This is a genomic window from Streptomyces sp. RFCAC02, from assembly GCF_004193175.1.
In the GTDB taxonomy this organism is placed as follows: domain Bacteria; phylum Actinomycetota; class Actinomycetes; order Streptomycetales; family Streptomycetaceae; genus Streptomyces.
The window spans coordinates 3716265-3941460 of sequence record NZ_SAUH01000001.1 but is presented as its reverse complement, the minus strand read 5'-3'; the positions used below and the strand labels follow the sequence as shown (position 1 = coordinate 3941460).

At 73.4% G+C, this 225196-nt stretch carries 217 protein-coding genes, 2 tRNA genes and 11 pseudogenes (2 of these 230 only partly in view); 108 read left to right on the top strand and 122 right to left on the bottom strand.

Annotated elements, in window-relative coordinates; genetic code table 11:
- Positions 1 to 525: the 5' portion of a MarR family winged helix-turn-helix transcriptional regulator gene (locus EMA09_RS18330; RefSeq protein ID WP_129842094.1), read on the bottom strand. It extends 6 nt beyond the left edge of the window; the window shows 525 of its 531 coding nt (coding positions 1-525); the start codon lies at positions 523 to 525; its stop codon lies off the left edge, out of view.
- Positions 526 to 720: 195 nt separating this feature from the next.
- Between EMA09_RS18330 and galT the strand changes: the two genes are divergently transcribed.
- The 4 genes from galT to EMA09_RS18310 all read left to right on the top strand — a co-directional run bounded on the left by galT (position 721) and on the right by EMA09_RS18310 (position 4807).
- A complete protein-coding gene (gene galT / locus EMA09_RS18325; RefSeq protein ID WP_129842093.1) occupies positions 721 to 1767 on the top strand; it encodes a galactose-1-phosphate uridylyltransferase in 1047 nt (348 codons plus the stop codon).
- The gene (gene galE, locus EMA09_RS18320; RefSeq protein WP_129842092.1) at positions 1764 to 2750 is read left to right on the top strand and encodes a UDP-glucose 4-epimerase GalE; all 987 of its coding nucleotides are present in this window, start codon (positions 1764 to 1766) and stop codon (positions 2748 to 2750) included. Before galT ends, galE begins: the two co-directional genes overlap by 4 nt.
- Positions 2747 to 3898, top strand: coding sequence for a galactokinase (galK, locus tag EMA09_RS18315; RefSeq protein ID WP_129842091.1), 1152 nt, complete (start codon positions 2747 to 2749; stop codon positions 3896 to 3898). Before galE ends, galK begins: the two co-directional genes overlap by 4 nt.
- Before the next feature lie 258 nt (positions 3899 to 4156).
- A complete protein-coding gene (locus EMA09_RS18310; protein ID WP_240796461.1) occupies positions 4157 to 4807 on the top strand; it encodes a response regulator transcription factor in 651 nt (216 codons plus the stop codon).
- Positions 4808 to 4931: 124 nt separating this feature from the next.
- Here the strand turns inward: EMA09_RS18310 and EMA09_RS18305 are convergent, their stop codons facing one another.
- Positions 4932 to 6119: a serine hydrolase domain-containing protein gene (locus EMA09_RS18305; protein ID WP_206305965.1), complete on the bottom strand. Its 1188-nt coding sequence runs from the start codon at positions 6117 to 6119 to the stop codon at positions 4932 to 4934.
- Positions 6120 to 6271: 152 nt separating this feature from the next.
- Between EMA09_RS18305 and EMA09_RS18300 the strand changes: the two genes are divergently transcribed.
- Genes EMA09_RS18300 through EMA09_RS18290 form a run of 4 tightly spaced genes read left to right on the top strand, consistent with a single transcriptional unit; the run spans position 6272 to position 8555 of the window.
- The gene (locus tag EMA09_RS18300; protein ID WP_129842090.1) at positions 6272 to 6928 is read left to right on the top strand and encodes a response regulator transcription factor; all 657 of its coding nucleotides are present in this window, start codon (positions 6272 to 6274) and stop codon (positions 6926 to 6928) included.
- A gap of 6 nt (positions 6929 to 6934) precedes the next feature.
- Positions 6935 to 7156 carry a hypothetical protein gene (locus EMA09_RS28665; protein WP_206305964.1) on the top strand — a complete coding sequence of 74 codons (222 nt, stop codon included), beginning with the start codon at positions 6935 to 6937 and terminating at the stop codon, positions 7154 to 7156.
- Positions 7144 to 8091: a HAMP domain-containing sensor histidine kinase gene (locus tag EMA09_RS18295; RefSeq protein ID WP_206305963.1), complete on the top strand. Its 948-nt coding sequence runs from the start codon at positions 7144 to 7146 to the stop codon at positions 8089 to 8091. Before EMA09_RS28665 ends, EMA09_RS18295 begins: the two co-directional genes overlap by 13 nt.
- 59 nt (positions 8092 to 8150) lie before the next feature.
- A complete protein-coding gene (locus EMA09_RS18290; RefSeq protein WP_129842089.1) occupies positions 8151 to 8555 on the top strand; it encodes a GNAT family N-acetyltransferase in 405 nt (134 codons plus the stop codon).
- 7 nt (positions 8556 to 8562) lie between these two features.
- On the opposite strand, the gene EMA09_RS18285 is transcribed toward EMA09_RS18290, so the two are convergent.
- Positions 8563 to 9204 (bottom strand): hypothetical protein, encoded by a 642-nt coding sequence (locus EMA09_RS18285; RefSeq protein WP_129842088.1) that lies wholly within the window; start codon positions 9202 to 9204, stop codon positions 8563 to 8565.
- A gap of 209 nt (positions 9205 to 9413) precedes the next feature.
- On the opposite strand from EMA09_RS18285, the gene EMA09_RS18280 reads away from it, so the two are divergent.
- The gene (locus EMA09_RS18280; protein ID WP_129842087.1) at positions 9414 to 9926 is read left to right on the top strand and encodes a PH domain-containing protein; all 513 of its coding nucleotides are present in this window, start codon (positions 9414 to 9416) and stop codon (positions 9924 to 9926) included.
- A gap of 3 nt (positions 9927 to 9929) precedes the next feature.
- Here the strand turns inward: EMA09_RS18280 and EMA09_RS18275 are convergent, their stop codons facing one another.
- A complete protein-coding gene (locus tag EMA09_RS18275) occupies positions 9930 to 11027 on the bottom strand; it encodes an LLM class flavin-dependent oxidoreductase (protein ID WP_129842086.1) in 1098 nt (365 codons plus the stop codon).
- Positions 11028 to 11127: 100 nt separating this feature from the next.
- On the bottom strand, positions 11128 to 11331 hold the full coding sequence (locus EMA09_RS18270; protein WP_129842085.1) for a hypothetical protein: 204 nt from the start codon (positions 11329 to 11331) through the stop codon (positions 11128 to 11130).
- A gap of 144 nt (positions 11332 to 11475) precedes the next feature.
- Between EMA09_RS18270 and EMA09_RS18265 the strand changes: the two genes are divergently transcribed.
- Positions 11476 to 12222 carry a Mut7-C RNAse domain-containing protein gene (locus EMA09_RS18265; RefSeq protein WP_129842084.1) on the top strand — a complete coding sequence of 249 codons (747 nt, stop codon included), beginning with the start codon at positions 11476 to 11478 and terminating at the stop codon, positions 12220 to 12222.
- Positions 12223 to 12341: 119 nt separating this feature from the next.
- On the opposite strand, the gene EMA09_RS18260 is transcribed toward EMA09_RS18265, so the two are convergent.
- Positions 12342 to 13022, bottom strand: a complete 681-nt coding sequence (locus EMA09_RS18260; protein WP_129842083.1) for a class I SAM-dependent methyltransferase — start codon at positions 13020 to 13022, stop codon at positions 12342 to 12344.
- 65 nt (positions 13023 to 13087) lie between these two features.
- On the bottom strand, positions 13088 to 13642 hold the full coding sequence (locus EMA09_RS18255; RefSeq protein WP_129842082.1) for an XRE family transcriptional regulator: 555 nt from the start codon (positions 13640 to 13642) through the stop codon (positions 13088 to 13090).
- A gap of 119 nt (positions 13643 to 13761) precedes the next feature.
- Here EMA09_RS18255 and EMA09_RS18250 point away from each other — a divergent pair, with 119 nt between their 5' ends.
- Positions 13762 to 14493 (top strand): amino acid racemase, encoded by a 732-nt coding sequence (locus EMA09_RS18250; protein ID WP_129842081.1) that lies wholly within the window; start codon positions 13762 to 13764, stop codon positions 14491 to 14493.
- Between the two features lie 237 nt (positions 14494 to 14730).
- On the opposite strand, the gene EMA09_RS18245 is transcribed toward EMA09_RS18250, so the two are convergent.
- The 3 genes from EMA09_RS18245 to EMA09_RS18235 all read right to left on the bottom strand — a co-directional run bounded on the left by EMA09_RS18245 (position 14731) and on the right by EMA09_RS18235 (position 17050).
- The gene (locus tag EMA09_RS18245) at positions 14731 to 14946 is read right to left on the bottom strand and encodes a DUF397 domain-containing protein (RefSeq protein ID WP_129842080.1); all 216 of its coding nucleotides are present in this window, start codon (positions 14944 to 14946) and stop codon (positions 14731 to 14733) included.
- A 165-nt stretch (positions 14947 to 15111) separates the two neighbouring features.
- On the bottom strand, positions 15112 to 15975 hold the full coding sequence (locus tag EMA09_RS18240; protein ID WP_129844116.1) for a helix-turn-helix transcriptional regulator: 864 nt from the start codon (positions 15973 to 15975) through the stop codon (positions 15112 to 15114).
- A gap of 277 nt (positions 15976 to 16252) precedes the next feature.
- A complete protein-coding gene (locus tag EMA09_RS18235) occupies positions 16253 to 17050 on the bottom strand; it encodes a GPP34 family phosphoprotein (protein ID WP_240796460.1) in 798 nt (265 codons plus the stop codon).
- A 456-nt stretch (positions 17051 to 17506) separates the two neighbouring features.
- Here EMA09_RS18235 and EMA09_RS29035 point away from each other — a divergent pair, with 456 nt between their 5' ends.
- The 3 genes from EMA09_RS29035 (at position 17507) to EMA09_RS18225 (ending at position 20044) form a co-directional block, all read left to right on the top strand.
- Positions 17507 to 18553: a hypothetical protein gene (locus EMA09_RS29035; RefSeq protein WP_240796459.1), complete on the top strand. Its 1047-nt coding sequence runs from the start codon at positions 17507 to 17509 to the stop codon at positions 18551 to 18553.
- Between the two features lie 134 nt (positions 18554 to 18687).
- Positions 18688 to 19713, top strand: a complete 1026-nt coding sequence (locus EMA09_RS29030; RefSeq protein WP_240796458.1) for a D-alanyl-D-alanine carboxypeptidase — start codon at positions 18688 to 18690, stop codon at positions 19711 to 19713.
- A gap of 151 nt (positions 19714 to 19864) precedes the next feature.
- Positions 19865 to 20044 (top strand): hypothetical protein, encoded by a 180-nt coding sequence (locus tag EMA09_RS18225; RefSeq protein ID WP_129842079.1) that lies wholly within the window; start codon positions 19865 to 19867, stop codon positions 20042 to 20044.
- 7 nt (positions 20045 to 20051) lie between these two features.
- On the opposite strand, the gene EMA09_RS18220 is transcribed toward EMA09_RS18225, so the two are convergent.
- Positions 20052 to 20786, bottom strand: a complete 735-nt coding sequence (locus EMA09_RS18220) for an HNH endonuclease family protein (protein ID WP_240796457.1) — start codon at positions 20784 to 20786, stop codon at positions 20052 to 20054.
- An 84-nt stretch (positions 20787 to 20870) separates the two neighbouring features.
- On the opposite strand from EMA09_RS18220, the gene EMA09_RS18215 reads away from it, so the two are divergent.
- The gene (locus tag EMA09_RS18215; protein ID WP_129842077.1) at positions 20871 to 21179 is read left to right on the top strand and encodes a hypothetical protein; all 309 of its coding nucleotides are present in this window, start codon (positions 20871 to 20873) and stop codon (positions 21177 to 21179) included.
- 15 nt (positions 21180 to 21194) lie between these two features.
- On the opposite strand, the gene EMA09_RS18210 is transcribed toward EMA09_RS18215, so the two are convergent.
- Positions 21195 to 22001 (bottom strand): alpha/beta hydrolase, encoded by an 807-nt coding sequence (locus EMA09_RS18210; RefSeq protein ID WP_129842076.1) that lies wholly within the window; start codon positions 21999 to 22001, stop codon positions 21195 to 21197.
- Positions 22002 to 22071: 70 nt separating this feature from the next.
- A complete protein-coding gene (locus EMA09_RS18205; protein ID WP_168220758.1) occupies positions 22072 to 22719 on the bottom strand; it encodes a TetR/AcrR family transcriptional regulator in 648 nt (215 codons plus the stop codon).
- A gap of 239 nt (positions 22720 to 22958) precedes the next feature.
- Here EMA09_RS18205 and EMA09_RS18200 point away from each other — a divergent pair, with 239 nt between their 5' ends.
- Both EMA09_RS18200 and EMA09_RS18195 read left to right on the top strand, forming a co-directional pair.
- On the top strand, positions 22959 to 24323 hold the full coding sequence (locus EMA09_RS18200; protein ID WP_129842074.1) for a hypothetical protein: 1365 nt from the start codon (positions 22959 to 22961) through the stop codon (positions 24321 to 24323).
- Positions 24324 to 24367: 44 nt separating this feature from the next.
- Positions 24368 to 24961: a DNA polymerase ligase N-terminal domain-containing protein gene (locus EMA09_RS18195; protein ID WP_129842073.1), complete on the top strand. Its 594-nt coding sequence runs from the start codon at positions 24368 to 24370 to the stop codon at positions 24959 to 24961.
- 22 nt (positions 24962 to 24983) lie between these two features.
- Here EMA09_RS18195 and EMA09_RS18190 read toward each other — a convergent pair whose 3' ends face one another.
- The 4 genes from EMA09_RS18190 to EMA09_RS18175 form a co-directional block, all read right to left on the bottom strand.
- Complete coding sequence (locus tag EMA09_RS18190; protein ID WP_129842072.1) at positions 24984 to 26324, bottom strand: hypothetical protein; 1341 nt, start codon at positions 26322 to 26324, stop codon at positions 24984 to 24986.
- A gap of 42 nt (positions 26325 to 26366) precedes the next feature.
- Positions 26367 to 26636 (bottom strand): hypothetical protein, encoded by a 270-nt coding sequence (locus EMA09_RS18185; protein ID WP_129842071.1) that lies wholly within the window; start codon positions 26634 to 26636, stop codon positions 26367 to 26369.
- Between the two features lie 2 nt (positions 26637 to 26638).
- Complete coding sequence (locus EMA09_RS18180; RefSeq protein ID WP_129842070.1) at positions 26639 to 27073, bottom strand: hypothetical protein; 435 nt, start codon at positions 27071 to 27073, stop codon at positions 26639 to 26641.
- Positions 27074 to 27205: 132 nt separating this feature from the next.
- Complete coding sequence (locus EMA09_RS18175) at positions 27206 to 27766, bottom strand: nitroreductase family protein (protein ID WP_129842069.1); 561 nt, start codon at positions 27764 to 27766, stop codon at positions 27206 to 27208.
- A 233-nt stretch (positions 27767 to 27999) separates the two neighbouring features.
- Here EMA09_RS18175 and EMA09_RS18170 point away from each other — a divergent pair, with 233 nt between their 5' ends.
- Both EMA09_RS18170 and EMA09_RS18165 read left to right on the top strand, forming a co-directional pair.
- The gene (locus EMA09_RS18170) at positions 28000 to 28851 is read left to right on the top strand and encodes a methyltransferase domain-containing protein (protein ID WP_206305962.1); all 852 of its coding nucleotides are present in this window, start codon (positions 28000 to 28002) and stop codon (positions 28849 to 28851) included.
- 247 nt (positions 28852 to 29098) lie between these two features.
- Positions 29099 to 29245 (top strand): annotated as a pseudogene (locus tag EMA09_RS18165) (SDR family oxidoreductase); the annotation flags it as partial.
- A gap of 49 nt (positions 29246 to 29294) precedes the next feature.
- Here the strand turns inward: EMA09_RS18165 and EMA09_RS18160 are convergent.
- The gene (locus EMA09_RS18160) at positions 29295 to 29492 is read right to left on the bottom strand and encodes a hypothetical protein (RefSeq protein WP_129842067.1); all 198 of its coding nucleotides are present in this window, start codon (positions 29490 to 29492) and stop codon (positions 29295 to 29297) included.
- A 12-nt stretch (positions 29493 to 29504) separates the two neighbouring features.
- Positions 29505 to 30356 (bottom strand): helix-turn-helix transcriptional regulator, encoded by an 852-nt coding sequence (locus tag EMA09_RS18155; RefSeq protein WP_129842066.1) that lies wholly within the window; start codon positions 30354 to 30356, stop codon positions 29505 to 29507.
- A 248-nt stretch (positions 30357 to 30604) separates the two neighbouring features.
- Here EMA09_RS18155 and EMA09_RS18150 point away from each other — a divergent pair, with 248 nt between their 5' ends.
- Positions 30605 to 31033: an ATP-binding protein gene (locus tag EMA09_RS18150; protein WP_129842065.1), complete on the top strand. Its 429-nt coding sequence runs from the start codon at positions 30605 to 30607 to the stop codon at positions 31031 to 31033.
- 47 nt (positions 31034 to 31080) lie between these two features.
- Here the strand turns inward: EMA09_RS18150 and EMA09_RS29300 are convergent, their stop codons facing one another.
- The 4 genes from EMA09_RS29300 to EMA09_RS18135 all read right to left on the bottom strand — a co-directional run bounded on the left by EMA09_RS29300 (position 31081) and on the right by EMA09_RS18135 (position 34467).
- On the bottom strand, positions 31081 to 31209 hold the full coding sequence (locus EMA09_RS29300) for an LPFR motif small protein (RefSeq protein WP_276324189.1): 129 nt from the start codon (positions 31207 to 31209) through the stop codon (positions 31081 to 31083).
- Positions 31210 to 31425: 216 nt separating this feature from the next.
- Positions 31426 to 32730 (bottom strand): bifunctional class I SAM-dependent methyltransferase/N-acetyltransferase, encoded by a 1305-nt coding sequence (locus EMA09_RS18145; protein ID WP_240796456.1) that lies wholly within the window; start codon positions 32728 to 32730, stop codon positions 31426 to 31428.
- On the bottom strand, positions 32727 to 33824 hold the full coding sequence (rsgA, locus tag EMA09_RS18140) for a ribosome small subunit-dependent GTPase A (RefSeq protein ID WP_129842064.1): 1098 nt from the start codon (positions 33822 to 33824) through the stop codon (positions 32727 to 32729). The genes EMA09_RS18145 and rsgA overlap by 4 nt, the downstream gene beginning before the upstream one ends.
- A 295-nt stretch (positions 33825 to 34119) precedes the next feature.
- The gene (locus tag EMA09_RS18135) at positions 34120 to 34467 is read right to left on the bottom strand and encodes an STAS domain-containing protein (protein WP_168220757.1); all 348 of its coding nucleotides are present in this window, start codon (positions 34465 to 34467) and stop codon (positions 34120 to 34122) included.
- Between the two features lie 174 nt (positions 34468 to 34641).
- Here EMA09_RS18135 and EMA09_RS18130 point away from each other — a divergent pair, with 174 nt between their 5' ends.
- Together EMA09_RS18130 and EMA09_RS18125 are read left to right on the top strand one after the other, a co-directional pair.
- On the top strand, positions 34642 to 34971 hold the full coding sequence (locus EMA09_RS18130; RefSeq protein ID WP_129842062.1) for a helix-turn-helix domain-containing protein: 330 nt from the start codon (positions 34642 to 34644) through the stop codon (positions 34969 to 34971).
- A 43-nt stretch (positions 34972 to 35014) separates the two neighbouring features.
- Positions 35015 to 36280 carry a hypothetical protein gene (locus EMA09_RS18125; protein ID WP_129842061.1) on the top strand — a complete coding sequence of 422 codons (1266 nt, stop codon included), beginning with the start codon at positions 35015 to 35017 and terminating at the stop codon, positions 36278 to 36280.
- Between the two features lie 88 nt (positions 36281 to 36368).
- On the opposite strand, the gene EMA09_RS18120 is transcribed toward EMA09_RS18125, so the two are convergent.
- From EMA09_RS18120 to EMA09_RS18110, 3 genes and pseudogenes are all read right to left on the bottom strand, one after another.
- Positions 36369 to 36791 carry an RDD family protein gene (locus tag EMA09_RS18120; RefSeq protein ID WP_129842060.1) on the bottom strand — a complete coding sequence of 141 codons (423 nt, stop codon included), beginning with the start codon at positions 36789 to 36791 and terminating at the stop codon, positions 36369 to 36371.
- Between the two features lie 108 nt (positions 36792 to 36899).
- On the bottom strand, positions 36900 to 38402 hold the full coding sequence (locus tag EMA09_RS18115; RefSeq protein ID WP_129842059.1) for an immunity 49 family protein: 1503 nt from the start codon (positions 38400 to 38402) through the stop codon (positions 36900 to 36902).
- A 71-nt stretch (positions 38403 to 38473) separates the two neighbouring features.
- Positions 38474 to 38641, bottom strand: a pseudogene (locus EMA09_RS18110) (restriction endonuclease); the annotation flags it as partial.
- Between the two features lie 59 nt (positions 38642 to 38700).
- On the opposite strand from EMA09_RS18110, the pseudogene EMA09_RS18105 reads away from it, so the two are divergent.
- A pseudogene (locus EMA09_RS18105) lies at positions 38701 to 39057 on the top strand (type II toxin-antitoxin system VapC family toxin); the annotation flags it as partial.
- 205 nt (positions 39058 to 39262) lie between these two features.
- On the opposite strand, the gene EMA09_RS18100 reads toward EMA09_RS18105, so the two are convergent.
- From EMA09_RS18100 to EMA09_RS18065, 8 genes are all read right to left on the bottom strand, one after another.
- Positions 39263 to 39335, bottom strand: a tRNA-Arg gene (locus EMA09_RS18100).
- A 37-nt stretch (positions 39336 to 39372) separates the two neighbouring features.
- Positions 39373 to 40065, bottom strand: a complete 693-nt coding sequence (locus EMA09_RS18095; protein WP_129842058.1) for a dienelactone hydrolase family protein — start codon at positions 40063 to 40065, stop codon at positions 39373 to 39375.
- A 64-nt stretch (positions 40066 to 40129) separates the two neighbouring features.
- Positions 40130 to 41113 carry an L-histidine N(alpha)-methyltransferase gene (egtD, locus tag EMA09_RS18090; protein ID WP_129844112.1) on the bottom strand — a complete coding sequence of 328 codons (984 nt, stop codon included), beginning with the start codon at positions 41111 to 41113 and terminating at the stop codon, positions 40130 to 40132.
- Between the two features lie 46 nt (positions 41114 to 41159).
- Complete coding sequence (gene egtC, locus EMA09_RS18085) at positions 41160 to 41945, bottom strand: ergothioneine biosynthesis protein EgtC (RefSeq protein WP_129842057.1); 786 nt, start codon at positions 41943 to 41945, stop codon at positions 41160 to 41162.
- Positions 41945 to 43297: an ergothioneine biosynthesis protein EgtB gene (egtB, locus tag EMA09_RS18080; RefSeq protein WP_129842056.1), complete on the bottom strand. Its 1353-nt coding sequence runs from the start codon at positions 43295 to 43297 to the stop codon at positions 41945 to 41947. Before egtB ends, egtC begins: the two co-directional genes overlap by 1 nt.
- A 52-nt stretch (positions 43298 to 43349) precedes the next feature.
- Positions 43350 to 44687: an ergothioneine biosynthesis glutamate--cysteine ligase EgtA gene (gene egtA, locus EMA09_RS18075; protein ID WP_168220756.1), complete on the bottom strand. Its 1338-nt coding sequence runs from the start codon at positions 44685 to 44687 to the stop codon at positions 43350 to 43352.
- Positions 44688 to 45110: 423 nt separating this feature from the next.
- Complete coding sequence (locus tag EMA09_RS18070; protein ID WP_129842054.1) at positions 45111 to 46298, bottom strand: M20 family metallopeptidase; 1188 nt, start codon at positions 46296 to 46298, stop codon at positions 45111 to 45113.
- A 75-nt stretch (positions 46299 to 46373) separates the two neighbouring features.
- On the bottom strand, positions 46374 to 47807 hold the full coding sequence (locus tag EMA09_RS18065) for an FtsW/RodA/SpoVE family cell cycle protein (protein WP_129842053.1): 1434 nt from the start codon (positions 47805 to 47807) through the stop codon (positions 46374 to 46376).
- 399 nt (positions 47808 to 48206) lie between these two features.
- Here EMA09_RS18065 and EMA09_RS18060 point away from each other — a divergent pair, with 399 nt between their 5' ends.
- The 5 genes and pseudogenes from EMA09_RS18060 to EMA09_RS28660 all read left to right on the top strand — a co-directional run bounded on the left by EMA09_RS18060 (position 48207) and on the right by EMA09_RS28660 (position 52613).
- Positions 48207 to 49217 carry a sigma-70 family RNA polymerase sigma factor gene (locus tag EMA09_RS18060; protein WP_129842052.1) on the top strand — a complete coding sequence of 337 codons (1011 nt, stop codon included), beginning with the start codon at positions 48207 to 48209 and terminating at the stop codon, positions 49215 to 49217.
- 197 nt (positions 49218 to 49414) lie between these two features.
- Positions 49415 to 50086 carry a TetR/AcrR family transcriptional regulator gene (locus tag EMA09_RS18055; protein ID WP_129842051.1) on the top strand — a complete coding sequence of 224 codons (672 nt, stop codon included), beginning with the start codon at positions 49415 to 49417 and terminating at the stop codon, positions 50084 to 50086.
- A gap of 195 nt (positions 50087 to 50281) precedes the next feature.
- Positions 50282 to 51793: an MFS transporter gene (locus EMA09_RS18050; RefSeq protein ID WP_240796455.1), complete on the top strand. Its 1512-nt coding sequence runs from the start codon at positions 50282 to 50284 to the stop codon at positions 51791 to 51793.
- A 145-nt stretch (positions 51794 to 51938) separates the two neighbouring features.
- Positions 51939 to 52361 (top strand): annotated as a pseudogene (locus tag EMA09_RS29025) (AMP-binding protein); the annotation flags it as partial.
- 66 nt (positions 52362 to 52427) lie between these two features.
- Positions 52428 to 52613 (top strand): hypothetical protein, encoded by a 186-nt coding sequence (locus EMA09_RS28660; protein WP_240796687.1) that lies wholly within the window; start codon positions 52428 to 52430, stop codon positions 52611 to 52613.
- A gap of 43 nt (positions 52614 to 52656) precedes the next feature.
- Here the strand turns inward: EMA09_RS28660 and mscL are convergent, their stop codons facing one another.
- The 5 genes from mscL to EMA09_RS18020 form a co-directional block, all read right to left on the bottom strand.
- Positions 52657 to 53178 carry a large conductance mechanosensitive channel protein MscL gene (gene mscL, locus EMA09_RS18040; protein ID WP_129844111.1) on the bottom strand — a complete coding sequence of 174 codons (522 nt, stop codon included), beginning with the start codon at positions 53176 to 53178 and terminating at the stop codon, positions 52657 to 52659.
- A 114-nt stretch (positions 53179 to 53292) separates the two neighbouring features.
- Positions 53293 to 53913 (bottom strand): hypothetical protein, encoded by a 621-nt coding sequence (locus tag EMA09_RS18035; RefSeq protein WP_240796454.1) that lies wholly within the window; start codon positions 53911 to 53913, stop codon positions 53293 to 53295.
- Positions 53914 to 54024: 111 nt separating this feature from the next.
- Entirely contained in the window at positions 54025 to 54864 is an 840-nt protein-coding gene (locus tag EMA09_RS18030) for an S-methyl-5'-thioadenosine phosphorylase (RefSeq protein ID WP_129842049.1), read from the bottom strand.
- Positions 54861 to 55199 (bottom strand): FmdB family zinc ribbon protein, encoded by a 339-nt coding sequence (locus tag EMA09_RS18025; protein ID WP_129842048.1) that lies wholly within the window; start codon positions 55197 to 55199, stop codon positions 54861 to 54863. Before EMA09_RS18025 ends, EMA09_RS18030 begins: the two co-directional genes overlap by 4 nt.
- 90 nt (positions 55200 to 55289) lie before the next feature.
- Positions 55290 to 56876: a potassium/proton antiporter gene (locus EMA09_RS18020; protein ID WP_206305961.1), complete on the bottom strand. Its 1587-nt coding sequence runs from the start codon at positions 56874 to 56876 to the stop codon at positions 55290 to 55292.
- A 133-nt stretch (positions 56877 to 57009) separates the two neighbouring features.
- On the opposite strand from EMA09_RS18020, the gene EMA09_RS18015 reads away from it, so the two are divergent.
- Entirely contained in the window at positions 57010 to 59781 is a 2772-nt protein-coding gene (locus EMA09_RS18015) for a penicillin acylase family protein (protein ID WP_129842046.1), read from the top strand.
- 30 nt (positions 59782 to 59811) lie between these two features.
- On the opposite strand, the gene EMA09_RS18010 is transcribed toward EMA09_RS18015, so the two are convergent.
- Complete coding sequence (locus EMA09_RS18010; protein ID WP_240796686.1) at positions 59812 to 60363, bottom strand: 5-formyltetrahydrofolate cyclo-ligase; 552 nt, start codon at positions 60361 to 60363, stop codon at positions 59812 to 59814.
- Positions 60364 to 60595: 232 nt separating this feature from the next.
- Between EMA09_RS18010 and galU the strand changes: the two genes are divergently transcribed.
- The 7 genes and pseudogenes from galU to EMA09_RS17975 all read left to right on the top strand — a co-directional run bounded on the left by galU (position 60596) and on the right by EMA09_RS17975 (position 65546).
- Positions 60596 to 61507, top strand: coding sequence for a UTP--glucose-1-phosphate uridylyltransferase GalU (gene galU / locus EMA09_RS18005; RefSeq protein WP_129842045.1), 912 nt, complete (start codon positions 60596 to 60598; stop codon positions 61505 to 61507).
- A pseudogene (gene glp / locus EMA09_RS18000) lies at positions 61500 to 62773 on the top strand (gephyrin-like molybdotransferase Glp). The gene galU and the pseudogene glp overlap by 8 nt, the downstream one beginning before the upstream one ends.
- 22 nt (positions 62774 to 62795) lie before the next feature.
- Positions 62796 to 63275: a cyclic pyranopterin monophosphate synthase MoaC gene (gene moaC, locus EMA09_RS17995; RefSeq protein ID WP_129842044.1), complete on the top strand. Its 480-nt coding sequence runs from the start codon at positions 62796 to 62798 to the stop codon at positions 63273 to 63275.
- Positions 63272 to 63763, top strand: a complete 492-nt coding sequence (locus tag EMA09_RS17990) for a MogA/MoaB family molybdenum cofactor biosynthesis protein (RefSeq protein WP_129842043.1) — start codon at positions 63272 to 63274, stop codon at positions 63761 to 63763. The genes moaC and EMA09_RS17990 overlap by 4 nt, the downstream gene beginning before the upstream one ends.
- Complete coding sequence (locus EMA09_RS17985; protein WP_129842042.1) at positions 63760 to 64383, top strand: GNAT family protein; 624 nt, start codon at positions 63760 to 63762, stop codon at positions 64381 to 64383. Before EMA09_RS17990 ends, EMA09_RS17985 begins: the two co-directional genes overlap by 4 nt.
- Positions 64384 to 64524: 141 nt before the next feature.
- A complete protein-coding gene (locus EMA09_RS17980) occupies positions 64525 to 65424 on the top strand; it encodes a hypothetical protein (RefSeq protein ID WP_168220755.1) in 900 nt (299 codons plus the stop codon).
- 48 nt (positions 65425 to 65472) lie between these two features.
- Positions 65473 to 65546: transfer RNA gene (locus EMA09_RS17975), tRNA-Ala, on the top strand.
- Between the two features lie 94 nt (positions 65547 to 65640).
- Here EMA09_RS17975 and EMA09_RS17970 read toward each other — a convergent pair.
- A complete protein-coding gene (locus EMA09_RS17970) occupies positions 65641 to 66393 on the bottom strand; it encodes a GntR family transcriptional regulator (RefSeq protein ID WP_129842040.1) in 753 nt (250 codons plus the stop codon).
- A gap of 99 nt (positions 66394 to 66492) precedes the next feature.
- Between EMA09_RS17970 and EMA09_RS17965 the strand changes: the two genes are divergently transcribed.
- Positions 66493 to 66900, top strand: coding sequence for an NUDIX hydrolase (locus EMA09_RS17965; RefSeq protein ID WP_129844108.1), 408 nt, complete (start codon positions 66493 to 66495; stop codon positions 66898 to 66900).
- Positions 66901 to 67946: 1046 nt separating this feature from the next.
- Here EMA09_RS17965 and EMA09_RS17955 read toward each other — a convergent pair.
- Complete coding sequence (locus tag EMA09_RS17955; protein ID WP_129842038.1) at positions 67947 to 68762, bottom strand: IclR family transcriptional regulator; 816 nt, start codon at positions 68760 to 68762, stop codon at positions 67947 to 67949.
- 134 nt (positions 68763 to 68896) lie between these two features.
- On the opposite strand from EMA09_RS17955, the gene EMA09_RS17950 reads away from it, so the two are divergent.
- From EMA09_RS17950 to EMA09_RS17935, 4 genes are all read left to right on the top strand, one after another.
- Positions 68897 to 70459, top strand: coding sequence for a DASS family sodium-coupled anion symporter (locus tag EMA09_RS17950; RefSeq protein WP_129842037.1), 1563 nt, complete (start codon positions 68897 to 68899; stop codon positions 70457 to 70459).
- A 70-nt stretch (positions 70460 to 70529) separates the two neighbouring features.
- Positions 70530 to 72614, top strand: coding sequence for an MmgE/PrpD family protein (locus EMA09_RS17945; protein ID WP_129842036.1), 2085 nt, complete (start codon positions 70530 to 70532; stop codon positions 72612 to 72614).
- 56 nt (positions 72615 to 72670) lie between these two features.
- A complete protein-coding gene (locus EMA09_RS17940; RefSeq protein ID WP_129844107.1) occupies positions 72671 to 73579 on the top strand; it encodes a D-2-hydroxyacid dehydrogenase family protein in 909 nt (302 codons plus the stop codon).
- A gap of 149 nt (positions 73580 to 73728) precedes the next feature.
- Positions 73729 to 74544, top strand: coding sequence for a hypothetical protein (locus tag EMA09_RS17935; protein ID WP_129842035.1), 816 nt, complete (start codon positions 73729 to 73731; stop codon positions 74542 to 74544).
- On the opposite strand, the gene EMA09_RS17930 is transcribed toward EMA09_RS17935, so the two are convergent.
- Positions 74541 to 75731 carry a HAMP domain-containing sensor histidine kinase gene (locus EMA09_RS17930; RefSeq protein ID WP_168220595.1) on the bottom strand — a complete coding sequence of 397 codons (1191 nt, stop codon included), beginning with the start codon at positions 75729 to 75731 and terminating at the stop codon, positions 74541 to 74543. The two genes, EMA09_RS17935 and EMA09_RS17930, sit on opposite strands and share 4 nt — an antisense overlap.
- A 14-nt stretch (positions 75732 to 75745) precedes the next feature.
- Positions 75746 to 76402 carry a response regulator transcription factor gene (locus tag EMA09_RS17925; protein ID WP_129842033.1) on the bottom strand — a complete coding sequence of 219 codons (657 nt, stop codon included), beginning with the start codon at positions 76400 to 76402 and terminating at the stop codon, positions 75746 to 75748.
- Between the two features lie 162 nt (positions 76403 to 76564).
- Here EMA09_RS17925 and EMA09_RS17920 point away from each other — a divergent pair, with 162 nt between their 5' ends.
- Genes EMA09_RS17920 through EMA09_RS17905 form a run of 4 tightly spaced genes read left to right on the top strand, consistent with a single transcriptional unit; the run spans position 76565 to position 80092 of the window.
- Entirely contained in the window at positions 76565 to 77125 is a 561-nt protein-coding gene (locus tag EMA09_RS17920) for a hypothetical protein (protein ID WP_129842032.1), read from the top strand.
- The gene (locus tag EMA09_RS17915) at positions 77122 to 78192 is read left to right on the top strand and encodes a peptidoglycan-binding protein (protein ID WP_129842031.1); all 1071 of its coding nucleotides are present in this window, start codon (positions 77122 to 77124) and stop codon (positions 78190 to 78192) included. Before EMA09_RS17920 ends, EMA09_RS17915 begins: the two co-directional genes overlap by 4 nt.
- On the top strand, positions 78189 to 78866 hold the full coding sequence (locus EMA09_RS17910; protein WP_129842030.1) for an ABC transporter ATP-binding protein: 678 nt from the start codon (positions 78189 to 78191) through the stop codon (positions 78864 to 78866). The genes EMA09_RS17915 and EMA09_RS17910 overlap by 4 nt, the downstream gene beginning before the upstream one ends.
- A 50-nt stretch (positions 78867 to 78916) precedes the next feature.
- Complete coding sequence (locus EMA09_RS17905; RefSeq protein ID WP_129844106.1) at positions 78917 to 80092, top strand: ABC transporter permease; 1176 nt, start codon at positions 78917 to 78919, stop codon at positions 80090 to 80092.
- A 34-nt stretch (positions 80093 to 80126) separates the two neighbouring features.
- Here the strand turns inward: EMA09_RS17905 and EMA09_RS17900 are convergent, their stop codons facing one another.
- On the bottom strand, positions 80127 to 80561 hold the full coding sequence (locus EMA09_RS17900; RefSeq protein ID WP_129842029.1) for a MarR family transcriptional regulator: 435 nt from the start codon (positions 80559 to 80561) through the stop codon (positions 80127 to 80129).
- Positions 80562 to 80776: 215 nt separating this feature from the next.
- On the opposite strand from EMA09_RS17900, the gene EMA09_RS17895 reads away from it, so the two are divergent.
- The 8 genes from EMA09_RS17895 (at position 80777) to EMA09_RS17860 (ending at position 88156) form a co-directional block, all read left to right on the top strand.
- On the top strand, positions 80777 to 80965 hold the full coding sequence (locus EMA09_RS17895; RefSeq protein ID WP_129842028.1) for a hypothetical protein: 189 nt from the start codon (positions 80777 to 80779) through the stop codon (positions 80963 to 80965).
- Positions 80966 to 80983: 18 nt separating this feature from the next.
- Positions 80984 to 81178: a hypothetical protein gene (locus EMA09_RS17890; protein WP_129842027.1), complete on the top strand. Its 195-nt coding sequence runs from the start codon at positions 80984 to 80986 to the stop codon at positions 81176 to 81178.
- A gap of 38 nt (positions 81179 to 81216) precedes the next feature.
- Complete coding sequence (locus tag EMA09_RS17885) at positions 81217 to 81417, top strand: hypothetical protein (protein WP_129842026.1); 201 nt, start codon at positions 81217 to 81219, stop codon at positions 81415 to 81417.
- Positions 81418 to 81503: 86 nt separating this feature from the next.
- Positions 81504 to 83387: an alpha/beta fold hydrolase gene (locus EMA09_RS17880; RefSeq protein ID WP_240796453.1), complete on the top strand. Its 1884-nt coding sequence runs from the start codon at positions 81504 to 81506 to the stop codon at positions 83385 to 83387.
- Positions 83388 to 83392: 5 nt separating this feature from the next.
- A complete protein-coding gene (locus EMA09_RS17875) occupies positions 83393 to 83977 on the top strand; it encodes a hypothetical protein (RefSeq protein WP_129842025.1) in 585 nt (194 codons plus the stop codon).
- Positions 83978 to 83991: 14 nt separating this feature from the next.
- Positions 83992 to 84810, top strand: coding sequence for a class I SAM-dependent methyltransferase (locus EMA09_RS17870; protein ID WP_129842024.1), 819 nt, complete (start codon positions 83992 to 83994; stop codon positions 84808 to 84810).
- A gap of 82 nt (positions 84811 to 84892) precedes the next feature.
- A complete protein-coding gene (locus EMA09_RS17865; protein WP_240796685.1) occupies positions 84893 to 86563 on the top strand; it encodes an ABC transporter ATP-binding protein in 1671 nt (556 codons plus the stop codon).
- A 141-nt stretch (positions 86564 to 86704) separates the two neighbouring features.
- Positions 86705 to 88156 carry an NAD(P)/FAD-dependent oxidoreductase gene (locus EMA09_RS17860; RefSeq protein WP_240796452.1) on the top strand — a complete coding sequence of 484 codons (1452 nt, stop codon included), beginning with the start codon at positions 86705 to 86707 and terminating at the stop codon, positions 88154 to 88156.
- Between the two features lie 5 nt (positions 88157 to 88161).
- Here EMA09_RS17860 and EMA09_RS17855 read toward each other — a convergent pair whose 3' ends face one another.
- The gene (locus EMA09_RS17855) at positions 88162 to 89163 is read right to left on the bottom strand and encodes a helix-turn-helix transcriptional regulator (protein WP_129842022.1); all 1002 of its coding nucleotides are present in this window, start codon (positions 89161 to 89163) and stop codon (positions 88162 to 88164) included.
- Between the two features lie 172 nt (positions 89164 to 89335).
- On the opposite strand from EMA09_RS17855, the gene EMA09_RS17850 reads away from it, so the two are divergent.
- Positions 89336 to 91231, top strand: a complete 1896-nt coding sequence (locus EMA09_RS17850; protein ID WP_240796451.1) for a hypothetical protein — start codon at positions 89336 to 89338, stop codon at positions 91229 to 91231.
- 16 nt (positions 91232 to 91247) lie between these two features.
- On the opposite strand, the gene EMA09_RS17845 is transcribed toward EMA09_RS17850, so the two are convergent.
- Entirely contained in the window at positions 91248 to 92192 is a 945-nt protein-coding gene (locus tag EMA09_RS17845; RefSeq protein WP_129842021.1) for a glycosyl hydrolase, read from the bottom strand.
- 117 nt (positions 92193 to 92309) lie between these two features.
- Here EMA09_RS17845 and EMA09_RS17840 point away from each other — a divergent pair, with 117 nt between their 5' ends.
- A complete protein-coding gene (locus EMA09_RS17840; RefSeq protein WP_129842020.1) occupies positions 92310 to 92861 on the top strand; it encodes a hypothetical protein in 552 nt (183 codons plus the stop codon).
- A gap of 150 nt (positions 92862 to 93011) precedes the next feature.
- Complete coding sequence (locus EMA09_RS17835) at positions 93012 to 93992, top strand: endonuclease/exonuclease/phosphatase family protein (RefSeq protein WP_129842019.1); 981 nt, start codon at positions 93012 to 93014, stop codon at positions 93990 to 93992.
- Between the two features lie 42 nt (positions 93993 to 94034).
- On the opposite strand, the gene EMA09_RS17830 is transcribed toward EMA09_RS17835, so the two are convergent.
- Positions 94035 to 94688, bottom strand: coding sequence for a class II aldolase/adducin family protein (locus EMA09_RS17830; protein ID WP_129842018.1), 654 nt, complete (start codon positions 94686 to 94688; stop codon positions 94035 to 94037).
- Positions 94685 to 95974: a 3-oxo-tetronate kinase gene (otnK, locus tag EMA09_RS17825; RefSeq protein ID WP_276324188.1), complete on the bottom strand. Its 1290-nt coding sequence runs from the start codon at positions 95972 to 95974 to the stop codon at positions 94685 to 94687. Before otnK ends, EMA09_RS17830 begins: the two co-directional genes overlap by 4 nt.
- A gap of 165 nt (positions 95975 to 96139) precedes the next feature.
- On the opposite strand from otnK, the gene EMA09_RS17820 reads away from it, so the two are divergent.
- From EMA09_RS17820 to EMA09_RS17805, 4 genes are all read left to right on the top strand, one after another.
- Positions 96140 to 97552, top strand: a complete 1413-nt coding sequence (locus tag EMA09_RS17820) for a homoserine dehydrogenase (RefSeq protein WP_129842017.1) — start codon at positions 96140 to 96142, stop codon at positions 97550 to 97552.
- On the top strand, positions 97549 to 98907 hold the full coding sequence (locus EMA09_RS17815) for a gluconate:H+ symporter (RefSeq protein ID WP_129842016.1): 1359 nt from the start codon (positions 97549 to 97551) through the stop codon (positions 98905 to 98907). Before EMA09_RS17820 ends, EMA09_RS17815 begins: the two co-directional genes overlap by 4 nt.
- A gap of 75 nt (positions 98908 to 98982) precedes the next feature.
- Positions 98983 to 99798, top strand: coding sequence for a DeoR/GlpR family DNA-binding transcription regulator (locus EMA09_RS17810; RefSeq protein WP_129844101.1), 816 nt, complete (start codon positions 98983 to 98985; stop codon positions 99796 to 99798).
- Between the two features lie 292 nt (positions 99799 to 100090).
- Positions 100091 to 100741 carry a VanZ family protein gene (locus EMA09_RS17805; protein ID WP_129842015.1) on the top strand — a complete coding sequence of 217 codons (651 nt, stop codon included), beginning with the start codon at positions 100091 to 100093 and terminating at the stop codon, positions 100739 to 100741.
- Between the two features lie 18 nt (positions 100742 to 100759).
- On the opposite strand, the gene EMA09_RS17800 is transcribed toward EMA09_RS17805, so the two are convergent.
- Positions 100760 to 101341 carry a helix-turn-helix domain-containing protein gene (locus tag EMA09_RS17800; RefSeq protein WP_129842014.1) on the bottom strand — a complete coding sequence of 194 codons (582 nt, stop codon included), beginning with the start codon at positions 101339 to 101341 and terminating at the stop codon, positions 100760 to 100762.
- Between the two features lie 169 nt (positions 101342 to 101510).
- A complete protein-coding gene (locus EMA09_RS29020) occupies positions 101511 to 101834 on the bottom strand; it encodes a hypothetical protein (RefSeq protein WP_240796450.1) in 324 nt (107 codons plus the stop codon).
- Between the two features lie 65 nt (positions 101835 to 101899).
- Here EMA09_RS29020 and EMA09_RS29015 point away from each other — a divergent pair, with 65 nt between their 5' ends.
- Positions 101900 to 102247: a hypothetical protein gene (locus tag EMA09_RS29015; protein ID WP_240796449.1), complete on the top strand. Its 348-nt coding sequence runs from the start codon at positions 101900 to 101902 to the stop codon at positions 102245 to 102247.
- A gap of 109 nt (positions 102248 to 102356) precedes the next feature.
- Here the strand turns inward: EMA09_RS29015 and EMA09_RS17790 are convergent, their stop codons facing one another.
- From EMA09_RS17790 to EMA09_RS17775, 4 genes are all read right to left on the bottom strand, one after another.
- The gene (locus EMA09_RS17790; RefSeq protein ID WP_129842013.1) at positions 102357 to 102641 is read right to left on the bottom strand and encodes a SelT/SelW/SelH family protein; all 285 of its coding nucleotides are present in this window, start codon (positions 102639 to 102641) and stop codon (positions 102357 to 102359) included.
- A gap of 108 nt (positions 102642 to 102749) precedes the next feature.
- On the bottom strand, positions 102750 to 103568 hold the full coding sequence (locus tag EMA09_RS17785; RefSeq protein ID WP_240796448.1) for an aminoglycoside phosphotransferase family protein: 819 nt from the start codon (positions 103566 to 103568) through the stop codon (positions 102750 to 102752).
- A gap of 78 nt (positions 103569 to 103646) precedes the next feature.
- Complete coding sequence (locus tag EMA09_RS17780) at positions 103647 to 104750, bottom strand: alpha/beta hydrolase (protein WP_129842012.1); 1104 nt, start codon at positions 104748 to 104750, stop codon at positions 103647 to 103649.
- Between the two features lie 152 nt (positions 104751 to 104902).
- A complete protein-coding gene (locus EMA09_RS17775) occupies positions 104903 to 105922 on the bottom strand; it encodes an AfsA-related hotdog domain-containing protein (protein ID WP_168220754.1) in 1020 nt (339 codons plus the stop codon).
- A 289-nt stretch (positions 105923 to 106211) separates the two neighbouring features.
- Here EMA09_RS17775 and EMA09_RS17770 point away from each other — a divergent pair, with 289 nt between their 5' ends.
- From EMA09_RS17770 to EMA09_RS17750, 5 genes and pseudogenes are all read left to right on the top strand, one after another.
- On the top strand, positions 106212 to 109259 hold the full coding sequence (locus EMA09_RS17770) for a BTAD domain-containing putative transcriptional regulator (RefSeq protein ID WP_129842010.1): 3048 nt from the start codon (positions 106212 to 106214) through the stop codon (positions 109257 to 109259).
- A gap of 169 nt (positions 109260 to 109428) precedes the next feature.
- Positions 109429 to 109824: pseudogene (locus tag EMA09_RS17765) on the top strand (hypothetical protein); the annotation flags it as partial.
- Entirely contained in the window at positions 109793 to 110062 is a 270-nt protein-coding gene (locus tag EMA09_RS17760) for a hypothetical protein (RefSeq protein ID WP_129842008.1), read from the top strand. The pseudogene EMA09_RS17765 and the gene EMA09_RS17760, both read left to right, overlap by 32 nt.
- A 5-nt stretch (positions 110063 to 110067) precedes the next feature.
- On the top strand, positions 110068 to 110697 hold the full coding sequence (locus EMA09_RS17755) for a hypothetical protein (protein WP_129842007.1): 630 nt from the start codon (positions 110068 to 110070) through the stop codon (positions 110695 to 110697).
- 119 nt (positions 110698 to 110816) lie between these two features.
- On the top strand, positions 110817 to 111233 hold the full coding sequence (locus EMA09_RS17750; RefSeq protein ID WP_129842006.1) for a Rid family hydrolase: 417 nt from the start codon (positions 110817 to 110819) through the stop codon (positions 111231 to 111233).
- Between the two features lie 21 nt (positions 111234 to 111254).
- On the opposite strand, the gene EMA09_RS17745 is transcribed toward EMA09_RS17750, so the two are convergent.
- Positions 111255 to 112163, bottom strand: coding sequence for a LysR substrate-binding domain-containing protein (locus tag EMA09_RS17745; RefSeq protein WP_206305960.1), 909 nt, complete (start codon positions 112161 to 112163; stop codon positions 111255 to 111257).
- A gap of 196 nt (positions 112164 to 112359) precedes the next feature.
- On the opposite strand from EMA09_RS17745, the gene EMA09_RS17740 reads away from it, so the two are divergent.
- On the top strand, positions 112360 to 113154 hold the full coding sequence (locus EMA09_RS17740) for an ABC transporter ATP-binding protein (RefSeq protein ID WP_129842004.1): 795 nt from the start codon (positions 112360 to 112362) through the stop codon (positions 113152 to 113154).
- Between the two features lie 3 nt (positions 113155 to 113157).
- A complete protein-coding gene (locus EMA09_RS17735; protein WP_129842003.1) occupies positions 113158 to 114495 on the top strand; it encodes an FtsX-like permease family protein in 1338 nt (445 codons plus the stop codon).
- A gap of 73 nt (positions 114496 to 114568) precedes the next feature.
- Here the strand turns inward: EMA09_RS17735 and EMA09_RS17730 are convergent, their stop codons facing one another.
- Positions 114569 to 115141 (bottom strand): methyltransferase, encoded by a 573-nt coding sequence (locus tag EMA09_RS17730; protein ID WP_129842002.1) that lies wholly within the window; start codon positions 115139 to 115141, stop codon positions 114569 to 114571.
- Between the two features lie 433 nt (positions 115142 to 115574).
- Positions 115575 to 117176: an MFS transporter gene (locus EMA09_RS17720; RefSeq protein WP_129842001.1), complete on the bottom strand. Its 1602-nt coding sequence runs from the start codon at positions 117174 to 117176 to the stop codon at positions 115575 to 115577.
- Positions 117177 to 117338: 162 nt separating this feature from the next.
- Here EMA09_RS17720 and EMA09_RS17715 point away from each other — a divergent pair, with 162 nt between their 5' ends.
- Complete coding sequence (locus tag EMA09_RS17715) at positions 117339 to 118274, top strand: helix-turn-helix transcriptional regulator (protein WP_129842000.1); 936 nt, start codon at positions 117339 to 117341, stop codon at positions 118272 to 118274.
- An 83-nt stretch (positions 118275 to 118357) separates the two neighbouring features.
- Here the strand turns inward: EMA09_RS17715 and EMA09_RS17710 are convergent, their stop codons facing one another.
- The gene (locus EMA09_RS17710; protein WP_129841999.1) at positions 118358 to 119020 is read right to left on the bottom strand and encodes a PH domain-containing protein; all 663 of its coding nucleotides are present in this window, start codon (positions 119018 to 119020) and stop codon (positions 118358 to 118360) included.
- Between the two features lie 97 nt (positions 119021 to 119117).
- A complete protein-coding gene (locus EMA09_RS17705; protein ID WP_129841998.1) occupies positions 119118 to 119360 on the bottom strand; it encodes a DUF2945 domain-containing protein in 243 nt (80 codons plus the stop codon).
- Positions 119361 to 119503: 143 nt separating this feature from the next.
- Here EMA09_RS17705 and deoC point away from each other — a divergent pair, with 143 nt between their 5' ends.
- Genes deoC through EMA09_RS17685 form a run of 4 tightly spaced genes read left to right on the top strand, consistent with a single transcriptional unit; the run spans position 119504 to position 123282 of the window.
- Positions 119504 to 120448 (top strand): deoxyribose-phosphate aldolase, encoded by a 945-nt coding sequence (gene deoC, locus EMA09_RS17700; RefSeq protein ID WP_129844099.1) that lies wholly within the window; start codon positions 119504 to 119506, stop codon positions 120446 to 120448.
- A gap of 7 nt (positions 120449 to 120455) precedes the next feature.
- Positions 120456 to 121916 carry an aldehyde dehydrogenase family protein gene (locus tag EMA09_RS17695; RefSeq protein ID WP_129841997.1) on the top strand — a complete coding sequence of 487 codons (1461 nt, stop codon included), beginning with the start codon at positions 120456 to 120458 and terminating at the stop codon, positions 121914 to 121916.
- On the top strand, positions 121909 to 122796 hold the full coding sequence (locus EMA09_RS17690; RefSeq protein WP_129841996.1) for an aldehyde dehydrogenase family protein: 888 nt from the start codon (positions 121909 to 121911) through the stop codon (positions 122794 to 122796). Before EMA09_RS17695 ends, EMA09_RS17690 begins: the two co-directional genes overlap by 8 nt.
- Before the next feature lie 6 nt (positions 122797 to 122802).
- On the top strand, positions 122803 to 123282 hold the full coding sequence (locus EMA09_RS17685) for a nucleoside deaminase (RefSeq protein ID WP_129841995.1): 480 nt from the start codon (positions 122803 to 122805) through the stop codon (positions 123280 to 123282).
- Between the two features lie 303 nt (positions 123283 to 123585).
- On the opposite strand, the gene EMA09_RS17680 is transcribed toward EMA09_RS17685, so the two are convergent.
- Positions 123586 to 124320 carry a SigE family RNA polymerase sigma factor gene (locus tag EMA09_RS17680; protein WP_129841994.1) on the bottom strand — a complete coding sequence of 245 codons (735 nt, stop codon included), beginning with the start codon at positions 124318 to 124320 and terminating at the stop codon, positions 123586 to 123588.
- Positions 124321 to 124515: 195 nt separating this feature from the next.
- Here EMA09_RS17680 and EMA09_RS17675 point away from each other — a divergent pair, with 195 nt between their 5' ends.
- The 4 genes from EMA09_RS17675 to EMA09_RS17660 all read left to right on the top strand — a co-directional run bounded on the left by EMA09_RS17675 (position 124516) and on the right by EMA09_RS17660 (position 128163).
- Positions 124516 to 125193 (top strand): response regulator transcription factor, encoded by a 678-nt coding sequence (locus EMA09_RS17675; RefSeq protein ID WP_206305959.1) that lies wholly within the window; start codon positions 124516 to 124518, stop codon positions 125191 to 125193.
- On the top strand, positions 125190 to 126839 hold the full coding sequence (locus EMA09_RS17670) for a HAMP domain-containing sensor histidine kinase (RefSeq protein ID WP_240796447.1): 1650 nt from the start codon (positions 125190 to 125192) through the stop codon (positions 126837 to 126839). The genes EMA09_RS17675 and EMA09_RS17670 overlap by 4 nt, the downstream gene beginning before the upstream one ends.
- Positions 126836 to 127432: a hypothetical protein gene (locus EMA09_RS17665; RefSeq protein WP_129841991.1), complete on the top strand. Its 597-nt coding sequence runs from the start codon at positions 126836 to 126838 to the stop codon at positions 127430 to 127432. Before EMA09_RS17670 ends, EMA09_RS17665 begins: the two co-directional genes overlap by 4 nt.
- An 86-nt stretch (positions 127433 to 127518) precedes the next feature.
- Entirely contained in the window at positions 127519 to 128163 is a 645-nt protein-coding gene (locus EMA09_RS17660; protein ID WP_168220752.1) for a VanZ family protein, read from the top strand.
- Between the two features lie 8 nt (positions 128164 to 128171).
- On the opposite strand, the gene EMA09_RS28430 is transcribed toward EMA09_RS17660, so the two are convergent.
- The 5 genes from EMA09_RS28430 to EMA09_RS17635 form a co-directional block, all read right to left on the bottom strand.
- Positions 128172 to 128327 carry a hypothetical protein gene (locus EMA09_RS28430; protein ID WP_168220751.1) on the bottom strand — a complete coding sequence of 52 codons (156 nt, stop codon included), beginning with the start codon at positions 128325 to 128327 and terminating at the stop codon, positions 128172 to 128174.
- A gap of 157 nt (positions 128328 to 128484) precedes the next feature.
- Positions 128485 to 128850 (bottom strand): hypothetical protein, encoded by a 366-nt coding sequence (locus tag EMA09_RS17655; RefSeq protein WP_129841989.1) that lies wholly within the window; start codon positions 128848 to 128850, stop codon positions 128485 to 128487.
- 125 nt (positions 128851 to 128975) lie between these two features.
- The gene (locus EMA09_RS17650) at positions 128976 to 129311 is read right to left on the bottom strand and encodes an ATP-binding protein (RefSeq protein ID WP_129841988.1); all 336 of its coding nucleotides are present in this window, start codon (positions 129309 to 129311) and stop codon (positions 128976 to 128978) included.
- A 161-nt stretch (positions 129312 to 129472) separates the two neighbouring features.
- Positions 129473 to 130609 (bottom strand): adenosine deaminase, encoded by a 1137-nt coding sequence (locus EMA09_RS17645; RefSeq protein ID WP_129841987.1) that lies wholly within the window; start codon positions 130607 to 130609, stop codon positions 129473 to 129475.
- Positions 130610 to 131072: 463 nt separating this feature from the next.
- Positions 131073 to 131978 carry a LysR family transcriptional regulator gene (locus EMA09_RS17635; RefSeq protein ID WP_240796682.1) on the bottom strand — a complete coding sequence of 302 codons (906 nt, stop codon included), beginning with the start codon at positions 131976 to 131978 and terminating at the stop codon, positions 131073 to 131075.
- 197 nt (positions 131979 to 132175) lie between these two features.
- Between EMA09_RS17635 and EMA09_RS17630 the strand changes: the two genes are divergently transcribed.
- The gene (locus EMA09_RS17630) at positions 132176 to 133477 is read left to right on the top strand and encodes an MFS transporter (protein ID WP_129841985.1); all 1302 of its coding nucleotides are present in this window, start codon (positions 132176 to 132178) and stop codon (positions 133475 to 133477) included.
- Between the two features lie 106 nt (positions 133478 to 133583).
- On the top strand, positions 133584 to 134075 hold the full coding sequence (locus EMA09_RS17625; protein ID WP_129841984.1) for a hypothetical protein: 492 nt from the start codon (positions 133584 to 133586) through the stop codon (positions 134073 to 134075).
- A gap of 6 nt (positions 134076 to 134081) precedes the next feature.
- Here EMA09_RS17625 and EMA09_RS17620 read toward each other — a convergent pair whose 3' ends face one another.
- From EMA09_RS17620 to EMA09_RS17580, 9 genes are all read right to left on the bottom strand, one after another.
- Positions 134082 to 134777 (bottom strand): hypothetical protein, encoded by a 696-nt coding sequence (locus EMA09_RS17620; protein WP_129841983.1) that lies wholly within the window; start codon positions 134775 to 134777, stop codon positions 134082 to 134084.
- Positions 134778 to 134793: 16 nt separating this feature from the next.
- Complete coding sequence (locus EMA09_RS17615; protein ID WP_129841982.1) at positions 134794 to 136002, bottom strand: amidohydrolase family protein; 1209 nt, start codon at positions 136000 to 136002, stop codon at positions 134794 to 134796.
- Positions 136003 to 136149: 147 nt separating this feature from the next.
- The gene (locus EMA09_RS17610) at positions 136150 to 137190 is read right to left on the bottom strand and encodes a hypothetical protein (protein WP_206305958.1); all 1041 of its coding nucleotides are present in this window, start codon (positions 137188 to 137190) and stop codon (positions 136150 to 136152) included.
- Positions 137191 to 137285: 95 nt separating this feature from the next.
- Positions 137286 to 138122, bottom strand: a complete 837-nt coding sequence (locus EMA09_RS17605) for a thiopeptide-type bacteriocin biosynthesis protein (RefSeq protein WP_129841980.1) — start codon at positions 138120 to 138122, stop codon at positions 137286 to 137288.
- A 21-nt stretch (positions 138123 to 138143) separates the two neighbouring features.
- Complete coding sequence (locus EMA09_RS17600; protein WP_129841979.1) at positions 138144 to 139385, bottom strand: lanthionine synthetase C family protein; 1242 nt, start codon at positions 139383 to 139385, stop codon at positions 138144 to 138146.
- Entirely contained in the window at positions 139382 to 142462 is a 3081-nt protein-coding gene (locus EMA09_RS17595) for a lantibiotic dehydratase (RefSeq protein WP_129841978.1), read from the bottom strand. Before EMA09_RS17595 ends, EMA09_RS17600 begins: the two co-directional genes overlap by 4 nt.
- 74 nt (positions 142463 to 142536) lie before the next feature.
- Positions 142537 to 142722 (bottom strand): FxLD family lanthipeptide, encoded by a 186-nt coding sequence (locus tag EMA09_RS17590; RefSeq protein WP_240796446.1) that lies wholly within the window; start codon positions 142720 to 142722, stop codon positions 142537 to 142539.
- 76 nt (positions 142723 to 142798) lie between these two features.
- Entirely contained in the window at positions 142799 to 144004 is a 1206-nt protein-coding gene (gene fxlM, locus EMA09_RS17585) for a methyltransferase, FxLD system (RefSeq protein WP_129841976.1), read from the bottom strand.
- A 403-nt stretch (positions 144005 to 144407) separates the two neighbouring features.
- On the bottom strand, positions 144408 to 144806 hold the full coding sequence (locus EMA09_RS17580; RefSeq protein ID WP_129841975.1) for a hypothetical protein: 399 nt from the start codon (positions 144804 to 144806) through the stop codon (positions 144408 to 144410).
- A 1146-nt stretch (positions 144807 to 145952) separates the two neighbouring features.
- Between EMA09_RS17580 and EMA09_RS17575 the strand changes: the two genes are divergently transcribed.
- Both EMA09_RS17575 and EMA09_RS17570 read left to right on the top strand, forming a co-directional pair.
- Complete coding sequence (locus tag EMA09_RS17575) at positions 145953 to 146816, top strand: helix-turn-helix transcriptional regulator (RefSeq protein WP_129841974.1); 864 nt, start codon at positions 145953 to 145955, stop codon at positions 146814 to 146816.
- A complete protein-coding gene (locus EMA09_RS17570) occupies positions 146813 to 147034 on the top strand; it encodes a DUF397 domain-containing protein (RefSeq protein WP_346655838.1) in 222 nt (73 codons plus the stop codon). The genes EMA09_RS17575 and EMA09_RS17570 overlap by 4 nt, the downstream gene beginning before the upstream one ends.
- A 165-nt stretch (positions 147035 to 147199) precedes the next feature.
- Here EMA09_RS17570 and EMA09_RS17565 read toward each other — a convergent pair whose 3' ends face one another.
- Positions 147200 to 147430, bottom strand: a complete 231-nt coding sequence (locus EMA09_RS17565; protein WP_129841973.1) for a ribbon-helix-helix protein, CopG family — start codon at positions 147428 to 147430, stop codon at positions 147200 to 147202.
- Positions 147431 to 147636: 206 nt separating this feature from the next.
- On the opposite strand from EMA09_RS17565, the gene EMA09_RS17560 reads away from it, so the two are divergent.
- Complete coding sequence (locus EMA09_RS17560) at positions 147637 to 149406, top strand: hypothetical protein (RefSeq protein ID WP_129841972.1); 1770 nt, start codon at positions 147637 to 147639, stop codon at positions 149404 to 149406.
- A gap of 16 nt (positions 149407 to 149422) precedes the next feature.
- On the opposite strand, the gene EMA09_RS17555 is transcribed toward EMA09_RS17560, so the two are convergent.
- The 17 genes and pseudogenes from EMA09_RS17555 to EMA09_RS17475 all read right to left on the bottom strand — a co-directional run.
- A complete protein-coding gene (locus EMA09_RS17555) occupies positions 149423 to 150124 on the bottom strand; it encodes a lytic polysaccharide monooxygenase (protein WP_129841971.1) in 702 nt (233 codons plus the stop codon).
- 111 nt (positions 150125 to 150235) lie between these two features.
- A complete protein-coding gene (mgtE, locus tag EMA09_RS17550; RefSeq protein ID WP_129841970.1) occupies positions 150236 to 151561 on the bottom strand; it encodes a magnesium transporter in 1326 nt (441 codons plus the stop codon).
- A 306-nt stretch (positions 151562 to 151867) separates the two neighbouring features.
- A complete protein-coding gene (locus EMA09_RS17545) occupies positions 151868 to 153160 on the bottom strand; it encodes a thymidine phosphorylase (RefSeq protein ID WP_129841969.1) in 1293 nt (430 codons plus the stop codon).
- 33 nt (positions 153161 to 153193) lie between these two features.
- The gene (locus tag EMA09_RS17540) at positions 153194 to 153577 is read right to left on the bottom strand and encodes a cytidine deaminase (RefSeq protein WP_129841968.1); all 384 of its coding nucleotides are present in this window, start codon (positions 153575 to 153577) and stop codon (positions 153194 to 153196) included.
- A 14-nt stretch (positions 153578 to 153591) separates the two neighbouring features.
- The gene (locus tag EMA09_RS17535; protein WP_240796681.1) at positions 153592 to 154830 is read right to left on the bottom strand and encodes an ABC transporter permease; all 1239 of its coding nucleotides are present in this window, start codon (positions 154828 to 154830) and stop codon (positions 153592 to 153594) included.
- A 56-nt stretch (positions 154831 to 154886) separates the two neighbouring features.
- Positions 154887 to 156029, bottom strand: coding sequence for an ABC transporter permease (locus tag EMA09_RS17530; RefSeq protein WP_129841967.1), 1143 nt, complete (start codon positions 156027 to 156029; stop codon positions 154887 to 154889).
- A complete protein-coding gene (locus EMA09_RS17525; protein ID WP_129841966.1) occupies positions 156026 to 157603 on the bottom strand; it encodes an ABC transporter ATP-binding protein in 1578 nt (525 codons plus the stop codon). The genes EMA09_RS17530 and EMA09_RS17525 overlap by 4 nt, the downstream gene beginning before the upstream one ends.
- A gap of 171 nt (positions 157604 to 157774) precedes the next feature.
- Positions 157775 to 158826 (bottom strand): annotated as a pseudogene (locus tag EMA09_RS17520) (BMP family ABC transporter substrate-binding protein).
- A 228-nt stretch (positions 158827 to 159054) separates the two neighbouring features.
- Positions 159055 to 159561, bottom strand: coding sequence for a hypothetical protein (locus tag EMA09_RS17515; protein ID WP_129841965.1), 507 nt, complete (start codon positions 159559 to 159561; stop codon positions 159055 to 159057).
- A gap of 4 nt (positions 159562 to 159565) precedes the next feature.
- Positions 159566 to 160903, bottom strand: coding sequence for an ATP-binding protein (locus EMA09_RS17510; RefSeq protein ID WP_168220750.1), 1338 nt, complete (start codon positions 160901 to 160903; stop codon positions 159566 to 159568).
- A gap of 90 nt (positions 160904 to 160993) precedes the next feature.
- The gene (locus EMA09_RS17505; protein WP_129841963.1) at positions 160994 to 162220 is read right to left on the bottom strand and encodes an amidohydrolase; all 1227 of its coding nucleotides are present in this window, start codon (positions 162218 to 162220) and stop codon (positions 160994 to 160996) included.
- A gap of 159 nt (positions 162221 to 162379) precedes the next feature.
- Complete coding sequence (locus tag EMA09_RS17500) at positions 162380 to 163441, bottom strand: hypothetical protein (protein ID WP_129841962.1); 1062 nt, start codon at positions 163439 to 163441, stop codon at positions 162380 to 162382.
- 26 nt (positions 163442 to 163467) lie between these two features.
- On the bottom strand, positions 163468 to 164397 hold the full coding sequence (locus EMA09_RS17495) for an N-acetylneuraminate synthase family protein (RefSeq protein ID WP_129841961.1): 930 nt from the start codon (positions 164395 to 164397) through the stop codon (positions 163468 to 163470).
- Positions 164394 to 165610: pseudogene (locus tag EMA09_RS17490) on the bottom strand (acylneuraminate cytidylyltransferase). Before EMA09_RS17490 ends, EMA09_RS17495 begins: the two are co-directional and overlap by 4 nt.
- Positions 165611 to 165681: 71 nt before the next feature.
- On the bottom strand, positions 165682 to 167034 hold the full coding sequence (locus EMA09_RS17485; RefSeq protein ID WP_129841959.1) for a DUF6716 putative glycosyltransferase: 1353 nt from the start codon (positions 167032 to 167034) through the stop codon (positions 165682 to 165684).
- A gap of 475 nt (positions 167035 to 167509) precedes the next feature.
- Positions 167510 to 168097 (bottom strand): RNA polymerase sigma factor, encoded by a 588-nt coding sequence (locus EMA09_RS17480; RefSeq protein ID WP_129841958.1) that lies wholly within the window; start codon positions 168095 to 168097, stop codon positions 167510 to 167512.
- Between the two features lie 267 nt (positions 168098 to 168364).
- Positions 168365 to 169171, bottom strand: a pseudogene (locus tag EMA09_RS17475) (ATP-binding protein); the annotation flags it as partial.
- 488 nt (positions 169172 to 169659) lie between these two features.
- Between EMA09_RS17475 and EMA09_RS17470 the strand changes: the two are divergent.
- The 6 genes from EMA09_RS17470 (at position 169660) to tgmC (ending at position 173796) form a co-directional block, all read left to right on the top strand.
- On the top strand, positions 169660 to 169923 hold the full coding sequence (locus EMA09_RS17470) for a hypothetical protein (protein WP_129841957.1): 264 nt from the start codon (positions 169660 to 169662) through the stop codon (positions 169921 to 169923).
- Positions 169892 to 170419 carry a DUF6879 family protein gene (locus EMA09_RS17465; protein WP_129841956.1) on the top strand — a complete coding sequence of 176 codons (528 nt, stop codon included), beginning with the start codon at positions 169892 to 169894 and terminating at the stop codon, positions 170417 to 170419. Before EMA09_RS17470 ends, EMA09_RS17465 begins: the two co-directional genes overlap by 32 nt.
- An 18-nt stretch (positions 170420 to 170437) precedes the next feature.
- Positions 170438 to 171289 (top strand): helix-turn-helix transcriptional regulator, encoded by an 852-nt coding sequence (locus EMA09_RS17460; RefSeq protein WP_129841955.1) that lies wholly within the window; start codon positions 170438 to 170440, stop codon positions 171287 to 171289.
- A gap of 124 nt (positions 171290 to 171413) precedes the next feature.
- Positions 171414 to 171674, top strand: a complete 261-nt coding sequence (tgmA, locus tag EMA09_RS17455; protein WP_129841954.1) for a putative ATP-grasp-modified RiPP — start codon at positions 171414 to 171416, stop codon at positions 171672 to 171674.
- A 2-nt stretch (positions 171675 to 171676) separates the two neighbouring features.
- Positions 171677 to 172636 carry an ATP-grasp ribosomal peptide maturase gene (gene tgmB, locus EMA09_RS17450; RefSeq protein ID WP_129841953.1) on the top strand — a complete coding sequence of 320 codons (960 nt, stop codon included), beginning with the start codon at positions 171677 to 171679 and terminating at the stop codon, positions 172634 to 172636.
- Positions 172633 to 173796, top strand: a complete 1164-nt coding sequence (tgmC, locus tag EMA09_RS17445; protein WP_129841952.1) for an ATP-grasp peptide maturase system methyltransferase — start codon at positions 172633 to 172635, stop codon at positions 173794 to 173796. The genes tgmB and tgmC overlap by 4 nt, the downstream gene beginning before the upstream one ends.
- 177 nt (positions 173797 to 173973) lie before the next feature.
- Here tgmC and EMA09_RS17440 read toward each other — a convergent pair whose 3' ends face one another.
- Positions 173974 to 175593 carry a glycoside hydrolase family 20 protein gene (locus tag EMA09_RS17440; RefSeq protein ID WP_129841951.1) on the bottom strand — a complete coding sequence of 540 codons (1620 nt, stop codon included), beginning with the start codon at positions 175591 to 175593 and terminating at the stop codon, positions 173974 to 173976.
- 235 nt (positions 175594 to 175828) lie between these two features.
- On the opposite strand from EMA09_RS17440, the gene sdhC reads away from it, so the two are divergent.
- Genes sdhC through EMA09_RS17420 form a run of 4 tightly spaced genes read left to right on the top strand, consistent with a single transcriptional unit; the run spans position 175829 to position 179254 of the window.
- Positions 175829 to 176209, top strand: coding sequence for a succinate dehydrogenase, cytochrome b556 subunit (sdhC, locus tag EMA09_RS17435; RefSeq protein WP_129841950.1), 381 nt, complete (start codon positions 175829 to 175831; stop codon positions 176207 to 176209).
- The gene (locus EMA09_RS17430; RefSeq protein ID WP_129841949.1) at positions 176209 to 176676 is read left to right on the top strand and encodes a succinate dehydrogenase hydrophobic membrane anchor subunit; all 468 of its coding nucleotides are present in this window, start codon (positions 176209 to 176211) and stop codon (positions 176674 to 176676) included. Before sdhC ends, EMA09_RS17430 begins: the two co-directional genes overlap by 1 nt.
- Positions 176677 to 176717: 41 nt before the next feature.
- Entirely contained in the window at positions 176718 to 178472 is a 1755-nt protein-coding gene (sdhA, locus tag EMA09_RS17425) for a succinate dehydrogenase flavoprotein subunit (protein WP_129841948.1), read from the top strand.
- Complete coding sequence (locus EMA09_RS17420; RefSeq protein ID WP_129841947.1) at positions 178472 to 179254, top strand: succinate dehydrogenase iron-sulfur subunit; 783 nt, start codon at positions 178472 to 178474, stop codon at positions 179252 to 179254. Before sdhA ends, EMA09_RS17420 begins: the two co-directional genes overlap by 1 nt.
- A gap of 73 nt (positions 179255 to 179327) precedes the next feature.
- On the opposite strand, the gene EMA09_RS17415 is transcribed toward EMA09_RS17420, so the two are convergent.
- From EMA09_RS17415 to EMA09_RS17395, 5 genes are all read right to left on the bottom strand, one after another.
- On the bottom strand, positions 179328 to 180806 hold the full coding sequence (locus EMA09_RS17415) for a DEAD/DEAH box helicase (RefSeq protein WP_129841946.1): 1479 nt from the start codon (positions 180804 to 180806) through the stop codon (positions 179328 to 179330).
- A 302-nt stretch (positions 180807 to 181108) separates the two neighbouring features.
- Positions 181109 to 181312 (bottom strand): cold-shock protein, encoded by a 204-nt coding sequence (locus tag EMA09_RS17410; protein WP_129841945.1) that lies wholly within the window; start codon positions 181310 to 181312, stop codon positions 181109 to 181111.
- 296 nt (positions 181313 to 181608) lie between these two features.
- Complete coding sequence (locus EMA09_RS17405) at positions 181609 to 181884, bottom strand: MerR family transcriptional regulator (protein WP_129844096.1); 276 nt, start codon at positions 181882 to 181884, stop codon at positions 181609 to 181611.
- A gap of 239 nt (positions 181885 to 182123) precedes the next feature.
- Positions 182124 to 182675 carry a GNAT family N-acetyltransferase gene (locus EMA09_RS17400; RefSeq protein WP_129841944.1) on the bottom strand — a complete coding sequence of 184 codons (552 nt, stop codon included), beginning with the start codon at positions 182673 to 182675 and terminating at the stop codon, positions 182124 to 182126.
- On the bottom strand, positions 182672 to 183190 hold the full coding sequence (locus tag EMA09_RS17395; protein WP_240796443.1) for a MarR family transcriptional regulator: 519 nt from the start codon (positions 183188 to 183190) through the stop codon (positions 182672 to 182674). The genes EMA09_RS17400 and EMA09_RS17395 overlap by 4 nt, the downstream gene beginning before the upstream one ends.
- A 123-nt stretch (positions 183191 to 183313) precedes the next feature.
- Between EMA09_RS17395 and EMA09_RS17390 the strand changes: the two genes are divergently transcribed.
- Together EMA09_RS17390 and EMA09_RS17385 are read left to right on the top strand one after the other, a co-directional pair.
- The gene (locus EMA09_RS17390) at positions 183314 to 184198 is read left to right on the top strand and encodes an EamA family transporter (protein ID WP_240796679.1); all 885 of its coding nucleotides are present in this window, start codon (positions 183314 to 183316) and stop codon (positions 184196 to 184198) included.
- 2 nt (positions 184199 to 184200) lie between these two features.
- Positions 184201 to 184812, top strand: coding sequence for an NAD(P)H-binding protein (locus EMA09_RS17385; RefSeq protein WP_129841942.1), 612 nt, complete (start codon positions 184201 to 184203; stop codon positions 184810 to 184812).
- 61 nt (positions 184813 to 184873) lie between these two features.
- Here EMA09_RS17385 and EMA09_RS17380 read toward each other — a convergent pair whose 3' ends face one another.
- The gene (locus EMA09_RS17380) at positions 184874 to 185284 is read right to left on the bottom strand and encodes a hypothetical protein (RefSeq protein ID WP_129841941.1); all 411 of its coding nucleotides are present in this window, start codon (positions 185282 to 185284) and stop codon (positions 184874 to 184876) included.
- A 208-nt stretch (positions 185285 to 185492) separates the two neighbouring features.
- Here EMA09_RS17380 and ctaD point away from each other — a divergent pair, with 208 nt between their 5' ends.
- The gene (ctaD, locus tag EMA09_RS17375) at positions 185493 to 187229 is read left to right on the top strand and encodes a cytochrome c oxidase subunit I (RefSeq protein ID WP_129841940.1); all 1737 of its coding nucleotides are present in this window, start codon (positions 185493 to 185495) and stop codon (positions 187227 to 187229) included.
- A gap of 27 nt (positions 187230 to 187256) precedes the next feature.
- Here ctaD and EMA09_RS17370 read toward each other — a convergent pair whose 3' ends face one another.
- Positions 187257 to 188843, bottom strand: coding sequence for a choice-of-anchor I family protein (locus EMA09_RS17370; protein ID WP_129841939.1), 1587 nt, complete (start codon positions 188841 to 188843; stop codon positions 187257 to 187259).
- A 129-nt stretch (positions 188844 to 188972) separates the two neighbouring features.
- On the opposite strand from EMA09_RS17370, the gene EMA09_RS17365 reads away from it, so the two are divergent.
- The 3 genes from EMA09_RS17365 (at position 188973) to EMA09_RS17355 (ending at position 191858) form a co-directional block, all read left to right on the top strand.
- On the top strand, positions 188973 to 190340 hold the full coding sequence (locus EMA09_RS17365) for an FAD-linked oxidase C-terminal domain-containing protein (RefSeq protein WP_129841938.1): 1368 nt from the start codon (positions 188973 to 188975) through the stop codon (positions 190338 to 190340).
- 113 nt (positions 190341 to 190453) lie between these two features.
- On the top strand, positions 190454 to 191302 hold the full coding sequence (locus EMA09_RS17360; RefSeq protein WP_129841937.1) for an alpha/beta hydrolase: 849 nt from the start codon (positions 190454 to 190456) through the stop codon (positions 191300 to 191302).
- Positions 191303 to 191378: 76 nt separating this feature from the next.
- Positions 191379 to 191858 (top strand): TetR-like C-terminal domain-containing protein, encoded by a 480-nt coding sequence (locus tag EMA09_RS17355; protein WP_240796678.1) that lies wholly within the window; start codon positions 191379 to 191381, stop codon positions 191856 to 191858.
- A 42-nt stretch (positions 191859 to 191900) separates the two neighbouring features.
- Here the strand turns inward: EMA09_RS17355 and EMA09_RS17350 are convergent, their stop codons facing one another.
- The 4 genes from EMA09_RS17350 to EMA09_RS17335 all read right to left on the bottom strand — a co-directional run bounded on the left by EMA09_RS17350 (position 191901) and on the right by EMA09_RS17335 (position 196259).
- Positions 191901 to 192743, bottom strand: coding sequence for a hypothetical protein (locus EMA09_RS17350; RefSeq protein WP_129841935.1), 843 nt, complete (start codon positions 192741 to 192743; stop codon positions 191901 to 191903).
- Positions 192744 to 192764: 21 nt separating this feature from the next.
- The gene (locus EMA09_RS17345) at positions 192765 to 194393 is read right to left on the bottom strand and encodes an ABC transporter substrate-binding protein (protein ID WP_129841934.1); all 1629 of its coding nucleotides are present in this window, start codon (positions 194391 to 194393) and stop codon (positions 192765 to 192767) included.
- A 126-nt stretch (positions 194394 to 194519) separates the two neighbouring features.
- Positions 194520 to 194819: a carboxypeptidase-like regulatory domain-containing protein gene (locus EMA09_RS17340; RefSeq protein WP_129841933.1), complete on the bottom strand. Its 300-nt coding sequence runs from the start codon at positions 194817 to 194819 to the stop codon at positions 194520 to 194522.
- Between the two features lie 198 nt (positions 194820 to 195017).
- Complete coding sequence (locus tag EMA09_RS17335) at positions 195018 to 196259, bottom strand: metallophosphoesterase (RefSeq protein ID WP_129841932.1); 1242 nt, start codon at positions 196257 to 196259, stop codon at positions 195018 to 195020.
- 215 nt (positions 196260 to 196474) lie between these two features.
- On the opposite strand from EMA09_RS17335, the gene EMA09_RS17330 reads away from it, so the two are divergent.
- Positions 196475 to 197695, top strand: coding sequence for a serine hydrolase (locus EMA09_RS17330; protein WP_129841931.1), 1221 nt, complete (start codon positions 196475 to 196477; stop codon positions 197693 to 197695).
- A 16-nt stretch (positions 197696 to 197711) separates the two neighbouring features.
- On the opposite strand, the pseudogene EMA09_RS29010 reads toward EMA09_RS17330, so the two are convergent.
- The 3 genes and pseudogenes from EMA09_RS29010 to trpS form a co-directional block, all read right to left on the bottom strand.
- Positions 197712 to 198518 (bottom strand): annotated as a pseudogene (locus EMA09_RS29010) (YihY/virulence factor BrkB family protein); the annotation flags it as partial.
- Positions 198519 to 198591: 73 nt separating this feature from the next.
- Positions 198592 to 199161, bottom strand: coding sequence for a 2'-5' RNA ligase family protein (locus EMA09_RS17320; protein ID WP_129841929.1), 570 nt, complete (start codon positions 199159 to 199161; stop codon positions 198592 to 198594).
- Between the two features lie 75 nt (positions 199162 to 199236).
- Positions 199237 to 200262 (bottom strand): tryptophan--tRNA ligase, encoded by a 1026-nt coding sequence (gene trpS, locus EMA09_RS17315; protein WP_129841928.1) that lies wholly within the window; start codon positions 200260 to 200262, stop codon positions 199237 to 199239.
- Positions 200263 to 200424: 162 nt separating this feature from the next.
- Here trpS and EMA09_RS17310 point away from each other — a divergent pair, with 162 nt between their 5' ends.
- The gene (locus EMA09_RS17310; protein WP_129841927.1) at positions 200425 to 201411 is read left to right on the top strand and encodes a malate dehydrogenase; all 987 of its coding nucleotides are present in this window, start codon (positions 200425 to 200427) and stop codon (positions 201409 to 201411) included.
- Between the two features lie 136 nt (positions 201412 to 201547).
- Positions 201548 to 202459 (top strand): glycine betaine ABC transporter substrate-binding protein, encoded by a 912-nt coding sequence (locus EMA09_RS17305; protein ID WP_129841926.1) that lies wholly within the window; start codon positions 201548 to 201550, stop codon positions 202457 to 202459.
- A 7-nt stretch (positions 202460 to 202466) separates the two neighbouring features.
- On the opposite strand, the pseudogene EMA09_RS17300 reads toward EMA09_RS17305, so the two are convergent.
- Both EMA09_RS17300 and EMA09_RS17295 read right to left on the bottom strand, forming a co-directional pair.
- Positions 202467 to 202829: pseudogene (locus tag EMA09_RS17300) on the bottom strand (DUF3017 domain-containing protein); the annotation flags it as partial.
- Between the two features lie 38 nt (positions 202830 to 202867).
- Positions 202868 to 203743, bottom strand: coding sequence for a bifunctional methylenetetrahydrofolate dehydrogenase/methenyltetrahydrofolate cyclohydrolase (locus EMA09_RS17295; RefSeq protein ID WP_129841924.1), 876 nt, complete (start codon positions 203741 to 203743; stop codon positions 202868 to 202870).
- Positions 203744 to 204030: 287 nt separating this feature from the next.
- Between EMA09_RS17295 and EMA09_RS17290 the strand changes: the two genes are divergently transcribed.
- From EMA09_RS17290 to EMA09_RS17280, 3 genes are all read left to right on the top strand, one after another.
- Positions 204031 to 204576: a DUF4234 domain-containing protein gene (locus tag EMA09_RS17290; protein ID WP_129841923.1), complete on the top strand. Its 546-nt coding sequence runs from the start codon at positions 204031 to 204033 to the stop codon at positions 204574 to 204576.
- A 145-nt stretch (positions 204577 to 204721) separates the two neighbouring features.
- The gene (locus tag EMA09_RS17285) at positions 204722 to 205357 is read left to right on the top strand and encodes an HNH endonuclease family protein (protein WP_129841922.1); all 636 of its coding nucleotides are present in this window, start codon (positions 204722 to 204724) and stop codon (positions 205355 to 205357) included.
- A gap of 21 nt (positions 205358 to 205378) precedes the next feature.
- Positions 205379 to 205630 carry a hypothetical protein gene (locus EMA09_RS17280; RefSeq protein WP_129841921.1) on the top strand — a complete coding sequence of 84 codons (252 nt, stop codon included), beginning with the start codon at positions 205379 to 205381 and terminating at the stop codon, positions 205628 to 205630.
- A gap of 65 nt (positions 205631 to 205695) precedes the next feature.
- Here EMA09_RS17280 and purH read toward each other — a convergent pair whose 3' ends face one another.
- The gene (gene purH / locus EMA09_RS17275) at positions 205696 to 207264 is read right to left on the bottom strand and encodes a bifunctional phosphoribosylaminoimidazolecarboxamide formyltransferase/IMP cyclohydrolase (protein ID WP_129841920.1); all 1569 of its coding nucleotides are present in this window, start codon (positions 207262 to 207264) and stop codon (positions 205696 to 205698) included.
- Positions 207261 to 207869: a phosphoribosylglycinamide formyltransferase gene (gene purN, locus EMA09_RS17270; RefSeq protein ID WP_240796442.1), complete on the bottom strand. Its 609-nt coding sequence runs from the start codon at positions 207867 to 207869 to the stop codon at positions 207261 to 207263. The genes purH and purN overlap by 4 nt, the downstream gene beginning before the upstream one ends.
- Positions 207870 to 208000: 131 nt before the next feature.
- On the opposite strand from purN, the gene EMA09_RS17265 reads away from it, so the two are divergent.
- Complete coding sequence (locus EMA09_RS17265) at positions 208001 to 208738, top strand: hypothetical protein (RefSeq protein WP_129841918.1); 738 nt, start codon at positions 208001 to 208003, stop codon at positions 208736 to 208738.
- A 544-nt stretch (positions 208739 to 209282) separates the two neighbouring features.
- Here EMA09_RS17265 and EMA09_RS17260 read toward each other — a convergent pair.
- A complete protein-coding gene (locus tag EMA09_RS17260; protein WP_129841917.1) occupies positions 209283 to 210725 on the bottom strand; it encodes a DUF6350 family protein in 1443 nt (480 codons plus the stop codon).
- Positions 210726 to 210799: 74 nt separating this feature from the next.
- Here EMA09_RS17260 and EMA09_RS17255 point away from each other — a divergent pair, with 74 nt between their 5' ends.
- A complete protein-coding gene (locus tag EMA09_RS17255; protein WP_129841916.1) occupies positions 210800 to 211471 on the top strand; it encodes a sigma factor-like helix-turn-helix DNA-binding protein in 672 nt (223 codons plus the stop codon).
- Between the two features lie 66 nt (positions 211472 to 211537).
- On the opposite strand, the gene sucD is transcribed toward EMA09_RS17255, so the two are convergent.
- From sucD to EMA09_RS17240, 3 genes are all read right to left on the bottom strand, one after another.
- Positions 211538 to 212425, bottom strand: coding sequence for a succinate--CoA ligase subunit alpha (sucD, locus tag EMA09_RS17250; protein WP_129841915.1), 888 nt, complete (start codon positions 212423 to 212425; stop codon positions 211538 to 211540).
- 17 nt (positions 212426 to 212442) lie between these two features.
- Positions 212443 to 213621, bottom strand: a complete 1179-nt coding sequence (gene sucC / locus EMA09_RS17245; protein WP_129841914.1) for an ADP-forming succinate--CoA ligase subunit beta — start codon at positions 213619 to 213621, stop codon at positions 212443 to 212445.
- A 176-nt stretch (positions 213622 to 213797) separates the two neighbouring features.
- Positions 213798 to 214241, bottom strand: a complete 444-nt coding sequence (locus tag EMA09_RS17240; RefSeq protein WP_129841913.1) for a cobalamin B12-binding domain-containing protein — start codon at positions 214239 to 214241, stop codon at positions 213798 to 213800.
- Positions 214242 to 214565: 324 nt separating this feature from the next.
- Here EMA09_RS17240 and EMA09_RS17235 point away from each other — a divergent pair, with 324 nt between their 5' ends.
- On the top strand, positions 214566 to 216002 hold the full coding sequence (locus tag EMA09_RS17235; protein WP_240796441.1) for a peptidoglycan DD-metalloendopeptidase family protein: 1437 nt from the start codon (positions 214566 to 214568) through the stop codon (positions 216000 to 216002).
- A gap of 91 nt (positions 216003 to 216093) precedes the next feature.
- On the opposite strand, the gene EMA09_RS17230 is transcribed toward EMA09_RS17235, so the two are convergent.
- Both EMA09_RS17230 and pcrA read right to left on the bottom strand, forming a co-directional pair.
- The gene (locus EMA09_RS17230) at positions 216094 to 216792 is read right to left on the bottom strand and encodes a hypothetical protein (RefSeq protein ID WP_129841911.1); all 699 of its coding nucleotides are present in this window, start codon (positions 216790 to 216792) and stop codon (positions 216094 to 216096) included.
- A 156-nt stretch (positions 216793 to 216948) separates the two neighbouring features.
- Entirely contained in the window at positions 216949 to 219489 is a 2541-nt protein-coding gene (gene pcrA, locus EMA09_RS17225; protein WP_129841910.1) for a DNA helicase PcrA, read from the bottom strand.
- Between the two features lie 223 nt (positions 219490 to 219712).
- On the opposite strand from pcrA, the gene EMA09_RS17220 reads away from it, so the two are divergent.
- Entirely contained in the window at positions 219713 to 220915 is a 1203-nt protein-coding gene (locus EMA09_RS17220; protein WP_129841909.1) for a C40 family peptidase, read from the top strand.
- Here the strand turns inward: EMA09_RS17220 and EMA09_RS17215 are convergent.
- The 4 genes from EMA09_RS17215 to EMA09_RS17200 all read right to left on the bottom strand — a co-directional run.
- A complete protein-coding gene (locus EMA09_RS17215; RefSeq protein WP_129841908.1) occupies positions 220891 to 221481 on the bottom strand; it encodes a GyrI-like domain-containing protein in 591 nt (196 codons plus the stop codon). The two genes, EMA09_RS17220 and EMA09_RS17215, sit on opposite strands and share 25 nt — an antisense overlap.
- Entirely contained in the window at positions 221478 to 222269 is a 792-nt protein-coding gene (locus EMA09_RS17210; protein ID WP_129841907.1) for a MerR family transcriptional regulator, read from the bottom strand. The genes EMA09_RS17215 and EMA09_RS17210 overlap by 4 nt, the downstream gene beginning before the upstream one ends.
- Positions 222270 to 222371: 102 nt before the next feature.
- Complete coding sequence (locus tag EMA09_RS17205) at positions 222372 to 224411, bottom strand: CocE/NonD family hydrolase (protein WP_129841906.1); 2040 nt, start codon at positions 224409 to 224411, stop codon at positions 222372 to 222374.
- Positions 224411 to 225196, bottom strand: the 3' portion of a protein-coding gene (locus EMA09_RS17200) for an ATP-grasp domain-containing protein (RefSeq protein ID WP_129844094.1). 477 nt of this gene lie beyond the right edge of the window; 786 of the gene's 1263 nt are visible here — the last part of the coding sequence; its start codon lies off the right edge, out of view; its stop codon occupies positions 224411 to 224413. Before EMA09_RS17200 ends, EMA09_RS17205 begins: the two co-directional genes overlap by 1 nt.

Below are 225196 nucleotides of genomic sequence, written 5' to 3'. Positions count from 1 at the left end.
GCGCCGTCCCCCGCCGCGCCGGTCGGTGTGGACGTCGGAGGCGATCAGGCGTTCCAGCAGGTCGACGGCCGCGTCCAGGGTGGCGCGCTCGCCCGGTTCGGTCAGGGTCTCGATGGCCTGGACGAGCCACGCGGTGCGCGAGGCGCGGATCGACCGCAGCAGGGCGTCGCCGGCGTCGGCCGCGGTGATGAGGGTGCGGCGGCCGTCGTCCGGGTCGCGGCGGGTGTGGACGAGTCCGGCGGCCTTGAGGACGGTGAGGTTCTGTGCGACGGACTGCGGGCTGACGTGTTCGGCGGCGGCGAGGCCGGCGGCCGTGACGGGACCCTCGTCGGTGATCCGGCGCAGGAGGGAGAACTGGGAGATGGACAGGCCCGCCTCGTGGGTGCCGGACTCCTCGCGCAGCCGGGAGCGGAGCCGGGTGATGGCGACGCTGAGGCGGTGCGCGGTGGTGACGGTGTCCGGGACGTCGCCGGTTCCCGTTCCGTCCGGTGCGCCCGTGCCGTCCGTTCCGTCCGTGTCGTTCACATCGGCGAACCCTAACACTTGGACAAGCTGCTTGCGCAATTCGCTTGTCCACTCCCACCCGGGGCACCCTCGAACCCCCGTCGGACCCCTCCCCCGGGACGCCCCGCCGGGGTATGCTGCCTAATGTTTGATTCTGTTGAACTGCGCTCATTCTCGACGCATATCCCGCCACATCCGACCTCGGGGACCTGAGTGATGAAGAGGACCGCGACCCGGCTGGCCGACGGCCGCGAGCTGATCTACTACGACGCGCACGACGACGCGGTCCGCGACGCCTTCGACCGCCGCCCGCTCCCGCCCGCCACGTCCGTCTCGGAGGTCCGCCACAACCCCCTCCTCGACGAGCACGTCGGCTACGCCGCCCACCGCCAGGCCCGCACCTACCACCCCCCGGCCGACCAGTGCCCCCTGTGCCCGAGCCGCGAGGGCCGGCCCAGCGAGATCCCCGCCCCCTCCTACGAGGTCGCCGTCTTCGAGAACCGCTTCCCCTCCTTCGGCGGCGGCACCGGGCGCTGCGAGGTCGTCTGCTTCACCTCCGACCACGACGCGTCGTTCGCCGACCTCACCGAGGAGCGGGCCGCCCTCGTCCTGCACGCCTGGACCGACCGCACCGCCGACCTCGCCGACCACCCGGGCGTCCGCCAGGTCTACTGCTTCGAGAACCGCGGCGCGGAGATCGGCGTCACCCTCGGCCACCCGCACGGCCAGATCTACGGCTACCCGTACATCACCCCGTTCACCGAACGCGCCCTGCGCGCCGTCGCCGCCCACAAGGCGCGCACCGGCGCCAACCTCTACGACGAACTCCTCGCCGCCGAGCGCGCCGACGGCCGCCGCGTCGTCCTCGCGACCGACCACTGGACCGCGTTCGTCCCCCACGCCGCCCGCTGGCCGTACGAGGTGCACCTGTACCCCAACCGCCGCGTCCCGGACCTCCGCGCGCTCGACGACGCCGAACGCGCCGGCTTCCCCGCCGTCTACCTGGAGCTGCTGCGCCGCTTCGACCGGATCTTCGGCGAGGACGCCCCGCCCACGCCGTATATTTCCGGCTGGCATCAGGCGCCGTTCGGCATCGATGACCGCGCGGACTTCGCCCTGCACCTGGAGCTGTTCACGATCCGCCGCAGCCCCGGCAAACTGAAGTTCCTCGCCGGCTCGGAGTCGGGCATGGGCGCCTTCGTGAGCGACGTACTGCCGGAGGCGGCTGCCGACCGGCTGCGAGAGGTGGCGACGGACAAGTGAGCGGCAAGTACCTGGTGACGGGCGGCGCCGGCTATGTGGGCGGCGTCGTCGCCGCCCACCTGCTGGACGCCGGGCACCGCGTGACCGTCCTGGACGACCTGTCCACCGGCTTCAAGGAGGGCGTGCCGCCGGGCGCCGAGTTCGTCGAGGGCCGGGTGCAGGACGGCGCCGCACGCGTCCTGGACGACTCCTACGACGGCGTCCTGCACTTCGCCGCCTCGTCGCAGGTCGGCGAGTCCGTGACCGACCCCGAGAAGTACTGGCGCAACAACGTCGCCGGCACCCTGGAACTCCTGCGCGCCATGCGCGACGCGGGCGTGCGCCGCCTCGTCTTCTCCTCCACCGCCGCCGTCTACGGCGAGCCGGACGTCACCCCCATCCGGGAGGACGCCCCGACCGCGCCGACCAACCCGTACGGCGCGAGCAAGCTGGCCGTCGACCACATGATCACGGGCGAGGCGCACGCGCACGGCCTGGCCGCCGTCTCCCTGCGCTACTTCAACGTCGCCGGCGCCCACACCACCGCCGCCGGCACGCCGCTGGGCGAGCGCCACGATCCCGAGAGCCACCTCATCCCCATCGTCCTGCAGGTCGCCCAGGGCCGCCGGGACGCCATCTCCGTCTACGGCACCGACTACCCGACGCCCGACGGCACCTGCGTCCGCGACTACATCCACGTCGCCGACCTGGCCGAGGCCCACCTCCTCGCCCTCACCGCCGCCACCCCCGGCGAGCACCTGATCTGCAACCTCGGCAACGGCAACGGCTTCTCCGTCCGCGAGGTCGTCGAGACCGCGCGCCGCGTCACCGGCCACCCGATCCCCGAGGCCGAGGCGCCCCGCCGCGCCGGCGACCCGGCCGTCCTCGTCGCCTCCGCCGAGCGCGCCCGCGACCGCCTCGGCTGGCGCCCGAGCCGCACCGACCTGGCCGGCATCATCGCGGACGCGTGGGCGTTCGCCCAGCGAGAGGAGAACGGCCGATGACCGCCGGGCGCACACCCACGCACCAGGACGTGTACGGGGTGGCCGCCGACGGCCGCTTCGCCGCCCCGGGCCGGGTCAACCTGATCGGGGAGCACACGGACTACAACGAGGGCTTCGTCATGCCGTTCGCCCTCCCCCACACGACGGTCGCCACCGTCTCGCGCCGCGCCGACCGCCGGCTGCGGCTGCACTCGGGCGACATGACGGGCGGCGTCGTCGAGACCGACCTCGGCACCCTCGCCCCCGGCTCCGTCACCGGCTGGGCCGCCTACCCGGCCGCCGTCGCCTGGGCGCTCCAGTCCGAGGGCCACGAACTGGGCGGCGCCGACATCCACTTCACCTCGGACGTCCCGGTGGGCGCCGGACTGTCGTCGTCGGCGGCCCTCGAAGTCGTCACCGCCCTGGCCTTCAGCGACCTGAACGGCCTCGGTCTCGACGCGGACGCCCTGGCCCGCCTGTCGCAGCGCGCCGAGAACGACTTCGTCGGCATGCCGTGCGGCATCCTCGACCAGATGGCGTCGGCGGCCTGCGCGTCGGGCCACGTCCTCTTCCTCGACACCCGCGACCTGTCGCGCCGCCAGGTGCCGTTCGACATGGCCGCCGCCGGGCTGCGGCTGCTCGTCGTGGACACGCGCGTGAAGCACGCGCACGCCGACGGGGCGTACGCCAGGCGGCGCGCGGAGTGCGAGGCCGGCGCGGCGGCGCTCGGGGTGCCGTTCCTGCGGGACGTGCCGTTCGACGGCCTCGACGCGGCCCTCGCGCGGATCACCGACGACGCGGTACGGCGGCGCGTCCGCCACATCGTGACCGAGGACCGCCGCGTCGAGCGCGTCATCGAGCACCTCGACGCCGGCCGGCACCGCGCCATCGGCCCCCTCCTCACCGAGGGGCACGCCTCGCTGCGCGACGACTTCGAGGTGTCCTGCCCCGAACTCGACCTCGTCGTCGCCGCGGCGAACGCCGCCGGCGCCCTCGGCGCCCGCATGACCGGCGGCGGCTTCGGCGGCTCGGCGATCGTGCTGGTCGAGGCGGACGCGGCACAGGCCGTCGAGACCGCCGTGCGCGAGGCGTTCGCGGCCGCCGGGCACACCGCGCCGCGCGTGTTCGGGGCGATACCGTCGGCCGGGGCGCGCCGCCTGCCGCTGTGACGGGACGGGTTCCGTGGATCTTCCGCGAAACCCCTCCCCGGGCGGGCCGCCGCACGTAGGCTGAGGAGCAGCACCGGTGGGGGCCGGTGCCGATCAGGGGGCGAGAGCGGCGGGTGCGGCACCCGCGACCCGGCAGCGTGCGGTACGGCGGCGGCCGTACCTCCGCGACAGCGCCGGACCGCGTCGTGCCGCGCCCGCCGAGCCGCCACCACCGGCCGGTACCCGCCGTCCGGGGGCCTTCGCGAAGGGCAGCGCGCTGTGGACCGTATGCGGGTGCTCGTGGTGGACGGGCACCGGATCTTCGCCGAGTCGCTGGCCACCGCGCTCACCGCCGAGGCGGACGTCGAGGCGGCCGCCGTCGGCACCGCGCCGGCGGCCCTCCAGGCGCTGGAGCGCTCGGCGTTCGACGTCCTGCTCCTCGACACCGGGCTCGACTCCGACGGCACCCTGCTCGTGTCCGTGCGGGAGCGCTTCCCCGACCTGCGCGCCGTGATGCTGGCCTCGGCGGACGACGCGGTGCTCGCCGCGCAGTGCCTCGCGGCGGGGGCGCGGGGCTGGGTCGCGAAGGACAGTTCCCTGGCCCGCCTGCTGCTCGTCGTCCGGGGCGCGCTCCGCGACGAGACGCACGTCCCGCCCGCGCTGCTGACCGGCGTCCTCCGCGAACTCGACCAGGCCCGCCGCCACCGCTCGGAGCACCAGCGGCTCGTGGAAACCCTCACGCCCCGCGAACTGGAGGTGCTGCGCTGCATGCTGGCGGGCCTCGGCCGCAAGGCGGTCGCCGAGCGCCTCTACCTCTCCCCGCACACGGTGCGCACCCACATGCAGAACGTCCTCAGCAAGCTCGGCGTCCACTCGACCCTGGCCGCCGTGGCCCTGGCCCGCCGCGCGGGCATCCCCCCGGCCGACTGAACGGCGGGACGGCCGACGGGTCAGCGGCACATGGACCTCGCGCGCACGCCAGCGGTTCGACGGCGCGATCCGGCCCGACACGCGCCGTCGGGCGACGAGGTGCGGGCCGCCCGGACGTCCCGCGCTATCCGGTGATCATGTCCCGTGCCCGGACGGCGATCGACTGGACGGAGGGCGCGTCCCCGTAGTTGCTGAGGACGGACACGGTCCAGTCGGCGTCCGGGTAGAGCTGGACCATGGTCGACATGCCGAGGGTGTTGCCGCCGCCGTGCTCGAACTTCCACCGGCCGCCGATGAGCATTCCCACCGGGCCGTAGCACTGGAAGCTTTCCTGCGGCGCGCTGCCGTCGCCGTTGCCCGCCCCGGCACCGAGCGGGGCCTTGCCGCTCAGCAGCAGAGCCGTCGTGCCCGCGTCGAGGAGCCGTCCCTCCCACAGCGCACGCGCGAAGCGGGCCATGTCGGCGCAGGTGGAGAACGCGTCACCGGCCGGCGTGCCGACGGCGTTCGCGAAGAGTTCCAGGCTGTCGGCCCATTCCCCCTGCTCGTCCCGGTGGTAGGGGTGCGCGAAGGCGCGGCTGGCCCGCCATTCCGGTTTGGTGAGGAACCGCGACGAGGTCATCCCCGCCGCGCCGAACACCTTCTCCTGCACGTAGTCGTAGTAGGAGACGCCCGACACCTTCTCCACGATCGCGCCCAGCAGGTGGTAGCCGGCGTTGCTGTACAGCCCGCCCGCGCCCGGCGCGAAGGCCGGCTCGGACCGCCGGATGAACTCCGTGATGCCCTCCATGGTCTCTTCCCGGGTGGTCCAGCTCTTCTCCGCCTCCGGGAACCCCGGCTCGGCGCGGTAGTCGCCGTACCCGGACGTGTGCGTCAGCAGGTGGTGCACCGACACCTTGTCGGCGACCGCGGAGGGAAAGCCGTCCAGGAAGGTCCCGAGCCGCGCGCTGTAGGTCAGCAGCCCCTGCTGCGCGAGCTGGGCGACGGCGACGGCGGTGAACAGCTTCGTCACCGAGGCGAGCGGGAACGCCGTGCCCGGCCCATTGGGGACGCCGCGCTGCCGGTCGGCCATACCGTGCGAGCGCTCAAGCACGGTCCGGGAACGGTGGGTCACCAGCAGCGAACCGGCGAACTCCTCCCGTTCCGCCATGCCCGCGACGAGCTGGTCGAGCTCGCCGCCCGGCCGGAGCCCCGCGGGCACCGTGCCGGCGCTCTCCTGGGCGACGGCCGGTGCGAACGCGCCCGCCACGAACGCGGCGGCGGGGGCGGCACCGAGCGCGCCGAGCACCGAACGCCGGGAGGTCCGAGTCCTCATGGGAAGTCCTCTCTCACTGCCGTGAAGTGATCAGCGGCAGGTCTACCTGACCCCGGATATCGGCGGCGGTCCGCGCGGCCATAGGTGATCCATAGGTCCGGGGCGCCCGGTCCTTACAGCGTCCATAGGGCCGAGGCAGCACACTGCCGGTCATGCGAGTTCTGCTGGCGGAGGACGAGGTTCCCCTGGCCAAGTACGTGGCTGCCGGGCTGCGCAGGCACGGTTTCGCCGTCGACCTGGCCGGTGACGGCGCGTCGGCGCTGGAGAAGTGCTCCCACACGCCGTACGACGTGGTGGTGCTGGACCGGGACCTGCCGGTGGTGCACGGCGACACGGTGTGCCGGCGCCTCGCCGGGGACGGCGCGCACCGGGTGCTCATGCTCACGGCGGCCGACTCGGTGGAGGACCGCGTCGCCGGCCTGTCCCTGGGCGCCGACGACTACCTGGGCAAACCGTTCGCTTTCTCCGAACTCGTGGCGCGCGTCTGGGCGTTGTCGCGCCGCAGCACGCCGGCCCGGCCACCGGTGCTGCGTGCCGGGGACGTGGTGCTCGACCCGGCCCGGCGGCTGGCCGAACGCGCGGGCCGCGAACTGCTGCTCACACCGAAGGAGTTCGGCGTGCTCCACGAGCTGCTGGCCGCGCGGGGCGACGTGGTCCGCGCCGGGACGCTGCTGGAGAAGGTGTGGGACGAGCACGCCGACCCGTTCACCAACGCCGTGCGCATCACGGTCGGGACGCTGCGCCGCAAGCTCGGCGACCCGCCCGTGGTCGAGACGGTCACCGGCGCCGGCTACCGCGTCCGGCCGTGAAGCCGCGTGCCCCGCCACCTGACGGCCCGCGGCCGTCTCTCGCTCCTGCTCACCGGCCTGGTCCTGGTCGCCGGGCTGGTCATCACCGCTCTCACCTATCTGCTGACGCGGCACCACCTCGGGCGCCGGGCGACCTATACGCGGTTCACCGCGGGGACGGCGACCTGCCCTCCGTTCCCCCTCTCCCCGAGCAGGCCCTCGCGGCCGGTGACCGCATGGTGGAGCTGACGCTGTCCACGCTCCTCACCCAGGCGGCCATCGCACTCGCCGTGGTCACGCTGGTGGCCGCCGTCCTCGGCCGGTGGCTGGCCGGGCGCATCCTGCGGCCGGTCCGCACGATCGCGGCGACCGCGCAGCGCCTGTCGGCCGACAACCTGTCCGAACGCGTCGAGGTCACCGCGCCCGTGGACGAGCTGGCGGCCCTGGCCACGACCGTGAACGGGATGCTGGACCGCATCCAGCAGGGCGTGCACGCCCAGCGCCTGTTCACCGCCAATGCGGCCCACGAGCTGCGCACCCCGCTCGCCACGATCCGCACCGCCGTCGACGTCACACTCGACGGCCGCCCCGGCCGGGACGACCTGATCACCATGGCCCACGACGTGCGGGACGCCGCGGCGCGCTGCCGGCTCACCCTGGACGGCCTCCTCCTGCTGGCCCGCGTGCAGTCCGGAACGGAGTGCCCCGACCGCCCGGCGGACCTGGCCGCCCTCGCCGCCGAGGCCCTGGACGGCGCACGCCCCGGCATCGCGGAACTCGCCCTGACGGTGGACACCGACCTGCGCCCGGCCCCGGTCACCGGGCAGCCCGTCCTGCTGGAGCGGATGGTGGGCAACGTCATCGGCAACGCGGCACGCCACAACCACTCCGGCGGCCGGGTCACGGTCGCCACCGGCACGACCGGCGACGGCCACTGCCGCCTGCGCGTCGTCAACACCGGCCCCGTCATCGCCCCGGCCGCGGCCGATCAGCTCCTCGAGCCCTTCGTCCGCGGTGACGGCGCGCGTCTGCACGACGGAACGGGCTCCGGCCTCGGACTGTCCATCGTCCGTGCCGTCGTCACCGCGCACCGCGGGACGCTGCGCCTGACGCCGCTGCCCGGCGGCGGCCTGGACGTCATCGTCCTCCTGCCGGCGGCCGCCGCACCCGCCCCGCGGCGCTGAGGCACGCTCCTCGCGCACGGCGGGGGTCAACTCGCCGCCCCGGCGCATACGGTGTCGGCATGACGGTGCTGTACGAGTGGCGTGGCGCGTTCGCGAACGACGAGGTGGAGGACCTGCACGCCGAGGGTTTCGGCCATCCTCCGGCGCCGGACTACGACTGGCGCGGGCAGGTGGAACGCTTCAGCCTCGGGTGGGTGTGCGCCCGGCGCGTGGCGGACGGCGCGCTCGTCGGCTTCGTCAACGTCGCCTGGGACGGGTGCACGCACGCGTTCGTCCTCGACACCGTCGTGGAGAAGACGCTGCGCCGCGGGGGCGTGGGGCGCGAACTGGTGGCGGTCGCGGTGGAACGCGCGCGGGAGGCCGGCTGCAGCTGGCTGCACGTCGACTTCGAGGACGACCTGTGCCCGTTCTACCTGGACTCCTGCGGCTTCCGCCCGACACCCGCGGGGCTGATCCGGCTCTGAGGCCGCGTCAGCCGGCGAGCCCCGCGCGCCGCGCGAAGGCGAGGGCGGCGTCGAGGGACGGCGGCTCCTTCGGGGTGAACGCGGCCAGCAGCGTCCGTATCGCCTCGTGGTCCACCGCGCCGGTCGCCGCGCGGTCCAGGAACGCCAGGACGGTTGCCGACGCGTCGTCACCGCCGCCCGCCACGTCCCACAGCTCCTCGGCGACCTCGGCGTCGTCGCCGACCCAGCCGGCGGACAGTTCGAGGCCGTCGTCCGGCAGGTCGTCGGGGTAGGGGGCACGCGACCAGGTGTCGTCGTCGCACCAGTAGACGTAGCCGAGTTCGCCCGCGGCCTGGCGCGGCCGGAGGTCGCCGAGCGGCAGCCAGGCGGGGGCGCCGGCGAGGAAGTCCACCGGCTCGGCGCGCCGGTGGCCGTGGCTGCCGTCGGCGTCCTGCCCGCGGAAGACGGCGCGGCCGGGACCGTGCAGGGTGAGCGTCCACCAGTAACTGCCGCCGGGGTGGGTGCAGTCGAGACGGTCCTCGGAGACCTCGTACGTGTCGGCGCCGATGCCCGCGCCCGCGAGGAGGCCCAGGGTGGCGGCGCGCGCCCACAGGCGGCGCGGCCGGCTGAGATCGCCGGGCTGGCCCGGCCGGTGCACCCTCGGTGCCATTGGTGCTTCCCCGTTCGGTAGCGCGTAGAACAACGGCCGCACCCTAGTACGTCGTTCCCGGCACACCAACACTGGCCGGTACTCGTCCCCCTGTTCCGCCCTCGATGGGCGGAACTTGGGGCGAAACCGTGCGGGAACGTTGCCGGGGACCGCCCCGGCGCCGGACACTTGCGCCAGGTGCCGAACGGGGACAAGGGGTGCGCTTCCGCATGACGGCTGACACGGCGGGGACTCTGGGTGAGGCCCTCGACACCTTTCCGACCGACCAGCGGCGGTGCGCCCGCACGGCCGCGGTGCTGCTGGCACTCGGCGCGGCGGGGGTGGCGGCCGGGCTGCCGCTGCTCCTGTGGTGGTTCGCCGACGACAGGACCGGCTCGAACGTGGCCGCCGGCGCGCCGCTCGGGCTCGGCGCCCTGTGTCTCGCCTGCGGGGTCTCGCGGGCCGTGTGGGCGTGGCGGATGCGCGGCGAGGTGTTCGTCGTGCACCGGGGCGGCCTCGCGCGGCGGGCGGCCCGCGGCGGGCGGGCCGTGCCGTGGACGGACGTCCTGGCCGTGGAGGACGCCGGCTCGCCGGTGCCGGGGCTGCGGTTCCTCGGCACCGACGTGCTGTGCCGCGTCCGGCTGCGGGACGGCGGCACCCTCCTCGTCACCGGTTTCACGCGGGACGCGGAGCGCCTGTCGCGCGCCCTGCGGGACGCGGTGGGCGGGCGCCGGATCCCGTAGGCGTCAGATCCCGTAGGCGTCGGCGATCAGGTCGTAGCTGCGGAGGCGCGCGGCGGCGCTGTGGGCGTTCGTCGTGATCATCAGCTCGTCCGCGCCGGTGCGCCGCACGAGCGCGTCGAGCCCGGCCCGCACCGCGTCGGGGGTGCCGTGGACGACGTTCGACAGCCAGCCGTCGGCGACCTCCTCCTCCATCGGCGTCCAGGGGTACGCCTCGGCCTCCTCCGGCGTGGGCACGAGGCCCGCGCGGCCGGTGCGCAGCCGCACCATGGACAGCGCGCCCGTCCTGACCTGGCGGTATGCCTCGCGCTCGTCGTCGGCGGCCAGCGCCGAGACACCGATCAGGGCGTACGGGGCGTCCAGCACGGCGGACGGGCGGAACGCGCTCCGGTACAGCTCGAGGGCGGGGATGGTGTTGGCGGCCGAGAAGTGGTTGGCGAAGGCGAACGGCAGGCCCAGGCGCGCAGCCAGCTCGGCGCTGAAACCGGACGAGCCGAGCAGCCACACCGGCGGGCGGTGCGGGGACTGCACGCCGCCCTCGGCGCTGCCCTGCACGGGGCCGGGCACTGCGTGGATCCGCGCGTACGGGTGCGCGTCCGGGTAGTCGTCGTCCAGGAACCGCACCAGTTCGGCCACCTGGCTCGGGAACTCGTCGGGACCGTCCGTACGGCCGCGGCGCAGGGCCGCCGCCGTACCGCCGTCCGTGCCGGGGGCGCGGCCGAGGCCCAGGTCGATCCGGCCGGGCGCCAGCGCCTCCAGCGTGCCGAACTGCTCCGCCACGACGAGCGGCGCGTGGTTCGGCAGCATGACGCCGCCGGAGCCGAGGCGTATGCGTTCGGTCCGCGCGGTGAGGTGGCCGAGGATCACGGCCGGTGAGGAGCTGGCGACACCGGGCATCGAGTGGTGCTCCGCCACCCAGAACCGGTGGTAGCCCCGGCGCTCGGCGAGCCGCGCCAGCTCGGTCGTGGTGCTCAGGGCCGCCGACGCGGTCGTGCCGCTGCCCACGGTGGCCAGGTCGAGCACGGACAGGGGGACGGGGGCGCTGCCCCGGGCCGTACCCCTGATTCCGTCCGGTCCGCCGGCTGTGTCGGTGCCATCGGCCATGCTCGTGCGCCCTCCTGATCGGTCCGCTGCTGGTGGTCCACGGGATGCGTGTCCCTCCAGGGGCCAACCAGGAGCGGCGGACGAACATTCCGCCGGGCCGCTACGGAAGGTAGCGCTCGACGGCCTTGGGGCCTTCCCGTTCCAGGGTGCGCCGGGCCTCCTCGATCAGTTCGGGCGTGGGTTCCCGCCCGCTGAGCCGCACCAGGTCCTCGGGATCGACGGGCCTGTCGGCGCCGCTGTGCAGCAGCCGGTCCGGCGTGGGCGGCTCCTGGGGCCGCTTGGAGTTGTCGGGCATGTCGGACATGACGTCACCTCCCTGTCTGCCAGCGTATGCCCTGCCCGGCGGCCCCGCACACGGCCGGGATCCCCGCCCGGGCGCGACCCGCGGACCGGGTGCCGGGCGGGGATCCCGTACCGCCCGGCGGCGCGCGGGTGGCATCCTGGCGGCGTGGCTGATCAGGGGATCACGGTGGTGCTCGCGCCCCGGCTGCGGCATTTCCTGCCGGCCGGCCGGCGCGTGGAGCGGCTGCCCGTCACGACGGACGGCACCTCGTCCCTCGGGCACGTCGTGGAGTCGCTCGGGGTGCCGCTGACCGAGGTGGGCCGGCTGCTGGCGGACGGCCGCGAGGTGCCGGCCGCGCACGTGCCCGCGGCGGGCGAGACGGTCGAGGTACGGCCGGTGGACCGCCCGCAGCGGGTGCCGGGGGCTCCGCTGCGCTTCCTGCTGGACGTGCACCTCGGGACCCTGGCACGCCGCCTGCGCCTGCTGGGCGTGGACGCCGCCTACACGACCCCCGACCCCGGGGACGCCGCGCTGGCCGCCCGGTCGGCCGCGGAGCGGCGCGTACTGCTGTCGCGCGACCGGGGGCTGCTGCGCCGCCGCGAGCTGTGGGCCGGCGCGCACGTGGACCACACCCGGCCCGACGACCAGTTGCGGGAGGTCCTGGAGCGCTTCCGCCCGCGCCTCGCGCCGTGGACACGCTGCACGGCCTGCAACGGACCGCTGCGCCCCGCCGACAAGGAGTCGGTCGGCGCCCGCCTGGAGCAGGGCACGCGCAGCACGTACGACGTGTTCGCCGAGTGCCCGGCGTGCGGCCGGATCTACTGGCGCGGCGCCCACCACACCCGCCTGGCGGCCATCGTCGACGAGGCACTCCACGACTTCGGCGACACCGCACCGGACACGCCCGCCTGACGCGCTCCCCGCGCCGCCAGCGGAAGCCGCCCGACCGCGCGCGGCCACGACGCGGACGAGCCGGCACGGAACTCCCGCCGAGCGCCGGCACACCACCGGTCCCGCCCGTGCCGTCCGACTCAGAGGCTCCCCCCGTCCTCCGGCAGCGTGGCGACGAGCGCGTACCGCTCGTCGTCGACCGGGCCGCCCCACAGGTCGGGGTCGTCGGCCAGCGGCTCCACGCATATCGTCTCCGCCCACGGACGCAGCACGTCGGTCAGCGTCTCGGCGCCGACGCCGTCCCCCCACGGCAGCCCGGCCGCCTCCGGGACGTAGGGGCGCGCGCCGGCCGGCTGCCGCCAGCGGCCCTCGACCAGCACCAGACGGCCGCCCGGCCGCGTCAGCGCGCACCAGGCGCGCAGGGCCGCGTGCGGATCGGGCAGCGTCCACAGCAGGTGCCGCGCCAGGACCGCGCCGAACCGCCGCCCGCCCACCGGCGGCCCGGCCGCGTCCCCCGTGAGGAACTCCGTCCGCTCCGCGAGACCGGCCCTCCCGGCCTTCTCCCGCGCCGCCGCCACCATCGCCGGCGCCAGGTCGACGCCCGTCACCCGGTGCCCGGCGCCGGCCAGCAGGACGGACAACGACCCCGTGCCGCAGCCTGCGTCCAGCACGTCACCGGCGGACGCGGGCACCCACCGCGCGAGCCGCGCGGCCCACGCCCGCCGGACCCGGTCGTCCCGCAGGCCGTGGTCCGGCTCCTCGTCGAACCGCGCCGCCGCGCGGCCCCAGTACGCGGCGATCGCCGCCCCTCGCTCGTCCATGACCACATGCTCGCACCCGCCACTGACAGTGACGACCGGACGCCCGGCGGGGCCGCCGGCACAGGTCAGGAGTGGTCCATCGCGATCACGCCCGTCGTGCCGGGCAGGAGGGCGCGGAAGACGTGCGGGGCGTCCCCGGGGTAGGCGAGGTAGTCGCCGGGGCCGAGTTCAACGGGCTCGTCGGCCGGGCCTGCCTCGGCGCGGCCCGAACCGATGACGAGGTGCTCGACCGTCCCCGGCTGGTGCGGTTCCGAGTGGTGGGTGTCGCCGGGCTCGGCCGCGATCCGGTAGATGTCGCGGCGCACGTGGGGCGGAGCCGCTGCCAGCAGGGTGGCGCTGTAGTCGGCGTCGTCCGCGTGGTGGGGTGTGCCCTCGTCGGCGCGGACGAGACGCACGGCGGCGCCCGGCGGGTCGACGAGGCGGCTGAACGGGACGCCGAGCGCGCCCGCCAGTGCCCACAGCGTCTCGACGCTCGGGTTGCCGCCGCCCGACTCGAGCTGGGACAGCGTGGACTTCGCGAGCCCGGCACGCCGTGCCAGTTCGGTGAGGGTGATGCCGGCCCGCGTCCGTTCGCGGCGGAGCGCGGCCGCGATCGTCTCGTTCAGGTGGACGGATTCCATGGCCGTGGCCGCCTCCGCTCGTTCGCTGTGGACGCCCGGACGTTCGCCTTGACGAACGCGAGGGCGATGATGTTCACTGTAACGGACAGACGTTCACCACACCGAACGGGGTGGTCGTGATGAAGCACGCCGGAATCCTGGGTCACAGCGCAGAGGGCGCGGTCCTGTGCCTGCGGGCCTTCTGCGCCGACGGGATCGCCGCCCTGGGGGCGAACGAGCACCCCCGCGTCAGTCTGGACATGATCCCGCTCGCCCGGTCGATGCCGGCCTGGGAGGCGGGCGACCACGCTGCGGTCAGAGCGGTCCTCGCGGAGAGCGCCGAGGCCCTGGCGCGGGCGGGAGCGGATTTCTTCCTCTGCCCCGACAACACGGCGCACCTCGCGCTCGATCTGCCGGGGCTGCCCGGACTCCCGCTGCCGGGTCTGCATCTGCCCCGCCTGGTCGCCGAGCGTGCCGCGCGGGACGGGCACCGGCGGATCGGCGTCCTCGGCACCCGCTGGACGATGGAGGGGCCGCTCTACCGTGACGCGTTCGGAGCGCTGGGGATGACGGCGGAGATACCGGTCGCGGAGGACAGGAAGCTGATCGACGGCGTCATCTGGGAGGAGCTGCTGCACGGCAGATTCACGGACAGCGCCCGCGCGCGGTACCTCGGCGTCATCGAACGCCTGGCCGCCCGGGGCTGCGACGCGGTGGCTCTCGTCTGCACCGAGATACCGCTGCTCATCACGCCGGCCGACTCCCCCCTGCCCGTCCTGGACTCGACCCGGCTCGGCGCCGAGGCGGCATTCGAGGTGGCGGCGGGGCGGCGTCCGCTGCCGGACTGGCGGGGCGGCCCGCACCAGCGGTGAGACGGGGCGGCGAGCGCGGGAAGGAGACGCCGGGCGGGAGGACTGCACATCGAGCACGGGGACACGGCCCGCACGAGCAGAAGGGAGGAGCGAGGAGGGAGAGGAGACGGAGAGCGCGGGAGGCGCGGAAGGAAGAAGGAAGGGGGTGCCTCCGGCAGGCGGGAAGGCGCGGCCCGGCGGGGTGATCGGCGTGCCGCCCAGGACGGTACGGGCGCCCCGGACGGCACCGGCCGCGTGTCAGGCGCCGCAGCCGCCGGTCGCGGCGCGGTCCACCACACCGAGGAAAGCCGACCACGAACCGACGGCGAACCCCAGCCGCGGACCGGCAGGCACCTTGGAGTCCCGCACGGCCAGGAGATCCCGGCCCGGGGACATCACCTCCACGCAGGCGCCATTGCCCGCGGAATACGAGGACTTCGTCCACGTGCGCGTGGCCGCTCGCTGGATTGCCATGGTCTGCTCCCGGAGTACACGTCGGTAGTAACGCGGGAGACCGTACTCGTCACCCTCGGCACACCCCGGATGCCTTCACCCGACCGGATGGAGCGTTTCCGGTTTCCGGGCCGACCGTCCCCAGGGCATGTATGCTCCGCCCCGACTCCCCTTCCCCCTGCCCGGCTAACCCCCGTATTCCTCGGCCACCTTGATGATGAAGGCGCGGCTCTGCTCCGGGCTCAGCGCCTGCGCCCGGAGGTGCTCGTACATGACGCTGTAGTACTGCACGTCATGCGGCTTCTCCAGGTAGAGGTCACTCGTGCCGCCCTCCAGATAGATGGCCGTCGAATCCGTCGCCTCAGGGAACTCCAGCACCGCGTACTGCCCGTTCACGCCCGGGTGTGCGCCGGCGCTGAACGGGAGGATCTGCAGCGTCACGTTCGGGAGGCGGGAGCACTCCACGAGCCGGTTCATCTGCTCGGCCATGACCGAGGTGCCGCCGACCAGACGGCGCAGCACCGCCTCGTCCACGACCGCCCACAGGCGCAGCGGGTTCTTGTCGTCCCACACACGCTGCTGACGCCGCAGCCGCACCTGCACCCGGCTGTCGATCTCCTCGTCGGTCACCTCGGGGAGCGCGCCGGCGATCAGCGCCTCGGCGTAGGCGGGTGTCTGGAAGAGCCCCGGGATGACCTGCGGTTCGTAGACGCGCAGGGAGGAGGCGTCCGTCTCCAGACCGATGTAGACGCTGTAGGAGGTGGAGAGTTCGGCGAAGGCGTGCCACCACCCCTGCTGGCGGGACTCCCTGGCCATCTGCATCAGGGAGTCGATCAGCCGCTTGTCCTCCACGCCGTAGACGCCGCACAGGTCCCGGACGTCCCGCGGGCTGATGCTGCGCCGGCCGTTCTCCAGCCGGCTGATCTTGGACTGGGAGACGAGGAGGCGGTCCGCGACTTCCTCCGCCGTCATGTTCCGGTCCTCCCGGAGACGCCGTAATTCCTGGCCGAGCCGGCGTCGCCGGACAGTGGGATTGACATTGCCCGCCACGGACTTGCACCTCCGTCGGTCAGCGATCATGAACTGTCGCTCCCCAGCAGACTGCCATCTCCGACGGCACCACCGCAGGGTCTTGGCGACAGACTGACGACCGAGGGTACTCATGCGCAAGCGCGGGGTGGGGCGGTGGTCCGCATGGACGGTCCTCCGCTCCACCCCGCGCTCGCCCGCGGCTCCCGGGTGGTCCGTGCGCCGGCGGTCGTCCGGCGGCTGCCGCTGGTGGCGCGGAGCACGCCGGCACCTACCGATCGCGCGTGTGTGCGTCGGGCTAATGCGACAACGAGGGGCGTACCGGGACCCGCGCCACCGCCCTGCGCATGGCCTGGTCCGGCCCTGCCGACGGCCCGACCACCGCCATGGCGCCGGCGGCGGGTTTCCGCCCCGTCTTGCGCGGCGCCGCGCCGGCCGGCTGGACGCCCCGCTGCCGTGCGGCCGCCTGGCCGGCGACACCGTTCTGCACGTCCATGACGGCGTGGGCGACGAGCCCGCCCATCGGGTCGTGCCGGATGAGGTCACGCAGCCTGGACCGGGACGACCGTCCCTCGTTGCCCGGATAGAGGTGCTTGCCGAGGCCCACGGCGTGTGCGAGGGCCGCGAGCGCCGCGGTCCGCGGGTCCGGTGGTGTCCCGGTGCGGATCGCCGTGTCGAGACGCGCCCTGATCTGCCGGCTGACCGCGGTGTCCGTCGCCTGGTACCGGGTCGTCGGAAGGACGCCGCACATCTGGTTCTCCACCGCGTGCACCATGCCGCAGCGCTCCAGATGCGTGAGGTAGGTTTGGCGAAGTCCCAATCTGGGTCCGCCGATCCAGTGGACGGCCCGCACCGGGCTGCCGCGCCTGCGCAGCAGTTCCAGAGCGGAGTCCAGGGTGGGATCTCCGGTCGGCCGTGCCAGTATCACGGCTATTCGGTCCCCATCTGGGGCTATTCGTCCCGCCAGGGCCAGCTCGACGAGCTGCGCCCCGGCAAGGCCGAGGTCGAGCGACTGGGGCTGCGCTGTGGTGCCCGTGGCCGGGTCCAGAGCCAGCAGCAGCAGCTCCTCCGGAATGGTTCTACGACTCCTGCCCATCCATGCCTCCCCGCGTGGATGAAAGACAGGGTGACGCCTCTCACATTGTTCTGTCGAGAGGACGTGGTCGCTATGGGTGGGAACCCGTAGATATGTCGTAGTCGTCCTTGAGGGTGGACGGCCGGATTCGGCCGCCCCGGACGCGTCGTACCGCGGTGAGCGGGACCCGGCAGACTGGTAAGGGCCGCAGGGCAGTGGGAACGACGCGGCGCGAACGACTTGTGGGAGGCATGGGTGTCGGGCAGGTCCCCGGACATTTCGGAGCGGGAGCGGGACGAGGAGTCATCGGAGGAGACGCCGCGGGGTGGGGGAAAAGTTCCCCAGGACGGCGGAGTTCCCGGGGGCGAGGACGGCGCTGGCGGCGGCGGTGCGGAGGAGAACGCCGCGGCGGGCGACGGGAAGAGCGGCACGTCACCGGTCCGTGACCCTCGGCTGCCGGCCGACCCGCCGGCCGCCGTGCCCGCCGGGCAGGACGCGGACGGCGGGGATGACGGCGCTGACGGCGCTGACGGCGCTGACGGCGACGGGGAAGCCGCCGCCGGCGCCGGCGATTCCCCCGACGGCGCGGCGGACGTCGCCGGAGCCGACGGCGACAGCGCCGAGGACGGTTCCGGCGGGGTCGGGGCCGCGACCGCCGGCGCGGACAAGGACAGCACTTCGGACAACGCCGCCGGCACCGGCACGGCGGAGGCGGACCCGGCCACCGCGGCCGACGGGAACGACACCCCGGAGCGCGCGGCCGAGGACGACGCGGACGAGGACGAGGCGGACCGGGAGGGGACCGACCGGGCCGAGGACGGGGCGGACGAGGACGGGGCGGACGAGGACGGGGCGGACGAGGACGCCGCGGCCTCCCGCACCCCGGACAGCCCGGAAGACACCGACACCCCGGAGGACACGGACAAGGCGGACCGGGCCGCCGAGGACGGCGTGGACGAGGGCGACAGCGCCGCGAACTCCGCCGGCCCCGACAGCCCGGTCGACGCGGACGGTCCGGACGACGCGGAACCGGCGGCGGGGAAGCGGACCGACCAGGCCACGGCCATGCTCCGCCTGCCCCCCGAGGCCGCCGACGCGCAGCCCGCGGACGCGCCGGAGACCGGCGACGCCCCGCGGCCGGACGGCGCCGCGTCCGCCGCGAAACCGGCCGGCAAGCCGGTGGACCAGGCGACGACCGCCCTGCGCCTGCCCTCCGACACGCCGGGCGACCCGGCACCCGCCGCACCCCCGGCCGGGAAGGAGGGCGACCGGACGACCACGCACCTGCGGCTCCCCCCGACCGCTCCTCCCACGGCGCCGCCCGCATCGCCCGGGGCCAAGCCGTCCAGCACCTACGTGCCGCTGAAGTCCCCGGCCGAGACCCCGGCCCCGGCGAGCGACGCCCCCCGGGACCCGCTGGAACTCCTGGCCTCCCTCACCAACCGTCCCGCGCCACCGCCCACCCCCTGCGGACGACCCTGCGGCGCGTCAAGATATGGACGCCGGTCGTCGTCTTCCTCCTGATCGTCTTCGCGGTCGCGCAGACCCTGCGCCCGCTGCCTGAGCCGTCGCTGCACCTGACGGCCGAGGAGACGTTCACGTTCGAGGGCGACAGCCCGTCGGCGCCGTGGCCCGCGAGCGGTCAGGCGCAGCTCGAAGTGCCGGGCGTCGGCTCGTTCGGCTCCTCGGGCGAGCAGGAGCCCGTCCCCATAGCCTCGGTCGCGAAGGTGATGACGGCCTACATCCTCCTGCGCGACCACCCGATCACGGACGACGAGGGCCGCGGCGAGACGATCCCCGTGGACCAGCAGGCCGAGGACGACAGCGCCCTCAGCGCGCAGAACGAGTCGACCGTCGAAGTGTCGGCGGGTGACGAGATCTCCGAGTACGAGGCCGTGCAGGCCCTGCTCATCGCGTCCGCGAACAACGTCGCCCGCCTCGTGGCCCGCTGGGACGCCGGCTCCGAGGAGGCGTTCGTCGACAAGATGAACGAGACGGCCCGTGAGCTCGGCATGGACAACACGACCTACACGGACCCGAGCGGCCTTGAGGAGAGCACCGTCAGCACGGCCGCCGACCAGGTCGTCCTGGGACAGGCCGCCATGGAGAACGACGTCTTCCGCGAGGTCGCCCGCCAGCCGTCCTACGTCGACCAGTACGGCGACGAGCACGGCAACTGGAACTACCTCGTCCCCATGAACAACGTCGTCGGCATCAAGACCGGCACGACCACCGCGGCCGGCGGCAACCTGCTGTTCGCCGTGCAGCAGCCGGTCGGTGACGAGGTGCGGCTCATCGTCGGCGCGGTGCTCGCCCAGCCGCCGGACCCGTCCGACAACTCGATCCTCACCGGCGCGCTCAACGCCAGTGACACCCTGATCCGCTGGGCGCAGGAGCAGTTGCGGGCCGAGACGGTGCTGGCCGAGGGGGATGTCGTCGGGTACGTGGACGACGGTTTCGGCAGCCGGACGCCGGTCGCCGTGGCCGAGGACGTCACGGCGGTCGGCTGGGACGGCGTGAGCGTCGACATCACCCTGGAGGAGGGCGACGGCGGGGTCCCGAACAGCGCCGCCGCCGGCACGGAGGTCGGCACGCTGACCGTCGCGGGCACCGAGGTGCCGCTCGTGCTCACCGAGGACCTGGCGGAGCCCGGGTTCACCGAGAAGCTGACGCGCGTGGCCTGATCCCCGCGCACCGCCCCCGGTGTTCCGGACACGGCGCGTCCGAACGGGACGCCGGGGGCTGCCGAGGTCCGCGCGGCGCGCTACAGTCGTCCTCCCCGTGGCAGGTCAGGCCGCGGATTCGAGAACAACGGCGCTTGGGTGTGCGACAACTGTGGCTCGGTCACCGCAGGACGAAGCGGCGTGGCGGGATCTGGATCCCGCCACGCGCGAACGGCTGGACTTCCTCGACCCGGAGGACTTCACCGTGGGTCCGACCCCGGAGGGCGCGGCGCAGTGGGCGCGTTTCACCGCCACTCTCGACAAGGCGGAGCAGTACCGGACCCCGATGTGAGCGCCGTTCACGGGCAGGTGTCGAGCAGGTGCGTGAGGCTGTCGTGTTCGGCCGCCGTGACGGTCAGGCCGTACGTGTCCTTCACGGCGGTCCAGGCGCGCGCGTAGTCGCAGTGGAACGTCTCCCCGGGCGGCAGCCAGTCCTCGGGTCCCTGGTCGCCCTTGGAGCGGTTGCTCGCGGCGCTGACGGCGAGCAGTTGCGGATGGTCCAGGTCGTTGGCGAACGTCTCGCGTTCCTCGTCGGTCCACTCGTCCGCGCCGGAGCGCCAGGCGTTCGCGAGGGGGACGATGTGGTCGATGTCGAGGTCACCCGGGTCGGTGAACGTCTCCCCGTCGTAGGCGCTGGTCCATGTGCCCGACTGCGGCTGGCATTCGTCGTCCGCCGTCACGTCCGCGCCGTCGCGCGCGAGGACGAGCTGCCGCACGGTGCAGCCGTCGCGCGTCGCCCAGTGGGGGAAGCGGTCGCGGGAGTAGCCGCTCATGGAGCCCGCGTCGGCGACGGTGAGTCCGGCGAGCAGGTCGCGGGCCTCGTCGGAGCTGGGCAGGCCGGGGAGCGCGGTCGCTCGCTCCCCCCCGTCGCCGTCCGGTGCCGGCGCGGTGGTCGCCCGGTCGGACGGGACGGGATCGGTCGTCGTCGGGACCTGGTCGCAGGCGGCGAGCGGCAGCAGGACGGCGGCCACGGCGAGCGCCGCCGACCGTCCCCGCCGCGCGGTCGCGCGGGGCTGGGTGTGGGAGTCGATCACCCCACGCACGGTATTACGAGCTGCTGAAACCGTAACCGTCTGGGCGCTCTTGCTGATGAACAGTCCGACGAAAGGTGACACAGCATGAGCATCACACGGCATGCCCGCCGTTCGAGGGGCGCCGCCCGGTGGTCCGTTCTGGCGCTCGCGGTCGGTACCGCGGCGCTGGGCGGGGCCGACACGGCGTCGGCGGACGAGCACTACAGCGGGCAGACGACGATCGGTCCGCGGTTCGCCCTGATCGGCACCGGCCAGATCGACGACCCGCTGGAGGACGTGCTGGAGCACGCGACGGTGCTCGGCAGCACGACGATGACGGAGTCGGAGGCGGCGGAGCCCGTGGAGCCGGCCGAGGCGGCGGATCCGGCGGACACGTCCGAACCCGCCGCCTGATCCGGCGCCGCGCCGTCAGGCGCCGGGCAGGAAGTCGCGCACCAGCTTGGCGAACTCCCCCGGCTGCTCGAAGAACGGCCCGTGCCCGGTGTCGAGTTCCGCGTACTGCGCGCCGCGGATCGCCGCGTGGAGGGCGCGGCTGTGCTCCACCGGCACGGTCGCGTCCTGCGTGCAGCCGATGACGAGCGTGCGCGCCCGGACGCGCCGCAGGAGGTGCCGGACGTCCATGCGTTCGTCGAGATCGACGTGGCGCATGGCGCCGGGGGTGGGCGGCATGGCGGCGACGAGGCAGTCGATCTCCGCCGGCCGCAGGGTGTTGAGGAAGGTCCGGCTGAAGCCGGTCATCATGACGCAGCGGCCGAACGCCTCGGGGTCCGTCTTCCCGAGGAGCCGCCACAGGGCGAACTCGTTGGCGAGGTAGGCGTCGTCGGCCGTGCAGGCCCAGCCGGCGACGGTGACGAGGGTGTCCACCAGGTCGGGGCGGAGCGCGGCGAGGGCGATGGCGGCGGGGGCGCCGAGCGAGAAGCCGAGGACGGTGACGGGGCCGCCGGCCGTCCCGTGCCGGCCCGCCGCGTCCTCGATGACGGCGGCGAGGTGCCCGGCGAGCCGTTCGACGGTGAGGGGTTCCCCGTCGTCGGTGGTGCGTCCGGCGCCCGGCAGGTCGGGCGCGATGACGGTTCTGCGGTCGGTGAACGCCGGGGTGAGGGCTCCCCAGGTGCCCTCGGCGCCGAGCGGCCCGGTGCCGTGCACGAGGACCAGGGCGGGGCCGGTGCCGGCGACGGTGTAGTGGACCCGGGCATTCCCCGCGGTGACGAACGGCATAGGTCTCTCCCTTCCCCGCAAGCGATGATGGCCGCTGCGGGGGTGGGACCGCACGCGGGGCGGCGGCCGGTCAGTCCGGGAGCGGCCCGAGGAGGGCGTCGATGAGGGCGGTACGGGCGTCCTCGGCCCCGCCGCCGTCCGCCGGCGGGGGGAGCACGGGACGGAGGCCGATCTGCCCGTGGAGGCCGGTCCACAGCAGGTGGGCGAGTGTGTCGGGGTCCTGGGGACGGTCCAGGTGGTCGGCGAGGAAGCGGGCGGCCGCGTCCCGCCACGTATCGAACACGTGCCGCGCGGGGTGCCCCGGGGGCAGTTCCTTTGACGACCGGCCCCGCTCGAAGAGGAGCATGAGCCGGTAGTGCCGGGGCCGGCGTGCCGCGAACCGTCCGTAGGCCCCGGCCATCGCGCCGAGCCGGCCCCGGCTGTCGCCGTCCGGTACGCCGCGCCCGGCCGCGTCGAGTTCGGCGGCGAGGGCGGCCCAGGCCCCGGCGACGACCTCGCGGACGATCTGTGTCCGGTCGGCGAAGTGCCGGTAGATGCTGGGCGCGGCGACGCCGGTCTCGCGGGCGATGGCCCGCAGCGAGAGGTCGTCCTCGGTGCCGGCGCCGGCCTCGATCAGCCGCGATGCGGCCTGGAGGATCTCCTCGCGCAGCCGGCCGCCCTGGCCCCACTGGTTGGGTACGCGGGTGCGGGGCTCGGTCGCGTCCCTCGGCGGCGCCATGCGGCGGTGCTCCTCTCGTGGCGCCGGCGCGGGTACCGGCGGTTCGGCTCGGGAACAGTGTGCCGGACGGTGTACGGGGTGGTGCCCCACCTTGCACAACATCCGTTAGCCGACTCACCTCACGCGTGTTAGCTTCCAAGGGCGGTCCCCGCCGCCGGGGCGCGACGCGGCCCGCGGTGTCCGTACCCGGTCGCGTCCCGCGGCCGTGACCGACCCGACCGCCGGGAGGTGCCGCCGCCGTGGCAGGAGCCGAGGAGGAGCCGAGGCCGCCGATCATCCGCACCCTCGCGGGCGGTCTGTGGTTCCCGATGCTCTTCTTCTTCGGCTTCCTGTTCTGCTACATGCTGCCGTTCCACGCGCCTGCGCCGCACGACGTACGGGTCGCCGTCTCGGGCACCGAGGCCGCGGAGGCCGTCGCCGCGGGCTTCGAGGACCTGGCGCCCGGCAATTACGAGATCGTGCCCGCCGACACCGCCGCCGACGCCCGGCGCGCCGTCCTCGACCGGGACGTCGTCGCCGCGTACACGGTCGAGGGCGACGACGCCACGCTGCACCTCGCCAAGGCCGACGGCGCGTCCCTCGAACAGGTGCTGACCGCGACGTTCGGCCAGACCGCCGCCGCGGCCGGCCAGGACTTCCACACGAACGAGCTGGTCCCGACGGCCCCGGGCGACGTCACCGGGACCGGCCTGTTCTACCTCGCGATGGTGTGGAACATCGTCCCGTACATCACCGTGATGATGCTGCTGCGGGCCGTGGCCCTCAGCCGCACCGCCAAGCTGCTGACGCTCGCCGGCGTGGGCGCGTTCGTCAGCGTCGTCGGTTTCTTCGTGGGCCTGGCGATGGACGTGGTGCCGTTCGAGCCGCTGGCGATCCTGTACGCGTTCCTCACGACGCAGGCGATCGCGTGGGTGACGTTCGGGCTCGTGCCGTTCGTGCGGCAGTTCATCCCCGGGGTGGCGATCACGCTGTTCGTCCTGCTGTCGATCCCGTCCAGCGGCGGCGCCATTCCGTACCAGATGGTGCCCGGATTCTTCCGTTTCCTGCACCCGATCATGCCGCTGGGCAACCTGATCGACGCGCTCCACGGCGTCTTCTACTTCGACGGCAAGGAAGTCCTGCGCCCCACGCTCGTGCTGTGCGCGTGGTTCGCCGCCGGCATCGCCCTGAACGTCGCCGGAGCGGTCCTGCAGCGCCGCCGCGCCCGCGGCGCGGAGACCGAGGCCACGGCCGACGAGCCCTCCGCGACCACGCCGGAGGACCCGATCCTGGAGGCGCCGAAGCCCCGTGCCGTCCCCATCGACAGCGCCGGCCGCCTCGGCGAGGACACCCCGATGGTCGTCGGCAAGGTCTGCCGGGACGGCGGCGAGCCCGTGCCGGAGGCGCTGCTGTCCGTCATCGACGGCCACGGCCACGCGCTGCTGCGCACGAGGACCGACGAGCGCGGCCGGTACGCCGTGACCGCGCTGCCGGAGGAGCACGTGACCCTGCTGCTCCTCCCGGACGGCGGCACACCGGCCGTCGCGCACGTCCTCCCGTGCGCCGGCCACACGCTGCGGCAGGACTTCTCGCTCGCGGAGTGCGCGGAGCGCAGCACCCCCTGACCGGCGCACATGCGGACCCGCGCGCCCGGTGCCAGCATGGAGGGGTGAGTGTCCAGCGGAAGACCTCCGATCCCGGCCACCCGCTCGCCGAGTACCGGCGCAAGCGGGACTTCGGCCGTACCGGCGAACCGCACGGCGGCAGCGGCGACGGGGGCGACCCCCGGTTCGTCGTCCAGATCCACGACGCCACCCGCATGCACTTCGACTTCCGCCTCGAAGCCGACGGCGTGCTGAAGTCGTGGGCCGTGCCGAAGGGTCCGTCCACCGACCCGCACGACAGGCGGCTCGCCATGCCGACGGAGGACCACCCGCTGGACTACCGCGACTTCGAGGGCACCATCGCCAAGGGCCAGTACGGCGCGGGCACCGTGATCATCTGGGACGAGGGCACCTGGCACCAGCAGAAGGGCTCGTCCGTCGCCGACGCCCTCGCACGGGGCCACCTCTCGTTCGCGCTGCGCGGCCGCAAACTCCGCGGCGGGTACGCCCTCACGCGCTTCCGGCAGGGCGGCGACGAGGCGTGGCTGCTCATCAAGCGGGACGACGCGCACGCGTCGGACCACGGGACGCCCGACCCGCGCCGCGCCCGCTCGGCGCGGACGGGCCGTACGCTGCGGCAGGTCGAGACGTCCGGCTGACCGTGCCGGGACACGGGGCCGGTCAGTCCTCGTCCTTCTCCCTGGCCTCCAGTTTCCGGTCGGCCCAGTCGTTGTTCCAGGCGCCGATCTCCTCCCTGGCCACGGGGAGGTTGAGCATGGCGGCGTGCAGCACGCCGTCGCTGCCGGTGTTGTCGTGCTGCGACCTGATGCCGACCACGGCGCTGGAGACGAGGTCCTCGGTCATCCGGCGGGTCGGTGTCGTCGTCGCGTGCCCGAGGACCTCGCCGAACTTCCCGAAGTCCCGCCAGGCGCCGCCCTCGTCGCGCCACGAGTAGACCTTGAAGAGGTGGGCGAGCGAGTCCGGCATGGTGACGGTGTCGTGGCCGTAGGCGGTCAGCATGCCGTCCCCGAGTGCCGCCGCCACCTGGTCGAGGCGTTCCGAGGCCGTGGGGTCGAGGCCGAGGTCGTCGCGCTTCTGCAGGATCGCGCCGAGGTCGACGAACGCCTCGCCGCCGCCGACCGCCTCGTAGAACGCGTCGAGATACGCGTAGTCCTCGAGACGCACCCCGGCGAGGTCGCGGCCCCGGTCCACGATCGACCGGAGCTGGGCCATGCTGTCGAGGAGGCGGGCGACGTCGACGCTCGCCGGGTCGTCCGCGGCCCTGGCCAGCTCCTCCCTGACGACTCCCGCGACGTAGGCGGCGTTCCCCTCGGTGGTCCACAGGCCGAGGGGGCCGTCGGCCACGTCGTAGCCGCCGGCGGCGAGTTCGGAGGCGCGCCAGGTCATGCGGCGGCGGTAGGAGTCGATGGTGTCGCCGATGTCGCCGGCGATGACGCGCGCGTCGTTGACGGCGAGCCGCAGGTTGCGGCTGCGGATGGAGTCCGCCATGCCTTCCGGCATGTCGATCCGGCAGACCGCCATGTCCCATTCGAGACCGGCGGCCTTGATGCGGCGCTGGATGACGGGGTGGAGGCCCTCCTCGCCGTTGAGGAGGTCGTCCACGGCAGAGCGGGTGTCCACGGCGTCCGCCATCGCGGCTCGGAGCACCTCCACGACGTCGTAGAGGCCGTTGTCCTCGCCGCCCGCGAGGTCGCGTTCGGTCTCCTCCAGACGGTCCTCGGCGTCGGCGAACGACAGGCCGTTCGAGCCGCCGGCCGATCCGGCGGCGACGCTGGCCCGTCGCGAGAGTCCCGCGGCGTCGTCGGTCTCCCGGGCGGCCTTGGCGTAGACGACGGCGTTCTCGGCCATGTGGTCCGGGTCGATCTCCTGGAGGAACGCCGGTCCCGTCTCCCACGCGTCCGGCCCGCCCTCCGCGGCGAGGGCGCTGCGGACGTCCTGTTCGGTGAACCCCTGGTACTGCTCCATCACGCCCCCGGTGCGGCCGTCCGTACTCCACCGCATGGTAGGCGGAACTCCGGTGTCCGGGGGAGGCCGTACCGGGCGTCACGACTCCCCGGCACGGGCGCGCGCGGCTCCGGTGAGGACGAGCAGGCCGCCGATCCCCGGGATGAACGCGCGCGGGCGGAGGCCCGGCAGGGCGGTGCCGGGCGTCAGCCAGGTGAGGGCGAGCACGGCGAGGTACGCGGTGCCGTGCAGCGGGCCGCACAGCGACGAGACGGCGTCGGCGTGGACCGTGCTCAGGTTGATCAGCAGCACGGCCAGAGTCAGGACCTCCGCGTGGGCCGCGAGGCGGAGGGATGCCGTTCCGGTCACGGTCAGGCTCCCGTCGTCGAGCCGGGGCGCACGATCATCAGCACGACGACGGTGGCCCACAGCAGGTTGAAGATCCCCGTGACCATGGCCAGCCGCGCCGCCTCCGCCCGGACGCCCGGCGCGGCCAGCAGCCGCCGCTGGCCGGGCAGTATCGCGCTCAGCAGCAGCACGGCGGCCAGCGCCGTGATGACGACCGAGGCGAGCAGCCAGGCGTCGGTGAGGACCCCCATCCGGGCGCCGGTGGCGACGCCGAAGGCGGGTACGGCGACGCCGAGCACGGTGTAGGCGCGGCAGACCCGGTGCAGGTGGGCGGCCGTCTCCGGCGCGGCACCGGCCGGTTCGCGCACGTAGCGGGGGAAGGCGGATGCGGCCACGGCGACCGGCCCGATGGCCAGGATCGCCGCGAGGACATGGACCGACAGCAGCAGCTTGGTCATGGGAACCCCGTCTCGACGCGACAACAAGTAGGCTGCCAATACATAGCACGCCTAGGCCGCCAACCGATAGGCAGCCTACATATCAGGACGGCGACCGCCACCCGCGCGCCCCGGCGGCCGGGGCGGGGGACCTCACTCCCCCGGCGTCCAGGGCGCGGAGAGCAGGTCCGCCACGCTGCGGCGGCCACGGCCCTCCGGCGGGCCACCGAGCGCCCTGCCCACCGCGATCATGGAGACGATCGCCCAACCGGGCCTCGGATCCAGCTCCTTCGTGAGCCCTTCCATGTCGAAGGCCCGGAACTGGTGCGCGGCCAGCCCCATGGCCTGCGCCTGAACGGTCATGTGGGCGACGGCCTGGCCGAGATCGTGGTCCGCGAACTCGGAGTACAGCAGTCCCGTGTCATCGACGTGGCGGCGTGTGAGTGTGACGACGAGCAGGCCCGCGTCCGTCGCCCAGCGGGCCGAGCTGGGCGCGAGGTGGGGCAGCACCCGACCGTGATCCGGCTCGCCCCGTCTGCCGGTGAAGAAGCCCCACGGCTGGGAGTTCCCGGCGGACGGCGCCCACCGTGCGGCCTCCAGCAGCAGGCCGAGAGCGCGATCGCCGACCACCGCCGACGGATCGAACCGGTAAGGGCTGAAGCGCCCGGCGAGCAGGGGGTGTATGCCGCTGGGCAGTTCCTCGGGATCGCGCACGTCCCGCAGCAACCGGCGACCGCGATCACCTATTCCGCTCCTAGACTGGACGCGTGGCACCCACGAGCACCCCGCACCACTGCTTCTCGTAGCCGGAAGGCAATGAGGGCGACGCCGGACGGCATCGCCCTCCTCGGCGTGCCTGCCACCTGATCCCCCCCTCGGGCGCCGCCCGTTCCCCATGCGCGTGTGCAGGCACGGTTCCTCACCCTTCCGCCTGCCAGGAGTGCGCTGTGCCCGTGTTGCTGACCCCTGCCCTCGAACGATCCATCGACCTGCTGCGCTGCCCGACGTGCCGCGCCCACCCCCTGCGCCCCGGGAACGGCGCCCTGCGCTGCCCGGCCGGTCACAGCTTCGACGTCGCCCGCCACGGCTACGTCGGCCTCCTGACCGGCACCCGCGCCACCAGCGGCGACGACGCGCCCATGGTCCGCGCCAGGGAACGGTTCCTGGCCACCGGCGCGTTCGCCCCGATCGGCCGGACGGTGGCGCGCCTGGTGGCCGACGCCGCGTGCGAGCGGAGCACGGTGGTGGACGCCGGCTGCGGCACCGGTCACTACATGAGCGGCGTGCTCGACCGGCTGCCCCACGCCCGTGCCCTCGGCCTGGACACGTCGGTGCGCGCGCTCCGCTCGGCCGCCCGTGCCCACGCGCGGGCAGCCGCCGCGTCCTGGGACGTCTTCCGCCCCTTCCCCCTGGCCGACGGGTCGGCGGACGTCGTGCTGAACGTATTCGCACCGCGCAACCCGGCCGAGTTCCGTCGCGTGCTCCGCCCGTCCGGCCGGCTGGTCGTGGTGCGCCCGACCGGACGCCACCTCGCCGAACTGCGCGACCGCGTCCCCGCGATGGTCGCGGTGGACCCGGCCAAGGAACAACGCCTGCACCGGGCGCTCGCCCCCTTCTTCGAGCCCGCCGTCACCGAACGCGTGGAGTACGCCCTGCCTTTGAGCGGCCCGGACGCGCGGGACCTGGTGGCGATGACACCGAGCGCACGCCACGTGGACCGCGCCGACCTGCCCGACGACACCCTCCTCCCCGGCCGGGTGACCGTCTCGGTCCTGGCGACCGCGTACCTGCCCCGGTGAGCACGGGCGCGCGCGGGCGTCAGGGAGCGGTGGCCGGGGACGACCGCGGCACGGTTCCGCGCGCGGGCGTCGTCGTCGGACGTCTCGTCCAGGAGCATGCGGTTGATCTGGGGGGGCGGCGAAGCTCCACAGGACGAGCGCGAAGAGCGTGACGAGCCACTCCTGGATGACGGCCGTGTGCGCCGGGTCGGGGCACAGCACCCGCACGATCTCCTGGTAGTGGGCGCGGCGGCCCGCCGATACCGAACGCCGCCTGGCCGAGGCGGGATCCGGCCTGCCGCTCGGCCGCTACAGAACGGCGGAGGAGGTGGGCGCGGCAGCCCTGTTCCTGATGGCCAACCCCTACGTCACGGGCGCGACCGTCCCCCTGGACGGCGGCCAGTCACTCGCCTGACAGCCGACCTGAACGAGTGCTGCCGCGCACGGGGCGGCAGCACTCGCGCTCAGGACCGCAACAGGTGATCGGCCTTGCCCGCCTTGATGTCAAGGATCATCGCTCGCAGGGCATCCAAGCTGTCGACGAGGTAGCGCCCTTCCTCACCATTGACCGCGATGTAGCCATTGCCCTCAGCATCCGTGCCGATGCGGAAACAGTTGCTCGCGTCCTGGCAGAAGGGTTCTTCCCAAGCGATGTCGGGCACGGTGTGATCCTTTCAGAGCTGCTGCGAGATGCCGTGCATCAAGTCAACGGTTGCCTCGGGCGTAAGCGCAATCCCCTGCATCTCACTGAGCTGCAGGCGGTACTTGCACAACTGCGCCTCGGAATGCACGAACTCCCCCGCTGTCGTCCGGTCCAAGTGCACCGTGTCGAGCTGGGGCACCCGGCCGAGCGCATACAGGATCGCCTGGCCGGAGCCGGGGAAGGCGCCGGCCGAGAACGGGATGGCCTGAATCGTCACGTTCTCCCGTTCAGCAGCGGCCATCAGATGCGCGAGCTGTTGCCGTAGAACCTTGCGCCCGCCTACTTCGATCCGCAGCGCGGCCTCGTGGATCACCAGCGTGTAGGGCGGCGCTTCCGCCCTGTCGATCGCCCGCTGCCGCTGCACCCGGTGAGCAAGTCGTGCTTCGAACTCATCGGCGGGCAGCGGCGGGATGGCGGCCTGAAACAGAGCCCGCGCATACGCCTCGGTCTGGAACTGGCCAGGCATGTGCATCATCGTGCTGACCCGCAGGCCGACGGCTCGCCACTCCAACTCTGCGATGTCCAGGAAGGTCGCGGGCAGAACGTCCCGGTACTCCTCCCACCACCCGCTCGTGCCATCCGCACACATGGCGACCAGAGCATCGACCAATGCCTGATCAGTGCACTCGTACTGGAAGGCCATGCGCCGCACACGGGCCGGGCTGACGCCATGGCGACCCGCCTCCGTGCTCGTGATGACAGTCCGCTTGGTGTCGAGCAGTGCCGCAGCCTGTTCCGTGGACAGTCCCGCCGCCTCTCGCAGTTTGCGCAGTTCCGCACCCAAACGCTGCTGGAGCGCAGTCGGACTACTTCTCGGCGGCATGGTCCCCTCGCTTCTCCCGCGACAGTGTGGCGCCCGGGAAGGGCTCCCGGTAGTCGATCACACGGTATCGGTAGCACATGTACCCCCAACTGTCCTACTCTGGGTACCGCGTAAGCCACACACGGCGACAGCCGGAAGCGCACCGCGCGAGCATGCCCGTCCGCCCTGGGGCGGGTGTGCCGCGACCAGGGCGGCGAGCCACCGGCGATCCGTGACCACCGAGCACGAGTCATCGAGCGGAGTCCGCCATGCCCGAAATCCCCCACGTCCCCGCCTCCTGGCACTTCCCCGCCCACCCCGCGTCGGTGATGCGTGCCCGGCACGCCGTCGCGCAGGCGCTGCCGAAGGGGCTGCCGCCCGGCCTGAACGATGATCTGGGGCTGCTGACGTCCGAACTGGTCACGAACGCCGTCCGGTACGGCGCACGCACGGCGGACGACCTGGTCGAACTGGTCCTGTGGCCCGCCGACGGCCACTACTGGCTGGCCGTGTCCGACACCGGGAACGGCTGCCGCAAGCCGGTTCCGACACGCCCCGACGCGGACGCCGAGTCCGGCCGGGGACTGCTGCTCGTCGACCGGATCGCGGCGGCGTGGGCGATCAGGCCGCGTCCGGTGCACGGCACCTCCGTCGTCGCCGGACTGCCGTTCCACGCGGACATGTCACCGCCCCGGTGACGGTCCGAGCGCCACCGGGGCGGGATTCAGGTATTGCGCGCCGGGGGTCAGTGCCGCCCGTGAGCCGTACTCGATGCGCCGCCGAAAAGGCGGGCGACCGCGCGGAACGGCAGTGTGACGACCGTGGCCACAGCGCCGCCGATCTGGCGGAGGACGTCTGCGACAGCTCTCAACATGGCTTGACCTCCCGAGGTAGGTCACCCGGCCGGGTACGGCCGGATGGTGCCCTGTTCTGCTTCGTACAGTTACGGATGCCGCGTACGGCAGCGCGGAAACCCCCTTTTTCCGCCACCTCCCCGCACCCACCGTCACCGGCGAGCCCCATCTCGCGATACGCGCACCGGAAGGCTGTGGCGCCTCGGGGAACCGGCCCCGGGGCGCCACAGGAGCGGTCAGACGCCGAACGCGGCCGGGTACTGGATGGTGCCCGCCGGGACGGGGCGAGTGTCGTCCAGAGCCATGGCCATCATGGCCTCGTCAGGCACTTCGAAGGGGGCTCGGATGCCGAAGCGGGAGGCCGGCGTGAAGCCGAACCGGGGGTAGTAGTCGGCGTGTCCCAGGACGACGACCAGGTTCTCTCCCATGGCCCGGGCGGCGGCCAGGGCGGCGCGGATGGCCGCGGAACCGGCACCGGCGCGCTGGGCCGAGGGCCGCACCGCGCACGGGGCCAGGGCGAGGGCAGGTCGACCGTCGACGCGGCAGCGGGTGAGCAGCGCGTACCCGACCGGGGTGCCGTCGGGGCCTGCGGCGACCATCGACAGGCTGTCGATCCACGCCTGCGGGTCAGCGCGCAGGGCGTCGACGATGTCGGCCTCGGCGGCGGTGGGGAAGGCCTCGAGGAGGACGTCTCGGACGGCGGGGATGTCGTCGGCGGTTTCGGGACGGGCGGTCCAGGTGGTCATGGTTCCGTTCTCAGTGGTGGTGTCGTGGGGGCGGAGGACGTAGGCGGCGTAGTTGTAGTCGCTGCCGTGTTCGCGACGCATGTCGATCTCCGCCCGGTGTGCGGCCAGGGCCTCCGGCATGCCGGGCCGCTGCGGGTCCGCTCGGGCCAGGCGCTGGGTGAGCGGCGTGTAGTACTCGTCCCACCAGTCGCTTTCCGGCAGCGGCCAGTGCGCGCGGAGGTGATAGCCGGCGGCCTGCGCGGCGTCGGCGTTCGCGGCGTGGGTGCGCAGTGGGTAGGCCGCGTCCCAGTAGGCGCGCACCGGGGCAGCGGGGTCGGGCGTGGTCCACTCGATCTCGGTGACGGCGAGGACGCCGCCCGGGGCGAGCAGGCGACGCCAGGCCCGCAGGGCGACGTCGAAGCCGACGGTGTACACGGACCCCTCGGCCCAGATCACGTCGAAGCTGTGATCGGGGACGGGCAGCCGGTCCATCGAGCAGTTGACGACCGTGACCCGGTCGCCCAGGCCCCGGCGGGCCGCCTCGGCGGCGAGGCCGTCGAGGAAGGGCTGGTACAGGTCGACCGCGGTCACGTGCGCACCGGCTTCTTCCGCCAGCAGGAGGGTGGAGCGGCCGGGGCCGCAGCCCGCGTCCAGCACCCGCGGGCACTCGGGCAACGGCCCGGCCATCTCCAGCAGGCGCCGTGTGGTGGCGTCCGATCCGGGGCTCTGCCGGGGCAGATCGTGGTGCAGGGCGAAGAACGCCTCCGTCACCGGGTCGGTGCCGGGAGCACGGTCGGGTGTGTCGGTGTCGTTCACAGCTGACGCTCCCGGAACCGATAGGTGGCACGCAGGTGCCGCGTGATGTTCTTCTCGACGGCCTCGCGGTCGGTTCGCAGCCGAGCGTCGGTGCGGGAGGCTGCGTAAGCGTTCTCCCTCAGCAGTCGGCGGTAGCTGTCCAGACGGCGCTGAGGAATTTCGCCCGCCTCCACGGCGGCCAGCACCGCGCAGCCGGGTTCGCTCACGTGCGCGCAGTCCGTGAACCGGCAGTCCTGCGCGAGATGTTCGATCTCGGCGAAGGTCTGCTCCAGCCCGTCCTGGGAGTCGTGCAGGCCGATCGCGCGCAGACCGGGGGTGTCCAGCAGGACCCCGCCGCCGGGCAGCGGAACCAGGTCCCGCCATGCGGTGGTGTGCCGCCCCTTGCCGTCCACGTCGCGCACGGCGGCGGTCGCCAGCCGGTCCTCGCCCAGCAGCCGGTTGCCCAAAGTGGATTTACCCGCGCCGGAGGAGCCCAGCAGCACGACGGTGCCGTCGAGGACGGCCGTCAGGGTGTCCAGGCCCAGCCCGGTCACAGCGCTGGTGACCAGCACATCTGTGCCTGGTGCCACCTCGGACACCTCGGCCGCGGCCAGTTCCGCGTCGGCACACTGGTCGGCCTTGGTGAGCACCACGACCGGCCGGGCGCCGCTCTCCCAGGCCAGGGCGAGCATGCGTTCGGTCCTGCCGTGCTTCAGCGGGGCACCCAGCGACACCGTCACCGCGACCGTGTCGATGTTGGCGGCCAGGACCTGGCCGCGGGAGGTACGCGAGGCGGTGGACCGTACGAGGGCGGTGCGTCGCTCCAGCACCGCGTGCAGCACTGGTCCGTGATCGCTGGTGGCAGGACGCAGGGCGACCCAGTCGCCCGTGCATGGCGGCGACAGCGGATTCTTCCGATCGGCGGCACCGAAGATCTCCGCACGGAGGATTCCGGCATCGGTGACTGCTTCGCACGAGCCGCGTTCGGCTCGCACGACACGGGCCGGGATCGAGCCGGCGTCGCGATGGGGTGCGAAGGCGTGCTCGCACGCCTCGTCCCAGCCGTAGTCCGCCAGGGAGTACGGCTGAGCATGGTGGAAAGCGGATGGAGACAACGTAGAGACCCTTGAACAGGGACCCCGTTGAGCGCGAAGCTCCGCCCCCGTGAGCCATCGGGCTCGGGCGGGGGGTGAACGTCAGGTCAGACCGGGGCCCGGGACGTGAGGATGGTCCGGTGTGCGCTGCGCACGGCAGCGGCCTTCACGGCAGTCATCAACTCACCTCCCCTTTCCAGTCCCGCAGTTGACCCGGTTGTCCCTGCTCCGCCCACGCTAGCACGTCCGTTCCACCGGCGTCGGACAATGCCGGGACGGGGCTCCGCCCCGGCGGCGCCTGCCCTCAGCCCCGGCCTCAGCCGGCCGCGGCGGCGAGCCGCGCGGCCGGCCGGTGGATCCGGTAATCGGGGGCGGCCAGCAGCGGAAGCGCACCGGTCAGCTCCAGGATCCGGTGCGCGGACGGACCGGCCACCCGTATCGTCACGGTCTTGCCCTCACGCGACGCCGCCCGGCGCGCGGCGAGCAGGACGTTCAGGGACGAGCAGTCCCAGAACGTGACGCCCGCGAGGTCGAGGACGACGCCTCGGGCGGCATCCCTGAGTCCGCCGCTCAGCTCCCGGTGCAGCAGCTCGCGGGTCTCGATGTCGAACTCGCCGCGCGCCACGACGACCGTCCAGTCACCCTCCGGACGGCTGCCGACCACCCCCGGGCAATGCGGCGGGGTCCCCGCCTCCTGAACACGCCCCGTCGTATCCACCCTCTCCCACGGCACCCGCCCGGCCCTCCCTCACTGCGTCACGATCGAACGTACGTCATCAGGTACACGAAATATATGTCACGTATTTGAGTTCCGCCATGGTCGGCCTAAGATTCACCCATGGTTGGAGTTCCGGAATCTCACAACGGATGGACGTTCATCACCAACCACGCACGCGTGCTGGCGGCCGTCGCCGAAGATCCGAACGTCCGTGTCCGTGACATCGCCGCCCGCTGCCGCATCACCGAGCGCGGAGTCCAGCGGATCATCGCCGACCTCGAACGCGACGGGTACCTGTCCCACACGCGCGAGGGGCGGACCAATACGTACCGCGTCGAGCCGGGCAAGGTCCTGCGCCATCCGGCGGAGGCCGGCCGCACCGTCGCCTCCCTGCTCTCCGCGCTCATCGAGGACGAGGCGGTCCGCGGCACGCAGACAGCGTCGCGCTGACCCGTCGCGCCCGCTGTCCGACCTCCCGGTTACGGTCTGCCGTATGGATCAGGACGAGCTCATCGCCGAGCTGGAACGGGCCGGCCACGACAAGGAGCTGCGGGCCCGGGCCGTCCGTCGTCTCGCCGAGCCCGGTGCCGCTGCCGTGCCCGGCCTGCTGGCCGCGCTGACCACGGTGGACCGGTACGTCATGTTCGGGCTGCAGGAGGCCCTGCGCCTGATAGGCCCGGCGGCCTTCGACGCCACCGTGGCGGCCCGCGCCAGGGCCGAGAAGGTGCCCGACTGGTGGGAGCTCGGGCACGTGCTGCGCGGCTTCGACGAACGGTGCCTCCCGCAGTACGTGGCCGCCCTGTCGCACCCCATGGGCGAGATCAGGACCCAGGCGCTGGGCGGTCTGGAGAAGCTCGGCGAGGCGGCCGCCCCCGCCGTCGCCGACGTCCTCCCGTTCCTGGACGACCCGGACAGCTACACGCGCTACGTGGCGGAGAAGGCCGTCCGGGCCATGGGGCCGCGGGTCTGTCCCGAGCTGCGCGCGGTCCGCCGCAACGGCCCCGCCAAGCTGCGCGGACACGCGTTGACCGCGCTGGCCACCGTGGCCGGCGAGGACGGGCTCGACGCTCGGGACCGGCTCGCGCTGGAGCGGCTCGTCCGCATCAAGCTGGCCGACGACATCCCGAGCAGCCTGCCCGACCACCGCTGGCTGGCGGTCCGAGGCGCGGCGTACGAGGGCCTCTTCGACGTCATGGGGCTGCACGACAGGCGGCCCTGCACGATCGCGATGGGGCTGTCCGCCATGGGGCACGACATCGCCCGCGTGCCCGGCCCCGACGGCACGGAGCGCGTGGCGTACCGGGTCTTCGTCACGCCGGAGCTTGACGGCTGGCGGCTCGTCTACGCCGACACACCGCTGTGGGAGATGCACTGGGACGTCGACGACCTCCTGCGCCGCCTGAGTGCCGCATGCGGTGAGGCCCAGTTCTTCTTCCAGGACACGCACAGCGACTCGATGGTCTGGTCGGTCGCCGTCGACGGAGCCGTACGGCGCAGCTACTGGCGTTACGGGGACCCGGAGTGGGAGGGCGAACCCCTGGACTGGGAGGAACCGCTCAGCGCCGGCCCGGCCTTCGACCCCGAGGACGACCACGACCCGAACGCCACCCTCGCCACCGACGCGGGCTACGCCGCCATCGCACTCTCCCTCGACCCGACCGGCGTGTGCGAGGGCATGCCCATGAGCGGCCACGGCTGGCTGGCGGTCACCGAGAAGGGAGTGGGCCACGGGCCGTTCACCGGCGCACTGCACATCTGAGGAACGGACGGCGGCCGCCCGGCCGCTGGAGCGTCTTCCACGTCGCGGACGAGTACGCGTCCGGCAACCGGCCGGCCCCCGACAGCTTCTAGGCGCGGTAGCCGCCACCGGCGTAACGGCGCAGGTCGCGGCGGCGGACGGTGCGCAGGCTGCACGCCTCCCCCACGCCGCCGCCGTCCTCGATGAGCGCCATCAGCGCGAAGAGCACGTAGCCGACGAGCCAGCGGGCCACCGCGCGCCAGAACCCGGGCCGCCCGCCCTCGGGCACCCGGACCACCCGCAGCCCCCACACCAGCTTGCCGATGCTGGCGCGCAGCACCCACATGCCGAACACGTGGTTGACGAAGGAGAAGGCCAGCGCGCAGCCGACGAACGACAGCGCCACTCCCCCGATGTCGTCCGGCGCGTACACCTGCGCACCGGCGATCCCGGCCCCCAGGGCGAGCAGTACGTCAGTGGCCGTGACCAGCAGCAGCCAGCCCTCGTCGGCCTCGTCGGGTATCGATGCCATGTCCCGTCCCCCGTTCCTCGTACGACAGGAAAAATCTACGGGACCGCTCCGACGATCAGGTACCACCGGAGTCCGCGGAACGAGGACAGCGCCCCGCCGCCGGTTCGGTCAGGGCGTGGGGAGCCATTCGATGCGTTCGCGGTTGAGCAGGTACTTCGGCAGGTGCGGCTGCCGCTCCGGGTCGATGGGGAAGCCGCCGTCGAACGCGAGACTCGCCATCGCCAGGACCCCGAGCGGCACGCGGGCACGCGGTACCGGCGACTCGCCCCAGTACGCGGCGTGTTCCGTGAGCGCTTCCGCGAGCGTCTCGGCGAAGGCGTTGAAGTTCCGTGTGATGAGGCGGTGGAAGAGCGCGACCGGCTGGTAGTCGACGGCGTTCACGAACTCCACCGGCGCGTGCGTCACCTCGTCGGGGGCGGACGTCTTCATCGTGTCGCCCAGCGCCTCCGCGACGAACTCCATGGAGTCGTCGTCACCGAAGTACAGCCGCAGGGCGTTGACCCAGTGCAGCACGTACGCGTCGACGGTGTCGTCCTGCCGCAGAGTCTCCAGCGGCACCCGGCACAGGCGGCTGATCCGTTCGGTGTTGCGGCAGATGACCGCGAGGTAGAGGGCGTCGAGCCAGGCGCGGGCGTCGGCCGGCGGCGCGGTGGGGGTGTCCGGCAGCCGCAGCACGCGGTCCTCGCCGAGGTGGCACTCCTGAGCCCGCGCGCCGGTGAACAGCGCGGTGCCGAGCTGCGTCGCGACGGCCCAGCCGTCCCAGGTGTCGGCGAGAGCCGCCCTCGGATCGGCGGCGCAGCCGGCCAGCGCCAGGTCGACGGCGGAGGCGAAGGCCCCGGCCAGGCCGGCGGTGGAGCCATCGGACAGACCCGTTATCGCGTCGGCCGTGGCGTCGTTGAGCGCGGCGGTGTCGGGAGCGGGGGCCGCCGCGGTGGCGCGGGTGGCGAGCCGGCCGGCGCGGTCGAGCCTGTCGAGCCCCCTCATGAGGCCGAGCAGCCGCTGCGGCGGGCGGACGGAGAAGGAACGGGTCTCCTCGTCGATGACCGTGAGCGACGTGAGGCTGCCGCGGTGCCACCAGTAGAGCCGCGGGGACAGCGCGCCCGGCCCGTCCTCGTAGGCCCCCAGCGCGTACGCGGCGAGCCCGTTGACGGCGTCCACCACGGTGCCGTCGGCGAGCGGGTGGTACACCAGGTTGTGACGGCTCGGCATGACGACGAGGGCACCGGCGCGCGGCAGTTCCTCACCGGTGACCCGTTTGACCGCGGCGGACAGGAACAGGGCCTGGCTGCCGATGAAGTGGGAGTCGCCGTGGAACGAGTGCAGGATCGTTCCTTCGTGCGGGATCTCCTCGTGGGTGACGGGCACGCGCATCAGGTTCGCGTACGCCGCCCGCCCCAGCTCCTCGATCCCCACGCGCTCGACGTCCCGGTCGGTGAGGATCCGGACGTCGGTCGGCCGGTCGAGGGCGTAGGCGAAGACGAGGCCGTCGGCGACGACCCGCGCGTACCTCATGGCACCGGCGATGTCGGGCGTGATCGAGTCGGCGGGCAGCAGCCGGGCGTACGTACCGCGCAGCAGTTCGCCGGCGTCGGGGGTCTGTTCCGGGTTCATCTCCCCGACCCTACAGAGGCGTTCACCGGCCACGTCCCGGGGCGCGGCTCACCGTGGAAGACCTGCCGGGTGCGCATCCGCGGGTCCCGCTGCCGGCGAGCCGCCGGAAGCCGTCCGATCCCCGCGGGCTCCGGATCGAGCCCGACGGCTTCGCACAGCTCGCCGTGGAGGGAGGGCGGGAAGTGCAGGTCGAGGAGCAACCGGGCGATGCCGGGCAGCAGCTCCGTCTCGCGCCGCACATGACGCCCTGCGCACCAGGATCACGCCCCAGAGCCCCCGGGCAGGGTCGGACGGCCGAATCACCCTGGCCGAACTGTCCGCCGGTCCGCACGAGGTGCGGCGCAACGAGGAGCACAGCGGCTACGACGAACACCTCGAACGTGCCCGCAGGCTCGATGTGCTCCAGCGGGCCGAGAACGAGTTCGACCCCATCCCGTTCGACGCCGAAGCGGCCCGGATCTACGGCCGCATCTGCGCGGCCGTGATCAGTGCGGGCCGCAAGCCGCGCCGCCGGGTGGCCGACCTGATGATCGCCGCCATCGCCGTGGCCGAGGGTCTCCCGCTCTTCACCACCAATCCCGCCGACTTCAAAGGGCTGGGCGACTTCCTCACCGTCGTACCGGTCACCCGCCCAAAGGTGCCCCACGAAGCCTGACACCGGGCGACGGGCGCAGCGCGCTTCATGCGCACTCCCCCCCCGCCACCATGTCATGACCCATGCCGCGCTCGAGACGTCCGGCGAGCCCGCCCGTCCGTCATTTGCCCTTGAGGATCTGGTCGACGTGCCCGCCGACCGAGCAAGGCTCCTCCGTTCACATGAACGAAGGAGCCAGGAAAGCCTCACCTGCACTGGTTCGCTGTGCCCCCGGCAGGATTCGAACCTGCGACACCCGCTTTAGGAGAGCGGTGCTCTATCCCCTGAGCTACGAGGGCGGGGAGGTGTGTGCCGTCCGTCAGTGTAGCGGGCGTCTCAGTCGTGTGTCGGGGTGAGGTGGGTGCGCAGGAACGCGATCGTTCGTGTCCATGCCAGTGCCGCCGATGCCGGGTCGTACCCGTCGGCGCTCGTGTCGTTGAAGAACGCGTGGCCCGCCGGGTACTCGTACAGCGATGGTGTGCGCCCCGTCATGCGTCTCAGGGTCGTGTGCAGGTCGGCCACGGCTTCCAAGGGGATCGTCCCGTCCCGCTCGCCGTAGTGACCAAGCACCTCGGCCGGCATGTCCGTGTAGTCCGGGGCCGGGTCGGGGAGGCCGTAGAACGGGACGGCCGCCTTCACCCTGTGGTCCGCCGCCGCCAGGTGCAGGACGAACGCGCCGCCCATGCAGAAGCCGACCGCTCCCACCCGGTCGCCCGTCGTCGCGGGCAGGCCGGTGAGGTGGTCCACGGCGCCGGCGAGGAGGCGGACAGCGCGGTCCGCCGGCAGGTCCGCCTTCATGCGCGCGGCTTCGGCCGCGTCGTGGGTGACGCGGCCGCCGAAGAGGTCGGGGGCGAGCGCCGTGAAGCCCTCGCGTGCGAAGCGTTCGGTGACGTCCGCGATGTGGTCCGTCAGGCCCCACCATTCCTGGATGACGATCAGACCGGGGCCGTGGCCCGACGGGGGTTCGGCGAGGTAGCCGTGCGCGGTGGTGCCGGCGCTCGGGAAGGCGGTGTTCTGGCGGGCGGGCATGCCGGGAGAGTAGACCGCCGGACGGGCGCCGCCGGGGTGGCGCGGCGCCCGTGCCGGTCGGAGGTCACGCGGTCGGCAGGGCCAGCGCGACGCCGAATCGTTCCTGCGGGTCGGTCCACCAGTGGTCGAGGGTGAAGCCCGCCGCCGACAGCTCGTCCGCCAGGCGTTCGTGGCGGAATTTGACGGAGATCTCGGTACGGATCTCCTCGCCCCGCGCGAAGTCCACGGTCAGGTCCATCGCCTTCAGCGCGACGGAGACCGGCACACGGGCGCGCAGGCGCATCTCCATGCGTTCCTCCTCCGGGTTCCACACGGCCCGGTGGTCGAACGCGCCGGGTTCGAAGTCGGCACCCAGTTCGCGGTTGAGGACGGTGAGGAGGTTCTTGTCGAAGTCGGCCGTGACGCCCTGCTGGTCGTCGTAGGCGCGGACCATGCGGGCGGGGTCCTTCACCAGGTCCACGCCGAGCAGCACCGCGTCGCCGCCGGTCAGGGCACCGCGCAGGCGGGAGAGGAACGCGGCGCGCTGCTCGGTGTCGAGGTTGCCGACCGTCGAGCCGAGGAACGCCATTAGGCGCGGGCCGGCCTCCGCCGGGGACGGGATGGCCAGGTCCTGTTCGAAGTCGGCGAGCACGCCGGTCACGGCGAGGGCGGGGTAGGCGCGTGCGATCGACTCGGCGGCCTCGCCGAGGGCCGCGCGGCTCACGTCGAGGGGTACGTAGCGCTCCAGCGTGCCGGCGGCGGTGAGGGCGTCGAGGAGGAGGCGGGTCTTGTCGGAGCTGCCGGAGCCGAGCTCGACGAGGGTGCGCGCGCCGGTGAGTTCGGCGATCTCGGCGGCGTGGGCGCGCAGGACCATGCGTTCCGCGCGGGTGAGGTAGTACTCGGGGAGGCGGGTGATGCGGTCGAAGAGGACGCTGCCGCGCGCGTCGTAGAACCACTTGGGGGACAGCGTCCTGGGGGTGGCGGTGAGGCCGGCCTCCACGTCTTCGCGCAGAGCGCGGTGGTAGTGGTCGGCCGGGAGGCGGTCGTCGACGGTGTACCGGCCGGTCATGGGCGGGCGGTCCGTGAGGGTGTGTGAGTTTGTCATGGCTTGCTCCTCACAGGGGCTTTATGTCCGGTGTGCTCTGATGGGCCGTGGAGTCGGAGGGGACGGCGGGGACTGTCGGGAGGGGTGGGGCGGTGAACAGCGTGCGATCGGGGATCTCGTGCCAGTCGGTGTGGTCGGGCGGCGGTTCCGAGGCGACGGTGAGCCGGCCTCCGGCGGCGTGGTACCAGAGCGATTCGCCGTGGCGTACGGCGGCGAGGGTGCGGCCGTCGGTGAGGAGGAGGCTGAGGCGGGCGCCGGGGCGTACGGAGCGGACGCGGTGGACGACGTCGGCGAGCGCGTCGGCGGGCGTGAGGCCCGCGGTGAGACGGCGGTTGGTCATGAGCCAGAGGAGCGCCGAGTCGGTGCGGGCCTCAAGGCCGAGCAGTTCGGACGCGGTGAGGGGTTCGCCGGTGTCGGCGGGCAGGGTCCCCCACGCCTCCACCGTGCCGTTGTGGCTGAACAGCCACCGGCCCGTGCCGTAGGGCGCGGGCGCGGTCTCCTCACGACCGGTCCCGGGCGACGCGGCGCGGACCGCCGCGAGGACGGCGCCGCTGCGCAGCACGTTCAGCAGGCCCGGGAGGTTCGGGTCGTTCCAGATGGGGATGGAGCGGCGGTAGCGCACGGGTCCCCGGTCGTCCCCGGGCGGGTACCAGCCGATGCCGAAGCCGTCGGCGTTGACGGTGCCGTGCGTCTGGAGGCGGGGGTTCCACGACTGCTCGTAGAGGCTGTGCGGTGGCTCGGTGATCAGTTCGGCGAGGGTACGGGGCGGGCCGAGGTAGGCGAGGTGCCGGCACATCAGCGGCCGGTCCCCGCGTCGCGGCAGGTCCGGAAGCCGGCGAATATCTGCCGCCGCACGGGCAGGTCCCAGTTGCGGAACGTGCCACGGCACGCGACCGGGTCCGTGGCGAACGAACCGCCGCGCAGCACCTTGTGTGCCGGCCCGAAGAACACCTCGCTGTACTCGCGGTAGGGCGTCGCCGTGAAGCCGGGGTGGCCGGTGAAGTCGGTGGCGGTCCACTCCCAGACGTCGCCGAGCAGTTGCCTGGCGCCGCACGGTGCGGCGCCCTGCGGGAAGGAGCCTGCCGGGGCCGGCTGGAGGTGGTGCCGGCCGAGGTTGGCGTGCTCGGGCCCGGGTGGCGTGTCGCCCCAGGGGTGGCGGCGGGAGCGGCCGGTGGCCGGGTCGTGGCGTGCCGCCTTCTCCCACTCCGCCTCGGTCGGCAGCCGGCGTCCGGCCCACCGGGCGTAGGCGTCCGCCTCGTACCAGGAGACGTGGACGACCGGCTCGTCCGGCGGCACGGGTTCGGTGCGCCCGAAGCGGCGTCGCAGCCAGCGGGTGCCGGAGCGCCGCCAGAACGCGGGGGCGTTCCAGCCGGTCCGCCGCAGGTGGCGCCGCCCGTCGGGGTGCCACCAGCGCGGGTCGTCGTAGCCGCCGGCGTCGATGAAGCGCTGGTAGTCGGCGTTGGTGACGGGGACGGTGTCCAGCCAGAAGGGGGCGACATGCGCGGTGTGGGCGGGGCGCTCGTTGTCGAGTGCCCACGGGTCGGCGAGGGGGTCCGTGCCCATGGTGAACGGGCCGCCCGGCACGAGGACCTCGCGCGGGAGGCGGTCGGCGCCGGCCGGGGCGGGGTGCGGCGCGGGGGCGTCGAGGACGGCGGGACCGCGCCGCACCTGGTGCGTGGCGAGCATCGTCTCGCCGTGCTGCTGCTCGTGCTGGGCGACCATCCGGAAGAGGAAGTGACCGGTGGGCGGCGTGCGGGAGAGGACGGCGAGCGCCTGCTCACGGACGTCGGCCGCGTACCGGCGCGCCTCCTCGGGGCCGAGGAGGGGCAGTGCCGGGCGGTCGGCGCGCGGCGTGCGGAAGGCGTCGTAGAGCGGGTCGAGTTCCGGGTGCAGCGGGGGCAGGCCGCCCGCTGCGCGGACGAGCCAGATCTCCTCCTGGTTCGCGATGTGGGCGAGGTCCCAGACGAACGGGGACATCAACCGGGAGTGCTGTGCCGTCAGTTCCGCGTCGGTGAGGCAGTCGGTGAGCGCCAGGGTGCCTCGCCGGGCCGCTTCGAGCGCGTCACGGACGTGCGGTGCCGGGGTGCCGGCGGCCGGCGGGGCGGGTGCGGTGGAGGGCGGTTCGGGGGCGAGCGTGTCCTCGCTCATCGGGGGCTCCTCGGGGCTCCGCGGGAAGGTCCGGTCGGGGGGGCGCGGCGTGTCACGCCCCGGTGGCGTCGAGCCGGTCGTCGGCCGGGCATCTGCCGCGTTCCGTGTACCGGTCGGCGAACGCGGCCACCGCCTCGTGCAGGGGCGCGTCGCCCGGGTCCCGGCCGAGCGCGGCCCCGGCCGCCGCCAGGCAGGCGCGGGCCGCCGGGCCGATGAGCGGGTCGGCCGGGCCGTTGCGCGCGGCCCGCAGCCACAGGTCGGGGCGGGGCAGCGGCCCGCCGTCGGTGAGGGGCTCGGTGGCCCGGTGGGCGGCGCTCGCGGCGGCCGGGTCGTCCAGCAGTGTGCGGGCGACGGCGAGCGGGACGATCCAGCCGTCGCCCGGCTGGGCGTCGATCATGCGGAGTTCGAGCCAGCCGCGCGGCCGGACCGGCGGGAAGAGGGTGCCGAGGTGGTAATCGAGATCCGCGAGGTCCGGCGGCCGTTCTGCCGCGATCCCGCGCACCCACGCGCGGAACGAGTGGGCGCGCGGCGCGGTCCATGGCGCGGGCGGTGTGCGCCGCAGGCACAACAGGGGCGCGTCCAGTGCGTAACGTGCCCACGCGGCCCGCGGATCGTCGTCCGTGCCGCCGTCGTCGTGTCCGTGGTGGACCGGCCGGGTGCGGCCGGGGTCGATCCGCGCCCAGACCGCCTGGCGGGTGGACCGCCAGCCGGTCGGGCGGCCGCGCCACAGCGGCGAGTTGGCGAACGCGGCGGTCAGTACGGGGCCGATGCGGTGGGCCAGCCGCCAGCGGAAGCGGTACCCGGCCGGGCCGTCGGATTCGTCCCCGGCGTCCACGCAGACCTGGACGGACGCGGTGGCCCGCATCATGACGCGGCCGGCGGCGCCGAACCGGTCGAAGTAGCGCTCCATCGCGCGGTAGCGGGCGCCGTCGAGGACGCGGGGCGGCTGCCGGCGCGGTTCGAGTCCGCTGCCGTCCGGCACGAGGCCGGCGTCGGCCAGTGCAGCGCGCAGCCGGTCGGCGTCGGCCGACGTGGCGCGGACGCATGCGGCGAGGCCGGTGGCCGGCCGGCTGCTCAGTTCGATCTGACCGCCCGGTTCACGGGTGATCCGGCCGCCGCCGGGCAGTGCGCCGGGCGCGGCCAGCGGTGCGAGGGCGGCGTCGACGAGCGCGGGGGACACGGGCCGGTCGGCGTCGCGGGCGTCACGCACCAGCCACTCCAGTTCCACGCCGGTGTGCCGGGGCGTGCCGGCCGCGAAGGCGACGGACGCGACGTGGGCCTCGGCGGCCCGTTCGTCCAGCGTCCCGGGGTTGGCCGGCGGCGGCGCGTCGGGCGGGGCGGCGCCTGCCGCGGAGGGGACGAGCGCACCGGAACCCGGGTCCTCAGGCATCGGCCACCTCCGCTCCCCGTTCGTCCGGTATGTCCTGCTCGTGGACTCACCGTACGGCGGAGAGCGGCGGTCGTCGTGCGGCATGGGGCCGGGCGGGTGTCATCCGTCCGGAGCCGTGACCGATGGCCTCGCCGGGCGGCAGTCTGCCGCCGGTGGGCAGGAGAGCGGGTCGGTGGCACGGCTGCCGAGGACCGGCGGGCGCGTGAGGCTGCCGGCGAGCACGACGTACGACCGTACGCCGCCGGGTGGCCGGGCCGATGTCGGGCAGCGTGGTGGGAGAGACGTGGGACCGGGGTCCGTCCGGCGGCCCCCGGACCCTGGGGCCGTCGGCAGGCGTTCCTGCGTGTTCGCGCGCCACCTCTCGGACGGGCGGGGACGGCGGCGGGGCGGTGGGCGGTCCGGCCCGCCGCCCCTTCGCCGGGCTCAGGCGGCCAGGCGGCGGACGGCCAGTTCCGCGTAGAGCGCGGCGCCGTCCGGCAGCACCGACTCGTCGAACGCCGCGAGCGGCGAGTGGTTGCCGGGCGCGCTGTCCGGGTCGCGGCCCTCCAGCGCGGCGCCGAGGAAGACCATCGCCCCCGGCACGGCGTCGATCACGCGGGAGAAGTCCTCGGCGCCGAGCTGCGGGTTCTCCATCGGCTCGAACCGCTCGTCGCCGTGCACCTCCCGCACCGTGTCGGCGGCGAAGGCGGTCTCGGCCGCGTCGTTCACCGTGACCGGGTACTGCTCGGAGAACTCGGCGTCCACGTCGAGACCGTGCGCCGCCGCGATGCCCCGGCACACGGCGAGCGTGCCCTCGCGCAGCGTGTCCCGCACGTCGGCGGAGAAGCAGCGGATCGTCGCGGAGAACGAGGCGGTGTCCGGGATGATGTTGGTCGCCGTGCCGGCCTGGAAGCGGCCGACGGTCAGCACGACCGGCTCGAACGCGTCGAAGCTGCGCGTTACGAACGTCTGGAGCGCCGTCACCATCTCGCACGCCGCCGGGATCGGGTCCTTCGCGCGGTGCGGCGCCGAGCCGTGGCCGCCGGCGCCGCGCACCGTCACGTCCAGCACGTTGGACGAGGCCATGGTGGGGCCGCCGCGCGCCACGAACTGCCCCCGCCCGTGCGTGTTGGACAGCACGTGCAGCGCGTACGCGGCGACGGGCCGCTCGCCCGCGGCGTCGAGCACGCCCTCCTGCAGCATGTGGGCCGCGCCGTCGTACCCCTCCTCGCCGGGCTGGAACATGAACACCACGTTCCCGGCGAGCCGGTCGCGGTGCGCCGACAGCAGGCGCGCGGCGCCCGCCAGCATCGTGGTGTGCAGGTCGTGGCCGCAGGCGTGCATCCGGTCGGCGGCGGCGGCGAACGGCAGGCCCGTCCGCTCGGCGACGGGCAGCGCGTCCATGTCACCGCGCAGCAGGACGGTCGGCCCGGGGCGGGCGCCGCGCAGCACCCCGGTGACGGAGCTGAGCGACCGGCCGGTGGAGATGTCGAGCGGCAGGCCGTCCAGGGCGGCGAGGACGGTCTCCTGCGTGCGGGGCAGGTCGAGTCCGACCTCGGGGACGGCGTGCAGGTCGCGGCGGAGCCGTATCAGGTCGTCGGACAGGGAGTGGGCGTCGTCGAGAAGGTTCACCGGGAGCCTCGTCTTCCGTGCGCGCGGGGGAACGTCCGGCCGTCCCGCCCCCGCCCCGGGTGGCGGGCCGCGGGGTCACAGCACCTCGGGTCTCTCGGCGCCGCGGACGACCGGCGTCAGGATCGTAGCGTTCCCCTCAGGTTGTGTCGCCGCCCTGCCCGCACTGTCACTGACGCGGATGAGCAGCGCGACCAGCAGGAAGTTCGCCACCGCCGACGACCCGCCCTGCGCGAGGAACGGAAGTGCCTTGCCGGTGAGGGGGATCAGCCCGGACACCCCCCCGGCCACGACGAAGACCTGGAGCGCGAGGACGGTGGACAGGCCGGCCGCGAGGAGCTTGCCGAACGGGTCGGTGGCGCCGAGGCCGGCGGCGAAGCCCCGCTGGATGAGCAGCCCGTACAGCAGGAGGACGGCCGTCGTCCCCGCGAGGCCGAGTTCCTCGCCGACGGTGGCCAGGATGTAGTCGCTGCGGCCGGCGAAGCCGATGAGCCACGAGTGGCCCTCGCCGAGGCCGGTGCCGGTGAGGTGGCCGGCACCGAAGCTGAAGAGGGTCTGCGCCGACTGGTCGGAGACGAGGCCCGGCGGGCGCCGGTCCTCCGGCAGGAAGTACCCCATGGGGTGGAGCCACGCCTGTACGCGGCCCTTCACGTGCGGCTGCGTCGCGGCCACGACGACCGTGCCGACGGCCGCCATGAGGCCGCCGAGGACGAGCCAGCCGGTGCGCCGGGTGGCGATGTGCAGCATCACGACGAAGACGCCGAAGAAGATCAGCGACGTGCCGAGGTCCCGCTCGTAGAAGAGGACGACGAGGCTGACGGCCCAGACGAGGAGGACAGGCCCCGCGTTCCTGCCGCGCGGGAGGTTCAGGCCGAGGAAGCGGCGTCCGACCAGGGCGAGCGCGTCGCGGTTCGCCATCAGGTAGCCGGCGAAGAAGACGACGATCATGACTTTGACGAACTCGCCCGGTTGCACGGACAGCGGCCCGATCGTGATCCAGCGCTTCGCCCCGTAGATGTCGGCGCCGAAGAGGGCCGGCGCCATGAGCAGGGCCATCGCCACGGTCATGCCGAGGTAGGTGTAGCGCTGGAGGACGCGGTGGTGGCCGACGAGGACGAGCGTCACGATCAGCAGGCCGGCGCCGACGGCCGTCCACACGGCCTGGGCGGGGGCCATCGCGTCGGAGCCGTAGTGCTCCGCGTAGGAGTGGTCGAGGCGGTCCACCAGGACGAGGCCGAGGCCGGTGATCATCACCGTGATGGGCAGGAGCAGGGGGTCGGCGTACCGGGCGAAGCGGCGGATCGCGAGGTGGGCGGCGAGGGCGGCGGCGCCGAGGAGGCCGGTGTACGCCGGCAGGCCGGTGGGTACGGAGCCGGTCATCGCGAGACCGGCCGCCGCGTGGCCGCCCGCCGCGACGGCGATCGCGAGCAGGACGAGCCACAGCTCGGTTCTTCGGCGCCGGGTGGCCCAGCGACGGCCCTCCGGGCTCCCCTGCCACCGGTACTCGCGCATGTTCTCTCCCCGCCCCCTGGCACCGATCCGCGTCCGGAGCGGAGCGGTCCGAGCGGCAACCTACCCGCGGCGCGGGGCGGCCGTCACCAGGATGCGCGACGCGGTGGCGCGCCCGGGGGGCGGGCGGCCCGGTGGCGTCGAATGAGCTGTTCGGGTGGCGGGTACCCGGAAGCAACTGAGCCGGGACGCCGTTCGTCTTGAGGGATGTGGAGAAGATGACCGCGCCGCTGGAGAGCGGGCAGGGTACTGCATCACCCGCAAATAGATGCGCTGCTTGGGAATTCTGTCCGGATTCCCGTCGTTGATTCGTTATGGATGTGCGAGGCGAGGGGGCCGCCGCCATCCGATCGACGAGAAGCCCACGAGCAGGTTTCGACCATTTCGCAAGGGAGTGCACGTATGGCAACCCGTGCCGTCGCCCGGCGCCCGGACACCGACAGTGTCGAGACGGCGGGCAGTGTCCGGACCAGCGCAGGCAGCGATGCCACGGAGCGCGACCTCGTCGGGATGTACCTCGACGAGATCGCCAGGACACCGCTGCTCGACGCCGCCAAGGAGGTGGAGCTGTCCCTCGCGATCGAGGCCGGTCTGTACGCGGAGCGCGTCCTCGACGGGGAGGAGGAGCCGTCGGCGGACAGCGCGGCCGCCTCGGCCACCGAGGAGGAGCTGCGCAGGCTCGTCGCGGCCGGTGAGCGGGCGAAGGACATGTTCATCCGCTCCAACCTGCGGCTCGTCGTGGCCGTCGCCCGCCGGTACCCGCGCAGTGGCCTGCCGCTGCTCGACCTCATCCAGGAGGGCAACGCGGGCCTGGTCCGGGCCGTGGAGAAGTTCGACTACACCAAGGGCTTCAAGTTCTCGACCTACGCGACCTGGTGGATCCGGCAGGCCATCACGCGGTCGATAGCCGACCAGTCGCGCACGATCCGGCTGCCCGTCCACCTCGTGGAGGAGCTGGGGCGCATCAGGCGGGTGCAGCGGGAGTTCAACCGTGAGCACGGCCGTGAGCCCGAGCCGTCGGAGGTCGCGGCGGAGCTGGGGTCCACGCCCGAGCGCGTGCAGGACGTGCTCGACTGGGCGCGCGATCCGGTGAGCCTCAACATGTCGGTCGACGACGAGGGCGAGACCCAGTTCGGCGACCTGCTGGAGGACACGTCGGCGGCGTCGCCTGAGCAGTCCGTCATGGTGATGATGCGGCGCGAGGGTCTTGAGGACCTGATCGGCCGCCTGGACCAGCGCACCGCCGCCATCATCAGGGCGCGCTACGGCATCGAGGACGGCCGTGAGCGCACGCTCACCGAGGTCGGCAAGCAGCACGGCCTGACCCGTGAGCGGATCCGGCAGATCGAGAAGCACGCCCTGCTGGAGCTGAAGCGGATGGCCAGCGACTCCGGGTTCGACGCCGCGGCCTGACCGGCCCGTCACCCGTCCCGGCCCCGGCGCCCGATGGCGCCGGGGCCGTTCCGTGTCCGGTGTGAGGGAGGCCACATTCCGGCCGGGAAATAACCGGGGAGCGTTTATCCGTTTGCGAGAGAGTCCGACGCAACCGGAGAATCACTCCCCGGTTGACCGATCCGGCGCCATGGGGCGCCCGACCCGCGGGAGCGGCCATGAGCACGACGCACGACACCGGGACGTCCGCGCCCGGCACGCGTCTGCGCGCGGACGCCCTCCGCAACCGGGACCGCATCCTCGCCGCGGCACGGGACTCCTTCGCCCGGCACGGCCTGGACGCGCGCCTCGACGAGATCGCCCGCCGCGCCGGTGTCGGCAACGCCACGCTGTACCGGCACTTCCCCGACCGGGAAGCCCTGGTGGTGGCCGTCGTGCTCTTCGTGAACCGGCGGATCACCGAGGACGCCGAGCGCGCCCTCGCGGCGGACGGCGACCCCTTCGACGCCCTGCGCGGGCTGGTCCTCAACTCCGCGAAGGAGCGGGTGGGGGGTCTGTGCCCGATCCTCAGCGGCATCGTCGGCTCCGGCGATCCACGGGTCGTCGCGAGCGTGCGGCACATGCACGCCGTGACACAGGAGCTCGTGGACCGCGCACACGCCTCCGGGCAGCTTCGCCTCGACGTCGACTCCGGCGACCTGCTGATCGCCGTGAGCCGGCTCACGGCCCCCGTCCTCGGCACCACCGGGGACAGCGAGGCCCTCGTCCAGCGCCACCTCCAGATTTTCATCGACGGGCTGCGCACACCGGCCCGCAGCGTCCTGTCCGGCGAGGGCCGGACGATGGCCAGCCTCAAGGAAGAGCTCTGCCGCGCCGACCACCTGAACTGACCCGCTGACCGCACGCGGAGGGGGCCGCGTCCATCACCCGGAGTCACCGGCTCACCGGCGAGCCGCCCCTTCGACCCCAGGTCGCCCCCGCCACGCGCACCCGCACCCCCGGTTTTCCCTGATTTCCCCTGGTTCCTCCCGGAAGCAGGTCGTAACGCAACGTGAGGTTATAGCCCTATGCCACCGGAAACGACCGTGAGCCCGGCTCACGGCGCTCTCGACCCCAAGCGCTGGAAGGCCCTGTTCTTCATCGCCCTGGCGCAACTGATGGTCGTGCTCGACGGCACGATCGTGAACATCGCGCTCCCCTCGGCCCAGGAGGACCTCGGCATATCCGACGCCAACCGGCAGTGGGTGATCACCGCTTACGCGCTCGCGTTCGGTGGCCTGCTGCTCTTCGGCGGCCGGGTCTCCGACCTGTGGGGGCGCCGCCGTGCCTTCGTCATCGGCCTCATCGGCTTCGCCCTGGCCTCCGCGCTGGGCGGCGCCGCGCAGAACGAGGCGATGATGTACGGCTCCCGTGCCCTCCAGGGCATCTTCGGCGCCCTCCTGGCCCCCGCGGCCCTGTCGCTGCTGACCGTCCTGTTCACCGACGCCAAGGAGCGCGCCAAGGCGTTCGGCGTCTTCGGCGCCATCGCGGGCGCCGGTGCCGCCGTGGGTCTCCTCCTCGGCGGTGCCCTGACGGACTACATGGACTGGCGCTGGACGTTCTTCGTGAACATCCCGTTCGCCGCTGTCGCGGCGGCCGGCGCCATCGCCCTCATCCGTGAGCCGGAGAGCGCCCGCAACCGCTCCCGCCTCGACATCCCCGGCGTCGTCCTGGCCTCCACCGGCCTGGTCGCGCTGGTGTACGGCTTCACCCGCGCCGAGCTCGAGGGCTGGGGCGATTCCCTGACCGTCGGGAGCTTCGTCGCCTCGGGCGTGCTGCTCGCGCTCTTCGTCCTCGTCGAGTCGCGGGTCCGCTCGCCGCTGCTGCCGCTGCGCGTCATCGCCGACCGCAACCGGGGCGGCGCCTACCTGGCGCTCGGCCTGGCGATCGTCGGCATGTTCGGTCTGTTCCTCTTCCTGACCTACTACCTGCAGGTCGTGAAGGAGTACTCGCCGGTGCAGACCGGCGTGGCGTTCCTGCCGATGGTGGCGGGCATGATCATCGGGTCCACGCAGATCGGCGCGCGCCTCGTGATGCGCGTCCCCCCGCGTGCCCTGATGGTGCCCGGTCTGCTGACGGCGTCCCTCGGCATGCTGGTCCTGACCCGGATGGAGGTGGACAGCTCCTACGTCTCGGTCGTGCTGCCCGCCGAGATCCTCCTCGGCCTCGGCATGGGTACGTCCTTCATGCCGGCCATGAGCCTGGCCACCGCGAACGTCCGCCCCACGGACTCCGGCATCGCCTCGGCCATGGTCAACGTCTCCCAGCAGGTCGGCGGCGCCATCGGTACGGCCGCGCTGAACACCGTGGCGGCCAGCGCCACCACCGCCTACGCGACGTCGCACCTCTCGTCGATCCCCGACCCGTGGGAGCTGCAGGCCGCGTCCATGGTGCACGGCTACGTCTCGGCGATCTGGTGGGCGTTCGGCATCCTGCTGACGGCCGCCGCCGTGGCCGCCGTGCTGATCAACAGCCGCGGGCAGGGCGCCGGCCGGGCGGCCTCCTCCGAGGGCGGCACGGCCGACGACGAGCAGCAGGTCCCGGTGCTCGTGCACTGAGGCCCCGACGCTCCACGGCCCTCCTCCACGGCCCCCGCGGCACCTGCCGCGGGGGCCGTCCGCGTGGCCCGCCCCGCCCGCCGTCCACCGGCACGTCCACCGAACGTTTATCCGATGTCAATGGCGCCCGACCAGGCTTGCCCGCATGTCGCACGATCACGCGGGCGGGTCCGGCGACGGCACGGGTCCCGCCGATGTTCTCAGCCACCGGCAGTTGCTCGAACACGGCGAGCGCGCGGCGGACGCCCTCGCCCGCCTCGGGGTCGGCGCGGGCGACGCCGTCGCCGTGCAGCTTCCCATGTGCCTGGAGTCGGTCGCCCTCACGGTGGGCATCGTCCAGCTCGGCGCCCGCCGCCTCTCCCTGCCCATCGCCGGACCGCCCACGGTGAACGCCACCCGCCTCGGCTCCTCGGGCGCCCGCGTCGCGGTGGTGGCCGACGCCTGCCGCGTCGACGGGACCGTGCACGGTCTGAAACACGGACTGGACCGGCTGCTCGTCACCTGCCCCGACGTCCACACCGTCATCGTCGTGCCGCACTGCGCGCGGCCCGTGCCGTGGTCCCCCGGACGGGACATGTGGTGGCACGAGGCGCTCGGCCCGGACCCCGCGACGGCCCCGCCGTATCCTGGCGGTATGACCACCCCGGACCACAGCGGCCCCGCCCGCCCCGAGCAGACGGCCGGTCTCGTCTTCGACGACCCGCTGGAGCGCCGGTCGGCGGACGACCTCGACGAAGGCTGGGGAGAGCGGATCCCGGACGACTCCGGGCAGGGGGACCTCGTCCGCTTCCTCCGCGAGAAGCCGCCGCACCACATCTGAGGCCCGCGCGCCCGCGCCTCGCGGCACCGGCGGCCGGGTCCCGTCAGGCCCGGTCCCCGCCGGCCGGCTTGTCCAGCGGCGCCCCGTCCTCGGCCGCCCGGCGCTGGGCGCCGACAGAGGCGGCGCCACCCGCGCGCTGCGCGATCAGCTCGTCGCGGATCTGGGCGAGGATCTGCAGCTCCGTCTCGACCACGGGGTCCACCGGCTCCTTGGCACGCCGCCGCGCGAGGAACCTGGTCATGGGCAGGATCATCAGGAAGTAGACGACCGCCGCCGTGATCAGGAAGGTGAGCGAGGCGCTGATGACCGAGCCCCACTTGATCGCGATCCCGTTCACGACCTCGCCGGCACTGTTCGGCGCGCAGTCGCCCCGCAGGCACAGGGTGTAGTGGTCCAGGTCGCGGGTGCCGAAGGCGCCGACCAGCGGGTTGATGACGCCCTCCACCACCGCGTTCACGATGCCGGTGAACGCCGCGCCGACCACCACGGCGACGGCCAGCTCGACGACGTTCCCCCGCATCAGGAAGTCCCGGAACCCACTCATCACCGTCCTGGTGCCGGCCATCAGACCCTGTTTCCCGTCGCTCACCGCCGCGCCTTTCTCCCGCTCCGTTGGTGCCGCGCCGGACACGCTGCACCAGCACGCGGACGCCTGTCCAATCGAGCACGGGCCACGCCCTCACCACCGGGTCACCGCCAGTTCGGCGACGGCCGCGGCGCCCGCCAGCTCGGCCGCCGTCCGGCGGGGGACGTTCAGCACGAGGAGCGCGCCGCCCGCGCCGTCCACGGGTCCGGCGCCGTCGGCACGGGGCACCTCGGCAACGGTCGCCCGGCGCGCGACGACCTCGGCCGCCCGTACCTCCTGACCAGCGGTCGCAGGGAAGGCCGCCAGGACGTCCACCCGGTCGCCCGGCTCGATCAGCGCGGCCGCGGCGGCGTCCGCGATCCGCACCGGAGCCCGCACGACGGCGTCGGCGCTGCCCGCGCTCTCCGCGGCCACCGGTGCGGGGGCGACGGCGGGGCGGGCGGCGGCCGGTTCGGACCGCACATCAGTGCCGGGGAGTAGGACGCCGCCGGGGAGAGCGACGGCCAGGACGGCCCCGGCGGCCGTCAGGGACAGGGCGACGGCCCTGCGTCTGCCGCGCAGCGCGCGCCACGGGCGCCATCCGCCGCCGCGGGGCCGCACGGGCGGGAACGCGGGGACCGCGGGCCGCGCTGCCGGCGCGGGCGAGCCGGCCATGGAGGAGGACGAGGGGAAGGTGCCCGCCGACGCGACGGCGGAACGACGTGGGATACGCATGCGGGCCAGCCTGCACGGCACGCCGGATCCCCGCTCGGGCCTGTGGACAACTCACGGCCTGTGGAAAACTCCGCCACCCGCAAGGGTGAACCGAGCCGTGCGACGCGGCCGTCAGGGCAGGTCGATGCCCGACGTCTGGCCCATCAGCGCACCCGCGCACAGGCAATCGCGCTCACCGGTCTCCGGGAGGCGCCCCACGACGTCGAACAGCACGTCACGGAGACGCCCGATGTTCTGTGCGAAGACCTCGAGGACCTCCGCGTGGGACACGCCCTCGCCGACCTCGGCGCCCGCGTCCAGGTCGGTGACGAGCGCCAGCGACGTGTAGCACAGCTCCAGCTCGCGGGCGAGGACCGCCTCCGGGTGCCCGGTCATGCCGACGACCGACCAGCCCTGGGCCGCGTGCCACACGGACTCGGCACGCGTCGAGAAGCGCGGCCCCTCGATCACGCACATCGTGCCGCCGTCCACGGCCGCCCAGCCGCGCTCGCGCGCCGTCGCCAGCGCCACGGAACGGCCGACCGGGCAGTACGGGTCGGCGAAGGTCAGGTGCAGGACGTCGGGCCGCTGCCCGTCAGCGCGCGGCTCGCCGTCGTAGAACGTCTGGACGCGGCTCTTCGTGCGGTCCACGAGCTGGTCGGGGACGAGCAGGGTGCCCGGGCCGTACTCGGCGCGCAGGCCGCCGACCGCGCACGGTCCGAGGACCTGGCGCACGCCGAGGGAGCGGAGCGCCCAGAGGTTGGCCCGGTAGTTGATCCGCGCGGGCGGCAGGTGGTGGCCCCGGCCGTGCCGGGGCAGGAACGCCACCCGGCGCCCGGCCAGCTCGCCGACGAACAGCGAGTCGCTGGGGGCGCCGTAGGGCGTGTCGACGGAGATCTCCGTCACATCGTCGAGGAACGAGTAGAACCCGGACCCGCCGATGACCCCGATGTCCGCGCGGGACTCGCTCATGCGGCGGAGGCCGCGGCGCCCGACGTGGACGAGGAGGTGCTCGCCGACGAGGACGAGGAGGAGGCGGACGCCGTGCTCCCCGAGGCCGCGGAGGACGAACCGCCGTCCGCCTTCTTCTCCGGCTTCGACGAGGACGCCGGGCTGCTGGACGACGTGGCGTTACGGCTGTCGTTGCGGTAGAAGCCGGAGCCCTTGAAGACGATGCCGACGGCCGAGAACACCTTCTTCAGCCGCCCCTGGCACGAGGGGCACACCGTCAGGGCGTCGTCGGTGAACTTCTGCACCACTTCGAGACCCTCGTTGCACGCGGTGCACTGATACTGATACGTCGGCACTTCATCCTCCTGGCACTCGTCCTCATGGAGTGCTAACCACGCTCCATCGTGCAACATTCCGGCCCTCCGCGTCCACTGCCGCCCCCGGCGTCACTCACGGCCCGGCGGCGGGGCCGGGCTGTCCGGCTCCCCCAGCCAGCCCGCCAGCTTGCCGCCGCGCCCGACGGCGACGAGCCGCCGCTCCACCGCGTCGCGCACGGTGTCCGTGGTGACGACGAGGAGTTCGTCCCCGCGCCGCAGCACCGTCGAGCGGTCGGGCACGAAGCTGTGCCCGTCGCGCACCACGAGCGTGACGGCCGCCTCCGGGGGCAGCCGCAGCTCGGTCACCTCCACCCCGTGCATCCGCGAGCCGCGGGGGATCGACACGGAGAGCAGGTGCCCCCGCAGCCGCTCCAGCGGGGCCGACTCGATGCCGACGTCCACGGTCTCCCCGCCCTCCCCGAGCCGCAGCCGCCGGGCGAACCCGGGCAGCGTGGGTCCCTGGAGCAGTGTGAAGACGACGACCAGGACGAAGACGACGCTGAAGATCCGGTCGCTGTCGGGCACACCGGCGACCATCGGGATGGTGGCCAGCACGATGGGCACGGCGCCGCGCAGCCCGGCCCAGGACAGGAGCGCCTGTTCCCGCCACGGCAGCCTGAACGGCAGCGAGCACAGCACGACGGACAGGGGCCTCGCCACCACGGTGAGGACCCCGCCGACGATCAGCGCGGGGCCGAGGTCGTCCAGCAGCGTCGCCGGGTCGACGAGCAGCCCGAGGAGCACGAACAGGCCGATCTGCGCCAGCCAGGCCACCGCGTCGGCGAACCCCCGGGTGGCCGGCCGGTGCGGCAGCCCCGCGTTGCCGAGGACGACGGCCGCCACGTACACGGCGAGGAAGCCGCTGCCGTGCACCAGGGCCGCGCCCGCGTACGACAGCACGGCGAGGGCGAGCACGGCGATCGGGTAGAGCCCGGACGCGGGCAGGGCGACGGCGCGCAGCAGGTACGCCCCGGCGCGGCCGACCAGCAGCCCGACGGCGAGGCCGATGACCAGTTCGAGCAGCATCTCGGCGGGGAGGGCGTACCAGGCGTGGCCGGCGCCGTGGTCACCGAGCTGGGAGAACCCGACGACGAGGATGACGACCGGGGCGTCGTTGCACCCGGACTCGGCCTCCAGGACGCCGGACAGGCGGCGCGGCAGGGGGACGCGCCGCAGCACGGAGAAGACGGCCGCGGCGTCCGTGGAGGAGACGACCGCGCCCATGACGAGCGCCGACTGCCATCCGAGGCCCACGAGGAAGTGGGCGGCCAGCGCGGTGACGCCGACGCTGATCCCGACGCCGGCCGTGGCGAGGACGGCGGCCACGGGCAGGGCCGGGCGCACGTCGCCCCAGCGGGTGCCGAGGCCGCCCTCGGCGAGGATCACGACGAGCGCGGCGTAACCGAGCACCTGGGTGAGGGCGACGTCGCTGAACTCGATCCCGAGGCCGTCCGAGCCCAGAGCCATGCCGATCGCCAGGTAGAGCAGCAGGGAGGGCAGCCCGCTCCTGGAGGTGAGCCGCACGGCGGCGACCGCGACGAGCAGGACGAGGGCCGAGGCGAGCAGCAGCTCGTTGAGGCGGTCGACAGTCAGGGGCGCGTCCTCTCCTCGAACGACGAGGTCTCCGTCACCACGGGACGCCCGAAGGTGGGGCAATAAGCAACGTATGCCCTGAATTTACCATCATATGATCGTGGCAGGACGGGCGGCTGACTCCCCGTAGGCTCACCTCAGTGGCCGTATGTCTATGGTTGCTTCCCAACGCTCTGCTGCCCTGCGAAGGACAGAAATGCCCGCCAAGAAGCCCAGGCGACGCGGTCGTCTGATCCTGATCGCGTTCGTCGTCCTGCTCATCGCAGGTCTCGGGTACGGCACGTACTGGACGGTCAGCACCGTACGGGCCTCCTACCCCCAGGTCTCCGGAGAACTCCCCCTCGACGGCCTGACCGCCCCGGTCACCGTCGAGCGCGACGCGAACGGCATCCCCCAGCTCTACGCGAGCACGTCGGAGGACCTGTTCCGCGCGCAGGGCTACGTCCAGGCGCAGGACCGGTTCTACGAGATGGACGTCAGGCGGCACATGACCGCGGGGCGGCTGTCGGAGATGTTCGGCGAGGACCAGCTGGAGACCGACGCGTTCCTGCGGACCCTCGGCTGGCACGACATCGCGCAGCAGGAGTGGGACGAGCAGCTCTCCGACGACACGAAGGCGTACCTCCAGGCGTACTCCGACGGGGTCAACGCCTACCTCTCGACCCACAGCGGCGACGAGCTGTCGGTCGAGTACGCGGCCCTCGGCTTCCTCAACGACTACGAGCCCGCCGAGTGGACCCCCGTGGACTCGATCGCCTGGCTGAAGGCCATGGCCTGGGACCTCCGCGGCAACATGCAGGACGAGATCGACCGCGCCCTCATGACCGAGCGCCTCGACGAGGAGCAGATCGAGGACCTCTACCCGGACTACCCGTACGACGAGCACACCCCGATCGTCACCGAGCCGGGCGACAGCACGGAGACCTACTCGTCCTCCGAGCAGGACGGCGCGGGCACCGGCACCTACTCGGGCGGCACGGGTGACACCGGCTACGGCGATGCCGACGACGCCTTCCAGGACGTGTCGACCCAGATGGGCGCGCTGTCGCAGACGCTGAGCGAACTGCCCGGCCTCCTCGGCGCCGAGGGCAGCGGCATCGGTTCCAACTCCTGGGTGATCTCGGGCGACTACACCACGACCGGCGCCCCGCTGCTGGCGAACGACCCGCACCTCGCGCCGTCGCTGCCCGGCATCTGGTACCAGATGGGCCTGCACTGCACCGAGCTGAGCGACGCCTGCCCGTTCGACGTGTCCGGGTTCACGTTCTCCGGCATGCCCGGTGTGGTCATCGGCCACAACCAGGACATCGCCTGGGGCCTGACGAACCTCGGCGCCGACGTCACCGACCTGCGCCTGGAGAAGCTGAGCGACGGGAACTACCTGCGCGACGGCGAGGAGATCCCCTACACCACCCGCACGGAGACGCTGAAGGTGGCGGGCGGCGAGTCCCGCGAGATCACCGTCAGGTCCACCGAGAACGGCCCCATCGTCTCCGACCGCCTCGACGAGCTGGCCGGCGTCGGCGAGACCGCCCCGGTCGACTCCGCCGCGCCCGACCGCGGCGAGGGCTACGCCGTCTCCCTCTCGTGGACCGCGCTCACCCCCTCCAAGACCATGGACGCCGTGTTCGCGCTGGACCGGGCCGCCGACTTCGAGGAGTTCCGCGCCGCCGCCCGCGACTTCGCCGTCCCGTCCCAGAACCTCATCTACGCCGACACCGAGGGCAACATCGGCTACCAGGCCCCCGGCGCCATCCCGGTGCGCGGCAAGGGTGACGGCCGCTACCCGTCGCCGGGCTGGGACTCCTCCTACGACTGGGCGGACGAGTTCGTCGACCCCGAGGACCTCCCCTGGGAGGAGAACCCCGAGCGCGGCTACATCGTCACCGCCAACCAGGCCGTCATCGACCCCGCCGACGACGTGAACGGCGTCTTCCTCACCGAGGACTGGAGCTACGGCACCCGCAGCGACCGCATCGCCGACCTGATCGAGGAGAAGATCGCCGACGGCGGCAAGGTCTCCCCGACCGACATGCAGGAGATCCAGCTCGACAACAGCAACAGCATGGCCGCGGAGCTGGTCCCCTACCTCCTCGACATCGAGATCACGGACCCCTACGTCCGCGAGGCGCAGGACCTGCTGCGCGACTGGGACTACAGCCAGGACGCCGACTCCCCCGGCGCCGCCTACTACAACGCCGTCTGGCGCAACCTACTGCGCCTCGCGTTCGGCGAGAAGCTGCCGAAGGAGCTGCGCGTCGAGGACGAGTGCCTGCGCGTGCCGCCCGCGGACGAGTCGCAGCCCATCGACGACCTGACCGGGCAGGGTCCGCAGCTCGTCGTCGAGTGCGGTGAACGGTCGCCGGAGACGGCGCAGCCGGACGGCGGCGACCGGTGGTTCCAGGTGGTGAGCGGCCTGCTCGAGGACCCGGACAACGAATGGTGGACCGCCGCCGAGGACGCCGACCAGCCCGCCGCGACGAACCGCGACGAGGTCCTGGCGCGTGCCCTGCGCGACGCCCGCTGGGAGCTGACCGCCGAACTGGGCAAGGACATCGACACCTGGAGCTGGGGCCGCCTGCACCGCCTGATGCTCAACAACCAGACCCTCGGCACGGAGGGTCCCGGGCCGGTCCAGTGGCTGCTGAACCGCGGCCCGTGGAACCTCTCCGGCGGCACCGACGCCGTGGACGCCAGCGGCTGGAACGCGGCCGGCGGCTACGACATCACCTGGGTGCCGTCCATGCGGATGATCGTGAACCTGGACGACTTCGACGAGTCGCTGTGGATCAACCTCACGGGCGCCTCCGGCCATGCCTACCACGCCAACTACACCGACCAGACGGAGCTGTGGGCGCGCGGCGAGTACCTGCCGTGGGCGTTCAGCCAGGACGCGGTGCGGGAGCGCTCCGAGAACACCCTGACGTTCACCCCGGGCGGGAGCGGAGGCGGCGGCGGGGAGGAGTGACGGCCCCACCGCCACCGGGCGCGGGGCGGCTCAGCGCTCCGCGCCCCCGAAGCGGCGCACCTCCTCGGGGGTGACGGCCGCGTGCACGAGCCGGTCGTGCGGCTCGCGCGGGAGATCGTCGACGAGTTCGTGGCCGTAGACGAGGGCGACGAGCGCCGGCCGCCGGTCCGCGCCGGCGACACGGGCGAGCGCGCGGTCGTAACTCCCGCCGCCGCGCCCCATCCGCACCCCCCGCCGGTCGACGGCGAGGCCGGGCAGCAGGACGACGTCCGCCGTCGTCACGGCGTCGGGTCCGAGACGTTCACCACCCGGTTGGAGCAACCGGATCCGGCCCGCGTGCTCGGCCTCGGCGAGCCGCTCGCGGCCCTCGTACTCCGCCCAGTCGAGGTCGTCGTCGGGCAGCAGGACGGGCAGCAGGACACGGACGCCCCTCTCCCGCAGCGCGTCGAGCAGCCCGAGGGTCCCCGGCTCGCTCCCCACCGACACGTACGCGGCCACCGTGGCCGCCCCGGCGACCTCGGGCAGCCCGAGCACACGGCCGGCCAGGTCGCGGGCGGCGTGGGCCAGCTCGTCGCCGGCCATCGCGGCGCGGACCGCCAGCAGGTCCCGCCTGATCTCCCGTTTACGGACCGCCGCGCCGTCGTCCCGGACCTCCGCGCCGCCCCGGCGCTCCCCGTCATCCACGAACCCCACCCGCTCCCTCCACAGGCATCACACGTCACACGCAATCAGATCAGGCCCAAACCGGCTCATAACATGACGCTCATCCGCAAAGTACTCGGTCCTCGCACACTAGATGGATAAAGTGACCGGCATGACGTCACCACGCCCCCGGATCAGCAAGGCTGTCATTCCCGCCGCCGGGCTCGGCACACGGTTCCTTCCCGCAACAAAGGCCACACCCAAGGAAATGCTGCCGGTCGTCGACCAGCCGGCGATCCAGTACGTGGTCGAGGAGGCCACGGCGGCCGGGCTGACGGACGTGCTCATGATCACCGGGCGCAACAAGCGACCGCTCGAGGACCACTTCGACCGCAACTACGAACTGGAGGACGCCCTCCGCCGCAAGGGCGACGACGAACGCCTCTCCCGCGTCCAGGCGTCCACCACCCTCGCCACCATGCACTACGTGCGCCAGGGCGACCCCAAGGGCCTCGGGCACGCCATCCAGTGCGCCGCCCCGCACGTCGGCGACCAGCCGTTCGCCGTCCTCCTCGGTGACGACCTCATCGACCCGCGCGACCCGCTCCTCACCCTCATGCTCGACTGCCAGGCCGAGCACGGCGGCAGCGTCATCGCCCTCATGGAGGTCGACCCGGCGTCGATCCACCTGTACGGCTGCGCCGTCGTCGAACCCGTCTCCGACCGCGTGATGCGCGTGACCGGGCTCGTCGAGAAGCCCGACCCGGCCGACGCCCCCAGCAACCTCGCCGTCATCGGCCGCTACGTCCTGCACCCCGGCGTCTTCGAGGTCCTCGCCAAGACCCCGCCCGGGCGCGGCGGCGAACTCCAGCTCACCGACGCCCTCCAGACCATGACCGGCGACTCCGCCCTCGGCGGCCCCGTCCACGGCGTCGTCTTCAAGGGCCGCCGCTACGACACCGGCGACCGCTCCGACTACCTGCGGGCCATCGTCCGGCTCGCGTGCGAGCGGCCCGACCTCGGCCCCGGCTTCCGTTCCTGGCTGAAGACCTACGTCGCCGAGGAGATGCCCGGCCTTGACTGACCTGTGGACCGTCGAGGAGCACCTCGCCGACATCCTGGGAACCGTACGCCCCCTGGACCCGATCGAGCTGCCCCTCCTCGACGCCGACGGCTGCGTGCTCACCGACGACGTGCTCGTGCCCGCGCCGCTGCCCCCGTTCGACAACAGCTCGATGGACGGGTACGCGGTGCGCACGGCCGACGTCGAGGGCGCCGGCGACGAGTTCCCCGCCGTCCTGACCGTCATAGGCGACATCGCCGCCGGGCGCGGCGATCCGCCGGCCGTCGGCCCGGGGCAGGCGGCCCGCATCATGACCGGGGCACCGCTGCCGCCCGGCGCGCAGACGGTCGTCCCCGTCGAGTGGACCGACGGCGGCCTCGGCGGCGGCCGCGCCGACGCCATGACGCCGGCGGCGACCGGCGAGGTGCGCGTGTACCGCCCCGCCCCGGCCGGCCGGCACATCAGACGGCGCGGCAGCGACGCGGCGGCCGGCACGGTCGCGCTCGCGGCCGGCACCGTCCTCGGCCCCCCGCAGCTCGGCCTGCTGGCCGCCACGGGACACGCCACCGTCACCGTACGGCCGCGCCCGCGCGTCGTCGTCCTGTCCACCGGCAGCGAGCTGGTCGCCCCGGGCACGCCGCTGCCCCCGGGCGCATCCACGACTCGAACAGCTACCTCCTCACCGCCGCCGCGCGCGACGCCGGCGCCGTCGCCCACCGGGCACGCGCCGTCGCCGACGACCCGCTGTCGCTGCGCGCCGCCCTGGAGGACCAACTGGCGCGCGCCGACGCCGTCGTCACGAGCGGCGGCGTCAGCGTCGGGGCGTACGACGTCGTGAAGGAGGCGCTGACCGGCGCGGTCGGCTTCCGGCGGCTCGCCATGCAGCCGGGCAAACCGCAGGGCTTCGGGCTGCTCGGCCCGGACCGCACGCCGCTGTTCGCCCTCCCCGGGAACCCGGTGAGCGCCTACGTATCGTTCGAGCTGTTCGTCCGTCCGGCGCTGCGCGCGATGGCCGGGTACCCGGCCGGCACACTGCACCGGTCCCGTACGACGGCCCGGCTCGTCGCGGACGGGCCGCTGGCGTCGCCGCCCGGGCGCCGGCAGTTCCTGCGCGCCTCGCTCACTCCGGCCGCGCCCGGCGAGCGGCTCGGGACCGTCCGCCCGGTGGGGGGTCCGTCGTCGCACCTCATCGCCTCCCTCGCACGGGCCGACGCGCTCGTCGAGATCCCCGAGGACGTGACGGACGTGGCTCCCGGGGCGGAGCTGACGGTGCTGTCACTGGTCTGAGCGAGGGGTACGGTTACTGCTCATGAGCACCCCTCATCTCACCCACCTCGACAGCGCGGGGGCCGCGCGGATGGTGGACGTGACCGGCAAGGACGTCACGGACCGCGCGGCCCGTGCCACCGGCCGGGTGCTGGTGTCGCCCGATGTGGTCGCGCTGCTGCGCGGCGAGGGCGTGCCGAAGGGCGACGCGCTGGCGACCGCGCGGATCGCCGGGATCATGGGGGCGAAGCGCACCCCCGACCTCGTACCCCTGTGCCACCCGCTGCCGGTCTCAGGCGTCACGGTCGACCTCGCGGTGGCGGACGACGCGGTGGAGATCACCGCCACCGTCCGCACGTCGGGGCGGACGGGCGTCGAGATGGAGGCGCTGACGGCGGTGAGTGTCGCGGCCCTGACCGTCGTGGACATGGTGAAGGCGGTCGACAAGGCGGCCGTCATCTCGGACATCCGGGTCGAGGAGAAGACCGGCGGCAAGTCAGGGCCGTGGAGCCGGGGCGCATGACCGCCGGGTACCGCGCGCTCGCCGTCACCGCGTCGAACCGCGCCTCGGCCGGCGTCTACGCGGACACCGGCGGTCCGCTGATCACCGAGGCCCTCGCGGGGCTCGGCTTCGCGGTCGACGGGCCGCGCGTCGTCCCGGACGGCGAGCCGGTCGCCGAGGCCCTGCGCGCCGCCGTCGCCGACGGCTACGACATCGTCCTCACCACCGGCGGCACCGGCATCTCCCCCACCGACCGCACGCCCGAGATGACGCGGGCCGTCATCGACCGCGAGGTGCCCGGCATCGCGGAGGCCATCCGCGCGGCCGGCGTCGCCAAGGTCCCGACGGCGGCGCTGTCCCGGGGCGTCGCGGGCGTGGCGGGGCGCACCCTCATCGTGAACCTGCCCGGCTCCACGGGCGGCGTCCGCGACGGCCTCGCGGTGCTGGCGCCCCTGCTGCGGCACGCCGTCGACCAGCTCCGCGGCGGCGACCACCGGCCGCAGCCGTGAACGCGTACTACTGGCCCGTCGAGCTGGCCGAGGGGCCGGTCGGCCTCCGCCCGATCCGGCAGCGCGACCGGCACGCCTGGCGCGAGGTGAACCAGCGCAACCGCGACTGGCTCCGCCCCTGGGAGGCGACGATCCCGCCCCCGCCGCCGGGGCATCTCCAGCCCCGCAGGCCGACGTTCCGGCAGATGGTGCGGCACCTGCGGGCGGAGGCGCAGGCGGGCCGGATGATGCCGTTCGTCGTGACGTATGAGGGGCGGCTCGTCGGGCAGTTGACGGTCGCCGGGATCACGTGGGGGTCCATGTGCTCCGGGAACATCGGGTATTGGGTGGACCGTGAGGTCGCCGGGCGCGGCGTGATGCCGACCGCCGTGGCACTGGCGACGGACCACTGTTTCCGCGCCCTCGGGCTGCACCGCGTGGAAATCTGCATTCGCCCGGAGAACGGGCCGAGCCGCCGCGTCGTGGAGAAACTCGGATTCCGCCCCGAGGGCGTACGGCCGCGCTATCTGCACATCGACGGAGCGTGGCGCGACCACCTGGTCTTCGCCCTGACGGCCGAGGACGTGCCGGACGGATTGCTCGCGTCCTGGCGGGAGAGCCGTGGCGCCTCCCAGAAATAAAACGCGTGTTCGAATCAAGAGGAACACGGCACCGACACCCTTGATAACAATCCGATGGAACAACCGAGATGACGGCCTGATCGTGCGACACACCGTCCCATTTGGCAGATGGACCGGACGCAACCCCTCTACGGTGTGTCCGTGAGCAGCAGTGGCCTCATCTTCGCAGTGATCGTCGGGGCCTGGGCCGCGTACCTGGTGCCGATGTGGCTCCGCCGGCAGGACGAGCTGAACGAAGCCCGGCCGACGGAACGCTTCAGCACCGCCATCCGGCTGCTGACGCGCAGACGCGCGCCGGCGACCGGGGCGACCGCCACGGCCGGCACCGACGACGTACCGGGCGACGGCCCGGACACCGCCGTGCCCCCGGCCGGCCCGTCCGCCGACCTGCGGTCGTTCGCCGAGCCCGTGGCGGAGGCCCCGGAGCCCGCCGCGTCGGCTCCGGCGGCGGCGCGCGCCACCGTCCTCGCGCGCCGCCGGCGTACGACGATGGTGCTGTTCGTCGCGTTCACGCTGGGCGGGATCTTCGCGCTCTCGACGGGCGGCGGTCACCTGTGGGTACCGGCCGTCCCGGCCGTGCTGCTGGCCGCGTACGTCGTGCACGTCCGCAGGCAGGAGCGCCGCCGGTACGCCGTCGCCGTGGACCGCCGCAGGGCCGAGGAGGCCGCGCGGCGGCTGCGGCAGCGGACGCAGGCGAGCGCGGCGGCCCGGCCGGAGAAGCCGTCGAAGGCCGTGGTGGAGCAGATGGACCACGCGGAGTGGGTGGACCAGCAGCGCCAGACGGCCCCGGAGCAGGGCGACGACCCGGAGACGTGGGACCCGGCGCCCGTACCGCTCCCGACGTACGTGAACGCCCCGGTCGCGCCGCGCACGGCACGCGGGGTGGATCTCGACGGCCCCGGCACCTGGAGCGCGGCCCGCTCGACGACGGCCGGGACACCGGCCCCCCAGCCGCAGCAGCCACTGCCCCCCGGCCCGCAGCGGACCCCCCTGTTCGACCAGTACGCGGACGACGACGTCCGCAGGGCGGCCGGCGAATAGCCGATTTCGGCCCCGCCCCACCGGAGTGCTACAGTTTCAGCGCAGCAAGGGCCTGTAGCGCAGCCTGGTAGCGCATCTCGTTCGCAACGAGGGGGTCAGGGGTTCAAATCCCCTCAGGTCCACAGCTGAAGGGCCGTTCCCAGTACCAGGTGGAACGGACAGACGGAAGCCCCTGCCGATCTCGATCGGCGGGGGCTTCCGCGTGTCCGGGGGCCACTATGTCGCCGGAAGCCGGTAGGCGAGCAGGTACGCGTCGGCGGCCATGATCGTGTCGCAGATCTCGACCGCGCGTCGTTCGGTGTCGAACGCGGTCCTGATCAGGTGGATCACGGGTACCCCGGAGGCCAGCCGGAGCGTCTTCGCCTCCCCCGGGGTGGGCATGCGGGCGCGGATCTCTTCATCGACGTGGTCCAGGTGGTGGCCGAGTTCTTCCAGCCTGGCGTAGATGCCGCCGGGGCCGGGGTTGGGTTCGGCGATGGGGGTGTTCCGGGCGATGTCGAGGGGGAGGTAGGAGGTGGCGAACTCGACGGGCCGGCCGTCCAGCAGGTACCGGCGTCGCCGGACGAGCACCCGGCGAGGCCCGCCGAGCCGGGCGGCGACGTCCTGTGTGGGCCGCTCTTCCTTCACCTCCAGGCTGTCCACCTCCGGGCGGCTCCCCGCTGCTTCGGCCTCCACGGTGAAGGCGGACTTCCCCTGCTCCCGGTGCCGGGCGAACCTGTCCGACGCCAGCCGTCGTACGGGAGGCCGGGGCCGGACGAAGACGCCCCTGCCATGCTCGGAGTGCACCAGACCCTCTCCTTGGAGCACGCTGAGAGCGCTGCGGACGGTCATCCGGGAGACGCCGTAGTGCTCGACCAACTCGGACTCGGACGGCAGCTTGGCCCCCTCTTTGAAGCGCCCCTTGCTGATCGCCTCGCGAATCTGATCCGCGATCTGGCGGAAGACCGCGCGGTCGCTGGTGGAGCCCAGCGCACCTAAGCCCGGTTACTCCCTTAGACATCTGGCTACGGTGGGAAACCCCGACACCCGTGAGAGGCGAGGACAGTGAGCACCGAACGCCCCCACTCCGTGAGCGTCGCCGGAGTCATCATCGACGACCAGGGCCGTGCGCTGCTCATCCAGCGCTGGGACAACGGGCACTGGGAGCCGCCAGGCGGAGTCCTCGAACCGGGCGAGACGATCCCCGACGCACTCGCGCGGGAAGTCCTCGAAGAGACCGGCATCAAGATCGCACAGCCGGCCACACTGACCGGCGTCTACAAGAACATGAACGCGCTGATCATCGCCTTGGTCTTCCGCTGCGAGGCGATGGACGGAACTCCGACGACCGGCAGTGAGACCAGGGCCCTGCGGTGGGTCACCCGCAAGGAAGTCGCCGACCTGGCCGACGAGGCGTACGCCGTCCGCGTCCTGGACGCCATGAACGCCACCACCCCACCGGCCGTCCGCGCCCACGACGGCGTCCGACTCGTCTAGCACCGCCATCCTGTGCATAGCCACCCACTGACAGAAAGCAACTTGTAAGCACGAGTGCGGGCAGTCGACCATCCCGAAGCCCCGAAGTACGCAACCGCACCCGCCCGCTTCGTCCGCCAGATCCTCGACCGCACCCCTGGGCAGACGACGCTGCACTGACCGCCACCGAGCTGGCCACGAACGCCATCACGCACACCGACAGCGGCAAGACGACCTTCCGCCTGACCGTCACCCGCACCCCGGACACCCTGACGATCGCGGTCACCGACACCGGAGGCACCGCCACCGAGCCACGCATCACCCACCCCGACGCCGTTCCGCTGAACCAGCGTACGGCCCCTGACCATGCTCGCTCCCGGTCGGACAGGACACCGGCCGAAGCCGCTCCACCGACCGTGATGCCGCCCTGCGCACCTTGAATTCCAAGGCTTAGCGCCTCGACTGTCGACAGGTAACGCGCTTTCTAAGGATGAAGTGGGCGACAGCCTTCGAAGTTGCGAGTTCGAGGTGTACTGGGGCAGAATCGCGGCACGCTGCGCGAGGACCGCGCGGCGGCGAACAAGCTGAAGCCACCCGCGGACTCTTGACCGGAGGGCGGGTGGCCGAGGCTCCTACTGAGAGGTGCCGAGAGCATTATGTCTCAGCGCGCACAAGATCATCAGGTCGCACTCCCGCCGTTAGTGACCGGCATCGTGTACACAACTGCCTTGACGGCAGGCGTTGTCCTGATAAGCAGCGGGCAAGCATCCCCGTCCGAAGCGTCCGGCTACGTAGCGCCTCTCCTCGTGCTGTACGAGCGACTTCTGTCGCGGCGCTAGCCCAGGCCGGATTCGGTACAGCAGCGAAGTACCGCAACCGCAGCGACCATGCATGACGCTCACCGACCCGCCCGTGGTTCGCAGCGAAGGGTCAGGGGTTCAGATCCTGCCAGGTCCGCAGCTGATGGGCTGTTTCAGGTGTCAGGTCGAATCGATTGATATACGGAGGCCCCTGCCGATCGGAGTCGGTGGGGGACTTTCGTGGTGCCCTCGGGAGTGGAGGGCGTGTCAGGAAGGCCCTGTTGTGGGCTTGTCGGGGGTGTGGCCCAGGCGGTGGGAGAGGCGTGATGCTGCTTCGCGTGCGGTGGGCACCATGGCGACCAGTTCTTCGTGGCCTGCGCGGACAGCGGGGACGGAGACGGTCAGGGCCGCCACGACCGCCTCCTTGTGGTCGCGTACGGGGACGGCGAGTGCGACCACGCCCTTCACCCGCTCCTCCAGCGAGATGGCGTAGCCGTCGTGGCGCACCCGGTCGAGGGCCGATGCCACTTCGTCGGCCTCGCCGGGGTCGGAACGACGCAGGTCGGCGAGTACGTCCTGTGCGATGCTGCCCGGCGCGTACGCCAGCAGGACCTTGCCGGGTGAGCCGAGGTGCGGCGGCAGCGCTGCGCCGAGGTCGGTGTACGTACGGCGGAGGGGCTGCAGCGATTCGACCTGAGCGATCGTGCGGCGGCTGGGGAGCGCGTCGAGGATGTGCAGGCCCACGGTCTCGCCCGTACGGTCGCGCAGCCAGCTCATGATCGGGGGTGCCTGCACGTCGAGCGAGAGCTGATCGCGGGCCGCGTCGGCCAGGCCGAGGAGCCGTGGGCCGAGCGAGTAGGTGGTGGAGTTGGGCACCTGGGCGAGCATGCCGTGCGCCGCCAGGGCGCTGACCAGCCGGTGCGTGGTCCCCCGGGCCAGATCGGTGTGCCGGGCCAGCTCGCTGATGCCGAGCACGGGACGGGCGCGGGAGAAGGCCGTGAGTATCGCGATCGCCCGATCGATCGACTGAACGCCGGATGGCCGGCCGGCCGACTCCGCAGCGTTCTCTTCCGGTGCCGTCACGTGGCCAGTTTAAGGGCCGGATTCTTTCGGGTGTCACCACCCTTGTCCGGGGGATCGACACGCCATAAGGTGCCCGCATCACAGAACGCCGTAACGCAATACGGGCACCTGCTCGATCAGCACACGGAGGATCTATGAAGATCGCGGACCGCAGCGGCGCGGCCGCCTCGAAGAGCGCCGCAGGCAAACCGGACAGCCAGGAACGTTTCGACTCGGTACGGGGGCGCGTCGGCCTGGGGCTCGGCCCTCTCGCCCTCGGCCTGATGCTCCTGGTCACCGGGGGCCTCGCGTGGGAGCAGCGGGCGCTGGCCGCCGTGCTCTGCCTGATGGTCGTCTGGTGGGTGACCGAGGCCATACCCCTGGCCGCCACGGCGCTGTTCGGCATCGTCCTGTGCGTCCTCATGGGCGTGAGCGACGAGGACACCGTCTTCGGGGCGTTCGGCAACGACACGATCTTCACGTTCCTGGGCGGCTTCGTCATCGCCAGGTCCATGACCGTGCACGGTCTCGACAAACGCATCGCGCTCCGCGTGCTGTCCACGGGCGGAGTGGTCCGCTCCCCCGTCCGCACCGTGATCGCCTTCGGCGCGATCGCGTGCGTCATCTCGGCGTTCGTCTCGAACACCGCCACCGTCGCCATGCTGTTCCCGATCGGCATCGGCATCGTGCGGGCGGTCAGCACGATCAACACCGAGAAGGGCGGGCAGGACCTGCATCACTCGCGGTGGTCCACGTCGCTGATGCTGATGATCGCCTACGCCGGCTCCATCGGCGGCCTGCTCACGCCCATCGGCGCCCCGCACCAGCTCATCGGGCGCGACCTCGTCGAGGAGCAGACCGGCAAGACGGTCAACTTCGTCGAGTGGGTGCTGGTGTTCGCCCCGGTCGTGCTGGTGATGTTCGTCGCGCTGTGTCTCGTGCTGCTCCGGCTCAACCGCCCCGAGGTCCGCGAACTGAGCGGCGCCGAGGCGTACGTGGCCGGGCAGCGCGCCGAACTCGGGGCGTTCTCCCGGGGCGAGGCCAACACGTGCGTCGCGTTCGCCGTCGCCGTCGTGGGATGGACGCTGCCGGGCATATCCAGCCTGTTCCTCGGCGACGACCACGAGGCCGTCACGTGGATGCACGAGCACCTGACCGAGGGCGTCGCGGCGATCGTCGCGGCAACACTGCTGTTCCTGCTGCCGCTCGGCAGCACCGGCGGCTCCGCACGGCGGGCGCCCACGCTCACGTGGAACGAGGCGGTGAAGATCGACTGGGGTGTCATCCTGCTGTTCGGCGCGGGCACGGTGGTGGGGTCGCTGTCCTCGGAGACCGGCCTCGCCGAGACCATGGGCACCTCACTCGCCGACCACCTGGGAGTGTCGTCGCTGGTCTCGATCACGATTCTCGCGGCGGTGGCCGGACTGCTCATCTCCGAGACCACCAGCAACACCGCGAGCGCCGGGATCGTGGTGCCCATCGTGGTGCCGATCGCGGTCGCGATGGACGTCAACCCGCTGATCCCGGGCCTGGCCGCCACGGCCGCCGCCGGGTACGGCTTCATGCTGCCGGTGTCCACGCCGCCGAACGCCATCGTCTACGGCTCGGGGATGGTGCCCATGACGCGGATGATCCGCAGCGGGCTCGTCTTCGACCTCATCGGCGTGACCGTCCTCGTCATCGGCCTCCTGACGATGACACCGCTCGTCGGTCTGTGACCTCTCCACCGCCGGGCACCGTTCGTCCGCCCGGCACACCTGCCAACGCACCACACCTCTGAGGAGATCCATGTCCACCCCGCTCGGCCGGCTCGCCCACCTCATCGTCTCGCACGGGGGATCGCCCCTGCCCGACGACGTCAGGGAGGCCGCACGACGCACCCTCTACAACGTGCTCGCGACGACCGTCGGCGCCGCGCGCGAGCCGGCGACGGATGTCGTCGCCGCGACGGCGGCCGGGTTCGGCGCGGGCGACACCCCGTCGCCGGGGCGTACGGAACGGCTCAAGCCGCTGGACGCCGCGCTCCTGACGGGCACCGCGGCACACCTGGACGACTACGACGACACGCACCTGTCCACGGTCATCCACCCGGGGGCGGTGGGTCTCGGCGCGCTGGTCGGGCTGGCCGGCCTGTCGGAGAAGGCGGGCGACGCGGACGCCGACGAGGTGCTCGCGGCCTTCGCCTGGGGCGTGGAGGCGCAACTGCGTCTCGGGGTGGCGATCTCGCCCGAGCACTACGACGCCGGCTGGCACATCACCGGCACCTGCGGCGCGGTGGGTGCGGCGGTCACCGCCGGGCTGCTGCTGAACCTCGGGGCGGAGGACCTCCGTGTCGCGCTGGAGTGGGCGGTCGAGGGCGGGCTCGGCAACCGGGAGGGCTTCGGCTCGATGACCAAGCCCTTCCACCCGGGCAAGGCGGCGGTCAACGGACTGCGGGCGGCGTGGGACGTGGCCGCCGGGTCCGGCGGCACGGGACCCGGCGACTCCCTCACCGGCCCCGACGGGCTGGTCGGGCGGCTCGCGCGGGGGAAGTTCGACCCGGAGGCGCTGCTGAGTGACGTGGGGCGGCGCTGGGAGCTGCTGCACAACACGTTCAAGCCCTATCCGTGCGGGATCGTCACGCATCCGGCGATCGAGGCCGCGGAGGCGCTGCACGCGGAGCTGGCCGGGCGGGGCGGGCCGGACGCGGTGCGGGCGATCCGGCTGGTCTGCCACCCGCTCGTCCCGGAGCTGACGGGGAACGTGCAGCCGGTGGACGGGCTCCAGGCCCGGTTCTCCACCGCCCACGGCGTGGCGGCGGGGCTGCTGCGGCCGAGGGTGGACCTCGCGGCGTACTCCGACGCGTTCGTGGTGTCCGAACCGGCGCGGCGGCTGCGTGCGCTCGTGGACTTCGCGCCGACGGAGGAGTGCGGGCGGGACGCGGCCGGGATCACGGTCACGCTCGCCGACGGCGGCGTGCTCACCCACGAGGTGACGCACGCGCGGGGCAGTCTGGCGCGGCCGCTCACGGACGAGGAGCTGAAGACCAAGGCCCGGGGGCTCGTCGACCGGGTGCGCGCCGGGGGCGCGGACGCGCTCGACGCGGCGACGCGGCGCGAAGGTCCCGGCTTCCTGCGCGGGCTGCTGGCGGCGGCCGAACCCGACGCCGTGGCGGGTGCCGGGGCGGACGGCGCGCCGTCGGAGGTGCCCGCCATGGACGGGGCGGGGGAGGAACACGCGCTCGCCGACCTCCTGGCCGACGTGGCGACACTGCCCGCCGGCCACCGGAACGCCGAAGCGGTGCGCGGGCTCCTGGCGGAGGGCGTCCGCCTCCGGCGGGACGTCGTCGCCGACGACGAGCGGGAGCGCGCCGGGGCCGTCGCCGAGAAGCTCGTCCTGTCCGGGTACCGGCCCGCCGTGGCCGCGGCGGTGGCGCCCTGCACCGCGGAGGACCTCTCCGGCCCGGACGCCGCGCGGGCGGTGGCGGTGGCGCTCGCCGTCACCTCGCGGCTCGCGGCACGGCTGGAGGTGGGTGTGGACCGTCTCCCCGGCTTCGCCGCCGGGCTCGCGGCCATCGCGGCGCGGCGGCCGGCGCCGCACACGGCGCTGATGGCCATCGGCCTGGCGGGCACGCAGACGACGGGCGTCGCGGGGCCGGCGGCCGCACGCTCCGTCGATGCCCGGCGCGCGCGGCTCGCGGCGGCCGACGCGGTGACGACGACGGCGCTGGCCGAGGGCGGATTCACCGGCCCCGCACGGCCGCTGACGGGACGCCGCGGCCTGCTGAGTCTGCTCGCGCGGCGGGCGGAGCCGCTGCTGACCGGGGCGGATCCGCTGGACGATCCGGCGCTCGACACCCTGCTCGGCGCACCGCGGGCCGGCGAGACGCTGTGAGCGGTACGCGATCGCGCTGCGCCGTACTGGACGACCTCCAGGGGGTGGCGACGGCCATGGCCGACTGGTCGTCCCTCTCGGACCGGGTCGAAGTGGTCGGCTTCACCGAGCACATCGGCACCGAGGACGAGCTGGCGGAGGCGCTCGCCGGGTTCGACATCGTCGTCACGCTGCGCGAGCGCGTGCCCTTCCCGGCGTCGCTGCTCGCCCGGCTGCCACGGCTCAGGCTGCTGGTCGCCACGGGGACGCGGAACTCGGTGATCGACCTCGCCGCGGCCGAACGGTACGGCGTGACGGTCTGCGGCACGGCCAGCTCGCCGACGCCGCCGGTCGAGCTGGCCTGGGCGCTGATCCTCGGCCTGGCCCGTGGCGTGGTCGCCGAGAACACCGCGCTGCGCGGCGGCGGCCCCTGGCAGAGCACCCTCGGCGCGGACCTGCACGGCCGCCGCCTCGGGCTGCTCGGGCTCGGAAAGGTCGGCAGCCGGATGGCCCGGGTCGGCCTCGCCTTCGGCATGGAGGTGGTGGCCTGGAGCCGGAACCTCACCCGGGAACGGACCGACGCGGCCGGGGTGGCACTGGCCGCGTCCCTGGAGGAGCTGCTGAGCACGAGCGACGTGGTCTCCGTCCACCTGGCGCTGAGCGACCGGACCCGCGGGCTGCTCGGTGCCAGGGAGCTGGCCTGGCTCAAGCCGACCGCCTATCTGGTGAACACCTCCCGGGCCGCCATCGTCGACCAGGAGGCGCTGATCGACGTGCTGGAGCGGGGCGCCATCGCCGGCGCCGGCCTCGACGTGTTCGAGACCGAGCCCCTGCCCGCGGACCATCCGCTGCGCTCGACTCCCTGCCTGCTGGCGACCCCGCACCTCGGCTATGTCACCGAGGGCAACTACCGCCGCTACTACGGCGACGCCGTCGAGGACATCGAGGCGTTCCTCGCGGGCTCGCCGATCCGCAGGCTCGGCTGACCGGCGCGGGAGCCCCCACCGGCGCACCCGGTGAGGGCTTCCGCGCGCCGGTGTTTACGCCGGCGAAGCGTCCGCTCGGGTGGACTCGGGGGGTGCGGGCCGCTGTGGTCCGCAGGAGTTCCGGAGGGCTTGTCATGCAGCGTTCTCCCTTGTCCCGCAGGTCCGTGCTCGCCGTGGGGGCGGGCGTCGGAGTGTCCGGGGTGATGGCCGGCCGTGCGGTCGCGGCCGACGTGTCGACGCGAGGAGGTGGCGGGGGGCTCGTCCTCGATTACCGGCCCGCCCAGCCCACCGGCTGGCCTGTCACGCCCGGGAAGTCGTTCGCGACCACCCTCGGCGGGAATGTCACGGCGGCAGAGTTCGACTTCGGCGGGCGGCGGTACAGCGTCGGGCTGTCGGCTCCCGATCCCGTGTACATCGAGGCGCCGTCCGATCCGGACCTCGCGTTCGAGAGCACGCTCGAAGCCGGGTTCGGCGAGCACTACGCGTTCCGTTACCTCGGTGGGCTTCCGAGAGGGGCGGCGTTCAGCGTCCAGTGCCACAGTGTGTTCGCGACCGGTCCGACGGACGAGTTCCCGCAGACGTCGTTCGGCGGCGGGGTCTACGCCGAGTACCTGCCGGGCGGTTCCGGCGGTGGGGACGCGCTGCGCTGGATACAGGTCGCCCGGTGGCTCGGGGCCGGGAGCGGGATGCCGAGCCGGGTCGACAACTTCGACCGCGCCAACCCGTTCTACCTGTACGGCGGCTCGACGTCCGTGGACGGCCGCCGGGTCTGCAACTTCCACGACATCCCGCAGAAGTCCGTGGACGGCACGATGACGCTGGACGACGGCTTCGTCGCCGAGGCGTTCCTCGCGCGCGACACCGGACGTACGGACGGCGCGGGCCGCGGTGTCGTCGAGCTGCTCGGCGGTCTGCGGTACGGCTGGCAGGTCGAGGAGGTCCAGGGTCTGTCCGACGGGTCCTAGCAGGACGGGTCGCCCGGCAGGACGACGGTCACGACGAGGCCGCCGTCCTGCCGGGCCGTCGCGGTGACCTCCCCGCCGTGGACGAGGGCGGTCGAGCGGACGATCGACAGGCCGAGACCGGCGCCCCGGGCACCCACCAGGCGTTCGGCGCCGAACCTGCGGAACGGTTCGAAGAGCGTCGGCACCTCGCCGGGCGGGACGACCGGGCCGCTGTTGGACACCGTCACCTCGGCCCGTCCGTCGTCCCGCGTGCGGGCGGTGATCCGCACCCAGCCGCCCGCTCCCGTGTTGTGGCGCAGGCCGTTCTCCACCAGGTTGTGCACCAGCCGCTCCAGAAGCAGCGCGTCGCCCGTCGTGGGGGCCGGGGACGACGCCTCGTGCAGGGCGATCCCGGCGCGGTCCGCCTCGGGTGCGTGCAGTTCCGCGACGTGGGCCGCGATGTCGGCCAGGTCGACGGGCCGCCGGTCCGGTATCTCCTGTTCGGAGCCCGCGAGCAGCAGAAGGCCGCTGATCAGCCGCTCGTGCGACGCGTTGAGTTCGAGCAGTTGGCCGCCGAGCCGCCGCGTGTCGGCGGAGGCGTCCTCCTCGCTGACGGCCAGCTCGACGAGGGCGCGGCCCAGCGTGAGCGGGGTGCGCAGTTCGTGCGAGGCGTTGGCGACGAAGCGGCGCTGGCCGTCGAAGGAGCGGTCGAGGCGTTCGACCATCGTGTTGAAGGCGTGCGCGAGGTCCTTCACCTCGTCGTCCGGGCCGCGCAGCGCGATCCGTTCGTGCAGTCCCCGGCCCGCGGCCGGGGCGTCCGCGATGCGCAGGGCGGTCTCGGTGACCCGGTGCAGGGGTGCGAGGACCCGGCCGGCGACCAGCCGGCCGCAGACGGCGGCCGCGCCGGTGACCGCCAGCAGCGCCAGGCCGCCCTGGACGAGCACGGTGCGGGTGGCGTTGTCGTTCAGCCGCGTCCGCTGCCCCCGCAGCCACTCGTCCGCGGCGTCGCCGTGGAGCACGGTGCCGTCCTCGGTGACGGCGTCCCTGGCGGCGGGGCCGGTGGGTGTGCCGCCGGCCGTGTCGGGTGCGGCCGACAGGTCAACGTCCAGCCGGTGGTCCACCAGGACGTACGTGATGCCGAGGAGCACCACCCCCGCCGCGAGGAACAGGCCGCCGTAGATCAGGGTGAACCGGGTGGTCAGCCCCATGCGGCGCGGCCCCCTCACGGGATGCGGTACCCGACGCCGATCACCGTCTCGATCACGGGCGGGTCGCCCAGTTTGCGGCGGAGCTTCAGGACGGCGAGCCGTACGGCCCTGGTGAACGGGTCGGCGTGCTCGTCCCATGCCTTCTCCAGCAGGTGTTCGGTGGACACGGCGGCGCCCTCCGCGCGCATCAGTTCGGCGAGGACCGCGAACTCCTTGCGCGACAGCGGTATGTAGCGCCTGTCGCGGAACACCTCGCGGCGCGCCTGGTCCAGGGTGATGCCGGCCCGGCGCAGCACCGGCGGGACGGCGGGGCGCGTACGGCGGCCCAGGGCGACGATGCGGGCGGCGAGCTCGGGGAAGGCGAACGGCTTGGTGAGGTAGTCGTCCGCGCCCAGGCCGAGGCCCGCCACGCGGTCGGTGACCTCGGCGGCGGCCGTGAGCATGAGCACGCGGGCGGTGCCGCCGGTGGCGACGAGCCGCCGGCAGACGTCGTCGCCGTGCACCACGGGCAGGTCGCGGTCCAGGACGAGCACGTCGTAGTCGTTGACCGTGGCGCGCTCCAGGGCCGAGGCGCCGTCGTGGGCGATGTCGACGGCGTGTGCCTCGCGCCGCAGCCAGCGGGCGATCGTCGTCGCGAGCAGGGGATCGTCCTCCACCACCAGCACCCGCATCCCCGTGTCCCCGTCTCTCTCCCGCGTGGCGTTCCGTCGCGGACATTGTTGCCGGGCCGGTGTTTCCGTCGCGTATGGAAACCCTGTGGAAGCCCCCCGCCGGGTTTCGTCGGTCCCGCGGCGTCCAGCAGGGCGCAGCGGAACGGACAAGGAGACCTGACGATGCGCGCAGGACGGCGTGGGGCGCTGGCGGTGCTGCCCCTGATCTGGGCACTGGCCCTGACGGGCTGTGACAGCGGCGGGAGCGGCGTCGAGGTGGCGTCGGCCGAGAACGGTGGCACGGGCGGCGGCTCGGCGGAGACCGAGGACCTGGACCCGGACGAGATGGCCCAGAGGTTCGCGGAATGCCTGCGGGAACACGGGGTCGAGGTGGAGGACCCGCAGCCCGGAGGCGGCCTCGACGTGGACGCGGACGCGCTGGGACTCGACCAGGGCACCGTGGACGCGGCCACGGAGGCGTGCCGGGAGTACGACCCGGCGGTGAGCGGGCCGGCGGGCGAGGAACCGCCGCCGGAGGCACAGGAGTACATGCTGCAGTTCGCGGAATGCATGCGGGAGAACGGCGTGGACGACTTCCCCGACCCGCAGTCCGGCGGGATCTCGCTCGACGGCGCCGTCATGTCCGATCCGGACTACGCGGCGGCCGACGAGGCGTGCCAGCGGCTTCTGCCGGACGGCGCCCAGCGCAGCGACGAGGTCGGACCCTCCGGGGGGAACGCGTGACGCGCGCACGGGCCGGGCGCCGCATCGCCCTCGCCACGGCCGTCCTGGTGGCCGCCGGCGGCGTCTTCCTCGCCCTGGACCGCGCCCGGGGCGGCGGCACGGAGGCGGCGGCCGACGCGCTGCCGTCCGAGACCGCCGAGGTGACCCGGCAGACCCTGGTCGACGTGACCACCGCGGACGGCCTCCTCGGCCACGGCCCGGCCACGACGGTCGGCAGCCGGCTGGCCGGCACGGTCACGGCGCTCCCGGCGGCCGACGCGGAGATCGGCCGCGGTGAGGCGCTCTTCGAGGTGGACGGACGGCCGGTGGTCCTGCTGTACGGCGGCACGCCCGCCTACCGGGACCTCGCGGTGGGCACGACGGGTCCCGACGTGGCGCAACTGGAGGAGAACCTCGACGAACTCGGCTACACCGGCTTCACGGTGGACGACGAGTTCACCGACGCGACGGCCGTCGCCGTACGGGAGTGGCAGGAGGACCTCGGGCTGCCCCTGACCGGCACGCTGGAGCTGGGCCGGGTGGCCTTCCTGTCCGGGCCGGTGCGGGTGGACAGCCTGGAGGCGGCCACGGGCGACCCGGTGACGCCCGACGCGGCGGTGCTGGCCGTCACCGGTACCGGACGGGCCGTCACCGTCGAGCTGGACGTGTCGGACCAGCGCCTGGTAGCGGAGGGCGTCGAGGTCGGTGTCCGGCTGCCGGACGACAGCGTGCAGCCGGGGACCGTCACGGCCGTCACCATGGAGATCAGGGCCGGTGAGGACGGCCAGGACATGCGTACGGTGATCGAGGCCGTGGTCGGGCTGGACGGCGACGAGGCCCAGGAGGCGGCGGCCGACTGGGCCCGCGCGGCCGTCCACGTCGAGTTCACCGCGGGCGAGCGCGAGGACGTGCTCACCGTGCCGGTGGCCGCGCTGCTGGCGCTGGCCGACGGCGGGTTCGGCGTCGAGGTGGTCGAGGGGGAGACGACACGCTACGTGCCCGTCGATGCCGGCCTGTTCAGTGACGGCCGGGTGGAGATCTCCGGCGACGGCATCACCGAGGGCATGACGGTGGGGATGCCGGCGTGATCGAACTGACCGACGCGACCAAGACGTACGCGGGCGGCGTCACCGCGCTCGACCGCGTGAACCTGAGCGTCGACGCCGGGGAGCTCGTCGCCGTCGTGGGGCCCTCCGGCTCCGGCAAGTCGACCATGCTGCACGTGCTCGGCACCCTGGACCGGCTGACGGCCGGCCGGCTGCGGATCGCGGGACACGAGGTCGGCCGGCTCCCGGACGCGCAGCTCTCCGCGCTGCGGGCGCGCCACATCGGCTTCGTCTTCCAGCACTTCCACCTCGCCCCCGGTACGGCGGCCGTGGACAACGTGGCCGACGGGCTGCTCTACTCCGGGCTCCGGGTCGCGGAGCGCCGGCGGCGTGCGGCGGCGGCGCTCGAACGCGTCGGTCTCGGGCACCGCCTCGGCCACCGGCCGCACGAGCTGTCCGGCGGCGAGCGGCAGCGTGTCGCCATCGCGCGGGCGGTCTCGGGCGCCCCCGCGCTGCTGCTCGCGGACGAGCCGACCGGCGCCCTGGACTCGGTGTCCGGCGCGGGGGTGATGCGGCTGCTGCGCGAGCTGAACGCCGAGGGCGCCACCGTGGTGATCATCACGCACGACCGGGAGATCGCCGACGCGCTGCCCCGGCGGGTGCTGCTGCGCGACGGCCGGCTGGTCGCGGACTCCGCCGTGGCGGTGGACCGGTGACCGGCGGCGCGGCGCCCGGGGACGCCTCCCCCGCTCTGCGTCCGGCCGGGATGCGGCCGCGGGACGTCGTCGTGGCGGGCATGACCGGGCTGCGGACGCGACCGCTGCGCACGTTCCTCTCCGCGCTCGGCATCGCCATCGGCATCGCGGCGATGGTCGCGGTGGTGGGCATCTCGGCGTCGTCCAGGGCGGATCTGGACCGGACCCTGGCCTCGCTCGGCACGAATCTGCTGACGGTATCCCCCGGCAGCACGATGACGGGCGGCACGGCCGTCCTCCCCGACACGGCCGAGGAGATGATCGGGCGCGTCGGGCCGGTGCGGTCGGTGTCCGCCACCGGCGTGGTCGCGGACGCTGCCGTGTACCGCACGGACCGGATCGCGGAGGCGGAGACCGGCGGCATCACCACCGTCGCCGCCCGCGTGAGCCTGCCGGCCACGACGGGTGCCCGGGTCCGCGCCGGCACGTGGCTCAACGAGGCCACCGCCGGCTACCCGGCCGTGGTGCTCGGCGCGACGGCGGCGGAACGGCTCGGCATCACCGACGCCGCCTCGGGGGTCCGGGTGCTGGTCGGCGGCGAGTGGTTCACGGTCGTCGGCATCCTCGAACCGGCGCCGCTGGCCCCCGAGCTGGACACGGCGGCCCTGGTCGGCTGGCCGGTGGCCGAGGAGCGTCTCGGCTTCGACGGGCACCCGACGACCATCTGGACCCGCACGGCGGACGACGCGGTCGAGGACGTCCAAGCGGTGCTCGGGGCGACGGCGAACCCCGAGTCGCCCGGGGAGGTACGGGTCTCCCGGCCGTCCGACGCCCTGGTGGCGCGGCGGGCGGCGGGCGAGGCGTTCACCCGGCTGCTGCTCGGCATCGGCGGGGTGGCGCTGCTCGTCGGCGGGGTCGGGGTGGCCAACACGATGGTGATCTCGGTGCTGGAGCGCCGCGGTGAGATCGGGCTGCGGCGCTCGCTCGGCGCCACGCGCGGCCAGATCCGCACCCAGTTCCTCGCGGAGTCGCTGCTGCTGTCCGCGCTCGGCGCGGCCGGCGGGGTGGTGCTCGGAACCGCGGCCACCGCCGGTTACGCGCTGTCGCAGGGCTTCCCGACCGTCGTGTCGCCGACCGCCGCGCTCGGTGGTCTCGCCGCCACGCTGGTCATCGGCGCCCTGGCCGGGCTGTACCCGGCCCTGCGCGCGGCCCGGCTGTCGCCGACGGAGGCGCTGGCCGCGCGGTAGCGGTCCTGCCGGCCGCCCGGTCCCGGTGCCGGGGTCAGGCGGCCTGCAGGGCGTCGTCGGCCCGGGCGAGGACCGTGTTGAGGACACGGCCGGCCGCCGCCAGGTCCGCTTCGGACAAGTCGCCCCACAGGCGTCCGGTGATCTCCGTCGTGGCGGCGCGGACGCGGGCGAACTCTGCTTTCCCCTGCTCGGTCGCCGCCACCGCGCCGGCCGGTGTCTCGTGCGCATGGCCGGCCGCGGTGAGCTCGCCGAGGCGGGCGCGCGCGTCGTCCGGGGCGACCTTCCGTATGCCGGCGGCGTGCGCGGTGAAGGCATCGGCGGTGCCGGTGCGCTCGCCGTTCACGAGCAGCGTGAGGGTGACCCACTGCGCCTCGGTGAGGCCGGTGTCCGCGAGGTGCCGGGTGAGGATCGCGTTGAGGGCCTTCTCGGTCTGGCCGATGAGCCGCGAGCCGAAGGGCATGCCGTCCATGATGCCGTCCAATCATTAGTCCGACCAACGTCCTTGACGGACACGACGATAGATCGTTGGTCGGACTAACGCAAGTGGCGGTGGCAGCTTCCTGTCGGCGGATTGCAGCGTCATGCCGCTCCCGGCCCCTACGACCGCGCGGGACTCGTCGGCATCGTTCCGTAGCGGGGGGAGCCCCCCACGGAGACCGCAACGCGCAGGAAGGGAAGTGCTCCGTGACCGAGAAGATCCTCGCCCGGAACGCCGGCACCGGAGGGCCGCTCGACGAGTGCGCCGAGGGACGTGTCGCCCGGGGTGCACTGCCGGTGGCCGCCACCCCGGTGATCGTCGGGGCCGCCGGCGCCATCGTCATCGCCTACGCCGCCGGCCGCATCGCCGGCGAGCTGCGGCCCGTCGAGAACTGACCAGGGGAAGGACCCGCCATGACCGCACCCACGACCGTCGCCGCCGTCCTCGACTCCGTCGCCGACCTGCGGGAGGACTCCGCCGGGTCAGCCCCCGGCGGCGCGCGGCCCGTACTCGCCACGCCGACGCTGGCCATCGTCCTCGTCGCCGGCTTCGCCGGCGGCTACGCGTTCGCCACCGCCATCGGCGACACCCGGCCGGTCGAGAACTGAGCCGCGCCGCCCGACCCAAGACACCGGAGGTACGCACCGTGTCCCGAGAGACCGCCCACCTGAACCGGTCCGCCCTGCTGGCGGACATCGCCGTCGACGACCCGGACGGCCGGATCACCATGGCCGCCAAGCCGATCATGTCCACGCCCGCCGTGCTCGCGGGCGTCGCCATCGGCTACGCGATGCTCAACGCCTTCGAGGCCGGCCGCTCCGGCGGCCCGCTCCGCCCGGCCTCCTGACCGCGACAGGCCGGCCGGCCGCCGCACCACCGCGGCCGGCCGGCCCCGCGTCCGCCCGGTACCGCCGTCCCGCCCAGGAGACCGCCATGAAACCGCCCCTCGTCCCGCCCCGCGCGCGCCTGTCCGCGCTGTCCGGTCCGATCCCCCTCACCCGTTCCCAGGCCCTGGGCGCCTCCGAGCGGCTTGCCGCGGCCACCTCCCTCGTGAGCAGCCTGGAGCACCTGGCCAACCGCCGCCACACCCGGCCCGGCGGCCTCAACCACTGGGCCATCGCCCGGGAGGCGTACGCCGCCCGCAGCCGGCCCCTGCGCACGGTCCTCGACCTCACCGCACGCCCCGGAACCACCCGCGCCCTGCACTACGGCCGGATCGCTGCCAGTGCCGCGCTGCTGCTCCCCGGCAACAGCCGCGTGCGTGGGGCCGCGAACCTGTTCCTCGGGCTGTCGGGCGCCCTCCTCTATCCCACGCACCGCTACGGCACGGACGGTTCCGACCAGGCGTCCGGCCTCGTGCAGACCGCGACCGGGCTGGCCCGCCTGTCGTCCTCGTCCCAGGTGCGGGACGCCCTGCTGTGGTACGTCGCGGTCCAGTCCAGCCTGTCCTACGCCGTGTCGGGCTGGGTGAAACTGCTCGGCCGGGACTGGCGGAACGGTTCGGCGCTCGGCGGCGTCATGCGCACCAGGACGTACGGCGAGCGGCACGCCTGGCAGCTCACGCAGCGCTACCCCAGGACGGCGCGCACGGTCGCGCACGGGGTGCTCGCGCTGGAGTGCCTCTTCCCCGTCGTCTACCTGAAGGGCGGCGCGCTGGCCCGTCCCGTACTGGCGAGCGCCGCTTCGTTCCACGTCGCCAACGGCTTCGTGATGGGCCTCGGCAGGTTCGTGACGTCGTTCACCGCGATGCACCCGGCGGTGGCCTACACGAGCGCGCCGCGCAGCCATCCGGCGGTCGCCGGCAGGGACGACCGGCTCCCGGCCGTCACCGGTGCCCTCGCCGCAGCCGGGGCCGTCGCCGCCGGCGCGCTGGCCGTCGCGCGCCGCCTGCGCGCCACCGACACGCGCGGCGGCGCCACGGTGACGACCCGCCACGGCAACGAGCTGGCCCACGAGGGCGTGATCCGCCCCGACCGCACGGACCCCGTACTGGTGCACGTCCACGGCCTCGCCGCCACGCCCGCGCACTTCGGCTGGTACGTCCGGGCCGCGCGCGAGGGCGGCGACCAGGACTGGCTGCTCTACAGCCGCGCCGGGTACGGACCGAGCCGGCGCCGCGCCCGGCACGCGTACACGCTGGGCGAGTCGGCCGACGACCTCGTCGACCTGGTCGCGGCGTGCGTGCCGGCGGGGCGGCGGGTCGTCCTCGTCGGACACTCCCTCGGCGGCGAGATCGCGCGGCGCGCCGCCCCGCGGCTCGGCGGGCGGCTGCACGCCGTCGTCTACCTCGACAGCTCCCACCCGGCGGAACTGAACCGCTCGCACCAGCAGCACGAGACCGCCGAGCACGTCGGCGCCGCGCTGCGGACGTTCACCGTCTCGCTCCGCGCGGGCCTCGGCGCGCTGCTCGCGCGGCCCGAGTGGCTGGAGAACCTGCCGGCCGCGCTGCGCCGCCGGGCGATGGCGGAGTACGCCGACGCGCGGCTGTGGCGCGCGGCGCTGCGGGAGTGGCGGGCGGCGGAGGCCGAGTTCCTGGGACACGAGGGCGCGCTGCGGCCCGTCGACGCGCACGCGCTGGTCGTGTCGGCGCAGCACACCGTGGACCGCGACCCGGAACAGCTCCTCATGCACCGCGAGATCGCCGACGCCCACCGGGCGCCCGGCCGGATCGTGCGCACCGTCGTCGTCGAGGGCGCCGACCACGACGGGCTGCTGACGGACCCGCGCCTCGCCGCGGAGGCCGTCCGGCACCTGCGGGAGTTCCTGGCCGAGACCGCGCGGTCCGTCCGTACCGCCGCAGCGCCGAGGGAGCCGTGACCGTGATGAGCGCCGTACGTCCGCTGCTCGCCGCGCGTGCCCGTCTGGCCCGGCAGTTCACCGGCCCCGGGGGCGCCGCGCGTGTCGCCGCCGGCCTGGCCCTGCTGGGCACGGTGTGCGCGCAGCACCCGAACCAGGCGTTCAGCCGTGTGTCGCGGCTGGACACGTTCTCCGCGCTGCTGCCGAACTGGCGCTTCTTCGCGCCCAGTCCCGCGCAGCACGACTACCAGTTCCACTACCGCACGCTGGACACGGCCGGGGAGACCTCGCCGTGGGAGCCGGTCGAGGTGATCGCCGGGCGCAGGCCGCACCAGATCGTGTGGTTCCCGGGGCGGCGGCCGGAGAAGGCCGTCTTCGACCTCGGCACCGAGGTCCTGCACTTCCTCGACAAGGGCTTCGCCGCGGCCACGCGGACCCCGGCGTACCGCATCCTCTGCGGCTTCCTGCGCGCGGAGATCGAACGTGCCGGCCGGCCGGGCGTGAAGGGCTTCCAGTTCACGCTGCTGCGCACCGCCGGCTACGACGACGGCGAGGAGCCCGAGATCGTCTTCGTCTCCCCCTATACGCCGCTGCTGCCCGCCGCCTCCTGAGAGCGAGGGACCCCGTGCACGACACACCCGACACCACCACCGCCACGCTCACCGACCGCCCGGTGCCCGACATCGGGTACGGCAGGGTGTTCGCCGGCTTCTACGACCGGATCTTCCCGCGCGACGCGGGCGCCGAACGGACCGCCCGCACCCTGGCCGACTGGCACCCGGGCGGCCCGATCCTGGAGTTCGGGGTCGGCACCGGCCGCGTCGCCGTACCGCTGGCGCGCCTCGCCGGGCCGGTCACCGGCGTCGACTCGTCCCCCGAGATGCTGGAACGGCTGCGCACCGCCGTCGACCGGGCGGACGTCCCCGTCACACCGGTACACGACGACATCCGCACCTACACGGACGGCACCCGCTACGGCCTCGTCTACTGCGTGTGCGCCACCCTGTCCATGCTGCTGGACCCCGCCGACCAGCGGGCGGCCGTCGCCCGTGCCGCCGAACGGCTCGCGCCCGGCGGGACCCTCGTCGTCGAGACGCACAACCCGGCGTTCGTGCTGGACCTGCACGAGGGCAGGCGCCGCACCTCGTACTTCGCGCCCTACCCCGAGCCGGACACCGGGCTCCAGAGCCACTCGACGCTCCTGCCCGAGCGGGGCCTGTGGCACGTGTCGCACCTGTGGTTCGAGCCCGGCGGCACGCGTGTCGGCAGCGAGCTGAGCCGGCTCACCCCGCCGGCCGAGGTCGACGGGTACGCCGCGGCGGCGGGCCTGGTCCCGGTGTCCCGGCACGCCGACTGGGCGGGCACGCCGTTCGACCCGGCACACAGCCCCCTGTACGTCAGCCGCTACACCCGTCCCGCCGGTGACGACCGTGACCGCGGCTGAGGCGCCCGCGCCGGTCCGCAGCACCGTACGGGCCGCGGCGCGCGGCCAGCGCGGGACGCTGCTGGCCGGGGTGCTGCTCGGGGTGGCCGGTGTCGTCTCGACGCTCGCGCAGCCGGCCATCGTCGCCGACCTGATCGAGGCCGCCGGGCGGGGCGATCCGGTCGCGGGCGCGGTCGTGCTGCTGGCGGCGCTGTTCGTCCTGGACGCGGCCCTGTCCGCCGCGCAGGGCTACCTCATCGGCCGCGCCGGGGAGGCCATCGTCCGCGACGCCCGGGTCCTGCTCACCGGCCGGGTCCTGCGCGCGGAACTGGCCGCGCTGCACGCGCGGCGCCAGGGCGACATCCAGACGCGGCTGGTCTCCGACACCTCGCTGGTCAAGATCGCGCTGTCGCAGAGCCTCGCGCAGGTCGTCGTGAACGGTCTCGTCGTGGCGGGCGGCGTCGTCATGATGGCGTGGATCGACGTGTGGCTGCTCCTCATCACGGTCGGCTGCCTCGGCGCGGCGAGCGGCGGCTCGGTGTGGCTGGCCAGGGGGCTGCGCAAGGCGGCGCTCGTGAACCGGGAGGACGTGGGCGAGTTCGGCGCCGACCTGCAGCGGGTGCTGTCCGCCGTGACGACCGTCAAGGCGGCCGGGGCCGAAGGGCGCGAGCAGCGCCGGCTGGCCGGTCTCGCGGACCGCGCCCGCGCCTCCGGCGTCCGCGTCAGCGCGCTGGACGCCCTGCTGTCGCCCGCGATGAACGTCGGGCTGCAGGCGTCGCTCGCCGCCGTGATGGGGGCGGGGATGGCGCGGGTGGCGACCGGGTCGCTGTCGGCCGCCGACTTCACCGGCTTCGTGATGTACCTCTTCTACCTGGTGTCGCCGCTGGTCCTCGTCTTCATGGGGGTCGGCGCCTACCAGCAGGGCCGTGCCGCCATCCAGCGGGTGGACGAGCTGGCCGCGCTGCCACAGGAGGAACCGGAGGTGGCGGCGGGCCGTGGCGACGACGCCCCGGGGCGGGGCACCGGACCGGCCATCGCGTTCGAGGACGTGTGCTTCGGGTACGGGGGGCGGACCGTGCTGGACGGCGTGTCGTTCACCGTCCCGGCCCGTGGCCTGACCGCGCTCGTGGGGCCGTCGGGCGCCGGCAAGACGACCGTGTTCCAGCTCGTCGAACGGTTCTGGCGGCCCGAGCGGGGCACCGTACGGCTCGACGGCCGGGACATCGCCCGCCTGCCGCTCGCGGAGATCCGCGGCCGCGTCGGGTACGTGCAGCAGGACAGCCCCGCCATGCGCGGCACGCTGCGGGAGAACATCGCCTACGCGGCGCCGGACGCCACCGAGGCCGAGCTGGCCGAGGCGGTCGAACTGGCCGGGCTCGCCGACGTCGTGGCACGACTGCCGCAGGGCCTCGACACGCCGCTCGGCGACCAGGGCGTCGGCCTGTCGGGCGGGCAGCGCCAGCGCCTGTGCATCGCCCGCGCCCTGCTGCAGCGGCCGGACGTCATCCTGCTGGACGAGGCGACGTCCCAGCTCGACGCGGACGCCGAGGCCGCCCTGCGCGGCACCCTGCGGCGCATCGCCGGCCGCTGCGCCGTCGTGGCCATCGCGCACCGCTTCTCGACCGTCGCCGGCGCGGACAGCGTCATCGTGCTGGAGGACGGCAGGGTGCGGGCGACGGGCCGGCACGACGATCTGATGGCGCGTGACTCGCTCTACCGCAGGTTCGCCTCGGCGCACCTCGCGGGCGCGGCCCTGCCCGCGGGCGCCCGCTGAGCGGGGACGCGACCGACGGGCGACGACCCGAGGAGGGAGGCGACATGACATCCACGACCGCGCACCCGGCCGGCCGCGAGGCCAACGGCTGGCAGTGACCGGCCAGGACCCGACGACCGCGACGAGAATGGAGCCACACCCGTGCCGAACACCGTGGACGCGGCCGTCGTCGGCAGCGGCCCCAACGGCCTGGCCGCCGCCGTCACCCTCGCCAGGGCGGGCCTGCGGGTCGCCGTGCACGAGGCCGCCGACACCATCGGCGGCGGCCTGCGCGGCGCGCCGCTGTTCGCGAGCGACGTGCACCACGACGTGTGCGCGGCGGTGCACCCGATGGCCGCCGCGTCGCCGTTCTTCCGCGCGTTCGGCCTCGCCGGGCGGGGCGTGGAGCTGCTGCACGCCCCGCTCGCGTACGCCCACCCGCTCCCGGGCGCGCCGCCCGCGCTGGCGTGGCGGAGCCTGGACGCCACGTGCGAGGGGCTCGGCGCCGACGGCCCGCGCTGGCGGCGTCTGCTGGAACCGCTCGTCACCCGTACCGAGGACGTCACCGCCCTGCTGCTCTCGGGCATGCGGCGGCCCGCCGGACTGCGCGCGGCGCCCGCGCTCGCCCCGCGCGTCCTGCGGCACGGGACCCGCCTCACGCGTTCGGCCTTCCGCGGGGAACAGGCGCCCGCGCTGCTGGCCGGCGCGGCGGCGCACGCCGTCGGCCCCCTGCCGTCGCTGCCCGGCGCCGCCATCGGCCTGCTGATGGCCCACCTCGCGCACACCACCGGGTGGCCGCTGCCGCGCGGCGGCAGCCACCGGATCGCCCGTGCCCTGGCCGACGACATCACGGCCCACGGCGGGACGCTGCACACCGGGCACCGCGTCACCGACCTGCGGGAACTCGGCCCCGTCCGGGCGGTCCTCCTGGACGTCTCCCCCACCGCGCTCCTCGCCCTCGCCGGGGACCGCCTGCCCCGGCGCTACGCGCGCCCGCTGGCCCGCTACCGCTACGGCCCGGCGGCGGGGAAGGCCGACTTCCTGGTGTCCGCGCCGATCCCCTGGACCGACCCGGAGGTCGGGCGGGCCGGCACCGTCCATCTCGGCGGCAGCGCGGCGGCCGTGCACCGCCAGGAGACGGCGAACGCGCGGGGCGGCGCCGACGGGACGCCGTTCGTCCTGGTGGTCGACCCGGCCGTCACCGACCCCGGGCGCGCGCGGCCCGGCCGGCGCCCCGTCTGGGCGTACGCGCACCTGCCGCCCGGTGACGAACGGGACCCCGTACCGCTGATCACCGGCGTCATCGAGCGGTACGCGCCCGGGTTCCGCGACACGGTGATCGCCGCGCGCGGCATGTCGGGGGCCGACTACGCCCGCTACAACCCGAACTACGTGGCGGGCGACATCGGGACGGGCGCCGTCACGCTGCGGCAGAGCCTGCTGCGCCCCGTACCCCGCTGGGACCCGTACCGCACTCCGCTGCCCGGCGTCTACCTCTGCTCGGCCGCCACACCGCCCGGCCCCGGCGTGCACGGCATGTGCGGGCTGCTGGCCGCGCGGTCGGCGCTGCGCCGGGAGTTCGGCCTCCCGCTGCCCGCGCTGGGCGGCGGCTGAGCCCGTCAGATCCAGCCGCGCTCGCGCGCGAGGAGCGCCGCCTGCGCGCGGTTGTCCGCGCCGAGCAGTTGGAGGAGGTCGGCGATGTGCCGCCGGTACGTGCGCAGCGACACACCGATCTGCCGCGCGCCGCTCTCGTCCTTGCTGACCGCGCACATGCGGGACAGGACGAGACGCTGCGTCCGCGTCAGCTCCGGTTCCGGCCCGGCGCCGGGCGCGACGAGGGTGTCGAGGTCGTCCGCCGCCTCCCACAGCCGTTCGAACAGCGTGACGATGTTGCCCACGAGGCCGCTCTCCCGGGCGCACAGCGCTCCGCGCGAGGTGTCGCGGGGGTCGATGGGGACCAGCGCCGTGCGCCGGTCGTAGACGAGGATCAGCTCGGAGAACGCGTCCGCCGCCCTGACGCGCGCCCCGGCGGCGCGCAGTTCCGTCAGGTACGCGAGGGTCGGCGGGTCGCCGAGCGCGGCCGTGCGGACGATGTTCCTGATACGGACGCCGCGCCGCAGGCAGCGCATGTCGAGGGCGCGGGCGTGCGCGATGTTCTCCGGGCTCAGGGCGTCGTACGGCTCGGCGGACAGCACCTCGTCGTGGGCGAAGAACGCCAGGTCGTCGATGCGGTTGCGCACCTGTCGCAGGTCCTCGATGCGTTCGACGCCGTCGGCCGCCGCGCCGCCGTCCGGTGCGGCGGGCGGCCGGTCGCCGGCCAGGGAGCGGATGATCGGGCGGTAGCGCGTCAGGCGGCGCATCTGACCGTGGAGTTCGTCCAGGCGCTCCTCCGCGAGGCGGGGCACGGCCACCTCGGGGTCGGCCGCCCACACGGCCGCGTCGTCCCCGAGCAGCAGCCGCAGGCGCCGCAGCCGCGTGAGCGCGAGGTCCGCCGTGCGGCGGTCGCAGCGCAGCAGGACGTGCAGGTCGGCCGGTGGGGTGCGGGGGTTGCGCAGGAAGTGGCGGTAGGCGGCCTCCTCCGTGTCCGACAGACCGAGGACGGCCATGGCGTGCTGGTCCATTGATCCTCCCCTCGCCGGACCTCCCAACGTAGCGGCGGGGCGGGGCCGCGGAGTCTCACGCGAGTCTCAGACCCGCGGGCCGTGCCGCCGCTGCGGACCCCTGTCGCCGGCCGGGCGCGGCGGCTACGGTGATGCTCCGCCCGGCCCAGCCGTCCGCGAGGGAGCGCATCCGATGGGAGCCAGGCCGCACGCACCGATGGCACGCCCCCGCGCCGGGGACGGCGCGCCGGACGACGACATGCCCGCCGTCCTGCGTGCCGCCCTGGCGGGACGGGCGCTGGTGAACCTCACGGGGCCGCTCGGCTCCGGCAAGTCGTGGCTGGCCGCGCGCGTCCCCGGCGCCGTCGTCGTGGACCTGGCGCGGCCCGGCGCGGAAGGGGCGCTGCGCGGCGCGCCCGGCGCGGACGAACGGCCCCTGGTGATCGACGGGGTGGACGGCCCGGGGGCGCCGGCCGCCGTCGCGTTCCTGGCCGCCCCGGCGCACCGGCCCCGGCGGCCCGTCCTGCTGGTGAGCCGGCGGCCGCTGGCCGCCGATCCGGTGTGGGCGGAAGCGGACGCCGGCGCGGAGACGGCGACCGTGACCGTACCGCCGTGGCCGGACGGCCGGATCGCGCGGCTGCCCGCGGTGGCGCGGCTCGACGACCCGCGCGCCCGGCGGCTGGCGACCGGTCTCTCCGGGGGCAACCCGCTGCTCGCCACCGCCGTGTGCCGCGCGCTGCGCGCCGGTGCCCCGCACCGGGCGCCGGGGGCGGTCGCGGACCGGGTCGTGGGCGAGGTCCTGCACCGGCTGGCGCGCGAGGCGGCCGGCCGGCACTGGCACCGGTCGTTCTTCCTGCTGGCGACCGTGGGTGCCGGCGACGAGGTCCTGCTGCGGGGCGGCGCCGGGGCGTTCGACGCGCTCGCGGCCCTGAGCGTCGTGACGCGCGGCCCCCTCGGGCTGGCGCTCGACGAGCCGTTCCGCAACCTCGTCGAGCTGGCGCACCAGTGGCGCCGTCCCGGCCCCCACCGTGCCGCGCGGCGGCGGGCGCTCACGTACCGCGCGGATCAGCTCGCCCGTACGGCGGACGCGCGTGACCGGGAGGAACTGGCGCTCCAGGGCATCCTCCTGTCCGGGGTGCCGGAGCTGCGCGCCACCCTGTTCCCGCCGGCGCGGCCGGTCGCGGCCGTCAGCGCCGCCGTACCGGGCGACGCGGACGCCATCGGCCGGCTGATGCGGCGGTGGGCGGACCACGGCGGGCTCGACGCGGGCCGTACGGACCGCCTCGTGGAGCGCTGGTTACGGGCGGACGTGTCCGGTTTCCGGCTCGTCAGGGACGGCCGGGGGAGGCTCACCGGCCTGGCGTGGCTGCCGAACGTGGACGGGCGCACGGTCGGCGGCGTCGAACCCCTGCTGCAGCAGCACACGGAGCGGCTGGTGGCCGGGCCGCGGGACGAGCCGGGCGGCCTGCTGTTCCTGGGGGCCGCGTACTGCCCCGACCCGGCCCTGCACGCCCTCCTCCTGCGCTACATCCTGCGCCAGACGATGACGGGATCGGCGCGGCTGCTCGTCTCGACGCCGTCGCCCGAGTACCAGCGGCTGCTGCACGGCCTCCGCTTCCGGGCGCACGGCGCGACGCGGGACGACGTCTACCGGTGCGGCCGGCGGCCCCTCGTCTTCAGCCACGACTTCGGCGGTGACGACCTGACGCACTGGCTGACGCGGCTGGCCCCGGCCGTTCCCCCGTCCGCCGGCGGGCCGGGCGGGCCGTCGCCGGCCGGGGAGATCGCCGAGGCCCTCGCGCACGTCCGGGATCCGCTGCGGCTCGCGGACAGTCCGCTGCTGCGCGCGGGGCGTACGCCGACGGCGCGCGCGTTGCGTGACTGGCTCGCCGAGGCGGTCCGCGCGCTCGCCGGCAGCGAGGACCCGGTGGACGCCGAGGCCGGGCTGATCCTCAGTCGCTACTACTTCGGGCCGCCCCGCACGCACCAGCAGCTCGCCGGGCAGCTCCACCTCAGCCGTGCGACGTACTTCCGGCGGCTCCGCCACGGGCTGACGGTGCTCGCCGAGCGGCTTCACGCTCCGGACTGAGGGACGCGGCGGGCGTTCAGGAGCGCCAGGTGGGGAGGGTGTCGAGCGTCGTGACGCGCGGGTCGGTCCACAGGGCGCGTATCGCGGCGTCCGTGTTGCGGTCCGTCAGGACGTCGGGCCAGGCCATGAACCAGGTCCAGTCGGGCTGGTCGGCGAGGACGCCGGCCGGGGGCAGGTCGCCGATCTCGCCGAGGCCGATGGGGCGGCCGTCGGCGAGGGCGCGCAGGGCGTCGTAGTGCTCGCGCTCGTAGTGGCCGCCGTAGGTGTCCATGGCGAGGACGTCGACCACGTCGTGGCCCGGGTAGTAGGGGGCGAACGGGCCGGCGCTGTCGTAGGCGGCGTTGGGGCTCCACACCCAGACGAGGTTGCGCAGGCCGTGGTGGTGGACGAGGCGGTCGAAGAGCTGCCGCCACAGGGCCTTCAGGTGGTCGGGGCGGCCGCACCACCAGAACCAGTCGCCGTTCATCTCGTGGTAGGGGCGCCACAGGACGGGCACGTCGGCGTCGGCGAGGCGGCGCAGGACCGCCGCGGCGGCGTCGACCTGGGCGCACCAGCGGGTGTGGAGGGGGGAGCCGGGTTCGAGGATCGCGTCGAACTCCCCGGTGGACAGGTCGCGGATGATGCCGCCGCGGAACGGGACGGGTTCGTCGTCCGGCGGGCAGACGGCGTGCCAGGTGTAGGTGATGACCGCGCCGTCGCGGGCGCGGGCGATGGCCTCGTCGGCGTTGGCCTCGCGGCGGTCGGTGCCGTCCAGGGTGCCGGGGGCGGAGAAGCCGATCTCCTGGCCCCAGACGGCGGGGGCGAGGCCGGTGATGCGGGTGACGCGCTCGGTCCAGGCGGAGCCGTGGACGGGCTGGTTGTGCATGCCGGAGAGGGTGGTCCGGCCGGTGACGCGGTGGAGGAGGTCGAGCAGGGCCTGGGCGGCCTGGGTGGCGTCGGGTGTGACACAGGTGTTCGGCATCCGCTCACGGTAACGGAGGGGCGGAATGGGGGTGTTGCCGGTTCCGGGGCGATTGTCAGTGCCGTCACTTAGAGTGACGGACAGATGGCGATGGTGGACGGCGGAGGGAGCCGGATCATGGAGAAGGTGCGGGAGTTCGGGCCGGTCCAGTTGGCGCGCTGGCTGGGGCTGACGCCGTGGCAGGTCGCGCAGGCGCGTGAGCGCGGCCTCGTGCCCGAGCCGGATGTGGCGGGGCGGCGCTGGTCCGAGGCGTTGGCCAGGACATTGCCCGAGCGTGCCGGGGAGATCCGCGCGGCGATCGGCGACCGTCCGGGCCTCGGATCGGTCAAGGCGGCGGCGCACCTGGCGGCGGTCACCGGCCTCGACGTCGAACGGGCCGATGTGATCGAGTTGGTGGCGCGCGGCGTGCTGCGGCCGGTCGGCCGCTACCGGGGCAATCCCGTGTACGCGCCGGCCGATGTCGAGGCGCTGCCCCGCGAGTCGGTCGAGGCTGTCGTGCAGGAGCGGCGGGCCTGGTGGGCGGCGAGCGTGACGGCCGATGAGGCGGCGCGGCTGCTGGGCTGGCCGGTGGGGCTCTTCGAGGTCCGGGCGGATGCGGCGGGAATCGTGCCGCGCCGGGCCGGCCGTTGGGCACGGGAGGAGGTGGTGGGGCTGGCGCGGAGCGGGTGAGGCGGCCGTCCCGCGGCGTCGGCCCCCGGCCGGGGGTGCGTGGCCCGGTGGCGCGACGATGGGCGCGGCCGGCGGCACGGGTCCGAGGCGGGGGCCGGAAGGGTCGCCGTACGGCGGGCGTCCGCAGTCGGTGAGCGAACGGAGGTGGCGATGGGCAGCGGGACGGGCCTGCCGGCCGGCAGGTGGCGATGGCGCGTCCGCCTGGCGGGGACGGTGGTGTGCGCCGTGCTGCTGGCCGGGGCGTGGGCGCTGATGGTGGTGCGGCTGACCGGTGCGGACTCGGACACCTGCCTGGCGGTGGCCGTGGCGGGGCTGCCCTGGGCGGCGGCGGCCGGCGCGGTGCCGCTGGTGGCCGCACCGCTGCTGCGGGCGTGGCGCACGACCTGGGTGGCCGTCGCGCTGGTCGCGGTGGAGATCGTCGTCCTGGCGCCCCGGTTCACGGACGACGGGGTGTCCGTGCCGGCCGACGCGCCGCGGCTGCGGGTGGCGACGAGCAGCGCCCACGCGGGCGCGATCGACCCGGCGGCGCTCGTCCGGCTGGTGCGCGAGGAGCGCGTGGACGTCCTGGCGGTGGCCGAGCTGTCGGCGGCCACCGCGCGGGAGCTGGACCGGGCGGGGTTGGCCGAAGTGATGCCGTACCGGGAGCTGCGGCCCGAGGCCGACTCGTCGATCTACTCCCGCCTGCCGCTGCGGGACGGCGGCCTGCTGGACCTGGACACGGCCTGGCCGCAGACCGCGGCCACGGCACAGGCCAACGGGCGCCCGGTGCGGCTGATCGCCGTGCACACGTACTACCCGCTCGGCGACCCGCGCCGGTGGGCCGACGACATGACGGCGCTGCGGGAGGAGGTGGAGCGCGGCAGCGAGGACACCGTCCTGCTCGGCGACTTCAACGCCGGCCTCGACCACGCGGCGATGCGTGACCTCCTGGCCGCGGGGGTGACGGACACCCACGACGAACTGGGCGAGGGCTGGGCGCCGACCTGGCCGGCGGGCGGACTCCTGCCACCGCTCGTCCAGCTCGACCACGTCCTGCACGGCCCCGGCCTGGCCGCCGTCTCCGTGTCGGAGCACACGCTCCCCGGCACGGACCACCGGTCCGTGGTCGCGGAGCTGGCCCTCGTGGACTGACGGCCCGCCGGCCCGGCACGGGCACCGCCCGTCCCGCGATGCTCAGCCCGCGGGCCGGGCCGGATCCCAGGGCGAGCCGTAGCGCCCGGTCAGCTCCTCGATCTCCTCGGGTGCGAGCAGCCGCCGCTCCCGCTCGCCGAGGAGCAGCAGCAGCGCGGCGACCTCCTCGATCTCGACCGCGGCGTCCACCGCGGCGGCCAGGGATGTGCCCGCGACGATCGGGCCGTGGTTCTGCAGCAGCGCGGCGCGGAAGGTGCCGGGCATGCCCTCCAGGCGCACGGCCTGGCCGGGGTCGCCGGGCGCCGCGTACGGGATGAGCGGGGTCTGCCCCACGCGCATCACGAAGTAGGGCGTGAGGGGCGGGATGGCCGAGTGGTCCGCCCACGGGGGCAGGCAGCTGACGGCAGCGGCGTGCCGCGAGTGCAGGTGGACGACGGCCGTCGTCGCGGGGTCCCGCCGGTAGAACGCCAGGTGCAGCGGGAACTCCTTCGACGGCTTCGGCCCGGCCAGGAGGCTGCCGTCCAGCGCGAGGACGCTGAGCCGGTCGGGGTCGAGGCCGGCGAGGGCGCCGCCGGTGGGGGTGATGAGGACGGTGTCCCCGTCACGGACGCTGATGTTGCCGGAGGCGCCGGGGCTGAGGCCCAGGGCGTCGAGGTGGGCGCCGGCCTCGGCGAGTTCGGTGCGCGGCCCGGTCATGACAGTTCCTTCCAGGCGGTGGTGAACAGGTCGGGACCGCCGAAGTTGCCCGACTTGAGGGCGAGGTCGACGGGGCGGGGCCGTCCGTCGGGGAGGTGGGCCTCGGCGTGCGCCCAGGACACGCCGGGCGCGAGGGGGGCGCCGATCCGCAGGGAGCGGACACCGAGGGCGGTGACGACGGCACCGGACGTCTCGCCGCCCGCGATCAGCAGGTGGCGGGCGCCGGCCGCCACGAGGGCGGTGGCCAGCCGGGCGAGGGCCGTCTCGACGAGGACGGCCGCGTCCCCGTCGCCGTCGTCGAGGTCGGCCGGCTCGGCGACGGCGTGCACGAGGGGCGGCGCGTCCGGATCGGCGCGCCACGCGTCGCGGACGAACGCCACGAGGCTCGCGAGCTCGACGTCCGGGTCGGCGCGCAGGGCGGCGAGATCCAGCTTGCGGTGCGGCAGGTGCTCGCGGGCGTGCGCGACCTGGCCGCGGGTGGCGGCCGACGCGCTGCCGGACAGGACGGCGGCGGGTCCGCGCCCGGTGGCGCGGGCGCGGGCAGCGGTCCGGTCGCCGCGCGGTCCGGTCAGACCGAGGGCGAGTCCGGCGGCGCCGGTGACCAGCGGCAGGCCGGCGGTGGCGGCGGCGATGACGCGCAGGTCGTCGTCGGTGGTCGCGTCGACCACCGTGAGCGCGTCCCTGGCGGCGGGCTCACGCAGGGCGGCGCGTACGGCGTCGGTCCCGGCGCGCACCGTGTCGTGGCCGATGTGGTGGACGGGACGCCGCGTCTGCGGCGCGAGGAGGCGGACGACACGGGAGTCCCGCATCGGCGTGAGCGGGTGGTCGCGGAGCGGGCTCTCCTCCAGGAGGTCGTCGTGCACGAACAGGCGCCCCCGGTAGACGGTGCGGCCGGTGGCCGGGTAGGACGGCACGACGACCGTCCCCGTGGCACCGAGCCGGTCCAGGAGCGCGTCCGCGACCGGGCCGATGTTGCCCGCCGGGGTGGAGTCGAACGTGGAGCAGTACTTGAAGTAGAAGCGCCGGCAGCCGGCGGCCCGCAGGGCGTCCAGGGCCGCGACGGAGTCGCGCACGGCGTCGGCCACGGGGGCGGTGCGCGACTTCAGGGCCACGACGATCGCGTCCGTGTCCGCGGACGGGGCGGCGTCGGGCTCCGGCGGCCCGACCGTCACCACGGTCCTGAAGCCCCGCGCGACCAGCATCGTGGCGAGGTCCGTCGCGCCCGTGAAGTCGTCGGCGATCGCGCCCAGGCGCGGCCCGGGCCGTCCAGTGTCTTCGTCTCTCACGCGTCCTCGTCTCTCCCGGGCTCACACGATCTGTTCCGCATTTCCGCCGGTCGGCGCGCTCACTCGCCGCCCGATGTGAAGATATGTTATCAGTGTTGACGGACACGTTAATCGGTGCATAAATTCTGTGACCCCGCACCGAGCGCTCGATGAGGAGAGCCCTCCATGAACGTCCACCACCTGTTCGCCGACAGCGGCGGCAGACCGGTCAGCTACGCGCTGTCGGGCGCCGCGGGCGGCTTCGCCCGTACGCTGCTGGCCCAGACCCGCCGCATCCCCCGGCTGACCCCCGCCGTCCTGTGCGACCTCGACGTCGAGCGGCTGCGCGCCCTGTGCCTCGACCTCGGCTGGAGCGCCGAGTCCCTCGTGGCCTGCGGCGACGCGCCGTCCGTCGCCGAGGCCGTGGCCGCCGGCCGCGTCGCGCTCGTCGACGACCCCGCGCTGCTCGGCGCCGCGGAGTGGGACATCCTCGTGGAGGCCACCGGCAACCCCGCCGACGGCTACCGCATGGCCCGCGCCGCCCTCACCGCCGGCCGCCACGTCGCCATGGTCAGCAAGGAGGTCGACTCGGTCGCCGGCCTGCACCTCGCCCGCCTCGCCGCCGACCACGGCGTCGTCTACACCACGGCCGACGGCGACCAGCCGGCCAACCTCATCGGCCTCGTCACCTGGGCCGAGACGCTCGGCCTCGACATCGTGGCGGTCGGCAAGTCCAGCGAGTACGACCTCGTCCTCGACCCGGCGGCCGGCACCGTCACCATGCTCGACACCACCGTCCCCGCCCCCGGCCTCGCGGGGCTGCTCGACCTCGGCGACGACGTGCGCGGCACCCTCGCCGCCCGCGCCGAGCAGGTCGCGGCCCTGCCGACCGGCGCCACGGCCGACTACTGCGAGATGGCCGTCGTCGCCACCAACACCGGCTTCAGGCCCGACGCCGAGCTGCTGCACTACCCCGTCGCCCGGATCGCCGAGCTCGCCGACATCTACGCCCTGCGCGAGGACGGCGGCGTCCTGGCACGCCCCGGCGCCGTCGACGTGTTCCTCGCGCTGCGGCTCCCCGGCGAGGCGTCGTTCGCCGGCGGCGTCTTCGTCGTCGTACGGACCGGCGACCCCGAGACCTGGCGCACCCTGGAGGGCAAGGGCCACGTCCTCAGCCGCGACGGCCGCTACGCCGCGATCTACCTCCCGTACCACCTCATGGGCGTCGAGACCCCCATGACCCTGCTGTCGGCCGTGCTCCACGGCCGCCCCTCCGGCGGCACCGACCCGCGCCGCAGCGCCGTACTGGCCGGCCGGACCACCGCCGACCTGGCCGCGGGCACCGTCCTCACCATGGGCGGGCACCACCACGACCTCGCCGGAGTACAGGCCGTGCTGCTGCGCGACGAGGACGCCCCCGCCGGCGTCGCACCGCTCTACCTCGCGGCCGGCGCCCGCCTCACCCGCGACGTCCCCGCCGGCACCCTCCTCGCCCTCGACGACATCGAGGGCCACGACGCGGAGCTGACGGCCGCCTGGACCGCCGGCGCCGCACCCACCACCGAACCGCACCGCACCACCGAGGCAGTCAGGCCATGAGCGACAACGTCCAGCATCTCGTCCTGGCCGGCGCGGCGATCGTCGTCCTGATCCTGCTCATCACCAAGCTGAAGCTGCACCCGTTCCTGGCCCTGTCGTTCACCGCGCTCGGCCTCGCCTTCGCCAACGGCATCGGCCCCGAGGCGACCGTCGAGCACTTCGAGACCGGCTTCGGCAACACCCTCGGCGGATCGGGACCGACCATCGGGCTCGGCACCATCCTCGGCGGCATCCTCCTGGGCACCGGCGGCGCCGACCGGATCGCCACCGCGTTCCTCGGCTCCCGGCCCATCGCCTGGATACCGACCGCCATCACGGCCGCGGCCCTGCTGATCGGCATGCCGCACCTGTTCGACGTCAGCTTCGTCATGCTCGTGCCCCTGGTGTACGCCGCCGCGAAGCGCACCGGCTCCCACCTGCTGTGGGTCGGCCTGCCGATGGCCGCCGGCCTCTACATCTCCCACGGCCTGCTGCCCCCGCACCCCTCCCCCACCCTCGCCGTGTCCGCCTACGACGCGAGCACCGGGCTCACCCTCCTGTACGGCCTGATCATCGGCATCCCGATCGCCGTGCTCACCGGGCCGGTCCTCACCAAGGTGGCCAGCCGCTGGTTCGGGCCGGCACCCGACCTCGACAAGGGCCCCGTCCCCGACCAGTCGGCCAACGCACCCGAGACCCTGCGGCGCCCCGTCTCGCTCACCCTGTCCCTGATCACGGTCCTCCTGCCGCCCGCCCTGATGCTGATCGGCACCATCGGCACCGAGCAGACCACCGAGGGCACCTGGCAGTACACCGTCTTCGAGGCGTGCGACAACCCCGTCCTCACGCTGCTCGCCGCGGTCGTCTTCGCGGTGTTCGCCCTCGGACTGCGCACCGGCTTCACGGGCACCCAGCTCCAGAAGATGACCGCCAAGGGCCTCGGTGCCGTCGGCGCGATCGTCCTCATCCTGGGCGCGGGCGGCGCGCTGAAGGAGGTCCTGTCGGCCACCGGCGTCGACCAGGCCATCTCCGACTACGCCGTCTCCTGGTCCGTCCCGCCGCTGCTCCTGGCCTGGTGCGTCGCCGCGCTGCTGCGCATCTGCCTCGGCTCGGCGACCGTCGCCACCGCCGCTGCCACCGGCATCGTCGCCCCGCTGATGGGCGCCTACCCCGACCTGTCGCCCGAGCTGCTGGTGCTCGCGACCGCGTCCGGCGCCGTGATGCTGTCGCACGTCAACGACTCCGGCTTCTGGCTGTTCAAGGAGTACTTCCAGCTCAGCATCGGCCAGACGCTGCGCACCTGGACCCTGATGCTGTCCGTGCAGTCGCTGCTCAGCCTCGGCGGCATCATGCTGCTGAGCACCGTCGTGAGCTGAGGCGGGACGGTGCGAGAGGATGATGTGCGGCCCATGGACCCGGGCCGCACGACGCACGGGACGGAGGACGCGGGGATGACCTCGCCGCCGAGACTGCCGCTCATCCCCGACCAGCGGCGCGAGCTGCTGCTGAAACACCTGCGCCGCGACGGTGTCCTGAGCGTGCAGCAGATCACGCAGCTCTTCGGCGTCTCGCACATGACCGTGCGCCGCGACATCGCGGAGCTGGAGCAGCAGGGACTCGTCTTCTCCGTGCCGGGCGGCGTCCGGATCGCGAGCCAGGTGCACAGCGAGCCCAGCTACCAGGCCAAGTCGGTCGTCGAACGGCCGGAGAAGCAGGCCATGGCGCGCGCCGCGAGCGCGCTGGTGCAGGACGGCATGACCGTCTACCTGGACGCGGGCACGACACTGCACGCCATGGTGCCGTTCCTCGCCGAACGGCGGGAACTCACGGTCGTCACCAACGACTTCAACGCCGTGGAGCTGCTGTGCGGCGGCGCGCGGCACCTGGAGGTCATCCACGTCGGCGGCCTGGTCGAGCCGGACAACCGGTCCAGCGTCGGGCGGCTCGCCGCGGCGACGGTGCGCCAGCTGGCGCTGGACACGGCGTTCATCAGCACCAGTTCATGGGACCTGATCCGCGGTGTGACGACGCCGTCGGAGCGGAAGGTCGACGTGAAACAGGCGGCGATGGCGGCGGCGTCGCAGTCGGTCCTGGTCGCCGGGTCGTCGAAGTACGGCATATTCGGCAAGTACAAGGTGGCGCCGCTCGGGGCGTTCGACCTGGTGGTGACGGACGACGGGCTGACCCCGGCCGCGGCCGGCGGCATCCGCGCCGACGGCACGGACCTGCGTCTCGCCGAGGCCGGCGCGGAGTCCTCCGGCGCCTGACGCCGTACGGGCAGCGCGCGGGGGAAGCGCCGGGCGCCGGCGCAAACTCAAATGTCGCTCAAGTTCGTGACCGGCGCGTGGACAGTGCGGGGCGGCTGCCCTAGCGTCCTTGCCGCGGCGCCGATCGTCCGTGAAGCCCGCGCGTCCGTACCGTCCTCTCCTCCCCGGGGACGGCGGACGCGGGACTTTCATCGGCCGGCACACACGGCTTTGACAGGTACATGTGCCCGGCGTGCACGCCCCGTCTCCGGGTAGGCGAATCCCCACGGGCTCGCCTACCTGAGGGGTCACGATGGCCTTCGTCACGCTGTTCCGTTCGGCATTCGGCAAACGGCGCACGGCCCGGGAGGGCGCGGGGGCCACCGGGAGCACCGAGAGGGCCGGACGGCCCCGGCCGCCCCTGCTGCAGCGCGGTTCGTGGGGCGCGCTGGCCGCCCGGGCACTCGTCCTCGCGCTGGCGCTGGTGTGCATGGTGGCGTTCGCGGTGGCACTCGCCCGCGTCACCCTGGTGCCCTCACCGGGCTCGGCCGGCGTCGTCCACACGAACCTGCGGCCCGGCGCCTCGATCCGCACCTACTTCGACCAGCCGGACTGGTCCGACACCGTGCAGCAGGTCGGGGGCAACATCCTGCTCGGCGTGCCGTTCGGCGTCCTGCTCCCGGTCCTCTTCCCCCGCATCAGGGGACTGGTCCGGGTGGTGCTGTTCACCGGACTGGTGATGGTGATGGTGGAGGCCGCGCAGGGATCGATCGTCGAGGGCCGGGCGTTCGACGTGGACGACGTGTTCCTCAACACCCTGGGCGCCCTCATCGGCTATCTGCCCGCCGGGCGCCTGCTGGGGCGGGCGATGCATCCGCGGCGCAGGCACTGGTGGCATCGCTGGACGGGCGGCGGTCCCGCGGCGGCGCCGCCGGCCCCCGCGGGCGGCCAGCACCGGGTGTGACGGCCGGCACGGCCGCGGTCAGTCGGCCGGGACGCCGAACCAGCGCAGGGCGATGGGCCGGGCGCCCGGTGCGGCCTCCTCGGGACCCCGGGAGAACCGGGAGAGGAGTTCGAGGTAGGCGTCGTGGAAGTCGTTGAGCTCCTCACGGGTGAGGTGGCTCAGACCGCGTGAACCGCGCGCCCACCCCTCGGCGGCGTCCGTGCCGCTGATGAAACGTTCCGCGAGCCGCATGTCGTCCGCCATCCGGAGGCGGTCGAGGGTGTCGGCGACGGCCTGCTCGGCCGGCGTCAGCTCGCTCGGCGCGGGGCGGCGGACGTCCCGGCCGCGCACGGTGCGCCACCAGCGTTCGCGGCCCGAGGCCCGTTCGGGGACGTCCTCGATGAAGCCTCCGGCCGCGAGCTGACGCAGGTGGTAGCTGAGAGTCCCGGTGTTCTCCCCGAGGACGGCGGCGAGCGTGGTGGAGGTGGCCGGCCCGGCCGCGCCGAGGTGGCGCAGGATGCGCAGCCGCAGGGGGTGGGCCAGCGCCTTGAGGGCGGCCGGGTCGCTGACCTTCTCGCGGGCTGGGGGTCCGGTTTCCGGGTCGGTCTCGGGTCGCGGCATGGGCCTGAGTGTAGTGAGGCTGGACGGATTTCCGCCTTTTCTCTGCAGATTCGATTCTGCAGACTTTTCTCTGCAGAGGAAGTTCTGTAAGGTCGTGGGCAGTGGGGCGATCGGCGCTCCCACCCTTCCGACCGGGAGCATGACCATGTCGCGTGCGTCCTCTTCTCGTTCAGCCCGCCTCTCGCGCGCCGTCCCCGCGCCCGGCGGAGTCACCGGCCGGTGGCGGCGGGCCGTCGTGGCCTCCGTCGCCGTGGCCGCCGCGGCGCTCGGGCTGGCCGGCGGGGCTCAGGCCGCCCCGCGCGCGGCGGAGCCGCGCTTCGACCTCGACGCCTGCCCCGCCGCGGACGCCCTGCCGGAGGGCGCCGAGCCCGGGGCATGGCGCTGCGAGGCGATGAGCGCGGTCGGCCGCCTCGGGCTCGGCCGTCTCGACCTCGCCATCGAACAGCCGATGACGATCACCTTCGCCGAGGGAGACATCGACGGCGCGTTCCACCAGGTCTTCGGTCGCATGAGCGCGGAGCCGCTGCGCATCCCGGGCACCCGTGGCGCCTCACCCCCGTGTACGGCGGCTGGTCCGACTTCCTCTCCGACGACACCCGGCGCGGGGAACTGGCCCTCCGCTTCGAGGTGGCCGGGCCGGGGCTCCGGCAGGAGTGCTCCATAGGCACGGACAGCGACCCCGTCCACCTCGTCCTGCAGGACACCCGCGCGACCTCGGTGGTCTCCGAGGACCCGATGGTCGTCTCCTTCGCCGTGGAGGACAGCGAGTTCGCCGTGCCGGCGGCCACCCGATGCGGGGTCCTCGGCCCCCTGCTCAACGGCATGCTCGGGCTCGGCGGCGGCGGGACCGGCAGCATCTCCCTGGACGCGCAGGTGGCCCTCCGCCCCTACGGCACGGAGTCCTGACGTTCCGGCGGAGGTCGTCCCCGGAGGTGCCCGGGCCATCGGGCGACGGGAGGCCGTGCGGCACCGCCGACCGAGGTGTCCGCGAGCCGTTCCCGGGCCGCCGGGCGGGTCAGGGAGTGTCGGAGTGGCCGAGGGAGCGTCCCGGGGCCACCCGGTCACGGACCAGGCGCTTCACGGCGGTCGGTTCGGGAAAGCCCTGTTCGGCGCGGTCCCAGATCACCTCGTCGTCCACCGAGACGCGGAAGACGCCGCCGGTGCCCGGTCGCAGCGCGACGGAGCGCACGTCCCCCTCGAAGGTGCCGAGCAGTTCCTGCGCGAGCCACGCGGCGCGGGGCAGCCAGCGGCACCGTGTGCAGTACTCGATGCGGATCTCGTGCGCCGTCCCCTGGTCCATGCCTGCTCGTCGCCCTCCGCCGTGCCGTACCGGCGCCGTGCGCGGGCCGGGTGCGGTCATCCTGCGCGGTGGCCCGGGGGTTGTCCAGCAGCAGCCGGGCAGGCGGGCTCAGCCGAGGAGCGCGCGCAGCCACAGGTCCGCGCGGGCCTCGATGTACTCGGCGTCCGTGCGCCAGGCGTCGCCGTGGCCCTCGCGCCAGTGGGTGGCCCACGGCTCGACGCCGAGGGCGGCCTGCGCGGCGAGGAAGTCGTGCATGCCGCGCACCCGGCCGCCGAGGAGCGGCACCAGGTCGCGGCGCTCGCGCTCGTCGAGCCCGTAGGCGTCGGCGAAGAGCCGCAGCCGGTCCGCGGTCTGCCGGTCGGGCCTGCCGAAGGCGGGGACCGGCGTGAGGCGCACGAAGCCGTGGCAGGCGTAGGCGAGGTCCCACAGCCGGGTGGTGGGCCGGGCGTTGTCCCAGTCGATGAGGACCCAGGAGTCGGTGGATTCGTCCACGACCAGGTTCCAGGGGGCGATGTCGAGGTGCCCGATGACGGTCGGCGCGTCGTCGGGGACGGGCACGAGGTACTGCCACGCGGCGTCGGGCGGCGGGGTGAAGCCGGCGGCCGCGTCGTGGTAGTCCCGGACGAGTCGGGCGACACGGGCCAGCCGTTCCGGCGGATCGAGGAGGTCCATCCGGTCGGGCCACAGGGTGCGCCCCGGCGCGAAGGTGAGGATCTCGCGCCCCCGGTCGTCGATGCCGAGGGGGCGCGGGGCGGCGTCGAAGCCGACGGAGCGCAGGTGGCGCAGCAGGGCGTGGACGGCCGGCGTCCACGGACCGGCGGGCCGGCGCACGGTGTCGCCGACCCGTGCGACACCGTCGCTCACATTGCCGCCGGTGAGCGGCGTCTCGTCCGGTTCGGGGAGGGAGGGCACTGGGGCAGCGGGCACCGCTGGATTATGGCAACGGTGCCGCCGGACCGCAGGTGGGTTTCCGCGCGACGCTCCGGGGTGTCCGGAGGATGCGCGTCAGACGGCGTGCCGGGTCAGCCAGCCGGCGACCGCGTCGTGGACGACGGTGGCCTCCCGCGAGAAGACCGGATAGTGGCCCGCGTCCGGCACGGTGACGAGTTCCGTATCGGCGCCGGTGAACAGGGCGCGCTGCTGCTCCGGGTCGCCGACCCGGTCGTCCGCCGCGCCGAAGACGAGCAGCACCGGCACGTCGACATCGGGCAGGTGGCGGATGTCGGCGAGGACGGCACCCGGCTGGGACACCATGTCGCCGCAGGGGTGCGGGTTGCGCAGCGGCACGGCCTGTTCGAGGATCGCGGCTTCCGTGTCGGCGAAGTTCGCCTCGGCGAAGTCGTCCGGCGTGGCGTCGTAGTGCGTGTAGCCGTTGTCGGCGCCCGCCAGGCAGGTGGGAAGGGCGGCGAGGAAGGGCGCGTTGGCCGCGGGGTCGAGTCCGAGGTCGGTCCAGTCCATGAGGACGAGACCGTCGATCCCCGGGAACGAGTAGCCGGCGATCTGGGTGAGCTGGGCACCGTTGCCCTGTCCGGCGAGGAAAACACGCTCGAAGGCCGGTGGTTCGCCGTCCGGCACGGTGTAGGTGCCGTCGCGGAGCTGCTGGACGATCTGGTGGGCGATGTCGGCGTCCCCGCCGAGGCAGACGTCGGCACCGTGCGGCCGGTCGCTCGCGCCGTAGCCGAGGCGGTCGACCGTGAGGGACACATGGCCGCGGGCCGCGAGTTCGGCCGTGTAGTCGTATCCCCCGGCGTCGAGGCGCCAGAACCACTCGCCGCTGGCGATGTCGTGCTGATAGAGGGTGATGGCCCGGTCGCCGTCGCCGAGCAGCAGGTCGCGGGGCCCGGTGAGGTGTCCCCGCACGGTATAGGTGCCGCCGTCGGTGGCGCACGCGGCGAGGGACCGGTTGACGTTCCGTACGGTGAAGCTGACCGGCAGGTCCACGATCCCGGCCTCCTCCCGGGCCGGCGCGGGGGTGTACGCCGCCGGTACCGGGCCGGTGTGCCGCGCCGTGGGCGGTCCCGCGGTGGCCGCGTGTGCGGGAGTGTGGGCCTGGGTGAGGATCAGGGCTGTCGCCGTGGCGAGCAGCAGCGGTCTTCGGACACGGGCCATCGGTGGTGTGTACCTCTCACGTCGGATCGTCCTTCATCGGAAGGTGGGGGGCGGCGAAGGGGCGGTGCGGCGCGCGGAGGGGGCAGCCGGCGGCTCGCGCGCGATCCGCCGGGCGTGCCGGGAGAACGGTGGCCTGGACGGCCGGTGGTGTCTCAGTGCCACTGGGCGATCTCGACGACCACCTCGCTCACCGTCCGGTCGTCCTGGCTCAGGCGGACCGCGACCGGGACGGTGAGCAGCCCGAGTTCCTTCGCGTGGCGGACACCGTCCACCTGTGCCGCGGCGACGGTGCCGAGGTCGAGCTCCGCGAAGTCGGTGAAGTCGGCGCGCAGCCGGGTCACGACCAGTTCCTGCGGGAACAGGCCGTGCAGCCGGGCCACGGCGGCCACGGCGACCTGCCGTGCCGCCTCCAACTGGAGGTTGCCCGGTATGTGGTCGAGCTGGTGGTCGAAGAGGTGCGGGTGCGCGGTGTCCACGACGAGCCGTGCCTGGGCCGTCCCGCGCGGTCCGACCGTGGGCTCGCTGATGACGACGTTGCGCCTGTCCCGCCGTCCGAGGGTGGTGGGAGAGGCGGGCGCGGGCCGGATGCCGAAGACGGTGCCGGGGCCACCCGGCTTCGCGTGCTCCCGTCCCTTGGCCCGGAGCATGGCGAACGCCCGGCGGCTCACGAACGTCAGCGCCCCGGACGCCTCCAGCGCCCGGACTCCGTCGACCAGGACGGAGCCGTCGAAGTCGAAGCCGAGGACGCGGCCGGCGCGGTTGCGCTCCGGGCGGACGTTCATCGCGATGACGACCTGGGCGGGGCGCGGCCCGATGCGCAGTGCCTCCAGCGACCGCACCCAGTAGTTCATGGACTTGAAGATGAACGCGCTCTCCAGCGGCACGTCCAGGTGCTGGTGCGCCACGAACACGCCGGCCTGCCGCATCACCTCGACGATGAGCAGGAAGTCGTACGCGGGCGCGTGCTCGCCGATGACGTGGCCGCGCGGGAGCTGCGCCGCCACCTCGAAGGACGCCTCCGGCCTCCCGATGCCGTTGGTCGCTGCGGCGATCGAGTCGGTGATGAACACCTCCGCGACCGACGCCCGGTGCACCAGGGCACGGGAGACGGTGGCGTCGTAGGTGAGCCGGTCGCGTGCGGTGGACGAGGGGAGTTCGATGGGCAGGGTCATGCCGGGCTCTCCATCCGGGTCCGTTGTGCTGGCACCCCCCGGTGCCTGGTCGCGACGATGCCGCCCGCCGCTGACCGCTGACTGGAAGGAACGCTGAAGGGGGTTTCCGACGTCTCTGACCGAATGGCACATGAGCGACCAATGAGGCCATGCGGGGAGCGGTGTTGATGAACAGCACGTAACCGTCCGCCCGGCTTCACCCGTCATCGCCTATGCTCCACATATCAGCAGGGGGCACCACCGAAAGTGACCATTTCGGGTACGTTGTGATCGAATACGGGGTTTCGTCATGACTGAACACGGGGTTCGTTTTGAGGTCTTAGGCCCGTTGCGAGCGCTTCGGGCGGGAGTGGAGATTCCGCTCGGTCCGCCCAGACAGCGCTCGGTGCTCGCGGCACTGCTGCTCCGAGCACCACGCCCGGTGTCCGCCGAACGCATCATCGCCATGGTCTGGGGCGCCGAGGGGCCCTCGCCCTCCGTCAACCTCATCCAGAAGTACGTCTCGGGCCTGCGACGTTGCCTGCCCGTCACCGCACCCATCACGCTGACCACCGCCGGCTACGCCATCGACCCACGCGGCGGATTCGACCTGTGGGAGTTCGAGGAACTGCTCGCCTCCGCGCGCGCCGCACGGGGTGGCGGCGAGCCGGCCCGCGCCCGCGAGGCGCTGTCCCGTGCCACAGCGCTGTGGCGCGGCCCGCTCGCCGAGGACACCGTCGGTCCCGGCATCGAGCTCGAACGCGACCGGCTCGCCGAGCAGCAGCTCATCACGCTGGAGGAGTTCCACGCCCTCGGCCTCGACCTCGGCCGCGGCTCGGAACAGGTCCCGGAACTGGTGCGCCTCGCCGCCGAGCACCCCCAGCGCGAGCACCTCCACGGCCTGCTGATGCGGGCGCTGACCCGTTCGGGGCGGCAGATAGAGGCGCTCGACGTCTACACGCGCATACGCCAGCGCCTGGCCGAGGAGTACGGCACCGACCCCGGCCCCGAGCTGCGGGCCGCCCACCAGTACGTCCTGACGGGCGGCACGACCGGCGGCGCGGGGCCGCGGCGGCCGGCGGTGACCGAGGCGCCGACCGCCGTTCCGGCGCAGCTCCCGCACGAGGCGTACGGCTTCACCGGCCGCGCGCAGCAGGTCGCCCGCATCACCGGGCTGTTACGGTCCGGCGGCATGCCCATCGTGTACGTGGAGGGCACGGCGGGGGTCGGCAAGACCGCGCTGGCCGTCCACTGCGCGCACCGGGTCATCGACGACTTCCCGGACGGTCAGCTCTTCGCCGACCTGCGCGGTTTCGACCCGCTCGGCCCCGCCCATCCGACGGAGATCCTGGGCGGTTTCCTGCGGTCCCTCGGCGTGCCCAACCAGCACGTGCCGCCGGACACCCGCGAACGGTCCAGCCTCTTCCGTTCCCTGCTGGCCAAGCGCAGGGTCCTCGTCCTCCTCGACAACGCCGCGCACACCGAGCAGATCCGCCCCCTGCTGCCCGGCAGCCCCGGGTGCGCGGTCCTCATCACGAGCCAGCGGCGGCTGACCGGCCTCGTCGCGGGCGACGGCGCCCGCCACGTGGACCTCCCGGTGCTCCCCGCCGACGAGGCGGAGGAGTTGCTGCACACCATGCTCGGCCCCGCCGCCGGCCGGTCCGCCGGGGAGATCGCCCGCCTGTGCGGGTACCTGCCGCTGGCGCTGCGGCTGGTGGCGGCCGGCGCGGCCGTCACGTCCGACGACCTCGACGGCATCGCGCGGCGCCTCGTGACGGAGGACCCCCTCGCGCACGCCGCCGTGCCGGGCGACGAGCAGCTCTCGGTGTCGGCGTCGCTCGACCTCTCCTACCACTCGCTGGACGAGACGTCCCGGCGTGTGCTGCGAAGGCTCGGGATCGTCCCGCTGAACAAGCTCACGCGCAGGGCCGCCGCCGCGCTGGCGGGCCTCGACGAGGAGGAGACCGGGCGTGCGCTGGACGCCCTGGTCGCGGCGAACCTGGTCGAGTCCTACGCGCCCCGCCGCTACCGCTTCCCGCACGACCTGCTGCGCGAGTACGCCAGGCGGCGCGCCCATACCGATGAGGTGCCCGCGGAGCGCGAGGCGGCCGTGCACCGGCTGACGGCCTGGTCGCTGCGCGCGGCGGCCGTGGTGGCGGGTGGCCCGACGCGGCTGCACGTCGTCGGGCCGGGCGCCGTCATCACGTCCGGTCCCGACCGCGACAGCGCGGAGGGCCGGTCCCTCGTCAAGGAGGCCAACGGGGAACTGTCCAACCTCCCCGGCCTCGCCGTCCACACGGCCGAGCACGGCCCGCTGCCCGCCGCCTGGATGCTGGCGGCGCGCCTGTGGGGCATGTGCAAGCACAACAGCCTCATGCCCGAGTGGCTCACCGGCGCCCTCGCGGGCCTGCGCGCCGCCCGCCGGGCGGGCGACCGCAGGGCGGAGGGCGAGCTGTCGGTGTGCCTGATCGACGCGATGCTCATCGGCGGGAAGGTCGAGCAGGCCCAGAGTTACGCCCACCACGCGCTGGCCGTGGGCCAGGACCCGACGCTGCCGGACGTACGGGCCGCCGCGTACGAGTATTTGGGCCGGCTGCGCTGGCTGGCCGGTGATCTGACGGAGGCGCGGGACCTGCTGACGCAGGCGGTGCGGTTGTTCACCGCGGAGGAGCGGCCGCAGGAACTGGCGGTTGCGCTGTGCGGCCTGGGGCGGGTGGAGGTGGACCTGGGCCGTCCGCATCTGGCGCGGCGGCGGTACCGCACGGCGCTGCGGCTGGCCCGCGCGCTCGGCGTCGTCCAGCTCCAGGCGATGGCGCTGACGGAGCTGGGGGTCGCGGAGGCCGATCTGAACCGTCTCGACCAGGCGCAGTGCGCGCAGGAGGCAGCGCTCGCGGCCAGCGGCGGCTTCCCGCGCACGGCGGCCCTCGCGCAGGCGTTCCTCGGTGTCCTGCACGCGGCGCACGGGCGGTACGACCTGGCGCGCTCGGCGGCGGCGGAGGCGTTGCGCATCGCGGAGACGCACAGCGACCGGTGGGCGCTGGCGGAGAGCCACAACGCGGTGGGGCGTGCGATGGCGCTGATCGGGGACCGGGCCACCGCGGCCGGCCACCACCGGTCGGCGCTGTCCATCGCCCGCGGCCTGGGCTACCGGCGCGGTGAACTGCACGCGCTCACCGGCCTGGTGGCGTCCCTCCCGGACGCGGCGGAGCGCACGCTGATCGAGCGGCAGGCCGGCAGCATGGCACGCCGTCACGGCTACGCCGCGCTCGTACGCCGGCTGGCACAGGCGCACGCGCAGCCGGCCGCCGCGGATGTGCGGGTCCGGGTGATGACCGGCCCGTTCGCACGAACCGCCTGACACACCCCGGGGCCGCCGCGCCGCCCACCACGGGCGACACGGCGGCCCCGGTCCGGCGCTCCGCCGACTCCCGTGGGCCGCAACCATGCCGCCCGCCCCACCGTCCTCAGTTTCGAAGATGTGAACGAGACGATGGAACCACCGGCTCGCGTTCGCCTACGACCCGGCGGGGAATGAGACGTGCCGCCGCCTCGACGACGCCGTGACGCTGGCCCAGGAATGGGACCCGGCCGGGCGGCTGACCGCACAGGCCGTCACCGCCGACGGGGCCGGCGACGCCAACCTTCCGCACCGCGTCTACCGCTACGGTCCGCAGCGCCATCCGACGAACGTCGCGGACCGGCTCGGCGGCGACAGCGCGTTCACACTCGACCCGGTCGGCCGTGTCAGCGCTGTCTCCGGGGAGTGGAACGAGCGCTACACGTACGACGCGGCCGGCAACGTCACGCACGCCGCATGGCCGGGCGGGCGCACCGACCGGGACGCCCGAGTTCGCGGACGCGATACAGGGCGGTGGCCGGTATCTGTGGGCGGTGGACGCGGACGACGCGCTGCACATCGTTGAGGCCCGGCCGGGCATCCACCACACCGTGCTGACGGAGGGCGGGCCGGTGTACGGCGCGGGCGAGGTGGTCTTCCCCGGCGGCCGGGACGTCGTGAGCCTCATCAACAATGGGACGGGCCACTACACGCCGCAGCCGTCCTTCTCCGAGGCGTTCCTGAACGAGGGCGTCACGGCTTTCGAGGCCCAGGACATCCGGGTGCCCCTGCGTGCGATCACCGACCTGGGAGGCATCGGATGACATCCATGACGGACCCCTGGCTGGCGTGGGATGCCCTGCGGACCCTGTCGGCGGGACAGCGGGAGGCATGGCTGCGGGAACGGTTCCCGGACGGTGCGCCGCAGCAGTGGTGGCGCGCGGTCCGGGAGGACACCGAGACGCGTCTTGGCCCGCTGCGTCCCGCGTCGGCCGACGGCCGCGCGGCGGACTTCGCCGTGGCCGTGCACCTGGCCGTCCTCGCGGAACGGACCGGCGGGCTCTCCCCCGCACGCGCCGGTGAGTGGCTGCTGAACCTCGCCGTCATCGCGCTGCGCCATTTTTTCCCCCCGCCGCCCGGCCTCCCCGTGGAGGTCACGCCGGACGGCGCCGTCCGGTTCGTCCTGGGCGCGCTGCCGCTGACCCGTGAGGAGGCGCTGCGGGCGGCGGGCGAGGAACGCCGCCGCGCGGCCGAGGAGGACGAGGCGGCACGGTCCCGCGTCCCCGGGCGCCCCCTGCCGCGCCCGGCCCGCCCCACGGGGACGCGGGCCGCGCTGCTGGACGTGGTGTGGGTCGTGCCGTCGCTGGCCGGCGTGGTCGGGCACGTCACGGACCAGGACCTGGCGGACGAGGCACGGGCCTGGCTGGCCGCCGTGCCCCTGCTCGATCCCGAACCGTAGTCCGGCCGACTCGGCGGCTGCCGGTACCGGGGCCCGGGCGCCGGTGGGAAACCGGTTGAGCGGGCCGCGTGGATCGGCGAGTGTCGGGCCGTCATGCTCCCGCATCCAAGGAGGCGCCGATGCCCGGCGCGGTCACCCTCATCCGTTCCGCCACCCTGTCGAGCGTCGCCGAGTACGCCTACGCCGCCAGCGTCCCGGCCGGGGCGCGCCTGATCTTCCTGGCGGGGGCCTGTCCGCTCGACGAGGACGGTTCCACCGCGGCCGTCGGGGACTTCGCCGGGCAGGCGGCCAAGGCGGTGGCGAACCTGCGGACCGCTCTCGCCGACTCCGGCGCCTCGCTGCGGGACGTGGTCAGCACCCGCGTCCTCGTCGCCTCGGCGCGGCGGGCGGACCTGGTGACGGCGTGGGAGGTCGTACGGGACGCGTTCGGCGACCACGACGTGCCGAGCACGCTGCTCGGGGTCACCGTGCTCGGGTACGACGACCAGCTCGTGGAGATCGAGGCGGTCGCCGCCGTCCTCGACACCGAGGGGTGACGGCGCGCCCCGGCACGGGCGTCACGCGCTGCCGGCCGCCGCGTCCGGCACGCTGTCCTGCGCCGCCCGCACGAACGCGCGGACGAGGGGGGTCTCGTCGGCGGTCCGCCAGGTGAGGACCCAGTCGCACGTCGGGGCGTCCGTGATGGGCAGGTACACCACGCCCGGCCAGGGGTAGTACTGGGTGGCGGGCGCCATGATGGGCTCGACGGCACGCCCGGCGGCCACCTCGGCGAGCACCTCGCCCGGCTGCCAGGTGACGGTCCGCGGTCCGCGCCGGACGGGCCGCCCGCCGGGCGTGTGCGTGGGGACGACCTGCTCGGCCCAGTAGGCGGGCGTGGAGTCCGGGGGCGCCACCACCTCCCAGTCGCCCAGGTCCTCCATGCTCACCTCGGTGCGCCGGGCGAGCGGGTGGTCCGCGCCCACCGCGAGGAGGTAGGCGTGGCGGCGCAGCACCGGTCCGGTCGACAGGTCCGGCTCGCGCACGGGCAGCCACAGGAGCTGCAGGTCGACCTCGCCGCCGCGCAGGAGGTCGAACGGCGCGCCCGCGGGCGTCTCCTGGAGACGCAGCTCGCAGGACGGATGGCGCGCGCGGAACAGCGCGGCGGCATCCGCGAGGTCGTGCACGAGGGCCGCGATCGCGCCGACCGTGAGCGTGCCGGTGACGCCCCGCGCCGCGGCGGTGGCGGTCCTGGTGGCCTCCAGGATGCCGCGGTGGGCGGCCTTCAGGTCGTCGTACAGCCGCGCGCCGATGGCGGTGAGGGCGACCCGGCGGCTGCTGCGTTCGAACAGGGCGGCGCCGATGCGGCGTTCCTGCTTGGCGATCGACTGGCTGACCCGGGCCTGGGAGATGTGGAGCTTCTCGGCGGTGCGTCCGAAGTGCAGTTCCTCGGCCAAGGCCAGGAAGATCTCGATGTCGCGCAGCTCCACCCCGGTGCCTCCCCGTCGTGGGCGATCGATAAGCAGGAATGATCGACCCATAAGCAGATCGCGATTGTTTCATGCGCCGCCGGGAGCAAGGGTTGCGACGGTGACGGCCCCATGGCCGCCGAACGATAAGTCCTGCTTATCCGGCGATGCCACACTTCGCGTTGATCCGTCCCACCGGCCCCGCGAACCTGGACGCATGAGAAAAAGACCAGGCGACCACACCGTCCGCCGAACCGGCGCCGAGGCGCTGCTCCTGACCGACGTGACCAAGGTCCACGGCGAGGGCGACGGCGCGGTCACCGCGCTCGACCGGGTGTCCCTCAGCCTGTCCCCCCGGACGTTCACCGCCGTCATGGGGCCGTCGGGCTCCGGCAAGAGCACGCTGCTGCGGTGCGCGGCCGGCCTCGACCGGCCGGACAGCGGCCGCGTCGTCGTCGACGGCGTCGAGATGACCGGCCGCGACGAGACGGCGCTCACGAAGTTCCGCAGGCAGCGCGTCGGGTTCGTCTTCCAGCAGTACAACCTCCTCCCCACCCTGACCGTCGCCGAGAACGCCGTACTCCCCCTGAAGCTCGCAGGCCGCCGGATCGACACCGGCCGGGTGACCGACCTCCTCACCCAGGTCGGCCTCGGCGACCGGCTCGGCCACCGGCCCGACCAGCTCTCCGGCGGTCAGCGCCAGCGGGTCGCCGTCGCGCGGGCGCTGATCACGGAACCCGCCGTCGTGTTCGCGGACGAACCGACCGGCGCGCTCGACACCCGCAGCGCGCGGGACGTCCTGCGGCTGCTCCAGGAGGCCGTCCGGCTGCACGGCCGCACCGTCGTCATGGTCACGCACGACCCCGTGGCCGCCTCGTACGCCGACGCCGTCGTCTTCCTGGCGGACGGCCGGCCCGCCGGGTCGCTGACCGCGCCGACCGTGGACGCCGTCGCCGAACGGCTCGCGCACCTGGGCGACCGGGAGTCCGAGGCCCTGCGGGCGGTGGTGTGAGTGATGCTCGCACTCGCGCTGCGCTCGGTCCGCCGGCGGCCCGGCCGCCTCCTGGCGACCCTGCTGTCCGCCGTGCTCGGCTCGACGATCACCATGACGTTCAGCTCGCTGCACGACACGGCGGCGGCCGACGGCGTCGACGACGTCAGCGCGGACTCGCTCGTCACCGCGGCGAGCGTGGTCGGCGGCTACGGCCTGCTGCTGGTGTTCTGCGCCGTGGCGTCCACGCTGACCGTGAACGTGCGCCAGCGCGAGACCGAGATGGCGACCCTGCGCAGCACCGGCGCCACCCCGGCGCAGATACGCCGCCTGGTCGTCGGTGAGGCGATCGCCGTCGCCCTCGCCGGCACCCTGGTGGCCATCGCCCCGGCCGTGCTGGGCGGGCGCGCCCTGCTGGACGCGTTCCGCCGCAACGGGCAGGTCGCCGACGGCGTGCAGCACGTCTTCGGGCCGGTCGCCCTCGCGACGGGCTTCGGCGTCACCCTGCTCGCCTCCACCGGTGCCGCGCTCCTCGCGGTACGGCGGGCCTCCCGGACGGCCGGGGGGCGTGCGCGCCGCCGGGGCGCACGCCGCGTCCTGGCCTGCCTCGCCCTCGCGGCGGGTGCGTCGAGCGCGGGCGCCACGCTCGCGATGGAGTCCGGCAGACCCGAGTCGATGGCTCCCGCCGTCTACGGCGCGATCCTGCTGGGCGTCGGGCTGGCGCTGCTCGCCCCGGCGGTGCTGCGGTGGGTGGCGTCCCGGCTCGCCGGACCGGTCGCCGCGCCCGGCCGCGCGAGCGGCTTCCTGGCCGCGGCGCACCTGCGGCGGCGCGCGGACGACCTGTCCGGTGTCGTGACGGCGCTGGTCCTGTTCGTCGCGATGGCGACGGCGACGCTCTACACGCAGTCGATCGAGAGCGACGCGATCTCGGCGTCCGGCCTGGCCAGGACGGTGGACGACAAGAACATGCAGACGCTGAACCTGATCGTCGTCGGCATCATGGCCGTCTTCGCCTGCATCATGCTGGTCAACAGCCTGTACGCCGCCACGTCGCACCGGTACGAGGAGTTCGGCCGCCAGCGTCTCACCGGCGCCACGCCCCGGCAGGTCCTCGCCGTGGTCGGCACGGAGGGCGCGGCGCTCGCCGTGACGGGCGTGGTGCTCGGCACCGTCGCCGCGCTCGCCGCCGTCGTGCCGTTCAGCGTGATGCGCGCCGACACGCTGTGGGCCGACGGCCAGGGGCCCGGTATCTGGCTGGGCATCACGGCGATCGCCCTGGTCGCCACGGTCGTCACCCCGCTGGTCACGGCACGCCGGGGCCTGCGGACGCCGGCGGTCGACGCGGTGTCCGCGGCCGTCTGACACCCGGCCGGCACGGACGCGCCGGTGGTGCCCGCCCCGCGGCCGGCGGGCACCGCCCGGTGGCCGGGCCGGTTCAGCGGGGCCTCGCGGCGATGACGATCGAACGGTCGCCGGCGGTCGTCCGGTGCTCGATGGACGCGAAGCCCGCCCCCCGCGCCATACCGGCCAGTTCGGCGACCGACCAGCACTTGCCCGGCGTGGCGTGCATGAGGAACACCGAGTACTCGGCCGCCGCGAGGGGACCCGACGTGCCGGCGTCGATGTGCACGTCGTGGTCGATCAGGAGACCGCCGGGCGGCAGGGCCGCGAAGGACGCCGCGAGCAGCCGCCGCACGCGCGCTTCGTCCCAGTCGTGGAACACGTGCGAGTAGAGGTGGGTGTCGAAGCCGGCCGGGAGGTCGTCCGCGAACGTGTCACCCGCCATGACGCCGACGCGGTCGGCGTGGCCGCGGTCGGCGATGGGGGTCCGGGACGCCACGTCCACCGGCGGCCGTTCGAACACGGCCGCCGTGACGTGCGGGTACCGGTCCACGAGCGCGCTCGCGCAGATCCCGGAGCTGCCGCCGATGTCGAGGACCCTGCGGATCGGCAGGTCCGCCACGGCCCCGGCGAGCACCGGCCCGAGGAAGCGTCCGCGCGCGTCCATGGCGGCCGTGATGCCCCCGGCGAAGACCGGGCCGCCCACTCCCCGCCCTCGGGTGCGCTGGCCCAGCCCGCGGGCTCGCCGGTGCGCAGGACGGCCGCCGGTTCGGCGACGCCCGGCCTCTCCCGCAGCGAGGCGTAGTACGGGCGCAGGTCGTACGGCGAGCCGGCCGTCAGGTGTTCGCGGGCGAGCGGTGTCGGCCGCAGGGCCTGGCCGTCGCGTTCGACGAGGCCGAGGGCCGTCAGGTGGGTGAGGGTCACGTCGGCCGGGCGCGGGGCGAGGCCGAGGGCTGCGCCGATCTCCTCGGCGGTCGCGGGGCCGTGCTCCGCGAGCCAGGTGAAGAGGTCGAGGTCGGCGACGGCCAGGATGAGGAGGTCGGGCGCGCAGACGCCGTCGCGCAGCCGGTAGAGGAGGGTCGGATCGGTGATGCCGCTGGTCATGCGGTGCTTCCTGTCGCACAGGGCTCGTTCGGGTCCTGCGGTGACCGGGCGGCCGGCGTTCCGCCCCTGCCCGCACCGCGAGCGCCCGCGAGGCCGCGCACGGGATCACCCGCCGGCCCGCGCTCTCCGCGCGCCGCCACGACAGGTGACGCGGCCCCGCGGAGGGAACGGGCCGGGCGGCGCAGCAGCAGGACGACGAGGGCGGCGCCGACGAGGCAGACGATCCCGGCCGTGAGCAGCGCGGTGTGCAGGCCGTCCAGCAGAGCCGAAGCGGAGTTCGTCGTGGAGGAGACACCGGTGCGTGCGGTGACGATGGCCGCCAGCCCGGCGGTCCCGATGGCGCCGAGGAACTGCGGCAGTTGGGACAGGCCGCCCACGACGCCCTGTTCGTCGTCCCGCAGCCCGGACGTCATGGTGGTGATGAACGAGACCACGGTCAGGACGTGCCCAAGGCCCATGGCGCCGGACGTCAGCAGCAGGAGCACCAGGCCGTCGTCCCCGGGCAGCAGGACCATCGCGCCGGTGCCGAGCCCCTGTACGGCCAGGCCGGCGGCCATCGTTCCCGTCCTGCCGAGCACGCCGATCACCCGGGCGGCGAGCACGCCGCCGATGAGCGCGGTGACGCCCTCCGCGAGGAAGGCGGCGCCGGTGGCCAGCGCCGAGTAGTCCAGTACGTCCTGCAGGTACATGCTCAGCAGGACCGTCGCTCCGCCGCACATGCCGAGCGTGATGAAGCCGGCCAGCCCGCCCCACTTCACCGTCGGCCTGTTCAGCAGACCCAGCGGGATCAGCGGGGCCGCGTGCCGTCGCTCCACCAGGAGGAAGGCGGCGGAGGCCGCCACGGCCAGTGCGAGGGATCCCAGGACGGACGCGCTGCCCCAGCCGGCCTCCGGCCCCGCCGAGATGCCGTACACCAGGGCGAAGAGGCCGACACCGGCCAGGACCGCGCCGGGGATGTCGAGCCGGGCCGTCGCACGCCTGTCGGCGGCCCTGGGCAGCAGGCCGATCGCTCCGAGCAGGACCAGCCCGCCGACGATGACCAGGATCAGCATGGTCCAGCGCCAGTTCAGACCGCTGGTGATCACACCGCCGCCGAGGGTACCGAGGACGAACCCCAGGGACAGTATGGCGCCGTTGATGCCGAGCGCCCTGGTCCGCCGGGTTCCCTCGGGGAACGCCGTCGTCAGCAGCGCGACGGCGCTCGGGGCGATCATGGCGGCCGAGGCGCCCTGCCCCACGCGGGCCCCGATCAGCATGGCCGGGCCCGTCGCCAGTCCCGCGACCAGGGAGAACCCGGTGAACAGGGCCACTCCCGCGACGAACAGCCGCCGCCGGCCCACCATGTCGGCGACCCGGCCGAACAGTGGAAGCAGACTCGCGGTCGGCAGCAGGCAGGCCGTCGCCACCCACTGCAGCCGGCCGGTGCTCGTGAAGCCGAGGTCGTGTCCTATCTCCGGCAGGGCGACGGTCACGACCGAGAAGTCCAGCCCCGTCATGAAGGTGGCGCCGCACAGCGTCAGCAGGATCAGCCACTCCCTGGCGCTGAACCCGCCGACGTCCGCGCCGGGTCGTGTCTTTCGTGTGCCGGTCCCCGTCATGGGGCACCTCCGGTGGAGTGGGGTTCGATGGGCGCCGATCGCGTCGCCCTCAGCCTGTGCTCCTCCGCACGCGCCACCCACCCCTCCGCCGGGGGGACCCCCTCCATGACTGCACCCAGCAGGTACAGGCACGACGCGCCGGGGAACGGCATCCTTGGCGTCATGGAGCAGCGGACGGACCTCGGCGAATTCCTGCGCACCCGGCGCGCCCGGCTACGGCCCGAAGACGTCGGCCTGCCGGACTACGGCGGCCGGCGGCGCGTCCCGGGGCTCCGCCGGGAGGAACTGACGCAGCTCGCCGGCGTCAGCGCCGGCTACTACACCCGTCTGGAGCAGGGGCAGAGCCCCAACGCCTCCGACGCCGTGCTCGACGCGGTGGCACGCGTCCTCCGGCTCGACGACGTGGAACGGTCCCACCTGCACAGCCTGGCCCGCCGCACGCCGAGGACCCGCCGACGTTCCCGCCCCGAGCGTCTGCGCCCGAGCACCGAGCTGATGATCGACGCCCTGGGCGGCGTCCCGGCCCTGGTCATCGGCCGCTGCAACGACGTCCTGGCCTGGAACCGCTCCGCGCACGCCCTGCTCGCCGGCCACCTGCCCTACCGGGCGCCCGAGCAGCCCCGGCAGCGGCCCAACATCGCGCGCCAGGTCTTCCTTGACCCGCACACCCGCGAGCTGTACGCCGACTGGCACGGCAAGGCCCGGGACACGGTCGCCGATCTGCGCATGACGGCGGCGCGCCGCCCGGACGACCCGGAACTGGCCGGACTCATCGGCGAACTCACCCTCAAGAGTCCGGAATTCGCGTCTCTGTGGGCGGCACATCCGGTGCACAAGTGCGTCGCCCCCACCCGTGTCTTCCACCACCCGGTGGTGGGATCCATGACGCTGAACAACGAGCTGATGGAGCTGGCCCACGACCCGGGGCAGCGCCTGGCGATCTTCACCGCCGCCCCCGACTCCCCGTCCGCCGCGGCACTACGTCTCCTGGCGTGTCTCGGTGAGGATCCCCGGGGCGATGGCGCGGGTCGAGCGCACGGTGACGCCGTGTGCGACAGCCGGCACCCGGAGCGTGCATCCGGCGGGAGCACGGCCTGACCGGCGCGCGGTCGCCGACGAACGGGGGTGTCCGAGCCCGCTACGGCCCCGGGCCGGCGTTCACCGCCCCGCCCCTCAGCAGGTCAGTTCGTCAGCCACAGCACGAGCAGGGCCACGAGGCCCACGGCCGCCGGGGCCATCGTCTCCCAGCTCCAGCGGACCGTGACCGTGCCCTGGGCCTCCGGCTTCTCGTGCCGTCGCTCGGCGAGTTCCCGCAGCTCCAGGACGGTCTGGTCCGCCTGCGCCCCCTTCGACGGCCCGAACTGCGGCGCCCCGTGCTCGCTGTCCGGCCCCCCGAAGCCGCCGAAACCGCCGAGCCGCCCACCGCGCGGCGTACGCCCCCCGCTCTCGCCGTCGCGCGCGCTCCGGCGCTGCGCCCTCGACCGGGCGCGCAGCGACACCGGGATCGCCCACAGCTGGTACTTCGCGCCCCCCGTCGTCAGGACCTCGGACGAGTAGCCCGCCCGCACGGTCTCGACCTCGCCCCACGGCAGGGTCACGGTGCGGAACGGGTTGCGCACGCGCAGCAGGTCGTCCGACGCGAAGACCGCGGGACGGAACGTGAACGCGACGACGAGCGGCACGGCGAGCAGCAGCCCGGCGATCGCGGTCACCGGCGTCCGGCCGTCGCCGCGCACCATCGCGTCGATGCCGAGCCAGCCGCCGAGGGCCAGCAGCAGCACCCCGGCCGCGATGGCGGAACCCGATCGGTAGATGCGGTCGGAGTACTTCTGGGGCTCACTCATGCGTCCGATTCTGCCGGACGGCGCGGAAGGGGAGGGACGGGCGGTGCGCACGGGGCCGGCGGAATCCGGCGCACGCCGCCCGCGCGCCCGCGGCCGGTCACCGGTCGCGTTCCTCGTCCTCCGTACGCAGCGCGCCGCGCTTGTGGACCGCGCGTCCGCCGGACTTCTCGCTGCGCACCTGGTACTGCGGCTCGTCGGGTGATGCCTTGACCTTGCGCCCGGCGGCCTCGGTCGGCTCGGTGAACTGCCGCTCGACACGGCCCACCGCCTCGCTGCCGTGGCTGCTCCACCAGACTCGGTCCCCCTTGCGGAGCTGCCGCTTGCCCTTGTCTCCAGCCATGGTTCTCCGGCCTCCCTCCGGTCGGTGTACGGGGCCGGTGCACGGGTTCCCGACGGCCGCGCGCCGCTCACGCGCCGGGGGTCGCGCGTTCCGCCGACGGCGTGACACACCACTACGCGCGTAGATATGCTGGTGTGGTGACCATGTTGTCGAGTACCGGCCTGGCGGACGTCGTCGCGTCCGACGCCGCCCTGCGCCGATTCCTGCACGGCCTGCCCGGCGTGGACGCCGTCGGTCTCGAAGCGCGGGCCGCCGCGCTCGGGACCCGGTCGATCAAGACCACCGCGAAGGCGTACGCGATCGACCTCGCGATCTCCATGATCGACCTGACGACCCTGGAGGGCGCGGACACGCCGGGGAAGGTCCGCGCCCTGTGCGCGAAGGGCGCCGCGCCCGACCCCACCGACCGGGCCACGCCCCGCGTCGCCGCCATCTGCGTCTACTCCGACCTGGTCGCGACGGCCGCCGAGGCCCTGCGCGGCACCGGGATCGCGGTCGCCTCGGTCGCGACGGCGTTCCCGTCGGGACGCTCCGCGCTGCCGGTGAAGCTCGCCGACACGCGCGCGGCCGTCGCCGCCGGCGCGGACGAGATCGACATGGTGATCGACCGGGGCGCGTTCCTCGCCGGCCGCTACCTCCAGGTGTACGAGGAGATCGGGGCCGTCCGCGAGGCGTGCGGCACGGCGCACCTGAAGGTGATCCTGGAGAACGGCGAGCTGGCCACGTACGACGCGATCCGCCGCGCCTCCTGGCTCGCCATGCTCGCCGGCGCCGACTTCATCAAGACGTCCACCGGCAAGGTCCCCGTCGCCGCGACGCCCGCGAACACGCTCCTCATGCTGGAGGCCGTGCGCGACTTCCGCGCCGCGACCGGCCGGCAGATCGGTGTGAAGCCGGCCGGCGGCATCCGTACCGCCAAGGACGCGGTGAAGTACCTCGTCCTGGTCAACGAGACGGCGGGACCCGACTGGCTCGACCCCGCCCGCTTCAGGATCGGCGCGTCCAGCCTCCTCAACGACCTGCTGATGCAGCGCCAGAAGCTCCGCACCGGCAGCTACTCCGGCCCGAACTACGTGACGGTGGACTGAACGCACCATGGCAGCAGCACAAGAAGCAGCGGACCGCGACCCGTTCGCCTACACCCCCGCGCCCGAGTCCCGCGCCCTCGCGGACATCGCGCCGTCGTACGGCCTGTTCGTCGACGGCGGGTTCCGGCCGGCGGCCGACGGCCGGGTCCTCACGACCGTCTCCCCCGCCGACGAGGAGAAGCTGTCCGAGGTCGCGTGGGCCGGCGAGGCCGACGTGGACGCGGCGGTGGCGGCGGCGCGCGCGGCGTTCCCCGCGTGGTCGGCGCTGCCCGGCGCCGAGCGCGGCAAGTACCTGTTCCGCATCGCCCGCATCGTGCAGGAGCGCGCCCGCGAGCTGGCCGTACTGGAGTCCCTCGACAACGGCAAGCCCATCCGCGAGTCGCGCGACGTGGACCTCCCGCTGGTCGCCGCGCACTTCTTCTACTACGCCGGCTGGGCCGACAAGCTCCGGCACGCCGGCTTCGGCGACGACCCGCGCCCCCTCGGTGTCGCGGCGCAGGTCATCCCGTGGAACTTCCCGCTCCTCATGCTCGCGTGGAAGATCGCGCCCGCCCTCGCCACCGGCAACACCGTCGTCCTCAAGCCGGCCGAGACGACGCCGCTCACCGCGCTCCGCTTCGCCGACATCTGCGCGCAGGCCGGACTGCCCCGGGGCGTCGTCAACATCGTGACGGGCGACGGCGCCACCGGCGCGGCCCTCGTCGCGCACGACGGCGTCGACAAGGTGGCCTTCACCGGCTCGACGGAGGTCGGCCGCGCCATCGCCCGCACGGTCGCCGGCACCCGCAAGCGCGTCACGCTCGAACTCGGCGGCAAGGCCGCCAACATCGTCTTCGACGACGCGCCGATCGACCAGGCCGTCGAGGGCGTCGTGAACGGCATCTTCTTCAACCAGGGCCACGTGTGCTGCGCCGGGTCCCGGCTGCTCGTGCAGGAGTCGGTCGCCGACGAGCTGCTCGACGCGCTGAAGCGGCGCGTCGCGACCCTCCGCGTCGGGGACCCGCTCGACAAGAACACCGACATCGGCGCCATCAACTCACCGGCCCAGCTCGACCGGATCGAGGAGCTGACGGCGGCCGGCGAGGCGGAGGGCGCGGAACGCTGGTCCCCGCCGTGCGACCTGCCGGACCGCGGCTGGTGGTTCCCCCCGACGCTGTTCACCGGCGTGACGCAGGCGCACCGGATCGCGCGGGAGGAGATCTTCGGCCCCGTGCTGTCGGTCCTCACCTTCCGCACGCCCGACGAGGCCGTCGCGAAGGCCAACAACACGCCGTACGGCCTGTCCGCCGGCGTCTGGACGGAGAAGGGCTCGCGCATCCTGTGGATGGCGAACCGGCTGCGGGCGGGCGTCGTGTGGTCCAACACGTTCAACAAGTTCGACCCGACGTCCCCGTTCGGCGGCTACCGGGAGTCCGGTTACGGCCGCGAGGGCGGGCGGCACGGTCTGGAGGCGTATCTCGATGTCTGAACCGTCGTCCGGGCAGCGGCGGTTGCCCGTGCTGAAGACGTACAAGCTGTTTGTGGGGGGCGCGTTCCCCCGCTCCGAGAGCGGACGGGTGTACGAAGTGTCCGACGTTTCGGGCCGCCGGCTCGCCCACGCCCCGCTGGCCTCCCGCAAGGACGCGCGGGACGCTGTCGTGGCGGCGCGGAAGGCGTTCGGCGGCTGGTCGCGCGCCACGGCGTACAACCGCGGCCAGATCCTCTACCGCGTCGCGGAGATGCTGGAGGGGCGGCGGGAGCAGTTCGCCGCCGAAGTCGCGGCGGCCGAGGGGCTGGACGGTGCGGCGGCCGGCGCCGCGGTGGACGCGGCCGTCGACCGCTGGGTCTGGTACGCCGGCTGGACCGACAAGGTCGCGCAGGTCGCCGGCGCGGCGAACCCGGTGGCCGGCCCGTACTTCAACCTCTCCACGCCGGAGCCGACGGGCGTGGTCGCCGCCCTGGCACCGGAGGAGTCGTCGCTCCTCGGCCTGGTGTCGGTGCTCGCGCCCGTCCTGGCCACCGGCTGCACGGCGGTCGTCGTCACCTCGGAGGGGGCGCCGCTCCCGGCGCTGTCCCTCGCGGAGGTCCTGGCCACCTCGGACCTGCCCGGCGGTGTCGTGAACCTGCTCTCCGGCCGCCGCGCCGAACTCGGCCCGCCGCTCGCCTCGCACGGCGACGTCGACGCGCTCGACCTGACCGGCACGGCCGGCGACCCGTCGCTCGCCGCCGATCTGGAGGCCGCAGCCGCGGGAACGCTGAAGCGCGTGCGCAGGCCCCGCGCAGGCGAGGACTGGACGGCCGACCCCGGCACCGGGCGCATCCTGGCGTGGCTGGAGACCAAGACGGTGTGGCACCCGATGGGAGTGTGATCGACGATGCTGGACGGGACGGACCTCCGCCACCTGCGCCGCTGCGTCGAGCTGGCGCGCACCGCCGTGGACGCGGGTGACGAGCCCTTCGGCTCCCTCCTCGTCGACGCCTCGGGCGCGGTGCGCTTCGAGGACCACAACCACGTGGCGGGCGGCGACAGCACGCGCCACCCGGAGTTCGCCATCGCGCGGTGGTCGGCCGCCCACCTCTCGCCGGGGGAACGGGCCGCGGCCACCGTCTACACGTCGGGCGAGCACTGCCCGATGTGCGCGGCGGCGCACGGCTGGGTGGGGCTCGGACGGATCGTGTACGCGAGTTCGTCGGAGCAGCTCGGGACCTGGCTCGCGGCGCTCGGCGTCCCCGCGCCACCGGTGAGCACCCTGCCGATCACGGCCGTCGTACCGGGCGCGCGGGTGGACGGCCCCGCCCCCGGACTGGCCGACGAGATCCACGCACTGCACCGCCGCTTCCGCACGGGCGACTGACCGTCGGGCGGAAACCGCGAGCCGGTGCAGGCGTGCGGCTCCCGGCCGGACGTCCTGCTCCCCGGGCGGGGCCGAGGACATGCGGGCCGTGGCCGGTGCCGAGAAGATCGCGCACCACCGCGCACGCCCGCGCGAGGTCCCCCGCGCCCCCCTGCGCACGGCGGCGCGGGGCGCGGGTGGACCCCCCGGCCGACCCGCGCCCCGCGTTTCCTCCCCCGTTCCCCCGTTCCCCCGTTCTTTCCGGCCCCCGCCGGTCCCCGTGTTCCCCTCGGGCCCCCGCCCGCTCGTGTCCCCCCGGTCCGGTCAGGCGACCAGCTCGCCGAAGGACTCCTCCTGGTCCCGGCCGTAGCTGAGCGCCTGGTCGTCGCGCAGCCGCCGCAGCGTGCGCCATATGCTGCTCTTCACCGTGCCGACGCTGATGTTGAGCGTGTCGGCGATCTCCGGGTCGGTCCGGCCCTCGTAGTAGCGGAGCACGAGCATCGTGCGCTGCTGCTCGGGCAGGCGCGCGAGGGCCTGCCACAGGACGGCGCGCAGCTCGGTGCCGCGCATCGTGTCCTGCTCGCCGGGCGCCTCGGGCAGCTCCTCGGTCGGGTACTCGTTCAGCTTGCGGCGCCGCCACGCGCTGATGTGCAGGTTGGTCATCGTGCGGCGCAGGTAGCCGCCGACGGCGGCCTTGTCCGTGATGCGGTCCCACGCACGGTACGTGGACAGCAGCGCGCTCTGCAGCAGGTCCTCCGCCTCGTACCGGTCGCCCGTCAGGTGGTAGGCCGTCGCGTACAGGGACGCGCGGCGTTCGCGCACGTAGGCGGTGAACTCCGCCTCCGTGCCCCCGTCGCACCGCGCGTTCCCCGCACAGCGACCGCCCTCCCGTGCCGCGCCCACCGCCGCCAAGTGCGTCGGGCGCTGCTGTCCGGTGCCGCGCCGGCCCCCCAGCCGGTGCGCGGCCCCGGACCTCTCCCCCCGCCGGACGGGAACCGGCCCCGCGGAAGCGCGCGTCCCACTCGCCACCGAGTCGGTATGACGAACCGTTGCGCTCATCCCCGTTCCTCCCCCTGCCTGTTCTCGTCCGCTTCTTGCTGGCCACTACACTGCCGGGCCAGTTTCATGACGGGGTCCCCCAACTGTCACAGCGGTGTCACAGGGCGGGGCCGCCCCCGCACGCCGGGGATGCGCCGATCCCGCTCCGCGAACGACGGTCGAGATTCCGGGCACGTATGCGCCACAATGACCGGCGTGGCTTTCCTGTTGCTGATCGAGGACGACGAGGCGGTTCGGACGGCCCTGGAGATGAGCCTGACTCGCCAGGGGCACCGGGTGATGACCGCCCCGTCCGGCGAGGACGGCCTCAAGGTTCTGCGGGAGCAGCGCCCCGACCTCATCGTGCTCGACGTGATGCTGCCCGGGATCGACGGTTTCGAGGTGTGCCGGCGGATCCGGCGGACCGACCAGTTGCCGATCATCCTCCTCACCGCCCGCAGCGACGACATCGACGTGGTCGTCGGCCTGGAGTCCGGCGCGGACGACTACGTGGTGAAGCCGGTGCAGGGCCGCGTCCTCGACGCCCGCATCCGCGCGGTGATGCGGCGCGGCGAGCGGGAGTCGAACGACTCGGCGACGTTCGGGGCCATCGTCATCGACCGTGCCGCGATGACCGTCACGAAGAACGGCGCCGACCTCCAGCTCACCCCGACCGAGCTGCGGCTCCTCCTGGAGCTGAGCCGCCGTCCCGGCCAGGCCCTGTCCCGTCAGCAGTTGCTGCGGCTCGTCTGGGAGCACGACTACCTGGGCGACTCCCGGCTCGTCGACGCGTGCGTGCAGCGGCTGCGCGCCAAGGTCGAGGACGTGCCGTCCTCCCCGAAGCTCATCCGCACCGTCCGGGGTGTGGGCTACCGGCTGGATCCGCCTTCGTGACGGCCGAGGGCGGTGTCAGGGGACGGCTGCGCACACTGCTGCGGCTCACCAGCCTGCGGCTGCGGCTGGTGACGGTGTTCGCGCTGGTCGCGCTGGTCGCGGCCGTCTCCGTTTCCGGCATCGCCTACTGGCTGAACCGCGACGCCGTCGTCACGCGCGCGCAGAACGCGGCGCTCGGCGAGTTCCGCAAGTCGCTCGCCGACAACGCCGGCGCCCTCCCCGACGACCCGACCTGCGACGACCTGCGCGGCATGGCCGCCGCCGTCGCGAACAACACGCTGGAGTTCGACGTCGTCCTCCTCGACGACCGCGCGGGCGAGCCGGCCTGCGCCGCCGAGTCCGACCCGGCGGCGTTCGGCGAGCCGATGATCCCGCAGAGCCTGCGCGAGGCGGTGGGCCAGCGGCGCGGCGACGAGAAGGACGAGGGCGCGCCGTTCCACATGTACTGGCAGCGCGTCTCGGTCGGCGGCGAGCCGTACCTCATCGGCGGCACGCGTGTCCTGGACGACGGCCCGACCGGCTACATGCTCACCTCCCTGGGCTCCGAGAACGACGACCTGACGTCCCTCGCCTGGTCCCTCGGCGTCGCGACGGCGCTCGCCGTCATCGGGTCCGTGCTGCTCGCGCAGGCGGCGGCCCGTACGGTGCTGCGGCCCGTGCAGCGGCTCAGCGACGCGGCGCAGCGGCTCGGCGAGGGCCGGCTCGACACGCGTCTCGAGGTGCGCGGCGCGGACGAGCTGGCGCAGCTCACCCGCACGTTCAACGACGCCGCGGCCTCGCTGGAGACGCGGGTCGCCGAGCTGAGCGACCGGGAGTCGGCCAGCCGCCGGTTCGTCGCGGACATGTCGCACGAGCTGCGCACCCCGATGACGGCGATCACGGCCATGACGGAGGTGCTTGAGGAGGAGATCGACACCCTGGACCCGATGATCGCGCCCGCCGTGCAGCTCGTCGTCAGCGAGACGCGCCGCCTCAACGACCTCGTGGAGAACCTGATGGAGGTCACCCGCTTCGACGCCGGCACCGCCCGCATGGTCCTGGACGACGTGGACATGGCCGACCAGGTCACCGCGTGCGTCGACGCCCGTGCCTGGCTGGACGCGATCGACCTGGACGCGCCGCGCGGCATCATCGCCCGCCTCGACCCGCGCCGCCTGGACGTCATCCTCGCCAACCTCGTCGGCAACGCCCTGAAGCACGGCGGGTCCCCGGTGCGGGTGACGGTGCGGGAGGAGGTGTCCGCGCGGGGCGCGCAGGAAGTGACCGTACGGGTCGCCGACCGGGGTCCCGGCATCCCCGAGGAGGTGCTGCCGCACGTCTTCGACCGGTTCTACAAGGCGAGCGCGTCGCGGCCGCGGTCGGACGGCAGCGGGCTCGGCCTGTCCATCGCGCTGGAGAACGCCCACCTGCACGGCGGCGAGATCGAGGCGGCGAACGGCCCCGGGGGCGGCGCCGTCTTCACGCTCCGGCTGCCGAAGCGCCCCCTCCCGGCCGAGGACATCGACGGGGAGGAGCCGGACGACGACGGCGCCGCGCTGCCGGACGTACGGGTCCCGCGCGGCCGTACGGCGCCCGACGACGCGGACGGCCCCGCCGGAGCCGGCACGGCGGCGCGTGCGACCGGTGACGGGAGCGACGACCGGTGACCCGCCCCCGTACCGCCCGGCGCGTCCTGACCGCCGGGGCCACCGTCCTCGTCGCCGCGGCGACGGCCTGCGGCATACAGCCGACCGACGTCCCCGTCGACGCGGGACCCGCCCCGTCGCGTGCCACGTGCGACGCGCCCGCGTCGGACGGCGGCGACGAGTCGGAGGTGTACCTCGTGTGCGGCTCCCACGTGAATCCCGTCCTGCGCGACCTCACCCTGCCGCAGCCCGCGGCCGAGGACGGCGCGCACATCGCGAGCATCCTGCTCGCCGAACTCCAGCACGAACCGGACGAGCCGGAACGCGACGCCGGGTTCCGCAGCGACGTGCCCGTCGACCTGACGGTGTCCGGTCCGGTCCCGACCGACCCGGCGGGCACCCTGCGGCTGAGCGAGCACCCCGCTGACCTCCCGGCGTCCGCGCTGGTGCAGATCGTGTGCACGTTCTCGGCCAACGAGTCGCTGGGCGACGGCTGGACGATCCTGCTCGGCGGCCCGCCCGGCAAGGGGCCGACCCGGCCGAAGACGTACGCCTGCTCCACCGCGAACCGCGCCAGCCCGGAGGGCACCGGCAGCATCGGCCACCGCCCGTGACGCGCCGCCGCTGACCCGCGTCCGGCCGTTCCGCACATCACACCGGCGCGCGGAACCGGGTGCGGGGAGCCGGCGTCATGGAGTGCGTGCAGCATCACTCCGCGGGCTCCACCGCGCCGGGCGTCGTCCCGCGCGTCCGGCTGGCCGCCCTGGCACTCCTGGCCCTCCATCTCACTGTCGTGAGCTGGCTGGTGCTGCGTCCCCTGCCCGTGGTGTGGGTGCCGCCGGGGAACATGACCCCGTTCGCCACCATCGCCGACGACCTCGCCGCGGGACCCCGGGAGGCGGTCCGCACCCTGAGCGGCGGCATGCTGCCGCTGTCACCGCTCGGCCTGCTGCTGCCGCTGCTCGGCCACCGGCTGGGCGGGACGCGGTTCGGGTCGCTCGGGCGCACGGTGTTCGCGGGCGGCATGATCGCGCTGGCTCTGGAGTACGGCCAGTCCTGGGTGCCGAGCCGGGTCGCCGACATCGACTCGGTGATCCTCAGCACGGCGGGCATCGCGCTCGCGCACCAGCTCGGCTACCGCTGCCTGCGCCGCCACGCCCTGGACGACGGCGAGCGCGGCTGGGACCGCGGCGAGCAGCCGGTCGACCCGCCGTTCCCGCACCCGGGGACACCGCCGGTGGCCCACCGGGTGGCGTCCCCCCGCTGCCCCGCCACACCGGCCACGGACAGGGCGCAGGGCCGGCACGACACGTACTCGGCACCGCTGACCCGTATGGCGGCCTGACGTACCTGTCAGGCGCGCCGCAGATGACGGTCGAGGATGGCGCGCAACGGCTCGGCGACGTCCGCTCCGTCGAGCCCCTGCTTGGGCAGTATGCCGAGGAGGGTGCCCTTCTTGTCGGCGGCGAGCAGCACGAACAGCCGCGGGCTCTCGGCGTAGCAGGACACGGATCCCCAGGTGCACCAGCGTCACGCTGCCGTCCGTGGCGCGCCGCCCGCTCGGCGACTGGCAGAGGGTAGCCCCGGCACGTCGGCCCAGAACGACCGGAAGCGCGCCAGCGGTCACATGGTCATCAACTGTTCACCCCGACGTCAGCGCACGACGTCACCACAGGTCGTCCAGAGCATCGATCAGACGGCGGAGTTCGCGCCCCCTGCGGCGCGACATCGCCAGGATCACGGCTTCGAGGGAATCCCGTGCCTGGTACGGGTCGCCGCAGCACTCCCAGATGGTGCAGCCACGGGCTTCCGTGTCGAGGAAACGGTGGCGCGGGTCGTGGACGAACTCGCGCCAGAGGCGGAGCGCCGTCGCGGTGTCGCCGGGGGCGAGGTGGCCCCGGGTCCGTTCGATGTGGCGGATCTCGGCGTGCGCGGCCGAGGTCAGCCCGGCGATGCGGGGCTCGCGGCCCTGGCCGTGGCGGGACGCACGGGGCTGTTCGGCGCGCAGGCGCCCGGGCCGGTTACGCGGCACGGCCCTTTCGGTCGCAGGTCATACGACGATCCTCCCACGGAAGCCGGGGAGGCGGGAGAGGCGAGGGGGAACGGCCGGGAGACCCAGGTGGGTGGAAGCGGGTCTCCCGGCCGTCGTCGAGGGGGTCAGAGCGGGAGGGCGCTGCCGAGGACCTGGTTGGTCGGCAGACCACCGAGGAGCTGGCCCACCGGGTCACCGCCCTGCGTGGCGGACAGCGTCTCGTGGGCGCTGGTCACCTGGCCCGCGCCGGCGAGCATGTCGGACCCGGACTCGACGAGCTGGCCGCCGGCCGGCAGGGTCCGCGCGACATCGTGGGCGGGGAGGGTGCGCACGACACCGCTGGCGGTGTCCTGCACGCCGCCGACCGGGAGGCCGGACGCGGCGGCGGTGCCGGCGGCGGTGGCGACGAACGCGGCGCCGAGGGCGACGGTACCCAGGGACCTGGCGGTTGACTTCTTCATCTTGGATGACGTCCTTGTGTGGGGTTTTCTTTCGAGCGGCGATGGGGACGGTAGCCAGATCCACGCCCTCGCCGCAATGAATCGAAATGCGCTGTGGCGTCCTCGCCCGCCGGGTCGTGCTATCCCCGCACCGGCCACGCACTCGACCACATCGTCCCAGGTCAGTGGCCCACTGACGCCCCGGTGGCGAACAGCCATTCGGAGCGCAGGGCGGCGTATCCGGGCTTGATCACGTCGTTGATCATGGCGAGACGTTCATCGAAAGGAATGAACGCGGATTTCATCGCATTGACCGTGAACCACTGGAGGTCGTCCAGGGTGTAGCGGAAAGTCCGGACCAGCCGGGTGAATTCCCCCGTCATGCTGGTCGCGCTCATCAGACGGTTGTCCGTGTTGACGGTGACGCGGAAGTGGAGCCGCCGCAGCAGGCCGATGGGGTGCTCGTCCAGCGAGGCGGCGGCGCCCGTCTGCAGGTTGGACGTGGGGCACATCTCCAGCGGCACGCGCGTGTCGCGGACGTACGCGGCGAGCCGGCCGAGCCGCACCGATCCGTCGTCCGCGACCTGGATGTCGTCGATGATCCGCACGCCGTGGCCGAGACGGTCGGCGCCGCACCACTGGAGCGCCTGCCAGATCGACGGCAGGCCGAACGCCTCGCCCGCGTGGATGGTGAAGTGGTTGTTCTCCCGCTTGAGGTACTCGAACGCGTCGAGGTGCCGCGCCGGCGGGAACCCGGCCTCGGCGCCGGCGATGTCGAAGCCGGCGACGCCCCGGTCCCGGTAGCGGTTGGCGAGTTCGGCGATCTCCAGGGCGCGCGCCGCGTGCCGCATGGCGGTGAGGAGGGCGACGGCCCGGATACGGCGGCCGGCCGCGGCGGCGCGGCGTTCCCCCTGGCGCAGGCCCTCGTCGACGGCCTCCACGACGTCCTCCAGCGCGAGCCCCGCGCCGAGGTGCTGCTCGGGGGCGTAGCGGATCTCCGCGTAGACGACGCCGTCGGCGGCCAGGTCCTCGACGCACTCGGCGGCGACCCGTACGAGGGCGTCGCGGGTCTGCATGACGCCGGTGGTGTGCGTGAAGGTCTCCAGGTAGCGGACGAGGGAGCCGGAGTTCGCGGCGTCCCGGAACCAGGTGCCGAGGCGTTCCGGGTCGGTCTCCGGCAGGGAGCGGTAGCCCTGGGCGTCGGCGAGTTCGACGACGGTGGCGGGGCGCAGGCCGCCGTCCAGGTGGTCGTGCAGCAGCACCTTGGGGGCGCGCAGGATCTGGTCGGGCGCCGGGAGGTTCTCACGCGGTGTCGTCACGCCCGCACTCTAACTCCTACGCGCGTAGAAGCCCGTGGCGGAGTGGACCCGGCCATGCCGGCGTCAGCCGGTGAAGGACTCGGGACCGAGACGCCCCCACGCGAGGAACACGGCCAGGCAGAGGTAGAGCACGTCGCCGGCGGTCGTGACCCGCTCGCCACTGCCGCGTGCAGGATCAGACCGATCGCCGCCAGCAGTTCGACGGCGCCGATGGCCCTGACGGAACCGGTTCTGAACTCCAGGACCCACTGCGAGGAGGAGCCCATCGCGGCCGGCTTCTCCGCCGGCACGACCATCTTGGAGCTTCCCACCAGGCAGGCGACGGCCAGTACTTCCGGCGGTGATCCACAGCGCGACGTCCATCATCTGCTCCCTGTCCGGGGTTCCTGCACTCGGGACGAGGCAGCGGCCCGGGCTGTGACACGCCCGGCCCCGGACAGTGGTGCGACGCCCTGCGGAGTGATCAGGGGGTCTGCGCCGGGGCGCCGGTGAGACGGCCGCGGCGGCTCAGCAGGAACTTCTTGAACGCGGCGACCGGCGCGGTGTCCGGACGGCCGATCGGCCAGGCGACCCCGATCTCGCGGGCGGCGCGCGGGGCGGTGACGGCGAGTTCGCGGACCTCGGGGCGCGGCACCGTGGGCGGCGGCAGGAGCGCGACGCCGAGCCCGGCCGCCACGAGGCCCCGCAGCGTGTCGGGTTCCTCGCCCTCGAACGCGATGCGCGGCCTGAACCCGGCCCGCTCGCACAGCGCCTCGGTCAGCCGGCGCAGCCCGTACCCCGTCTCCAGGGTGACGAACGGCTCCTCCGCCGCCTCGGCGAGCCGGACGCGGCGCCGCCCCGCGAGCCGGTGGTCGGCCGGGACCACGAGGTGCAGGCGCTGCTCGTCGAGCCGGCGCGTCACGAGGTCGGGTTCGTCGGGGACGGGCGAGGTGAGGCAGAGGTCCAGCTCGCCGGACCGCATGCGGTCGATCATGTCCTCGCCGTAGCTCTGGACGAGGGAGAACCGTACCCGCGGGTAGTCCTTGCGGAAGTCGCGCAGCAGCGCGGGCACGGTCTCGGGGCCCATCGTGTGCAGGAAGCCGAACGCGACCCTGCCGGCCGCCGGGTCGGCGTCGGTGCGGACGGCCTCGGCGGCCCGTTCCAGGTCGGCCAGCGCGCGCTCCACCGCGCGGGCGAGGTCGCGGCCCGCGCGCGTGAGGGAGACGGTCCGGCCGTGCCGCGCGAGGAGTTCGACACCGAGGTCGGCCTCCAGGCGCGTCATGGCCCGGCTGACGGTGGACTGCGGGACGCCGAGGTCGCGTGCGGCCCCGGTGATGTGCTCGCGGCGCGCGACGGCGGCGAACTGGGCGAGCCGCGGGCTCAACCGCATGGCCCAGGAGTCGGGTTCGAGGTCGGCGGCCGGTCCGGGACGCTCTCCCTCGGGCCGGCGCCGCCGCGTGTCGCGGAGATCACGTGTGTTGCCGGACGATGACATGCCCGCCCCTCATCTCGCTATATGCACCAGTGCATCAATAGTGGCAGATCCGTGCATTGGACGCATCGAACCGGCGGTTCTACGTTTGCCGTATGCCCACCGCAGCAAAGGGGAAGGTCGCCACCGCGACCGGCTCCGAAACGCCCGTCCCGACCACCACTTCACACGTGCGTACGTCTCCGAAGGCCGGCCACACCTCCCGGCTCTCCCGCTCCGTCCGTATCCGTCTCGCCCTCTTCGCGCTCGGCCTCGCCGCGTTCGCGATGCTCTTCTCGACCCAGGCGCTGCTGCCCGACCTGTCGTCCGGCCTCGGTGTGGGCGCCGACGCCGCGAGCTGGACCGTGTCCGCCACGACGATCGGCCTCGCCGTCGCGGTGCTGCCGCTGAGCACCCTGTCCGAGCGGTTCGGGCGGCGGCGCATGATGACGGTGTCGGTCGCGGCGGCCGTGGCGCTCGCCGCGGTGATCCCGTTCGCGCCCGACCTGTCGACGCTGGTGGTCCTGCGCGCGCTCCAGGGCGCGGCGATCGCAGGTGTCCCGGCGTCGGCGGTGGCGTACCTCACGGAGGAGATGGCGCCGCGGGCGGCGGTCGGCGCCGTGGGCCTGTTCATCGCGGGCAACAGCGTCGGCGGCATGACGGGTCGCGTGATGACCGGCTGGGTCGCCGAGGCGTACGGCTGGCGCGCCGCGCTCGGCGCGGTGGCGGTGATGGGCCTCGTCGCGGCCGTCGCGTTCCGGCTGCTGCTGCCGCCGTCCCGCAACTTCTCGCCCGCTCCGCTGCGGCCCCGCCTGGTGCTGCGCACGGTCGGCGGCCACCTCTCGCGCCCGCTGCTGCTGCGGCTGTACGCAATCGGCGCGCTGCTGATGGCGGCGTTCAGCGCCGTGTACACGGTGATCGGCTTCCGGATGGTCGAGGCCCCGTTCAACCTGTCGGCGGGGCTCGCCGGCTCGGTCTTCGTGGTCTACCTCGTCGGCACCGTCTCGTCGTCGATGACCGGTCCGGCCCTGGGCCGGCTGGGGCGGCGCGGCGCGCTGTACCTGGCGATCGCGGCGGTGGCGGCGGGTCTGCTGCTGACGCTGGTGGCCAGCCTGGTCGCGGTGCTGGCGGGCCTGGTGCTGCTGACCGGCGGGTTCTTCTTCGGCCACGCGGTCGCCTCGGGCTCGGTGAGCCGTACGGTGACGCACGGCCGGGCGCAGGCGTCGGCGCTGTACCAGGTGGCGTACTACCTGGGTGCCAGCGCGGGCGGCACGACGGGCGCCGTGCTCTACCACGCGGCGGGCTGGCAGGGGCCTGTGCTGTTCGGCCTGGCCGCGCTCGCGGTGACGGCGGGGATCACCCTGTACGCCACGCACCGGGCGCGCGGGGAGCGCCGTGCGCTGGCGACGGCCGCCTGACGGCGCGCCCCGGGGAGGCCGGGCCGTCCGCTCCGTACACCGGGGCGGGTGGCCCGGCCTCCGCCATGGTTGTGGCCCGGACGGGCCTGGTGCGAAGGTGCTGTGAGTGGAGACGTACGCGACGGCCGAGAGCCTGCCGGGCCACGAACGCCCGTCCTTGCGGCAGCGCGCCGTCGGTCCGTGGTCCGGGCTGCTGCACAGCCTGGGCCTGGCGGCACTGGTGGTCTCCGAATGGCTGCGGCACCACGTCGGCAGTACTGACGCCGCTTCCCTGGCCATCGACCCCTACCTGCGCGATGTCACGGTCGCGCGCGAGGACCTTCTCGGCTACGGCGCCTACCGCTGGGCGTCCGATCTCTTCGAAGCGGTCTGCGTCGGCGAACCCCGCGCGGGACTGTGGGCCGCCGTGTACACGGCGCTGCTCGTACGGCTCAATCGCCACGGTCCCGCCCGTGCACAGCACACACTGTCCATGGTGGCCGGCGGCTACTGCCTGCTGGGCTTCCTCGCGGGGCTTCCGCTGCTGGTGCCGATCGGGGCGGGCTTCGTGATCCTCCCGGTGGTGTGCGCCGGCGTCATGTGGCTCGCCACCCGCTGACGCCCGTCACTCCCGGCCGGCGGAACGGTGCTCCACGGTGCAGACCAGCGTGCGCCCGCCGTTCACCAGCCAGTACCAGTACTCGCCGGTGTCCGTGGCCGCGCGGGCGCACCGCGGCCCGTCGGTCACCTCCGCCGCGTCCTGGACGCCCGTGACCCGCAGCACCCGGTCGTACCCCTCGGGCAGGTGGGGCGCGTCGCAGTCCACCACGGTCAGCAGCCCGGCCTGCACGACCCCGTCGTCCCCGTCGTCGGCGGTGCGGCCGAGCATGCAGTCCCCCGGCTCGAACTGCCGCTCAAGGCACAGGGCCACCGTCTGCACGCCCCACGTGTAGGACCAGAAGCTCCGCCCGGCGCCCTCCGGGCAGTCGGCCGTCTGCGCCAGCACGTCCGTCACACGCACATGCGCCTCGGCCGCGTCGCAGCGGACGCGGGCCGGGAGATCGCTGCTCCACTCGCCCGTGCCCGTGTCGTACACCGCGAGGCAGTCGCCGGCGCGCACGGCCGCGAACGCCTCGCCCGTCGCGTCCTCGGGCGGCTCGGGGTCATCGCTCGGCGCGGGCGCGGGCTGCGGCGTCGCGGGACGCTCGGCCGGAAGCGCCATGAGGTCGCCGTCGCCCAGCACGTTCGGCAGCACGAGGGCGGCGAAGGCGACGAGCGCGACCACGAGCAGCCAAGCGCCGCCGCGCCCCTCGGTGTTCACAGTGTCCGCTTACCCTTCACACGCCGTCCTGAAGCGTGACACGACGGCCACTCCGCCACACCGCGCGCACGCGCTCCGACAGCGCGCCGGTCGCCAGGCCGGTGCCGGACAGCAGCACGAGGTCGGCGCGCTTCCCGGCCGCGATCTCGCCCCGGTCGCCGTCGAGGCCGAGGAGCCGCGCGGCGTCCAGGGTTGCGGCGCGCAGCGCACGGGCCGGGCCGAGCCCCGCCGCGTGCGCGAGGTGGTCGATCTCGCGGAGGACCTCGTCGTGGGGGCGCACGGGGTTGTCGGTGCCCATGGCGACCGGGACGCCCGCGGAGGCCGCGAGCCGTACGGAACGCCGGTGCGCCTCGGCCGCCTCCCCGTCGCCGTCGCCGCTCTGGGTCACGGAGAGGGTCGGCACGAGCCACGTCCCGGACTCCGCCATCGCCGTGACGGCCGCCTCGTCCAGGAAGGTGCCGTGCTCGACACTGCGCGCCCCCGCGCGCGCCGCCTCCTCCGCGGCCCGCGCGCCGTGCGCGTGCACCATGACGCCGCGCCCGCCCTGCCGGCGGGCCTCGTCCACGATGGCGGCCATCTCCCCGGGCGTGATCTGCGTGTCGGTGACCCCGAGGCCCGCGCTCAGCGACCCGGTGGCGGTCACCTTGATCCAGTCGGCACCGGCGCGCACCATCCGCCGCACCACCGCACGCGCGCCGTCCTCGCCGTCGAACACCGGGTCCGGCATCGCGGGGTCGCCGAAGAAGTCGAACGGCCCGGTCCGCGGCGACCAGTGGTCGCCGATGCCGCCGGTCGTGCAGACCTGCCGCAGCGACAGGAGGACCTCGGGTCCCTCGATCCAGCCGCGTTCCACGGCGAGCCGCACGCCCGCGTCTGCGCCCCACGCGTCCCGCACGGTCGTCACACCGCGCCGCAGCAGCGTGCGCAGGACGGGCACGGCCGAAAGACCGCGCGCCGACCGGGGCAGTCCGAAGGTGTCCTGCCGCGTGGCGGCGAGCGCGACGTGCGTGTGGCAGTCGACGAAGCCGGGCAGCAGCAGGCAGCCCGACGTGTCCACGGCCTCGTCGCCGTCCAGCGAGCCGGTGCCCGCACCGACGGCGGTGATCCGTCCGTCCCCGATCACGATCTCGCCGGGGCGCACCTGCCCGGTCGCGGCGTCGAACACGCTGCCCCCCGTCAGCAGCACCCTGCGGGCAGCGGACGGGTACGGCTGAGCCGGGGACATGAGGGCCTTCCGAAAGGGGGGACGGCGGCCATCCTATTCACGACCCGACCCCGGTCCCGTGGCGGTCCGCCCGCGCAGGTAGTTGCGTCACGGGCACTGTAAGCCACGCGTTCCGTGCCATGGCTCCGGCAAGGTCAGCGCGGTGCGTCAGCCGCCAGGAGAGCATGCGGTGGTTGAGGTGTCCGTACTGAGTTCGAGGCAGCAACGAAGCTGGTCCTCAGCCGCCTGCACTGCTCCCATCAGATCGCTGTTCAAGGGTGCTGGCGCTGTCCCCATACCAAGTCCAGAGGCGTGGACCGTACTGGTCAGAGCGCTGTGCTGGCTGGCTGTCAACGCGTTTCTGAACTGTGAGTGCGCGAGGGTGTCACGGGCCGCGTAGGCGTCGGATCGGGCCATGGCGAGGACGTCCCTGTGCAGTTGGTGCGTCCGTTCGTCGTCGTGGTCCGCTGCCAGGATCAGCGCGGAGATACCGACTCGGGTGAGGAAGACGGTTGTGCCGGGGGCGGGTTGTTGCCGCAGCGCGAGGATGGTGTTGAGCATCTCGTCGATGTGCGTCGCCGGTGCGGAACCGGTGCCTCGACAGAGGACACGCAGCAGGCTCTGTACCGCTTCTTCCCACGGTTCGGAGGGCCGGCTCGTCTCGACCAGCCTCCTTGCTTCGTCGTGCCGTCCGTTTTGAACGAGGGCGAGGATGGTGATCTGCCGACCGTCGAGGAGCCGGGCGCCGACACCGTGGTGGGTGGCTGCTGCTTCGGCGGCTTCCTGCCAGCGGCCGGCCTGGACCAGGGCACGGGTGCCATCGGCCAGGAGCGCCGTCCACGTCAGAGTGCACACGGTCTTGTGGTCGTCCGTGGTGCTGGTGAGCGTGTGCAGAGCGACGGTCCGTCCGGCGATCTCGACGGAGGACCTGTCGCGGGCCGCACGGAAGAGAGCTTCGAGCGTGATGTAGGCGCTGTTGCCGTCGCCTTCGCGGATGAGCTGCCGGGCGATGTTGAGGATCGGCTGGAGAGCGAGCTTCACCGCCCACGGGGGAAGCGGCCGAGCCTGGGCGAACACCCTGTATTGAGACCAGCACAAGGCGCGGGCGAGGTCGGGGAGGGCGCAGTCCGAGGCGATGAGGGCCGCCTTGTTGCAGATCTCGGCGGCGCGGACGGCCTGTTCGTAGACATCCCCGATGGCGGGTCGCATGGCCAGGTCCGTCAGCTGGGAGATCCGGGCGTCAAGGGGGAGCGCGGGAGGGCGAGGCCGTTGGATGAGTGGGAACCAGGACAGGAGCGACCCCATCATGCCGAGGCTCCCTGTGCGCTCTGGTCGTCGATGGAGGGGTCCGGACCGAAGACGACGGCTTTGGCGCCGGTGGCAAGGGTGGCCTGGGTCGCGTGCGGGAGACCGATCCGGTTGAAGGCGAAGATGATGTGGTGGGCCAGCACGGCACGCGGTCCGCGATGAAGCCGACCGGCGGACGCGAGGGCCGCGAGATCGTGGCCTGCGCTGGTGAAGGCCTGCGGCCAAGCGGCGGGAACAGTGAGCGGGGCGCCTTCACGGGTGAGCTGGGTGATATCGGCGGTCATCAGGTGCCGCAGACCGTCCCGCAGCCTTTTCAGGCGGTGGTCGGGCAAGGCTCGGGGAGGGTCACGGTGGTCGGCCACGCGCGCCCAGACGTCTCCCTGTTCGTACCAGTCGAGGCCGGCGGCGCGGAGCAGCGCCGTGCACAGCAGGATCGACAGTTCACGGCGATGCGGTCGGCCCGGGTGACGGGCGAGGTGGTCGACCAAGTGATGGCTGTCGAGGGCGAAGAGCCGGTGGGCACTGGTCATGGCCTCCGGTCCGCCGAAGGCGTGGATTTCCGGCTCGTAGATCGTGGGGGTGACGAGAGCGAGGTGGTGGTCGCGCTGAAGGGAGCCGAAGGTATGCAGGAGGTGGTCCTCAGCCGCAGTGGGGTCGCCGGGTGGTTGGTAGCGGAAGCGCCAGGAAGGGTTCTTGCGGAGGAAGAACCAGGGGCCGATGAAGCGAACGGTCTCGGCGGTGGCCAGGCGCGGGGCAAGGTGGGTGAGGACCGTCTGCTCGGCGGTGGCCCAGTCGCCGAAGGTGATGGTGATCTGCCGCCAGGTGGTGTCCATGCGGGTTCGGCTCCGTCTCTTCTATGCCAGGAGGAGGAAGGCGTCCCAGCCGGATTCCGGGGCGGTGTTGTTGCCGAGGGTCTGGAGGGCGAGCGCTGTGCCGGCGGTGCCGTCCAGGAGTTCGGGGTCGCGCGGGTGGACGTGGGTGATCTGTTGGATGAGCCGGTCGGTCAGGTGGGGCAGTTCGTCGGCGATCGCGGAGGTGCGGGCGTCGTCGGCCATCCGCCAGGCAGACTGGAGCAGCCCGGCGGTGCCGTGGCAGAGCCCGGTCTCGGTGAGCTTCTCCAACTGGACCGGGTCCTGGAGGGTGGTGACCATGGCGTGCTCGGCGGTCTGCTGGCGGGCGCTGTCACCCAAGGCGATGCCGGCAAGTTGCTGGGCTCGGGCGCTGCCGGCGATGCCGTAGCACCACGAGGGCCGGGGCCGGAGTGCCGGATCGACGTGGTGCTGTCGGGCTTGGTCGACGGTGATGAAGCCGGGCCACCAGGGGCCGGTGGCGTCGTGCTGGAGCCACTGGTCCGTCCAGGCGCAGATCCGTTCCACCGCGTCGCGCGTGCCGGGGATGGCCAGGTTGTCGAGAATGGCCAGGGACAGGAGGGCGAGGACGGAGCCTATGCCGTGGGCCATGCCGAAGTTCCCGTGCCCTCCGGGACAGTCGGGACTCTCGGTGCCGTTGGGCGCCACATCGGTCCACCACGCCGGGAGGCCGAGATCGTTGGGGCGGGCGTCGGTCAGGCGCACCAGGTAGGCGAGGACTTCGGCGGTGATCGGGTGATCCGGGTGGCGTCTGAGGTGGTAGGCGCCCAGTCCGGCGAGCCCGCGAATCACATCGAATTCCTTCATCTCCGGCGGTTCGTCGCCCCGGTCGATGCGGGCGTGCGCGTGGGCCAGACGGCGGTGGGTGACGGTGATCGTGGCGTCGTCCAGCTGCTTCAAGGCCCGCTGGTACCGGTTGGAGGAGGTCGCTGCCGCGGCGTTCATGGCGAACGCCAGGGCGGGCGCTCCCATGTAGAGGCTGGCGTTCGCGGCAGCTGTCAGGTCGTCGGCGGCGGCCGCGGTCAGCCAGGTGTGCACAGTGTCCCAGTCACCCAACCCGCAGCGGGCGCGCTCGATGTGGAGCAGCGCGATGCCGGCGGCGCCGCCGGCGAGGGACTGCGGCCACGCCCGGCCGCCCGGCGGTGCCGTACCCCAGGCGGTGCGCGGGTCGGACAACTCCTCGGTGAGTACGTCGGCCAGGGCCGCGGCCTGCGGTAGCGGCTTCACGATGCTCCTTGGGTTGCGCGGGCGGTCCAACTGAGGGCCGCGGCGCGGGCCAGGTGCACGCAGCGGCGTTCGGCCTCCATGTCGAGGCCGGCCATGCGGGTGTGGTGCAGGTGCAGCAGCTCCGGGAGCAGGGCGGTCGCCGCGAGAGTTCCCGCGGTCGCGAGAGCGCTGCGGTATACGGTCAACGCCATGCGCCGCCGGGTCCACTGGGCGATGACTTCCTCGCCTCCAGGCATACGGGCCAGGTCGGTGCGACCGTGGGGGTTGGCCAGTGCGATCGCCTGGTCGTACAAGCTTCGGTCCGGGGCTGTGCGGGTGGCCTGGGCACTGTCGATGAGCCACCGCATGGCCTCGCCCGCGTCGCCGATCAGGCCGATGGCCACATCGAGCATGCTGGCGGCGGTCACGGCCCGCCGGTCGCGCCCGCCCGTCGCCGTGCAGGCGGTCAGTTGCGCGACAGCGGCCGTTGAGTCCGCCGCGAAGTACGCTTCGGCGGCCTCCCACACCTGAGGGCCTCCGAAGCGAGCTGTCTCGGGGAAGTCGGTGTCCCATTGCACCCGGGCCAGGAGCCCGGCCCGACGCAGCCTCCGGGTCCAGGCGCCGATTGCCGCAGCGGCGTCGGCGGCCCGGCTGTCCGGGACGGCCAAGCGCAGCCGCAGGTGTTCGTCGGGGTCGCGGTAGGGCAGGAACCACCACCGCGCCTCGTCATCACCCACGCGCAACCGCTGGAGCAGGTCCGGAAGGTGGCGGGTGAGGATGTCCGCGTGACGGCCACGGTGTGCGTAGAGCTTGACGAGGAACTGCCCGTCGCAGCCGGGCAGACGGCCATGCTCGCGTCCGGTCACCGGGGCGGCGTCGAGCCAGTACGGCGCAGGAGCGGGGCTGGCGGTGGTGGCGAAAGGGATGACGACTTCGTGAGGGTGGCCGTTGAGCCATCCCGCGTCGGCTGCCGTTTCGGCGCGCAGGACCGCGTTGCCGTTGCGCTGCATGTGGATGTGCAACAGTGCCCGGTGGGAGGACTCGTCCAGATCGAGGCGGAGACGCTGATCACCCTCACCCAGGTGGACAGTGCTCGGCACCCGGGTCTGGACGAGCCATTCGGTCAGGGACTGGTCCCACCGACTCCAGTCGTCTGCGGGGTCGGTGAGGTCGGCGGCGGTGAGTCGCCAGCGCGCCGGCGCGAGGAACGTGCGTCCGTAGCGCAGCGCGGGCAGGAACGGCAGGCTGGCCGCCGCTCCCCAGTCGAAAGTGGTGCACGGAACGCTCAGAGCATGCGTGGCTTCGGTGAGGAACCGCACCAGTGGATGGGTGCGGCGGGTGGGCTCCACCGCGTTCATGGTCACGAACTCCAGCGGGCGGCGCCGCGAGGTCGATACCAGGCAGAGGCGGTGGGCGTCCGCAGTCACGGCGATGTCCCCCATGGGCACCAGGTCCGCTGTACCGGCGTGGTGAAACTCGGCGAGAAGGACGGCGATGGGCAACACCTGCGCGGTCCGTGCCACATTGCCGGTGCCCGCATACAGCGGGGGAGCAATGACCTGAACCCTCAGCGCGTGCTCGGTCGCGGTGGACGCCGTCGCGTACGCCACCGCCATCCGCTCTCGGTCGTGCCTGTCGAGCAGACTGAGGAATCTGCCGGTCGTCGTCCCGGCGGACCGTGAGACCCCGACGACGGCCAACACGAACTCCCCCTCGTCCAGAGCCCGCAGACTGCGGGCACCGATACGTACGGTCAGCTCTGTGGTGGGCTGGATGCGTCTGTCCGGGCTCTCCTCGGCAAGGTCGGTGACCATGGCGTCGTCCAGCACGATCTCGTGTTGACGTCGCAGAGCGGCGCCCTGGGCGAGCGTCAGCAACTTGGTGTCCCGCTCGCTCAAAGGGGCAGTGCCCGCGGTGGGCGGGCCGCCGAGGAAACCGGCCGGGTAGCCCAGGCCTGTGTCGCCGTCCACTGCGTCGAGGAGCGGTACCACAGCGCGCGGGCCGTAGCGTTCCAGGAAACGGCCGTGCCAGGCCACCCAGGCACGGGAGAGCGCGGGGCGGGCCGAGAGTTTGATGAGCGCAGTCGCCGCCCGAGCGACCTCTGCCGCGACCGCCCGGGGGAGGGCCACCTCGGCGTCCAACCGCAGGTCGACCGACAGCACCGGTCCGGCCACCGGACCGAGGTCGCGCATCACCGGCTCGATCTCGGCACGCTGTTCGTGGGCGGCCGCCGGGTCGGTGTTGCTGTTGTGCTGTCCCAGGGCGTGGGCGATCTCGCGCAACTTCGCCGAAGCCTCTGCGGCCGGGGCGGTGTCCTCGGCAGCCGCAGTGCCGAGGACGGTCAGCACGTGGGCGAGCGGGTCCGTCTCCGTGGTCGCCGGGCGCAGGTTCGTGATCAGGAGACGTTGGGCGATCAGTTCCGCCAGAAGCCGGTTGACGGTCGAACCGGGGACATGGGGGAAGTCAGCGGCCAGTTCGGCCGCGAGATCCGCGGTGCGGATGGGTATGTGTGCGGCGTCCAGCGCCGCCTTGACGGGTGTGGTGAGGCGGACTCGTACATGCTCCGGGGCACCACTGCCGCTCGCAGGACGATGCTCAAGCACCACATGACCGTCCCGCTGCACCGCGAGCGGATGAGCCTGGACCGTTAGCCGGGGCTGGAGCAGCTGGTCGGCTTCCAGGTGTTCGACCACCGTCGCAAGCCAGGTGGCGTCGGGACGAACGGCGGCCTGGTGGCCGGTGCCGATGCGGGCTGCCGATACGCCGCCGATGCGGGCGGGCGCTACCCCGGCGAAGAGACCGAACGGGGTGGCCCGACTCGAAGCGCGCAGCAGGTAGCGCATGAGAGCCACCACCGCCTTGCGGACGACCGGGTCGGGCAGCAGCCGACCGTTGCAGATCTGCCGGACGCGGTCTGCCAGCACCGGGCTTGCCTGCTCAACAGCGGCGGCGAAGCCGGGGACCTGCCAAGTCTGCTCCAGCCACGATCGCCACGGCACTCCGTCGCCCTCGCCGGTCAGATCGGGCCAGATCAGGATGCGGCGATCCGGTGGCCAGGCCGCCGCTCGCAGCACCGCCGCATCGATGTACTCGTACACCAGCCACCCCCTGTTGCCGTGTGGTGTCCGGCCGCGACGGCGGCCGGACACCACGAGCAGAGAATCCGGACGGCTTACGGGCAGGTCGTCGAGCAGGCGGACTCGCAGGTCTGACCGCAGCCGTCGTCGGTCATCTGGATGAGCCTGTCGGCCTCGGGGCCGGACTCGATGATGGAGACATCCAGGTCCCAGCCGTCGCCGGTCCCCTCCTGGCCCTCTTCTGCTGCGGGGACCGTAGCCACCGCTTTCTCGGACTGCACGGACACAACAACCTCCTTCTGAGAGTTGGGTGGTGCATACAGCCCCGCCCCCGGCTTCCCACCGGGAGCGGGGAGACTACGTCCAGGAGACCTCGACGGCTCCGAACCGCTTTGCCACGACCCCCGCAGACGGCTCGGCCGTACCCTCGGGCATCCGGACGTACCGGATTCGGGCGGCCCCGCGCCGCCGGTGGTCGGACGCCCACCGGCGCAGCAGGTCCGCATACCGCGCGGCGGCCTTCTCAGCCTCGGGTCCGTGGGCGAACACCCCGCTCTCGAAGCCGCCGGTCTCCTCATTGGGCCGCTTGGTCCGGTAGGCGAAGCTGCCGCCGACCACCAGAGCCGGAACGCCGCGCGTCACCGACAGCGCGAGTACGCCCTGGTCGGCCAGCTGCTTGCTGCCGTGCAGCATCACGATCTCCGGTGTACTGGTCGCCAGGAACAACTCCAGCTCATCGGGCATGTCGAACGCGGCCCCCGACCACAGCTCCACCCGCGGCGTGCGCACAGCGGCAGCCAGGGCCTCGGTGTCGAACTCCTGACGCTGGTCGTCGACCTGGAGCTTGATGCCGTCCGCGACCGGGACAACCCGCTCGGTGTAGGCGCCACTGCCTTGCATCGGCACGAAGCCGCACAGGCGGTAGCTGGCGCTGACGAGATTCCGGCCGTCGCGATCGAACGCAATCGACCGGGTCAGGCCACGCATCCGCAGCGGGACCACGATCCTGCCCCGCTCGGACACCTGCTCCAGCCACGCCGGCGGGATGTCCCAGGCTCCCGCTGTGACGATGATCCGGTCGAACGGCGCGTGATCCGGAACGCCACCCTCCGCGTCGGCCAGCACGACCTGGACGCGCCCGTAGCCGGCCGAATCCAGGCAGGCGCGAGCACGGTCCGCGATCTCCGCGTCGATGTCGGCGGTGATCACGGTGCCGGTGTCACCGACCAGTTCAGCGAGCAACGCGGCGTTGTAGCCGCCGGAGCCCACCTCGAGGACCCGCATCCCCGGCTCGATCCTGGCCTGTTCGAGCATCACCGCCTGAATGTGCGTGGCCGACAGCGAGCTGAGAGCGTTGCCGGACTCATCCCGCTTGACCACCAGAGCCTTGTTCGCGGCATACGCCGACTCCAAGGGCTCGTCGGCCGCGAACAGGTGCCGGGGCACCGTCTCGACAGCCTTCGCGACCGCCTCGGACTCGAACACGCCCATCTCGCGCAGCTCGCTCACCATGGCCGCTCGGAGCGAGGCCGCTGTGTCATCCGTGTCTCGGACCGTAGTCATGGCATCACCCTAGCCATCTGTGATCGCGTTACGAGGACTGTTGAAAGAGCCAGGTCACTGCTTGCCACGGGAGCGGTTGGCATGGGGCCTCCCTGCTGGTTGCGGTGTCGGGGTGCGGTCTTCGCGCCGGACCGGGTTGCCGGGCGGAGGAGTCCGAGCGTCCGCTCTTCGGGGCGGCGATGAACCACGCTCCGGGTGAACGGCCGGCAACGCCCCCACCCTCTGGGAGTGGAGTGGCGAGGAGAGCGGGGGTCGTTCCACGGCGGACGACATCGCCGAGGGCGCCGTGCTGCTCGGCAGGCGGCCGAGGCATGCGCTGTCGGGTCGGCCGCCGGCTTGGCGAGGTAACCGAGCGTGCTGCGCAGTGTGCGCCGGGCCGGGGCAGTCCGGACAGAGGACGTTCTCACCATGGATGGCTCCCATCGCGCGCCGACAGCGGATCAGCCACCCCCGGGGCTGGTTGCTCCGGCGCCTGCTGCTCAGCAGCCGACGGCAGCCCGCACGCCGTGAAGTACATGCGTTCTTGAGCCGCCGCGCAGGCCGGGCAGAGAAACAGCGGTACGGCGCCATACAGGCCTTCCACGACGCCGCGCCGAGTCAGCCGCTCCTCCGTCTCACCGCACCGCCAGCACTTCAGGCTCGCCCGGAGTGCGATCCCGACCCAGGTGAGCGTCGCGACGTCGGTCTGCGTCACCGCCGCAGCGGCGGACCCGACGGTGGCGTCTGCGGCCGAGGGCACCCAGAGAGGCAGAAAGGCTGAATCATACATTTCGGTCACCTCCTCCTGGCAGTAGAGCGACACGGCGGAGCCGCTGTTCGTCCACGACGGCTGCCACCAGCTCCCGCACGAGGCCACCGTTCGTCACTGGCGCCACGGCGGGGTTCAGCGGGGACCGCCAGAACCGCCCGCACGCCGCCGCCTGTCTCCGAGCTGATGCGTCCGGGGCCGGGAACCGGCTCACCCCCGGCCGTGCGAACCCGACGCACGTGGTCCCCCGTAGAGGCGTCCAGGACCGTGCCGTACCGACTGTCACGACGAACTCCAGAACCTCGCGCGCCGGCACCTCCAGCACCGGCCCCACCATGACGCCGGACGCCCGTAGTCGGGCCAGAACTTCGCGCCCGGCCGGGCGCAGGACCCGCACCACGTCCCACCGCGTCCCGACCGGCACCACGACGGCCCGTCCACAGGTCCAGGCCGCCAGCACATCGCCCATCGGCGTGCCGGCGGACACCACCCAGGAGGCGGCTTCCCCCCAGGTCGCCGGCTCGGCTGCGGCCGGACCGTCGGTGCTGCATGGCGCGATCACCGCCCCACCATCGAACCGAGCAGGTCTTCCATGTCGCCAGGGCACTCAGGAAGAGGCGCCGGACGAAGGTCCCCCACTTCCGCCCACCACCAGCAGCGAAGTGCAATCCCGACAGGGCGGAGCAGGACCCGTACCGGCTCGGCCGGCGCGTTCTCCACCCATATCCAGTGCCGGGCGTCCTGGAAGAGCTGTGCGATGCCCACTGCGCGGGACACTGCGTCGTAAGCGCGGGCGCCGAACACCAGCCAGAGCGTGCCCGCGACGGCTGCTCCCGACCCGTGGATGGCGCTCACCGCTCAGTCCCGAGACGCGGGCGAGGCAGCAGCGTGCTGTTTCCGGAGAGGCAAGCCAGTAACGGACGGGCGACAGCGCTGCGGAGTGCAGCGTGCTGAGGAGTTACGAACATCGCCATCGCCTCGCTCTCAGGCTTGTAGCGGCCAGGCATCCACCAAGGCCCTATGAACGGTGGGCATGACGGCTCGTAGCCGTCGATCATGATTTGAAAAGCAGTCATGTCCCGCCGGGCTCCTAGAGTGCTCCTTTTGGCGGTCATTTCGCAAGGCTGCGACGGGAAGAGCAAAGGGAGAGAACTGATGTGCGCATGGTCGGGTCAGTTGAGGACGTGCGACACTGCGCCCATGACGCAGAAGAGGGCGACGCCGACTGTCTGGAGACGCCGGGTTGGCGCTCAGCTGCGCCGCTGGCGTGAGCCCGTGATGAAGTCGGGCGCCGCTGCCGACGCCATGGGTTGGGACGCGACGCGGCTCTCTCGAATCGAGCGCGGTCTCTATCGCGTCTCCGGCGACGAGGTACGCGAGTTGTGCGCGAAGCTCGGCGTCGAGGACCTGGCCGCCGTCGAAGAGGTAGCCAAGGTCGCCGAGGAGCCGCCCGGAACAGGCTGGTGGGCTCCGTACACGGGGCGCATCGCCCCGAACTATCTCGACTTCATCGAGCTGGAGCACGAGGCGGAGACCATCCGCATCCACCACCAGGTGATCATCCCCGGCCCGCTCCAGACAGCCGGATACGCGCGGGAGATCATCAGTCGAGCCCCGACCGCACCGACCAAACGGCGGGCGGAAATGCTGGTGCACATCCGCATCGCTCGGCAGGCAGTCCTCACCCGTGAGGAGAACCCGGTCCAGCTCCATGCACTGGTTCCCGAGGCAGCGCTGCACGCCCGGTTCGAGTCGAGTGCGATCATGCGCGACCAGATCCGGAAGCTGCTCGACGCCTCCGAGATGCCGAACGTCGAGCTACAGGTTCTCCCCCTCACCACCCACCCGTCGTACGTGTCGAACGGTCCGGCCACGCTCCTGACGTTCCGACACCCCTGGTTGCCGGTAGCCAGCGTCGACAATCAGCTGGGAGGGACTCATACAGAAGATGCGACGCATCTCGAACTCCTGGCAACGGAGTTCGACCACTTCGCCTCTGTCGCACTGCCCGCGGACAAGACGCGGGACCTTCTCCACGAGTTCCTGGAAGGACCGTACACGTGACCGAGAACAGGCGCGCACTGATGGCACCTGACTTCGCAGGCGCAGTCTGGAAGACATCGTCATACAGCGGCAGCGAGTCCCAGTGCGTCTCAGTCGCCGACGTGACCCCCACCCACGGCGGCATCGCCATTCGCGACTCCAAGGACCCTGACGGCCCCGCTTTGCTGCTGGGGCGTGCGACGTTCAGCGCATTCGTCGCTGACATCCGCGAAGTCTGACTCGCGGCGCGGCGGTCCGTCCCCGGCCCAGCCGAGGAGGACGGACCGCACGGACCGGATGGTTCCCATAGGCCGTCGGCGGCGACCGGAACGCGTGGTGACCGGGGAGCGGTGTCACCGCCCGGAAGTCCCGGCGATCGGAGGGACGGACGGTCCCGGTCTCCGTCACGCCGCACCGGACCGGACCGCACGGTCGATGTCCTCAGCGGCGACCGGGCCACCGAAATCAAGGCTCGGGATGTCCCACTCCTCGTGCCAGCGTCGGGTGCGCAGTGCCGTGAGGTGGAAAGCCTCCCGAACGTACTCCGACACCGGCCGGCCCTCCCGCGCCGCCGCCTCCTCGACCAGGGCGAGATCCTCTTCGTCGACCATGACGGTCGTCCTCTTCAGAGCCATGCCGCCATGGTCCCCTCGTTCAGGGGCACCGGCCCCCGTCCGCCCCGGCGCGGTCACGGGGCGGTGGTCGGGCGGGATGATACGAGCGGGTATCAACTCGTCACCCATCGCGCACCGTTGAGGGGAATTCCGAGCGAAACCGGTCCACGGCCGACCATGCCGGTGCTATACCGGGCAGCGTTGTCGCGTACCTATACGGGGGCACCATGGACGCACAGGACGAACCGACGACCCCGCCCGGGCAGCAGCCGGCCCGGCAGGAACCGCCGGACCACCCGCCAGGACACCGCCTCTCCGCGGTCGCCGCGGCACTCCTCAACGCCACCGGCACCGGCGCGGGTTACTTCTACGCGGGCATCCCGGCCTTCGGCGTCCTCGCGCTGATCACCTCCGGACTGCTCGTCATCGTCGCGAACGCCGTCAACGCGTCGGACACGCCCGGCTTCTGGGTTCCCCTCTACGCCCTGTGGCTCGTGTTCCTCGCCCGCGGCGGCTGGAAGTGGACGCAGGACCGGCGCCTGAAGAAGCCCCGGCGCGTCCTCGAACCGCGCCGGCCGTGGATCGCCGCCGTCACGGGCGCGGTCGTGCTCGGCCTCGCGACGACGGGCCTCGTCCTGTTCCGCGGCACCCCGGCCGACGCGTTCGCCGCGGGCCAGGCGGCGCACGCCGACGGCGACTGCGCGGCGGCGCTGCCGCACTACGCAGACGCCATGCGCGTGCGCTACGAGTTCACCCTCACGCCCGCCGCGGGCGACGCCCGCGCCGAGGTGGCGCGCTGCGCCGACCTCACCGCCGCCCGGGAGCGCGAGGAGGCGGGCGAACTGGTGGACGCCATCGACGGCTACCAGACCTACCTGGACGGCTACGGCGGCGGCGACCCCGTCTGGCGGGACGCGGACGACCACCTCGCCGGACTGCGGCTCGACCACGCCGACGGCCTCGCCGAGGCCGCGCTCGCCGCCGAGGGCGAGGGGCCCGACCGCTACCTCCCCACCATCAACGCCTACGCGGCGCTCGCCGAGAAGCAGCCGGACACCGAGCAGGCCGCGCTCGTCCCCGACCGCATCGAGGCCCTGTGGACCGGGGGCACGCCCGCCCTGGCCGCCGAGGACCACTGCGCGGCGGTCGGGCAGCTCGCGCCGTTCGCCGCCCTGTCGGGCGAGGACGACAGGGCCGAGGCCCGCGACCTGGCCGAGCGGGCCGACGCGGCCCTGCCCGGCGCGTACTTCGGCTGCGGCGAGACGCGGCGCGCGGACCACGCGTACTGCGACGCCATCGGCAGCTACACCGACGCGGTCGCCGCCGCGGGCGACGACGCCGACCTCGCCGGCCGCGCCGAGGCGGCCCTGAACCACTCCCGCTACGACTGCGGCCGCGCCCGCGCCGACGACGGCGACGCCTGCGCCGCCATCGACGTGTTCGACGAGGTGGCGGGCGACTACGCCGACCGTGCCGCCGACGCGAAGCGGGACGCGCTGTACGGGTGCGCGGAGGAGGCGTTCGACGACGCCGACTGGGAGCGCGCCCGCGAGATGGCCCAGCAGGTGGCCGACGACGGCGGCTCCCGCGCCGACGACGCCGAGGACCTGCTCATCGCGATCGAGATCGCCGAGATCGACGCCGGCGGCAGCGCCGGCACGCTGCCGCCGCCCTCCGAGGCGGGCAGCGCCCCGGGCGGCACGAGCCAGGTGCAGATCATCAACGGGTCGGCCGAGGAGCTGGAGATCCTCTACACCGGTCCCGAGACCGGCCGGGTCACGGTCGACGCGGGCGGTGGCGGCGGCCAGTTCGCCTGCACGTACGCGGACGGACTGCCGTCCCGCACCCTGTCCCTGCCGCCGGGCGACTACACGGTGGTGGCCCGCGCGGTGTCCGACGGCTCGGTCACGCCGTACTCGGGCGGCTGGGACCTGACATCGGGCACGCTGTACTCCGACTGCTACTACATCGAGACATCCTGGGGCTACGGCTACTGAGTCCTCAGGGCGCGCCTCAGGAGAAGTCGACGTCGCTGCACAGCCAGTGGGTCCGCGTCGAGCCCGTCAGCTTGAACTGGGTGACGACGACGTGGTGCCCCGTGCGGCCGGGCGCACCGACCACGACCTCGTACGTGCCGCCGGGCAGGTGGGGCTCCGGAGAGGGGTCCCCCCAGTCCGGCTCGAACGAGCCCTCGGTACGTTCGAGGACGAGGTCGTCCCAGGTCAGCGGCTCGGTCTCCGGGTCGAAGCCCTGCTCGGTGACCCAGATCCAGATGAGGTCGGCGCCGTCGCGGACCATGTCGTGCACGTTGACGGAGAACGAGCCCCCCGGGTCGGTGACGGGGGTGGTGTGCCAGGGACCCGGCGTGTCCAGGGAGTCGTAGCGCCCGGCGGCCGTGCGGCCGGCGCTGCAGATCTCGCCGTCGGCGGGCGTGACGGTGTCGTCGCGGTAGACCTCGTCCCAGCGCTGGACCGCAAGCGGGTCGTCCTGGACCGCCTGCCAGCACATCGGGTCCTGCGTCTGCATGGCGGGATCCTGCAGGTCGTCCGCCCACCGGAGCCAGCAGTCGTAGTTCCGTGAGGCAGGGTCGATCGTGGTCCCCTGGGCCTGCGCGGGCGACACCCCCCACGGCAGCACGCACAGGACACCGGCGAGGACGACCGAGGCGCCGCGCGCCATGCCGTGTCGGGATCGGGACGGACGGGATGACGTCATGCCGGCTCCTCCGGACGGTGCTCCACTGGCCGCGCCACGCCAGTGTCCTGCCGTGGTGGACGGCCTGACAGTGCCCATTCACGCCAAGGACGGCCGGCGGCGCCCGCCGCGTCAGATGCCCAGGACCAGTTTCGCCGTCATGAAGTAGATGATCAGGCCGGACGCGTCCACGAGTGTCGTCACCATCGGGGCCGACACCACCGCCGGGTCGATGCGCAGTTTCTTCGCCAGCAGCGGCATCGTCCCGCCCACCGTCGACGCCCACGCGCAGATCACGACGAGCGTGATGCCGACGACCAGCGCCACGTCCGGATCGACGAAGAACACGCCCACCACGAACCCCACGACCGCGAGCATCGCGCCGAGCAGCACCCCGGTCCTGCACTCGCGCCAGATCACGCGCAGCAGGTCGGACGTCCGTACCTCGCCGACCGCGAGGGCGCGGACCGCCGCCGTCGCCGCCTGCGCGCCCGCGTTGCCGCCCGTGCCGATGAGCAGCGGCACGAACAGCGCGAGCTGCGTCGCCGACTCCAGCTCGTCCTCGAACATCTGCGTCACCGTGACCGTCATCGTCGCCGCGACCAGCAGCAGCATCAGCCACAGCATGCGCGTCCGCGAGAGCTGGAAGACGCTGGCCGCCATGTAGTGCCGCTCCAGCGGCTCGGCGCCCGCCTGCCGTGCCACGTCCTCGCTGTCCGCCGCCTCGATGACCTCGAACGCGTCGTCGCTGGTCAGCAGCCCGACGAGCCGGTCCTCGCTGTCCACGACGGGCAGGTCGAGGACGTTCGTCTCCCGCATCAGGCGGGCGGCCGTCTCCGCCAGGTCGGTGGCCCGTGCCTTCGGCGGCTCCGTCACGACCAGGTCGGACACCATGGCGTCCGGCTCGCTGAGGACCAGCTCCCGCAGCTCCACGATGCCGGTGAGGCGGCGGCCCCGGTCCACGACCGGCAGCGTGTAGATGGTCTCGGCACGGCCGCCGCGCAGCCGCACCACTTCGAGGGCCTGGCCGACGGTCAGGTCCTGCTGGAGCGCGACCGTCTCCGGCGTCATGTAGCGGCCGACCGCGCCCTCGGGGTAGCCGAGGAGCGCGGCGGTCATCTGCCGTTCGTGCGCGGACAGGCCGGCGAGGACGCGCTGCGCCACCTTCGCCGGCGCCTCCTTGAGCATGCGCGCCCGGTCGTCCGGGTCCATGCCCTCCACCAGGTCGCGGAACGCCTGGTCGCGCAGCCCTTCGAGGATCTGCTGCTGGTCGACCGGATCGAGCTCCTCGAAGACCTCGAGCGCACGGTCCTTGTCGAGGAGCCGGAAGGAGATGACGGACTCGACCGCGTCCATGCGCGCGATCTCGTCCGCGATGGCGTACGGCGGCTGGGTCTCCAGCCATTCGAGGGCGCCGGCGAGGTCGTGCTCCTCCAGCAGCGCGGGAAGATGGGTCATGACGGAGAAACCCCCGGGGAACGGAGAGCGGGCACGGGCATCCGAGGTGCGCGCACACGCCTGCCGCCCCAGGCGGAACGATCGTTTCCTGGGCCGTCAGACGTGGCGCGGGGGATGACTGGGAGGGTCACTGCGCATGGCAGCTTCACCTCCCGCCGTGTCGTTCCACCGCAACCGCTCTTCAGGGTACTCGCCATCGGACCTGATCAGGTCAAGCGATCCGGCCCACGGGACGAACGCCGGGCGGCCGGGAGGCGGACGGCAGGTCCCGCGCGCCGGCGCGCGCGGGGGCCGTACGGCGGTCCGTCAGGCCACGCGGTCGATGATCACACCGCGACGTGCGGCGGGCTCGGCGCCGGACGTGTCCACGACGACGGCGTCGCCCTCCAGCGCGGCCAGCGCGCCGGGGAACCGCTCCGGCGTGTCCGTGTGCAGCGTCAGCAGCGGCTCGCCCGCCACCACACGGTCGCCCGGCTTCGCGTGCATCTCCACGCCGGCCGCCGCCTGCACCGGGTCCTCCTTGCGCGCCCGGCCCGCGCCCAGCCGCCACGCGGCGATCCCCACGGCGTACGCGTCGAGCACCGACAGGACGCCGGTCGCCGGCGCCGGCACCGTGTGGGTCTCCCGGGCCACGGGCAGCGGCGCGTCCGGGTCACCGCCCTGCGCGGCGATCATGCGGCGCCACCGGTCCATCGCCGAACCGTCCGCCAGCGCCCGTGCCGGATCGGCGTCCGGCAGCCCGGCGGCGTCCAGCATCTCCCTGGCCAGGGCGAGCGTCAGCTCCACGACGTCGGCGGGGCCGCCGCCCGCCAGCACCTCGACGGACTCGCGCACCTCCAGGCCGTTGCCCGCCGTCAGCCCGAGCGGTGTCGACATGTCGGTCAGGAGCGCGACCGTCCGCACGCCGTTGTCCGTGCCGATCTCCACCATCGTGGAGGCCAGCTCGCGGGCGTCCGCCTCGGTCTTCATGAACGCGCCGGAGCCCGTCTTCACATCGAGGACCAGCGCGCCCGTGCCCTCCGCGATCTTCTTCGACATGATGGACGAGGCGATCAGCGGGATCGACTCCACGGTGCCCGTCACGTCGCGCAGCGCGTACAGCTTCCGGTCGGCCGGCGCGAGGCCCTCCCCCGCCGCGCAGATCACCGCGCCCGTCTCGCGCAGCACGCGCAGCATCTCCTCGCCCGACAGCCGCGCCCGCCAGCCGGGGATGGCCTCCAGCTTGTCGAGCGTGCCGCCCGTGTGCCCGAGGCCGCGCCCCGAGAGCTGCGGGACGGCCGCCCCGCACGCCGCGACCAGCGGCGCGAGCGGCAGCGTGATCTTGTCACCGATGCCGCCCGTCGAGTGCTTGTCGGCCGTGGGCAGCGGCAGCGACGAGAAGTCCATGCGGTCGCCCGAGGCGATCATCGCGGCGGTCCAGCGGGCGATCTCGGCGCGGTCCATGCCGTTGAGCAGTATCGCCATCGCCAGGGCGGACATCTGCTCGTCGGCGACCTCGCCGCGGACGTACGCGTCGACGACCCAGTCGATCTGCTCCGGTGTGAGGGCGGCGCCGTCGCGCTTGGCGCGGATGACGGAGATGGCGTCGGGGGTGTGCATGCGTCGTTCCTGTCCGTGGTCGTGCGGTCGTGGCTACTGCGCCAGGTGCCAGGCGTCCGGCAGCAGGTCGGACAGGGGCCGTACGCCGTCCGCCGTGTCCACGAGCAGGCCGGGACCGCCGTGCTCCATCAGGAGCTGGCGGCACCGGCCGCACGGGGTGATGCGGTCGCCCGCGCCGTTGCAGCAGGTGAAGTGCGTCAGCCGGCCGCCGCCCGAGGCGTGCAGCGCCGAGACGAGCCCGCACTCGGCGCACAGGCCGAGACCGTACGAGGCGTTCTCGACGTTGCAGCCGGAGACGGTGCGGCCGTCGTCCACGAGGGCGGCGGCGCCCACCGGGTAGCGGGAGTACGGGGCGTACGCGCGGGACATGGCGTCCCGCGCGGCGGCGCGCAGGGCCGGCCAGTCGACGGCGGTCATGTCCCGATTCTCGGTCATCCGCCCTGTCCCCTCCGGAACGGCTTGCCGACCGCGCGCGGTGGCCGCAGCCGCTGCGCGAACAGGGTGAGGACCAGCAGCGTCGTCAGGTACGGGCTGGCGCTGACCAGTTCGAGCGGCATCTCGTCCGTGAGCCCGAACCACACGCCGAGCAGCGCCGCCACGACGACACCGACGCCGGCCTGCAGCCGCTTGCCGCGCGTGAACCACCACACCGAGAGGCCGAGGAGCGCCACCGCGAACAGCAGCAGCGTCGCGTGGACCACGCCGCCGCCGCCGCGCGTCTGGAGGGCGTCCATGAAGCCGAACAGGCCGGCGCCGGTGGCGATGCCGCCGGGCCGCCAGTTGCCGAAGATCATGGTGGCGAGGCCGAGGTAGCCGCGCCCGCCGGTCTGCCCGTCCTGGTACATGCGGATGAGGACGGCGAGGTACGCGCCGCCGAGGCCGGCGAGACCGCCCGAGACGGCGAGGGCCGCGTACTTGTAGGCGTAGACGTTCACGCCGAGGGATTCGGTGGCCTGCGGGTTCTCGCCGCAGGAACGCAGCCGCAGCCCGAAGGACGTACGCCACAGCAGCCAGTACGACCCGACGAAGAGGACGATCGCGAGCAGCGTCAGCCAGGACACCTCGTGCACGGCCGCGCGCAGGATGCCCGCGAGGTCGGAGACGAGGAACCAGCGCTTGTCCGCCAGATCGCCCAGCCAGTCGGAGATCCCCGGCACGGTGAACGGTTCCAGGCGCTCCATCGGCGGGGACTGCTTGTCGTTGCCGCCCGCGGCCGCCGCCTCGCTGCCCTCGGCGCCGAACCACTCCTTCGCCATGAACTGCACGACGCCGAGCGCCAGGATGTTCATCGCGACACCGGACACGATGTGGTCCACGCCGAACGTCACCGTCGCGACCGCGTGCACCAGGCCGCCGAGCGCGCCGCCCACGATCCCGGCGAGTACCGCGACCCACGGCCCCCACTGCCAGCCGGCCCAGCCGGCGGCGAACAGGCCGAGCATCATCATGCCCTCGAGCCCGATGTTCACGACGCCGGAGCGCTCGGCCCACAGACCGGCCAGGCCCGCGAGCCCGATCGGCACGGCGAACGTCATCGCCGCCGTCCACTGCGCGGTCGCCGTCAGGCTGTTCTCGTCGGTCGCCCACCGGACGACCGAAAGCAGCACCAGCGCGCCCGCGAGCAGCAGCAGGACGACGGGGTACGTCATCCGGCGGCGCCCCTCGCGCACGGGCTCGGTGCCCGCCCGCCCGGCGGCCGGCGCCGGCGAGGTGTCGAGGTTGGTGGTCACGCGGACACCTCCGCCGAGTCCGGGTTGTCGTTCGGTTCCTTCGCGGCGCGGCGCGCCCGCGCGGCCAGTTCCTCACCGACCATGCGCTGCTGGCGCCGTACGCCCCAGCGGCGCACCAGCTCGTACGCCACGACGACGGACAGGACGATGACGCCCTGCATCACGCCGACGATCTCCTGGGCGTACCCCTCGAACTCGAGCTGGGTGCCGGTCCGCTCCAGGAAGCACCACAGGAGCGCGGCGAAGCCCATGCCGACCGCGTTGTTGCGGCCGAGGAGCGCGATGGCGATGCCCGTGAAGCCGAGGCCCTCGGGGAAGTCGTTGCCGTAGTTGCCCGACTGGTTGAGCAGCGTGGGCATGCCGACCAGGCCGGCGATCGCGCCGGACAGCAGCATCGCCGTGACGACGGTGCGCCGCACACTGACGCCGCTCGCCTCGGCGGCCGGCTCCGAGCGGCCCACCGCCCGCAGGTCGAACCCGAACCGCGTCCTGCTCAGCAGCAGCCAGTACGCGACACCGGCGAGGACCGCGAGGACGAACGTCCCGTTGATCGGCTGGACGCGCGTGCTGATCTGGAAGAAGAAGCTGGAGTCGGGGATGTCGTGGGTGTGGATGATGTTGCCGTCGCGCTCGGCGAGCCGCCCCTCCTGCAGGAAGTAGCCGATGAGGGAGCCGGCGATGAAGTTCAGCATGATGGTCGTGATGACCTCGCTGACGCCGCGCGCCGCCTTCAGCCAGCCCGCGATGCCCGCCCACAGGCCGCCGCACACCATCGCGGTGAGCAGGATCAGCGGGATCTGCACGATCCCCGGCAGGCTCAGCGCCCCGCCGACCACGGCCGCGAAGAACGCGGCGACGCGGTACTGGCCGTCCACACCGATGTTGAACAGGTTCATCCGGAAGCCGACGGCGACCGCCACGGCGGCCAGGTAGTACGGGATCGCCTTGTTCAGGATCCACACCTGGCTGTCGCTCTTGGTGCCGAAGTCCACCATCACCGAGTAGGCGCGGAACGGGTCGTCGCCCGTCGCGAGCAGCACCAGGGACGTGATGACCACGGCCGTGACGATCGCGAGCAGCGGCGCGGCCAGGCCGAGGACCAGCTTCTCGCGGTCGACGCGCCGGAGCAGTGTCTTCACCGGTCGTCCTCCTCCCCGCCGGCCGCGGCGGGTCGTTCGTGTTCCAGGTGCCCGGAGGCGGCACCGGTCATGGCCGTCCCCAGCTCCTCCGGGGTGATGGCCGCCGGGTCGGCGTCCGCGACCAGCCGGCCCCGGTACATCACCCGCAGGCTGTCGGACAGGCCGATCAGCTCGTCCAGGTCGGCCGAGATCAGCAGCACGCCCATGCCCTCGCGGCGGGCGCGCCGGATCTCGTCCCAGATCTGCGCCTGCGCCCCCACGTCCACGCCGCGCGTCGGGTGCGCGGCGATCAGGACCTTGGGGTGGTGGCTCATCTCGCGGCCGACGATCAGCTTCTGCTGGTTGCCGCCGGACAGGGAGCCCGCGGTCACCTCGATGCCGGGCGTCCGCACGTCGTACTCCTCGACGATGCGGCGGGTGTCGGCGCGGGCGTCGCGCGCGGTGAGCCACGGGCCGCGGCTGCTCGGCGGCTGCGTGACGTGCCCCAGCATGCGGTTCTCCCACAGCGGGGCGTCGAGGAGGAGGCCGTGGCGGTGGCGGTCCTCGGGGATGTAGCCGATGCCGCCGACGCGGCGCTCCCGGGTCGGGGCGCGGGTGATGTCGTCGCCGTCGAGGACGATCGTCCCGGTGTCGGGGGCGCGCATGCCCATGACGGCCTCGACCAGTTCGGCCTGCCCGTTGCCCTCGACGCCGGCGATGCCGAGGACTTCGCCGCGGTGGATCACGAGGTCGATGCCGGTGAGGACGGCGCGGCGCACGCCGTCGGAGTCCTCACCGGTGAGGGAGAGGTCCGAGACGGTGAGGACCGGCTCGTCGGTGACGGTCGACTCGCGGGTGCCCGGGGTGGGGAGTTCGCTGCCGACCATGAGTTCGGCGAGGGCGCGGGGGTCCGTCTCGCGCGGGTCGACGGTGGCGACGGTCGTGCCGCGCCGGATGACGGTGATGTCGTCCGCGACCGACAGGACCTCGCCCAGCTTGTGCGAGATGAACAGGACGGTGAGGCCCTCGTCGGTGAGCCGGCGGAGGTTGCCGAAGAGGGCGTCGACCTCCTGCGGGACGAGGACGGCGGTCGGCTCGTCCAGGATCAGCGTACGGGCGCCCCGGTAGAGGACCTTGAGGATCTCCACGCGCTGCCGGTCGGCGACGCCGATGTCCTCCACGAGGACGTCGGGGCGGACGCCCAGGCCGTAGGCGTCGGATATCTCGGCGATGCGGCGGCGGGCGCGGGCGCCGATGCCGTGGCTCTTCTCGGCGCCGAGGACGACGTTCTCCAGCACGGTGAGGTTGTCGGCCAGCATGAAGTGCTGGTGCACCATGCCGATGCCGCGCGCGATGGCGTCGGCGGGGCTGCGGAGGACCACCTGCTCGCCGTCGACGCCGATGGTGCCCTCGTCCGGCCGCTGCATGCCGTAGAGGATCTTCATCAGGGTGGACTTGCCCGCGCCGTTCTCGCCGACGAGGGCGTGGACGGTGCCGCGCCTGACCGTGAGGTCGATGTCGTGGTTGGCGACGACGCCGGGGAAGCGTTTGGTGATGCCGCGCAGTTCGACCGCGCTGCTGCTGGGAGCTGGAATGTCGCACTCTCCTCGGACGGGGGCGTCGTCGGCCGGGAACGCTGCGCCCGACCGTACCGGAGCCCTGGGCCGGCGGCCCCGGGCCGGACGCGGGGCGGCCCGCCGGCAGCGCCGCGCCCCGGTGCGGGGGCGGGGCTGCCGGCGGGCGCGGCCGCCGTCACCCGACAGGGATCAGGGGGTGTCCCGGACGGTGATCTCGCCGCTCGTGATGCCGTCGGTCGCGGCCTGGATCTCCTCGGCGATGTCGTCGATGAAGCCGCCGGAGGTGGACAGCGACACGCCGCCCTCGGCCAGCGTGTACGAGTGGAGGCCGGACGGCGACTCGCCGTTCTGCACCGCCTCGATCAGGTCGAACACGGCCACGTCCACGCTCTTCACGACCGAGGTGAGGATGTGGTCCTGGTAGTCCTCGAGGCCGGGCTGCTGGTACTGGTCGGAGTCGACGCCGATCGCCCAGGCGCCGGCGTTCGCGACGGTCTCGATCGAACCGGTGCCGGAGGAGCCGGCGGCCGTGTAGATGATGTCGACGCCGTCGCCGAGCATCGAGTCGGCCGTCTCGGCGGCACGGGCCGGGTCGTTGTAGCCGCGGTCGTCGTCACGGTAGAGGTAGCGCACGTCCACCTCGACGTCCGGGTTCGTCGCCTCGACGCCCTGCACGAAGCCGGCCTCGAACTTCTGGATCAGCGGGTTCTCCACGCCGCCGATGAAGCCGACCTGTCCCGACTCGGTCTTGAGGGCCGCGGCGACACCGGCGAGGTAGGAGCCCTCGTGCTCGGCGAACGTCATCGCGTAGATGTTGTCGCCCTCGGGGCGGAGTCGACGACGGCGAACGTGGTGTCGGGGTACTGCTCGGCGACGGTCAGGATGGCGTTGTCGTAGAGGTAGCCGACACCGATGACCGGGTTGTAGCCGGCCTCCGCCATGGCGGTGAGGCGCTGGATGCGGTCGTCGTCGGTCTCGCCGTTGCGGGCCGTCTGGTAGTCGACGGTGACGCCGAGTTCCTCGATCGCCTGGTCGCCGCCGCGGGCCGCCGACTCGTTGAACGAGTGGTCGTCACGGCCGCCGACGTCGAAGGCGATCCCGACGCCCTGTTCGTTGCTGTCGCTACCGCTGCTGGCGTTGTCGTTGCTGTTGGACTCGGTCGAGCTCTCCCCGCAGGCGGCGGTCAGCGCGAGGGCTGCGGAGAGGGCGATCGTGGCCGTCAGCCGTGATACGCGGCGCAAGAGGACGTTCCCTTCGGTCGAAAAGCGCCTCTTGGACGGCGCTGTTGCGCCAGATCGTAACGCGCGTAGAACCGGTGGGAAGAGGTGCGGCGACCCCGTTATCAGATCGGTGTTAACGAAACCCGTCCGCAACACGGCGAACACCGGCCACCTCACCGGACCGGACCACACACCCCTCGCCCCACCACCCCCGAACCGGTTGCTCCCGAACACGCGACAGCACGCCGCTCATGGCGTCTCGGCCCACGTCCCCATGACCGCCTCCAAAGTCCAGATACGTACCCGCGCCCGCACGCGGGACGCGTACAGGTCCCGCTCGGCGACGATGCTCAGATCCCCGGCACCGAGTTGCCGGCGCACGGCGTGCTCGGCCAGATCCATGCCGGTGCTGCCGCCTCCGCACAGCGAGGCGATGAACGCGCCGTCCCAGGTCCGCTCATGCAGGACCCAGGGCGCCTGCCCCCGGGCGGTCTTGAGCAGCACGCGCATCAGCTCCGTCGCGCGGGTGCGGCGGACCGAGCCGTCCTTGATCTGGAACACGTGGTTGCCCGTCTCGATCACCGTCGCGGTCGGCAGGATGAAGCGGACTCCTGCCTTCAGCCTGGCGTCCATCTCCGACAGGACGGCGTCGCGGTGACCGTTCATGTGGGGCAGGTCGAGAATCTCGACGAACACCGACGTGTCCAGGAAATCGACGACGGGCAGCCGGAGTCCCGCCCTGCGCGGTCCGTTCACGGGCTCACAGGCTCCTCAAGAAGTCCTCGACGCCGCTCACGCCCGTGTCGGGTGGGCGGACGGCGTCGGGCAGGCGGTCCTTGGAGACCACGTCGCCCAGATCACCGGCTGCGAGCAGCTCGACATATCCGGGCAGCTCGGTCAGGCGGGTCAGCATGCTCTCCCCCGAGTGCGGCGCCCTGCTGCACACCACGACGCCCGGGTGGTCCTGCGCGTCGAGGGAATTGAGCAGCGCGGGACTGTGGGTCGTGAGCAGCACGTCGATGCGCCGCCGCTGCGACTCCTCCTTCATCAGGTCCAGCACCCGCGCGGCCTGTGTGGGATAGAGGCCGTTCTCGATCTCCTCGATCACCAGGTGACGCTGTGCCCGCGCCGGGTCGTCGCCGCCGTCGGCGACCGGGGCGGTGAGCAGCGCTGTGCCGAAGGCGAGAAAGCGCAGCATGCCATCGCTGAGGAGGCGGGCCGGGACGTCGTGTTCCGCACCGTGATAGCCGGACTCGCGCAGCACGAGCTGAACGTCACCGAGCCTCGTGTCGACGCTGCTGATACCGCGGACCGGGTACTCCGGCATGCCCGCCACCAGGTCCGTCAGCCGCCTGAACGCCGGGGGGTCGGTCCGGTGGAGGCTCTCCACGGCCGCGCTCAGATTGTCGGCGCTTCGCCGCAGCTCGGTGTCCCGGGCATTGACGTACTGCCGCATGAGATGCGGTACGGGGTCGAGCGGGAAGACCGCCCGCAGCGCCGCGAGGACGTCCTGCGCGGCGCGGTGCACCAGCCTGGTCGCTTCCGTCGTCGCGGGCAGACGTACTGGTACCTGGCTCGTCAGCAGGCGGTCGGTGGTGAAGGGAACACTCGGATCGACGCCTCGCCGTCCGTTGAAGTAGCGGACCTTGAGATCACTTCGATGGGGTTCCATGGGTTCACTGGCGAGCAGCGACCGCTCAATGAGCCGACGGTTCGCGTAGCGCACGCCCTCGACGGCGGTCAGCTCCTCCTTCAGGACGCGGACCTCGGGCCGGACCTCGATCTCCACGTCCAGAGCGAACACCGCTTCCCCTGACCGCACCCGGCAGCCCAGCCGGAACGTCTCCCGGCCGAGGGGTGCGCAGCCCTCGGCGCCGCCCCGGACCGGTTCCTCGCCTCCGCTCTGCGGCCCGTCCAGCGCGTCCCGCACCGGCTCGCCCGAGGCGAGGCGCGACAGCACCATCAGCCCGTCCAAGGCGTTCGACTTGCCGCTGCCGTTGCGGCCGATCAGCACCGTGAGGTCGTTGAGCGGCAGGCACTGGCCGGTGAAGCTCTTGAACGAGGCCAGGCGCACCTCCTCCAGACGGGGAGTCTCCACCTGGCACCTCTCTCGTCCACTCCGGCTCGGGACCGCTCCCGCCCAGCTAAGCAGGAGCGATCGCGGGGCGTCCAACGGTGAGCGGCCGTGTCACGCGGGGACCGTGCGGCTCAGGGTGGTGGCTGTTGTCAGGAGGTCGACGCCGATGGTGATCGCCGTCTCGTCCACGTCGAAGTCGCCCTGGTGCAGGTCGCGTGCGCCGGGGCGCGGGGAGCCGGGGGTGGCCGGGGGGCGTACGCCGAGGCGTGCCATCGCGCCCGGCACGTGCTCCAGGTACCAGGAGAAGTCCTCGCCGCCGAGGCTCTGCTCGGTGGGCTCGACGGCGTCGGCGCCGAACCGCGCGGTCATCGCCGCCGTCAGCAGGGCCGTGGACCCGGCGTCGTTGACGACGGGCGGGACGCCGCGGATGTACTGGAGTTCGGACTTGGCGCGGTACAGCGACGCGACCTCGTCCACGGCCGCGTGCACGAGGTCGGGGGCGGCGTGCCAGGCGTCGAGGTCGAGGCAGCGCATGGTGCCGGAGAGCTGCGCGGTCTGCGGGATGACGTTCGACGCGTGGCCGGTGGTGAGCCGGCCCCAGGTGACGGCCATGCCGGCGCGGGTGTCGACGCGGCGGGCGAGCAGCGCGGGGACCTCCGTCGCGACCTTCGCAGCCGCCGTGACGAGGTCGGTGGTGAGGTGGGGGCGCGCCGTGTGGCCGCCGGGGCCGGCGAGGGTGACCTCGATGCGGTCGCACGCCGAGGTGATCGCGCCCGTGCGCACGCCGATGCGGCCGGCGTCCACCTTGGGGTCGCAGTGGAGGGCGAGGATGCGTTCGACGCCGTCGAGGACGCCGTACTCGATGATGTCGGGCGCGCCGCCCGGCAGGACCTCCTCGGCCGGCTGGAACAGCAGCCGCACCGGCCGGGCGAGCCGCCCCTCGGCGGCGGCGCGGGCCAGGACGAGGCCGGCGCCGAGGACGACGGTGGTGTGCACGTCGTGCCCGCAGGCGTGGGCGCGGCCGGGGACGGTGGAGCGGTAGGGCACCGTCTTGGTGTCCGGGATGGGGAGCGCGTCGATGTCGGCGCGCAGCGCGAGGAGTGGTCCGTCGAGCCCCGGTGCGGTGATGTCGCAGATCAGCCCCGTGCCGCCGTCGAGTACGCGCGGGGTGAGCCCGGCGCGCGTGAGGCGCTCCGTGAGGACGGCGGTGGTGCGGACCTCCTGGTTGCCCAGCTCGGGGTGCATGTGCAGGTCGCGGCGGAACGCGACGAGCTCGGCACGCAGGGTGTCGTCCAGCGGCGGGATGGGGTCGGGGTCCGAGGGCAGTGGATCACTCACGTGATCGAGACTAGCGCCGTTCGGCCGCCAAGTCGGCGGTGATCATGGAAAGTTCATACGACCGATGGAGCCGTCGGCCGCATGAGGACGTAAACGACTGGGTATGACTCTCCCTTTTGCGTTTTTCCCCGCGTTTCTTCGCCGGGCCGCTCCCGCCGGTCAGGAGGCGGTGCCCTCGCGCTGGGTGGGGATGGTGGTGAGCCGGTGGGTGCCGCGCGCGGTCTCGGTCACGTCCCGCAGGAAGCCGGTGGCCCGCTCGGTGACGCCGGCGGTGAACCAGTCGTCGGCGATGTCGCAGATCTCCACCTCCGCGCCCGTGCCGGCGAGGACGCGCGGCAGGGTGTGCACGACGGTGGACGGGAAGCTGAGGACGCGGGCGCCGATCGGGCCGCGGCGGGCGACGAGTTCGAGGGGGAAGTCGGGCCGTACGATCTCCAGGCCGGCCTCCGCGGTGAGGCGGTGCAGCTTCTCCTGGCTCTCCCTGCGGTGCGCGAAGTAGCGCGTCACACCGTGCTCGGCGGCGAGGGCTGCGACCCCCGCGACGTAGCGGTCCTCGGCGATGACGCCGGTCTCCACGAGCGAGGTGCCGACGAGGTCGGCGCCGCCGGTGAGGCGCGGCGGGCCGAACGTGGAGCGCGTCCAGGCGAACGTGTTGTCCGTGACGGTGATCCCCGGCAGCTCCGGCACCGGCATCGCCGTGAACACCTCGACCCGCCGCCCGGCGATCGGCCGCAGCCGCCGCACGGCGCGCCGCGCGACCGGCGCGAACAGCAGCGCGCGCGGCCCGCGCGCCCGGGGCCGGTGCCAGCGCACCAGCCGTTCGCCGCGGCCGAGCTGCGCGACGAACTCCATGGTGGCCGTGCCGTCGTCGACCACCGTGATGTCGCCGCTGCCGCCCATGGACAGCAGGAGCTGCAGGTAGCGGGAGAACGGGTCGCCGACGACGAGGTGGCGTGCCCTGCGCACCGGCCCGGTGAGCGTGGCCAGCGCCTTGGGGGGCGCGACCGCGCCGCCGCGGGCCTCTCGCCACAGGACCCGGTGCCCGGCGTCGCGGGCGAGCCGCGCCATGCGGCGCAGCTGGCCCCGGGACGTCGGATCGTGGGGCGGGAGGATCGCTATGGTGAGGCCGTCGGGAACGGTGACGTGCGCCCACTCGACGATGTTGAGCATCTGCACGGGACTCTCGGCGAACGCCAGGGTCCGCTCGCGGTTCTCACTCATGCGGTCCTCCCGCCTCCCGTGGCCGTTCAGACCCCGGCGGTCGCCGTGCCGGCGGACTCGGCGACGACGCCCTTGACCCGGCGCAGCTTCTTCATCGGGCCGAGCTCGCTGTCGTAGACCCGCTTCACGCCGTCGCCGAGGGAGTCCTCGATCGTGCGGATGTCGCGGACGAGGCGCTGGAGGCCCTGCGGCTCGACGGACGCGGCCTGGTCGGAGCCCCACATGGCGCGGTCGAGGGTGATGTGCCGCTCGACGAAGACGGCGCCGAGGGCGACGGCGGCCAGGGTGGTCTGCAGGCCCGTCTCGTGGCCGGAGTAGCCGATCGGGACGTTCGGGTACTCGGCCTGCAGGGTGTGGATGACGCGGAGGTTCAGCTCCTCGGCCTTGGCCGGGTAGGTGCTGGTGGCGTGGCAGAGGAGGATGTTCTCGCTGCCGAGGACCTCCACGGCGTGCCGGATCTGCTTGGGCGTCGACATCCCGGTGGAGAGGATGACGGTGCGGCCGGTGGCGCGCAGGGCGCGCAGCAGCTCGTCGTCCGTGAGGGACGCGGACGCCACCTTGTGCGCCGGCAGGTCGAACTTCTCCAGGAACGCGACGGCCTCGGTGTCCCAGGGGGAGGCGAACCAGTGGATGCCGCGCTTCCTGCAGTACTCGTCGATGGCGCGGTACTCGTCCTCGCCGAACTCGACGCGGTGCCGGTAGTCGATGTACGTCATCCGGCCCCAGGGGGTGTCGCGCTCGATGTCCCACTGGTCGCGCGGGGTGCAGATCTCCGGCGTCCGCTTCTGGAACTTCACGGCGTCGCAGCCGGCCTCGACGGCGGCGTCGATGAGCGCGAGGGCGTTCTCGAGGTCGCCGTTGTGGTTGATGCCGATCTCGCCCGTGACGTAGACGGGGCGTCCGGGGCCCACGAGGCGGTCGCCGAAGGTACGGAGTCGGTCGTTGCCCGAGGTCATGATGTGGTCAGTTCCTTTCCGAGAATCCACGAGGCGATCTCGCGGATCGCGCCCGCGCCCCCCGCGGCGGCGGTGACCGCGCGGGCGGCTCCGCGCACCACGTCGTGGGCGCTGGCGACGGCGACCGGCCAGCCGACCAGGTCGAAGCAGGGCAGGTCGTTGACGTCGTTGCCGGCGTAGAGCACGCGTTCGGGCGCGATGCCCTGCTCCTCGCACCACTGTTTGAGGGCGAGGTCCTTGCGGTCGATGCCGTGCAGGACGGGGATGCGCAGCTTGCGCGCCCGCGCGGCGACGACCGGGTTCTCCTCCGTGGACAGGATCAGCAGCGGCATGCCGGAACGGCGGAGCGCTGCGATCCCGAGGCCGTCGCCGCGGTGCACGGCGACGAACTCCCGCCCCTCGGAGTCGACGAGCACCCGGTCGTCGGTCTGGGTGCCGTCGAAGTCGAGCACGACCGCGTCGACGTCGGCGCGGGTCGGCAGGTGGTCGGGGAACGGCGCGGGGGCCGTGGCGGCCCGGGCGCCGTCGAGCAGCGGCGCGAGGGCGCGGGCGCGGGCCAGGTCGTGCGGGTCGTCGATCTCCAGGACGCGCGCCGGGTCGGTGGGGACCAGGTCGGTGCGGCCGAAGAAGCGGTGCCCGGCAGCGCGGAAGCCCGCGGCCCGCATGGCGTACGCGGCGCCCGTCTCCAGGTAGTCCTGGGGCCGGTCCTGGCGGCGGGGGCGGAACGCCTTGTCGTGGTTGACCCCGACCGCGCCGCTCCCCTCCCCGGTCTCCTCGCCGGCCCGCCACACGAAGCCGTGGAACGGGGCGGCCGTCAGCGCGCTGTCGGCGCCGTCGAGCACCGCGGCGGTGACCCCGTCGACGTCCTCGGCGGTGAGGAACGGGCTGGTGCACTGCACGAGCAGGACCACGTCGGCCGTGGTGCCGTGGCGCTCCTCCCACGCGTCGAGCGTGTGGATGACGGCGGCCTCGCTGGTCGCCGTGTCGCCGGCGATGGCGTCGGGCCGCTGGATCACCTCGGCGCCCGCGGCGTGCGCCGCGGTGGCGATCGCGGGGTCGTCGGTGGACACGGCGACGGCGGTGACCAGGCGCGCCGCGCGGCAGGCGCGGACGGCCCGGTGGACGAGCGGGGCGTCGCCGACGGGCGCCAGGTTCTTGCCCGGCACCCCCTTGGACCCCCGCGCGCCGGAATCACTGCCAGGACCGTGCTCATGGGGGACGCCTTCGTTCGTCGGTCGGGTGGGGTGCCGCCCGGTATCGGGTCCGGCGTGTCGCGCGGGGCCGTCACAGCTGGCCCCAGCGGCGGATCAGGGGGGCGACGCGCTGCGCGCCCGCCCGGTAGGCGCCGCGCGCGGTGCGGCGCAGCAGGCGGCGGGACGCGGCGCGGACGCCGGTGGGCTCGGCGGCGCCCTGGTAGCCGGCCTGCGGCTCGCCCTTGGCGTCGAGGCCGTGGCGGGTGAGGACGCCGGGCAGGTACGCGGGCGCGGTCCGCACGGTGTAGTAGGGGTCGAGCGGCGGGAGCCCGGCCTCGTCGGCGGCCTGTTCCATGAGGTCGGCGAGCCGTTCCCTGGCGGGCGCGAACGCCTCGTCGGTGTCGGCGCGCAGGCCCTGGTCGGCGAGCCAGGCCGGGTCGGGCTCGGGGACGGCGCCGCCGTCCAGCTCGTCCCAGGACGAGAAGCAGCCGGAGCCGATGAAGTAGTGGTTGCCGAGCGGTTCGCGCACGCCGAGGTCGGTGAGGACGGCGGTGGGGATGCCGCGGTGCAGCGATTCGAGGGCGGCGGTCGAGCTGACGGTCACCAGGAGGTCCGTGCCGTCCAGGACCTCGCCCATGTTGCCGTAGGCGAGCTGGAAGTTGGGGGGCGTCTCGCCCTTGGCGCGCTCGGCGAGCCGCTGGTAGGGCAGCTCCTCCAGGTGCGTCGTGTGCTCGCCCGGCCTGCTGCGCAGCTTGAGGACGACCTCGCGGCCGGGGTGGCGGCGCGCGTGGTCCATCGCGCGCTCCAGGAGGTAGGCGCGGTCGGCGCGGTTGCCCGGGACGGACGGCTGGACGGCGAAGACGACGCGGTACGGGCGGTCCCCGCGGGCGACCGCGTCCGGGTCGTACGGCGCGCCGTCGAGGAACGGCAGCGCCGCCCCGGTGACCGACGCGGGATCGGCCGGGACTCCGCTCAGCAGGTCGCGGAACCGGCGGACGTCGTACGGGCTGTTCGCGAGGATGATGTCGGCGCCGTGCCGGGCGAGGAGGCCGCTGGCCAGGTTCTCGTACACCACGCCCACGTAGCCGGTGACGACGGTGGTGCGGCGGGGCGCGCCGTGCCAGGCGCGGGCCAGGCCGTGGAGCATCGCCTGCGTGGTGGTGCCGACGCAGGCGAGGACGAGCACGTCGAACGGCGCGGCGGCGTCACGGCGCGCGGCGAGGTCGGCCAGGAAGTCGATGGCGCGCACCTCGCGGGGCGCGTCGACGTCCGTGCCGGTCTCCGCGAGCTGGCGTTCCGTGGGGGTCGCGCGGCCGCGCAGCACGTAGCCGGTGACGGATGACTCGGGGGCTATCCGGCGCGCGGTGAGCGCGCCCCATTTCCACCTGGTGTCGGAATCCGCCAGCACGGCCACGCGACGTGTCGTGGGGGATGAATCGGGCACGGATCGAACCGTAGGCGGCGCGGCGGAGGGCCGGACCAACTCAGCCTCAACAACGCGTTAACAGCGTGACACTTAAGAACCAACTCCCCCGTGCGCACGTGCATTTCGCTCCGCGGACGGGCCTGGTTAACACGGCGTTGGCCGTCGAGTGGGGAAGCGTTCACCTTGACGGTGAAATGAGGGCGGAATGACGGTAGAAAGACGGCGGGAAAAGTGAATTCCACCACCGGCCGGACCGGGAGGACGCGGAGCCGGCAGCGGCGCGGGGAAAGAGCGGTGAAAGGGGGCGAGGCGGAAGGGCCCCTGAGCCGTCCGGGTGACCGGGCGCGGGCGGGTGGTCGGGGTGCGCGGGCGGGCCGGGAACACCGCCCCGCCCGCGCGGGGGACTCCCTGAGGTACGGGGGGGACCTCGGGGAGTCCCGCGGACCGATGACCAGTCGGCCCGTTCCTTACTGCGCCGTAGCCCCCCGATCCGTTACACGGCCGCCGTGAGCCCGCCGCCGTCGCGCCCGAAGCGGTCGAGCCGCTGCGCGAGCCGCCGCAGGCCGCGGTGGTTGGCCGTGCGGACGGCACCGGGCCGCGAGCCGAGCAGCGCGGCGGCCCGCCGCGCGTCCATCCCCACGACCGTGCGCAGCATCACGGCGCCCGCCTGCTCGTGCGGCAGCTCCGCGACGAGGGCGAGCGCCCGGCTCGTCCCGAGGGCCGCGATGGCCTCCTCGGCGGTGTCGCTCGCGGCCGGCAGCGCGGCCAGCGCGTCCTCGTCGGCCCTGGTCTCCTGCGGCCTGCGCCCGCGCGCCCGCAGGTGGTCGAGCGCGCGGTTCCGCGCGATCGTCGCCGTCCAGCCGCGGAACCGGTCCGCGTCCCCCCGGAACCGCCGTAAGTCCCGCGCTATGTGCAGCCACGCCTCCGCCGTCACGTCCTCGGCGTCCGGCTCGGCCACGATGGTGCGCACATAGCCGAGCAGCCGCGGATGGACGGCCCTGAAGACGGCGCGGAACGCCTGCTCGTCCCCCGCCTGGGCCGCTCGCACCGCCGCGGTCAACTCGCTGTCTGCACCCAGCACTCCTCGCCCCCCTTTGCGGCCCCACGCCACGATGACGTCCCGCCCGCCGTCCGTCTGTCTCAGTGCGCAGAACGCTACGCTGCGGATCCACGCCAGTCCATGGCGCACCCGGCCGTATCCGCTGCGTAACGCATTCGAGGCCCTCGGCGCTGTAGGAGATGCGGGCACGGACAGCACCGGTCCACGGCCCGCGACAGCCGGGGTCTCTCCTGTGGGGGGTGGCGGCCCCGGCTGTTTCCCCATGCCCCGGCCGGCCCGGCGCCTCGTTCAGATGCCGTAGAGGGTGGGCAGGTCGACCAGGAGTACGTCGTCGCGGCGGCCGGCCGAGCCGACCAGGTCGGGGTGGAAGCCGTGCAGCGAGTACAGGGCCAGCGTGGTGCCGGCGGTGTCGTGCCCCTGTTCCGCGAGCAGGACGCGGATGCGTTCCAGACGTCGCAGGTCACCGGTCCCCCGGCGGGCGGCGGTCGCCTTGGCCTCGCCCAGCAGCGCGATCCTCGCGCGGGGAGTCTGCGGGCGCTCGCCGGCGGCCAGGGCGATGACGTCGACCTCGTGCCTGGTCCCGGCGGCCCGGTCGGCGACCTCGGTGGTGCCGACCGGTCCTGGCAGTCCGCCGGGCAGGAGGGTGTGGGCGTACCGACGCGTGAAGTCGCGGGCCAGGTCCTCGAAGTGCGGCCCGAGGATCTTCGAGTTGAAGGTCGGGGCGGCCTGCTGCCACACCTGCCCGGCGAAGCCCTGCTCGACGGCGGCGGCCTGCGGGAGGGTGATGAGCTGGTTGAAGCGGATGACCGGGTCGGCGAGGGTGATGACGGGGTGCCTGGCGCGGAGGATGTCCTGTTCCCGCCGGATGTAACCGGTCGATTCCAGGACCCCGAGCGGGTGGGCGACGGCGTTGCGCGGACGTTCGAGAGCGGCGCCGATCCTGCTGGGCGTGGTGGCGCCGTTGGCGATCGCGGTGAGGATGTCGTAGTAAAGCGTGTGCTGTGTGATCCTCGGGTCCTCGCGCAGGCTGTCCCGGTAGTCGAAGGCACCGAGCCGCAGATCGACCACCGCACGTCCCCGCAGCGGCTTGGTCCCTCGACAGCTATGAGCCACCTGGGATTGTCCGGAAGCACCGGCGGCCGGCCTTCCGCTTCCGGGGGCGTTCCCCCATGCGGGTGAATCCGGGGGGGTGCCGTTCCGTGCTGGGGGCAGGGCCGTCACCGTGCCCGGACGACCTCCCCCTCGTCCCCGGCCTGGGCCGCTCGTACCGCCGCGGTCAACTCGCTGTCTGCGCCCAGCATCCCTCGCCCCCCTTGCGGCTCCACGCCACAGTGACGTCCCGCCCGCCGTCTGTCTCAGTGCGCAGAACGCTACGCTGCGGATCCACGCCAATCCATGGCGCACCCGACCGTATCCGCTGCGTAACGCATCCGAGGCCCCCGGCGCTGTAGGAGACGCGGGCACGGACAGGACCGGTCCACGACCCGAGAAAGCCGGGGTCTCTCCTGTGGGGGGTGGCGGCCCCGGCTGTCCGACGTGCGTGGAAGCGGATATGGCAACCGACCTGGCTCCTGGAGGGCACCGTGGAACTGACCTTCATCGGAATCGACCCCGAGACGACCGGGGGTGGTTCACCGACCGTGTGGGTCGACGAGGAAGCCGGCCTCGTTCTCCAGGGCGAGGAAGCGGGCGAGCTGCTCAAGGCCCGGATCGGCGGGACCGAGTGGGTGTCGGGGCACCACATCGGCATTCCCCCGCACGAGACCGTGATCCGCATTCCGGCCCGCATGGTGCCGCTTCTGAGGGAGGCCTGCGATGTCGCGGAACGGCGCGCCGGACTTCGCTGACCTGCTGAAGTCGGCCCGGTTCACTGCCGCGCATCTGGAGATGCGCGACATCTACAGCGTCGGGGACGAGACCAGTAGCTTCGAGCGCTTCATGAAGACCGGTGAGGCAGACCTCGACCCCGACTCGGCGTTCTGGCAGGGCTGGGCCCCGCTGGTGCGGGAGGCCGTGGGACGAGGCGTGGCCATGCGCAGGGCACGGATCGTGTCCGAGCCGGTAACCGACTACATCCGCTATGAGTACGCCCTGACCCCGGTCAACGTCGCCCTCGGGGAGCAGGTTCGCTGGCTTCCGCGCAGCCGGGCATCGGACATCGCACTGCCCGGCAACGACCTCTGGCTGATCGACGGACGCCGGGTCCTCTTCCACTGGTTCACCGGAGACGGCGACTGGGCCGGACACATGTTCAGCGAGGACCCCGCCACCGTGGGACTGTGCGCGTCGGCGTTCGAGTCAGTGTGGCAACGGGGCATCGACCACGGGCAGTTCACCGTCTGACCTCATTGCAACGGCCCCATGCCCTCACCATCACCCTCATCCAGCGCCCGGGCTGCCCGTGAAGCCCTGGCCGTCCGCCTGATGCACCTCCGCATGGACGCCGGGCTCACCGGCAGGGAACTCTCCGCCCGGTGCGGCTGGCATCCGGCGAAGACCACTCGCATGCAGAAGGGCGAGGCCGCGCCCACCGACGCCGACATCCGCGCCTGGTGTGCCGCTTGTGACGCCGAGGACCAGACAGCGGACCTCATCGCCACCGCTCGGGCGGTGGACTCGATGTACATGGGGTGGCGCCGTCTTCACCGCAACGGTATGCGCAGGACACAGGAGGATTTCACCTCACTGCACGAGAACGCCGAGGTGTGCCGCGTTTACGCCTCCAATGGCGTGCCGGGGTTCCTCCAGACCCCCGCCTATGCGACCGCGCTCATGCAACGGATCACCGATTTCCAGGGCACGCCCGACGACGTCGCCGACGCGGTGGCCGCACGGGTGGCGCGCGGTCGGTTTCTCCACCAGGGCAACCACAGGTTCGTGGTACTGCTGGAGGAATGGGTGTTGCGGTGTGTGATCGGCGATGCGCAGGTGATGGCCGACCAACTGAATCGCCTCCTCACGGCGCTGCCGTTGGTCAGTATTTCACTCGGAGTGATTCCATTCAGCGCCCGACGGGTGATCTGGCCGCTGGAAGGCTTCTACATGTTCGACGGCCAGCACGTGGTTGTGGAGACGCTGACGGCTGAGATCAACATCAGGCAGCCCCGGGAGATCACCGACTACGCCAAGGCGTTCCGGGAGCTGGGAAGGATGGCCGTCTACGGCATCGATGCGAGGCGACTGATCGAATCCGCCGTCCGCTCCCTCGGGTGAACGCGCGCAATTACTCACAATCCTGTTGGTGTGACGCTGCGTTCACCGGCACGGTTGTCACACGGCCCCGGGCGTTCCCCGGAACACCCGGGTCTCGGATCGCCGAAGAGCATCAGGAGCCACTGTGACGACCACGACCGAACGGTTCACCGCCATCCGCCCCTGGGGCGCCGACCGTCTCGCGCCCTATCCGACCACCGTCCGCCTTCCGCACGTCTCGGTCACCATCGACCCCGACACGCAGCTCGGTGTCTTCCGCGACCGCACCGGCCACGTGGTCGAGATGGGGAAGCACGGAACCAGCAAGGGCACGGAGACCTCGACCACCACGAACTCCGACTCCGCGAACGATCAGGGTCACGACCAGGACTCCCAGCAGGACTGACGATGGCCGATGAGCGACCAGTACTGGTGGTCACCGCGGCGGACGACCTCACCGCCGACATGGTGCTCATGGAGCTGAACCGGCGGGACGTGCCGGTGATGAGGTTCGACCCCCGCGACATCGGCACCACCCTGACGATCTCGGCCAGGTTCGGCATCTGCTCGGCGCCCGCGGCTCGGCAGGTACGCACTCCGTCGAGGACTGCCGACCTGTCTCGCGTCAGAGCGGTGTACTGGCGCCGTCCCCAATGGCCCGCGTTCCCGGACCTGGAGCCGGACGACGCCCGGTTCGCGGCCGCGCACGTCCGCTACGGGCTCGGGGGGAGTCTTTTCGCCTCGGACTCTCCCCTCTGGGTCAACCACCCCCTCCGCAACGCCGCGGCCGACTACAAACCGGCTCAGCTCGCCCTCGCTCAGCGGCTCGGCCTCGCCGTCCCACCCACCCTGGTCACCAACTGTCCTCACGAGGCCCGTGAATTCATCACGGCGCAGGGAGATGTGATCTCCAAAACCCTGCGCTGGACCCCGTACACACGCAACGGCGTACCGGTCACCGGCTGGGCCGACCCCGTGACCGCCGACGAGATCGACGACAGCGTGCGCGTCGCTCCGCACCTGTTCCAGGCACGCGTCGACAAGGCCGCCGACCTTCGGGTTCTGATCGTCGGTCACCGGACGTTCGCCGTACGGATCGACTCCGAGTTGCTGGACTGGCGCAAGGACTACAGCGCCCTCACCTACACCGTCGAACGGCTCCCCCACCGGGTGGACAAGGCTCTGCACCACTACCTGGAGTCCCTCGGCCTGGTGTCGGGCAGCTTCGACCTCGCCGTGGATCGGCAAGGCGAGCACTGGTGGCTGGAACTGAACCCGAACGGCCAGTGGGGGTGGCTGGAGACGGAGACGGGCCTCCCGATGTCCGCCGCCTTCGCTGACCTGCTCACCCAAGGAGATGGCGCATGAACGACTCGGCATCCCAGCGGCGCCGTCTGGCCGCCGCGCTGGCGGACGAGGGAGCCCTCACGTCCCCGTGGCTGCGCGCCGCCGTCGAAGCCGTGCCCCGGGAACTGTTCCTCCACCCCGGCGTCTTCATCGACGAGGGCGGTGCATGGCGCCCCGTCACCGCGGTCGGTACCGACCCGGCCGAGTGGCTCGGGATCGTGTACACCGGCGACACGCTCACGACCCAGCTCGACGGCCACCTGACCGCCGACCAGGCCGATGGCCCCATCCGAGGCGTACCCACATCCTCATCCACCACACCGACCACCGTTGTCCGCATGATCGAAAGCCTGGGGTTGAAAGCCGGCCACCACGTCATGGAGGTCGGCACCGGCACCGGCTATTCCACCGCCCTTATGTGCCACTTCCTCGGTGAGGACGACGTGACCACGATCGAGGTGGACCCCGCGGTGGCAGAGCGGGCGGACGCCGCTCTCGAGACGGCCGGCTTCTCGACGTGGACCGTCACCGGGGACGGTCTCCTCGGTCACCCGCGGAACGCGCCGTACGATCGTGTGATCGCCACCTGCGCCGTGCGTCGCGTTCCGCACTCCTGGGTTCGGCAGACCAAGCCCGGCGGCGTCATTCTGAGCACCGTGGGTTCCTGGCCCTACGGAACAGGCCTGGCCAGGCTCACCGTGGACGGCGACGGCAACGCCGAAGGGCGGATCGTCGGCAGGTCCGCGTTCATGCACGCTCGGGCACAGGCCGTGGTGCCGGTCTCCGGTGACCTGTCCGCCCGGACGGCCTATCCGGACAGTGAGAGGGGGACGAAGGTGCCGCCCACCGTGCTGGACGACTGGATGCCGGCCTTCCTCACCCAGCTCGCCGCGCCCGGCGCGCAACTCGTCCGTGCCGCTCGGAGCGATGGGACGCGGCTGCTGTATGTCTTCGATCCCGATCGGGAGTCCTTCGCGGAGTTCATCGCCGACGGCGCCGGATGGACGGTCCGCCAGGGCGGCCCCGCGGCGCTCTGGGACAGGATCGAGGACGCACTCGTCGCGTGGCGGGCGGCGGGGAGCCCTGAGATCGACGCTGTACGTCTCCGCGTCACCCAGGCGTCGCACCGCTACTGGATCGAGGGCGCTCAGAAGCTGAACTGGGAGCACCGCCTCGACTGACGGCGAACGGGATCATTCGGGTACCCGGAAGGCCGTGACGTACGGCTCGGACCGGGGTCCCCGCCGCTTCTGGGGGCGTTCCCCCGTGCGGGTGAATCCGGGGGGGGTGCCGCTACGAAGGGAACGGTCCCGGTGGCTGGTGCCGCCGGGACCGTTCCGTGCTGGGGGGCAGGGCCGTCACCGTGCCGGGACGACCTCCCCCGCCAGGGCGCTGAACTCGTCCCACGACAGCTTCGGCTCGCCCGGGTCCCAGACCTTCTGGGAGAGCGCTGCGAGCGGCATCCGGATGCCGTCGGCCACCTGCTCGGGGGTCTGCGCGTCCGACAGGTCGCACCAGACGCCGAACCGCGCGCCGGGTATGTGTTCCGCGTCGCGGAAACGTTCCGGCACCGGTTCGGTGCCGCGCAGGACGGCCGGTGTCCACTCCTCGTAGATCCGCTCGCCGGTCGGGTAGGTGAAGTCGTTCGGCTCGCCGAGCACGTAGTAGAGGTACTCGGAGCTGTGGTTCAGCACGGGCCAGCCGCCCTCCAGGTACTCCACGGGCTCGCGCGCGCCGTACTCGCGGCCGGTCCAGTAGGTGACCTGCCGGTCCTCGTCGGGCTTCACGGTGCCGCCGGCGTGCATGCCGTCGTTCCACACCTGCGGGGTCTTCCCGGCGTCGCGCACGGCGTCGGCGCGGTCGTTGATCCAGGCCGTCGCCAGGTCGCGGACGCCCGCGTCGTCGCCGAACCGGTCGCGCGCCTCCCTGGCCAGGTCCGGGTAGGTGCCCTCGGGGTCGCTGACCGTGGAGGCGACGTACTCGTCACCGCCCACGTGCACCCAGTCGCCGGGGAACAGTTCGGCGTACTCGCGCAGCAGGTCGTCGATCAGCTCGCCCGCCTCCGGGTTCGCTATGTCGACGGCCCCCTCGGTGACCGTGCCGTCCGCCCGCTTCAGCGCGAACTCGGGGTGCGCCGCCAGCACGGCCCCGAGGTGCCCGGGCGAGTCGATCTCGGGGATCACCGTGATGTGCAGGTCGCGCGCGAGCCGCAGGATGTCCTCGACCTCGTCCTTCGTGAGGGCGTCGTCCGAGGCGACCTCGGGGTGGCTCTCGCTGGCCACGCGGAAGCCCTGGTCGTCGCTGAAGTGGAGCTGGAGCTGGTTCAGCTTGAGATCGGCCATTTCGGTGAGCCTGGCCTTGATCCAGTCGGCGGAGAAAGGTTTCCGCGCGGTGTCGAGCAGCAGCCCGCGCTGCGGCCGGTCGGGCCGGTCCCAGGCCGTGCCCTCGGGCAGGCCGCCGGCCCCGCGCACGGCCTGGGCGACGGTGCGGGTGCCGTAGAAGACGCCGGCCTGCGCGCGGCCGGTGATGGTGACGCGGTGGTCCTCGGTGACGAGCCGGTAGCCCTCGCCGCCGGTGTCGGCGTCGTCGTCGAGCTTCAGCACGACGTCGCCGGCGCGGGCGCCGTCGTCGGCGCGCTCGGCGCCGATCTCGTCGGCGAGGCGGTCGGCCTCGTCGTCCAGCGGGCCATCGCCGTCGGCGACGACACGGGTGACGCCCTCGGCGGGCGCCCATCCGTCGCCGTCCGCGGCGTCGAACGAACGGACGGCGGGGATGACGCGCGGCTCGCCGCGCGGACCGTCCGGGAGGTCGTCGGGGTCGGGGGACTGGGAAGCCTCGGGGGGCGTGGCGGCGGCCGGACCGGAACGTTCGGTACCCGTCCCGTCACCGCCCTGTTCGGCGATCACCAGGGACGCGGCGACGACGATCGTCAGGGCCGCCACGGCCAGGGCGCAGAGACGCCAGGGCGCTTGTCGCATACTCCGACCGTATGCATAACCGTCGCGTCGGCAAACGGATCAAGCCGGTGGCCGTCCGGGCGCCCGCGCGGGTGCCGCGCGCCCCCGTACCGACACCGGAACGACCCCGGCTCCGTGGGACCCCGCGGCCGCCAGTACCATGGCGGCGGCCGGTGGACCGTATCCGGCCGGGCCCGACCGACGTCCCCAGTACTGCCGGCGGGGCTCTCTGCACACGCTACCGGAGGGTTTTTCCGTGCCGGCAGGAACGTTGTACCGCGGCCGGGAAGGCATGTGGTCATGGGTGGCGCATCGTGTCACCGGTGTCCTCATCTTCTTCTTCCTGTTCGTCCACGTGCTGGACACCGCTCTCGTCCGCGTCTCGCCCGAGGCGTACGACGAGACGATCGAGGTCTACAAGACGCCCCTCGTGGGCTTCATGGAGTACGGCCTCGTGGCCGCCGTGCTCTTCCACGCGCTGAACGGCCTGCGGGTCATCGCCGTGGACTTCTGGAACAAGGGCGCGCAGTACCAGCGCCAGCTGCTGTGGACCGTCGTCGGCATCTGGGTCGTCCTGATGGCCGGGGCTGCTTACCCGGTCCTCTCGCACGCCTTCAGTGAGCTGTTCGGGAGCTGATGATCATGTCGACCGAAATCACCGCCCAGCCCGCGCAGCCGCCGTCCGCCGAGACCCCGGCCATGGTCATCGAGCCGCCGCGCGCCCGTACCGCCCGCACACCCCGCACCACCCGCACCAACTTCGAGCTGTACGGCTGGCTGTTCATGCGGGTGTCCGGCGTGCTGCTGGTCATCCTCGTCCTGACACACCTGATCATCCAGCTCGTGCTGGAGGGCGGTGTGACCAAGGTCAGCTTCGCGTTCGTCGCGGGCCGCTGGGCGTCGCCGTTCTGGCAGGCGTGGGACCTGATCATGCTGTGGCTGGCCATGCTGCACGGCGCCAACGGCCTCCGCACGATCATCAACGACTACGCCGAGCGTGACGCCACGCGCTTCTGGCTGAAGATGCTGCTGTACACGGCCACGGTGTTCACCGTGCTGCTGGGCACGCTGGTGATCTTCACCTTCGACCCGAACATCCGCTGACGCACGGCGCCGCGACCAGGTACGAGGCAGGCAGAGCGAGCATGCAGATCCACAAGTACGACACCGTCATCGTCGGCGCCGGCGGCGCCGGCATGCGCGCGGCCATCGAGGCCACCAAGCGCAGCCGCACCGCCGTGCTGACCAAGCTGTACCCCACGCGGTCCCACACCGGCGCGGCCCAGGGCGGCATGGCCGCCGCCCTCGCCAACGTCGAGGAGGACAACTGGGAGTGGCACACCTTCGACACGATCAAGGGCGGTGACTACCTGGTCGACCAGGACGCCGCCGAGATCCTGGCGAAGGAGGCCATCGACTCGGTCCTCGACCTGGAGAAGATGGGCCTGCCCTTCAACCGGACCCCCGAGGGCCGGATCGACCAGCGGCGCTTCGGCGGCCACAGCCGCAACCACGGCGAGGCCCCGGTCCGCCGGTCCTGCTACGCGGCCGACCGCACCGGCCACATGATCCTCCAGACGCTGTACCAGAACTGCGTGAAGGAGGGCGTCGAGTTCTACAACGAGTTCTACGTCCTCGACCTCCTCCTCACCGAGGTGGACGGCGTCCGGAGGACCGCGGGCGTGGTGGCCCTTGAGCTGGCCACCGGCGAGCTGCACGTCTTCCAGGCGAAGGCCGTCGTGTTCGCGTCCGGCGGCAACGGCAAGTTCTACCGCGTCACCTCCAACGCCCACACCCTGACCGGTGACGGGCAGGCGGCGGCGTGGCGGCGCGGGCTGCCGCTGGAGGACATGGAGTTCTTCCAGTTCCACCCGACCGGCATCTGGCGCATGGGCATCCTCCTCACCGAGGGCGCGCGCGGCGAGGGCGGCATCCTCCGCAACAAGGACGGCGAGCGCTTCATGGAGAAGTACGCGCCGGTCATGAAGGACCTCGCCTCCCGCGACGTGGTGTCCCGCTCCATCTACACGGAGATCCGCGAGGGCCGCGGCTGCGGCCCCGAGGGCGACCACGTGTACCTGGACCTGACGCACCTGCCGCCGGAGCAGCTCGACGCGAAGCTGCCGGACATCACCGAGTTCGCGCGGACGTACCTCGGCATCGAGCCGTACACGGACCCGATCCCGATCCAGCCGACCGCGCACTACGCGATGGGCGGCATCCCGACGAACGTCAAGGGCGAGGTCCTCGCGAACAACACGGACGTCGTCCCCGGCCTGTACGCGGCGGGCGAGGTCGCCTGCGTGTCCGTGCACGGCGCGAACCGTCTGGGCACCAACTCCCTCCTCGACATCAACGTGTTCGGCCGCCGGGCCGGCATCGCCGCCGCCGAGTACGCGGCGACCGCCGACTTCGTGCCGCTGCCGGAGGCCCCGGAGAAGTTCGTCGCCGACGAGGTCGAGCGGATGCGCGACTCGGAGGGCAGCGAGCGGGTCCCGGTGATCCGCAGGGAGCTGCAGGACACCATGGACAAGAACGCCATGGTGTTCCGCACCGAGCAGACACTGAAGGAGGCGCTGGAGGAGATCACCGAACTCAGGCGCCGCTACCGGAACGTGTCGGTCCAGGACAAGGGCAAGCGGTTCAACACCGACCTGCTGGAGGCCCTGGAGCTGGGCAACCTGCTGGAGCTCGCCGAGGTCCTCGTCACCTCCGCGCTCGCCCGCAAGGAGTCCCGCGGCGGTCACTACCGCGAGGACTACCCGAACCGCGACGACGTCAACTTCATGCGCCACACCATGGCCTACCGCGAGGTGGACGCCGACGGCAACCAGACGATCCGGCTGGACTACAAGCCCGTCGTCCAGACCCGCTACCAGCCGATGGAGCGTAAGTACTGATGAGCACCCCGACGTTGGAGAAGACGGACACGGCCCCGCCGTCCGAGGACGAACACCTGGTCACGGTGACCTTCCGCATCCGCCGGTTCAACCCGGAGGTCTCGGCGGAGGCGTCGTGGCAGGACTTCGAGATGCGCATCGACCCGAAGGAGCGCGTGCTCGACGGGCTGCACCAGATCAAGTGGGAGCTCGACGGCACCCTGACGTTCCGCCGGTCCTGCGCGCACGGCATCTGCGGCTCGGACGCGATGCGCATCAACGGGCGGAACCGCCTGGCGTGCAAGACGCTGATCAAGGACATCGTGGAGCTGGCGGACGGGCGTGCCACCAAGCCGATCACGGTCGAGCCGATCAAGGGTCTGACGGTCCTGAAGGACCTCGTCGTGGACATGGACCCGTTCTTCCAGGCGTACCGCGACGTGATGCCGTTCCTCATCACCACGGGGAACGAGCCCACGCGCGAGCGGCGGCAGTCCCCGGAGGACCGGGCGCGGTTCGACGACACGACCAAGTGCATCCTGTGCGCGGCGTGCACGTCGTCCTGCCCGATCTTCTGGAACGACGGGCAGTACTTCGGCCCCGCCGCGATCGTGAACGCGCACCGCTTCATCTTCGACTCGCGCGACGAGGGCGGTGAGCAGCGCCTGGAGATCCTGAACGACCGGGACGGCGTGTGGCGCTGCCGTACGACGTTCAACTGCACGGACGCCTGCCCGCGCGGCATCGAGGTCACGAAGGCGATCCAGGAGGTGAAGCGGGCGCTGGTGACGCGCCGCTTCTGAGGCTCACGCCGCCGTACGCCGAGGCCCCGCCTCCCCGTCGTGGAAACGACCGGGGGGCGGGGCCTCTGGTCTGTCAGGCGGCGCGGCGGGCGGTGGTGCGGCGGCCGCGTCCCGGCCGGTTCCGCCGGGCGCGCCCGGGGGTGCCGGCGGCCGTGGCGCGGGCCGGGGCCGCGGCGGCCGGCGCGGCGGTGGTGACGGGGACGACGGGCACGCCCGACGGCTGCCGGGCACCGGTGATGCGGCTCAGCTCGGCCCCGCCGGGGCGGACCTCCGTCACCTGCGCCCTGATCCCGGCGCCGGCCAGCATGCGGTTGGTCTCGCGGCGCTGGTCGGGCAGGACGAGGGTGACGACGGTGCCGGATTCCCCGGCGCGGGCGGTGCGGCCGCCGCGGTGCAGGTAGTCCTTGGGGTCGCCCGGCGGGTCGACGTTGACCACGAGGTCGAGGTTGTCGATGTGGATGCCGCGGGCGGCGACGTTCGTGGCGACCAGGACGGTCGTGTGGCCGGTCCTGAACTGGTCGAGGGTGCGGGTGCGCTGCGACTGGGACTTGCCGCCGTGCAGCGCTGACGCCTGGACGCCGACCGCCAGCAGCCGCTTGACCTGCCGGTCCACCGCGCGCTTGGTGGCCAGGAACATGATCACGCGACCGTCGCGCGCGCCGATCTCCGTGACGGTGGCCTGCTTGTCGGTGTCCTGGACGTACAGCAGGTGGTGCTCCATCGTGACGACCGCGCCCGCGGGGGGATCGACGGAGTGGACCACCGGGTCGGACAGGTAGCGGCGGACGAGGCGGTCGACGTTCTTGTCGAGGGTGGCGGAGAAGAGCATGCGCTGGCCGTCGGGCCGCACCCGGTCGAGGAGGCGCGTCACCTGGGGCAGGAAGCCCATGTCGGTCATCTGGTCGGCCTCGTCGAGGACGGTGACGGCGACCTCGTCGAGCCGGCAGTCACCGCGGTCGATGAGGTCGGCGAGCCGGCCGGGGGTCGCGATGACGGCCTCGGCGCCGGCGCGCAGCGCGTTCGCCTGGCGGCCGATCCCCACGCCGCCGACGACGGTGGTGAGCCGCAGCCGCAGGGCGCGTGCGTAGGGGGTGAGGGCGTCGGTGACCTGCTGGGCCAGTTCCCTGGTGGGGACCAGGACGAGGGCGAGCGGCCGGCGCGGTTCCGCCCGGCGGCCCTCGATCCGGGCGAGGAGGGGGAGGCCGAACGCGAGCGTCTTGCCGGAGCCCGTACGGCCGCGGCCGAGGACGTCGCGGCCTGCCAGCGCGCTCGGAAGGGTCGCGGCCTGGATCGGGAACGGCGCGGTCAGGCCCTCGGCGCGGAGCGTCGCGGCGAGGGGCGCGGGGAGGCCGAGCCCGTCGAACGTCTCGGCGGGCGGCGGTGCGGCGGCGGCGCTGCGCGGCGCGGCCTGCTCGCGGACGGCCGGGGGACGCTGCTGCTCACCGGCGGGACGGGTGGCTCCGCGCCCTCTCCGGGACGGGCGGCGCCGGCCGCGGCCGGCGTCGGCGCCGGTGCGGTTCGTGCCGTCATCGGTGTGTGCGGTGCGGTGCATGAACGGGGACCTTCCTCCGTGCGGCACGTGCCGAGGAATGCGTCCCGGTCGCGATGTGCCGCGCGGGGATTCACAGGAACGGGCCGAGAAATCGACGGGCGGTACCGGGCACAGGGGGCAACCGGTCCGCTCAGGAGATGCGCCGGGGCCGCGGTCGCGGAGCGGTGGGCGGCCCGGGTGGGCGTCCGGCCGGGGACGGGCCGTGACGCGGGTGCCCGCCGGCGTCGGGCGGGCGCTGGAACGCGACGGGCCGGGACCCGCACCCGAGGGTGCGTGTCCCGGCCGGCCGGTGTGTACGCGTGTCAGGCGGGAACGATGTTCTCGGCCTGCGGGCCCTTCTGGCCCTGCGTGACGTCGAAGGTGACCTTCTGGCCCTCGACGAGCTCACGGAAGCCGGTGGTGGCGATGTTCGAGTAGTGCGCGAACACGTCGGCGCCGCCGCCGTCCTGCTCGATGAAGCCGAAGCCCTTTTCGGAGTTGAACCACTTCACGGTGCCGGTAGCCATATGCAATCTCCTTCGGGAGCAGTTTCCGGAAGTCCGCACCGTGCGGACCCGGAGTCGCTGCGATGATTTACCCTCCGGAAAACACCGGAAATGAAAAACAACTCACCGGCCGGAGCCGGAAAGCATGCGAAATCCATGGGAACCACAACTGCAACTGGCTCCAGGCTAACACGCCTGTCCGCGGAGCGCCCGGCGTCGCGGATCCCGGCCGCGCGCAGCGGTTTTCGCCGCGTTTCCACCCCGGCGCATTCCCCGGATTCCTGCACCGGCCGCTGGAGGTTTCCGGCACAGGGCGATCAGCCGTCGCCCTCCGGCGGCGGAGCGGTGCGGCGCAGCAGTTCGTTGGCGCGCCTGGCCTCGTCCAACTGGTCCTCCAGGTCGATGATCCGGCAGGCCGCGTCGATCGGCGTGCCCTGGCCGACCAGTTCGCGGGCGCGTGCCGCGGTCCGCAACTGGCGGCGCGAGTAACGGCGGTGGCCGCCCCGGGAGCGGAGCGGGACGATCAGCCCGGCCTCGCCGAGCGCCCGCAGGAAGGCCGGCGTGGCCCCGAGCATCTCGGCCGCCCGCCCCATCGTGTAGGCCGGGTAGTCGTCGTCGTCGAGCGGGCTCGGCGCGGCGGGGGGTTCGTCTGCGGCCACTGGTACCTCTCGGGAGACGCGTCAAGGCTCGCGGGTCCGTCCGGCCCGGCGGTTTCCGGGGTGCCGGGCGTCCGGGATCCTCACGGTACGCCACCCCTCCCGGGGGCGTGCTCCCGACCGTGTCTGTCGCGGCGGACGCAGATTCCGTACGGCGGCGGGCACCGGTTCGCCCGTCACCGTCCGGTGTCGGCCCGTTCCCACTCGGCCCGGGTCAGCGCCATGACCCGCACCGGGGTGTCGCGGCCGGGCACGGTCGTGAAGCGGTCGAGCCGCATGCCGAGCTTCGCCATCACCCGGGCCGACGCGTGGTGGTCGACGTGGCAGACGCTGACGAGCCGTTCGAGACCGGCCTCCCGGAAGGCGAACCGGGCCGCCTCGCGCGCGGCCTCGGTGGCGAGGCCGCGCCCCCAGAAGGCGGTGCCGAAGCGCCAGCCGATCTCGACGGCGGGGAGGATCTCGGGCAGGAAGCGGGGCACCGCGAGGCCGGTCCAGCCGGCGAGCGCGCCCGTGGCCCGCTCCTCGGCGGCGAACAGGCCGTACCCCTGCTCCGCCCAGGCCGCCCGCAGCCGCGCGAGGGTGGCGACCGTCTCGTCGCGGGTGCGGACCGTGCCGTCGCCGATGAGACGCATGACCGCCGGGTCGCCGTCGATGGCGGCGAGCGCGTCGAGGTCGTCGTCGCGCCAGCCGCGCAGGATCAGCCGGGGCGTGACGAGGCGGGGGGTCACCGGCGTGCTTCCGGCGGGGTGTCACCGAGGCCGGTGAGGAGCTTGCGCAGGAGTGCGGCGAGCCGGTCCTGTTCCTCGGGGTCGAGGGCGCCGATGAGCCGGTACTCGTTGGCGATGTGCGCGGGCAGGACGTCGTCGAGCAGGGCGCGGCCCGCGTCGGTGAGGGTGACGAGGACGCTGCGGCGGTTGCCGGGGTCGGTGGCCCGGTCGACGAGGCCCCGGGCGGCGAGCCGGTCGATCCGGTGGGTGACGGCCCCCGAGGTGATCATCGACGCGCGGCTGAGGGCGCCCGCGGTGAGGCGGTAGGGGGGGCCGGAGCGCAGCAGGGTGGCCAGGATGTCGAACTCCCAGGTCTGGAGCCCGTGCTCGCCGAAGCAGTCGGCGAGGCCGCGCTCCAGGAGGCGGGAGGCGCGCTGCACGCGGCCGACGACGCCCATGGGACGTGCGTCGAGCGCGGGGCGTTCGGCGTTCCACTGCCCGATGACCCAGTCGAGGGCGTCGTCCCCGTCGGCCACTTCAACTCCTCGACGTCGAACTGTTTGACGCCAAGCTAACACCGACCCTAGTCTCCTCAACGTCAAACAGTTCAACGTTGAGGAATCCGTGTGTCCGCGACCGCCGCACCCGCGTCCGTGCCCCTGACCGGTCCCGCCCGCCACGCCTGGAGCACCACCGGCCTCACCGCCCTCGCACCGGCGGCCTGGGGCACCACCTACCTCGTCACCTCCGAGTGGCTCCCTCCCGATCGCCCCCTGCTGTCGGGTGTGCTCCGCGCCCTGCCCGCCGGGCTCATCGCCCTGGCCATCGGGCGCCGCCTGCCGCACGGCGCGTGGTGGTGGCGGGCGGCGGTCCTCGGCACGCTCAACATCGGCGCGTTCTTCGCCCTCCTCTTCGCCGCCGCCTACCGCCTGCCGGGCGGCGTGGCGGCGACCCTGTCGGCCGTGCAGCCGCTCATGGTCGCCGGTCTCGCCCTCGCCCTGACCGGCGAACGTCCCGCCCGCCGCCGCCTCGCCTGGGGCGTCGCGGGAACGGCCGGCGTCGCCGCGATGGTCCTCCGCCCCGGCGCCGGGTTCGATGCCGTCGGCATCGCGGCCGGCCTGGCCGGGACCGGCGTCATGGCGGCCGGGACGGTCCTCGGCAAGCGCTGGGGCCGTCCGGAAGGGGTGGGCGTCATGGCGTTCACCGGCTGGCAGCTCACGGTCGGCGGCCTGCTGCTCACCCCACTGGCCCTCACCGTCGAGGGCATGCCGCCCGCGCTCGACGCGGCGGCCGTGGGCGGCTACGCGTGGCTGTCGATCGTCGGCACGCTCCTGGCGTACGCCCTGTGGTTCGACGGGGTGCGCCGGCTGCCGGTGGGCGCGCTGTCGTTCCTGCCGCTCCTGTCCCCCGCCGTCGCGACGCTGCTCGGCGTCGTCGCCCTCGGCGAGTCCCTGACCCCGCTGCAGGGCGCCGGTTTCCTCCTGGCGATGGCCTCGGTGGCCGCCGCGCAGACCGCGCCCCGCCGTACCGCGAAGGAGAACTGACCATGCGCATCGCCGTCATCGGAGCCTCGGGCGAGTCCGGCAGCCGGATCGTCGCGGAGGCGCTGCGCCGCCGCCATGACGTGACGCCGCTGACCCACCGCTCGGGCGACGTGACCGACCCGGCCGCGGTGGCGCGGCCGGCCGCCGGGCAGGACGTCGTGATCGCGGCGACCCGCCCCGCGCCGGGCGCCGAGTCCGACCACGCGGTGGCCGCCCGCGCGCTGCTGCGCGGCCTCGCCGGCACGGGCGCGCGCCTGCTCGTGGTGGGCGGCGCGGGCAGCCTGACGGTCCCCGGGACGGACGGCCGCCGGCTCGTGGTGGACGACCCGCGGTACGTCGGCGCGGCCTGGCGCGCGATCGCGCTGGCGAGCGGCGCGCAGTTCGACGTGTTCCGCACGACGCCGACCGACGTGGACTGGACGTACCTGAGCCCGCCCGCGATGCTCGCCCCCGGCGAACGCACCGGCCGCTACACCACCGGCGGCGACGAACTCCTCACGGACGCCGCGGGCCGCTCCGCGATCTCGATGGAGGACCTGGCCGTGGCCCTGCTGGACGAGGCGGAGACACCGCGCCACCGCCGCGCCCGCTTCACGGTGGCCCACGTCTCCTGAGCGCGGCGGCGCCCCCGCCGGTGGACGGAGGATTCCGGGGCACCGGCGGGGGCGGGCCGGCTCAGTACACGCGGGTGCATCCGCTCCGCGTGCAGAACACCTCGTGCACCCAGCCGCCGTCCGCGTACATGTAGGCGTAGACGCGCTGGACGCCCCCGGGCACCGCGATGCGCAGGTTCGCGTCCGACCAGGATGTCGTCTGGCCCGCGTAGGCGCCGTAGCACCACTCGCCGGTCCAGTAGTCACCGTTGTTGCCCTGGAAACAGACCTCGCGGTAGCCGCTGACGGCCTTGATGTAGCCGTCGACGTAGGCCGAGTAGCCGCTGGTCCACTGAATGGTGCTCTCGGTTTGGGAGGCACCCCACGACATGCCCCACCCCGCGGCCGCGTGGGCGGGCTGGCTCGCGCCGAACAGGGCGGCCATGGCCGCCCCGATGACCGCGAACGACTTCAACGCTCTCCGCACTCGCATACACGTCTCCCAACGCTCGGGCGTATCGGGTCGCCGCGACACTGGTGGACGCGAGTGAACCGGACATGTCATCCCGGCCAACGGGCAGCGAGGAAGCGTCACCTTTTGTGTGCGGTCGATCACTTTCGGTCACGGTGGCGCGAACAGCACGGCGGGGCGCGCGCGTCCAATCCGGACCGGTGGGCGGCGACGGGGGTACAACGGACGCGTGGCCACCGTGACCGAATCCCGGACCCAGCGACCCGACCCGAAACCGCCGGGAAAACCCGGTCAGATCATCGTCTCCTGGCTCACCACGACGGACCACAAGCGCATCGGTTCGATGTATCTCGTGACGGCTTTCGCGTTCTTCGTGGTGGGCGGCGCGCTGGCCATGGCGGTGCGCGCGGAACTCGCGCGGCCCGGTCTCCAACTGCTGAGCAAGGAGCAGTACAACCAGGCGTTCACCATGCACGGCACCATCATGATGCTGCTGTTCGCGACACCGCTCTTCGCCGGTTTCGCGAACGCCATCATGCCGCTGCAGATCGGCGCGCCCGATGTCGCCTTTCCCCGCCTCAACGCCATTTCCTACTGGCTGTTCCTCTTCGGCGGCCTCATCGTCCTCTCGTCCCTGGTCGTCCCGGGCGGCCCCGCGAGTTTCGGCTGGTTCTCGAACGCCCCGCTGAACGACATGACGCGTTCCCCGGGCGTCGGACACGACATGTGGATCATGGGGCTCTCCATGGCGGGGTTCGGCACGATCTTCGGCGCCGTCAACTTCATCGCCAGCATCCTGTGCATGCGCGCCCCGGGGATGACGATGTTCCGGATGCCGATCTTCACCTGGAACACCCTCCTGACCAGCGTGCTCGTCCTGATGGCGTTCCCCGTGCTGGCGGCGCAGCTCTTCGCGCTCGAGGCGGACCGGCGGCTCGGCGCGCACATCTTCGACGCGGCGAACGGCGGCTCGCTGCTGTGGTCGCACCTCTTCTGGTTCTTCGGGCACCCCGAGGTCTACATCATCGCGCTGCCGTTCTTCGGCGTCGTCACGGAGATCCTGCCGGTGTTCAGCCGCAAACCGATCTTCGGGTACATCGGCCTGGTCGCCGCCACGATCGCCATCACCGGCCTGTCCGTGACGGTGTGGGCGCACCACATGTTCGCGACGGGCGCGGTCCTGCTGCCGTTCTTCTCCCTGCTGTCGTTCCTCATCGCGGTCCCGACCGGGGTGAAGTTCTTCAACTGGATCGGCACGATGTGGCACGGCTCGCTGTCGTTCGAGACACCGATGCTGTGGTCGATCGGATTCCTCGTGACCTTTCTCTTCGGCGGCCTGACGGGCGTGCTGCTGGCGTCACCGCCGCTCGACTTCCACGTCCACGACAGCTATTTCGTCGTCGCGCATTTCCATTACGTCGTCTTCGGCACGGTGGTGTTCGCGATGTTCGCCGGCTTCTTCTTCTGGTGGCCGAAATTCACCGGCCGGATGCTGGACGAGCGGCTCGGGAAGATCCAGTTCTGGACGCTGTTCGTCGGCTTCCACGGCACGTTCCTCGTGCAGCACTGGCTCGGCGCCCAGGGCATGCCCCGCCGCTACGCCGACTACCTGGCGTCGGACGGCTTCACGGCCCTCAACACGGTCTCCAGCATCAGCGCGTTCCTCCTCGGCCTGTCCACGCTGCCGTTCTTCTACAACGTGTGGAAGACCGCCAGGTACGCGCCCCGGGTGCGGAGCGACGACCCGTGGGGCTACGGCCGCTCGCTCGAATGGGCCACGTCCTGCCCGCCGCCGCGCCACAACTTCGTCGCGCTGCCCCGCATCCACTCCGAGTCGCCCGCCTTCGACCTGCACCACCCCGGCATCACGGCCACGGACCAGGCGCGCACGACCGGGCGCCGCGACATCGCCGAGTCCGTCCCGCACGCGCCCGGCCCCGGCGGCGGCGCGGACGGGCGCGCGTAGCGGGGCCGGGGCACCGGGCGGACGGGTTCAGCCGACGCGGTAGATCGCGGTCGTGCCGCTGGTCTCGTTGCCGACGACGAGCAGCGCGTCACCGGTCGGGCTGTCGGCGGCGGGGACGAACGTCAGCCCCTCGGGGCCGAGGTCGCCGGCCGTCCCGGCCTCCGGGTCGCCGCCGAAGTCCCGGGAGGTGACGTACCCGGCGAGCCGCGGATCGCGCGGGTCGGACAGGTCGTACACCACGATGCCGCCGAACCGCTCGAGACCGGCGAACGCGTACGTCGTCCCCCGGACCGTCCCGACCGTGACGCCCTCGGGCTCGGGTCCCTTGGCGTCGCTGCGGGAGTCGGGGTCGTTCTCGGTGTTGTCGGTGTTGAAGTCGTCCGGGTACCGCTCGGCCATCAGCCGCTCCAGGTCGTCGCCCGAGTCCCACAGGAGCCGGCCGCGCGTGTCCCGCACGGACAGGGAGCGCCCGCCGGGCACCTGGAGCTCCGTGACCCGGCCCTCGGCGTCGCGTGGCGAGGTGGCCGTGACGGTCAGCCGCCCGAGCGCCGCGTCGTCCTGGAGCGCCGCCGCGTCGGGGAACGCCTCGGGCGACAGGTCGAGGTCGGCGACCCTGACCTCCTCCGACCAGCAGTCCCCGTCACGGGTGTCGCCCTCGTTCGCGGTGACGAGGTACCGGCCGCCGCCGAAGGACGCGATGCCGTCCGGCTCGTAGAGGCCGGACACCGGCCAGGTGCCGATGGCTGCGCCGCCGTCGTCGTCGGACGGGTCGAGGCCGTTGCCCGCCGTCCCGTGGTCCTTCGTCCCGAGGGCGTCGACGCGCGTGACGCGGGCGCGCACCAGGTCGACGGTGGCGATCGCGTTGTTCTCCTGGAGCGTGACGTACGCCGTCCGTCCGTCGGGCGAGACAGCCGCGTACTCCGGCTCGAAGTCCTGCGCGGCGCTCGCGCCGGGGCCGTAGATCCGCACCCCCTGCTCGCGCAGCCGGTCCTCCTGCCCGTTCCACGCGCGGAAGTCCGCCGTCCGCACGCCGGTGACGCGGCCGTGCCGGTCGAGGTCGAGCACGGAGACGGTGCCCTCCGGGTCGGTGCCGCCGGCGCAGTACGAGTCGGGCTCGCCCTCGCCGACGACCACGACGCGCCGCCCGTCCGGCGTGAACGTCAGCATGTCGGGGAGCGCGCCGACCGTGACGGCGTCGATGCGCCGTCCGTCCCGCGCGCGGAAGAGGGTGACGGTGCCCGGGTCGGTCTTGTCCCCGGCCTCCTGCGCGACGGCGACGGTCCCGTCGTGCACGGCCACGCTGTTGGCGCCGGGTGTGTCGAGTTCGGCGACCTTGCGCGGCTCGGCCGGGTCGGAGATGTCGAGGACGTCGACGGTGCCGCGCTCCGCGTTGACGGTGAACACCCGCTCGGTGCGGGCGTCGTACGCCGTGATCTCGGCGGCGCCCTCGTCGAACGAGCCGGTCTCGTAGCGCCCGAGCAGGGTCAGCTCCAGGTCGCCCCGGTCCGTGCCGTGGCCGTGCCCGTCGCGCGGGTGGGCCGCGGCGCCGGGGGCCATGACGACGGCGGACAGGGCCGTGGCCACGACCGGGAAGGCGAGTCTTCGATACATCATGGCCGGATCGTCGGGTCCTGCCGCGCCCGTGACGTGAACGGTGTGCTGTGCCCGGGTGAACGGGCGCGCAACGGCACGGTGTCCGGCGCGGGGGATGACGGCGGCCCGCACGCCTGCCAAGCTGCCGGTATGAGCACTCTTGTCGCGACGCTGCGCGAGGGGCTGCCCGGCGAGGCGGTCCTCACCGACCCCGCGATCACCGCCTCCTACGCCACCGACATGGCCGGCTTCTGCCCGGCCGGCACACCCGCCTGCGTGGTCCTGCCGCGCACGGTGGACGAGGTGCGGCACGTCCTGCGGACGGCGCACGGGCTGCGGGTGCCCGTGGTGCCGCAGGGCGCGCGCACGGGCCTGTCGGGCGCGGCGAACGCGGTGGACGGCTGTGTGGTGCTCTCCCTGGTCCGCATGGACCGCATCCTGGAGATCGACCCGGTGAACCGCTGCGCCGTCGTGGAGCCGGGGGTGGTGAACGCGACGCTGTCCAGGGCGGTCGCGGCGCACGGGCTCGCGTACCCGCCCGACCCGTCGAGCTGGGAGCAGTGCACCATCGGCGGCAACATCGGCACGGGCGCCGGCGGGCTGTGCTGCGTCAAGTACGGCGTGACGGCCGAGTACGTCCTCGGGCTCGACGTGGTGCTCGCGGACGGGCGGCTGCTGCGCACCGGGCGGCGGACGGCGAAGGGCGTGGCGGGCTACGACCTGACCCGCCTGTTCGTCGGCTCCGAGGGGACGCTCGGGGTGGTCGTGCGGGCGGTGCTCGCGCTGCGGCCGGCGCCGCCGCCGCAGTTGGCGCTCGCGGCGGAGTTCCCCTCGGCGTCGGCGGCGGGCGAGGCGGTCGCCGCGGTCATGGCGGCCGGGCACACGCCGTCCCTGCTGGAGCTGATGGACGCCACGACCGTCCGCGCCGTGAACGAGCTGACCCGCATGGGGCTGCCGGAGACGACGCAGGCGCTGCTGATCGCCGCGTTCGACACGCCCGACCCGGCGGCGGACCTCGCGGCGGTGGGCGGGCTGTGCCGGGCCGCGGGGGCGACGGAGGTCGTGCCGGCGGACGACGCGGCCGAGTCGGACCTGCTGCTCGCCGCGCGGCGGGCGGCCCTGCCGGCCCTGGAGGCGGTCAGGGGGTCGATGATGATCGACGACGTGTGCGTGCCGCGCAGCCGGCTCGCCGGACTGCTCGACGGGGTCGCCGCGATCGGGCGCCGCAACCGGCTGACGATCGGGGTGTGCGCGCACGCCGGTGACGGCAACACGCACCCGACCGTCTGCTTCGACCCCGCCGACGAGGGCGAACGGGAGCGCGCGCAGGAGGCGTTCGGCGAGATCATGGCGCTCGGCCTCGACCTGGGCGGCACGATCACCGGCGAGCACGGCGTCGGCGTGCTGAAACGCGACTGGCTCGCCCGTGAACTCGGCCCGGTGGGGCTGGAGATGCAGCGCGCGATCCGCCGCACCTTCGACCCGCTCGGCATCCTCAACCCCGGCAAGGTCCTCTGACGCCTGCCCCCGTTCTCCCCGCCCCGGGGTCCGCCGTTGACAGGCTCGGCTAATTGGATTAGCTTTTGGCTAACGCGATTAGCCGAGCGCCGCCCGCGAGCCAAGGGGACACCATGACCGGGACCACGACCGAGTACCTCACCGTCGACGGCGGCACCCTCGCCTACGAGGTGGCCGGCTCAGGGCCGCTGATCGTGCTCGCGCACGGCATGGGCATCAGCCGCGCCGCGTTCCGGGCCGTGCTCCCGCCGCTGGTGGCGGCCGGCTACCGCGTCGCCGCGCTCGACCTGCGCGGCTGCGGCGAGTCGAGCGTCGAGTGGCCGGCCTGGAGCCGCACCGCCATCGCCGGCGACCTGCTCGCGCTGATCCGCCACCTCGGGGGCCCGGCCGTCATCGTCGGCCACTCCGTCGCGGGCGGCGCCGCCACCATCGCCGCCGCGCTGGAGCCGTCGCTGGTCACCGGCGTCGTCGAGCTGGCGCCGTTCACCCGGAAGCAGTCGATCCGCCTCGGCGACCTGCGGGTGCGGCGCTTCCGGCGGGGCATGCTGCGGCTGCTCGGCGCGGGAATGTTCGGCAGCGTGCGGCTGTGGCGCTCCTACCTCGAGGTCGCCTACCCCGGCGTGCGGCCGGACGACTGGGCCGAGCGCGTCGCCCGCATCGAGACCACGCTGCGCGAGCCGGGCCGGATGAAGGCCATGCAGGCCATGGGCCGCTCGGCCCCGACCGACGCCGGCGCGCACCTCGGCCGCGTCCGCTGCCCCGTCCTGGTCGTGATGGGCACGGAGGACCCCGACTGGGCCGACCCGCACGCCGAGGGCTCGGCGATCGTCGCCGCCCTGCCGGACGGCCTCGGCAGCCTGGCGATGATCGAGGGCGCCGGACACTACCCGCACGACCAGTACCCCGAGCAGGTCGTCGCCCTCACGCTCGCCTTCCTCGGGTCGGACGCCGCCCGTGCCTAGGGCCGGACTGAACCGGGCGGCCGTCGTCGCGGCCGGCGCCGCGCTCGCCGACGAGACGGGCGCCGCCGGCCTGACGATGGGCCTGCTCGCCGAGCGGCTGGGCGTGCGCACCCCGTCCCTGTACAAGCACGTCGCCGGCCTGGACGACCTGAACCGGGGCATCGCGGCCCTGGCGCTCGGCGAGGCGGCCGACGCCGTCGGCGCCGCCGTCCAGGGATACGCGGGCCGCGACGCCCTGGCGGCGGCGACCCGCGCCTTCCGCGCCTATGTCCTGGAGCACCCCGGCCGGTACGCCGCGACGATCGGCGTGGAACCGACCGGTCCCGACGACCCGATGGCCGACGCGGGACAGCGGCTGCTCGCCGCGTTCATGGCGGTCCTGCGCGGCTACGACATCGCGCCGTCCGACAGGGACCACGTGCTGCGCATGCTCCGCAGCCTGTGCCACGGCTTCGCCACACTCCAGTCGGCGGGCGGCTTCCAGTGGAGCGCCGACATCGACGAGAGCTTCGAGTGGCTGATCGCCTTCGCCGACCGGGGTCTGCGCGCCACATGAGCGCGCGGCCCCGGGCGCGGTCGTCCGCCGCGCCCGGGCCGGTCACTCCTCGGGCGCCCTGGTCCGCGCGCCGAGGCCCGTCAGGTCGTCCAGCAGCGCGCGGCGCAGGTCGTCGCGATCCCGTTCGACGGCCGGGACGACGTGCGTGCGCCAGTCGGCGGCGAACCGGTCGAACGCCTCCCCGACCGCCCGGCGCAGCAGCCGCCGCGTGACGCGCAGCGGGACGGCCGCCACCGGCCGCACGAGACGCCGGCCCCGCAGGGTCGTCTCGACGTGCACGCGCCACTGGCCGTCGGGTCCCGGCCGGGGCACGGCCACCGAGACGGCCTGCAGCAGCGGATGCCGTATCAGGACGGTGAGCGCGGGCCGGCCGCGCCCCACGGCGCCGCCGCCGGTGCCGAGGCCGCCGCCGGCCGCCTCCCACCAGCGTTCGAGATCGAGTTCGCCGCGCACGGCGAACCAGCGCAGCCGCCGCTGCCGCCCGTCCGGGCGGGTCAGCTCACCGCGCGCCGTGAACCGCAGCACGGTGGGCCGCTCCGCGCTGCGCAGCCGCAGCTCCGAGGTGACGCGGGAGGGCGGCTCGGGCCGTTCGGCCTCGAACCGCACGGCCGTCGCGACGGCCCGGTCCCACTCGACGACCGTCAGCCGGTCCACGGGCGGCCCGGTGCCCTCCTGCACGGGGCCCGGGACGGTGTACTGCGCGCCGGGCCGCGCGTGGTCACCCGATCGCAGCGTCACGCCGGGGACGGGCCTGCCGTCCCCGGTGACGAGCCGGGTCCCGGTGGCGCGCAGCGACTCCAGCACGTCGTGGAGGACGAGGACCGCGTCCTCCACGCCGCGCCGTGCCACCGGCGTCAGGTCGATGGTGTGCCGTAGACGAGCCATGACCGCATCCTGCCGTAACCGTCAGATCCTGTGCAGCTCCCACAGGCGCCACACACCGCTGTTGGACGCGAGCTGCTGGATGCCGCCGATGCTCGCGTCGCTCATCGTGCGGCGCGTCTCCTGCCAGATCGGGATGATCGGGGCCTCGGCGGCGGCCGCGTGCAGGATGGCCTCGAAGTCCTCGCCGGCGCGCGGCCGGTTGGTCTCGCGGCGCGTCTCGGCGATGAGGGCGTTCAGGTCCTCGTCGCTGAAGCCGGTGGACAGCGCGTCGGCGGGGCCGAGCAGGTTGTCGGTGTACGTGGCGGGGTCGGGGAAGTCCGAGGAGAAGCTCACCAGGAAGGCGTCGAAGTCGCGGTCGCCGTAGATGAGCTGGATGAAGTCCGACCAGTCGTAGTACGTCGTGGTGACCTCGAACAGGCCGCCGCGCTCCAGCTGTTCGGCGATGGTCTCGGCCTCCGCGGTGTTCGCGGCACCGCGCGAGTAGGCGAGGTCGAACTCGATGGGCAGGGTGAGACCGGCACTCTCCAGGTCGGAGCGCAGCTCGTCCACGCTCTTGTCGCGGTAGAGGTCGTAGTACGGGGTGGCGTGGCCCGTGAAGCCGACGGGGATCAGGGAGTACAGCGGCTCGACCGTGTCCTCCTGGACCTGCCTGGCTATCTCCTCGCGGTCGATCAGCGCGGCGGCGGCCCGGCGGACGGCCCGCTCGCCGAACGGCCGGTCGGCGTCGTTGTTGAGGCTGAGGAGGCGCGTGTTCGAGCCGGCCTGCTCGGAGACGGCGATGTCGGGGTCGGCGGTGTCGAGATGGGCCATCGCCTCCGGCGGCATGACACCGTCGTTGACGTCGATCTCGTCGTTCTCCCAGGCGGCGGCGAGCTGCTCCTCGGCGGACTTGTCGCCCTCCTGCACGAAGTAGCGGACGCGGATGGGGCTGAGGGCCTCACCGGCGGCGCCGTTGTAGTCGGGGTTGGGCGTCAGCTCGGCGTACTCCCCGGCGACGTACGTGTCGAGGATGTAGGGGCCGGAGCCCACGACCGAGTCGTCCGGGTGGAGTTCGAGTTCCTCGTAGCTCTGCTGGTCGACGATGGCGCCGGTGCCGCCGGCGACGACGAACGGGAAGGTGGCGTCGGACTGGTTCAGTTCGAAGATGATGTCGCGGCCGTCCGTCCGCACCGCCTCGAGCGAGCCGAGCAGACCGGCGGGACCGGCGTAGGTGAACTTCTCCTCCTCGGGGATGGAGTCGTCTCCCGCCTCACGCTCGGCGCGGGCCGCCATGCCGATGATCCGCTCGAAGGAGAACTTGACGTCGTCCGGGGTGACGGGGTTGCCGTTGGAGAACGTCAGGCCCTCCCGCAGCGTGCACCGGTACACCGTCAGGTCGTCGTCCTGGAAGCCGCACTCCTCCGCCGCGTCCGGGACGGGCTCCTCGTTCCCCGGCAGGAAGGTCAGCAGGGACTGGAAGAGATTGCTGGTCAGCGCCCAGGAGCCGATGTCGTAGGCCCCGGCCGGATCCAGCACGCTGGGTGCCATCGTGGAGCCCACGACGATCCGGTCCTCCGTGTCGTCGTCGGGGCGGAAGGCCAGCCAACCGCCCACGGCGCCGACGATCAGCACCACGACCAGCCCGACGACTATCGCCCATCGACCCTTCATCCGTCGCACCCGGAGCGCCCTTTCTCGTAAGAATGTGCGGGCCAAGCCAACCACAGGGCGACGGGGCGGGTGTGCGCCGGGAGGGTCACGGAGCGGACGCGGAAGGGCGAACGGCCGCGCCGCGGGTCAGTCCAGGACCGCTCCGGGCACGGCCATGCGGAACTCCACCTCCACCGGACGGCCTTCCAGCCGGACCGCCACGCTCTGGCTGCCGAGCTGCGGGGAGAACGCGGCGAGCAGGTACTCGCCCCGCCGCGGGGCCGTCACGGAGAACGCGCCGTCGTCCGCGCTGCGCGTCTTGACCAGGTGCCGGCCGCCATCGGCGCCGGTCAGCGTCACGACGGCGCGCGGCAGCGCGACTCCGAGGGCGTCCCTGACGCGCCCTCTGATGATCAGCGATTCGGCCACTTCCGTCTCCTCCGGCATTCCCCACCACTCCTCAGTGCCACTCGATGCCTCGCTGTGCCGCACGGCACGGCGCGGTGTCCGTCGTGTCCACCACGCTGTCAGTTTGTGCCCAGCTTGTTATCAAGGACACCAACGGCGCACGAATAGTTGACCCGGGGAGCAGATCGGAACGAAAACCGGACAATCCGAAAAGCCAGACGCCCCACGGGTGTTCGGTCATGCCGTCCGCAGTTCGACGATCGTGATGTCCGGATCGGCGCCCACGCGGACCGGCGGCCCCCAGGCACCCGCGCCGCGCGACACGTAGAGCTGCGTGTCGCCGTACCGCTCAAGTCCGGCCAGCGTCGGATTCGCCGCCGCCGCGACATAGGTGAGCGGCCACATCTGGCCCCCGTGCGTATGGCCGGAAAGCTGCAGGTCCACTCCGTAGTCCACGGCCTCGTGGATCTGCACCGGCTGGTGCGCCATGAGCACGGTGGCGCGGGAGCGGTCGCGGTCGCCGAGGGCCGCCTCGTAGTCCGGGCCGCCGAAGTCGCTGCCCTCGCCGCTCACATCGTTGACGCCGGCCAGCTCGAAGTACGGCAGCTCCGTCCGCTCGTTCACCAGCGCGGTCATGCCGAGGTCCTGCACGTGCTCCACCCAGGCGCCGGTGTCCACGTAGTACTCGTGGTTCCCCGTCACGAAGAACACGCCGTCCGGCGCCTTCAGGTCCCCCATCGGCGAGACGGCCGTGCGCAGGTCGTCCACCTCAGCGTCCACCAGGTCGCCGACGACCGTGATGACGTCCGGCTGGGTGCGCAGCACCGCGTCCACGACGCGGCGGCAGTGCGACTCGCCCAGGACGGGACCGAGGTGGATGTCGCTGACGACGGCGATGCGGTAGCGGTCGGCGGCGCGCGGCAGTTTCGGCAGCGTGACGGCCACGTGACGCGTGCGGAGGTTCCGGGCGTTGGCCAGGCCGTAGCCCAGCGTGCCGGCCGCGACGAGTCCCGCGCCCACCGCGATGCCGCGTGCGACGAACAGGCGGCGGGTCGCCTCGGCCCGTACGGCCGCGCGCTCCTCCCCGTCGTCGGGCCCGTCGGCGTCCGGCGCCGGGTCGGTGCCGGGGGCCGGGTCGGTGTCGGGGGCCGCCGGCACCGGTACCGTCACCGGCGGCGCGACAGCGCCGGCCCGCCGCCGCAGCAGGCGCAGGACCAGCGGACGCAGCGCCTCCCCCACGGCCAGCGCCAGCAGCAGGTAGAGCACCGCGACGATCCACAGGAACCCGGGCCACGACACGACCCGCAGCACCGCGAACGGAACCGGCAGCTCGCGCCCCACGAACGCGATCGGCGTGAAGGCCCCGAGGACCACCAGGAGCACCGTCGCGACGCGCCGGTACGCACCTCCCGGCGCCGACACGTCACGCACGAGCCGTTTCCACAGGTACCAGTGCACCGCGGCCACGACCAGCGTCATGGGAATGGCAATGAGAATCAACGGGTGCCCCCTCCAGCGCCCTGCCGACCGGACGCCGCCCAGTATGCTGCGCTGACCGGTCGCCCGGATGACCGGCCCTCCTCACCGGTTCGGACCTGTCCGCTCGTCACGACTCCCGGGGCGGCCGGTAAGTTCACGGTGTGCCGTTCAATCGCTCGTCCGCTTTTCGGATTCCCGCCCGTGCCGCGCTCGCGATGGCCATACTCGTGCCCGCCCTCGCGCTGGCCCCCCTGACCACGGCCGCCGCCGCGCCGGACGACGGCGACACCGACGCGGGCGCCGTCCGCTCGACGGTCGGCGGGGAACTCCTCGGCCGCACCGAGACCCAGGTCCTCGCCGGCGGCGACACCCCCGCGCTGCCCGCCGACCTGACGGCGAAGTCCTGGATCGTCGCCGACGCCGAGACCGGCGACGTGCTCGCAGCCCACGACGCGCACCGGCCGCTCGCCCCGGCCAGCACGCTCAAGATGCTGTTCGCCGACACGGTCATGCCGTCGTTCGACCGCGACGACCTGTACCGGGCGCGGCCCGAGCACTTCGCCGGCATGGGCGAGGGCAGCAGCGCGGTCGGCATCGCCGACTACCAGACCTACACCGTCGAGGACCTCTGGCACGGGGCGCTCCTCGCCTCCGGCAACGACGCCGTGTACGCGCTGACCGCGATGAACGGCGGCAAGGCCGGGACGGTCGAGCAGATGAACGCCCGCGCGCACGAGCTCCAGGCCGGCGACACCCACGTCGTCAACCCCGACGGCTACGACGCCGAGGGCCAGACCTCGTCGGCGTACGACCTGACGCTCATCGCCAGGGACGCCCTGCAGATGGACGACTTCCGCGAGTACGTCGCCCTCCCCACCGCCGACTTCCCCGGCGCCGGCGAGGGCGAGGACCGCGAGACCTACCAGATCCAGAACACCGACCGCCTCCTCGTCGGCGCCCCGGGGCTCGAACCGTACGAGGGCCTCGCCGGCGTCAAGAACGGCTACACCTCGGCCGCCGGCCACACCTTCACCGGCGTCGCCGAGCGCGGCGGCCGCGTCCTGCTGGTGACGGTCATGGACCCCGAGGGCGACGCGCTGGCCGTCTACCGCGAGAGCGCCGCGCTCCTCGACTGGGGCTTCGCCGCCGCCGGCTCGGTCGACCCGGTCGGCGAGCTGGTGCCGCCGCTGAGCGAGCTGCCGGACGACCCGGCGCCCGACGACGGCGCGGGACAGGACGCGACGGCGGGCGACGGCTCGGACGCGGCCCTCGCGGGCGCGGCGGCGGACGACGGGGCGCCCGTCAGCGGCATCACGGTGCTGATGGTGACGGCGGCCGGTCTCGCCGTTCTGGCGGGGGCGGCGTATCTGTTCCACCGCACTCATCCGCTGGGGGCTCGTCCAGGGCGTCGGCGCACGGACGGTCCGCCGGAGTGACGGCGGTGGCCGTCCACGCGCAGCAGGCGAGCAGCAGCTTCGCCATGAGGTTGATCCAGATCAGCAGCGCGATCGGCACGCCGAACGCCCCGTACACGTTGCGGGTGGCGACCTCCGTCAGGTAGCCGCTGAGCAGCAGTTTCAGCAGCTCGAAGCCGACCGCGCCGATGACGCAGGCGGTGACGACGGCGCCGCGCGGGGGCCGTACGCCCGGGAGCCACACGAGGACGTACGCCAGCAGCAGGAACGTCACGCCCATCGCCACGGCGTACGCGGCGAACTGCAGCACGACCCCGCCGGGGCCGTGGGGTGCGAGTATCCGCACGATGTTCATCGCGAGCGCGGACGCGGCGAGCGAGACGAGGACGACGGCCCCGAGGCCCGCGAGGACCCCGATGTCCTTGCCGCGCCGCACGACCGTGTTCTCGTCCGGGTCGGGCAGGTCCCACAGCGCGCGCAGGCAGCCGCGCAGGGCGTCCACCCAGCTCGCGCCGGTGGGCAGGACGAGGACCAGCGACACGAGGCCGATGGTGCCGGCGTTGTCGAGGAGGCTGTCCAGGTGGAGCTGGTCGGAGATGCCGGGCACCTGGTCCGCGATCCAGTCCTCCACGGTGTGGAGCTGCCCGTCGGTCAGCAGCCCGGTGCCGACCGCGCCGGCCAGCCCGAGGACCGGGAAGAGGGTGACGAAGCTGGTGAACGTGATCGCGGCGGCCAGCCGCGTCCAGTTCCGCGCGTCGAGGTGCTGGTAGACACGCCACACGCGCGTCCGAAGGAACCACGCCACCGGTGGACCGATCCACGGCAGCCGGGTCAGAGTCTCCATCGCGCCGCCCACGCTAAGTGGGGATGCCCCGTGAACGGCTCCTGACACGCGCCCGGCGGCGGGCGGGCGGGCGTCAGCGGCGCAGCGCGGTGTCCGGGGCGGTGCCCGGCTGCCGCCCGGGCGCCGTGAAGGGGAAATCGCGGCAGCGGTGCCACACGCCTGTGCCGTCCTGCTCGTACAGGGCGAACCCGCGCACGGTCCACCGGGCCTCGTACTCGGCGAGCTCGGCCTGCGCGCGGTCCATCGCGTCCTCGGCGATGCCGTGGGCGACCGTCACGTGCGGGTGGTAGGGGTAGGCCAGCTCGCGGGCCAGCGGCCCGCCGCCCGCCCGCACGGCCGACTGGAGCCGGTCGCAGGCGTCCCCGCCCTCCACGACCCGGACGAACACCACGGGCGTCAGGGGCCGGAACGTACCGGTGCCCGACAGGCGCAGGGCGAACGGGCGGCCGGCCGCAGCCACACCGGCCAGGTGGGCGTCGATGCCGGGCCGGGCGGCGGCCGCGACCTCGGTGGGCGGCAGCAGCGTCACATGGGTGGGGATGCCGGCCGCCGCCGCGTCCCCGAAGGCGAGGCGGCTGCGCCGCAGCCGGCCGCCGTGCGGCTCGGGGACCGCGATCGACACACCGAGGGTGATGGTCCCCAAGGCTGGCTCCCTTCTCGCGGCCCCCCGCGTACGACCCCCGCCGCTGATCCGGGGCCGGCGCGCGCCGGCCCCGGATCAGCGGCCCGGCGGCGGCACGGGCGGCAGGAAGCCCACCCGCTCGTAGACCTGCGCCAGGGTCGGCGCGGCGACGGCCCTGGCCTTCTCCGCGCCCCGGGCGAGCAGCGCGTCCAGCTCGGCCGGGTCGTCGAGGAACTCCCGGGTCCTGGCGCGGAACGGCGCCACCCAGTCGGCGAACACGTCGGCCAGCTCCGTCTTGAGGACGCCGTAGAGCTGCCCGGTGAACTTCTCCTCCAGCTCGCCGATGGAGATGCCGGTCAGGGCGGAGTAGATCGACAGCAGGTTGCTCACGCCCGGCTTGGCCGCTCGGTCGTACCGGATCTCGGTGCCCGTGTCGGTGACGGCGCTGCGGAACTTCTTCGCCGACACCTTCGGCTCGTCCAGGAGCCAGACGATGCCCTTCTGGGTGGACGCCGACTTGCTCATCTTGACGGCCGGCTCCTGGAGGTCCTGGATCTTCGCGGCGTCCTTCAGGATGTGCGGCCCGGGCAGCGTGAACGTGTCGCCGAAGCGGGTGTTGAACCGCTGGGCGAGGTCCCGGGTCAGCTCGATGTGCTGCCGCTGGTCCTCGCCGACGGGGACCTCCTGCGCGTGGTAGAGAAGGATGTCGGCGGCCATCAGCATCGGGTAGGTGAGCAGGCCGACCGTCGTGCCCTCGGTGCCCTGCTTCGCCGACTTGTCCTTGAACTGGGTCATGCGCGACGCCTCGCCGAAGCCGGTGAGGCAGTTCAGCACCCAGGCGAGCTGCGCGTGCTCGGCGACGTGGCTCTGCACGAACAGCACGCACCGCTCCGGGTCGACCCCGGCGCCGAGGAGCTGCGCGGCGGCCAGCCGGGACGACTCCCGCAGCGCCGCCGGGTCCTGCGGAATGGTGGCCGCGTGCAGGTCGACGACGGAGTAGAACGCCTCGTGGGTCTCCTGCAGGGCCACCCACTGGCGCACGGCGCCGAGGTAGTTGCCGAGGTGGAATGACCCGGCGGTGGGCTGGATTCCCGAGAAGACGCGGAGACGTGTCGTGGCCATGGGGCCATTCTCTCAGGTCGCTCCGACAGCCGATCCGGCCCGTCACCGCACCGCCCGCGCCCCACGCCCGCCGTGGGCGGCCGTGGACCGTTCGGTTAACCTGACGGCGGCCCCGGCCCCTGTCGCCGCCTGTACCGCTTTGACCTCGGAAGGCCACTCATCATGTCCCGCACTCCCGTCAACGTCACCGTCACCGGCGCCGCCGGCCAGATCGGCTACGCCCTCCTCTTCCGCATCGCCTCCGGCCACCTGCTGGGCCCCGACACGCCCGTCCGGCTGCGCCTGCTGGAGATCACCCCGGCCCTCGGTGCCGCCGAGGGCACCGCCATGGAGCTGGACGACTGCGCCTTCCCGCTGCTGTCGGGCATCGACATCAGTGACGACCCGAACGTGGCCTTCGACGGCGCGAACGTCGCCCTCCTCGTCGGCGCGCGCCCCCGTACGAAGGGCATGGAGCGCGGCGACCTGCTGGAGGCCAACGGCGGCATCTTCAAGCCGCAGGGCAAGGCCATCAACGACCACGCCGCCGACGACATCAAGGTCCTCGTCGTGGGCAACCCGGCCAACACCAACGCCCTCATCGCGCAGGCCGCGGCGCCGGACGTGCCGGCCGAGCGCTTCACCGCGATGACCCGCCTCGACCACAACCGCGCGCTGACCCAGCTCGCGAAGAAGACCGGCAGCACGGTCGACGCGATCCGCCGGCTCACGATCTGGGGCAACCACTCCGCCACCCAGTACCCGGACGTCTTCCACGCCGAGATCGACGGCCGCGCCGCCGCCGACGCCGTGGACGAGAAGTGGCTCGCCGACGAGTTCATCCCGACCGTCGCGAAGCGCGGCGCCGCCATCATCGAAGCCCGGGGCGCGTCCTCCGCCGCCTCCGCCGCGAACGCCGCGATCGACCACGTCCACACCTGGGTGAACGGCACCGCCGAGGGCGACTGGACCTCCATGGCCGTCCCGTCCGACGGCTCCTACGGCGTCCCCGAGGGCCTGATCTCGTCCTTCCCGGTCACCACGTCGGACGGCACGTACTCCATCGTGCAGGGCCTCGCGGTCAACGAGTTCTCGCGCACCCGCATCGACGCCTCCGTCAAGGAGCTGTCCGACGAGCGCGACGCCGTCCGCGGGCTCGGGCTGATCTGACCCGCTCGCCGACGCGATCCGGCGCACCTGTGGCCCCGGACCCGTGTCCGGGGCCACACTGCGTCGTGACGGGACCGCCGCGCCCGCCGTCCCGTCCGCCGACCGCCGCTCGCCGCCCGCCGGAGGAATCCGCACCATGCGCCGCATACGCCAACCGCTGCTCGCCGGCGTGGGCATACTCAGCCTGCTCGCGACGAGCGGCTGCGTCTTCGTGGACCGGCTGTCGGGCGGCGGCGCGGCCGAGGAGGCCGACCCGGTGCGGATAGCCGTGCCCGAGTGGCCCGGCGGCGTGGCGAACGCGGCGGTCGCCGCCTACGTCCTGGAGTACGAGCTCGGCGTCCCCGTCGAGAAGGTGTACGTCTCGCAGGACGAGGCGTGGGAGGGGCTCGGCAGCGGCGACATAGAGGCGGTCCTGGAGGACTGGGGGGCGCTGCCCGACGCGCGGCGCCTGTACGTCGAGGGCCGGGAGACGGCCGTCGACGCGGGACCGCTCGGCATCACGGGCCACGTCGGCTGGTACGTGGCGGGCGGCGACGACCTCACGGCGGAGCACCCGGAGGCGCTGGACTGGCGCCACCTCAACGACTACGCGGACGAGTTCGGCGGCGAACTGCTGCACGCCGACCCCGCCTACACGACGCGCGACGACGCGATCATCGCCGACCTCGGCCTCGACTACCGCACGGTGACGGCGGGCAGCGAGGAGGCCCTCGTGGACCGGCTCGCCGACGCCGGCACGTCGGGGCGGCCGGTCCTCGCGTACTTCTGGGAGCCACACTGGCTGGCCGGCGAGGTCGACCTCGCGGAGGTGCGGCTGCCCGACTACTACCCGTCGATAGAGCTGCGGAAGTACCTGAACGCCGAGTTCGCCGAGGACGGCGGTGAGGCGGCGGCGTTCCTGCGGGCGTTCTCCTGGAGCGAGGAGGACCAGAACGCGGTCGCCGCGCTGATGGAGCACGACCACCTGAGCCCGACCGCCGCCGCCGAGCGGTGGGTGGACGGCCACCCGGACGAGGTGGCCGCCTGGCTCGACGCCGCCCGCGCCTGAGCCGCGCTCAGCCCGCCGAGAAGCGCAGCACGTCCTTCAGGAACGGCAGCTCCAGCAGCGGATCCGGCTCGGCCATCAGCGTCAGCAGCACGATGAGCGCGCCGAGCACCCCGTACGTCAGCACGTCGGTGAACCGCGACCTGACCGCGAGCATCCCCACCGCCGGCAGCCAGCAGCGCAGCGCGGCGCCGGCCAGCAGGGCGGCGCCGACCACCAGCAGGCCGACGCGGAAGTCCGCCAGGGTGAGGAGCAGCCCGAGCAGGGTGCTGCCGAGGACGGTGAGGAGCGGCCACTGCCGGATGGGGGCGGGGACCTCGCCGCCCGCGGTCCGCTGCCCGCCCTCGGGCCGCGCCGTGCTCCGGGTGGGGTAGGCGTCGTCGTCCGCGCTCATCGCCGCGCCGGCCCCCATCAGTCGGCGGCGAGGGCGCCGGGGGCGGCGGCGCGCTCGGCGGCCTCCACCACGTTCTGCAGGAGCATGGCGCGGGTCATGGGGCCGACGCCGCCGGGGTTGGGCGACAGCCAGCCGGCGACCTCGGCGACGCCGGGGTGCACGTCGCCGGCGATCCTGCCGTGTCCGTCACGGCTGACGCCGACGTCGAGGACGGCGGCGCCCGGCTTCACGTCCTCCGGCTTCACGAGGTGCGGGACACCGGCGGCGGCCACGATGATGTCGGCCTGCCGCAGGAGCGCGGAGGCGTCGCGGGTGCCGGTGTGGACCTGGGTGACGGTGGCGTTCTCGCTGCGGCGGGTCAGGAGCAGCGGGATGGACCGGCCGACGGTGATGCCGCGGCCGACCACGACGACGTGGGCGCCGTCGATCTCGACGCCGCCCCGGCGGAGCAGGTCGATGCAGCCGTTGGGCGTGCAGGGCAGGGGCGCGGGCTCGCCGAGGACGAGGCGGCCGAGGTTCACCGGGTGGAGGCCGTCGGCGTCCTTGGCGGGGTCGATCAGGCCGAGGACGCGGTTGGTGTCGATGCCGCGCGGCAGCGGGAGCTGGACGATGTAGCCGGTGCAGGCGGGGTCCTCGTTCAGCTCGCGGACGACGGCCTCGATGTCGGCCTGGCTCGCCGTGGCGGGCAGCTCGCGCTGGATGGAGGCGATGCCCACGGAGGCGCAGTCGCGGTGCTTGCCCGCGACGTACTTCTGGCTGCCGACGTCGTCACCGACCAGCAGCGTGCCGAGCCCGGGGGTCACGCCGCGCTCACGGAGTACGGCGACCCGGGCGGAGAGGTCGGACTTGATGGCTGCTGCGGCGGCCTTGCCGTCCAGAATCTTCGCGCTCATGCCCCCATCCTCGCGGATGGCGCGGCGGCGCGGCGAATCGGTCCCCGCCGGGCGGAGGTGAACAGCACGCGCCCCTCCCGTCTCAGCTTCGCCACAGTCCGCGTCCGCCCCTGGACACGGCGGCCGTCCGCGCGTTCGAATGACGGGCCGGGTGGCCCGGAAGCGGCACGACGGCCCTCCCCGCGCGGCGCGTGCGTCCCCTCCCCCACCGCGCGTCCCCCCGCGCAGACCGCCCGCTTGACGTTCCGTCGGACTGATGTCCCATGAGATGCAGGAGGAGCTCCGCAGTGAGCGACAGCCAGACGCCGCCCACCCCGTACGGCCAGCCGGGGGTGCCGGCGGGGTACCCATCGCAGCAGCCGGGCTATCCGGCGGCCACCGCTCCGGTCGCGGTCACGGGCACGCCCTACGGGCAGCAGACGAGTCCGGGCATGGGGCGCGCGATGCGGCAGCGGAACGTGTTCGCGGCCTGGATCGGGCTGCCGATCATCACGCTGGGCGTCTACGTCCTGGTGTGGCAGTACAAGATCAACAAGGAGCTGGCGCAGTTCGACCGGCGCATCGTCGTCAGTCCGGGGCTCTCCACGCTGGCGATCTTCCCGGGGGTCTTCCTGCTCTACATACCGCTGTTCGTCGCGGTGTACAACACCGGCAAGCGCGTCGCGCAGGCGCAGCGTGCGGCGGGCATGGCGGCGACGTGCAGCCCGGCGATCGCGGCGATCCTCGTCGTGGTGCTCAGCTCGTACCGGCTCTACATCCAGTCGGAGATCAACAAGATCCACGACCACTACCGGAACCCCCCGGAGGGCACCCCGGTCCCGCTGATGGCCTGACCGCGCCGCGCGGGCTCCGGGGGCGCGCGCTCCCGGCGCCCGCGGACCGGCCGCACCTCGGCCCACCGTCACAACAGGTCATGATCACGTCACTTTCGGGCATCACAGGGTGGCAGGCGAATCACCCACCCCCCGGAGGTGCCGCATGCCGACCCGACCGAGGCCCAGGACCCTGATCATCACGACGAGCGCCCTGACAGCCCTGCTCACGGCCGTCCCCGCGGGCTCGGCGGCCGCCGAGCCGCCGGACATCCCCGACGCCGACACCGCCCGCACCGAACTCGCCGGCCTGACCGTCGCGGGCGAGGGCGGCATGAGCGGCTACTCCCGCGAGAAGTTCCCCCACTGGGAGAGCGACGGCGACTGCACCACGCGCCAGACCGTCCTGGCGCGCGACGGCGAGGACGTCGAGACGGGCGACACGTGCCAGCCCGTCTCCGGCTCCTGGTACAGCCCCTACGACGACACGACGCGGACCTCCCCCTCCGACGTGGACATCGACCACGTCGTGCCGCTCGCCGAGGCATGGCGCTCCGGCGCCGACGGGTGGACGACCGACGAGCGCCGCGACTTCGCCAACGACCTGGAGCACCCGCAGCTCATCGCCGTCAGCGACACGTCCAACAGCTCCAAGGGCGACCAGGACCCCGCCGACTGGCAGCCGGTCGACGACTACCACTGCACCTACGCGCGCATGTGGGTCGACGTGAAGCACGAGTGGGGACTGACCGTCGACACCGACGAGAAGGCCGCGCTGGAGGAGATGCTGGGCACCTGCTGACGCGTCCGGTATGAGTGGGGCATGAACGAGAGGTACTCCGTCTTCACGGCCCCCAAGGGCGGCGTGATGACCAGCGAGGTCGGCGTCATCACCGGCGAGCTGGAACTCCACACCGACGCGGACGCGGACGGCGTCCTCACGCTGCGCGTGCGCTACGCCGGCGCCGACGAGTGGTACACCGTGGACGGCGGCCCGTGGCGGCTGCACGACCCGCGCGACCACGAGGTCCTGCACGAGGTCCTGGTGAACATGCTCCACCGGCCCCAGCCCTAGCGTCTGTCCGGGCACACGACGGCGGCGCCGCGCCGGGGATCCGGTGCGGCGCCGCCGTCGGCCGCTCAGTGGAAGAAGTGCCGCGTGCCCGTGGTGTACAGGGTGACGCCGGCGGCGCGGGCCGCCTCGAAGACCAGCTCGTCACGGACCGAGCCGCCCGGCTGCGCCACCGCCCGCACGCCGGCCTCGGCCAGCACCTCGAACCCGTCGGGGAACGGGAAGAACGCGTCGGACGCCGCGTAGGAGCCGGCCGCGCGCTCGGCACCGGCCCGCTGGACGGCGAGCCGCGCGGAGTCCACCCGGTTCACCTGGCCCATGCCGACGCCGACGGTCGCGCCGTCCTTGGCGAGCAGGATGGCGTTCGACTTGACGGCGCGGGAGGCACGCCACGCGAACGCCAGCTCGGCCAGCTCCGCCTCCGGCAGCGCCTCGCCCGCGACCAGCGTCCAGGTCGCCGGGTCGTCGCCGGGCGCCTGGAGCCGGTCGGTGACCTGGGCGAGCGCGCCGCCGTCGATCGGCCGCAGCTCGATCCGGGACGCCGGGGGCTCGGGGCAGCGCAGCACGCGGATGTTCTTCTTCCGCGTGAGGGCCTCGAGGGCGCCGTCCTCGTAGTCGGGAGCGACGATGACCTCGGTGAAGATCTCGGCGACCTGCGCGGCCATCTCCGCGCTGACCGGCCGGTTCACGGCGATGACGCCGCCGTACGCGGACAGCGGGTCGCAGGCGTGCGCCCTGCGGTGGGCCTCGGCGACGTCGGCGCCGACCGCGATGCCGCAGGGGTTCGTGTGCTTGATGATCGCGACGGCGGGCTGCTCGTGGTCGTAGGCGGCGCGGCGGGCGGCCTCGGTGTCCACGTAGTTGTTGTACGACATCTCCTTGCCGTGCAACTGCTCGGCCGCCGCGAGGCCGCCGCCGCTCGCGTCGCGGTACAGGGCGGCGGACTGGTGGGGATTCTCGCCGTAGCGCAGGACGCTCTGGCGGGTCAGGGAGAGGCCGGCCGCGGCGGGGAAGTCCGCGCCGTCCTCGCCGAGGCCGGCGAACCAGCCGGCGACCGCGACGTCGTAGTCCGCGGTGTGCCGGAACGCGGCCGCCGCGAGGCTCCGCCGCTCCGGCAGCGTGAACCCGCCGCCGGCCGCGGCGGCCAGCACGTCGCCGTACCGCGCCGGGTCCACGACGACGGCGACGGACGGGTGGTTCTTCGCCGCCGCGCGCACCATGGAGGGGCCGCCGATGTCGATCTGCTCGACGCACTCGTCCTCGCCGGCGCCGGAGGCGACCGTCGCCGAGAACGGGTAGAGGTTCACGACGACGAGGTCGAACGGTTCGATGCCGAGCTTGTCCAGCTCGGCCCGGTGGTCGTCGCGCCGCAGGTCGGCGAGGATGCCGGCGTGCACCCGCGGGTGGAGGGTCTTCACGCGGCCGTCCAGCGTCTCGGGGAAGCCGGTCAGCTCCTCGACCGGCGTCACCGGCACCCCGGCGGCGGCGATCCGCGCGGCCGTCGAGCCGGTCGAGACCAGCGCGACGCCGGCCGCGTGCAGCCCGCGCGCGAGCTCCTCGAGACCGGTCTTGTCGTAGACGCTCACCAGCGCGCGGCGCAGGGGCCGCCTCGTTCCTTCGTTGCCTTCGGCCGTCACGGGATGTACACCTTTCGTCCCTCGATGCGGTAGCCGTCGCGGGCGAGCCGGCCCACGACATCGACGAGCAGACGCCGCTCGACAGTCTTGATGCGCTCGTGCAGCACGGCCTCGTCGTCGTCCGGCTCGACGGGCACCGCCTGCTGCGCGATGATCGGCCCGGTGTCCACGCCCTCGTCGACGAAGTGGACGGTGCAGCCGGTGACCTTGACGCCGTACCTGAGCGCGTCCCGTACGCCGTGGGCGCCGGGGAAGCTCGGCAGGAGCGCCGGGTGGGTGTTGACGACGCGGTCGCGGAACGCGGCCATGAACGCGGGGCCGAGGATCTTCATGAACCCGGCGGACAGCACCAGGTCGGGCGCGTACGCCTCGACCGAGGCCGTCATGGCGCGGTCCCAGGCGGCCCGGTCCACGAAGTCCCGCACGCGGTGGACGAACGTGGGGACGCCCGCGCGCTCGGCGCGGGCGAGGCCCTCGATGCCGTGCCGGTCGGCGCCGACCGCGACGACCTCGGCACCGTAGGACGGCCCCCGGTGTCCGATCGCGTCGAGGAGCGCCTGGAGATTGGTCCCCGAGCCGGACACGAGGGAGACGATGCGAACCACGGCTGGGGCTTTCTCTGGGGGGAGGTCTGACCGCAACGATACCGGCACGCCTCGCTCCCCCCGTGCCCCGGGGCGGCCCGGGGCAGGTACGGTCGGTGGGAGGCAGCTACGAGGGAGATTCGACGACCACGATGACGGACCGACGCCGTTCCCCCGGCCCGAAGGACGAGCCGGCGGAGGAGAATCCCTTCGCACCGCCGCCCGAGGGCACTCCCGACCGTCCGTGGCAGCCGCGCCGCCCCGAGGGCGACGACGGCCGGGACGGCGGTGACGGCGACGGCGGCCGGGACGACCAGCGGCAGCGCTGGGGCCGGCAGTGGAGCGACCGGCAGCCTGGCCGCGGATCGGGGCGCTGGGGCGACCCGGCGGGCGGCGGGGGCGGCCAGGGCGGCCCGCCCGGCGGGCCGCGCGGCTGGGACCCGTCCGACCCCGGGCAGCGGCACGCGCGCTACGCGCTGCTCGGCGGCATGTGGGGCGTGTGCGCCGGTGCCCTGCTGGGCTGGGAGTGGCTCGGTCTGCTGCTGGGCGCGCTCGCGCTGTACTGGGGCATCAGCGGTCTGCGGGGCGGCCCGAAGGGCGGGGCGTCCAAGCGGGAGAAGAAGGTCGACGCCCTGCAGGGCCGTGCGCCCGCGCCCGCGCAGCCGGCCGCCGCGGGCCGCGACGCCGACCGGCCCAGGACGACGGCGGCGGTCACGGGCATCGTGCTGGCGGCCCTGTCGCTGGTGATCGTGGCGGCCTCGTACACGTTCCAGCTCGTGTACAAGGACTACTTCGACTGTGTGGACGACGCGCTGACGGCCCCTTCGCGCGAGTCCTGCGAGAACCTGCTCCCCGACCGGCTCCAGCCGCTGTTCGGCGAGAACCGCTGACGCGCGGCGGACGGGCGTGCCACCGCGCCCGTCGCCGACCCCGCTGGGCGTGACCGACACCGGCCGTCCCTCGCCACGGCACCGCATCCCATTCCCGGGACTCTCGACGTCCCTCCTGCCGCCACGCGTCACCGCACTCCGGAGACAGCCGGGCACCGGGCACCCCACCGGCGTGGGTGACGCGCCGCACCCACCGCGCCGGCCACCGAGCCGCCACGCGTCACCACGCCCCGGGACAGTCGTGCACCGGCCGCCCCGGCGAGGCAGGCGGGCGGGCATCCCCCGCGACGCCGGTCACCGACGCGGCTCGGCCCGACCGGCACCCGCCGCCCGTCACCGGCGGCCCGCCCGGCAGACCGGCGTCACCGGCCACCGCGCGGCACGGCGCACGGCGCGACGGTGGGCAGCCGCCTCCGTGCGCCGCGCATGCTTCCCGGCGCGTGCGAGAGCCGGGCCTCGTGGCTCCGGGACCCGTCCGTGCCCGTCGGGCGGCTTTCGCGGCCCGTGGGGGATGCGACGCGCCGGACGCGGTGTCGTCGAACGCTCAGTCCTCACCCGGTCGGGTGATTCGTCGCGGCTGCCGTGACTCCGGCGGCTCCTGCATCTCCGGGACCAGCGCCCCCGAGGTCTTCCGCAGGGCCGCCCAGCGCAGGAGCCGGGCGTTCGTCAGGTGCCATTCGCGCGCGTCGGGCGCCTCGGGCGGCCGGCGGAAGAGCCGCACGATCCTGGCGTCGAGGCCGCTGCGGCGGGCCGCGCGCAGCAGCAGCGCCAGGGGCGGGACGGTGACCGCCGTCCACGCCGCCGCGGCGAGCCCGGTCAGCCACGGCGAGGGGCCGAACGAGGCGAGCGCGTCCGTCCCGAGCGGCCCGCCGGCCCAGGCGGCGAGGACGCCGAGCCCGGCGCCCGTCCCGCACGCCGTGCCCAGCCCGAGGAGGGCGGTCGCGCCGGCCCCCTCGTCGGCGGCCGTGCGCGACCGCGCGACGAACCAGGCCGTCACCACCGCCCCCGCGGCGGGGACGACCGCGGGCAGCACCCACAGCGCGGGGTGCCCTGGCGTCCCGTCGGGCAGGGCGGCCAGGAGGGGGAAGTCGGGGAGCCGCGGCACGTCCCGGACGGCGAGGGGACCGACCGCGCTGCCCGCGCCGGCGGTGAAGCCGGGACCGAGGCCGTACGCCGCGCCCCAGACGGCGGCGTTCGGCGCGAGCGCGGACGCCAGCAGCAGGACGGAGAGCCGCCCCGACCAGTCCGTCGCGAGGTGGGCGAACGCGTCCTGCGCGGCCCCGGCGCGGACGGCGAGGCCGCAGCCGACGAGCAGCGCGCCGGCGCCGCAGTAGGCCGCGAGGCCGGCGCCGGCGGCCCGCGCCGCCGCGCCGGTCCGCTGCCACCACAGGCCGCCGATCCACCGGGTCACCGCGGCCGACGGCAGCGAGCCGCAGACGGCGCAGGCGCCGGCCAGCGTCACCGTCACCGCGAACAGCGGCAGGTGCACGGCCGCGCTGAGCGGTTCGGCGGCCAGTTCCCCGCCGCGCGCGAACACCACCACGACGGTGCCGGCCAGCAGGTAGCCGGCGCTCACCCACAGCGCGGCCCGGGGGCCGTCGGCCGGGTCGGCGTCCCAGCCGGGTGCGTCGCGGTACGGCAGCAGCGACACCCGTACGGCGCGCAGCAGGAGGAGGGCGGGGGCGGCGGCCAGGAGCAGCGGGGTGAGGCCGACCGGCGCGGGGCCGCCGTCGAGGGTCCCGGTGCGGACGAGGTCCGTGCCGTGGCCGAGGAGCCACAGGTCGGCGGCGACGCGCAGGGCGCTGCCCGCCCCGTCGTCGGGATACGGGGAGAGCGTCCACAGGAGCAGGACGAGGGCGGCCGGCACGCCGAGGCCGAGTCCCGCGGCCAGGAGTCCCTCGAAGAGCCAGCGGGCGCGGACGCGGCCGGCCGGGACGAGACGCGGGACCGGTCGGGGCGGGCCGGACGGCCGGGTTACGTGTCGCACGCGGCCATGCTGCCAACAACACCCGGAATGCCGGGGTAACGGGATTTCACCGCTGTGTCGCCCACTATGCAGATATGACCGATTTGCATACCACCGTATCGCCAGATGATCCGGTCGCAGCGTTCGATCGTCTCTACGTACGGCACGCCCCGTCGCTCAGCCGCCAGACGTTCCTGCTGAGCGGGCGGTCCGACTTCGCGGACCGCGCGGTGGTTCGGGCGTTCCGGCACGCCTGGGACCACTGGCCGGAGGTCGCCGCGCGGCCCGACCCGGGCGGCTGGGTCCGTACGGCGGCGTACGACCACGCGCTCTCCCCGTGGCACCGCCTCTCCCCCGGCCACCGGCGCCGCACGGCCGCCGTCAGCGGCCCCCTGCTCACCGCGCTCCAGGCCCTCCCGCCGCGCCACCGGCGGGTCCTCGTCCTGCACGAGATCGTCGGCCTGGACCTCCTGCGGACCGCGCGCGAGGCCGAGGCGACGACCGGCGCCGCGTACGCCCGCCTGGCGCACGCGCGGCGGCTCCTGGGCGAGCGGCTGCCCGAGTTCGGCGCGGCACCGGCGGGGGAACGCGGCCGCGTCCTCAAGGCGCTGGCGCTCGATGCCGTCGCCGGGCACACGCCCGCCGGGCCGCCGCCCGAACGCGTCCGCGTCTCGGGCGAGCGCGCCACGCTGCGTCTGACCCTGGCCGGCTACGGCGTCACCGCGGCGACGGCGGCGGGCCTGGCCGCCGCCGCGCTCCTCGGCTGACGCGCGACGCCCCCGCGGCCCGGCGGACCGGGCGGCGGGGGCGTCGCGGTGCTTCCGCGCGGGGGCTCAGGCCGAGGCCAGCAGCTCCCGGGCCAGGCGGGCGGTCTCGGACGGCGTCTTGCCGACCTTCACACCCGCGGCCTCCAGGGCCTCCTTCTTCGCCTGCGCCGTGCCGGACGAGCCGGACACGATGGCGCCGGCGTGGCCCATCGTCTTGCCCTCGGGGGCGGTGAAGCCGGCGACGTAGCCGACGACCGGCTTGGTGACGTTGGCCTTGATGAAGTCGGCGGCCCGCTCCTCGGCGTCGCCGCCGATCTCGCCGATCATCACGATCAGGTCGGTCTCCGGGTCCGCCTCGAACGCGGCCAGCGCGTCGATGTGCGTGGTGCCGATGATCGGGTCGCCGCCGATGCCGACGCAGGAGGAGAAGCCGAGGTCACGCAGCTCGTACATCATCTGGTACGTCAGCGTGCCGGACTTCGAGACCAGGCCGATGCGGCCCGGCTTGGTGATGTCGGCCGGGATGATGCCCGCGTTCGACTCGCCGGGGGTGATCAGACCGGGGCAGTTCGGACCGATGATGCGGGTCTTGTTGCCCTTCTTGCCGGCGTACGACCAGAAGGCGGCGGTGTCGTGGACCGCGATGCCCTCGGTGATGACGACGGCCAGCGGGATCTCGGCGTCGATCGCCTCGATGACCGCGTCCTTCGTGAACTTCTCCGGTACGAAGATCACCGTCACGTCGGCGCCGGTGGCCTCGATGGCCTCCTTCACGCCGCCGAACACCGGGATCTCGGTGCCGTCGAAGTCCACGCTCTGGCCGGCCTTGCGCGGGTTCACGCCGCCGACGATGTTCGTGCCGGAGGCGAGCATCCGGCGGGTGTGCTTCTGGCCCTCGGACCCGGTCATCCCCTGGACGATGACCTTGCTTTCCTTGGTGAGGAAGATAGCCATGGTGGTGTTCGGTTCCTTTACTTCGCGGCGGCCAGCTCGGCGGCGCGGTCGGCCGCTCCGTCCATGGTGTCCACCTGCTCCACGAGGGGGTGGGCGGCGTCGGTCAGGATCTTCCGGCCGAGCTCGGCGTTGTTGCCGTCGAGGCGGACGACGAGCGGCTTGTCCACGGTCTCGCCCTTGGACTTCAGCAGCTCCAGGGCCTGCACGATGCCGTTGGCGACCGCGTCGCACGCGGTGATGCCGCCGAACACGTTGACGAAGACGGACTTCACCTCGGGGTCGCCGAGGATGATCTCCAGGCCGTTCGCCATGACCTCGGCCGAGGCGCCGCCGCCGATGTCGAGGAAGTTGGCGGGCTTGGCGCCGCCGTGTGCCTCACCGGCGTAGGCGACGACATCCAGGGTGCTCATGACGAGACCCGCGCCGTTGCCGATGATGCCGACGTTGCCGCCGTCGAGCTTCACGTAGTTGAGCCCGCGCTCCTTGGCGGCGGCCTCCAGCGGGTTGGCCGCGGCCTTGTCCTCCAGGGCCGCGTGGTCCGGCTGGCGGAACTCGGCGTTCGCGTCCAGCGACACCTTGCCGTCCAGGGCGATGACCTTGCCGTCGGCCGTCTTGACCAGCGGGTTCACCTCGACGAGGAGGGCGTCCTCCGCGATGAACACCTTCCACAGGCGCACGAGCACGTCCGCGACCTGGTCGGCGACCTCGGCCGGGAACTTCGCCGCCTCGACGATCTCCTTCGCCTTCGCGGCGTCCACACCGTCGTTGGCGTCGACGGGGATGCGGGCCAGCGCCTCCGGCTTGGTGGCGGCGACCTCCTCGATCTCCATGCCGCCCTCGACGGACGCCATGGCGAGGAACGTCCGGTTGGTGCGGTCGAGGAGGAAGGACACGTAGTACTCGTCCACGATGTCGGCCGTCTGGGCCAGCATCACACGGTGGACCGTGTGCCCCTTGATGTCCATGCCGAGGATGGCGCCGGCCTTCTCCACCGCGTCATCGGGGTCGGACGCGAGCTTCACACCGCCCGCCTTGCCCCGGCCACCGGTCTTCACCTGCGCCTTGACGACCACACGGCCGCCAAGTCGCCCGGCCGCCTCGCGCGCCGCCTCCGGCGTGTCGATGACTTCACCGGCCAGTACCGGCACGTCATGCTTGGCGAAGAGATCCCTCGCCTGGTACTCGAACAGGTCCACGCGCGTCCGTCCCTCAATCTGTTTTCGCGGTTCGTTGTCAGCGTGGGCGTGCCGCGTGGCCGCGTCGATCCGACAGGCGCGACGATGCGCCCGCCACGCGGCAGGTCCGGAGACGAGCGTATCCGGGTGTCCACGGGCGTCGTAAATCGCAGGTCACACCGGAGTCGTGAGACCCGTCACAATTCGGGGGCATCATCCGCCCCGGGAGCGTCCGCGGCACCCTCCCCGACGTGCTCCCTGACCCACCGGACGATGTCCCCGGTGGCCGCGCCCGGCGTGAAGACCGCGGCGACGCCGAGGCCGCGCAGGGCGGGGATGTCCTCGTCGGGGATGATGCCGCCGCCGAAGACGGTGATGTCGGCGGCGTCGCGCTCCGCGAGCAGCGCGAGCACGCGGGCGAAGAGGGTGTTGTGGGCGCCGGAGAGGATGGAGAGCCCGATCGCGTCGGCGTCCTCCTGGATCGCGGTGTCCACGATCTGCTCGGGCGTCTGGTGCAGGCCGGTGTAGACGACCTCCATGCCGGCGTCCCGGAGGGCGCGGGCGATCACCTTCGCGCCCCTGTCATGCCCGTCGAGCCCCGGCTTGGCCACCACGACACGGATCGGACCTGGAGCAGCCATCGTCTCGCCTCCCGAAATCCCCGGCGGCGGTGCCGGGCGTATGGTCATCGCTCCCAGAATGTCCCACGTGAACGGCTCCGGCGGGAGACCGCGGACCGCTGCGGCACGCCACCCGGAATTCGAACTTTCTTCGAACATTTCGTGGGGGTCTCGCCGCCGCTCTCACCGAAACACGCCCTAATGCCCTTTTCCTGCAGGCGGGAAACGGGCGAACAGCCCGCCGAAGATTGTCGGCGCGAGCCGGCGGCGGGTACAGTCGCCGCACTGCAGCCGCCGGGCACCACCCCACCCCAGCTTCTGTTGTCGAGCCGAAAGGCATTGTCGGTGAGCGATCATCCGTTGTCCGGTCCGTCCGGGCACTTGGATCACCCCGGCCACGGCCCGTCGTCCGGCTGGCAGCAGGACCAGTCGTACGGCTACGGCACCGCGACGGGCACCGCCTACGCCTACGACGGCTCCCAGGAGTACGCCGCCCCCTACGGCACGGCGACCGGGTACGCGGACACGACGGGTTACGCGGACGGCGGCGCTTACGGTTACTCCACGCAATACGGACAGCAGGGGAATTACGGCGAGTATCCGCAATACGCGGGATACCCGGACCAGGGATCGTCCGCACCGATCGCCGAGCACACCGATTACGGCGCTTTTCCGCAGGCCGGATACGTCGCGGACGGCTACGGCACGGACCTGTCCGCGCAGAGCGGCTGGACCGGGACCGATTACTCTGCGTCCTATTCGGCCGCTTCCGGCGACGCGACGCACACCATGGATTTCCCGGCCGGTGGATTCGGGGCCGACGCCGGATTCGACGAGGCGTTCGGCGGCGTGCCCGAGCCCGGGTCGGCGCCGGACCCCGGGACCGTCGCCGACGCCGACACCCTCACCGACTTCGACGCGTCGGCCGCCTTCGACGACGGCGGCCCGGACGCGGACACGACCGACGCGTCCCCGGAGGAGCCGCAGGACGCGCCGGACGAGCCGGTCGACGTGACGCCGCCGCCCGCGGCCCGGCGCGGCCGCCGGCGGGCGACCGTACGCCCGCGCGCCAGGTCGGCCCTCCTGACGGTCGCCGCGCCGTCCCTGTGCGTCCTCGGCGTCACCGCCGTCGCCACCGCCGCGACCGTGAGCGACACGACCGGCACCACGGCCGACCCGGCACCCGTCGCGGCCCCCGACCCGTCCGACGTGGAACCGGTCGCCGCCAACGCCGAGTTCGACACGCAGCTCGCCGGGCTCACGGCCGCCGTCGACGACTACACGGAGCGCGCCGGCCGCACCCAGGAACGCATCGACCTGCAGGAACAGCAGGAGCAGCAGGAGCGCGAGGACGAGGAGGAGCGGCAGCGGATCGAGGAGGAACGGCAGAAGTTCTTCCTGCCCGTCGCGCAGCACGGCCTGAGCGCGTACTACGGCCAGGCGGGCGTCAACTGGATGTCGCTCCACACCGGTATCGACTTCCCCGTGTCCTACGGCACGGAGGTCATGGCCGCCACGGACGGCACGATCTCCACGCAGTGGCACCCCAGTTACGGGAACATGGTCGTCCTCACCGCCGCAGACGGCACCGAGACGTGGTACTGCCACCTCGACAGCGCCGTCTACCAGTCCGGCTGGGTGCAGGCCGGCACCGTCATCGCCTACTCGGGCAACTCCGGCAACTCCACGGGACCCCACCTGCACTTCGAGGTGCGGCCCGGCGGCGGCTCGGCCGTGGACCCGCTGCCCTGGCTGCGCGCCCAGGGCCTGGAGCCCACCTGATCGCCCGCACGGCCCCGGACAGCCGGACGGCCCGCCGTTCTCCCGTGCGGGAGGAAACGGCGGGCCGTCCGGCTGTTGTATGCCGCGCCCGTCAGGGGGTGCGGCGGGCGATCGCCTGGCCGATACCGATCGCGCCGACCGGGGCGAGTGCCCACAGGATGTAGTCGATGGCCGCCAGGTCTTCCTCGAAGACGTTCCAGGTGTCGCCGAAGTACTGGAAGAAGATGGTGAACGCGTTGTCGTCCGTCGGGAAGTACTCCGCGACGAGCAGCGCCGTGCCGAACATGCCGCCGAAGATCATCGCGCCGACCGCGAGGGCGGCACCGGTGATGTAGGCGCCCCAGTTGTTCTTCGCGAAGAACGCCGGGCCGAGGCCGACCAGGACGCCGACACCGATGGCGAGCCAGTTGAACTGGGTGATCTCGCCCGTGTCCTCGTCGAAGCCGGCCTTGTAGATGTAGCCGTAGATGACCGCGCCGACGATCATGCCGAGGACCGACAGCAGGATCGCGAGCCCCACGTTGTTGCGGGTCGCCGAGGGCGGCGGCGGCATGAAGCCGCCGGGGCCGCCGTACGGCTGCTGGGGCGGGTAGCCGTACCCGCCCTGCGGCTGCGGGGCGCCATAGGGCTGGGGAGGCTGCGGGGGCGCGCCGTAGGGCTGCGGCTGCCCGCCCGCCGGCGGCGGGGGCGGCGCGCCGTACGGCGACTGGGGTGCGCCGCCGGGCTGCTGGGGCGGCTGCTGTCCGCCGAAACCACCGCTGTCCGGCGCCGGCTGCCAGGGCTGGCTCATGGATGTTCCCCCTGGGAATGTTCCGATGTGAGACGTACTCCGGGGACAGAAGGAACTGGAGTACGGACGTTGCCAGGGAAGCTAACCCTCTCCCCGGCAGGCACGACAAGCCCTCTCCCCGGTCTGTGACATACCGGCGACACTACCGGGCACGGGTCACAGCTTTTCCACAGGGGCATAGCGAAGCACGAGACGCTTCGGCTTCTCGCCCCCGAAGTCGATGAGCGCCTGGGTGTGCTTCCCGCTGCCCTCGACCGACAGGACCCGGCCGAGACCGAAGGTGTCGTGCGTGACGCGGTCCCCGGGCGCGAGGGCGGCGATCGGGCGGTCGGGCTCGCGGCCGGTCGCGAAGCCCTGGGCGCCGAGCCGTTCGCGCGCCTGGCCGCCGCCGCGCGGCGCGGCGGACCGCCGGGGTGCCGCCGGCGCGGCCGGCAGGGAGCCGGTGCGGCGCCAGTCGAGGTGCGTCTCGGGGATCTCGTCGAGGAAGCGGGACGGCGGGTTGTGCTGTGGCTGCCCCCACGCGCTGCGCAGCGCGGACCGGGTGACGTAGAGGCGTTCGCGGGCGCGCGTGATGCCGACGTAGGCGAGGCGGCGTTCCTCCTCCAGCTCCTTCGTCTTGCCGAGGGACCGCTGGTGCGGGAAGACGCCGTCCTCCATGCCCGTGAGGAAGACCACGGGGAATTCGAGGCCCTTGGCGGTGTGCAGCGTCATGAGGGTGATGACGCCCTTGTCGTCGGGGTCGGCGTCCTCGGGGATCTCGTCGGAGTCGGCGACGAGGGCGACGCGCTCCAGGAAGTCGGCGAGCGTGCCGGGGCCGGGGGTGCCGTCGTCGGCGTCCGCTCCCTCGCCGCCGTCGGGGGCCGCAGCGCGCTCCTCCTCGAACTCCAGGGCCACCGTCGCGAGTTCGCGCAGGTTTTCGACGCGGGTCTCGTCCTGCGGGTCGGTGGACGTCTGGAGTTCGGCGAGGTAGCCGGTGCGCTCCAGGACGGCCTCGAGCACGGTCGCGGGACCGGCGCCCGACTCCACGACGGTCCGCAGCTCCTCCAGCAGCACGGTGAAGCGCTTGACGGCGTTCACGGACCGGGCGGCCATGCCGTACGCCTCGTCCACCCGCCGCAGCGCCTGCGCGAACGAGATCCGCTCGCGCGAGGCGAGGGCCTCGATCATCGCCTCGGCGCGCTCGCCGATGCCGCGCTTCGGGACGTTCAGGATGCGGCGCAGCGGCACGGTGTCCTCGGGGTTGGCGAGGACCCGGAGGTAGGCGAGGACGTCACGGACCTCGCGGCGCTCGTAGAAGCGGACACCGCCGACGACCTTGTACGGCAGGCCGACGCGGATGAACACCTCCTCGAACACGCGGGACTGGGCGTTCGTGCGGTAGAAGACGGCGACGTCCCCCGGCCGCGCGTGGCCCTGGTCGGTGAGGCGGTCGATCTCGTCGGCGACGAACTGGGCCTCGTCGTGCTCGGTGTCCGCGACATAGCCCGTGATACGGGTGCCGGCGCCCTCGTTCGTCCACAAATTCTTGGGGCGGCGGTCCTCGTTGCGGGCGATGACGGCGTTGGCGGCGGACAGGATCGTCTGCGTCGAGCGGTAGTTCTGCTCCAGCAGGAGGGTCGTGGCGTCCGGGTAGTCCTCCTCGAAGCGGAGGATGTTGCGGATGGTCGCGCCGCGGAACGCGTAGATCGACTGGTCGGCGTCGCCGACGACGCACAGCTCCGCCGGGTCGTCCTCCCCCGTCAGGAGGCGGATCAGGGAGTACTGGGCGATGTTGGTGTCCTGGTACTCGTCCACCAGGATGTGCCGGAAGCGCCGCCGGTAGTGCTCGGCGACGTCGGGGAAGGCGTCGAGCAGGTTGACGGTCGTCATGATGATGTCGTCGAAGTCCAGGGCGTTGGCCTCGCGGAGCCGCGCCTGGTACATGCCGTACGCCTCGGCCAGGGTCTTCTCGAAGCCGTCGGACGCCCGCGCGGCGAAGTCCTCCGGGTCGATCAGCTCGTTCTTGAGCTTCGACACCTGGGCGCTGAACGACTTGGGCGGGAACCGCTTCGGGTCCAGGTCGAGGTCGCGGCAGACCAGCGCCATCAGCCGGCGCGCGTCCGCGGCGTCGTAGATCGAGAAGCTGGACGTGAAGCCGAGGGTCCGGCTCTCGCGCCGCAGGATGCGCACGCACGCGCTGTGGAACGTCATGACCCACATGGCGTTCGCGCGCGGGCCGACCAGCTCCTCGACGCGCTCCCGCATCTCCCCGGCCGCCTTGTTGGTGAAGGTGATGGCGAGGATCTGGCCCGGGTGCGCTCCGCGCTCGGCCAGCAGGTACGCGATGCGGTGGGTGAGGACGCGGGTCTTGCCCGATCCCGCGCCCGCCACGATGAGGAGGGGGGCGCCGCTGTGGGTGACGGCGGCGCGCTGGGCGTCGTTCAGGCCGGTGAGGAGCGCGGCCGGGTCCTGCACGGGCTTGCGGGCGCCGTTGCGGTAGTGGGCGTCGTCGTCGGCGAGGTGCGGCTCGGCGTACGCGCCGCCGAAGAGGCCGTCGGGGATCTCCTCCTCGTGCGGCTCCTCGGGGCCGTACGGGTCGTACCGCCCGTCGTCCGGCGCGTCCGGCAGGTCCGGGGCGTGCGCGGAGGCCGGCCCTGGCGCCGGTGAGGACGGGGCGCCGAGGCCGGCGAGGAAACTGTCGTCGAAGAGGCCGCTCATCGCTGCCGAGTGTAGGCCGCCCGGGTGCCGCGCGGCGGGCGCGGGCGACGCACGGGGGCCGTCACACCTCCCGTACATAACGAATCGGTTTCGGTCATATCGCGCATCGGCCTTCCCAAAGCCACCGCGGAGTGACTACGGTGCGACGCCAGACGGCCCGCCGTTCCGGGCGACCGCTCTCCCCCGGGGCGGCGCACGGCCGGAAGCAAAGGAGACGCCCTCCGTGGGTTCCCATCGCAAGCCGCGCACCGGGATTCTGGAGTCCCCCGCAGCGCGCCGCGGCGCGGTCGGCGTCGGCGCCGCCGCGCTCGCTTCCGCCACCCTCCTCGGCCAGACGGCGTCCGCCGACGACGCGGACCCGCCGTCCGTCGGCGAGCAGCGCGAGCGCGCCGAGGGCGCGCGGCAGCGGGCCGCGGAGGTCCAGGAGCAGGTCGACGCCCTCTACCGCGAGGCGGGGACCGCCACCCAGCGCTTCAACGAGGCGCAGGAGGAGGTGGACGAGCAGCAGGCGTCCGTGAACCAGCTCCTCGACGAGGCCGCCGACGCGGCGGAGCGCGTGAACGACGCGCGCGCCCGGCTCGGGTCGCTCGCCGCCGCGCAGTACCGGCAGGGCAGCGGCCTGTCGCAGACGGCGACGCTGCTGCTGTCCGAGGACCCCAAGGACTTCTTCGACAGCCGGCACACCCTCGACCGGCTCGGGGACGTGGAGCGCGAGGCGCTCGCCGACTTCGAGTCCGGGCAGGCCGCGGCGGAGAGCCGGCGCGCCGAGGCGTCCGAGGCGCTGGGCGAGCTCGAGGCCAGCGAGGCCGACCTGGAGGCGCAGAAGGCGGACGTGCAGGAGCGCCTCGCGGCGGCCCGCACCCTGCTGGACGAGCTGTCCGCCGAGGAGGAGGCCGAGCTGGCGGAGCTGGAGCGCCTGGAACGCGAGGAGGCGGAGCGTCAGGCGCGGGAGGCCGCCGAGCAGCGGGCCGCGGAGGAGGCCGCGGCAGCCGAGGCCGCCGAGCAGGCCGAGGCCGAGGAGGAGACCGGCACCACCACCGACGGCGGCACCGGCACCGCCGACGACGGCACGTACGCGTCGCTCGCGGCGCAGGCCATCGCGTTCGCGGAGGCCCAGCTCGGCAAGCCGTACGTGTGGGGCGCGACCGGACCGAACAGCTACGACTGCTCCGGCCTCACGCAGGCGGCGTGGCTGGCGGCCGGCGTCGAGCTGCCCCGCGTCACCTGGGACCAGGTCAACGCCGGCACCCGCGTCTCGTACGACGAGCTGCAGCCCGGTGACCTCGTCTTCTTCTACGACGACATCAGCCACGTCGGCCTGTACACGGGCGACGGGATGATGATCCACGCGCCCAAGCCCGGCGCGAACGTGCGCTACGAGTCGATCGACTACATGCCGTTCTACGGCGCCGTCCGCCCCGCCTGAGACGCCGCCGCCGGGCGGACGGGCTGGCGCAGGACCGTGCGCATCCCGGCGGGGTCCGTCTCGCGGACGTCGGAGAGGTAGATCTCGTGGTGCAGGCCGGCCGTACGGAGGCCGTGCCGGGCCGCGTACGCGTCCATCAGCGCGAGGGACCTCGCCTCCTCGGCGTAGTGACCGTGGTGCGTCATCTGGACGCACAGACCCTCGGTGAAGGTGACCGACTGCACCCGGTCCACCGCGTGTCCCGACGGCCGGGCGTCCTCGCGCGCGGTGTCGGCCGCGCCCGGGTCGAGGCCGTCGGGCAGGCGCAGGAAAAGGTGCCAGCGCCACTCGGTCCGCGGCACCTCCAGCGGCGGCCGTGGGTCCTCCACCCACCAGCGGCCTTCGAGCGGTACCGCCGGGATTCCGGGCAGCGTTCCGGCGACGGCGTACAGCGCCCGCGCGCAGACGGCGTACTCCGCGCCGCCGGGTTCGCCCCGTCCCGTGACACCGAGGCCGTGCACGGACCCGAAGGTCGCGAGCCCCGGCTCGTCGGGGGCGTCGTACCAGGCTGTCCTGTCGTCGTTCACAGTGGTTCCTCCAGCGGAATCAGCAGTTCGGTGACCAGCCCGCCGGGCTCCGTGGTGGCCGGGTCGGTCAGGTAGACCTCACGGAGCGGCCCGTCCGGTCGGTGCCCCCGTTCGAGGCAGCGGGCGAGCGCGGCGTGGCTGGTGAGGACGATCTGGTCGTACGGGCCGGTGTGGACCGTGGTGGCGAACAGGCCGCCGGGCAGCACGTCCGCGGTCAGACCCGTCGGCGCGGCGCACCCGGCGGGCAGCGGCGCGGCGACGGTCACCGGGACGCTCTCCCCCAGCTCGACGGGGAGGACGCCGGTCAGCCGCCCGGTGCGCCCGCCCATCAGCGCGCGCAGCGCCGCCACGCACGCGGCGGTGGTCCGGCCGACGTCCCGCGGCGAGCCGGCCACGCCCCGGACGACGGCCACCCGCTCCGGTTCCACACGCCGGAGCGTGACCTCTGCGGTGGGCAGGCCGTCCGCCAGGATGCGGTCCAGCGCGGTCAGGGCGCGGCGGCGCCGGGCCAGCTCATCGTCGAGCCGGTCGCGCACCCCGGCCAGGGCCGCCGCGGGATCCCGCCCCTCCAGTACCTCCCCGATGGTGCCCAGGGGCACGTCGAGAGAACGCAGCAGGGCGATGGACAGCGCCTCCCGCGCCTGCTCCGGGCGGTAGTAGCGGTACCCGCTGGCGGGGTCGACCCGGGCCGGCCGCAGCAGTCCCAGGTCCGCGTAGGCGCGGAGCTGTTTGGCGCTGAGCCGCACGAGCCGCGCGAACTGCCCGATGGACAGCAGACCGTCGTTCACGGGCACCAGCCTGGGCCTTCCCCCCGGGGGAAGGTCCAGCGGGCGCCGCGTCCCGGTGGCCGGCCGGACGGCGGGGCCGCCGTGGTCCCGCCGGCGGCGGCGTCACAGCAGGTCGCGGGGGATCGTCTCGCGCCAGGTGCGGGAGAACACGCGGTGGTCCCCCTCGTACGCGTCGAGGGTGGCGTGCAGCACGAAGTCCTCGCCGTCGCACTCAAGGACCTGGCGGGTCTCCGTGCGCGTGTCCCAGTCGCCGCGGCGGAACGCCATCGTCCACGCCGTCTCGCCGCGCGCCGAGCAGAAGTCGTCGGCCACCGAGTCGTACCGCTCCCAGGCGCGGCGGTGGACCTCCATGCCGTGGTCCTCGAAGCGTTCGACGCCGCGGTCCTTCACGATCTCCAGCGTCGAGCGGTAGTCCACCAGGTCGCGGGAGACCTGCCAGCGCTGTTCGCCGGGCGTGAGCAGGGTGGTGGGCAGGGGCTCGCAGCCCTCGGGCTCGCCGAACGGGCGGTCGGCGACGTCGTCCGGTTCGCCGGTCGGGCGGACGGGGAGCGTGAGGCAGCCGGTGCCGCCGCCGTGGACCGTCAGCAGGACGGGCTCGGGCGGCGGCCATGCGAGGGGCCAGTACGACGTGGACAGCGAGAGACGGACGCGGTGGCCCGGCGGGAACGCCTGCGCGACGCCGTTGAGACGGATCGTGACGCGGTAGCGGCGGCCCGGCTCCAGGGGGCTCGGCTCGTCCTCCTTGCCGTCGCGGCGCGTGAGGTTCAGCAGGCCGTAGGTGACGCGGGTGGCGCCGCCGTCCTCGGCGACGTCGGACAGGCGGGCCGCGATCATGGCGACCGGCCGGTCCACCGAGACCTCCAGGTCCACGTGCGGCGAGCCGAGGATCTCCAGGCGCTCGGTCAGCGGGTCGCTGTCGAAGACGATCGAGCCGCCGTCCTCCTCGCGCTGGTCGTAGGGCAGGTCGGGCGGCGCGCTGTAGGACGCCCACTTGCCCGCGAACTGGCCGACCGACAGCGGGGAGCGCACCGACGTGTCGCCGGCCGGCCCCCGCGTGTCCCCGGGCGCGCCGATGCGGTGCCCGAGCAGCGGGTACCCCACCTCCGTGACGTGCGGGGACGGCCAGGACGGCTCGCCGACCCAGCGCCCTGGACGTTCCTCGTACGACGTGGAGGGCGGGACGCTCTCCTGCATCCACGCCCGCAGCATGGGGCCGTCCATCACGCCGTTGTCGATGTCCTTCAGCCAGTGGTCCCACCAGCGGACGACCTCCTGGAGGTAGCCGATGGCGGGTCCCGGCTCGCCCTGGTGCGGGAACTTGTGCGACCACGGGCCGATCAGGCCCTTGCGCGGCACGTCCAGGTGCGCCAGCAGGCGCGTGACGGCGTTCGAGTAGCCGTCGGCCCAGCCGCTGGACGCGAGGACGGGGCAGGCGATGGCGCTGTAGTCCTCGCAGACGGAGGCGTGCCGCCAGTACGCGTCGCGGCGCTGGTGGCGCAGCCACCTGGTGGCCCAGGGGCGGGCGGCGTCGAGGCGTTCGAACCACATCGGGCGCCACGCGTCGCCGGCCAGCTCGGGGTCGGGCGGGCAGGTCGCGTAGGCGAACATGGTGCCCGCCTCGGCGAGGTTGTCGGACAGGAGGCAGCCGCCCATGTAGTGCATGTCGTCGGCGTACCGGTCCTCGGTGAACGACGCGATGACGACGGCCCGCAGGCTCGGGGGGCGGCGCGCGGCGACCTGGAGCGCGGCGAACGCGCCCCAGGACAGGCCCATCATGCCGGTGCGGCCGTCGCACCACGGCTGGTCGGCGAGCCACGCGAGGACGGCCTCGGCGTCGGCCTGCTCGCTCTCCAGGTACTCGTCCAGCAGGACGCCGCCGGACTCCCCGGTGCCCCGGATGTCCACGCGGACACAGGCGTAGCCGTGCCCCGCGATGTACGGGTGGTGCACGGAGTCGCGGACGGCGGTCAGGTCGCGTTTCCGGTACGGGATGTACTCGAGGATCGCGGGCACCGGGTGGGCGTCGGAGTCGGCGGGGCGCCGGATCCGGGCGGAGAGGGTCACGCCGTCGCCGACGGGGACGCGGACGTCCTCCTCGGTGATGACGGGGAACGGCAGGTCGGCGGGGTCGAGGAAGCGCATCAGCGGACCGTCTCCTCCTGTGGCGCGAAGGTGAAGGGCAGTGCGGTGATCACCTCGTCGTACTTGGCGATCAGTTCACTCTCCGAGTCGGCGGCGGTGAAGACGTGCGCCAGCTCGAAGCTGTAGGAGTCCTGCTCGGGCAGGTCGGAGAGCCGTGCGCCGGCCGGCGGCACGTGGTTCACACGCGTGCCGGGGATGCGGTGTTCCAGGGCGGCCAGCTCCTCGCCGGTGGGGACGCGGGTGACCACGGCGTCCTCGAAACGCCGGTGGTACCACTTCGCGGCCAGCGCGTACGGCCCCTCGCCGTGCGGGAGGGCGGGGTCCTGACCGAGGGCGAGCCGCAGCATGATGTGGTGGTTCGGGACGCCGTCCACGTACGCGAAGAGTTCCGCGTGCGACTGGGAGTGACGCGGATTGACCTCAAGGATGCTGATCCGGTCCGTCTCCGGATCGTAGAAGTACTCGATGCTGAACGTCGCGTCGTCCATCCCGATCCGTGTGATGACGCGCTCCGCGATGTCCCGCAGCCGCTCCTGCACCCCGCCGGGGAGCCGCGACGGGTACTGGTGCCGCAGGAAGCACGGGCTGTCCGGATACGTGAGGGAGTCGAGCGTCCCGTAGACCGTGACCTCGCCGCCCCGTACGTACCCCTCGACCGCGACCTGCTCGCCGGTGATCGCCTCCTCGGCGAGGCACGCCTGCCCGCCGGCCGCCGCGATCTCGTCGGGCAGCTCCACCCGGTCGAGCACGAATTCGAGCGGCCGGCCCACCCGGCCGACGCCCGC

Coding starts and splice junctions, on each gene's coding strand:
- galT (WP_129842093.1), top strand. CDS start 721: ATGAAGAGGACCGCGACCCGGCTGGCCGACGGCCGCGAGCTGATCTAC.
- galK (WP_129842091.1), top strand. CDS start 2,747: ATGACCGCCGGGCGCACACCCACGCACCAGGACGTGTACGGGGTGGCC.
- EMA09_RS18305 (WP_206305965.1), bottom strand. CDS start 6,119: ATGAGGACTCGGACCTCCCGGCGTTCGGTGCTCGGCGCGCTCGGTGCC.
- EMA09_RS18300 (WP_129842090.1), top strand. CDS start 6,272: ATGCGAGTTCTGCTGGCGGAGGACGAGGTTCCCCTGGCCAAGTACGTG.
- EMA09_RS18295 (WP_206305963.1), top strand. CDS start 7,144: ATGGTGGAGCTGACGCTGTCCACGCTCCTCACCCAGGCGGCCATCGCA.
- EMA09_RS18290 (WP_129842089.1), top strand. CDS start 8,151: ATGACGGTGCTGTACGAGTGGCGTGGCGCGTTCGCGAACGACGAGGTG.
- EMA09_RS18285 (WP_129842088.1), bottom strand. CDS start 9,204: ATGGCACCGAGGGTGCACCGGCCGGGCCAGCCCGGCGATCTCAGCCGG.
- EMA09_RS18280 (WP_129842087.1), top strand. CDS start 9,414: ATGACGGCTGACACGGCGGGGACTCTGGGTGAGGCCCTCGACACCTTT.
- EMA09_RS18275 (WP_129842086.1), bottom strand. CDS start 11,027: ATGGCCGATGGCACCGACACAGCCGGCGGACCGGACGGAATCAGGGGT.
- EMA09_RS18270 (WP_129842085.1), bottom strand. CDS start 11,331: ATGTCCGACATGCCCGACAACTCCAAGCGGCCCCAGGAGCCGCCCACG.
- EMA09_RS18260 (WP_129842083.1), bottom strand. CDS start 13,022: ATGGACGAGCGAGGGGCGGCGATCGCCGCGTACTGGGGCCGCGCGGCG.
- EMA09_RS18255 (WP_129842082.1), bottom strand. CDS start 13,642: ATGGAATCCGTCCACCTGAACGAGACGATCGCGGCCGCGCTCCGCCGC.
- EMA09_RS18250 (WP_129842081.1), top strand. CDS start 13,762: ATGAAGCACGCCGGAATCCTGGGTCACAGCGCAGAGGGCGCGGTCCTG.
- EMA09_RS18245 (WP_129842080.1), bottom strand. CDS start 14,946: ATGGCAATCCAGCGAGCGGCCACGCGCACGTGGACGAAGTCCTCGTAT.
- EMA09_RS18235 (WP_240796460.1), bottom strand. CDS start 17,050: ATGGGCAGGAGTCGTAGAACCATTCCGGAGGAGCTGCTGCTGCTGGCT.
- EMA09_RS18215 (WP_129842077.1), top strand. CDS start 20,871: ATGAGCATCACACGGCATGCCCGCCGTTCGAGGGGCGCCGCCCGGTGG.
- EMA09_RS18210 (WP_129842076.1), bottom strand. CDS start 22,001: ATGCCGTTCGTCACCGCGGGGAATGCCCGGGTCCACTACACCGTCGCC.
- EMA09_RS18205 (WP_168220758.1), bottom strand. CDS start 22,719: ATGGCGCCGCCGAGGGACGCGACCGAGCCCCGCACCCGCGTACCCAAC.
- EMA09_RS18190 (WP_129842072.1), bottom strand. CDS start 26,324: ATGCGGTGGAGTACGGACGGCCGCACCGGGGGCGTGATGGAGCAGTAC.
- EMA09_RS18180 (WP_129842070.1), bottom strand. CDS start 27,073: ATGACCAAGCTGCTGCTGTCGGTCCATGTCCTCGCGGCGATCCTGGCC.
- EMA09_RS18155 (WP_129842066.1), bottom strand. CDS start 30,356: ATGCCGCCGAGAAGTAGTCCGACTGCGCTCCAGCAGCGTTTGGGTGCG.
- EMA09_RS18150 (WP_129842065.1), top strand. CDS start 30,605: ATGCCCGAAATCCCCCACGTCCCCGCCTCCTGGCACTTCCCCGCCCAC.
- EMA09_RS29300 (WP_276324189.1), bottom strand. CDS start 31,209: ATGTTGAGAGCTGTCGCAGACGTCCTCCGCCAGATCGGCGGCGCTGTG.
- EMA09_RS18130 (WP_129842062.1), top strand. CDS start 34,642: ATGGTTGGAGTTCCGGAATCTCACAACGGATGGACGTTCATCACCAAC.
- EMA09_RS18125 (WP_129842061.1), top strand. CDS start 35,015: ATGGATCAGGACGAGCTCATCGCCGAGCTGGAACGGGCCGGCCACGAC.
- EMA09_RS18120 (WP_129842060.1), bottom strand. CDS start 36,791: ATGGCATCGATACCCGACGAGGCCGACGAGGGCTGGCTGCTGCTGGTC.
- EMA09_RS18115 (WP_129842059.1), bottom strand. CDS start 38,402: ATGAACCCGGAACAGACCCCCGACGCCGGCGAACTGCTGCGCGGTACG.
- EMA09_RS18095 (WP_129842058.1), bottom strand. CDS start 40,065: ATGCCCGCCCGCCAGAACACCGCCTTCCCGAGCGCCGGCACCACCGCG.
- egtD (WP_129844112.1), bottom strand. CDS start 41,113: ATGACCGGCCGGTACACCGTCGACGACCGCCTCCCGGCCGACCACTAC.
- egtC (WP_129842057.1), bottom strand. CDS start 41,945: ATGTGCCGGCACCTCGCCTACCTCGGCCCGCCCCGTACCCTCGCCGAA.
- egtB (WP_129842056.1), bottom strand. CDS start 43,297: ATGAGCGAGGACACGCTCGCCCCCGAACCGCCCTCCACCGCACCCGCC.
- egtA (WP_168220756.1), bottom strand. CDS start 44,687: ATGCCTGAGGACCCGGGTTCCGGTGCGCTCGTCCCCTCCGCGGCAGGC.
- EMA09_RS18065 (WP_129842053.1), bottom strand. CDS start 47,807: ATGCGCGAGTACCGGTGGCAGGGGAGCCCGGAGGGCCGTCGCTGGGCC.
- EMA09_RS18060 (WP_129842052.1), top strand. CDS start 48,207: ATGGCAACCCGTGCCGTCGCCCGGCGCCCGGACACCGACAGTGTCGAG.
- EMA09_RS18055 (WP_129842051.1), top strand. CDS start 49,415: ATGAGCACGACGCACGACACCGGGACGTCCGCGCCCGGCACGCGTCTG.
- EMA09_RS28660 (WP_240796687.1), top strand. CDS start 52,428: ATGACCACCCCGGACCACAGCGGCCCCGCCCGCCCCGAGCAGACGGCC.
- mscL (WP_129844111.1), bottom strand. CDS start 53,178: ATGGCCGGCACCAGGACGGTGATGAGTGGGTTCCGGGACTTCCTGATG.
- EMA09_RS18035 (WP_240796454.1), bottom strand. CDS start 53,913: ATGCGTATCCCACGTCGTTCCGCCGTCGCGTCGGCGGGCACCTTCCCC.
- EMA09_RS18030 (WP_129842049.1), bottom strand. CDS start 54,864: ATGAGCGAGTCCCGCGCGGACATCGGGGTCATCGGCGGGTCCGGGTTC.
- EMA09_RS18015 (WP_129842046.1), top strand. CDS start 57,010: ATGCCCGCCAAGAAGCCCAGGCGACGCGGTCGTCTGATCCTGATCGCG.
- EMA09_RS18010 (WP_240796686.1), bottom strand. CDS start 60,363: ATGGCCGGCGACGAGCTGGCCCACGCCGCCCGCGACCTGGCCGGCCGT.
- galU (WP_129842045.1), top strand. CDS start 60,596: ATGACGTCACCACGCCCCCGGATCAGCAAGGCTGTCATTCCCGCCGCC.
- moaC (WP_129842044.1), top strand. CDS start 62,796: ATGAGCACCCCTCATCTCACCCACCTCGACAGCGCGGGGGCCGCGCGG.
- EMA09_RS17990 (WP_129842043.1), top strand. CDS start 63,272: ATGACCGCCGGGTACCGCGCGCTCGCCGTCACCGCGTCGAACCGCGCC.
- EMA09_RS17950 (WP_129842037.1), top strand. CDS start 68,897: ATGAAGATCGCGGACCGCAGCGGCGCGGCCGCCTCGAAGAGCGCCGCA.
- EMA09_RS17945 (WP_129842036.1), top strand. CDS start 70,530: ATGTCCACCCCGCTCGGCCGGCTCGCCCACCTCATCGTCTCGCACGGG.
- EMA09_RS17940 (WP_129844107.1), top strand. CDS start 72,671: ATGGCCGACTGGTCGTCCCTCTCGGACCGGGTCGAAGTGGTCGGCTTC.
- EMA09_RS17930 (WP_168220595.1), bottom strand. CDS start 75,731: ATGGGGCTGACCACCCGGTTCACCCTGATCTACGGCGGCCTGTTCCTC.
- EMA09_RS17925 (WP_129842033.1), bottom strand. CDS start 76,402: ATGCGGGTGCTGGTGGTGGAGGACGATCCCCTGCTCGCGACGACGATC.
- EMA09_RS17920 (WP_129842032.1), top strand. CDS start 76,565: ATGCGCGCAGGACGGCGTGGGGCGCTGGCGGTGCTGCCCCTGATCTGG.
- EMA09_RS17905 (WP_129844106.1), top strand. CDS start 78,917: ATGCGGCCGCGGGACGTCGTCGTGGCGGGCATGACCGGGCTGCGGACG.
- EMA09_RS17900 (WP_129842029.1), bottom strand. CDS start 80,561: ATGGACGGCATGCCCTTCGGCTCGCGGCTCATCGGCCAGACCGAGAAG.
- EMA09_RS17890 (WP_129842027.1), top strand. CDS start 80,984: ATGACCGCACCCACGACCGTCGCCGCCGTCCTCGACTCCGTCGCCGAC.
- EMA09_RS17880 (WP_240796453.1), top strand. CDS start 81,504: ATGAAACCGCCCCTCGTCCCGCCCCGCGCGCGCCTGTCCGCGCTGTCC.
- EMA09_RS17875 (WP_129842025.1), top strand. CDS start 83,393: ATGAGCGCCGTACGTCCGCTGCTCGCCGCGCGTGCCCGTCTGGCCCGG.
- EMA09_RS17855 (WP_129842022.1), bottom strand. CDS start 89,163: ATGGACCAGCACGCCATGGCCGTCCTCGGTCTGTCGGACACGGAGGAG.
- EMA09_RS17850 (WP_240796451.1), top strand. CDS start 89,336: ATGGGAGCCAGGCCGCACGCACCGATGGCACGCCCCCGCGCCGGGGAC.
- EMA09_RS17845 (WP_129842021.1), bottom strand. CDS start 92,192: ATGCCGAACACCTGTGTCACACCCGACGCCACCCAGGCCGCCCAGGCC.
- EMA09_RS17840 (WP_129842020.1), top strand. CDS start 92,310: ATGGAGAAGGTGCGGGAGTTCGGGCCGGTCCAGTTGGCGCGCTGGCTG.
- EMA09_RS17835 (WP_129842019.1), top strand. CDS start 93,012: ATGGGCAGCGGGACGGGCCTGCCGGCCGGCAGGTGGCGATGGCGCGTC.
- EMA09_RS17830 (WP_129842018.1), bottom strand. CDS start 94,688: ATGACCGGGCCGCGCACCGAACTCGCCGAGGCCGGCGCCCACCTCGAC.
- EMA09_RS17820 (WP_129842017.1), top strand. CDS start 96,140: ATGAACGTCCACCACCTGTTCGCCGACAGCGGCGGCAGACCGGTCAGC.
- EMA09_RS17815 (WP_129842016.1), top strand. CDS start 97,549: ATGAGCGACAACGTCCAGCATCTCGTCCTGGCCGGCGCGGCGATCGTC.
- EMA09_RS17810 (WP_129844101.1), top strand. CDS start 98,983: ATGACCTCGCCGCCGAGACTGCCGCTCATCCCCGACCAGCGGCGCGAG.
- EMA09_RS17805 (WP_129842015.1), top strand. CDS start 100,091: ATGGCCTTCGTCACGCTGTTCCGTTCGGCATTCGGCAAACGGCGCACG.
- EMA09_RS17800 (WP_129842014.1), bottom strand. CDS start 101,341: ATGCCGCGACCCGAGACCGACCCGGAAACCGGACCCCCAGCCCGCGAG.
- EMA09_RS17790 (WP_129842013.1), bottom strand. CDS start 102,641: ATGGACCAGGGGACGGCGCACGAGATCCGCATCGAGTACTGCACACGG.
- EMA09_RS17780 (WP_129842012.1), bottom strand. CDS start 104,750: ATGGCCCGTGTCCGAAGACCGCTGCTGCTCGCCACGGCGACAGCCCTG.
- EMA09_RS17775 (WP_168220754.1), bottom strand. CDS start 105,922: ATGACCCTGCCCATCGAACTCCCCTCGTCCACCGCACGCGACCGGCTC.
- EMA09_RS17770 (WP_129842010.1), top strand. CDS start 106,212: ATGACTGAACACGGGGTTCGTTTTGAGGTCTTAGGCCCGTTGCGAGCG.
- EMA09_RS17755 (WP_129842007.1), top strand. CDS start 110,068: ATGACGGACCCCTGGCTGGCGTGGGATGCCCTGCGGACCCTGTCGGCG.
- EMA09_RS17750 (WP_129842006.1), top strand. CDS start 110,817: ATGCCCGGCGCGGTCACCCTCATCCGTTCCGCCACCCTGTCGAGCGTC.
- EMA09_RS17740 (WP_129842004.1), top strand. CDS start 112,360: ATGAGAAAAAGACCAGGCGACCACACCGTCCGCCGAACCGGCGCCGAG.
- EMA09_RS17735 (WP_129842003.1), top strand. CDS start 113,158: ATGCTCGCACTCGCGCTGCGCTCGGTCCGCCGGCGGCCCGGCCGCCTC.
- EMA09_RS17730 (WP_129842002.1), bottom strand. CDS start 115,141: ATGGACGCGCGCGGACGCTTCCTCGGGCCGGTGCTCGCCGGGGCCGTG.
- EMA09_RS17720 (WP_129842001.1), bottom strand. CDS start 117,176: ATGACGGGGACCGGCACACGAAAGACACGACCCGGCGCGGACGTCGGC.
- EMA09_RS17715 (WP_129842000.1), top strand. CDS start 117,339: ATGGAGCAGCGGACGGACCTCGGCGAATTCCTGCGCACCCGGCGCGCC.
- EMA09_RS17710 (WP_129841999.1), bottom strand. CDS start 119,020: ATGAGTGAGCCCCAGAAGTACTCCGACCGCATCTACCGATCGGGTTCC.
- EMA09_RS17705 (WP_129841998.1), bottom strand. CDS start 119,360: ATGGCTGGAGACAAGGGCAAGCGGCAGCTCCGCAAGGGGGACCGAGTC.
- deoC (WP_129844099.1), top strand. CDS start 119,504: ATGTTGTCGAGTACCGGCCTGGCGGACGTCGTCGCGTCCGACGCCGCC.
- EMA09_RS17695 (WP_129841997.1), top strand. CDS start 120,456: ATGGCAGCAGCACAAGAAGCAGCGGACCGCGACCCGTTCGCCTACACC.
- EMA09_RS17690 (WP_129841996.1), top strand. CDS start 121,909: ATGTCTGAACCGTCGTCCGGGCAGCGGCGGTTGCCCGTGCTGAAGACG.
- EMA09_RS17685 (WP_129841995.1), top strand. CDS start 122,803: ATGCTGGACGGGACGGACCTCCGCCACCTGCGCCGCTGCGTCGAGCTG.
- EMA09_RS17680 (WP_129841994.1), bottom strand. CDS start 124,320: ATGAGCGCAACGGTTCGTCATACCGACTCGGTGGCGAGTGGGACGCGC.
- EMA09_RS17650 (WP_129841988.1), bottom strand. CDS start 129,311: ATGAAGAAGTCAACCGCCAGGTCCCTGGGTACCGTCGCCCTCGGCGCC.
- EMA09_RS17635 (WP_240796682.1), bottom strand. CDS start 131,978: ATGCGGTTGAGCCCGCGGCTCGCCCAGTTCGCCGCCGTCGCGCGCCGC.
- EMA09_RS17630 (WP_129841985.1), top strand. CDS start 132,176: ATGCCCACCGCAGCAAAGGGGAAGGTCGCCACCGCGACCGGCTCCGAA.
- EMA09_RS17615 (WP_129841982.1), bottom strand. CDS start 136,002: ATGTCCCCGGCTCAGCCGTACCCGTCCGCTGCCCGCAGGGTGCTGCTG.
- EMA09_RS17610 (WP_206305958.1), bottom strand. CDS start 137,190: ATGCGACCCGCCATCGGGGATGTCTACGAACAGGCCGTCCGCGCCGCC.
- EMA09_RS17605 (WP_129841980.1), bottom strand. CDS start 138,122: ATGGACACCACCTGGCGGCAGATCACCATCACCTTCGGCGACTGGGCC.
- fxlM (WP_129841976.1), bottom strand. CDS start 144,004: ATGACTACGGTCCGAGACACGGATGACACAGCGGCCTCGCTCCGAGCG.
- EMA09_RS17575 (WP_129841974.1), top strand. CDS start 145,953: ATGACGCAGAAGAGGGCGACGCCGACTGTCTGGAGACGCCGGGTTGGC.
- EMA09_RS17565 (WP_129841973.1), bottom strand. CDS start 147,430: ATGGCTCTGAAGAGGACGACCGTCATGGTCGACGAAGAGGATCTCGCC.
- EMA09_RS17560 (WP_129841972.1), top strand. CDS start 147,637: ATGGACGCACAGGACGAACCGACGACCCCGCCCGGGCAGCAGCCGGCC.
- EMA09_RS17555 (WP_129841971.1), bottom strand. CDS start 150,124: ATGACGTCATCCCGTCCGTCCCGATCCCGACACGGCATGGCGCGCGGC.
- mgtE (WP_129841970.1), bottom strand. CDS start 151,561: ATGACCCATCTTCCCGCGCTGCTGGAGGAGCACGACCTCGCCGGCGCC.
- EMA09_RS17545 (WP_129841969.1), bottom strand. CDS start 153,160: ATGCACACCCCCGACGCCATCTCCGTCATCCGCGCCAAGCGCGACGGC.
- EMA09_RS17540 (WP_129841968.1), bottom strand. CDS start 153,577: ATGACCGCCGTCGACTGGCCGGCCCTGCGCGCCGCCGCGCGGGACGCC.
- EMA09_RS17500 (WP_129841962.1), bottom strand. CDS start 163,441: ATGAGTGAGAACCGCGAGCGGACCCTGGCGTTCGCCGAGAGTCCCGTG.
- EMA09_RS17495 (WP_129841961.1), bottom strand. CDS start 164,397: ATGACCTCGGGCAACGACCGACTCCGTACCTTCGGCGACCGCCTCGTG.
- EMA09_RS17465 (WP_129841956.1), top strand. CDS start 169,892: ATGTCGCGGAACGGCGCGCCGGACTTCGCTGACCTGCTGAAGTCGGCC.
- EMA09_RS17460 (WP_129841955.1), top strand. CDS start 170,438: ATGCCCTCACCATCACCCTCATCCAGCGCCCGGGCTGCCCGTGAAGCC.
- tgmB (WP_129841953.1), top strand. CDS start 171,677: ATGGCCGATGAGCGACCAGTACTGGTGGTCACCGCGGCGGACGACCTC.
- tgmC (WP_129841952.1), top strand. CDS start 172,633: ATGAACGACTCGGCATCCCAGCGGCGCCGTCTGGCCGCCGCGCTGGCG.
- EMA09_RS17440 (WP_129841951.1), bottom strand. CDS start 175,593: ATGCGACAAGCGCCCTGGCGTCTCTGCGCCCTGGCCGTGGCGGCCCTG.
- EMA09_RS17430 (WP_129841949.1), top strand. CDS start 176,209: ATGATCATGTCGACCGAAATCACCGCCCAGCCCGCGCAGCCGCCGTCC.
- sdhA (WP_129841948.1), top strand. CDS start 176,718: ATGCAGATCCACAAGTACGACACCGTCATCGTCGGCGCCGGCGGCGCC.
- EMA09_RS17420 (WP_129841947.1), top strand. CDS start 178,472: ATGAGCACCCCGACGTTGGAGAAGACGGACACGGCCCCGCCGTCCGAG.
- EMA09_RS17415 (WP_129841946.1), bottom strand. CDS start 180,806: ATGCACCGCACCGCACACACCGATGACGGCACGAACCGCACCGGCGCC.
- EMA09_RS17410 (WP_129841945.1), bottom strand. CDS start 181,312: ATGGCTACCGGCACCGTGAAGTGGTTCAACTCCGAAAAGGGCTTCGGC.
- EMA09_RS17405 (WP_129844096.1), bottom strand. CDS start 181,884: ATGGGGCGGGCGGCCGAGATGCTCGGGGCCACGCCGGCCTTCCTGCGG.
- EMA09_RS17385 (WP_129841942.1), top strand. CDS start 184,201: ATGCGCATCGCCGTCATCGGAGCCTCGGGCGAGTCCGGCAGCCGGATC.
- EMA09_RS17380 (WP_129841941.1), bottom strand. CDS start 185,284: ATGCGAGTGCGGAGAGCGTTGAAGTCGTTCGCGGTCATCGGGGCGGCC.
- EMA09_RS17370 (WP_129841939.1), bottom strand. CDS start 188,843: ATGATGTATCGAAGACTCGCCTTCCCGGTCGTGGCCACGGCCCTGTCC.
- EMA09_RS17365 (WP_129841938.1), top strand. CDS start 188,973: ATGAGCACTCTTGTCGCGACGCTGCGCGAGGGGCTGCCCGGCGAGGCG.
- EMA09_RS17360 (WP_129841937.1), top strand. CDS start 190,454: ATGACCGGGACCACGACCGAGTACCTCACCGTCGACGGCGGCACCCTC.
- EMA09_RS17355 (WP_240796678.1), top strand. CDS start 191,379: ATGGGCCTGCTCGCCGAGCGGCTGGGCGTGCGCACCCCGTCCCTGTAC.
- EMA09_RS17350 (WP_129841935.1), bottom strand. CDS start 192,743: ATGGCTCGTCTACGGCACACCATCGACCTGACGCCGGTGGCACGGCGC.
- EMA09_RS17345 (WP_129841934.1), bottom strand. CDS start 194,393: ATGAAGGGTCGATGGGCGATAGTCGTCGGGCTGGTCGTGGTGCTGATC.
- EMA09_RS17340 (WP_129841933.1), bottom strand. CDS start 194,819: ATGCCGGAGGAGACGGAAGTGGCCGAATCGCTGATCATCAGAGGGCGC.
- EMA09_RS17335 (WP_129841932.1), bottom strand. CDS start 196,259: ATGACGCTGGTCGTGGCCGCGGTGCACTGGTACCTGTGGAAACGGCTC.
- EMA09_RS17330 (WP_129841931.1), top strand. CDS start 196,475: ATGGCCATACTCGTGCCCGCCCTCGCGCTGGCCCCCCTGACCACGGCC.
- trpS (WP_129841928.1), bottom strand. CDS start 200,262: ATGGCCACGACACGTCTCCGCGTCTTCTCGGGAATCCAGCCCACCGCC.
- EMA09_RS17310 (WP_129841927.1), top strand. CDS start 200,425: ATGTCCCGCACTCCCGTCAACGTCACCGTCACCGGCGCCGCCGGCCAG.
- EMA09_RS17305 (WP_129841926.1), top strand. CDS start 201,548: ATGCGCCGCATACGCCAACCGCTGCTCGCCGGCGTGGGCATACTCAGC.
- EMA09_RS17295 (WP_129841924.1), bottom strand. CDS start 203,743: ATGAGCGCGAAGATTCTGGACGGCAAGGCCGCCGCAGCAGCCATCAAG.
- EMA09_RS17285 (WP_129841922.1), top strand. CDS start 204,722: ATGCCGACCCGACCGAGGCCCAGGACCCTGATCATCACGACGAGCGCC.
- EMA09_RS17280 (WP_129841921.1), top strand. CDS start 205,379: ATGAACGAGAGGTACTCCGTCTTCACGGCCCCCAAGGGCGGCGTGATG.
- EMA09_RS17265 (WP_129841918.1), top strand. CDS start 208,001: ATGACGGACCGACGCCGTTCCCCCGGCCCGAAGGACGAGCCGGCGGAG.
- EMA09_RS17255 (WP_129841916.1), top strand. CDS start 210,800: ATGACCGATTTGCATACCACCGTATCGCCAGATGATCCGGTCGCAGCG.
- sucD (WP_129841915.1), bottom strand. CDS start 212,425: ATGGCTATCTTCCTCACCAAGGAAAGCAAGGTCATCGTCCAGGGGATG.
- EMA09_RS17240 (WP_129841913.1), bottom strand. CDS start 214,241: ATGGCTGCTCCAGGTCCGATCCGTGTCGTGGTGGCCAAGCCGGGGCTC.
- EMA09_RS17230 (WP_129841911.1), bottom strand. CDS start 216,792: ATGAGCCAGCCCTGGCAGCCGGCGCCGGACAGCGGTGGTTTCGGCGGA.
- pcrA (WP_129841910.1), bottom strand. CDS start 219,489: ATGAGCGGCCTCTTCGACGACAGTTTCCTCGCCGGCCTCGGCGCCCCG.
- EMA09_RS17205 (WP_129841906.1), bottom strand. CDS start 224,411: ATGCGCTTCCTCGACCCCGCCGACCTGCCGTTCCCCGTCATCACCGAG.